The following is a 172,529-nucleotide window of genomic DNA, read 5'->3' on the forward strand; positions in this document are numbered from 1 at the left end:
ACTTGTCGGAACTGGTAATGGAAGACCACCAGTCGGACGTCTCCAGCTCGAACTGGTCGAGCAGTTCCTCATCGGAAAAGGCGTCGTTGCCGATGATATTAATGTGGCGGATCGAGGCGACACTGCCCTCATTGATGTCGAGTTTAACGGCAACCCGATTCCGCGGCAGTTCCTGCGCCGTCGCCTTGACCCGGGCGTTGTAGCGCCCCTGTGCCACATAGGAACGCAGAATCTCAAGTTCCAGGCGCTCCAGCGTCGCGCGCTTGAACACCTGCCCTTCCGTCAGCCCGGCACTGTTGAGCGCCTGGGTCAGCATCTCGGTCTCGATGGCCTTATTGCCTTCAATATCGATGGAGCTGATGGCCGGCCGCTCCTGCACCGACAGCACCAGAACGTCCTCATCCCGGCTGGCACTCAGATCCGTAAACAGGCCGGTCTGAAACAGGTTCTTGATGGCATCCGCCAGAGTGACTTCATTGACCTGCTCACCGATGCTGACCGGAAAAGCCCCGAAGACGGTACCGGCGGACACCCGCTGTAAGCCTTCGACTTCGATATCGGAAACTACAAACTCATCGGCCAGAGCCGGTGGCAAAGAGCCTACTGTCGACATGAGGCCCAGAGCCACACTCAGAAGAGAACGTCTCATTCAGATTATTCGCCTGTTTATGCGCGTACGGAAGGTCGCAATTCTCACAACCGCATCAGGTCGTTGTAAAGAGCGAAGACCATCAATGTCAGAATCATTGCCATTCCTATTCTTACTCCGACTGCCTGAACGTGCTCCGAGAGCGGCTTCCGCCGAATAGCCTCCAGGCTGTAGAAGAGAATATGGCCCCCATCGAGGACGGGAACCGGCAAAAGGTTCAATACACCGAGACTGACGCTCAGGTATGCGAGAAAACGGATAAAATCCTCGAAACCGGAAGTTGCACTCGCCTCGGCAACGCGAGCAATCGTAATCGGACCGCTGAGATTATTCAAAGACAGCAGCCCGGTCACCATCTTCTTGATCGCGACCAGGGTCAAACGGGTATCGTCCCAGGTTTCCCCGACCGCGTTCGGAATCGCTGCCAGGATCCCGAGCCGGGTCTCCCGCAACATACTGTCAGGCCATTCAATTGGCGCCACGCCAGCGCCGATCAAGCCGATCTCACGGCCATCTTCGGTGGTCTGGCGCTTGGGTGTGACATTCAGGGTCCGGGTGGCATCGTCCCTCTGCACCGTCATGGTCAACGGCTGTTCGGGAGCCGCCTGGATGCGCTTGACCAGGGCAAACCAGTCGTCGATCCGCTCGCCGTTTACCGATATCACCTGATCTCCCGCCTGCAGACCGGCCGCCTGGGCACGACCGCCATCGACGATTTCGCCAATCTGGGCAGGCACCGCCGGGCGATATGGGGCGATGCCGAACAGATCAATCGGGTTGGGATCGTCGTCGCCGAGTCGCCAGCCCTGCAGCGATGCGGTGCGTTCGCTGAGACGGCCATCCTGGCTTACTTCCATGCGGATGGTGCCGTACTCACCGGCCCTCTCGAGCAGGAGGCCGCCGATATCACGCCAGTCGCTAACGGACTCGCCATCCACCGAGCGGATTTCCATACCCGAACTCAATCCCATGCGCTGGGCCACACTGTCCGGCTTAACCTCGCCCACCACCGGCGCCAGACTGGTAAAGCCCACCACACTGAGCAGCCAGTACGCGAAAACAGCAAATATGAAATTCGCAGCCGGACCGGCGGCCGCTATCGCGATCCGCTTGCCGGGAGACTTGCGGGTAAAGGCTTCGTGCAGTTGGTCGTCCGGTACGGGCCCTTCCCGCTCATCGAGCATCTTGACGTAACCGCCCAGCGGAATGGCCGCCACCGCAAACTCGGTACCGTGGCGGTCGTACCAGGAAAACATGGGCTTGCCGAACCCCACGGAAAAACGCAGAACGCGCACCCCGCAGCGGCGGGCTACCCAGAAGTGGCCGTACTCATGAATGGTCACGAGTATGCCCAGAGTCACGATCAGCGCGAGGGCGGTTTGAATGAACTGCATGCTACTCCGACATCAGGTCGAAACAATAATCACTGGAAACGGTCATTGGGACCCGGTCAGCCCAAGCCCGACACTGAGACCGCGTGGTGGCGAATCTGTTCCGCAGACCGGGCGCGGGATTCTCGATCCTTCTCAAAAATAACCGGAAATTCGTCCGCCGGCACCGTCGCTATCGACGCCATGACGGACTCGATAACGGCGGGAATCCCGGTAAAACCCAGCTCGCCGCGCAGGAACGCCGCAACGGCTTCTTCGTTGGCGGCGTTCAGAACCGCCGGCGCGGTACCCCCCAGACGAAAGGCTTCCGATGCCAGACGCAGGCACGGGAACCGCTCCAGATCCGGCCGTTCGAAATGGAAGCGACCGATATCAAACAGGTTCAGGCTGTCGACGCCGGCATCGATGCGTTCCGGCCAGGCCAGGCCATTGGCGATCGGCGTGCGCATGTCCGGGCTGCCCAACTGGGCCAGCACCGAGCCATCCACGTACTCTACCATCGAATGGATGATGCTCTCCGGGTGCACGTGCACTTCCACCTGATCCGGCCGGGTATCGAACAGCCAGCAGGCTTCAATGAGTTCCAGGCCCTTGTTCATCAGGGTGGCGGAATCCACGGATATTTTCTGGCCCATGCTCCAGTTGGGATGGGCGCAGGCCTGGTCCGGCGTCACCTGCTGCAACGCTTCAGCCGAGGTTTCCCGGAACGGCCCTCCGGAGGCGGTCAGCAGGATTCGGCGCACACCAGCGCCAGGCAGATCCCTGCTCTGCCCCGGCGGCAGACACTGGAAGATGGCATTGTGCTCCGAGTCAATGGGCAGCAGCTCGGCACCGCTCTCGGCCACCGCTTCCATAAACAAACGGCCGGACATGACCAGGGCTTCCTTGTTGGCCAGCAGCACCCGCTTGCCCGAGCGTACCGCCGCCAATGTCGGCGCCAGCCCCGCAGCCCCGACGATAGCTGCCATAACCGTGTCACAGTCAGGCGACGAGGCGACAGCCTCCAGCCCTTCGGTCCCGGCCAGGACCTCGACGCCTGCCCCCTCGGGCAGGCGCTCGGCCAGCTCCAGCGCTGCAGACGGTTCCGCCATGACAGCGTAACGCGGCCGGAACCGCTGACACAGCGACAGCATCGAATCCACCTGGCGACACGCGGTCAAGGCAAAGACGTCGAAGCGATCGGGATGACGGCCGATCACGTCCAACGTGTTCAGGCCAATGGAGCCGGTCGCTCCAAGAACGGTTACGTGGCGCATCAATCCCCCTGCATCGTCATGCGAGCGGACTGACATGCAGCCAGCCAAGCAAGGTGATGCAAAGCGTAAAGACCGGAATGGCCGCAGTCAGGCTGTCAATCCGATCCATAATACCACCGTGGCCCGGCAGCAACTGACTGCTGTCCTTAATCCCCCGGAAACGCTTGAGCATGCTTTCCAGGAGGTCCCCCAGCACCGATACCGCGCCGGTGATCAGACTGACCAGAAGCAGTAACGCCGTATCCGCCGCATTGGCTCCTATGGCAAGACTGACCAGGACAGCCAGCACGGCCACCGCGACCAGTCCACCCCAGACGCCGGCCCAGGACTTGCCAGGACTGACTCGCGGAGCCAGTTTCGCCTTGCCGAAGGCGCGGCCGGCAAAGTACGCCCCGATATCAGCCACCCAGACCACACAGAACACGTAGAGCAACAACAGGAGATTGTTGTCGATCGCCGCCAGGTGAAACGAGCCTGAGCGCAGGTGGTTGAGTCCGACCCAGGCTGGCACCAGCACCAACAACCCCATCAGCAGGCGGATCGGCGTTGCCTGCCAGCGCCCGGTCGTGGCCGGATAGGAACTCACCAGGAACAGGGCCAGTGCCCACCAGAGCACGGCCAGGACCAGTAGCGTGATGGCCGTGGTTTGCAGCAGGAAAAACAGAAGGACCGCCGTCAGAACAGCAAAGGCGATACGGAAACCACCCTGGGATACGCCGGCCATATTCGCCCACTCCCAGGCCCCCATCGATATGATCACCCCGGTAAAGATAGCGAAGCCCAGGGGAGGCAGGAAGAAAATACAGGCGATGGCGACCGGCGCCAGGATTAAAGCTGTGATAACGCGTGTTTTGAGCACAACGGGGCTCGCTCTTCTTATTTATTCGGTGTCGGAGCCAGTCGCGGCCAGTTTATCGAGTTGATCGTCCGTCTGACCAAATCGACGCTTGCGCCCCGCGTAATCCTTGAGGGCGGCGAGCATCTCCTGCTCGTCGAAGTCAGGCCAGAACACGTTGGAAAAATGGAACTCGGTGTAAGCCAGATGCCACAGCAGGAAATTACTGACGCGCTGCTCACCGGCGGTCCGGATCAGCAAATCCGGCATTGGCAGGTCACCGAGACACAGGCGCTGCTGAAGGTGATCGTCGGTGATGTCGCCAGGCTGCAGCAGGCCATCACGGACCTCCTGAGCCAACGAGCGTGCCGCCTGGGTAATGTCCCAGTGGCCACCGTAGTTGGCAGCGATCACCAGCGTCATGCCGTCGTTGTCTGCCGTCAGGGACTCGGCGCGGGCCATATGGTCGCGCAGAACGTCGCTGAAAGGAGAACGGTCACCGATGATCCGCAGACGGATATTATTGCGGTGCAGCTTCCTGACTTCCCGCTCCAGCGCCATCAGGAACAGACGCATCAGCGCACTGACCTCGTCCTTGGGGCGGCGCCAGTTCTCGCTGCTGAACGCAAATAGCGTAAGGACCTCAACGCCGTTGCGGGCGCATGTTTCCACCGTTGACCGCACCGCATTGACACCGGCTTTATGGCCTGCCACGCCGGCCAGCCGGCGGAGCTTGGCCCAGCGATTGTTTCCATCCATGATGATCGCGACATGCCGAGGGGTAGCCGATGCGGCCATCGGTATTTCGGCGGAGAGACTGTCCGTCATGCCTTCCTCTGAAACGTCACGGGGGCGTCAGAAAAGGCGTTTCCTTTCCTGACCGCCCCCGGATCTGTTGACTGGTCACTGATGCGCATGCGAAGTGAGCGGGTCAGACCGCCATCAAGTCTTCTTCTTTACCCTTCAGGATTTTCTCGACTTCGGCAATGTAGCGGTCGGTCAGCTTCTGGATTTCCTGCTCGCCGTTGCGCTCTTCGTCTTCAGTGATTTCCTTTTCCTTGAGCAACTCTTTCAGGTCGCTGTTGGCATCACGGCGCGCATTACGGATGGCAACCCGTCCATGCTCGGCGTCGGCCTTGGCCTGCTTGACCAGCTCGCGGCGACTTTCTTCAGTCAGCATCGGCATGGGGACGCGGATCACGTCGCCGGTGCTGGCCGGGTTGAGGCCCAGATCAGACGTCATGATGGCCTTCTCGATCGCCGGAACCATGGATTTCTCCCACGGAGCGACGGCCAGTGTGCGGGAATCCTCAACGTTGACGGCGGCCACCTGCTTCAGCGGGGTTTCCTGGCCATAGTAGTTGACCATCACGCTGTCCAGGATGGCCGGATGGGCACGGCCGGTACGAATCTTGTTGAAAGCCGAATGCAGCGCGTCAAGGCTCTTCTTCATTCGCTTTTCGGCGTCTGACTTAATCTCGTTGATCACTTTGAATTCCTCAATTCAGTCCGTTGCCCGGAAAATGCTTCTCAAGACTGGCTGTCAGCCGGTCTTATTCGATCAGTGTACCTTCCGCCTCGCCCACGACGATACGGGTCAGTGCGCCCGGCTTGTTCATATTGAACACGCGCACCGGCATGCCCTCATCACGGCACAGGCAGATGGCCGTCAGGTCCATCACGCCCAGTTTCTTGTCCAGCACGTCGTCGTAGGTCAGGCGTTCGTACTTTTCGGCCCCCGGATCCTTGACCGGATCCGCCGAGTAGACACCATCCACCTTGGTGGCCTTGAGCACCACATCGGCATCGATTTCGATACCACGCAGGCAGGCCGCCGAGTCCGTGGTGAAGAACGGGTTGCCGGTACCGGCACAGAAAATCACCACATCACCGTCTTTCAGGTCGCGAACGGCACGACGGCGGTCGTAATGTTCGACAATACCACTCATCGGGATGGCAGACATAACGCGCGTGCGGATATTTGAGCGCTCCAGCGCATCGCGCATGGCCAGACCGTTCATCATGGTGGCCAACATACCCATGTGGTCACCGGTGACACGGTCCATGCCGGCCGCACTCAGGGCGGCACCGCGGAACAGGTTGCCGCCGCCGATAACCAACCCCACCTGGACGCCGATACCGATCAACGCGCCGATCTCCAGCGCCATCCGATCCAACACTTTGGGATCGATCCCGAACTCCTGCTCACCCATCAGGGCTTCGCCGCTGAGTTTGAGGAGGACGCGTTTGTACTTGGGCTGGGTCTGGGAGTGCTTCGGCATGATGAGGGATCCCCTTAACTGGCGTCCAGGCGGACAGTGATAGAGCAGATAGACGGCACACCTCCGGCCGGCAATCTGCAGCGGGAGGCGAGCATCACGTCAGGGTTGCATGCGGGGTAACCCGGAACCGGGCGACCCCGTATACAACCCGCGCCGCGCAGAGCGCGACGCGGATAACAAGCGGAATCAGGCCTTACCGGTACCTGCCGCGGCAGCCACTTCAGCCGCGAAATCCACTTCTTCTTTCTCGATGCCTTCGCCCACTTCCAGACGAACGAAACCGGACAGGTCAGCGCCAGCGGATTTCAGCAGCGCACCGACGGTCTGATCCGGATCCTTGACGAAAGGCTGTTCCACCAGGCTGTTTTCCTTGAGGAACTTGTTGATGCGACCGGTCATCATCTTCTCGACGATCTCGGCCGGTTTGCCTTCCATATCCGGCTGTGAACGGATGATGTCTTTCTCTTTCTCGACTTCATCCTGCGGCATTTCATCAGGCTTGCCGACGGTCGGATTAACAGCGGCAACGTGCATGGCAACATCGCGGGCCACTTCGGCGCTGCCGCCGGTCAGTGCAACGATGGAAGCAATCTTGTTGTTGCTGTGAACGTAACCGTCGACCACGTCGCCTTCCAGCTTGACGACACGACGCACGGTGATGTTTTCACCGATCTTCTGGACCAGCGCTTCACGCTTGCCTTCCAGTTCACCTTCCATCAGCTTGGCGACGTCAGTCTCACCGCGCTCGACGGCAACGGCCAGTACGTCGTTGGCAAAGGACATGAAGTTGTCGTCACGAGCCACGAAGTCGGTTTCAGAGTTGACTTCCAGCAGCGTGGCGCTCTTGTTGTCGTCGGCAACGTGCAGAACGGCAACACCTTCAGCCGCGGTACGGCCGGCCTTCTTCGCCGCTTTCAGACCGGAAGACTTGCGCAGCTCTTCGATTGCGTTGTCAACGCTGCCGTCAGCCTCAACCAGTGCCTTCTTGCACTCCATCATGCCCAGACCAGTGCGATCACGCAGCTCTTTGACCATTGCAGCGGTAATAGCAGCCATGTTCAATCCTCTCGTTTCTGTATCCAGAATGTGGCGCTCTGTGCGAAAGCGCCACCTCATCTATTCTTCCGAAACCGGACAGCGTGTTCGGCCCCGGACTACCGTTAACTGTGCAACCCTTACAAAAAAGGGGGACTCAGCCCCCCTTTCCTGATGCTGAATCAATGTCAGCCGATTGCGCCGCTGTTATTCAGCGGTTGAAGCGCTTTCTTCGTTATCGCTTACTTCGACGAACTCATCAGCGCCGGCGCCAGACTGGGAAGCTTCCACACAGGTGTCTGCAACCGCCTTGACGTAGATCTGGATCGCGCGGATCGCGTCGTCGTTGCCCGGGATAACGTAGTCGATGCCGTCCGGATCGCTGTTGGTATCGACAACACCGATAACCGGGATGCCCAGCTTGTTGGCTTCCTTGATGGCGATACGCTCGTGATCAACGTCAATCACGAACAGAGCGTCCGGCAGGCCACCCATATCCTTGATACCGCCGATGCTGCGCTCAAGCTTGTCCATCTCGCGAGTGCGCTCCAGCGCCTCTTTCTTGGTCAGCTTGTCGAAAGTACCGTCCTGGCTCTGGGTTTCCAGATCACGGTAGCGACGGATGGACTGACGGATGGTCTTGTAGTTGGTCAGCATGCCGCCCAACCAGCGATGGTTGACGTACGGCTGGCTGGCGCGCAGGGCTTCTTCCTTGATGATCTTGGAAGCGGCGCGCTTGGTGCCTACGAACAGAACCTTGTTCTTGCTCTCGGCCAGTTGCTGAACGAACTTCAGAGCTTCGTCCATGGCCGGAACGGTCTGTTCCAGGTTGATGATATGAATCTTGTTCCGGGCGCCGAAGATGAACTTCGACATTTTCGGGTTCCAGTAGCGAGTCTGGTGACCGAAGTGGGCGCCTGCCTTGAGCAGGTCACGCATGTTGACTTGTGCCATGGTTAATACCTTCTAGCGTTTGGGTTAGTCCTCCATGTGTCCAATTGCCCAACCCGGCGTTTCAGATTGTCCGGGCACCCTGGGTCAACGTGATGACACATGTGTGTTTTTGCCGGCCATCATTCGAACACAGGATTCGACGATGACGTTCAGCGGGCGCGTTTATACCATATTTCGCAGCCCAGACGCCACTTGTTTGTTACGTGCTTTCCGAAAATCAGGCACCTGGGGCCGTCAGTATAGGTCACGTAAATAAGGGTGGTAGACGGGCCTGCCTTGTACCCTTTCGAGCACCTCCCTAAAATGGTCGCTTAATCAGCAGGAAGGATAGTCCCAGTCATGCAGGTATCGATCAAAACCCCTGAAGAAATCGAGAAGATGCGCGTCGCCGGACGCCTGGCCGCCGAAGTCCTGGAAATGATCGGCGACCACGTCAAGCCGGGCGTCACGACCGAGGAACTTGATCGCATCTGCCACGACCACATCGTCAACGTCCAGGATGCCATCCCGGCACCGCTGAACTACAAGGGCTTTCCCAAGTCGGTCTGTACGTCCGTCAACCATGTCGTCTGTCACGGTATCCCGAGCGAAAAGAAAGTGCTCAAGAGCGGGGACATCATGAACATCGACGTGACCGTTATTAAGGACGGCTATCACGGCGACACCAGCAAGATGTTCATCGTCGGCGACCCCAAGCCCGGCTCAGACCGCCTGATCCGCATCACACAGGAATGCCTCTATAAAGGGATCGAGCTGGTTCGTCCGGGGGCCCGCCTGGGCGACATCGGACACGTGATCCAGCAACACGCCGAGAAAAACCGTTATTCCGTGGTGCGTGAGTATTGCGGCCATGGCATCGGCAAGGGATTCCATGAAGAGCCCCAGGTGATGCACTATGGAAAACCCGGCACCGGTTTTGAATTGCAGGAAGGCATGACGTTCACCATCGAGCCGATGATCAATCAGGGTAAATTCCATTGTAAACTGCTGCCAGATGGCTGGACGGTGGTCACCAAGGATCACAAGCTGTCCGCTCAGTGGGAACACACCATTCTGGTGACCGCGGACGGCTACGAAATCCTTACCAAGCGTTCTGAAGAAACCTTCTAGACCTTGATGAGATTTGCCAGATTTTGAAGACACGCCGATCCCGCCTTCTCGATTCCCGGCCGGCTATGCCGGCCCAAGACCAGCCGCAGAGGCAATAACGACCATGGCAACAGCCAATGCCATCGACACCGTAAGCCTTGAAGCCCAGATTGCCGAAGCGCCCTCGCCTATCGGCCCGGCTCGAAAGGCCCTGAGCACCACCTTCGAGGCCCACGCGGAGGCGTTCCGTAATGGTGCCGACATCCGCGAGCTGGTGCTTGCCAGGGCGCTGGAAGTCGACCGCATCCTGGCGCTGCTCTGGAACCGCTACCCGTTCGCCCAATCCGGTGATATTGCCCTTGTGGCAGTCGGCGGCTATGGCCGCGGCGAGCTACACCCCCACTCGGACATCGATCTTCTGATCCTCACCCGGTACGACGTCCAGCCGGAATGGCAGGACGATCTCACCGCCTTTATTACGCTGCTGTGGGACCTGCGCCTGGACATCGGTCACAGTGTGCGCAGCCTGGAGCAAAGCATCGAGGCTGCGCAGTCGGACGTCACCATCCTGACCAACCTGCTGGAAACCCGCACCATCGCCGGCCCCGACAGCCTGCGCGCCGAGCTGTCCAGCCAGGTCTATTCGGACGACATCAGTGCCGACCGCGCCTACTTCATTGCCAAGCGCGACGAGCAACGTCGCCGTCACGAGAAATACGGCGACACCGAGTACAACCTGGAGCCCAACATCAAGGCGTCGCCGGGCGGGCTGCGGGACATCCAGACCATCGGCTGGATCACCAAGCGCCACTTCGGCCTGGAATCCATCGCCGACCTGACCCGCTTCAGCATCCTCACCGAGGAGGAGTACCAGATCATCCTCAGCGGAGAGAATTTCCTGTGGCGGCTGCGCTACGGCCTGCAGCTGATCGCGGGACGCAACGAAAACCGGCTGCTGTTCGATCACCAGCGTGCCCTGGCGGAACTGCTCGGCTACAAGGACCAGGACCGCAAGCTCGGCGTCGAGCGCATGATGCAGAAATATTACCGCACCGTGCTCGGACTCTCGGAGCTGGCCGACGTGATCCTGCAGTATTACGACGAAGCGATCCTGGGCTCCGACGGCGAGGACGATATCCGTCCGCTCAACAAGCGCTTCCAGATCCGCAACCGTTACATCGAGGCCGTTAACAACCAGGTCTTCGCCTACGCGCCCTATTCGTTGATGGAAATCTTCGTGCTGATGGCGCAGAACCCGGAAATCCGCGGCATCCGGGCCACCACCATCCGCTCGCTGCGGGCCCACCGTCACCTGATCGACGACGCCTTCCGCTCCGACCTCGCGGTCACGACCCTCTTTATGGAGCTGCTGCGCACGCCGCACGCGCTCGACCAGACCCTGTCGGCGATGAAAAAGTACAACGTGCTGGGCCGCTACCTGCCGGAGTTTGGCCAGATCATCGGCCAGATGCAGTACGACCTGTTCCACATCTACACCGTCGACGCCCATACCCTGCGGGTAATCCGCAATATGGCGCAGATGCGCACGGAAGAGGCTCGCTCGAACTTTCCACTGGCCTCGCGCCTGATCCATCGACTGCCCAAGCTGGAAAACCTCTACATCGCCGGCCTCTACCACGATATCGCCAAAGGCCGCGGCGGCGACCATTCGGAGCTGGGCGCCGATGACGCCATCGATTTCTGCCAGCGCCACCACCTGAGTCAGCGCGACACGCAACTGATCGCCTGGCTGGTGGAAAACCACCTGCTGATGTCGATGACCGCCCAGCGCAAGGACATCTCCGATCCGGACATCATCCACGCCTTCGCCCGCTCAGTACCCAGCCAGGTTCACCTGGACTATCTGTACGTACTGACCGTCTGCGACATCAGCGCGACCAACCCCAAACTGTGGAATACCTGGCGCGCCTCACTGCTGCGCCAGCTCTACATCGAGGCCAAAAGGGCCCTGCGCCGCGGCTCGGAAACGCCGGTGGACCGCAACGCCTGGATCAAGGCGACCCAGTCCGAGGCGCGGGAGATCCTGCTGGCCCAGAACATCACCGACCAGCAGATCGATGCCGTCTGGAACGCCATGGACGAGGATTACTTCCTGCAGGATTCCACGGTGGACATCGCCTGGCAGACGGCGGCCATCATCCGCCACGGCGACCACCCGGACCCGCTGGTCATGATCCGGGACACCCACGGCGGGCCGACCGACGGTTTCTCCCAGATCGTCATCTACATGAAGGACCGGGCCGCCCTGTTCGCCGCAACCACGGCCGTACTGGAGCAGCTCAACCTGAACATCGTCGACGCCCGCATCAGCAGTGGCGAAGGTCCCTATTCGGTCAGCGCCTACGTCGTGCTGGACGAGCAGGGGCAGCCCCTGGGCAAAGACGAAGCCCGCAAGGCCCGCGTCAAGCAGCGCCTGATTGAGGAGCTGGACGACCCGGAAGACTACCCGGACATCATTCATCGCCGCACACCACGGCAGCTCAAGCATTTCTCCTTCCCGACCCAGGTGACCTTCTCCAACGACACGGTCAATCAGCGCACGGTGATGGAGCTGATTACACCGGACCGTCCGGGCCTGCTGGCACGTATCGGGCGCGTCCTGCTGGAGCACGACGTGCGGCTGACCAACGCCAAGATCGCCACCCTGGGCGAACGCGTCGAGGACGTCTTTTTCGTCACCGACAGCAAGGGCGGTCCGCTCAGCGATCCGGCCCTGTGCGAAGCGCTGCAGGACGACCTCTGCCGCCAGCTGGACGAGAACGTCGGCGTCTAATCCACTCAGAGATCCAGACATGAACCCGAATCTAGATCGCCTACACCCTTACCCGTTTGAAAAACTGGCGGAGCTGAAAGCCGGCATTGAGCCATCGGCGCACCTGGCGCCCATCGCTCTGGGTATCGGCGAGCCCAAACATCCGGCGCCGGCATTCGTCAAACAGGTGGTCCGCGACAACCTGGACCGACTGGCCAATTACCCGACCACCAAAGGGATGGACGAGCTGCGCCAGGCCATCGCTGATTGGGCGACGACCCGCTTCCAGCTCAAGCCCGGCACGCTCACCGCCGCGGATCATGTGATTCCGGTGAACGGCACCCGGGAAGCCATCTTTTCGCTGATCCAGGCCGTAATCGATCCCAAGCCGGACGCCACACTGGTGACGCCCAACCCCTTCTACCAGATCTACGAGGGCGCCGCGTTCCTCGCCGGCGCCACGCCGCACTACCTGCCGTGCGATGCGGACAACCATTTCATCCCGGATTTCGAGGCGGTATCGGCCGCCGACTGGGACCGTTGCCAGGTGCTGTTCCTGTGCTCACCGGGCAATCCCAGCGGTTCCGTGATCCCGCGCGACACCCTCAAGCGGCTGATCGAACTGGCGGACCGACACGACTTCCTGATCGCCTCGGACGAGTGTTATTCAGAGCTCTACCCGGACGAGAACAACCCGCCGGAAGGACTGCTGCAAACCTGCGCCGCCATTGGGCGCGATGACTACGCGCGCTGCATCGTATTCCACAGTCTGTCCAAACGCAGCAACCTGCCGGGCCTGCGATCCGGTTTCGTGGCCGGCGACGCCAGCGTCCTGAAACAGTACCTGCGCTATCGCACCTACCACGGCAGCTCAATGCCGATCCAGCATCAACTGGCCAGCATCGCCGCCTGGCAGGACGAGGACCACGTGCGCGAGAACCGGGCCGCCTACCGCGAGAAATTCGACGCGGTGGTTCCCATTCTTGCTGACGTCATGCGGGTGTCCGCCCCCGACGCAGGCTTCTATCTTTGGCCGGAGACGCCGTTCGCCGACGATATTTTCGCCCGCGACCTGGCCGCCAGTCAGAATGTCCACGTTCTCCCCGGGCGCTATCTGTCGCGCACTATCGACGGCCATAACCCCGGCGAAAACCGGGTCCGCATGGCCCTGGTCGCACCGCTGGAGGAATGCATCGAGGCGGCGCAACGTATTCGAACGTTTATCAAGGAGCAGTAACCGTGGATATCTACGGCATCAAGAATTGCGACACGGTCAAGAAGGCCCTCAAGTGGCTGGACGCCGCCGACAAATCCTACACCTTCCATGACTATAAAAAGGAAGGCGTGGACCCCGAGCGCCTCGCCGCCTGGGAAAGCCAGGTCGGCTGGGAAGTCCTGCTCAACCGGCGCGGCACCACCTGGCGCAAGCTGCCGGACGAGGTCCGTGATAACATTGACCGGGATTCGGCGCTGACCGTGATGCAGGAGAATCCCTCCGCCATCAAACGCCCGGTGGTCGAGAACGGCGACCAGGTGCTGGTCGGCTTCAAGGCAGACGACTGGGAAGCCCAGCTCGGCTGAGGTCCGCCAGGAACAGATTCTGAGATTCAATGCGTGGCTGGCCAGGCCCGCCCAACACCAGATTGAGACCAAGGAGCACACCCCACATGAGTTTTGCATTCGGCATCGGTATCGGCACCCAGAACCTTAAAGGTGAATGGCTGGAGACCTTCTACCAGAAGCCGCTCTATATGCCGGAAGCCACGTTGACCGAAATCGCCGGCAACACCCTCGGCTACAAGGGTGGCAACCAGGCTATCGAGGCCAGCCAGGAGCAACTGAAGACCTTCGCCGAAGCGCTGCGTGGCGCCGGCCTGGAGGACCAGGCCAAGCTGGCTGACAAGGCGGCGAAGAGCGAGCGCCCCGCGGTGGTGACGCTGCTGGAAACCGACGATACCGCCTCCAGCACGCCCGAGGTCTACCTCAAGCTGCACCTGATCTCCCACCGTCTGGTCAAGCCCCACGGCCTCAGGCTGGACGGTATCTTCGGCCTGCTGCCCAACGTGGCCTGGACCGACGAAGGCGCGATCGACCTGGACGAACTGCCGGAGCGCCAGATGGATGCCCGCATCGCGGGTCGCACCCTGGAAGTCAAATCCGTGGACAAGTTCCCGCAGATGACCGACTACGTGGTTCCGCGCGGCGTGCGCATCGCCGACACCGCCCGGGTTCGTCTGGGCGCCTACGTGGGCGAAGGCACCACCGTCATGCACGAGGGTTTCATCAACTTCAACGCGGGTACCGAAGGCACCAGCATGATCGAAGGCCGGATCTCCGCCGGCGTGATGATCGGCAAGGGCTCGGACCTGGGCGGCGGCTGCTCCACCATGGGCACCCTGTCCGGCGGCGGCAACATCATCATCTCCGTGGGTGAGAACTGCCTGATCGGCGCCAACGCCGGTATCGGTATCCCGCTGGGCGATCGCAACACCGTCGAGGCCGGACTCTACATCACCGCCGGCACCAAGGTGGCGGTCCTGGACGACAAGAACGAGATCGTCCAGACGGTGAAAGCGCGCGATCTGGCGAGCAAGACCGACCTGCTGTTCCGTCGTAATTCACAGAACGGCGCGGTTGAGTGCAAGACCAACAAAACGGCCATTGAGCTCAACGAAGATCTGCACGCCAACAACTGATCTGCCCCGGAGGGGCCTCGCAAGAGGCCCCTTGTCTTACCCTGCGAACACCGGAACCCCTCATGTCTCTCTCGCCAACCCTCGAACTCGCAATCGAACTGATCAGCAGACAATCCGTCACCCCGGACGACGCTGGCTGCCAGGACCTGATGATGGAGCACCTGGCGCCCCTGGGATTCAAAGGCGAATCGCTGCGCTTCGGTGACGTCGACAACCTCTGGGCCCGCCGGGGCACCGACGGCCCGGTGCTCGCCTTCGCCGGTCATACCGACGTGGTGCCGACCGGTCCCGAAAAGAACTGGGCGCACCCGCCGTTCGATCCCGCCATCCGGGACGGTTACCTGTACGGACGTGGCGCCGCCGACATGAAAGGCAGCGTGGCGGCCTTTGTCACCGCCTGCGAACGCTTCGTGGAGAAACATCCGGACCACAAGGGCTCGATCGCGCTGCTGATCACCAGTGACGAGGAGGGCCCTGCCCACGACGGCACGGTGAAGGTGGTGGAAACCCTGGAAGCCCGCAACGAGAAAATCGACTGGTGCCTGATTGGCGAGCCCTCCAGCACCCACGCCGTGGGGGACATCATCAAGAACGGCCGGCGCGGCTCGCTGCACGGCTACCTGACCGTACACGGCGTACAGGGCCACGTGGCCTACCCGCATCTGGCGGAGAACCCGGTGCACACCGCCGCGCCGGCGCTGGACGCCCTGGCCCGGACCCAATGGGATGAAGGCAACGAGTTCTTCCCCGCCACCACGTTCCAGATCACCAAGATCGAAGCGGGTACGGGAAGCAACGTCATTCCGGGTGAGCTGACGGTGCACTTCAACTTCCGCTACTGCACGGAAAACACCGCCGAAAGCCTGCAGCAGCGCGTGATCGGGATTCTCGACGAGCACGATTTGAAGTACGACCTGCAGTGGCACCTCAGCGGACGCCCGTTCCTCACCGATCGGGGCGCGCTGGTGGATGCCGCCAGCGACGCCATTGCCTCCGTCACCGGCCGCACCACCGAGCTGTCAACCTCAGGCGGCACCTCCGACGGGCGCTTTATTGCGCCGACCGGCGCACAGGTGGTGGAGCTGGGCCCGCTCAACGCCACGATCCACAAGATTGACGAGTGCGTGAAGGCCGAAGATCTGGACACGCTGTCGGCGATCTACGAAGAGATGCTGGTGCGCCTGCTCGCCCGCTGACACGCGCCCGAGCAGACGCTCACAAAAAAGCCCCGGCGATGTCCCGCCGGGGCTTTTGTCGTTCAGGAAGACGACCTAACCGTTCTCGGCCGCTTCCCAGCTCTTCAGCAGTTCCTCGTAGGGCACCGTCTCGCCCTGGGGCTTCTCGTTCTCCAGCTTGGGCTTAGGCGCACCTGGCTGCTCCAGCCAGTAGCTCGCTTCACGCGGCTCGTTCAGCTTAGGTCCACAGGTCGCCATCACCTTGGCCCGCTCCAGGCGCATCATGATGTTGTCCTGAGCATCGGCGAGACCGTCCAGCGCCTGCTGCGGGGTACGCTCACCGCTGGCCGCCTGGGAGATATACTGCCACCAGAGCTGGGCCAGTTTCGGGTAGTCAGGCACGTTGGTGCCGGTCGGGCTCCACTGCACTCGCGCGGGGCTGCGGTAGAACTCCACCAGACCGCCCAGCTTCGGCGCGGCTTCGGTCATGGCTTCGGAGTTGATATCCGACTCGCGGATCGGTGTCAGGCCCACCAGGGTCTTCTTCAGGGAGACGGTCTTGGCGGTGGTGAACTGCGCGTACAGCCAGGCGGCCAGACGACGCTTCTCCGGCGTGGACTTCATGAAGGTCCACGAGCCCACGTCCTGGTAGCCCAGCTTCATGCCTTCCTGCCAGTACGGACCATGGGGCGACGGCGCCATGCGCCACTTGGGTGTGCCATCCTCGTTGACCACCGGCAGTCCGTCCTTGGTCATGCTGGAGGTGAACGCCGTGTACCAGAAGATCTGCTGGGCCACGTTGCCCTGCGCCGGCACCGGACCGGCCTCGGAGAAGGTCATGCCCTGCGCTTCGGGCGGCGCGTACTTGTCGAGCCAGTCCACGTACTTCTGGGTCGCGTAGACCGCCGCCGGTCCGTTGACCGCGCCGCCGCGCGTCACGCTGGAACCCACCGGGTGGCAATCCTCCACGCGAATCCCCCACTCGTCCACCGGCAGGCCGTTGGGCAGGCCCTTGTCGCCGGCACCGGCCATGGAGAACCAGGCATCGGTAAAGCGCCAGCCCAGTGACGGGTCCTTCTTGCCGTAATCCATGTGGCCATAGACCCGCTTGCCGTCAATCTCCTTGACGTGCTCGCTAAAGAATTCGGCGATGTCCTGATAGGCGGACCAGTTCACCGGCACACCCAACTCATAGCCGTAGAGGTCCTTGAACTGTTTCTTCAGGTCCTCACGCTCGAACCAGTCCGCCCGGAACCAGTACAGGTTGGCAAACTGCTGATCCGGAAGCTGGTAGATCTTGCCGTCCGGCGCCGTGGTGAAGTCCAGGCCGATGAAATCGTCCAGGTCCAGCGTGGGCGAGGTAAAATCCTTGCCGTCACCTTCCATCATGTCCGTAATGGGGACTACCTTGCCGTAGCGGAAATGCGTGCCGATCAGGTCGGAGTCGTTGACGTAGCCGTCGTAGATATTGCGACCCGACTGCATCTGCGTCTGCAGCTTCTCGATGACGTCCCCTTCCTGGATCAGGTTGTGGGTCAGCTTGATCCCGGTAATCTGGGAAAACGCCTTGGCCAGCACGTTGGCCTCGTACTCGTGAGTCGCGATGGTTTCCGAGACCACATTGATCTCCATGCCCCGGAAAGGCTCGGCGGCCTTTGTAAACCAGGCCATTTCCTCAAGCTGTTCTTCCTTGGTCAGGGTGGACGGCTGGAACTCGTCCGTCACCCATTTCTCGGCGGCATCGGAATACTGGTCAGCGCCGGCCGACAGGCTGAACCCGAGACTGAATACCCCGACAGCGGTACTCAGCAGCAGGGCTCGCGGAGTCTTCTTGTTGTTTAACATAGCCAACCTCGTCTGCTCTTTTCAGAATCATCGACCCTTGGCGGAAGCCTTATGCTACAGGGAGTCGCTTCCGGTCGATCCCTTTCCCATCGGCGGCCGGAATACCGGCCACCCATCGAAAATCGCTTGTCGCACCGCCCGCTGGTGGGGCGGCACTGCCCTCACCCCCAGCGCAGAAGCACCGCCACCCAAACCACAGAAAGGACCAGGGCAATCCAGAGACTGGCCTCGGTCAGCCCCAGGAACAGCAGGTGGATATAGGCGCTGCTGAGCAACCCGATAAACAGGCGGTCGCCGCGAGTGGTGGCGATGGGCAGAAAACCCTTGCGCTCCACGCACGGTCTGGCCACTTCGAATACCGTCATCACCAGCAGGATCGCGGCAATGGTGGCGAAGAAAATGGCCGTGGGTATCGTCCACTGCATCCAGGCAATCATCACGAGCCTCCTATACCCGGCCCAGGGCAAAGCCCGTAGCCACATGGTTGCGAACGAACCAGACCACCAACAGGCCCGGAATAATCGTCAGCACGCCGGCCGCCGCCAGCACGCCCCAGTCGATACCGCTCGCGCCGACCGTCCGCGTCATGATGGCGCTGATGGGCTGGGCGTCGACGGACGTCAGCGTGCGCGCCAGCAACAGCTCCACCCAGGAAAACATGAAGGCGAAGAAAGCCGTCACACCGATGCCCGAGCGGATCATCGGGATGAAAATCTTGATGAAGAAGCGCGGGAAGCTGTAACCGTCAATATAGGCCATCTCGTCGTATTCCCGAGGGACGCCCGAGATAAAGCCCTCCAGAATCCACACGGCCAGGGGCACGTTGAACAGACAGTGCGCCAGTGCCACCGCAATGTGGGTGTCGAACAGGCCGATGGATGAATACAGCTGGAAGAACGGCAACAGGAACACCGCCGGCGGCGCCATGCGGTTGCTGAGCAGCCAGAAGAACAGGTGCTTGTCGCCCACGAACTTGTAACGGCTGAAGGCGTAGGCCGCAGGCAGCGCCACCAGCAGCGTAATCACCACGTTGATCGACACGTAGATGGTCGAATTGATATAGCCCGAGTACCAACTGGGATCGGTGAAAATCACCTGATAGTTATGCAGCGTGAAGTTCTGCGGCCAGAAGGTCAGCGAGCTGAGGATTTCCTGGTTGGTCTTGAACGACATGTTCAGTAACCAGTAGATGGGCAGCATCAGCAAGACAATATAGAGACTGATGCCAAAGCCCTTGCGACGATGATGGCTCTTCATGATCCGTCTCCCCTACTTGTCCCGGTCCGGATAGGTAATCGCCGTGAAGAACAGCCACGACACCAGCAACACAATCAGGAAGTAGACCAGCGAGAACGCCGCCGCCCGGCCAATATCGAACTGCCCCACCGCCATGGTGGTCAGGGTCTGGCTGAGGAACGTGGTGGAACTGCCCGGCCCGCCGCCGGTGAGCACGAAGGGCTCGGTGTAGATCATGAAGCTGTCCATGAAGCGCAGCAGCACCGCGATCACCAGCACGTTTTTCAGACGCGGCAGCTGGATGTAGCGGAACACCGCCCAGCGCGACGCGCGGTCGATCTCCGCCGCCTGGTAGAAAGCCTCGGGAATGGCGCGCAGACCCGAGTAGCACAGCAGCGCCACCAGCGGCGTCCAGTGCCAGACGTCCATCAACAGCACCGTCAGCCAGGCATCAAGGGTATTGGCGGTGTAGTTGTAATTCACGCCCATGGCATTGACGGCCCACCCGAACAGCCCGATGTCACCGCGGCCGAAGATCTGCCAGATGGTGCCCACCACGTTCCAGGGAATCAGCAGCGGGATGGCCAGCAGGATCAGGCACAGCGAGGCCCGCCGACCGCCGGTCGGCATCATCAGTGCGATGCCGATGCCCAGCGGAATCTCGATCAGCAGCACAGCGCTGGAGAAGATCACCTGACGCCCGAGGGACGCCTGCAGAGCGTCATTGCGCAGCACTTCGCGGAACCAGTCAGTACCTACGAAGTAAGCGCTGTTAGGGCCGAAGATGTCCTGCACCGAGTAGTTCACCACGGTCATCAATGGGATCAGCGCGGAAAACGCCACCAGGATGAACACCGGCAGCACCAGCCACCAGGCCCGGTTATTGGGGACTTTTCTCATACTCGAATCTCCCTCATACCGAAACCGCCTCAGACGGGTCCGCATCCACCAGGAACTCGTCGATGTAGAGCTTCAGCCACTGACGCGGGAACACCACGTGAACCGTATCGCCGGCAATCACCTGATCCTCGTCCACCCGCGCCTTGATGGTTTGCTGCCCCAGGCGCAGGGTCAGGATTTTGTAGGTACCCAGGTCCTCTACATCCAGCAACTCGCAGGCGAAGGTCTCGTCCGTCGCATGACCGGACAACTGCACGAATTCCGGGCGGATACCCAGCTTCAGGTTGTCGCTGCCGACACGCCGCACCTCTGCCATCACCCCGTCCGGGAGCGGCACCTGAATGCCATCGAACTGCACGCCCTGCTCGCTAGCGGTGACCGGAATCAGGTTCATCCCCGGGCTTCCGATGAAGAAACCGACAAAGGTGTGATTGGGGCTTTCGAACAGTTCCCGGGGCGTACCGAACTGGACGATCTGGCCCTCATACATCACCGCGATCTTGTCGGCGAAGGTAGAGGCTTCCAGTTGATCGTGGGTGACGTAGACCATGGTGATGCTGAACTGTTCGTGGATCTGCTTGAGCTTGCGGCGCAGCTTCCACTTGAGCTGCGGATCGATCACCGTCAGCGGCTCGTCGAACAGGATCGCCGACACGTCGTCGCGCACCAGCCCACGCCCCATGGACACTTTCTGCTTCTCGTCCGCCGTCAGGCCCCGGGCTTTCTTTTTCAGGACCGGTTCCAGCTCCAGGATGGCGGCGATCTCCTCCACCTTGGCGCGAATCTTCGCCTTGGGCATATCAGCGTTGCGCAGCGGAAAGGCCAGGTTGTCGTAGACGGTCATGGAGTCGTAGACCACCGGGAACTGGAACACCTGGGCGATGTTGCGATCCTTGGGCGACAGCTCGTTGACCCGCACGTTGTCGAACAGCACGTCGCCCTCGGACGGCGCCAGCAGCCCGGAGATGATGTTGAGCATGGTGCTCTTGCCGCAGCCGGACGGGCCCAGTAGCGCATAGGCACCGCCCTTGTGCCAGGTGTGACTCATCTGGCGAATGGCGTAATCGTCCGGCCCGGACGGATGGCGCTCATAGCTGTGCGCCAGGGACTTCAGCTCGATCTCAGCCATGCGCCGCACCTCCTTCGCCCGCTCCGGTTTCATGGGCCGGCGCATGCACCAGTTCGCCGGCCTGGTTGAACACGAACAGCTTGCCAATCGGCAGGTAGATCTTGATTGGCGTTTCCGTGTGGTACTCGTGAACCCCCATCAACTGCAACACCAGCTCGAAATGATCGTTTTTTACGTGCATGAAGGTTTCCGAACCGGAGATTTCCGCCAGCTCGACGGTCATCGCCAGTTCCAGGTCGTCCTCGTTCTGCGGCACCAGGCTGATATGACTGGGGCGGATGCCGAACTGGTAGGCGTCCGGCTCCAGAGCCTTGAGCTCGCGGGTCAGCGGGTGGTGGGCGTACTCATCGAAGGTGACGTCGTTCTCGGTGACCCGGCCGGGCATGAAGTTGATGGGCGGCTCGCTGAACAGTTCGGCGGCCGTCACGCTGGCCGGCTTGCGGTACACCTGAGTCACCGGTCCGCTCTGAATGATGCGCCCTTCGTGCAACAGTGTGGTGTGGCCGCCCAGCGCCAGCGCCTCATTGGGCTCGGTCGTGGCGTACACCGCGATGCAATTGCGCTCACGGAACAGGGCGCGCAGCTCGGTGCGCAGCTCCTCACGCAGCTTGTAGTCGAGGTTGACCAACGGCTCGTCGAACAGGATCAGGCTGGCATCCTTGACCAGCGCCCGCGCCATGGCCGTGCGCTGTTGCTGACCGCCGGACAGCTCCAGCGGATAGCGCTTGAGCAGCGGCTCGATGCGCAGCATCGCGGCGGTTTCCTGTACCCGCCGCTCGATCTCGGATCGGGGCATGCGCGCCAGTTTCAGGGGCGAGGCAATGTTGTCCCAGACGGTCAGGTTCGGATAGTTGATGAACTGCTGGTAGATCATCGAGATGTTGCGCTTCTGCACGGACTGGCCAGTCACGTCCTGGCCATCCACCAGCACACGGCCCTCGTCAGGCCGGTCCAGGCCCGCCATCAGTCGCATCAGCGAGGTCTTGCCGGCCAGCGTCCGGCCCAGCAACACGTTGAACGAGCCGGCCTCGAAGGTGATGTCGGCGGCGTCGATATGGGCGACACCGTCTACGGTTCGGGAAACGTTCTCCAGGGTCAGCGACATGCGCCTTGGATCCTTGTTTTTATTTTCGGATCACCGCGCGCCGGATTGCATCAGCGCACGTTCGTATACGAATACAATGGCGCAATGAACATACCAATGTCCCAACATAAACCGTCAAAATCCCACAAAACACTGATTAAAAATAACTAAATAAAATGATTCGCGAACAGGGAAGGCGTTCGTGTTTTTCGTTTTCGAATCATTGTGTTCAATATGAACATTGACAAGCGAACACCCTGAACACAATACTGAACAAAAATTGCGCACACCCGCTCGGCAAACAATCACAACAAACAAGGCAGGTCATCACCGTGAGCAGGACGCCCACCTCCGACGATTTTGGCGATCTCATCGCCGCTTCCTGGACTCGTTGCCAGGCCATGGGCCTGAGCCACGCCACGCCAGCAGGCACCCACCGGATAGCCACTCCGGAACCGGCGCAGCGCTTTGCCCTGCTGCTTGAGACCACCGAACGGGAAGTACTGCCCTATTACGAGAACATACTTGCCAACAGCCGCTCCCTGATCCTGCTGGCCGACCACGAAGGCCGGCTGCTCAAGCACTGGGGCGACCGGCGTTTCATTGAGCCGGGGCGGGAAGCCCTGTTCGAAACCGGAACCAGTTGGCAGGAACGCGACAACGGCACCAACGCCATCGGTACCGCCATCGCTTCGGGCCAGGCGGTGCAGGTGCAGCGCAACGAGCACTTCCTGACCGCCAACCGCTTCATGACCGGCTGCGCCGCGCCGATCCTGGACGCGGAACAGAACCTGGTCGGCGTGCTTAACGTATCCAGCGATGCCTATCTTCCCCAGGCCCACACCCTGGGCATGGTCAAGCTGATGGCCACCGCCGTGGAGAACCGGCTATTGGTGCACCAGTACGGCGGCGGTTGTGCCCTGCTGACCTTCAACACCAACGCTGACAACCTGGACAGCCAGTGGTCGGGCCTGCTCGCCATCGATGCCGACGGCGAGGTAATGGCCGCCAACCGCCGTGCCGCCCAATTGCTGGGCACCGACCTCCTGCACCAGCCGATCACCGGCCTGGTGGACATGTCGCTCTCCAGTCTGCTGAACCAATCGGATGACCACACCTTTCCGCTGCAGGCACGAACCCGCCGACACCTCTACGCCAGCCTGCGCAAACCCGACCGGCGCAGCGGCGAAGCGCCGGCTGCCAAGCAGCACGCCCGGCACCCGCAAAGTGCCGCGGGCTTTCGTAACGTGGAGTTCGGCGACGCCCAGATCCAGCGCTGTATCCGCCAGGCCACACGCGTGGCGGGCCGGGACATCCCCATCCTGATCCAGGGGGAAACCGGTGTTGGCAAAGAGGTGTTCGTAAAAGCGCTGCACCAGGCGAGCGCCCGCCGGGAGAAACCGCTGGTGGCCGTCAACTGCGCGGCGATTCCATCGGAGCTGGTGGAATCGGAGCTGTTCGGCTACGCCAAGGGCGCCTTTACTGGCGCCAGTCTGCAGGGGTCGACCGGGCTGATCCGCAAGGCCGATGGCGGGATACTTTTCCTGGACGAAATCGGCGAGATGCCGGCCCGGGCCCAGGCCCGGCTATTAAGGGTACTGCAGGAGCGGGAGGTGCTGCCGGTTGGCGCCACCGAAGCCTATCCAGTGAACATCCATCTGGTTTCGGCGACCAACCAGCCGTTGAAGGAACGGATTGAAAGCGGGGTGTTCCGACGGGATCTCTACTACCGGATCAGCGGGCTCGCCCTGGAGCTGCCTCCACTGCGCCAGCGCACCGACCGGCGCTCGCTGATCCGCCACATCCACACGCTTTACCGGGACAGCGACCAGCCCAGCGCCCTGCCCGATGCCATCCTCGATCTGCTGGAGCAGCATCCCTGGCCGGGCAACGTGCGCCAGTTGATCAACGTGATGCAGGTGGCCCTGGCCATGGCCGGCCCGGAACCGGTGGAAACCTGGCACCTGCCGGACGACTTCCTGCAGGATCTGCAGCTGGCCACGGTGACGCCCATCGAACCGGCGCTGGCCGTCAGCCGCCCCGCCGGATCCGGGCCCGGCTCGACGCTCGACGCGCTGCTGGAAGTCTACAACCGGCACCAGGGCAATGTGTCCCGAACCGCCCGCCACCTGGGCTTCAGCCGCAACACCGTGTACAAACGGCTGCGGGAGCTGGGCGTGCGTTGAACGCCGCCCGGCTGCGGAAGTCGGTCAGTCCTGCAGACGGTTCACCGCTTCGACCCACCCCTCGTAGAGCCGGTCTCGGGTTTCCTTGGTCATCTCCGGGGTGAAGCTGCGGTCGCATTGCCAGAGCTGTTCCAGCGCTTCCAGGGACTCGAACACGCCGGCCTTGAGGCCCGCCAGATAGGCCGCACCCAGGGCGGTAGTTTCGATCAGTCTGGGTCGGTCAACGGTAGCCCCCAGGATATCCGCCAGGAACTGCAGCACCCAGTTGTTCTCCACCATGCCGCCGTCCACCCGCAGCGCCACCGGCCGCACGCCGTCGCGCTCCATGGCTTTCTGCAGATCCTTGGTCTGGTAGCACACCGACTGCAGCCCGGCGGTGACGATTTCCTTGATCCCCGTATCCCGGGTCAGGCCGAAAATCGCTCCGCGCGCCTTGGGGTCCCAATAGGGTGCACCCAGCCCGGTGAACGCCGGCACCAGGTAGACGCCGTGATTGGCCGGGGTCTGTTCCGCCAGGGATTCCGTTTCCTTTGCCATGCGGATCAGCTTGATGCCGTCCCGCAACCACTGGATGGCGGCCCCGGCGATGAAGATGCTGCCCTCCAGGGCGTAGGTGGTCTTGCCATTGAGGCGGTAGGCCACGGTGGTCAGCAACCGCGATTCGGAATGCAGCGGTTTATCGCCGGTGTTGAGCATGAGGAAGCAACCGGTGCCGTAAGTGCTCTTGGCCATGCCCTCGCGGAAACAGGTCTGACCGAACAAGGCCGCCTGCTGGTCGCCCGCCATGCCGTACACCGGCACCGTCCCGCCGAGCAGATCGGCCTCGATGTCCCCAAAGTCGTCCGCCGAATCCTTCACCTCCGGCAGCAGCGATTCGGGCACGTTGAACAGGGCCAGCAGGTCCTTGTCCCAACGCTGTTCGTGGATGTTGAACAGCAGGGTGCGGGAGGCGTTGGTGGCGTCGGTCAGGTGCCTGCGGCCACCGGTCAGCCGCCACAGCAGGAAGGTGTCGACCGTGCCGAAGGCCAGCTCTCCCCGCTCGGCGCGAGCCTGGGCCCCTTCCACATTGTCCAGGATCCAGCGAATTTTGGTGGCGGAGAAGTAAGGGTCCGCCAGCAGACCGGTCTTGTCCTGAATCACCGGCTCGTGGCCCTCGTCTTTCAGAGTACGGCAGAGGGTCGCGGCGCGGCGGTCCTGCCAGACGATGGCGTGGTAGATGGGCTTGCCGGTCTGGCGATCCCAGATCACCGTGGTTTCACGCTGGTTGGTGATGCCGATTCCGGCCAGATCGCCAGCGCCGATGCCGGCTTTTTCCATGGCTTCGCGGCAGGTCCGCAGCACCGAATCCCAGATGTCTTCCGGATCGTGCTCCACCCAGCCACTCTCGGGAAAATGCTGCGGAAATTCCTGCTGGCTGACCGCGCGGACCTCGGCCCTTTCATCGAAAATCATGGCCCGGGAACTGGTCGTGCCCTGGTCGATTGCCAAGATATAACGCGTCATGCTTGCCCCCTGTCCACCGTCTTATTGCACCAGTACGTTGCCGCACCAAGGCGTGCGTTCTTGTTCGGTTCGCGGAAACAGCCGGCGACGCGGTTTGACCCAGGATGCCCGCCGGTCCATTTCCCTGAAAGCCCTGCGGGCATTCTTGCGCTTTTCGCAAACGAATCCAAATATTTTTTCGTTTACGATGATCGTGGCGCCCGTATTCCGGCCAGGCACTTGCCAGACTGCTATGATTGCCCTGTAATCTCATGATTTACCGGCATTCAATGCCACGCATTGCGCACGGCGCAAACGAACCAGGCGAACCGATATGGCACAGAAACACCGTCAGGACCTGATCATGGAGCTGATCGAAAAGACCGGCTTCGTGACCACCGAACAACTGGTGGAGCATTTTCAGGTGACGCCCCAGACCATCCGCCGCGACCTCAACCAGTTGGCCCGGCAGAGCCGCGTGCGGCGCCATCACGGCGGGGCGGGCGTCGATTCCAGTACCGTCAACACCGCTTACCAGGCGCGCAAGATCATGGAGCTGGAAGCCAAGGAACGCATCGCCCAGAGCCTGGTGCGGATGATTCCCGACGGTGCCTCGCTGTTCATCAACATCGGCACCACCACCGAGACCATCGCCCGCGCCCTGCTGGGTCACAGCAACCTCAAGGTCGTCACCAACAATCTGCATGTGGCATCGATTCTCGCCAGCCGGGAAGACTGCAGCATCATCATCGCCGGGGGCGAAGTGCGTAATCGCGACGGCGGCATCGTCGGCGAGGCGACCCGGGATTTCATCAACCAGTTCAAGATGGATTTCGGCATCGTCGGCATCAGCGGCATCCACATGGACGGTTCCCTGCTCGATTTCGACTACCGCGAGGTGCGTGTCGCCCAGACCATTATGGCCAATTCCCAGCAAGTGCTGCTGGCCGCCGACCACTCCAAGTTCGGCCGCAACGCCATGGTAAGACTGGGCAGCATTACCCAGGCCGACCACTTCTTCACCGACCAGGCACCGCCCCTGGAAATCCGCCAACTGCTGGACGACAACGACGTGCGCCTGCACGTGGTCTGATGCAAACACCCGACGTTTTGGGTGTTTTCTAAAATGTTCGTTTTTTGTCGGTTGTTTTCCTTTACGAATCACCCGGCTTTTCGCATAATGCAGGCATTGTCCACTTTTTCGCCAACCGGCGGCCACAGCCCGCGCGGTCGAGAGGATCATCGGCATGCAATCGGCAACCACGGACTACGACCTGATTGTCATCGGCGGCGGCGTCAACGGTACCGGCATCGCTATGGATGCCGCAGGCCGGGGCCTGAAGACGCTGCTCTGCGAGATGCACGACCTGGCGTCAGCCACCTCTTCCTCCAGCAGCAAGCTGATCCACGGCGGGCTGCGCTATCTGGAACACTACGAATTCAAGCTGGTACGCCAGGCTCTGGCGGAACGGGAAGCCCTGCTGCGCAACGCGCCGCACATCATGTGGCCAATGCGCTTCCGGCTGCCCTACCAGTCGCACCTGCGTCCCGCCTGGATGATCCGTACCGGTCTGTTTTTGTACGACCACCTGGCCAAACGGGAGTTGCTGCGCGGCTCCAACGGCATTCGCTTTGACGGCAACAGCCCGCTGATCCCCGGGATCACCCGTGGCTTCGAGTATTCCGACGGCTGGGTCGACGACGCCCGCCTGGTGGTCCTGACCGCCAAGGCCGCGGAAGAAAAAGGCGCCACGGTGCGCACCCGAACCCGCTGCGTCAAGGCAGAGCGGGACGGCATGAACTGGCAGGTGACACTCCGGGACGAGCGCAGTGGCCACGAGCAACAGGCGCGCTGCAGGACGCTGGTCAACGCGACCGGCCCCTGGGTCAGCTCGCTGTTCAAGGAGTCCCTGGGCATGCAGGCGCCCAAGCAGATCCGTATGGTCAAGGGCAGCCACATCGTGGTGCCGCGCATCCATACCGAACCCGAAGCCTATATCCTGCAGAATGCCGACGATCGCATCATTTTCGTCATTCCCTACGAGGACGATTTCTCGCTGATCGGCACCACGGATGTGGACTATCAGGGAGACCCGAAGAAGGCCACCATTTCCGAGGAGGAAGTGGATTACCTGGTCGGTATCGTCAACGACTATTTCCGCAACAAGCTGACGCCAGAGGATGTGGTCTGGTCCTATTCCGGGGTGCGGCCATTGATGGACGACGAAGGCGGATCGGCGCAGAAAGCATCACGGGACTATACGTTCGAAGTCGATGGCGGCAAGGACGACGCGCCGCTGATTTCCGTATTCGGCGGCAAGATCACCACCTACCGCAAGCTCGCGGAGGCGGCCACCGACCGCATCAGCCAGTTCTTCACCGACGCCGGCGACGGCTGGACCCGCGACGCCACCCTGCCCGGCGGCGATTTTGAAAGCCAGGAGGACCTGCGCGACGAGCTCAAGACGGCCTACCCCTGGGTGCCATCCGGCCTGCTCCACCGCTTCGTGCGGACCTACGGTACGCGCACCCGGAAACTGCTCGATGGCTGCCACTCGATGGAAGACATGGGCCGGCATTTCGGCGCCAACCTCTATGCCCGCGAGATCGACTACCTGCGCGATCAGGAGTGGGCGGTGGACGCCGAGGACATCGTCTGGCGCCGCACGAAGCTGGGTCTGCGTCTGACCGCCGCCGAGCTGAGCGGCATCCAGGCCTACCTGGACAGCCAGACGGTTACCGCACCGCTAACCACCGCCTGATTCCAGCGCCCACCGGTTGCCGGTGACAGGCCGGGCGCCGCCGGACTCCACAACCACCGTCTCGCTCAGGCCAATGCCCCACTCCCCCGGCACGCGCAGGCACAGCGGCAAGTGGAACACCATGCCAGGCTCGAACACGTCCGTCTGCCCGCGGGCGATAAAGCCACTGCCTTCCACCCAGGAAGGCGGGAACTGCGCGCCGACGGTATAACCGTACACCCCGGAAAAGAACGCCCGGTCCTGCCACTCGCGCCAGGCCATCTCGGCCGCCACAGCCGCCGCATCGAAGGTCCGGCCCGGCACCATGTGGGCAACCAGGGCCTCGAAGACTGCGCGGCAGGCTCCGGCCAGCGACGCCATGCGCCCGTTCACCGGCTCGCCACCGGCCACGACCGTGTGCATCATCGGCGCGGTATAGCGTTCGCAGGCCGCCCCCAGTTCAATAAACACCGGCTCACCCGAATGGATGGCAAAACGCCGATGGTTGGTGTGGATGATGCTGCTGCGTCTTCCGGCAACGACGATGGGCTGCATGCTCATGAATTCGCTGCCGGCTCGGTGCATGGCGTCGGCTGCGGCAGCAGCGACGGCGCTGTCAGTAACGCCCGGCAGCACCGCCTCCCGCGCCGCCTGGATGCCGGCCTCGGTCATCCGCGCCGACGCCTCCAGACAGGCCAGCTCCTCAGCGGATTTGACCCGGCGAATGGGCCCCAACAAGCCGCCGATGTCCTGCCACTGGCGATCCGACAAGCGCTCCCGCAGGATGGCCAACAGTCCCGGCCGCAGGCCACCGCCCCAGAGATCGACGCCCAAGCGCGGGCCCAGCCCGGCCAGCACCTCGGCCAACGGCTCGACCACTTCGCGCGGGTCTTCCCAGCGATAGCCCAGCACCCGATCCACCCGGGCACAAGCCACCGCCGGGCCGGTCTCGATCGACGGCACCTGCAGGGCGGTAAACCCGGGCGCATAGACCAGCGCAGTGTGCACGGAGACTTCGAAGGTATTGTAGCCGGTGAGGTAGTAGATCTCGGCGGGGTTGGTGAGCAGCAATGCGTCCAGGCCGGCCTGTTCGAGGGCCGCATCCAGGGCGCTGCAGCGGCGTACGTACTCCGCCTCTGAAAACGCCCGCTCGCGCTGGCCGCCCAGCGCCTTTTCCAGTGTGTCCGCGTAGGTTCTGAAATCCATCCGTCATCTCCCGCGACAGGCTGAAACGGGGATACTGCGTGTCCGCGGCACTCTCGCCGCCCACACAGCCCCTGACGACCCATGTTTACATCGGGTAACCCGGCGACACAATTCCTTGCTCAATCTTTTACGTTAGTCCCATTGATGCCGCGTCGACTCCTACCCAGACTCGATAGTGGAAACTACTTACCCATCCAAAAACAACAAGCGGCCTCGCGCGTGGACAGGCGCTGCGGCCAGGGAGAAGTTCATCATGTCACTCACGCGTCTTTGCTGTGCGTGCCTTGTGCTCGCATTCGCGGTATCAACTCACGCCGCCGACACACTCAAGATCGGCTTCAACTACCCGCAGAACGGCCGCTACAAGGACCAGGGCCTGCAGGAACGGCTCGGCGCCTTCATGGCCGTCGACGAAATCAACCAGGCCGGCGGCATTCTCGGAAAACCCATCGAACTGGTCATCCGCAACAACAGCAGCGATCCCAAACAGGGCGCCGCCAACACCGCCGAGCTGATCGACCAGGAAGACGCCGCCATGGTCTTCGGCGGCGTATCCAGTGCCGTGGCCATCGCCTCGGGCGAGGAAGCCCGCAAGCGGGATCGTCTCTACTTCGGCACCCTCACCTACTCCAACGCCACGACCGGCAGTGCCGGGCACCGCCACATGTTCCGGGAACCCTTCAACGCCTGGATGGCGGCCAAGGCCATCAGTCATCACCTGCAGAATCGCTACGCCGGGCAGAAATTCTTCTACATCACCGCCGATTACACCTGGGGCTGGTCCACCGAATCCTCCATGCGGCGCTTCACCGACACCGGTAACGACCAGGCCCATCCGGGGGTCAAGACGCCTTTTCCCAACGCCTACCTGAAAGACTTCAAGGCCGCCCTGGACAAAGCCGACGCCGCCAACCCGGAAGTGCTGGTGATGGTGCTGTTCGGCGACGACATGGTGCGCGCCCTCAACCTGGCCTACGAGATGGGCCTGAAGGACAAGATGCAGATCGTGGTGCCCAACCTCACCCTGGGCATGGCGCAGGACGTGGGGCCGACCATCATGGAAGGCGTTATCGGCGCGGCGCCCTGGGTCTGGGAAGCGCCTTACCAGTATGACTACCCGCGTGGCCGGCAGTTTGTGGAGGAATTCGCACGGCGCTACGAGATGCGCCCGTCCTCGGCCGCGGCGTCCGCCTACAGCATTCTGCACCAGTACCGGGACGCCGTGGAACGCGCCGGCACCACCGACACGTCGGCGGTGATCCGCGCGCTTGAGGACTACCGCTACAGCCTGCTGAAAGACGAACAGCAGTGGCGCGCCTTCGATCACCAGAACGTGCAGACCGTCTACGTGGTGCGCAGCAAAACCCGGGAGGAAGTGATGGACGATCCGATGGGCGCGGACTACTTCGAAATCGTGGACACGCTGGACGGCAACACAGCCGCCAAGACACTGGAAGAGTGGCAGGAGGAACGCCGGGAAGCCAGCAAGCCACTCAGCCTCTGACGGATACGCCGATCAGGAACGGCACGCCCCTCGCCTCAGCGCCACTTGGCCTGGGGCGATTTGTAGTGCTGGAATCCGGCCAGGATCTCGGCCGCATTATCACCGACAACCAGCATGTCGCGGTACGGCTCCTTGAGGAAAGCGTGCTGGCACATGGTGTCGAAAAAGCCCAGCAACTGATCGTAGTAACCGGCAATGTTGTAGAAGGCGCAAGGCTTCTCGTGATAGCCCAGTTGCGCCCAGGTCCAGGCCTCGAAGATCTCCTCAAGCGTGCCCGGGCCACCCGGCATGGCCACAAACGCCTGGGCCAGGGAATTCATCCGGGCCTTGCGCTCGTGCATGTCGTCGACCACGTAGAGCTCGGTCAGGCCATCGTGGGCGACTTCGCGCTCCTTGAGCATACGCGGGATCACACCGATGGCCTCGCCACCGTGTGCCATCACCGCCGACGCCACGACACCCATCAGACCGACCTTGCCACCGCCATACACCAGGGTATGACCGCCTTCGGCCAGGGCCTGCCCCATGGCGCGGGCGCCTTCCTCGAATACCGGGTCGTTACCGGTGCTGGACCCACAGAATACTGCGACTTTCATAGATCGGATCGGCCTCCCATTGTCCGCACGCCCGTCCGGGCGACTTCAGGCGAACGCTAATAAGAACAGATCATCAGGCGGGAAACAACGCGAGCGGACCGTCCGTGGCCCGCCGCGTAGTTGGCAAATCAGGACACTTCGGGGTTACGCAGCGCTTCCGCCGCGCCCAGCAGGCCGGTGTAGGGTTCGGTCACCACATGCACCGGCGTCCGCTCCATCAACGGACGCATGCGCCCCTTGTCCTCAAAGGCGGCCTGGAACGGGCTTTCCAGGAAGAACTCGATGAAGCGCGGCAGGATTCCGCCGCACAGGTACACGCCGCCCACGCTCCCCAGGGTCAACGCGGCGTTGCCCGCGGTGCGACCCAGAATCTCGCAGAAATGACGCAGCGCGTGTCGAGCCAGTGAATCGGCGTCGGACACCGCCGCCGCCGTGATCTTGGCGGGGGTATCCAGCGGCGCGGCCACGCCCTGTATCTCGGCATGGGCCTGGTACAGGTTGAGCAGCCCCTGACCGCACAGGATCCGCTCGACCGAAACCCGACCGAAGCGCGCTTTTAGGATCTGCAGGATAGCGATCTCCACCTCGTCGGTGGGCGCAAAATCCACGTGCCCGCCTTCGGTCATCAGCGGCACCCAGCCATCACGCAGTGGCACCAGCCCGGAAACGCCCAGACCGGTGCCCGGCCCAATCACCAGACGCGCACGCGTCACATCGCCCGGCCCGCCGCAGACGTGGATCAGGTGCTCCTGGGGTACATGGGGCACCCCCAGCGCCATGGCGGTGAAGTCATTGATCACCTTGAACGAACGCAGGCCAAACTGCTCGCGAATGACCTGCAGGCCGAAACGCCAGTGGTTGTTGGTCATCCGCACCTGGGCGTTGGGATCGTTGGGCGACGGCACCGGCCCGGCGACCGCCAGGCACACGTCCTTGATCCGCTCGACACCGACCCGCTCCATGTAGGCGCGGATGGCACCGTCCAGGTTGTCGAATTCGCCACAGGGCAGGACCTCGATGGCGTGGGGGCGCACGTCCCCTTCCCGGGCCAGCGCAAATCGGGCGTTGGTCCCCCCGATATCGCCGACCAGCTCTACCATGGATTGATCAGTCATGCGTCGTGATTCCAGAAAAAGCTCGCCCCCTCTTCCGGCGTGCCGGCAGAGCGGCGCAGCCAACCGAACAGTTCGCGACCGTAACCGGTGTGGTAGCTCGACAGATCGACTTTCGCCTGCTCGCGCTGGGCCAGCTCGTCATCGGATACCTCGATGTCCAGCTTACCCTGGCTGGCATCCAGGCAGATGATATCGCCGTCCCGGACCCGTGACAGCGGGCCGCCGTCGAGGGCTTCGGGATAGACGTGGATCGCCGCCGGGACCTTGCCGGAGGCGCCGGACATGCGACCGTCTGTGACCAGCGCCACCCGGAAGCCACGATCCTGCAGCACGCCCAGGTACGGCGTCAGCTTGTGCAGTTCGGGCATGCCGTTGGCCTTCGGACCCTGGAAGCGGACCACCACGATGCAGTCCTTGTCCAGTTCGCCGGCATCAAACGCCTGGGCCAGCTCGTTCTGGTCGTTGAGCACCACCGCCGGGGCGCGGATCACGTGGCGATCCGGTTTGACCGCGGAGGTCTTGATCACGCCACGACCCAGATTGCCGTCCAGCACGCGCAGACCACCTTCCGGCGCAAACGGCTCGGCGGCGGAACTGAGCACGTCGGTATCACCCGAGGTCTCGGCAGACGGCGTCCAGACCAGTTTGTCGTTATCCAGCGACGGCATCTGGGTGTAGCGATCCAGGCCGTGGCCCATGATGGTTTCCACGTCCTCGTGCAGCAGGCCATGGGCCAGCAGCTCACGGATCAGGAACGGCGTGCCACCGGCCTCGTGGAAGGCGTTCACATCCGCCTGGCCATTCGGGTAGATGCGCGTCATGGACGGCACCACCGAGGACAGCTCGGCGTAGTCGTTCCAGTCAATGAGGATACCGGCCGCCCGGGCGATGGCGATCCAGTGAATGGTGTGGTTGGTGGAACCGCCGGTCACCAGCAGGGCCACCAGGGCGTTGACGATGTTCTTCTCCGCCACCACGTCACACAGCCCCCGGGTGCCGCCGTTGGGGCGGGACTGGCGAATCACCTGTTCGGTCACCTCGCGAGTCAGCTCGTCGCGCAGCGGGGTGTTGGGGTGGATAAACGCTGCACCCGGCAAATGCAGCCCCATCACTTCCACCAGCAGCTGATTGCTGTTGGCGGTGCCATAGAAGGTACAGGTGCCCGGGCTGTGGTAGGACTGGCTCTCGGCCTCCAGCAGCTCGTCCTTACCCACCTTGCCTTCGGCGTAGAGCTGACGAATGCGCTGCTTTTCCTTATTGGGCAGACCCGATGGCATGGGCCCGGCCGGCACCAGCGCGGTGGGCAGGTAGCCGTAGCTCAGGGCGCCAATCAACAGTCCCGGCACAATCTTGTCGCAGATGCCCAGCAGCAGGGTGGCGTCGAACATGTTGTGACTCAGGGCGACGGAGGTGCTCATCGCAATCACGTCGCGGGAGAACAGACTCAGCTCCATACCCGGCTGGCCCTGGGTGACGCCATCGCACATGGCGGGGGTCCCACCGGCGAACTGGGCCACCGAGCCCATGCCGTGCGCCGCCTTGCGGATCAGGTCGGGAAACCCTTCATAGGGCTGGTGTGCGGAGAGCATGTCGTTATAAGCCGACACGATGGCCACGTTGGCCTGGTTCATCAGTTTGAGGGTGTTCTTGTCGGACTGACCGCAGGCGGCAAAGCCGTGGGCCAGGTTGCCGCAGGAGAGGACACCACGCTGCGGTGACTGCTCCCCGAGTTGGGCCATGCGCTGGAGGTAGTCCTCACGGGTCGCCCGGCTCCGTTCGATTATCCGCTGGGTTACTTTTTCCACAATCGGATGCATGTCTCTCTCCTGATTATTGTCGCATCGACGGACGTCGGCCGCACCGCGTCCGTCCGATTCACGCCTCTCTTCAAGCGCCCGCTCTCATGGGCCGGGAACGGCCGGACCGCGACGCTGTCGAATTTTCAATCAGTTTACGGCCTATGGCCGCTTTAATGGCCGTAATCCTACGTAATTTTTTTGTCTATTTCACGATAAAATCTACATAGACGAAATTTATTTTGTTATGTTTACTACATCGGATGAAAAACAATCGACCTGAATGACCCTTTCACTCCATTCAGGCCGCCGACCAGCAAAATAATCAGAGTCAGCGGAGGCCCGACATGACTATTCGCATCGCTATCAACGGTTTTGGACGCATCGGCCGCAACGTTCTGCGTGCCCTTTATGAAAATGACTACCGCGAGGACATGCAGGTTGTCGCCATCAACGATCTGGGCGACGCCGAAACCAACGCACACCTGCTCAAGTATGACAGTGTGCACGGCCGTTTTAACGGCACCGTCACCCACGATTCCGAATCCCTGACCGTCAACGGCGATCGCATTGCCATCCACGCCGAGCGCAATCCCGAAGACCTTCCCTGGAAAGCCTACCACGTGGACGTGGTGCTCGAATGCACGGGGCTGTTCACATCCCGCGACAAGGCCGCGGCCCACCTGAGCGCCGGCGCCGGCCGAGTGATCATTTCCGCGCCCTCCGGCGATGCCGACGCCATGATTGTATACGGCGTCAACGACGATACCCTGACTTCCGAGCACAAGATCATTTCCAACGCCTCCTGCACAACCAACTGCCTGGCACCGGTGGTCAAGGCGATTCACGAAGGTGTGGGTATCGAAACCGGTCTGATGACCACGATCCACTCCTACACCAACGACCAGAAGCTCAGCGACGTCTATCACAAGGACCTGTACCGCGCCCGTTCGGCCACCCAGTCCATGATCCCGACCAAGACCGGTGCCGCCGCGGCGATCGGTAAGGTGCTGCCGGACCTAGATGGCAAGCTCGATGGCCTCGCCGTGCGGGTGCCGACCATCAATGTCTCTCTCGTGGATTTCAGCTTCGTCGCCAGCCGCGACACCAGCGTCGAGGAGATCAACGAGCTGGTGCGCAAGGCCGCCGAGCAGAACCCGGTACTGGGCTACAATGAGGAAAAGCTGGTCAGCATTGATTTCAACCACTCCGCCCTGTCGAGCGTGTACGATGCCAACCACACCCGCGCCCTGGGCCGTCAAATTAAAGTCATGGCCTGGTACGACAATGAGTGGGGCTTCTCCAACCGCATGCTCGACAACACCCGCGCGCTGATGGCGACGGGAAAGTAAGACGCGGACGGACCAGCAAACGCTTCACTCATTCAGGGGGTTCCGCGCCGGCCAGCTCGACGTTCCGCTTGCCGGATCGCCGCGGCGCCCCACCCAGTATCAGAGGACACTTCATGCTCAGGCGTACAAAAATCGTCGCCACACTCGGCCCGGCCACGGATTCTTCCGACTCGCTGGCCGCCATCATCGCCGCCGGCGTTGACGTCACCCGCCTCAATTTCTCCCATGGCAGCGCCGAGGACCACATCGACCGCGCCCGCCGGGTTCGCGAGACAGCCAAGGCTCAGGGTCGCTTCGTGGCCCTGCTGGCCGACCTGCAGGGGCCCAAGCTGCGCATCGCCCGCTTTGCGGAGAACAAGATCACGCTGCAGGCCGGGCAGACTTTCGTGCTGGACGCCGCCATGGACAAGGAGGCCGGCGACAGCGAGCGCGTGGGCATCGACTACGAACAGTTGATCGACGACGTGAAGCCGGGCGACATCCTGGTGCTGGACGACGGCCGCATCGAGATGGAAGTGGAGTCGGTGGACGACCACAGCATCGCCTCGCGCGTGCTGATCGGCGGCCCCCTGTCAAACAACAAGGGCCTGAACAAGCGCGGCGGCGGCCTGTCAGCCGACGCCCTGACCGAGAAGGACAAACAGGACATCAAGACCGCTGCGGCGCTCAATGCCGACTACGTGGCGGTGTCCTTCGTGCGCACGGCGGACGACATGCATACCGCCCGCACCCTGCTGCGCGAGGCCGGCTCGAACGCCGCGCTGGTGGCCAAGATCGAACGCGCCGAGCTGGCCCACAACCCGGAACAGCTGGATGCCGTTATCGAAGCGTCGGACGCGGTGATGGTGGCACGCGGCGACCTGGCCGTGGAAATCGGTGACGCCGAGCTGGTCGGCGTGCAGAAACACATCATCAACCGGGCCCGCAGCCTGGATCGCGTGGTGATCACCGCCACCCAGATGATGGAATCGATGATCGAGAACCCGATGCCGACCCGGGCGGAAGTCTCTGACGTGGCCAACGCGGTGATGGACTACACCGACGCCGTCATGCTGTCGGCGGAAACCGCCGTGGGCGACTACCCCAAGGAAGCCGTGGAATCCATGGTGCGCATTTGCCTGGGCGCGGAAAAGCAGCCCTCCATGCACCAGTCCAAGCACCGCATCCACGAGAGCATGGAGCGGGTGGACGAAGCTATTGCCCTGTCGGCGATGTACGCGGCCAACCACCTGGAAGGCGTGACCGCCATCATTTGCCTGACGGAAACCGGGGCAACACCGCTGCTGATGTCGCGCATCAAGTCGAGTCTGCCGATTTTTGCCCTGTCCCGGCACCACAGCACCCAGCACAAGGTGGCGCTGTACCGCGGTGTGCAAACCGTGCCGTTCGACTCCAAGCCGATGCCCAATGAAGAAATCAACGCCCGCGCCGTGGAAGAACTGATCGAGCGCGGCGTGGTCCGGGACGGCGACCTGGTGGTGATGACCAAGGGCGATTACGTCAACGCCCAGGGCGGCACCAACACCATGAAAATCCTGCGCGTGGGCTCAACGATCCAGTAAGCCCCGCTCACTCTCTCTTAATTGACGACTGCGTGGTGCTCCAACCATCGTAGACTTGGCGGCCTGGCTTGTTCCGTTGGTCAGGCTGCCCTTTTTCCCCTCTTTTCTCTCTCGCACAGCCGCCCTGCTCCAACCTGTCGGCACCTTTCAGCACTTTCCGAAAAAAGACGCCCCTAAACCAGCTCCACATACCGCAGATACTGGCTAACGCACGTGCCGCATGACCTGAAAATGCGTTGGCCCGTTTCGACAGCCCCGCATCAGCCCGCCCAGTTGACTTAATAGAGTAAAAGCTCTAAATATTGATTAACACCACAACAACACGGGTAGAGCACCATGCAAGGCAAGGCATTCAGACCGATGGCGCTGCAGGCCAGGCGCCTGTATGTGGAGTTGATGTTCCAGGTGATGGGACGCGCGTTGCAGGGCATCAGCGAAGTCGACGAAACCGCGCGGGAGGAAGCCCGGGCGCTGCCGGTGGGTTTCCTGTTCGAGATGAAAGTCCGGCCCAACGGCCCGGCCCTGGTGATTGAGCACATTGGCGACGGCCAATTCCGTTTTCACGGCGACGAATCGCCCCGACCGGTGGACCTGTCCATCGAATTCAAGCACATCGCCCACGCGTTCCTGGTGGTCTCGTTTCAGGAGAAGACCTCCGTGGCCTTTGCCAACGACCGTATGCTGGTGGACGGCGACATCGGCTACGCCATCCGTATGACGCGCATCCTCAACCGCCTGGAGGCCTTTATCCTGCCCAAGCTGGTGGCCAAACGCGCGGTCAAGGAATACCCGGCCAACCTCAAGCTGCCGGAAAAAATACTCAGTGCCGCCCGCATCTACCTCAAAGTGGCGGGCCAATTCCTGGAGACAGCGAGAGCATCATGAGCCAGAACTACTACGAGTTTTTCTGTCCGGTCAAAGTCATCGCCGGCAAAGCTGCGCTGGAGCACATTCCCTACGAATTATCCGGGCTTGCCGCCGGCCGCCCCATGCTGATTACCGACAAGGGCGTTCGCGCCGCCGGCCTGCTGGATCCGGTCATCGAAGCCTGCGAGGAAGGCGGCCAGGACATCGTCACCATCTACGACGATGTACCGCCGGACTCCTCCACCCATGTGGTCAGGGACATCGCCGGCATCTACCGCAGCGAGCAATGCGACTCCATCATTGCCGTGGGCGGCGGATCGGCCATCGACACCGCGAAGGCGGTCAATATCCTGGTGTCCGAAGGCGGTGACGATCTGTCCACCTACGCCGGCGCCGGCGTCCTCAAGCACCCACTGAAACCCTTCTTCGTGGTGCCCACCACCGCCGGCACCGGGTCGGAGGTGACCTCGGTCGCCGTGATTGCCGATACCGCCAAATCCGTCAAACTGCCGTTTACGTCCTCTTTCCTGCTGCCCAATGCGGCGATCATCGATCCGCGCATGACCCTGACACTGCCGCCGCACATTACCGCGGCCACAGGGATGGACGCCCTGACCCACGCCACCGAAGCCTTCACCTGCATGGCCAAGAACCCGCTGAGCGACGCCTATGCCACAGCGGCCATCAGGAAAATCAGCGGCAACCTGCTGACTGTGATGGATAACCCCAAAAATGCCGATGCCCGCCTGGAACTGGCCCAGGCCTCCACCATGGCCGGCATCGCCTTCTCCAACTCCATGGTGGGCCTGGTGCACGCGCTGGGTCACGCCACCGGCGCAATCTGCCACCTGCCCCACGGCCTGTGCATGAGTCTGTACCTGCCCTACGCCCTGGAGTACAACCTGGACACCATCCGCGAGCCACTGAGCGAACTGCTGCTCTACATGGCCGGCCCCGACGTTTACGCGACCACACCGGCCAACCGCCGTGCCGAGGAATGCATCTCGACCATCCGCAAGTTGCGCGACGACCTCTACCGCCGCTGCCAACTGCCGCGCACGCTGCAGGAAACCGGCAAGGTGGAGGCCGAACAGCTCGAACAGATCGCCCGCACGGCGCTGGATGATGGCTCCATCATGTTCAACCCGCGGGAGGTGACACTGGATGACGCCATGGCCGTACTCAAACGCGCCTGGGGCTGAACACCGATGGCGGCCCGGCGGCCAACACCGGGTCCGCCCGAATTGCAATGACGGGAACTGACAACAAGACGACATCTGTCATATCTGGCAAACTTGCGGCAATGGCAGGGATAGGCCTAAAAACGATAAAGCGCCGGAAAATTCGACCGATCGAGGATCGATCATCGCCCTTTCCGGCATGGTTTTGCAGGCTAGACCACTCATGCTGCGAGTATTCCTTCGCTCGGCCTTCGTGCTGGCGACGCTATTGATCGCCCACACGCCCGCAGCGGCAGACACCGGAAACGACCACGTCCTCAAGTTCAACGTATCCCCCGCCGGCTACCCGCCTTACATCATCGTCGATGACAAACAGGTTTCCGGCATCGTCTGGGATGTGATCACCAGCGTTTGCGAGCGCCTGGACTACCGGGTCGAACCTCACATGATCCCGCGCAAACGGGTCGATCGCATGCTGCTCGAAGGCTACATCGACGCCACGGCGCGGGCCCGGGAATGGACCGCCCACCCGGAGCATTTCGTGTTCTCCGCGCCCATCGTGCGGGTGCGTGAAGTCTTCTTCACGGTCGACGGCGCGCCATTTGACTACCAGGTGCCGGCGGACCTGCAGGGCATGACCGTGCTCACCCACCTGGGCTACCGCTACCCCTACCTGAAAGAGATGTTCGAGTCCGGACGCGCCCAGCGCTTCGACGTGCCCAAGGACCGGGATATTTTCAGCTACCTGCTCTACGGCGAGGACCGTTTCGACGTCGCGATTGCCGACGAACTCGTGGGCCACTGGCTGATCCGAGAGAACGGCTGGAAAGGTCGCTTCAATACCAGTGTCAACGCGCTCACCGACTTCGGGCTGCGCCTAATGGTCCGCCCCGGTATCGCCGGCTTCGCCGACGACTTCGACCGGGAACTGGAAGCGCTGCGCGCCAGCGGCGAGCTGGATCGTATCATCACCAGCTACCGCTGACCTCGCTCGTCACTCGAGGCGCCGCAGCAACAACATGGGCGAGACCCGCAACACCGGATTGAGCTGCCAGCGACCAAACACCGCCAGCACCGCGGCACTGACCAGAGGCAACATCACCACCACCTGCCAGTGCCATTGGAAGGTCCCCTGGAACATCCGATACTGCAGTGCCCAGACGGCCACTTCCGCCGCGACCACGCCGAGAATCCCGGCAAACGCCCCCAGCAGCGCGAATTCCAGCATCGTGCTGTTCACCAGCAGCCGCTGGCGCCCGCCCAGGGTACGCAGTAGCGCGCCCTCGCGCTGGCGATCCTGCAGCGTGGCGCTGACGACCGCCGCCATGACCACCACGGCCGCCGCCAGGATCATCGCCAGGATGGCCTCGATGGCCTGGGTCACCTGCTGCACGATCTCGCGGATGCGGTCGATGATGTGGTCGATCTCCAACACCGAAATGGTCGGGAACTGGCGGGTGAAGTCGTTCAGGATCGGCTTACGCGACGGGTCCAGATGGAAGCTGGTGATCCAGGTGGCCGGCAACCCGTCCAGTGCGCCACCCGGCGGGAACGCCATGTAGAAGTTGGGTTTCATGCTGTCCCACTGCACCGTGCGCACGCTGGTGACCGGCTGCTCGATGGTCTGGGAGCCGATGGTGAAGCCCAGCCGATCTCCCAGATCCACGCCCAGCTCGCTTGCCAGCTCTGCCTCGATCGATAGCCCCTCGGTCGCCTCCGGCGCGAACCACTGTCCGCGTACGATGCGGTTATCGTCCGGCAGGTCCTCCATCCAGGTCAGGTTCAGCTCGCGGTTCAGGGCACCAACGCTCTGATCCTTGCTCACCACCTCGCGCACCGGTTCGCCGTTGATGGTGGTCAGACGGCCGCGCACCATCGGGTACAGGGTATCGGTGGACAGGTCGTGACCGTCCAGGAAGCCGCGTACGTCACCCACCGCTTCCGGGCCGATGTTGATCAGGAAATGGTTGGGCGCGTCCTCGGGCAATTGCGCCTGCCAGTCGTCCAGCAGGGACGAGCGCACCAGGATCAGCGTGGCCGCCAGCATGAGCGTCATCGAGAACACGGCAATCTGGGACAGACTGGCCTTGCGGTGGCGATACAGCCCCACCAGCGCCAACCGCCAGGCGTTGCCGCCACCGACGATCCGGCGCAGGCCCAGCACCAGCAGCCAGCCCAGCACGCCGAGCACCGACAGCAGAGCCGCCAGACCACCCAACAGGGCAAGCACCAGCCAGATTTCCCCGGCGTAGAGCCAGACCAGTCCGAAGATCGCCACCAGGGCAATCAGGCCGTCCCGCAGCACGCCGCGTCCGGCCTCCCCCGGCTGGGCCCGCAGCACCCGCATAGCCGGCACCTGGCGCAGCCGCTGGATAGGCGGAAACGCGAACGCCAACAATGCCACCAGCGCGGTGATCAGCGCCGGCCCCAGCGCGAGAAGGTCAACGCTGTAGTCCGCGTCCCGCTCCAGCAGTTCGGCGGTCAACGATGCCAGCCCCCAGAAGATCGGCAACGCCACCAGGATGCCCAGCGCGGTGCCCACGACGCCCCAGAGCACCAGCCGCCCCAGGTACATCCGGCTGATCCGGCGCCCGGGGACGCCCAGGGTCTTGAGCAGGGCCACGGTATCGCGCTGGCCCATCGCGTACTGGCGACTGGCCACCGCCACAGCGACCGCCGCCAGCAACACCGCCAGGCTGCCGCCCAGCAACAGGAAACGACGCGCCTTGCTCAGTGAATCCGACAGCGCTTCGCCATCCTCAATGCTTTCCCATTCGTGACTGGGCCCGAAGCGCGGCTGCAGCCAGGCGTAGAAGGCATCCAGGGCATCGGATTCGCCGGCGAACAGATTGACGTACTCAACCCGGCTACCCTGCTGGATCACACCGGTGCTGGCCACGTCGTCGGCGTGCATCATGATGCGCGGCGCCAGCGCCGACATGCTGAAGCCGCCGTCCGGTTCGCGGATCAACAGCCCGCTGACCGTCAGCGAGCGGTTGCCGACTTCCACCTGGCCGCCGATGTCCAGATCCAGCAGGCGCAGCAGACGCGGATTGACCCAGACCTCACCGGGCGCCGGGCCATGCCCCACCATCTGGCGGGACGCATCAGGGCCGGTCTGGAACTCGACTTCCCCGCGCAGCGGATAAGCGTCACTGACCGCCTTGACCGACACCAACTGGAAGTTGCCGGCGCCAAACACCATGGTGGAGAACTCCACCATCCTGGCGGTGGCGATGCCGCGGCGTTCGGCTTCGTCCCGCCAGGTTTGGGGAATGGGCTCGCCGTTCTCGCTCTCCAGTTGACGGTCGCCGGCCAGGAAGGCGCTGGCCGAGGTGACCAGGGTGCGCTCCAGGTGGCTGGCGTAAAGGGCGATGGTGGCCACCGTGGCCACCGCGATCACCAGGGCCGCCACCAGCACCCGCACGTCGCGCTGGCGCCAGTCCCGGCCGGTGTGGGAGAGGCTTGATCCCTGACTCATGAAACCGCCGCCTCCGGTGCCGTCGTGGCGGCCGGCTCGGTCAGCTCACCCGCATCAATATGGAACTGACGCTGGCAGCGGGCGGCCAGTTGCTCATCGTGAGTCACCATCACCAGCGTGGTGCCCTGTTCGCGGTTCAACGCCATCAGCAGGTCGGATACCGCCTGGCCGGTGTTGTTGTCGAGATTGCCGGTGGGCTCGTCGGCGAACAGGATTCTGGGCCGCGCGGCGAACGCCCGGGCGATGGCAACGCGCTGCTGCTCGCCGCCGGACAGCTGGCGCGGGGTGTGCTCAAGCCGCTCGCCCAGCCCGACACGCTGCAACAGCTCCGTCGCCTGGCTCGCGGCATCGCTCTGCCCGGCCAGTTCCAGCGGCAGCATCACGTTCTCCAACGCGGTCAGCGCCGGCAGCAGCTGGAACGACTGGAACACGAAGCCGACCCGCTCGGCCCGCAGGCTGGCCCGCTCGTCCTCGCTGAGGCGGCTGATCGGCTGACCGTCGAGCTCGACCTGACCATGGCTCGGGGTATCCAGACCGGCCAGCAGGCCGAGCAGCGTCGTCTTGCCCGAGCCGGAACGGCCCACGATGGCCACTGACTCGCCCTTGCGGATCGACAGGTTGATGCCATGCAGGATGCGCAGAGAATCCTGCCCCAGATCCACTTCGTGGGTCAGGTCGGTTACCTTGAGTATGTCGTTCTCCGTTGCCACGGAACCTCCTCGACGGTAGAACTGATTGGAATATCATCGGTCAATCGGCATGATCGACTGAGAATAGTTTTATCTGACAATGGATACGGTATACATGTTCCTGAGATCAATCACTTTTTACTTATTGACCCTATGCAGCCTGTTCACGATTGCCGTCCCGGCCGGCGCCTCGACCCTGCTGATCATGGGTGACAGCCTCAGTGCCAGCTACGGCGTCGACACGGAAAAAGCCTGGGTATCGCTCTTGCGGCAACGACTGGACCGCGAGGGATTCAGCCAGTGGACCGTGGCCAACGCCAGCATCAGCGGTGAAACCACCGACGGCGGCCTGCGCCGGTTACCCGGCCTGCTGGAGCAGCACGAACCCGAAGTGGTGATCATCGAGTTGGGCGGCAACGACGGTCTAAGGGGCTTTCCGCCCAACGTCACCCAGGAAAACCTGGCCCGCATGACCGAACTGTCCCAGGCCGCCGGCGCCCGGGTCCTGCTGGTGGGCATGCAGATGCCGCCGAACTACGGCGAGCGCTACACCAGGGCCTTCGCCGCCATCTACCCCACCATCGCCGAGAACAGCGGCGCCGAGCTGGTGCCGTTTTTCCTCGACGGCATCTACAACCGCGACGGCTTCATGCAGGACGACGGCATACACCCCACGGCAGCGGGCCAGCCGCAGCTGCTGGACAACGTCTGGCCGCACCTGCACCCCATGCTACAGAATACGACCGGGGCCAACTGAAGATCATTCAACAAGCCCGCGCAGGAAGCTCAGCGCCCGGCGTTCGGACCAGTAATAGCCGTCCCGGGCCACCTCCACGAAGCCCACATGGCCGCCCCAGCGCGGCACTTCCAGGGTCACCCAGGCCCCCAGCTTGCGGCGCCGCTCCGGGAAACAGGCCGGTGACAGGAAAGGGTCATCGGCGGCGTTGACGATCAGCGACGGCACCCGGATCTCGGGCAGCCGCGGCAGGCACGAGGCCTGGGCCCAGTAGTCCCGGGCGTCGCGGAAGCCGTGCAAAGGCGCCGTGTAGCGGTCATCAAACTGGTGAAAGTTGCGAATGTCGTCGAAGCCGTCCATGCGGATCTGGTCCGGGAACAGACGCGCCTTTTCTTCCATCTTGATCCGCAGATCCCCCAGGAAGCGCTGCATATAGATCCGGCGGCTGCGCCAGCCCAGGACTTCGGCACTGCCGGCCAGGTCACAGGGCACGGAAAAGGTCACGGCGCCCCGGATACGGCTATCGATGCGCTCGCCCTGCTGGGCCAGGTAAAGCATGGTGAGGTTGCCGCCCATGGAAAAACCGGACAGCCCCAGATGCTGATACGCCGGCTCCGCCGCCAGCGCGTGCCGGACCACCACATCCAGGTCTTCCGTCGCGCCGCTGTGATAAAAACGCGGAAGCCGGTTCATGCGCCCGCCGCACGAGCGGAAATTCCAGGCCAGCACGTCCCAGCCGTCCGCCAGCAGGCCGCGCGCCAGGCCCTGGATATAGGGGCGCTGGCTGTGGCCCTCCAACCCGTGGGACAGAATTGCCAGCCGGTCGCTGCCCTGGCGGTACCAGTCCAGGTGGAGCTGGTCACCGTCGGGCGTATCCACCACAGCGCTTTCCGGCTCGCTCAGCGCGACCCGCCGGAACAGCGTGGGCCATACCGACTGCAGGTGCCCGGAACGCAGCCACAGCGGCGGCCGATAGCTGCGCGCGGTGGAAACGAGAGTGGATGGCACGGGATAACTGCGGGAAAAATGACCGGTCATGCTCGATGTTAACGTCCTGTGGCTTTTTCTGCCGGGAAGGCTTGACCCCTCCCCCCAACTTCCTTAATATGCGCGCCTGCTGATCACAGCTGTTCCCCGATAGCTCAGTTGGTAGAGCAACGGACTGTTAATCCGTTTGTCGCTGGTTCGAGCCCAGCTCGGGGAGCCACCGAATTCCGTCGAAAGGCCGCTCAATCGAGCGGCCTTTTGCGTTTCAGGCCGCCCATTTCCGTCTGAGCCGTCCGCAAACGGCTCAGTCCAGCCGCTCCAGCTCGATATACTGACGCAGTACCCGGTACAGCACGTAAGCGTCCTTCGCCCCGGCGGTTTCCCGGATCGAGTGCATCGCAAACTGCGGCACCCCGATGTCCAGCGTCCGCACCCCCAGGTTGCCCGCCGTAATCGGACCAATGGTGCTACCGCAGGCCATATCGCTGCGCACGACAAACGCCTGGCACGGCAGGTCCAACGAATCGCTCAGGTGACGATACAGCGCCGACGTGCGGCTGTTGGTCGCGTAACGCTGATTGTTGTTGATCTTGATGACCGGACCGCCGTTCAGCAGCGGGCCGTGATTGCCGTCATGGCGGTCGGCGTAGTTGGGATGCACACCGTGGGCGTTGTCCGCCGAGATCATCATGGAGCGGGCAATGACTCGCGGCTTGTCTTCCAACCCCACCCAGCGCTCCAGCACGGACGACAGGAACGGCCCCTGCGCGCCTTCCGCGGACTGGCTGCCCACCTCCTCATGGTCGTTGCACACCAGCAGCGCCGGTTGCGACGGATCCGCGTCCAGCAGCGCCTGCAGGCCGATAAAGCAACTCAACAGGTTGTCCAGCCGCGCCGAGGCAATGAACTCGTCGTTGAATCCCACGGTGGCCGGCGGCTGGGTGTCGTACAGGCTCAGCTCGTAATCCAGCACCCGGGCGACGTCCGCCTGGGGATGCTCCTTACCGATCTGGCGAGCTAGCAAATCACGGAACGACGCAGCGTCTTTTTCCTCGCACTGCATGAGGATGGGCGGCACGTCCGTCTGCGGGTTAACGGTGCGGCTGCTGTTGGCTTCGCGGTCCAGGTGAATCGCCAGGCTGGGGATCGTCACCACCGGCTTCTCGAAATTGACCAGGGCATCGTGCAGACGCCCCTGGCCGTCGACGTAACTGACCCGCCCGGCAATGGACAGGTCGCGGTCGAACCAGGGGTTGAGCAGTGCGCCGCCATACACCTCGACGCCCAGCTGGTAATACCCTTTACGATGCAGTTCGGGGTTCGGCTTGACCCGCAGGCACGGGCTGTCGGTGTGCGCACCCATCATGCGCACGCCCTGTGCGGCGGGGTCGCCCTGCCCGGTCTGGAAGGCGATGATCGAGGAATCGTTGCGGGTCACGTAATAGCGTTGCCCCGGCGCCAGGGACCAGCTCAGCTGCTCGTCCAGGCGTTCGAAACCGGCCTTCTCCAGGCGACGGGCCATGCTCTGGACCGCGTGGTACGGCGTCGGCGACTGCTGCAGGAATTCGAAGAGGTTGGCGTTGAAAGCGCTGTTGTCCATCGTGATCCGGGTACCTGTCTGCAATGGAATGGATATCGATCAGGGGTCAGTATCGCATGTTCGCCCGCCCTGCCGAAATTCAGCGGTGACGGCGGGCATGAGCCCTGCCTAGCGCCGGCGGTTACTGGTATCCTGTGGGTTCAGTTCATTGCATTAACGGAAACCATCATGCGCCTGCCCCAGTTCCTGGATATTGAATTCGTCGACACCGAGGAGCTGTGTTTCCCCACAGCCATCGCCTGGTCCCTCGCCGACGGCAGCATGAAGACTGTAGTCATCGAGCCGGACGACAGCTGGCTGCCGGACGAGCCCGAGATGCTCGACGTGGACCTGCGCTACCTGCAGGAACAGGGCGTACCGCTGTTCGAGCTGGCGCGCGAGCTCAACGAGGACCTGGCCGACCAGACGGTGTTTGTGGACGGTCTGGACCCGGACGAAGGGCTGGTCGACTTGCTGTTCGATGCGATCCGTCAGCCGGTGCCCTTCGAACTGGCCACCATCGACAACCTGGTCAAGCACGTGGAGCTGGACGAGCTGGAGGACTGGCGCCGCGAGCTGCTGTTCACCCACGGACTGGAACCGCAACTGCCCGAGAGCGGTGTCTTTGCGTTGCTGATGCTGGCCCGCGACGGAGGCTTTATTCCGGAAGGCACGGACACCGGCGATTTGTGACCTGAGTCGACGTAGCCTGCTCCCGCACTTGTCAGAATCCTGGGAAACCAACGGGACACAGATCCCGCATAACAAGAACCGCCGCACCAAGGCGGACGAACCTCAGACCAGGATTCCCCATGATGACGCCATTGCCAGCCCGGCGTGCGCTGTGCGCCTTCGCCGTTTGCCTGCCCCTTCTCGCCTCCCCCTGCCTCGCGCAGGAGCCCGCTGAAAGCCGCGCCGACAAGACCTACGTCGGCCTGCAGGGCATGGCCCTGCAATACCGCAAGGTGGGCGGCCTGCCCGACAGCGACGGCTGGCTGAGTGCAGGCACCCTGGTGCTGGGCAGCCATATTTCCGAACTGTTCCACGTCGAGCTGCGTGCCGGCGGCGGGCTCGGCGAGTCGGAAGTGACCGATGACCTGACCGTCAGCATGGACTGGTTCGCCAGTTGGTACATGGGCATCCACTACGGCCTGACGGACTTCTCCAATGTCTACGCCCAACTGGGCTTTTCCCACATCCAGGGGGAAGCCGAGCTGGAGAACCGCGACGCGGAGCGCAACGACGCCTTCGAGGATTTCGACGACGAGTTTCCCGGCAGCTCCTTCGCCTTCAGCTGGCTGGCCGGCATCGACCTGGAACTGATGGACGACACCTACCTGGTGCTCGAAGGCGGGCGCCTGTTCGAGGACACCGACACATCCGCCAGCGGCTACCAGTTCAACGGCGGTTTGCGCTACGAATTCTGAGCCTCGCGGATTTCCCAGCAACGGTGGATGCGCGGATTGCGGGCGAAATCCTTGTCGATGGTCCGCGCGGTGACGTCACGCACGTCGAACTCGGCTTCCAGTTCCGCCTCGAGGCGGAAACGCCGGAAGTTGTTGGAGAACACCAGCACCCCGCCCGGGGCCAGACGCGCCATGGCCTGACGGATCAGAAGCCCGTGGTCGCGCTGGACATCCAGCACCCCTTCCATACGCGCCGAATTGGAGAAGGTCGGCGGGTCCATGAAGATCAGGTCGAAACCGCTCTCGCCCTGCCTGGGCGTTGACTGCAGCCACTGCAGACAGTCCGCCTGGATCAGGCGGTGGTGCCGGTCTTCCAGACCGTTGAGCGCCAGGTTCTCCCGCGCCCAGTTCAGGTAGGTCTTCGACATGTCCACGCTGACCGTCTCCGATGCCCCACCCACGCCGGCATGGACCGTCGCCGCGCCGGTGTAACAGAACAGGTTGAGGAAGCGCTTGCCGACCGCCTGCTGCTGGATCCACTGACGCACGGGACGGTGGTCCAGAAACAGCCCGGTATCCAGGTAGTCGCGCAGGTTAACCCTTAACGCACAACCGGCCTCGTGCACCGTAAAGAAGTCGCCGCTGGCCGACTGCTTCTCGTACTGGGCGGTGCCGGCCTGGCGCTGACGCTGCTTGCACACCAGCGCCTCCGGTTCGATGTCCAGCACCTCGGGAATCACTGCCAGCGCCTCGCCCAGCCGTTCCCGGGCGGCGCGGGCGTCGACCGACTTGGGCGGCGCGTATTCCTGTACGTGGACACGATCGCCGTAGCAGTCGATAGCCAGGGCGAATTCGGGCATATCGGCATCGTAGAGCCGGTAGCATTCAATGCCCTGTTTGCGGGCCCAGGAACCCAACTGCTTGCGATTCTTGCGCAGACGGTTACGCAGCATGTCGGCCCGCTCCTGGTTGGCGATGCGGGGCTGGACGGTCTCCGCCTCACCGGGTCGGCGCACCCGGGCTTCGTTGTCCGGGGAGACTTCGAACAGCAGCAACTGCGCCGGAAGCTGGCCGTTGAACAGTTTGTATTGCTTGTAGCTACGCAGCCCCAGGCCATGGCACAGCTCAGGCACGCCGGTGAAGACACCCAGGCGCCAGCCCTGTGCCTGCTCGCGGGCGCCCTGCCCCAGCGCTTCGTAGACCGGCCCCAGCGCTTTCTTTTCGCTGAGCCGCTCGCCATAGGGCGGGTTCGTGAGAATCAGCCCCCGCGGTGCCTGGGACTCGTTCCGGAACTCGACGACATCGCGCTTTTCCACGTGAATACGATCCTCCAGTCCCATGCGCTGGATGTTGCGCCAGGCGGTGGCGATCACCTTCGGGTTCTGATCGTAGCCCCGGTATTTCGAACGCTGGGTGCGCTGGCCGATTTGGGCCCGCTCCCGGGCGTCATCCACCAGCTGCTGCCAGAGACGGTTATCGTGCCCGGGCCAGCGACTGAAACCGTACTGGCTGCGCTGCAGGCCCGGCGCCATGTCGCAGGCCATCATCGCCGCCTCGATCAGCAAGGTGCCGGAACCGCACATCGGGTCGGTAAAATCCCCACCACCGGCGGCAACCTCCGGCCAGCCGGCACGCAGCAACAGGGCCGCTGCCAGGTTCTCGCGCAGAGGCGCGGCGCCCTTTTCCGTGCGGTAGCCGCGCTTGTGCAGGCTCTCGCCGCTGAGGTCGAGGCCAATCTGCGCCTCACCGCGGTGCAGGCGCACCGATACGCCGATGTCCGGATCCTGCGTGTCGACCGCGGGACGTATGCCGGAGGGTTTGCGCAGCCGGTCGACGATGGCGTCCTTGACCCGCTGCACACCGTACTGGGAGTTGCGGATGGCGTCGTTACGGCCCACAAAAGCGACCCTGAACCGGCCGGAGACGTCCAGGTGATCTTCCCAGGGCATCGCCGTGACCGCATCGTAGAGAGCATCGCCACTCTGCCCGTCGACTGTCGCCAGGTGCAGGATCACCCGGTTGGCCAGGCGCGACCACAAGCACGCCCGATAGCCGGCCTCAAGGTCACCTCGCCCCCAGACCCCGGCGGGCGCGTTGCGGGTGACCGTCATCCCCAGGCTCACCATCTCGTCGGCAAGCAGGTATTCCAGGCCTTTGGGACAACTCAAAAAATAATCGTGCTGGGACACAGCAAACTCCACGTTACGAACGGTTACCGAAACCGGAAAATTTTCAGGAATTTGGCAACGGCTCTGAACTCACTCCAATAAACCGCTGATTCAAACGCCAAGCGCTGCTAAGCGCGGCGGTTTTTATGTCACACAAACATAAAGCAACGGTCATCTAGATGAAATTAATAGTGTACAGGCTAGCCTGTTTCGTCTTACCTTGGTGATGACGCGTCTTTTTCAGGTTGGCGATTTCCAGTCAACCACAGGATCCTGGTGCCCGCACCCCGGGCTACACGCTTCGGGCGGAGTCCCGAAGAACCGCAGCGATGGGGTTGTTCGGCACGTGTGCACACTCATGAACTGAAAATCCATGAGGTGAGGAACAGCATGAAAAGACAGAAAAGAGATATGAGTGCTCGTGCATTCAAACGCGGTTATCTGGCCGGAATTTCCGGTAAATCCAAAGATAGTTGCCCTCTTGATCGCATCGAAAGCCGGCAGGAATGGCTGAATGGCTGGCGGGAAGGACGAACGGATCACTGGGATGGCCTCACCGGCGTCTCGGGGATTCATAAACTGCCAAACATTACGGCCTGATTCGGATAACCCACTGTCTTTTATCGAACTGGCCCTAAAGCTGAAAAATGCACAGAAAATGCTGATAACGCAAGGAGCCACGCGTTAACCACACAATCTGAAAGACATACCCAATACACCCAAAGGGTCCACTCGACCCTTACCAGAAAAAGAAGCAATCGCCACGGGGTTTATCCCCCGCACGGGCCCGCTCAGCGGGCCCACTTTTTTTGGGCGGCTTCCTGCGATTCGGACACCCTATCGAAACACCTGCCCGCTCAGCCGGCGCCTCATCCTGCAAGCCAGCTGAAAGCCCGGAAGCACCACTCAGATTCTAGCGCATCGCCGCCCGCACACCTTCCACGGCCTCGCCAATCAGGGACGGACCGCGATAGATGAAGCCGGTATAAAGCTGGACCAGCCTGGCGCCGGCGCGAATCTTCTCGGCAGCGGATTCGCCGTCGGCAATGCCGCCGACTCCGATAATGGGCACGCGCTCGCCCAGGGACGCGTGCAGCCCTTCGATCACCCGGACCGACGGCGCCCGTACCGGCAAGCCGCTCAGCCCACCCTGTTCGTCCGCATAGCGATGGCCGGCGACGGCTTCGCGTTCGATGGTGGTATTGGTCGCAATCACACCGTCGATACCGGTCTCCAGCAGCGCATCGGCCACAAAGCGGATGGCGGTATCGTCCATGTCCGGCGCGATCTTCACGGCAATCGGCACATACCGCCCATGCACTTCCGCCTGGGTATGCTGCTCTTCCTTGATGGCCTCAAGCAACCGCTTGAGGGAGTCTCCAAACTGGAGGTCGCGCAGGCCCGGCGTGTTCGGCGACGAGACGTTGACCGTAATGTAACTGGCCAGCTCGTAGACACCGGCAATGCCCTTGCGATAATCGGACTCCGCCAGCTCCGCCGGCGTGACCTTGTTCTTGCCCACGTTGATCCCCAGGATACCGTTGAAACGGGATCGGCGAACATTCGCCAGCAGCACGTCCAGGCCCTCGTTGTTGAAGCCCATGCGATTGATAATCGCCTGATGCTCGGGCAGGCGGAACATACGCGGCTTGGGATTACCCGGCTGGGCCAGTGGCGTCACCGTGCCCACCTCAATGAATCCGAAGCCCAGCGCCGCCAGCGCGTCGATATGCTCGGCGTTCTTGTCCAGGCCCGCGGCAAGCCCGACCGGGTTGGGAAAGGTCAGCCCCATGACCTCCACCGGCGCCTCAGCCACCGCTGGACTAAACTTTTCCAACAATCCCAGGCGCTGTCCGACGTCCATGGATCGCAACGCAATGTGATGGGCCTGCTCGGGCGGCAAGCGGAATAACAGATTGCGAATCAGCCCATACATCGTGTCTACTCCCTGGTTTCAATGCTGCGGGAGTATACCGGATCGACAGGAAAAACAGCCACTGTGGAAACCGGTTGTGACTGGAATGGTGCCCCCTGCCCCATAGGGGTTTTCCACAGGGTGTCCGGGCCTTCATACATGACGTGTAAATGACTGTAAGGTGAAGCTCTTGTGACCTTTTCCACGAATTCTGTGGATAACTCTGTTGAAAATGGCCCTGCGGATTTTCAGACCCCTTGGGGCCGGGGACATTCTACAGATTGATCATTTTTTAACCAGTTATTTTGTTGTTTATTTTCATACAGTTAAAAGCGCATCAAGGCGGTGCACGGCCAAATGAGACAGATTCGGATTTCGATCATTAGCCCTGCATTTTGTGCATAAGACATACACGATTCAGTCACTCCAGCCGGTTCAGACGAGCATGTTCATGACCCAGACCCAGTCCAACCAGGAAGCCCGCGCCGGGACCCGCGTCACGCTGATCGGCATGCTGCTCGACGCCGTTCTGGGATTGTTCAAGTGCGTGGTGGGGCTGATATTCCATTCCCAGGCGCTGATCGTCGACGGCATTCACTCGTTTTCCGACGTGGCCTCGGACCTGTTGGTCCTGGCCCTCATGCGCACGGCGCGCCAGGCTCCGGACTCCGATCACCCCTACGGCCACCAGCGTTTTGAAACACTGGGCACCATGATTCTGGGCAGCCTGTTACTGGGACTGGCCGGCGCGCTGGCCTGGGACAACCTGCAGACATTGCTGCCCGGCACCACCGACCTGCCCTTGCCGGAATGGCCGGTGCTGGTGGTAGCCGCCTTCTCCGTGGTCAGCAAGGAATGGATTTACCGCTACACCCGACGGGTCGGTGAAGCCATCCGTTCCGACCTGATTGTGGCCAACGCCTGGCACAGCCGCACCGACGCCTTGTCATCGATCATCGTCTTCATCGCGGTAGCCGGCGCCATGACCGGAGTCGACTGGCTGGATACGGTCGCCGCCATCGCCGTAGCCATCGTCATCGGCCACATTGGCTGGACGCTGACCTGGCGCAGCGTAAGGGAGCTGGTGGATACGGCACTGGACCCGGAAACCACCCGGACCATCAGCCAGATCGCTCGTGAAACCGAAGGGGTTCGCGATGTCCATGACCTGCGCAGCCGGCGTATGGGCAGCGACATCCTGCTCGATCTGCACCTGCTGGTCAGCCCGGTGATTTCCGTGTCCGAGGGGCACGAGATCGGGGTACACGTGACGCAACGCATTCGTGAAGCTTACCCCGACATTCGCGAGGTGACTTTTCATATCGACGCGGAGGACGACGCCGGCAACGAGCCTAGCGCCATCCAGTTGCCCACGCGGCGGGAGACCATCCAGTCACTGGAGACCGCATGGCGCGATCACCTGGAACCGGAAACCCTGCGCTCGTTGCGTCTGCATTACCTGGGGCGGCACGTCTCCGTCGAAGTGTACGTGCACAACCCGGACAACCTGGGCCAGCCGGTGACGCCCGGCCGGCTCAAGCAGGCCGCGACCCACCTGTCCTGGCTGGGAGACGTACGCGTCTGGGTGCCTTCAACCAAGCGTCACGGGTCGCAGGGCGAGGAATAGAATCAGGCCCGGCGCCGCGCCTCCATGCGCGACAGGAACTCCTGCATCACCAGCGTGTAAAGCTCGCCCCCGAGGAAACGGTCCTCAACGCCGGCGTCGATGTTCGGGTTGTCGTTCACCTCGATTACCGCCACCCGATTGCCCGACTGCTTGATGTCCACCCCATACAGTCCGTCGCCGATCAGACGCGTGGCGTTCAGGGCGGCCTGGATCACATTGCGCGGCACTTCGTAGGTTGGCAGGGTATCGAAGTCGCCGCTGTCGAACTGCTGGTTGTCGCCGTGGCTGTAGATCTGCCAGTGGCCCTTCACCATGTAGTACTTGCAGGCGAAGATGGCGCGCCCACCGAGCACACCGATACGCCAGTCGTAGTCCGTGTAAAGGTATTCCTGCGCCAGCACCAGCGCCGACTGCCGGAACAGCGTTTTCAGGGCGCCCTGCAACTGCGCTTCGTTTTCCGCCCGCATCACGCCCCGGGAAAAGGCGCCATCGGGGATTTTCACCACCATGGGAAAGCCCAGGTGTTCGATAGCCTGCCCGACGCTGTCCTTCTGGTCTTTCGACAGGATCAGCGTGCGTGGCGTGGGCACCTTGTTGTTCTTCAGCAGGTCCGCCAGGAACACTTTGTTGGTGCAACGCAGGATCGACACCGGATCGTCGATCACCACCAGCCCTTCGGCTGCCGCCTTGCGGGCGAAACGGTAAGTGTGGTGGTCGATGGATGTGGTCTCGCGAATAAACAGGCCGTCGTATTCCGGCAGGCGCATGTAATCCCTGCGGGTGATGGTTTCCACGTTGATGCCCAGCTTGCGGCCGGCCTTGATAAAGCATTCCAGCGCCTTGCCGTCGCTCGGCGGCAGCTTTTCTTCCGGATCCACCAGCATGGCCAGGTCATAACGGTACGTGCGGCGCGAACGCGGCTTGCGCCACAAGGCGCTACTGAAACGGTCCAGCGCCTCGGCGAACGTGTCCTGCTCGGTCTCGCTCAGATCGGCCGGCGAGGCCGGCTTCATGGACTCAATCTGCCAGTTGCCGCGAAAGCGGAACACCACCTCCAGGATGGGACAGGGGAAGCGCTCGAACAGGGCGCGGGCCACGGGCTTGAGGGCCTCGTGCTGTGACTTGCCGAAGAAGGTCCGGAGTTTGATCCGGTCCGCCCTGCCGGCGCTCTTGGCGGCGTCGTCCAGCCAGCGCAGAACCCTGGGGTCCAGCTCATCCAGTTCCAGCGAGAACAGCGATTTGCGGCGCAGATCGTTGAGCGTCATCACCGACGGCACCACATGGTGCCCACGGGCCTCCGCCAGCAGGGAACAGTAGTAGCCACGACTCAGGTAGCGGGCACTCTGGCACAGGTTGATCACGCGCACGCGCTGGCTGGCATTGGCGGAGAACTGGACGTAATCGTCGAACGTCATCACATCCGAACTGGGGTAGTACGGAGCCCAGTCACGGGCGCGATCGACAACAATCAACAGACGGGACATAAACCGGTTTCCTTCCTGAAACGGCCCTGAAAGCGCGACAATACGCCGACTCGTGAAACCGCACAATCGGCCGCCCATAGCGGATTTCACGCACCTTTTCCGACGCCTGGACTGGCCCCATAATGGCGGCGCATGCAAGATGCTTGCATCATCAACCGATTTGTTGCCAACAGGTATTGCCCAGAGTCATGACGACGGTTATCCGCACCGCCCAAAACAGCGACCTGGATGCGCTGGTCACCCTGGAGAATAGCAGCTTCTCCGACGACCGGATCTCGCGCCGCAGCTTCCGCCGCTTCCTGGACATGCCCCGGGACCGGCTGCTCGTAGCCGAAAACGACGGCGGCCTGCTGGGCTACAGTCTGGTGCTGATGCACAAGGCCACGCGCCTGGCCCGCATCTACTCCATCGCCGTGGCCGACGAAGCCCGCGGCCAGGGTCTGGGAGAACAGCTGGTGCGCGCCAGCGAGCAGGCCGCGGTGGATGCCGGGCGCATCGTCATGCGGCTGGAAGTGCGGGAGGACAACGCCGGCGCCATTCGGCTCTACCGCAAGCTGGGCTACCGTCAGTTCGGCACCTATCGCGACTACTACGAGGACCACGGCAACGCCCTGCGTTTCGAACGGCGCATCCTGTTCTTCGAGCCGTCGGCCGGGATGCGGCCGGTGCCCTACTACCCGCAGACAACCGACTTCACCTGCGGGCCCGCCGCGCTGATGATGGCGATGGCGGCGCAGTGCCCCGACCGGCAACTGACCACGCTGGAAGAACTGCGCATCTGGCGCGAGGCCACCACCATCTTCATGCTGGCCGGGCACGGGGGTTGCGGGCCCCACGGCCTGGCCCTGGCAGCGTGGCAGCGGGGTTTCGACGTCTCTGCCCACATCAGCAAGGAGGGGCCGCTGTTCCGGGATACGGTGCGCAGCCCGGAGAAAAAGCGGGTGCTGGAGCTGGTCCACGAAGGGTTTATTCACGATATGGCGCGGACCGGTATCGCCCTGCACCACGAGCCGATCGGCATCGAGGTGATCGAACAGGCCCTGTCACGAGGTGAGGTGCCGGTCATCCTGGTCAGCACCTGGCAGTTGAATCGCAGCCGGGTGCCGCACTGGGTGGCGGTGTGCGCGATGGACGACCAGTTCGTCTACCTGCACGACCCGGAAGTCTGTATCGAGGACGGTGAAACCATCGCCGACAAGCAGTACCTGCCGATCGACCGCAGCGTGTTTGGCCAGATGGCGGCCTATGGCCATCGCCAGCGCCTGCAGGCCGCGGTAATCGTCGGCCCCAGGCGGGAGGACGGGGCAGCCGCCTGATGCGCGATCAGGCGGTGCGGATGGTGGCTTCCTTGAGCGAGGCGATTTCGTCACGCAGGCGGGCGGCACGCTCGAAATCCAGGTCCGAGGCGGCCTTGTACATGTCGTCCTCCAGCTTGCCGATCTCCTTGAGCAGCTCCTCCGGCGACTTGCCATGGGCCTTGATGCGGTATTCCTCCGCTTCCTCGGCGGCCTTCTGCCCCGGACGCTCGGAACCGCGACGACGACCCGGCGCGCCGGCCTGGGCTCCTTCCATGATATCGGTGACCCGCTTGTTGAGCCCCTGGGGCGTGATCCCGTGCTCCTCGTTGTGGGCCATCTGCTTCTCGCGGCGACGCTCGGTCTCATCGATGGCCCGCTGCATGGAGCCGGTCACATTATCCCCGTAGAGGATTGCCTTGCCGTGCACGTTCCGCGCGGCACGGCCGATGGTCTGGATCAGTGAGCGCTCGGAGCGCAGGAAGCCTTCCTTGTCGGCGTCGAGAATGGCGACCAGGGAGACTTCCGGCATGTCCAGACCTTCCCGCAGCAGGTTGATCCCCACCAGCACGTCGAACTCACCCCGGCGCAGGTCGCGGATGATCTCCACCCGCTCCACGGTATCGATGTCCGAGTGCAGGTAGCGCACGCGCACATCATGCTCCTGCAGGAAGTCGGTCAGATCCTCGGCCATGCGCTTGGTCAGGGTAGTCACCAGCACCCGCTCGTCCACGTCCACGCGCTTGCGGATCTCGGACAGCAGATCGTCCACCTGGGTCGAGGCCGGACGCACCTCGATTTCCGGGTCCAGCAGGCCGGTAGGACGCACCACCTGCTCCACCACCTGGCCGGCGTGCTCGGCTTCGTAGTTGGCCGGGGTGGCGGACACGAAAATCATCTGCGGTGCGATCCGCTCCCACTCGTCGAAGCGCATGGGGCGATTATCCAGCGCCGACGGCAGGCGAAAGCCATACTCCACCAGGGTTTCCTTGCGCGAACGGTCGCCCCGGTACATGGCGCCGATCTGGGAAATGGTGACGTGGGACTCGTCCACCACCAGCAGTGCGTTGGGCGGCAGGTAGTCGAACAGCGTCGGCGGGGCCTCCCCCGGCCGGCGCCCGGACAGGTAACGGGAGTAATTCTCGATGCCGTTGCAGTAGCCCAGCTCCAGCATCATCTCGATGTCGTAGCGGGTCCGCTCTTCCAGGCGCTGGGCTTCCACCAGCTTGTTGTTGTCGCGCAGCTGCTTGAGGCGCTCGTCCAGCTCGACCTTGATGTGCTCCACCGCGTCGAGCACCACCTGGCGCGGCGTGACGTAGTGACTCTTGGGATAGATGGTGACGCGCGGCACACGACGCAGGACTTCACCGGTCAGCGGGTCGAAGTAGCTGAGGTTTTCCACCTCGTCGTCGAACAGCTCGATGCGGATCGCCTCTTTCTCGGATTCCGCCGGAAACACGTCGATCACGTCGCCGCGGACCCGGTAGTTGGCGCGGTGAAACTCGACGTCGTTGCGGGTGTACTGCAGCTCGGCCAGCCGACGCAGGATAAAGCGCTGGTCGATCTCGTCGCCGCGATCCAGATGCAGCATCATCTTCAGATAGGACTGCGGGTCGCCCAGACCGTAGATCGAGGACACGGTCGCCACGATGATCGAGTCGGACCGCTCCAGCAACGCCTTGGTGGCGGACAACCGCATCTGCTCGATGTGCTCGTTGATGGAGGCATCCTTCTCGATGAAGGTGTCCGACGACGGCACGTAGGCTTCGGGCTGGTAGTAGTCGTAATAGGAGACGAAGTACTCCACCGCGTTGTCGGGGAAGAACTCCTTGAACTCGCCGTAAAGCTGTGCCGCCAGGGTCTTGTTGTGGGCCATGACGATGGTCGGTCGCTGCACCCGCTCCACCACGTTGGCGACGGTGAACGTCTTGCCCGAACCGGTCACCCCCAGCAACGTCTGGTGCGCCAGGCCGGATTCGATGCCATCGACCAGACCCTCGATCGCGGTCGGCTGGTCACCGGCGGGCTGGTAAGCGGATTCAACCTTGAACATGTGGCGTGACTGCCCCCTTATGCAGTGAATCGCAGTGTGCGAAGATGCCCCAACGTGGCATCAACTTATCCTGATGCCGCCTTCATGGTAACATCATAGCGTTTTGCTTTTATCAGGCTTTCCCGAATTCAAACGCCGGCCAATCGGGTCCGGCGGCCGGGCGGGCCACTCATGACGCATCTTAAGGAGCGCTAGTTTGGACGTTCAACTCTCGAACCGTGTGCAAGCCATCAAGCCCTCACCGACCCTGGCTGTCACCAACAAGGCAGCGGAATTGCGAGCGGCCGGTCAGGACATTATCGGCCTGGGCGCAGGTGAGCCGGACTTTGACACGCCTGATCACATCAAGGCCGCGGCGATCGAAGCCATCAAGGGCGGTCAGACCAAATACACCGCTGTGGACGGTACGCCGGGTCTGAAGAAAGCGATCATCGAGAAGTTCAAGCGCGACAACGGCCTCGACTACGAAGCCAACCAGATCCTGGTTTCCAGCGGCGGCAAACAGAGCTTCTTCAACCTCGCCCTGGCGACCCTGAACCCGGGTGACGAAGCCATCATCCCGGCGCCCTACTGGGTGTCCTACCCGGACATGGTACTGGTCGCCGAAGGCAAGCCGGTGATCCTGGAAACCTCCGCCGAGAGCCGTTTCAAGATCACCGCCGAGCAGCTGGAAAACGCCATTACCGATCGCACCCGGCTGTTCGTCATCAACAGCCCGTCCAACCCGAGCGGCATGGCCTACTCGATGGAAGAGCTGCAGGCCATCGGCGAGGTGCTGAAGAAGCACCCGCAGGTGATGATTGCGACGGACGATATGTACGAGCCGATCCTCTGGACCGGCAAGCCGTTCTGCAACATCCTCAACGCCACGCCGGAACTGTACGACCGGACCTTCGTGCTGAACGGGGTGTCCAAGGCCTATTCCATGACCGGCTGGCGTATCGGCTACGCCGCCGGGCCGGCCAAGGTCATCGGCGCCATGAAGAAGATCCAGTCGCAGAGCACCTCCAACCCCAGCTCCATCTCACAGGCAGCCGCCCAGGCCGCCCTCGATGGCTCGCAGGACTGCGTCGGCGAAATGGTCAAGGCGTTCAAGGAACGGCATGACTACGTGGTCGACGCGCTCAACGGGATCGAGGGCGTGGAATGCCTGTCCGGCGACGGCACCTTCTACGTATTCCCGAGCTTCCAGGGCGCCATCGACGCCCGTGACGGCGTCAACACCGATGTCGAGCTGGCCGAAACGCTGCTCAAGGAAGCGGGCGTCGCCCTGGTTCCGGGCTCGGCGTTCGGTGCACCCGGCCACATGCGACTGAGCTTCGCCACCAGCATGGAGAACCTGCAGAACGCCATCGAGCGCCTGCAGAAAACCCTGGGATAAGCCCGATCTGCGACAGGCCCGAAAAAGATAAAAGGTTTGTCGCAGAAGGGGTTGACGGTGACGGGGCGCCACCGTAATATACGCGCCTCGTCACCGATGACACTCCCCGATAGCTCAGTTGGTAGAGCAACGGACTGTTAATCCGTTTGTCGCTGGTTCGAGCCCAGCTCGGGGAGCCAAATTGCAAAAAGCCGCTGAAACCAGCGGCTTTTTTTTATGCCCGAAACCTGTGCGCGACCATCGCGACACCTCCCGCTTGCAGGACCGGCATCAACCCCGTCAGGCCCGAACGCCCCCGAAACAAAAACGCCCCGGCCATATCGACCGGGGCGCTCTTTATGACAGCGACAGCGGAGAGTTCGTCACACCTACTCTTCCGCCAGCCGGATCTCTGCCTGAATCTCTTCCAGAGCCTCCAGCGGGTTGCCCGCCTGGGTAATCGGCCGACCGATCACCAGATAATCGCTACCGGCACGCAAGGCATCGGACGGCGTCATAATGCGCCGCTGATCGCCCTGTGCGGCAAACGTCGGACGAATGCCGGGCGTTACCAGCCGGAAGCGCTCGCCCTGCTCTGAACGCAGCACAGAGGCCTCCTGGGCCGAGCACACCACACCATCCAGACCGGCGTTGTAGGTCATCGCTGCCAAGCGAGAGACGTGCGCCTCCGGCGATTCGGCAATCCCGAGACCTTGCAGGTCGGCCGCGGTCATGCTGGTCAGGACCGTCACGGCGATCAGCAGCGGCCGATCCTTACCGAAATCCTCCAAGCGCTCACGGCACGCGGCCATCATGGTTTCACCGCCGGAAGCATGCACGTTGACCATCCAGACGCCCAGGTCCGCGGCCGCCGCGACCGCCGCGGAGGCGGTATTGGGAATGTCGTGAAACTTGAGGTCCAGGAAGACCTCGAAACCACGCTCCTGGAGCCGGCGCACGAAGTCGGGCCCGAACCGGGTGAACATCTCTTTGCCAACCTTCAGCCGGCATAACCCCGGATCCAACTGGTCGACCAGCTTCAGGGCGTCATCCTGAACCGGGAAATCCAGGGCAACAATAATGCGCGGGCCCAGCTCCGCCATCGTTTCATTCATAACCGTTCTCATCTTTGCTCTGGCAGGCACTTGAAACGCCTGCCGGGTGAATCCGTTATTCCGCTTCCACACCCTGGATGGGCTGGACTTTTTCCCAGCGTTTGCAACTGGGACACAGCCAGTGCAGCTGCCGCCCTTCAAAACCGCAGTTGGTGCACCGATAGACCGGGCGGTTGGACAAAAGTAGCTGTCCCATCCGACTAACCAGACGACCTTCATCGGTCGTCATGCCTTTCTCGTAGCCGGCCATCTCAACCAGCCGCAACAACCCCTTCAGGCTCGGGCGAATCTCCAGCTCTTCCCTCAAAAGCTCAATGGCCGCGGGTCGCCCGGAGCTTTTCTCGACCGACTCCACCAGCGCCAGCAGCAGACTGGTGGATGGCCAACGCTGGTAGAGCTTGCGCAGGCGACGCGCCAGCCGCGCCACATCGCCCTTCTCCCGCGCTTGCCGCATCAGGCGATCGATCGCTTCCGGCCCAAAAGCCGGGTTCTGATCGAACACCTGGAGCAGGGATTGCGACACCTCGGACAGGTTCCCGTGACGTTTCTGAATATCCGCCTGCAGAAAACTGGCGCGCACGCAGGTGTGGTCGTGCTCAAGTGCGTCCTTGAGCAGCTTTTGTGCCCCCCAGCGGTCATCATGTCGCAGCGCATCTTCGGCCAGCTCGCAGGTCAGGTAAGCCAACCGCTTCTTCAGCTCATCCTCGGGATAGCCCACGGTCAGCGTACTGGCAACCTGCCGCGCCTTGTCCCACTCACGCTCCTGCTGGTAGAGCTCAATCAGCTGGTCGGCAGCCTGCCGACTGTAGTCGCGACTACCCAGCAACTGGTGGAACAGGGACTCCGCCCGATCCAGCAAGCCGGCGGTCATGTAATCCATGGCCAGTTCGTAGGTGACTTGCGGGGAAAAGCGGGAGGGCAACTCAGGGCGGGCCAGCAGGTTCTGGTGAATAACAATGGCGCGCTCGGTCTCACCCTTCAGGCGGAAGTGCGCGCCCACCGACAGGTGCAGACCCACGGTCTCACGATTGACCACCAGCGACTGCACAAAGTTCTCGATGGCCTGGTCGGAATAGTTGGTAAACAGGAACTGGAGGCGGTCGCGAACGGCATCCTCATCGTCGATGCGGGCACCGGCCCCCTGACCATCGCGGCCCCAGCGCCCCATAAACCAACCGGCGGCAACCGCGATAACAAGGAGCAGCCAATGAAGCACTGTTTCCATCAGGGATTCCGGTCAGCTTCCAGCCTGGCCTTTTCGAGCTGCTTTTCGGTCTGGTCCAGTTTCTTCTGAAGGTGTCGGCGATTCACCGACGAGCGGAGCATGGCCAGGGACGTCAACAGCATTCCGATCACACCGCCCGCCACGAAGGCAAGGATCAACCAGAAGGCGATGCCATAGGCTGCCGTTTCAAAGAATAAAAAGTTAAGTGATACAGAAACCTGATTATTCAGGGAAAAAACCAGCGCGACGAGGATCAGAAAGATCACGACGAGGCCGATGATCACCTTTTGCAGCCAGGCCATACCTAGGGGCTCCCGAGTGGTTAGCTTCCGTTCCGGAGGGGGCTCATATAGTAGCACAGCAAAACGGGCGGATGCCCGGACATCGGACACCAGCCTGCCGCCCGGTCAAGGCCAGGCAAGCCAGACCCGCTCCGGATCAAAAGCCACTCTTCATGCTGTCATTGACCTGCTCGCGCAATTCCTTGCCCGGCTTGAAATGCGGAACATGCTTGGCGGGTAATTGCACAGCGTCCCCGGTCTTGGGGTTGCGGCCGGTACGAGCAGACCGGTGATGCAGCGAAAAGCTGCCGAATCCCCGAATCTCAATACGCTGCCCTTCGGCCAGCGACTGGGACATGTGCTCGATAATGGTTTTCACCGCCAACTCAACGTCTTTCACGGACAACTGTGTCTGCTTGGAAGCAATCAGCTCTACCAGCTCAGACTTTGTCATGACTCTTCCTTCTGATTCTTATCGCGATATCAGCCCCTGGAAACCTGCTTAATCGGGATTTCTGCCTGCAACAGTCGGCACCGTAAAGATCGCTGGCACGAAAGGCAATCCCCTGATTTCGCCTTTCTGCACCCAACGAACAAACAACGCGGCACGCCGCCTGAGTGTCGGCCATCGATCTCCCGAATACAGGAAACGGATCGTTACCGGAGAGAGCCAACCAGCAAAGCGAACCCTCCCCTTGCCAGTAGTTTAGCCAAACCCAAAAAAAAGACAAAAAAAACGGGCTGTTACAGCCCGTTTTTTTATTTCAGCGCTTCTGCCAATTATTCTTTGTTGGCATTCTGCTGCTGCATCTGCTCTTTGATCAGGTCACCGATGGTGGTGGCACCTGAGGTTTCGGCAGACTTCTCGCGAACGCTCTGCAGCGCCGCTTTGTCGTCTTCAACATCCTTGGACTTCACGGACAGGTTGATGACGCGGTTCTTGCGGTCGATGCTGATGATCTTCGCTTCGACTTCGTCGCCTTCATTCAGGACGTTACGCGCGTCTTCAACGCGGTCACGGCTGATTTCAGAGGCTTTCAGGACCGCTTCAACTTCGTCGTTCAGGGAGACAGTGGCCGACTTGGCGTCGATGGCCGTAACCGTGCCCTTGACGATGGAGCCCTTGTCGTTCAGCTGTACAAACTCGGCGAACGGATCGCTTTCCAGCTGCTTGATGCCCAGGGAAATGCGCTCACGCTCCGGATCAACAGACAGGATAACGGTTTCGACTTCGTCGCCCTTCTTGTACTGGCGAACGGCTTCTTCACCGGCTTCGTTCCAGCTGATGTCGGACAGGTGAACCAGACCGTCAATGCCGCCGTCCAGACCGATGAAGATACCAAAGTCCGTGATGGACTTGATCTTACCGGTGATGCGGTCACCCTTGTTGAAGTTGCTGGAGAAGTCTTCCCACGGGTTGGACATGCACTGCTTGATGCCCAGGGAAATACGACGACGCTCTTCGTCGATGTCCAGAATCATCACTTCAACTTCGTCACCCACCTGAACAACCTTGGACGGGTGGATGTTCTTGTTGGTCCAGTCCATTTCGGACACGTGCACCAGACCTTCAACGCCTTCTTCCAGCTCAGCAAAGCAGCCGTAGTCGGTCAGGTTGGTCACGCGCGCGTTGACCTTGGAACCTTCCGGGTAGCGACCCTTGATATCAACCCAGGGATCTTCACCCAGTTGCTTCAGACCCAGGGATACGCGGTTACGCTCACGGTCAAACTTGAGCACCTTGACGTTGATCTCGTCACCCACGTTGACGATCTCGCTCGGATGCTTGATGCGCTTCCACGCCATGTCGGTGATGTGCAGCAGGCCATCGACACCGCCCAGATCCACGAACGCACCGTAGTCGGTCAGGTTCTTGACGATACCCTTGATTTCCAGACCTTCGGTCAGGGTTTCCAGCAGGGCTTCGCGCTCGGCGCTGTTCTCAGCTTCCAGAACGGCACGACGGGAAACGACCACGTTGTTGCGCTTCTGGTCCAGCTTGATGACCTTGAACTCAAGCTCTTTGTTTTCCAGGTGAGTCGTGTCGCGAACCGGACGCACATCAACCAGGGAGCCCGGCAGGAAGGCACGGATACCGCTCAGGTCGACTGTAAAGCCGCCTTTAACCTTGCCATTGATCACACCTTTAACGACTTCTTCCGCCTCGAAGCTCTTCTCGAGCACTTTCCAGGCTTCAGCGCGCTTGGCCTTCTCACGGGACAGACGGGTTGCACCGAAACCGTCTTCTACCGCGTCGAGAGCCACATCGACAACGTCACCAATCTGGATTTCCAGTTCGCCCTTGTCGTTCAGGAACTGGCTGGCAGGAATCGCGCCTTCCGACTTGAGGCCCGCGTTAACGGTGACCCAGTCGTTGTCGATGTCAACCACGGTTCCCTGGACAATGGAACCCGGTTGCATGTCAATTTCTTTCAGGCTTTCTTCAAAAAGATCCGCAAAGCTCTCGCTCATTATGTGTCCTATGTGATCAACGCAAGTGTTCTCCGTGCTACCAGCAACACGGTCTGTTCAAAGTGGCCAAAAACCTGCCAAAGGCTGGCGAACTACACAGATTTTCAGCTTCCAACGACAAAAGGGTGCGGTCAGGCCTGACCACTTGCGGCCATTACCTTTTCCAGCACCTCTTGTATGCTTAATCCCGTCGAGTCAATGACTTGCGCATCTTCTGCGGGTTTAAGCGGAGCACTGGCCCGGTTCATATCCCGGTCATCCCGTGCCCGTATCTCCTCTAAAAGGTCGTCAATACTAACACCGACACCCGCTTCCAGCAACTGCTGATAGCGTCGTTCAGCGCGTTCCTCGGCGCTTGCGGTCAGGAAGATCTTGACCGGAGCGTCGGGGAAAATCACCGTGCCCATGTCGCGGCCATCGGCCACTAATCCGGGCGCCTTGCGAAAATCCCGCTGACGCTGCAGAAGCGCATCGCGCACGGGCTGCAACACCGCGACCCGGGAAGCGTTCTCGCCACAGGTCTCGGTGCGGATCGCCGCGGTCACGTCATCTCCATCGAGCAACACCCGCGCCGGCTCGCCGGGCGGAGTGGGCTCGAAAGCCACATCCAGGGAGCCAGCCACTCGGACCAGCCCCTCGACATCCTCATAGTTTACACCGTGACGCTCCGCCGCGAGTGCTGTCAAGCGATACAGAGCACCACTATCCAGCAGGTGGTAACCCAGTTTACGAGCCAGCATCTGGGTGATCGTGCCCTTGCCGGAACCGCTGGGCCCGTCGATCGTGATAACCGGGATCGACGTCATGACGCCTCCACCTTCAACTGGATGCCGACACCCTGCGCCAGCTCTACGAAATTCGGGAACGAGGTCGCCACATTGGCGCAATCGGTAATGGTGATCTCCCCTTCCGCCCGCAGCGAGGCGACGGCAAAAGCCATGGCGATGCGGTGATCACCGTGACTGTTGACGGTGCCGGCCCGCATGGGCTGGCCACCGCGAATCTCGATACCGTCCGGAGTGACCCTGCTCGCCACGCCCAGTTCGGCGAGGCCGTCCGCCATGACCTGAATGCGGTCGCTCTCCTTGACGCGCAGCTCCTCGGCGCCGGTCAGGACCGTTTCGCCTTCGGCACAAACCGCGGCGATAAACAGTACCGGGAACTCGTCGATGGCCAGCGGGACCTGATCTTCAGGAATCCGGATGCCTTTCAGTGGCGCGTAACGCACCCGCAAGTCGGCGACCGGTTCACCACCGACTTCGCGCTCGTTTTCCAGCTGGATGTCGGCGCCCATCTGCCTGAGGATATTGATCACGCCAACCCGGGTGGGATTAATGCCCACGTGACGCAGGGTCAGGTCGGCACCGGGCGTGATGGACGCCGCCACCAGGAAAAACGCCGCCGAGGAGATATCCGCCGGCACGTCGATGTGTCCGCCAGTCAACTGGCCACCACTGCTCACCTTCGCCGTGGCTCCTTCGCGGGTCACCGGATAGCCGAAGCCCTGCAGCATGCGCTCGGTGTGATCGCGGGTCGGCGCCGGCTCGGTGACCGCGGTTTCGCCCTCGGCATAGAGCCCCGCCAGCAACAGGCAGGATTTCACCTGGGCGCTGGCCATGGGCATGTTGTAGGTAATTCCGTGCAGCGCCTGACCGCCCTTGATCGTCAGTGGCGGACGCCCGCCTTCGGCGGTGTCGATAACCGCACCCATCTCACGCAGCGGATCGGCGACCCGGTTCATGGGGCGCTTGGTCAGGCTCTCGTCGCCGGTCAGTTGGGTATCGAATGCCTGGCCGGCGAGCAGCCCGGCGAACAGGCGCATGGCGGTGCCAGAGTTGCCCAGGTAGAGCGATCCACGCGGGGCCTGCAGCCCGTGCAGGCCGACACCGTGGATGCGTACGTGCCCCTGGTCCGGACCCTCGATGGTCACCCCCATGTCGCGGAACGCCTGCAGGGTGGCGAGACTGTCCTCACCTTCGAGGAAGCCGTCCACTTCGGTAATACCGTCCGCCAACGCGCCCAGCATAATGGAGCGGTGGGACATGGATTTGTCGCCGGCTACCCGGATATCGCCCCGGACGCTACCGCCGGGCTGGAGTTTGAACGTTACCTGTTTCTGGCTCATGGTCGTTACGTACGCCTGTCCTGAGAGCATTTTGGAGAAGTGGTCGCGGGCCGCCTTGGCGCGACTGAAAACCCGGAGTAACTGCTTGCCGTCACCCTGTTCGATCGCACTCCGCAGCGATTCGAGATCGGCCGAGAAATGATCGATGACTTTAAGAACCGCCTCCCGGTTCGAAAGAAAGATGTCATGCCACATGACCGGGTCGCTCGCAGCAATGCGGGTAAAGTCCCGGAAGCCACCCGCTGCATAGCGGAATATCTCGAGATTATCGTCTTCCCCGGCCAGGGTATCCACCAGGGAGAAAGCGATAAGATGCGGCAGATGGCTGGTCGCCGCCAGCACTTCGTCGTGACGCTCAACCGGCATGGTCAGCACGGTCGCACCGCAGGCCGACCAGAGGCCGCTCAGTCGTTCGACCGCAGAGGCATCGCTGTGTTCGTCCGGCGTCAGGATCACCTTGTGCGCGGCAAACAGGTCGGGATTCGCAGCCGTGATGCCGCTTTTCTCGGAGCCGGCAATGGGATGGCCGGGAATGACCCAACTGGGCCAGCTGCCGAAAACCTCGCGCACGGCCTGGACGAAGCTGCTCTTGGTGCTGCCGACGTCGGTCAGCACAACGCCCTCGGCCAGGTGATCACGGATCTCTTCCAGTACGCTGCCCACGGCGCGCACGGGAACGGCGACCACCACCAGATCGGCGCCCTTGACGGCCTCCGCCGCCGTGGGTGACCCGCGATCAATAACGCCCAGTTCCACTCCGGTTTTCAGGTCGTCGAGCCGCTGATCGGCGCCGACCACTTCGGCCACCAGCCCCTGCTCGCGCGCCGCCCTGGCCAGGGAGCCGCCAATCAGCCCCAGCCCAATGACGGCCATGCGCCGGAACAGCGGCGCAGCACGTGAGGCCGGAGTCGTCGGGTCAGCCATCGGCGGACTCCAGCACCTGTTTCAGGGCGTCCAGACAACGGGCATTCTCATCCGCCAGACCGACGGAAATCCGCAGGTGGTTGGGCATGCCATAGCCACCGATCGGGCGCACGATCACGCCATGACGCAGCAGCCCCTGGAACACGGACTCGGCGTCACGCCCCACATCCACGGCGATGAAGTTGCCGCTGGACGGGATGTATGCCAGCCCCAGTTTTTCGAATCCCTCTGCCAACTGACGCAGCCCGGCCCGGTTCACCTCACGTGAACGCTGCAGGTAATCGTCGTCGTCCAACACCGCGGTGGCGGCGGACAGGGCCACCGTATCCACATTGAACGCCTGGCGCACGCGGTTGATGACATCGGCAATGTCCGCCGAGGACACCGCATACCCCACCCGCAGCGCCGCCAGCCCCCAGGCCTTGGAGAAAGTGCGCGCAACGACCAGGTTGGGATGGCGCGGCAGCATGGAAACGCCGTCGGGGAACTCATCCCCTTCAAAGTACTCGCCGTAGGCCTCATCCAGAACCACGACGACATGTTCCGGCACCCGGTCCAGGAAGGATTCAATCGCCGCCTGCCCCAGCGCCGTGCCGGTGGGGTTGTTGGGGTTGGCAACGAACACGATCCGCGTCCTGTCGGTGATCGCCGCCGCCATGGCGTCCAGGTCGTGCCCCCAGTTTCGGGCGGGCACGCTGATGCCTGTGGCACCCACCGCCTGGGTGGAAATCGGGTAAACCGCAAACGCGTACTGGGAGAACACCACTTCGTCGCCGGGACCGGCAAAGGCGCGAATCACCAGCTCCAGCACATCGTTGGAGCCGTTGCCGAGCGTCAGTTGGTCGGTCGACACGGACAGGCGTTCGGCCAGCTTCTGCTTGAGAATAAAGCCGTTGCCGTCGGGATACAGGCACATGTCATCGAGCGCGGCCTTCGCCGCCGCCAGGGCCTTGGCACTAGGGCCCAGCGGATTCTCGTTACTGGCCAGCTTGATGATCTCGGACGGCGCCAGCCCCAACTCCCGGGCCACTTCCTCGATCGGCTTGCCCGGCTGGTAGGGGCTCAGGGCCCGCACGCCGGGAACGGCCAGGGATTTGAAATCGATCGACATGCTCACTCCTGCTCTAACTTTTTACCACTCAGGCAGCCACCACGGACCGCCCGTCACCGGATCACCCCTAAAGCACGCCGATGGGGTAAGACCCCAGACGCTTGAGTTCCACTGCGCCGGCATCGATTTCCCGCAGCACCGCCTGCACCCGCGGATCGTCGGCGTGCGCCTCGAAATCGATGTAGAACACGTACGCCCAGGTGCCGCTCGGGGACGGCCGGGTTTCAATCCGAGTCAGACTCAGGCCGTGACGGTGGAACGGTTCCAGCAGCTCGTACAGGGCGCCCGGTTTGTTACGCATGGACACCAGGATGGAGGATTTGTCCTGGCCGCTGGGGCCGACTTCTTCCCGCCCGATGATCAGGAAGCGGGTCGTGTTGTCCGGACGATCCTCAATGGTGCCCGCCAGTTTGCGTAACCCGTACAGCTCAGCCGCCATATCGCCGGCAATCGCCGCCGTTCCGGGCTCTTCGGCCGCCCGCCGCGCCGCTTCCGCGTTGCTGCTAACGGCCACGCGCTCAACGCCGCTCCAGTGAGCGTCCAGCCACTGGCGGCACTGGGCAAAGGATTGCTGGTGCGAGTAGATGCGGGTGATGGCGCCATCGTCTGTTTCCGCGCCGGTCAGCAGGTGATGATGGATACGGAGCTGCACCTCGCCGCAGATCTTGAGCGGCGACGCCATGAACATATCCAGGGTGTGGTTGATCATGCCCTCGGTGGAATTCTCCACCGGCACCACACCGTAATGAGCCTCGCCGGATTCCACTTCGCGGAAGACGTCGTCGATCGCCGGCAGCGGCACGCTGACCACGGAATGCCCGAAATGCTTGAGCGCCGCTGCCTGGGTGAAGGTGCCTTCGGGGCCGAGAAACGCGATGTGCATGGGCTTTTCCAGCCCCAAACAGGCTGACATGATCTCGCGGAACAGTCGTGCCATCTCTTCGCCCGGCAGCGGTCCCGGATTGTCTTCCTTGATCCGGCGCAGGATCTGCGCTTCGCGCTCGGGTCGATAGAAGAAAACGTCCTCGTCCGGACGCGCCGCCGTTTTCACGTGGGCGACTTCCTGGGCGCACTCGGCGCGGGCGCTGATCAGCGCCATGATCTGCTTGTCGATGCTGTCGATGCGCTCGCGCAGCTCCGCCAGCCGGGTCTGTTCATCACTCATAATCAGCCCCGCTCCTTCTCGAACGCCGTCATGTAGTCGATCAGCGCGTCAACGCCCGCTTCGGGCATGGCGTTGTAGATGGATGCCCGCATGCCGCCCACGCTGCGATGCCCCTTGAGGTTCAGCAGGGAGCGCGCCTCGGCGCCTTTGAGGAACTCGGCGTTGAGCCCATCGTCCGCCAGAGTGAACGGCACGTTCATCCAGGATCGGAAGCGCGGCTCGATCGGGTTGGCGTAGAAGTCGCTGGCGTCGATGAAATCGTACAGCTTGCGAGCCTTGCGCTGATTGATTTCGCCTATGGCGGCCACACCGCCCTGGGCCTTGAGCCATTTGAACACCAGCCCCGCCAGGTACCAGGAATAGGTCGCCGGCGTGTTGTACATGGAGCCGTTGTCAGCGATGGTCTTGTAATCCAGCATGGTCGGCGTACCGGGACGGGCATGCCCCAGCAGGTCCTTGCGGATAATCACCACCACCAGACCGGACGGTCCGATGTTTTTCTGGGCGCCGGCATAGATCAGGCCGAACTTCGAGATATCCACCGGCCGCGACAGCATGGTAGAGGACATATCCGCCACCAGCGGCACGCCGCCGGACTCGGGGACGAAGTCATACTCCAGCCCACCGATGGTTTCGTTTGGCGTGTAATGCAGATAGGCGGCGTCCGGGCGGGTCTGCCACTCGGCCTGATCGGGAATCGTCGTAAACCCCTGCGCTTCGCTGGAAGCCGCCACGTTGACATCGGCAAAGCGCCGGGCTTCGGCGATGGCCTTCTTCGACCAGATGCCGGTGTTGACGTAGTCGGCGCTCGACTTCTCGCCCAACAGATTGAGCGGCACGGTGGCGAACTGACTGCTGGCGCCGCCCTGCATGAACAGCACCGCGTAGTCGTCGGGCACGCCCGCCAGTTCCCGGAGATCCTGCTCGGCGGTCTCGGCAATCGCGACGAACTCGTCGCTGCGGTGACTCATTTCCATCACCGACATGCCGGTCCCCTGCCAATCCAGCATTTCCTCCCGGGCCTGCCGGAGGACCTCTTCCGGCAAGGTCGCCGGGCCCGCACAGAAGTTATACGCTCTGCTCATTACCGCCTGCTCTCTCCTCGTTACTGGGAATGCGGACCGTCAGTCCGCATCGCCTCCGGTTTCCGGCGCGTCGGTCGCGCCTTCTTCCGCGGCGCCTTCATCGCCCTCACCCTCTTCGCCTTCATCGTCGCTTTCGGCGATGCGCTGAACCGCCACCAGGCGCTCGTCTTCCTGAGCCAGACGGATCAGGCGTACACCCTGGGTGTTCCGGCTCAGCAGGGAAACCTCACCGGTGCTGGAGCGCACCAGGGTGCCCTTGTCGGAGATCAGCATCATCTCATCGCCTTCGAACACCTGGGTCGCCGACACCAGGTTACCGTTACGCTCGGAACACTGCATGGCGATGACGCCCTGGCTGCCACGACTGTAGGCCGGGAATTCTTCCAGCTGGGTGCGCTTGCCATAGCCGTTTTCACTGGCGGTCAGGATCATGCCGTCTTCTTCCGGAATGATCAGAGACACCACGCGGTGGCCATCAGGCATCTTGATACCACGCACACCGCGCGCAGTCCGACCCATCGCGCGCACCTGCTCTTCCTGGAAGCGCACAGCCTTGCCGGCGGAGGAGAACAGCATGACCTCGGACTCGCCGGCGGTAATGGCCGCGCCGATCAGGGTGTCGCCCTCGTCCAGGGACAGGGCAATCAGGCCACTGCTGCGCGGGCGCGAGAAATTCGGCAGCGGGGTCTTCTTGACCACACCGGCGGAGGTGGCCATCAGCACGTAATGGTCTTCCGGATAATCGCGCACCGGCAGGAAGGTGGTGACACGCTCATCCTCATCCAGCGGCAGAATGTTGACCATCGGCCGGCCCCGCGCCCCACGGCTGGCCTGGGGAATCTCGAACACCCGCAGCCAGTACACCTTACCCTTGTTGGTGAAGCACAGGATGGTGTCGTGGGAGTTGGCGACCAGCAGCTTCTCGATGAAATCCTCTTCCTTCATCGCGGTCGAGGAGCGGCCACGGCCACCACGGCGCTGGGCCTGGTAGGCCTCCACCGGCTGGGTCTTGGCGTAACCGTTGTGGGAGATGGTCACCACCAGGTCTTCCTCGTCGATCAGATCGGCGATGGTCAGGTCGCGGCGGGAGCTGGTGATCTCGGTGCGGCGCTCGTCGCCGAACTCGGACACGATGGCTTCCAGCTCTTCCTGAATGACTTCCATCAGGCGCGCCGGCTCGCTGAGGATGTGGATCAGCTCGGCGATCTTGTCGAGGATTTCCTTGTATTCGTTCTGCAGCTTCTCGGTTTCCAGACCGGTCAGGCGGTGCAGGCGCAGGTCCAGAATGGCCTGGGCCTGCTCCGGCGACAGGTGGTAGATCCCGTCGCGCATGCCGAAGATCTCCGGCAGATCGTCCGGACGACAGGCGTCCTGACCGGCGCGTTCGAGCATGTCGGACACCTGCCCCGGCTGCCAGCCTTTGGCCAGCAGCTTTTCCTTGGCTTCCGCCGCGGACGGGGACTGCTTGATCAGCTCGATGACTTCGTCGATGTTGGCCAGTGCAACCGTGAGACCTTCCAGGATGTGGCCGCGCTCACGGGCCTTGCGCAGTTCGTAGATGGTCCGGCGGGTAACCACTTCGCGCCGGTGACGGACAAACGCTTCCAGGATCTGCTTCAGGTTGAGGATCTTCGGCTCGCCGTTGATCAGGGCCACCATGTTGATGCCGAACACGGTTTCCATCTGGGTGTGGGCAAATAGGTTGTTGACCACCACCTCGGCGTTCTCGCCCCGGCGCAGCTCGATCACCACGCGGATGCCTTCCTTGTTGGACTCGTCGCGCAGCTCGGAGATGCCTTCGACGCGCTTCTCCTTGACCAGCTCGGCGATCTTCTCGATCAGGCGGGCCTTGTTAAGCTGGTACGGCAGCTGGGTGATGATGATAGCCTCGCGGCCGGTCTTCTTGTCGATCACCTCGATCTCGTGACGGGCACGGATATAGATGCGACCGCGACCGGTGCGGTAGGCCTCGATGATGCCGGCACGGCCGTTGATGATGCCTTCGGTCGGGAAATCCGGCCCCGGGATGTATTCCATCAGCTCATCGATGGTGATATCCGGGTTATCCATCAGCGCCAGGCAGCCGCTGACCACTTCTTTCAGGTTGTGCGGCGGAATGTTGGTCGCCATGCCTACGGCAATGCCGGAGGAACCGTTGACCAACAGGTTGGGCACACGGGTCGGCAGGACGTCGGGAATCTGCTCGGTGCCGTCGTAGTTGGGTACGAAGTCGACGGTTTCCTTGTCCAGATCCGCCAGCAGCGAGTGCGCAATCTTCTCCATGCGGATTTCGGTGTAACGCATGGCCGCCGCGTTATCACCGTCGATGGAGCCAAAGTTACCCTGGCCGTCTACCAGCGGGTAGCGCATGGAAAACGGCTGAGCCATCCGCACGATGGTGTCGTAAACCGCGGAATCGCCATGCGGGTGGTATTTACCGATGACGTCACCCACCACACGGGCGGATTTCTTGTAGGCCTTGTTCCAGTCGTTGTTCAGCTCCGACATCGCGAACAGGACACGACGGTGAACCGGCTTGAGGCCGTCGCGGACATCGGGCAGGGCCCGCCCGACGATCACGCTCATGGCGTAATCGAGATAGGACTGTTTCAGCTCGTCTTCAATATTTACGGGCAGGATCTCTTTGGCTAATTCACCCATCGAGAAGGATTCCTTTGCGTTTGCTGGAAGTCGTCCTTGCGGGAATCGGCATTGGCTCCGCTTCCCGGACACTGGCTTTCCGGACTGGCTTCTTCGGCCACCGGAAACGACCTTGCCGGACGCTGCTTTATTCGCCGGGGAAACATGGCCCCTCTCGCACGTGAGAGGCTCCCCAGGGCGGATTTATAAGCCGTCGATGATACCACAATCGAGGCCCCGGGGTGACATCGAAATGCCGTCTAAATGAAGGAAGGAAGTCAGCTTTCCGGAGGTCGGGCGACCTCCGGATCAAACCCGCGTTCAGGTGAAAACGACGGTCTTGTTCTCGTGAGTGATGACGCGGTCCTCAATGTGCGAACGCAAGCCTCGGGCCAGCACATTCTTCTCGACATCCTTGCCCAGTCGCACCATGTCCTCGATGGTGTCGCTGTGGCTGACGCGGATCACGTCCTGCTCGATAATCGGCCCCTCGTCCAGATCCTGGGTCACGTAGTGGCAGGTGGCGCCAATCAGCTTGACCCCGCGGCTGTAAGCCTGGTGGTAAGGACGCGCGCCGGCGAACGACGGCAGGAAGCTGTGATGGATATTGATCACCTTGCCGGCGTACTGCTCGCACACCTCCGGCGGCAGGATTTGCATGTAGCGGGCCAGCACGATCACATCCGCGCCGTAGTGGGCGAACAGATTATTCACCTCGGCGAAGGCTTCGGGCTTGTTGTCCCTGGTCACCGGTACGTGGTGATAGGGAATATCGTGCCACTCCACCATGCGGCGCAGGTCGTCGTGGTTGGAGATCACCGCCACGATTTCCGCGTTCAGCTCCTTGCTGTGCCAGCGGTGCAGCAGGTCCGCCAGACAGTGAGATTCCTTGGAGCACATCAGCACAACCTTCTTGGGCTCGGCGGAATCCGCCACATGCCAGGTCATGTCGAATTCCCGGGCAATCGGTTCGAAGGCGGCGCGGAACTGATCCAGGCCGAAGGGAATGGAACTGGCCTTGATCTCGTGCCGCATAAAGAACCAGCCGGCCTGGTTGTCGGCGTGGTGGCTGGCCTCGGTGATCCAGCCGTTGTAGGTAGTCAGGAAGTTACTGACCTTGGCCACGATGCCAACCCGGTCAGGACAGGAAATCACCAGACGATATGTATGTTCCATGCGTTATCACAGCCATCCGGAAAGGCCGCCGCCGGAAGCCCGCAGGCAGCCTCTCATTCAATCTCGGAGACGGAAAACGGCGGCACGGCCGCTTTCCAGCGAAACGCCGCATGATAACGGATTGTCCGGGCCGGCGTAAGCCACCGGTCCGGCGGGAATTACCGAGACTCAGTGCGCCAGGTCGTCGGTACGAGCGGCCATGATGAAGTCGTTGCGATGCAGGCCGCCGATCTTGTGGGTCCACCAGTGAACCGTGACCTTGCCGTACTCGGTCAGCAGGGCCGGATGATGCCCCTCCGACTCGGCCAACTCGCCCACCTTGTTGGTGAACGTCAATGCCTCGGCGAAATTCCTGAAGCGGAATACCCGCTCAAGCTGCCGCTCGCCATCCCGGGTCACCACCACCCAATCCGGCAGGTCGGCGCTGAGGGTATCGAGCTCCTTGCCGGTGACCTCGGGCGCATCGGCACGACAGGCTTCGCAGGACTCGGATTTCAACTCTGACATGACTTCCTCCTTGGTCCGGAATGGTCAGTCACAGCCTGCGCCCCACCCCGAAACAGGTCAACCCCCTTGCAAGCCATCCCACTCTTTGCAAACGACCACCCTCAACCTATACTGTATAAATAAACAGTATCGCAGAGAGACACGCATGAGCGAGATCCTCGACCAGCTACTCGACAACGCCCGCATCTGGCAGGCCAGCCGCCACCAGCAGGCCCTGGGTGCGGCAGCGGAGAGCACCGGCTTTGCCGCGCTCGACGCGCAACTGCCCGGCGGCGGTTGGCCCCGTGGCGCCCTGATTGAATGCCTGACCCCCGCCCCCGGCATTGGCGAACTGCGCCTGCTGCTGCCGGCCCTGTGCCGCCTGTCCCGTGCCGGGCAGACCGTATTCTGGATCGACCCGCCACACACACCCTACGCACCGGCCCTGGCCCGGGCGCAGGTGGAACTGAACCAGGTGGTGAGTGTGCAGACCCAAAGCCGGGAGGACCGGCTCTGGGCCCTGGAGAACTGCCTGCGCTCGCACACCACCGGCCTGGCCATGATCTGGCTCGATGCCGCCAGGCGCAGCGACATCCGCCGAATCCAATTGGCTGCCGAAGCGGGCGATAATCTGTGCGTCCTGTTCCGGGACGCGCGCTATGCCGACCAGTCCTCCCCCGCTGCCCTGCGCCTGCAACTGAATCCCCTGGCGAACGGCCAGTTGCAGGCGAATATCCTCAAACGCCGTGGCGGCTGGCCCGTCGACGGCCTCACCCTGCCCCTGGCACCAGTGGCTCCGGCACAGGATGCCGAAGCCCTGCCTGGCAACGTCATCCGCGGCCCCTGGCCCCAACCGCACTGAGATCCGGCATGCTGTGGCTTTACCTGCACTTTCCCCACCTGTTGCTGGAGCATTTCAGCCAGAGCGAGACCTCGCCCCGCCCCATGGCACTGGTCAGCGGATACCCGCCACGGGTCACCCAGCTCAACCCGGAAGCCGCCCGGGCGGGCGTAACGATTGGCCAGAGCCCCCAGACCGCCAGCGCCCTGGCGGACGGCCTGCAACTGATTCCCGCCGACATGGAGGAGCAGGCCCGGGTTCTGGAGCAGCAAGCTGCCTGGCTCTACCGCCAGGCCGCCCGCATCAGCCTCTACCCACCGGACGGCCTCCTGGTCGAGGCCGGCAGCCTGCGTCGCCTGCACGGCGGCCTGGACAATCTGTGGCGCACCCTGGAAGCGGAGCTGGGCCGACGCCACCTGAGTGCCCAGCTGGCCTGCGGTAGCACGCCCCTGGGCGCCCGCCTACTGGCGCGCAGCAACAGCGGGCACTGCACCGATGACACCCGGCGCCTGCGGCACTCCCTGGATAGCCTAGACATCGGCCACACCGACCTGGACGAGCGAACCATCGAACGCCTGCAGCGCATGGGCCTGCACACTCTGGGGCAGGTGCTCACCCTGCCTGATCGGGAGCTGGCCCGGCGCCTGGGACCGGAGACCTGCCTGATGCTGCAGAAGATCGAGGGGCGGGCCGCTGATCCGCAGTCAGACTGGCAACCCCCACCCTACTTTCACCGCCGCCTGGATTTCGCCGAGGATGTGGAACACAGCAGCGGCCTGCTCTTTCCCCTGCAGCGCGCCCTGCAGGAACTGGAAACGGAGTTGCGCTGGCGCCAGCAGCACACCGACACACTGCAACTGGAAATCCGTCACCGCAGTCAGCCGGTCACCTCTCTGCCGCTTCGCTCCACCGCGCCGAAACACCGTGCCAGCGCCTTTCTCGACCTGGCGCACCTGAAACTGGACCGGCACACCCTGGAGGCGCCAGCCATTGGCCTGTCCCTCAAGGTGCGGCGCTTTATCGGGCGGGAAGCGCCGACCGGCGACGACCTGTTCGGCGACACTCCCAACGCCCGCGACGAAGCCCGCCAGCACCTGCTCAGCCGGCTGCAGGCGCGCCTGGGAGAAGACGCCCTGCATCGGCCGACCCTGCGGGCCGACCACCGCCCCGAGCAGGCCTGGACCGCGTCTCCAATGCGGGCCATGGCGGCAACAGCCAGCGACCTGCCACGCCGACCGCTGTGGCTGTTGCGTGCGCCCCAGCCGCTACAGGAAATGCCGCAACTCTGGCTGGCCGGCCCCGAACGCATCAGCGCCGGCTGGTGGGACGGCGAGCGCGTCCAGCGCGACTATTACATCGCCCGGCTGCACAGCGGCCAGACCGGCTGGCTGTTCCGGGACGTGACCGGCGGCTGGTTCATCCACGGCTGGTTCGGGTAAAACCATGAGCTACGCGGAACTCCACTGCCTGAGCAACTTCAGCTTCCTGCGCGGCGCTTCCCATCCGCACGAACTGGCCGGGGAAGCCGCCCGCCTCGGCTACCGGGCGCTGGCCATCACCGACGAATGCTCGGTGGCCGGCATGCCGCGCGCTTTTGCCGCCCTGAAGGACAGCCCGGTCAAGCTGATCACCGGCAGCGAGTTCCGCCTGCAATCGCCGGACGGCCTGCTGGTCCTGCTGGTCCTGCTGGCCCGCACCCGCACCGGCTACGGCCAGCTCTGCCAATTGATCACCAGCGCCCGGCGCCGCGCCGAGAAAGGGCACTACACGCTCCTCGGGGACGATCTGGACACCCACCCCCTGGACGAGTGCCTGGCCCTGTGGGGAGCCGCGCCGGTGGTGGACTCCAACGAGCTCGACGTCGGTCGCTGGCTGAAACAACACTTCCCCGACCGCCTCTGGATCATGGCCGAGCGCCCCCTGACCGACCGCGATGAAGACAACATGACCGGCTGGCGCCAGCTGGCCCGTCGCCTGGACCTGCCGGTCGTGGCCACCGGCAACGTCCACATGCACCAGCGCGGCCGGCAACCGCTTCAGGATGTGCTGACCGCCGTACGCCACGGCTGCACCGTCGCCGAGGCGGGCCACCGCCTGTTCGCCAACGGCGAGCGCTACCTGCGCCCGATCGGCACTCTGCGCAAACTGTTTCCGGACGCCTGGGTCGAGCAGAGCCGGATCATTGCCGACCAGTGCACCTTCAGCCCCGCCGAGCTGCGCTACCAGTATCCACCGGAGGTGGTACCGGAGGGCCATACACCGCAAAGCTACCTGCGCGAACTCACCGAGCGTGGCATTCGCTGGCGCTTCCCCGACGGTATCCCCCTGGACAAGCGGGCGCTGGTGGAGAAAGAGCTGACGCTGATCCGGGAGAAAGCCTACGAGCCCTACTTCCTGACCATCCACGACATCGTGGCGTTCGCCCGACGCCAGGGCATCCTGTGCCAGGGCCGCGGGTCATCCGCCAACTCCGTGGTCTGCTACTGCCTGGGCATCACCGCCGTCGATCCGTCACAGGTGGAACTCCTCTTCGAGCGCTTCATCTCAGCGGACCGGGACGAGCCGCCGGACATCGACGTGGACTTCGAGCACGAGCGGCGCGAGGAAGTGATCCAGTACATCTACCGGCGCTACGGCCGCGAGCGCGCCGCCCTGGCGGCCACCGTGATCCGCTACCGTCAGCGCAGCGCCATCCGCGATGTGGGCAAGGCGCTGGGTTTCGACCTGCACCTGCTGGAACAGATGATTGGCAACGTGGACTGGCGCGACCGGGAACAGGACTGGCGGGAACAACTGCTGCAGAAAGGCCTGGCGAAATCCGCACGGGCTGTGGAACAGTTCCTGACGCTGGTGAAGACGCTGATCGGGTTTCCCCGCCACCTGTCCCAGCATGTGGGCGGTTTCGTTATCAGCGAGGGAGCCCTGGCGGAGCTGGTGCCGGTCGAAAACGCCAGCATGCCGGACCGCACGGTAATCCAGTGGGACAAGGAAGATCTGGAAAGCCTGAACCTGATGAAGGTGGACGTGCTGGCGCTGGGCATGCTGTCCGCCATACGCAAGGCGCTCGACCTGATTGGCCGCAAGACGGATCGCGCACTCGGAATGGCCGACATCCCCACGGAAGACAAGCGGGTGTACGACATGCTCTGCAGCGGCGACAGCATCGGCGTTTTCCAGGTGGAGTCCCGCGCCCAGATCAACATGCTGCCCCGGCTCAGGCCGCGAACATACTACGACCTGGTCATCCAGGTCGCCATCGTCCGCCCGGGCCCGATCCAGGGGGATATGGTGCATCCCTTCCTGAAGCGCCGGAACAGGCTGGAAGACCCCGACTACGGCCAGGACCCGGAGATCGAAGCCGTCCTCAAGCGAACCGAGGGCGTCCCCATCTTCCAGGAGCAGGCCATCAAGCTGGCCATGGTGGCGGCGGACTTCTCCGGCAGCGAGGCCGACAAGCTACGCCGGGCCATGGCCGCCTGGAAATCCGACGGGGATCTCACCCCGTTCAGGGAGAAGCTGATCAACGGCATGCGCGCCAAGGGCCACACCGATACCTTTGCCGAAAAAATCTACACGCAACTGAGCGGCTTCGGCGGCTACGGCTTCCCGGAATCCCATGCCGCCAGCTTCGCCCTGCTGGTTTACGTGTCCGCCTGGATCAAACGACACCATGCACCCATCTTTTATTGCGCGCTGCTCAACAGCCAGCCAATGGGATTCTACTCACCGTCGCAGTTGATCCAGGACGCCCGACGTCACCGTGTGCCGGTTCAGCCTATCGACGTCAACCACAGCCACTGGGATCACACCCTGGAACACGGCTACAAGCATCTGCGTCTGGGCCTGCGGATCGTAAAGGGCCTCAGCCAGGCAGGAGCTCATCGGCTGGTCGACGCGCGTCCGGCAGCCGGCTACGCGTCCATCGAGCAGATCCGCCACCGGGCCGGCCTCGACAACCGGGACCTGGAGTGCCTGGCCAGCGCCGGCGCCCTGCAGGGCTTCAGCGACAACCGCCACCAGGCTCGCTGGGATATCCTCGAATACGACGCTCCGGCGCCATTATTCGCGCAGGAGGATGCGCCGGCCTACCGCATCTCACCGGAGCACGGGTCAGCCCCCGCCGTCCCTGGCGACCGCGTGCGCATGCCCGAGCCTTCGGAAGGCCAGAACATCCTGGAGGACTACGACAGCCAGGGGCTGACCCTGCAGCGCCATCCGCTGGCCCTGCTACGGGAACAGGGGCACCTGCGTCACTGCCACACCACCGACAGCCTGAAAGCCGAAACCAGCGGGCGCCCGGTGCACGTTGCGGGGCTGGTCACCGGCCGCCAGCGGCCCGGCTCCGGCAAGGGCGTGACCTTCGTGACGCTGGAGGATGAAACGGGGAACACCAACGTCGTGGTCTGGCTCAACACCGCACGCCAACAGCGCCAGCCACTGCTCAAGGCACGGCTGCTGCACGTCAAGGGAGTGCTGGAACGGGAAGGCGATATCGTGCATGTGATGGCCGGCAAGCTGACCGATCTCAGCCACCTGCTGGGCACACTGAAGATCCATTCGCGGGACTTCCGATAACCCCTCAGACAACCGCCCGCCGGTTCGCACACGGCGCGCCTCCGAACCGCTGCCCCTGAAACAGAAAAGCCCCGCCAGGGCGGGGCTTTCTGGAACGAACGGCGGGAGGATCAGCCGAGCAGCTTGATCATCACGCCCGCAGCAACGGCCGAACCGATCACGCCGGCCACGTTCGGGCCCATCGCGTGCATCAGCAGGAAGTTGTGCGGGTTGGCGTCGAGGCCCACCTTGTTGGAGACCCGCGCCGCCATGGGCACCGCCGAGACACCGGCGGAACCGATCAACGGGTTGATCTGCTCCTTGGTGAAGGCGTTCATTGCCTTGGCCATCAACACACCACACGCGGTACCGATACAGAACGCCACCATACCCAGTGCGAGAATACCCAGGGTCTGCAGGTCCAGGAACTTGTCGGCACCCAGCTTGGAGCCGACGGACAGCCCCAGCACGATGGTCACGATGTTGATCAGCGCGTTCTGCGCGGTATCGCTCAGACGCTCCACCACACCGCACTCGCGCATCAGGTTACCGAAGCAGAACATGCCCAGCAGCGGCGCTGCGTCCGGCAGGAACAGCACCACCAGGATCAGGACAACGATCGGGAACACGATCTTTTCCTGCTTGCTGACATGACGCAGCTGGCTCATCTTGATGGCCCGTTCCTTCTGGGACGTCAAGGCCTTCATGATGGGCGGCTGGATCATCGGCACCAGCGCCATGTACGAGTAGGCGGCTACCGCGATTGCACCCAGCAGATGCGGGGCCAGAATGCTGGAGACGTAGATCGAGGTCGGGCCGTCGGCACCGCCGATGATACCGATGGCAGCCGCTTCGAGGATCGTGAAATCCATAACGCCCGAGCCATCCAGCAGCGCCGCACCGATGACGGTGCCGAAGATGCCGAACTGGGCGGCGGCGCCCAGCAGCAGGGTCTTCGGGTTGGCCAGCAGAGGGCCGAAATCCGTCATCGCCCCAACGCCCATGAAAATCAGCAGAGGCGCCACACCACTGGCAATCGCCACGGTGTAGAAGTTGTAAAGCATGCCGTTGGAGTAGCCCTGGTCCTGCGCTACGGCGTTTGCCGCCGCAACCATCGAATGGCTCGCTTCCTTATAGGCCAGCTTGAACGCCTGCAGCACGTCCGGCGTTACGCTCTGCGCGGCCTCATACGGCACGTTCAGGGCACTGGCCAGAGCCGCCAGTGTCTCGGGGCGTGCGACGTGGATCGCGTTTTCCGCCGCAGACAGGGCCAGCCCCGCCTCCGGGATATTCGCCAGGATACCGCCGAAGCCAATCGGCACCAGCAGCAGCGGCTCAAAGCCCTTGCGAATCGCAAGGAACAGCAGCAGAAGGCCAACGACGATCATCGCCGCCTGACCAATACTCAGGTTGAACAGGCCACTCCCTGTCCATAGTGTCATCATTTTATCCATGGAATGCTGGCCCTTATGCGATTGTCAGCATTTCATCGCCGACGGCGACGGCATCACCAACCTTGATGAAGACTTCGCCGATGGTACCGGCCTTGGGTGCGCGCACTTCTGTTTCCATTTTCATGGCTTCCAGAATGATCATCACGTCACCTTCTTCCACGGCCTGACCCGGGGACACCAGTACCTTGAAGATGTTGCCGCCCAGCGGCGCCGGAACCGGCTCGCCACCGCCTGTGGGTGCCGCCGCCGGAGCGCCTGCGGCCGGTGCTGCGCCGCCACCCTGGGACTGGATCTGGCTGATCTCACCGCCGGCCTCAACCGCAACCACGTAGTCCTTGCCGTTGACGTTGACGGTGTAGGTTTCCGGACCGGATGCTTTCGCCGGGGCCGCAGCGGCTGCGGCGTCTTCAGCCGTCGGAGCCGGCTCGAACGCATCGGCGTTGCCCCGGTTTTCCAGGAATTTCAGGCCGATCTGCGGGAACAGGGCGTAGGTCAGCACGTCGTCGACGGTGTCCGCCGCGAGCTTGATACCCTTTTCTTCAGCCAGTTTCTTCAGTTCGTCGGCCAACTTGTCCATTTCGGGCTCAAGCAGATCCGCCGGACGGCAGGTGACCGGGTCCTTGCCTTCCAGAACGCGCTCCTGCAGCTCCTTGTTGTAAGGCGCCGGCGCGGAACCGTATTCGCCTTTCAGGACCGCCGCGGTCTCCTTGGAGATCGACTTGTAACGCTCGCCCGTCAGCACGTTGAGCACCGCCTGGGTGCCAACAATCTGGGAAGTGGGCGTCACCAGCGGGATGAAGCCCAGGTCTTCGCGCACCTTGGGAATCTCGGCGAGAACGTCATCGAACTTGTCCGAGGCGTTCTGCTCGCGCAGCTGGTTTTCCATGTTGGTCAGCATGCCACCCGGCACCTGGGCGGTCAGAATGCGGGAATCAACGCCGCGCAGGCTGCCTTCGAATTTCGCGTACTTCTTGCGCACCTCACGGAAATAGCCGGCGATCTCTTCGAGCAGATGGATATCGAGGCCGGTGTCACGCTCGGTGCCTTCCAGGATGGCCACCACGGATTCGGTGGGCGAGTGACCGTAGGTCATGCTCATCGAGGAAATCGCGGTGTCGACGTTGTCGATACCGGCTTCCGCCGCCTTGAGTGCCGTCGCGGTGGACATACCGGTCGTGGCATGACACTGCATGTGTACGGGCACGGACAGCGCCTTCTTCAGCTTGGTGACCAGCTCGTAGGCCGTGTATGGCTTGAGCAGCCCCGCCATGTCCTTGATGGCGATGGAATCGGCGCCCATGGACTCGATTTCCTTGGCCAGATCGACCCACATGTCGATGGTATGGACCGGGCTCACGGTGTAGGAAATAGTACCCTGGGCATGCTTGCCCATCTCACGCACGGCCTTGATGGCGGTTTCCAGGTTGCGCGGGTCGTTCATCGCGTCAAAGATGCGGAACACGTCGACGCCATTTTCGGCGGCACGTTCGCTGAAGCGCTTGACCACGTCGTCGGCGTAGTGGCGGTAGCCCAGCAGGTTCTGGCCACGCAGGAGCATCTGCTGCGGCGTGTTCGGCATGGCTTTCTTGAGTTCGCGGATGCGCTCCCAGGGATCCTCACCCAGGTAGCGAATGCATGAATCGAAGGTGGCGCCACCCCAGGATTCCAGGGACCAGAAGCCCACCTGATCCAGCTTCTCGGCGATGGGCAGCATGTCGTCCAGTCGCATCCGGGTGGCCAGCAGGGATTGATGCGCATCACGCAGGATGACATCGGTAATCCCCAGTGGTTTTTTTGTATCTGTCATCGTGTCAGCCTTCTTTCTGAAGTTTCTAATCGTTTATGGGTCACCGCTTGTGGCGGGACCGGAATTTCGCAACAGCCTGTTTAATGGCTTCGGCCGTATCAGGGTCCACTGATGTTGGCTGAGAAGGTTTGGCACGTGGGGATCGTGCAGGCGTAGCCGGTTCGGGTGGCGCCAGCCGGGCCACAACCTTGGACATCAAGGTGGTCGCGAATACCAGGATTATCAGAAAGACAAAAACAAATCCCATGCCGGCAACCATCAGCTCGACGGCCTTGGTCATCAAGTCATTCATGGAGTGCTACCTTATTGTGCGGATTTTTTTCCGACAGCAGCCGACACGATAGATGTCGCTGCTTACAATTCGGAAGGCAAAATCCTGCGTAATTTACCGCTTTCCCCGCACCCCAGCAACCAAGGCAATCCGCACAAACCCGTAGCCAGCGCCGCAAACCCGCGCGGCTGGCGGCCTGCCCGAGCGCATTCAGCTTACTGATTCTCTGTATAAAAACGAAAAATACCCGATGAGGGGCCATCGAGCAGCCGAATGTCGGGCATCCTGGCCGCCGAAAGCGGGATGAGGTGGCCGGATTCAAGCAGCCGGGACAAGCGGACGCACACCTCGGAACGGGCTGCGCCTGGGGAGAAGCGGATCGAGCCATGCAACGCTGGGCGGGGCTCTTCGTTTGATATGGCGCGGCCGGGAGGATGACTTTGGGCCTACAGCCCGCCCTCCGGGCCGTCGTCGCAAACTCCGACGTTCCTACGCGTGCGCGGCACGCTCCGGTCGAACCTCTTATCGGTTCGAATCCCGTCGGAACTCTGCGCTACACAAACAAAAAACCCCGCACTCGGCGGGGTTCTTTGTTTGATATGGCGCGGCTGGGAGGATGACTTTGGGCCTTCGGCCCTGCCCTCCGGGCCGTCGTCGCAGGCTCCGACGTTCCTACGCGTGCAGAGCACGCTCCGGTCGAACCTCTTATCGGTTCGAATCCCGTCAGAACTCTGCGCTACACAAACAAAAAACCCCGCACTCGGCGGGGTTTTCTGTTTGATATGGCGCGGCTGGGAGGATTCGAACCTCCGACCGCCTGGTTCGTAGCCAGGTACTCTATCCAGCTGAGCTACAGCCGCTTAAAACTCTCGTATCCAGTTTGGCATTCGCTGCCAGGGGAGGATGACTCGGGTCTTCAACTTCGCCCCTTCAGGGTCGTCGTCGCTACCGCTCCGACGTTCCTCGGCACGCTTTGCGCGCTTTAGTCGAACCTCTTTCGGCTCAGACCCCTTTCGATCTTTCGACACCGCTTGCTCGGCGGTTACGAAATATCGATTCTGAATAAGTGGCGCGGCTGGGAGGATTCGAACCTCCGACCGCCTGGTTCGTAGCCAGGTACTCTATCCAGCTGAGCTACAGCCGCGCATCAAAACTCATTCAAGCAATAAGTGCTCTTCCTAAGAGCGAATCCGCTCTGAACAGCGGGCGCGCATTGAAACACTTATCAACGCATCCTTCAAGGATGCTTGCTCTCTTTTATTTCCAGAAATGGAAATGGCGGAGAGGGAGGGATTCGAACCCTCGATACGCGCAATGCGTATGGCTCCTTAGCAGGGAGCTGGTTTCAGCCACTCACCCACCTCTCCTTGAGAACGCGGCGTATAGTACCACAATTTTTCTGTTTTCATAGGGTTGACGGGAATTTTTTCGGGATCGATTTCAATCATTTTCGAGATTGATTACTGACTACCCAACTATCGCGCCAACCTGTTTAGTGAGTGATCAATGACAGCAGAATACGCACAAAAAACCCGCCCTGGTGTTGCGGCGGGTTATTGCCATTCAGATGTTGCCTGATTCGGTTTCATCCGGGTCCGTCTTTTCCTTCTGGATGCGCTGATAGATTTCTTCACGGTGTACGGCCACCTCTTTCGGTGCGTTAACGCCGATCCGAACCTGGTTGCCTTTTACCCCCAGAACCGTGACGGTCACTTCATCGCCAACCATCAGGGTCTCGCCAACGCGGCGGGTCAAAATCAACATGTCCTTTACTCCTTCTCTCCAGAGCTACCTGTTCCGACTTTCAACTATTACTTAACTATCTTTATAGCGGGACGACGCGGTTTTCGACACTCGCAATTGTCCGTAAGGGCAATCCCTGAGAGGGCCTAAGCCCCGAATCGTTCCCTTGTCACTCCAGACCAGACCGGCGCTTTGCTTTGCCCGGTCAGGCTTCCTGATCCTGTCGCTGAAGCTCGAAGGCACTGTGCAGCGCCCGAACAGCCAACTCGAGGTACTTCTCATCGATGACCACGGAGATCTTGATCTCGGACGTGGATATCATCTGGATGTTGATGCCCTCGTTGGAGAGCGACTCGAACATCCGCGTCGCAACGCCGGCGTGCGAACGCATTCCGACACCGACGATGCTGACTTTGGCGATCTTGCTGTCACCGCTGACCTCGCGGGCCGAAAGCTCATTGGCGATGTTTTCCAGGATCGCCCGGGCCCGTTTGTAATCGTTGCGGTGGACCGTGAAGGTGAAGTCCGTGCGATTGTCAGCACTGACGTTCTGGACAATCATGTCCACTTCGACATTGGCATCGCTGATTGGTTTGAGTATACGCAGCGCACTGCCCGGTGTATCAGGTACGCCGGAAATCGTCAGTTTCGCCTCATCCCGGTTAAACGCAATGCCGGAAACAACCGGTTGTTCCATGTCACCCTCTTCATCAAGCGTAATCAGAGTCCCCTCGCCTTCCCCGAAGCTCGACAGGACACGCAATGGGACGTTGTACTTGCCCGCAAACTCGACCGCCCGGATCTGCAGGACCTTGGAACCGAGACTGGCCATCTCGATCATTTCCTCGAACGTGATCCGCTCCAGGCGGCGAGCGCTGTCCACGACTCGGGGGTCGGTGGTATAGACCCCGTCTACATCAGTATAGATCTGGCACTCGTCCGCCTTCAGGGCAGCGGCCAGGGCCACCGCCGTGGTGTCGGAGCCGCCCCGCCCCAGAGTGGTGATATTGCCGTCACCGTCCACACCCTGGAACCCGGCGACCACCACCACGCGACCGTGATCCAGGTCGGAGCGCATGCGCGCCTCGTCGATGCTCTGGATACGCGCCTTGGTGTGCGCGTTATCGGTCACGATGCGAACCTGGGAACCGGTGTAGGAGCGCGCATCCTGCCCATACTTCTGCAGGGCCATCGACAGCAACGCAATGGTGACCTGCTCGCCGGTAGAGACCAGGACATCCAGTTCCCGGGGCGTCGGCTCTTCCATCATTTCCTGGGCAAGGCCGATCAGACGGTTGGTCTCGCCACTCATCGCCGACACCACCACTACAATGTCGTGCCCTTCTCTTCGGAACCGGGCGACGCGTTCGGCCACTGCATTGATCCGCTCGATGGTGCCCACGGATGTACCGCCAAATTTCTGGACCAGAAGTGCCATCGTCTTCCTTATTTCAAGCTGTCAGACCGGGTTTTCCAACCAAATGCCGCGCTGCTACCAGCGTTCAGGGACACCAGACACAGCGCGGCGATTATAAAGGGACTTCAGGCCGCAGGATACTGTTTCCAAGGCTCCACAGCGCCCGCGACCGTGTTGTCGGCGACTCAGCGGCTGGTAGCCTCCTCGACCCAACCGCTCACCTGGGACAACGCTCCAGGCAGCTTGTCCGGGCTGGAACCACCACCCTGGGCCATATCGGGCCGGCCACCGCCCTTGCCATCCACGGCTGCGGCGAGTTTCTTCATGATGTCGCCGGCACGAACCCGGTCGGTCGCATCCTTGGTCACGCCGGCCACCAGCGTCACTTTGTCGCCCTCTTTCGCAGCCAGCACCACAACCGCAGACCCCAGCTTGTTCTTGAGCTGGTCGGCCGTATCCATCAACGCCTTGCGATCAGCGCCTTCCAGCTCGGAGGCCACGACCTTCAGACCGTTCACGTCGACAGCCGAGCCGGCCAGGTCGGAACCGGCCGAGCTGGCCAGCTTGGCCTTGAGCTGCTCCAGCTCTTTCTCCAGCTGGCGATTGCGCTCCAGCGCGGATTCGACTTTTTCGACAACGCTGTCACGCGTACCGCGTACCAGCCCGGCAACCTTGCCCAGGCGGGCGTCAATGTCGTCCATCCAGGCCAGCGCGCCCTTGCCGGTCACCGCCTCGATGCGGCGTACGCCGGAGGAAATACCGCTCTCGGAGACAATGCGGAACGCGCCGATATCCCCGGTGCGGGAGACGTGGGTGCCACCGCAGAGCTCGACGGAGAAGTTGTCGCGCCCCATCGACAGGACCCGCACCTCGTCGCCGTACTTCTCGCCGAACAGCGCCATGGCGCCCTTGGCTTCGGCCCGCTCCATATCGGTGACCTCGATCTCCACCGCCTCGTTCGCCAGGATCTGGTCGTTCACCTGGGCTTCGATGATCTTGAGCTGCTCCGGAGTGACCGCCTCGAAATGCGAGAAGTCAAAACGCAGGCGCTCGGCCTCGACCAGCGAGCCCTTCTGGGTGACGTGATCGCCCAGGACGTTACGCAGCGCGGCGTGCAACAGATGCGTCGCCGAATGGTTCAGGGCAATGGCCTGGCGGCGGCCGTGGTCAATGCGCGCGTCCACTTCCAGTCCGGGGAACAGCTCGCCCTCGATCACCGTCCCGATGTGCAGGTGGTTGTTGCCTTCTTTCCGGGTATCGCTCACCTGGAAACGGCCACCGCTCCAGGTCAGCAGACCGGTGTCGCCCACCTGGCCGCCGGATTCGGCGTAGAACGGCGTGCGTTCAAGAACCACCACGGCCTCGTCGCCGGCCTGGGCATTGGCTTCCTCGCCTCCCACCAGGACGGTACGGATCTTCTCGTGGCCATCGATGCGCTCGTAGCCGGTAAACTCCGTGCTGCCTTCGAGGTTGGCGGTGGCGTTGTAGTCGATGCCGAACTTGGAGGCGGCACGGGCACGCTCACGCTGTTCTTCCATGGCCGCCTCGTAACCGGCGTAGTCCAGGGTCAGACCACGCTCGCGGGCGATGTCGTTGGTCAGGTCTACCGGGAAGCCGTAGGTGTCGTACAGGGTGAAAATGGTCCGCCCCGGAATCTCGGAGCTTTCCAGGCGCTCGATGTCCTGCTCCAGCAGTCGCAGCCCCTTGTCCAGGGTACGGGCGAACTGCTCTTCTTCCTGCAGCAACACCTTCTCGATCTGGGCCTGGGTGCGCACCAGCTCCGGATAAGCCTCGCCCATCAGCTCAACCAGGGCCGCAGTCAGCTTGTAGAAGAACGGCTCACGAGCACCCAGCTTGTTGCCGTGACGGGCCGCGCGGCGAATGATCCGGCGCAGCACGAAGCCACGCCCTTCGTTGGACGGCATCACGCCGTCAGCAATCAGGAACGCGCAGGAACGGATGTGGTCCGCCACCACCCGCAGGGAGGCTTCCTCGGTATCGATGCCACCGAGGATGTCGGACGCCGCCTTGAGCAGGTCCTGGAACAGATCGATTTCGTAGTTGCTGTGCACGCCCTGCAGAACGGCGGTAATCCGCTCGAGCCCCATACCGGTGTCCACGGACGGCTTGGGCAGCGGCTGCATTTCGCCGTCGGCAGTACGGTTGAACTGCATGAAAACCACGTTCCAGATCTCGATGAAGCGGTCGCCGTCCTCTTCCGGGGAACCGGGAGGGCCGCCGGCAATCTCCGGGCCGTGGTCGTAGAAGATCTCGGTACAGGGGCCGCAGGGACCGGTGTCGCCCATCTGCCAGAAGTTATCGGAAGCGTATTCCGCACCCTTGTTATCGCCGATGCGGATGATCCGGTCCGCCGGCACCCCCATGCCTTCGTTCCAGATGCGGTAGGCTTCGTCGTCCGAGGCGTAGACGGTGACCAGCAGCTTTTCCTTGGGCAGCCCCAGCCAGTCGTCGCCGGTCAGGAAATTCCAGGCGAATTCGATGGCTTCCTGCTTGAAATAATCGCCGAAGCTGAAGTTGCCCAGCATTTCGAAGAAGGTGTGATGACGGGCGGTGTAGCCAACGTTCTCCAGATCATTGTGCTTACCACCGGCGCGAACGCAGCGCTGGGAACTGGTAGCGCGGGTATAGCCACGGTCTTCACGGCCCAGGAATACGTCCTTGAACTGGTTCATGCCCGCGTTGGTGAACAGCAGGGTCGGGTCGTCATGGGGAACCAGTGAGCTGCTGGGAACAATCTCATGCCCCCGCTGCTGGAAGTATTCCAGAAAAGTCTTTCGCAGTACTGCGGTTTTCATAGCCGTGTCCTGATCGCCTCGTCAGAAATTCAGTTCGAAAATGGAGCCAGCCTGGCCACCCGAAATCAGACAGACCTCCAGGCCGGCGGAAACGCCATACATAAGGCCGCTACTCTAGCACAGCCGCAGGGTGTAAAAAACGAGAAACGCCGCCCGGAAGGCGGCGTTAGGGCTGTCTCATCAGGAAGATGCGACCCGCGCCGGGTTCAGGAATCCGAATCGTCGACGCCTGATTCCAGCCCGCCAATTATGGCCTTCCAGAACTCATTCATGAGGTCGGCGGTGTCGGATTCAAGCGGCCGGGAAGCGCTGGCGTCGAGGTCCGAGACAATCTGGTCCATTAAACTTGCCAATGAGGCGCCATCGACACCCTGCCCGCTGGCCTGGCGAGCCAGGTCCTGCACTTCACCGGCCAGCCCGGCGAGTGGGCGCAACCGGCTGGCGGCCGACGTCTCGCCGGCAACGGACTCATAGGCAGAAGCGCTCACCGTGCGACTCGAACTCAGGTTCAGGCTGAAGCCGGCCAGTTCCTCTCCGTCCAGCCCGAGTGACTGGGCCGCGCTGAAGGCGGACTGGATATCGCCGTCGAAGAAGCGTCCGGCCACGGACTGAACGTCCTCGAAAAGCTCCGTCAAAGCCGCTCGCTCGCCGTCGTCCAACTCCCCTTCCACGGCAAACTGATAGCTCCCGGCGAACAGACTGACACTTGAAGACTGGCTGGCACGCCCTGCGTCCGACGTCACCGACGCCTGACTGACACCGGCGTAACGCTGCTCATCCATCCGCACCGTCACCACATCGCCATCCCGGGTTCGCACCTCGAACGCCAGCTGATCGCGGGATGCGGCCTCCACCCGACTGGCTGAGACCTGCGACGCCGGGGCAGCACCCGGCTCGTTCAGGAAGCGCTTGGATAGCTGATCGAGCCCTTGCTGGATGCGGGAAAAACTGTCGTCGATGCCCGCTGACAGGTCGTCGCTCATCATGCCCAGCGCCTCGATCTGCTCGCGAGCCTCGGCAAAGCCCTGCTCGACGCCCGCCCGGGCCTGCTCCATCAAACTGGACAGGCGCTCGCTGTCGGCACCCGCGTCGGCCTCCTGCTGCAACCGGCTCTGCACAAAGCCGAGCACCCGCCCGGCCACATCAGCGGCGCTGGGCGGCTCGAATGACGACGACGCGGTCCGGCCCGAGGCTCCCGTGTCGCGGCCGCTCAACATAGCCGCCTGGAGCCGCTGATCAAGACGTGCCCGCAACACATCGATGGCATCCTGGGGCGTGCGCACGCTCGATTCGCCAGGCGCACTCCGGCCCGCCCGCTCGCTGCCCGGCTTACCGCCGGTGGCACCGTCCTGGCGCGGCTGACGACCCAGGTAATCAGCACCGCCGCTTCTGATGGAATCGATCATAAGGCCTCCCGCGAGTCATCCCGTAGCGGGTCTGGTCACCCGCCGCACCTGTTCCTCCTTAGCGGCCCGGACACCTCAATCTTTAGGAATGTTTGGGTATACTGACGACGTGCCACAGGTCCTTCATGCATAAGCCTCAACGCCATGGCGCCCGATTCGGAGTCCACACATGCCCCAGCGTTTCCATGCCACCGACGAACTCCTGCCGCCCGCCAGCCTGGTCAAACGGCTGCTGGCCATGATCTACGACGGTCTCATCTGCATCGCGGTGCTGATCGTCACCAGTTGGGCCTACACCATGCTGGCGGCCTGGGTCATCGGTTTCGAGGAATACAAGGCCCTGGCGGAATCGGGCCGACTGTCGTCGGACCCGCTGCTCACATCGGTCCTGTTCGTCACCCTTTTCGTGTTCTTCGGCTACTTCTGGACCCGTACGGGGCAGACGCTCGGCATGCAGGTATGGCGGGTACGGATCGAGAATGCCGACGGCACGTCGATTCGCTGGTATCAGGCGCTGCTGCGCTACCTGACGGGCTGGCTCAGCTGGCTGATCGGCGGGCTCGGATATCTTTGGATGCTGTGGGACAGCGAGAACCGCAGCTGGACCGACCGCGCGTCGGAAAGCCGGGTGGTGACGGTGCCCAGGCCGTCAGACCGCAAAGCCTGACGGCCTGGAAAGCGCTATCCCGCCCGTCGCATGAGGATGGCGCCCACAACGGCGCTGACGACAATGGGCGCGGCGATCGCAATGATCGGACTGAACCCGAAAACCAGGCTCATGGGTCCCAGCAGGTCCTGGGCGTACTTGAACAGCAGCCCCACGATGATGCCGGTAAACACCCGGAAGCCCATGGTCACCGAGCGCAACGGCCCGAACACGAAGGAAATCGCCACCAGCACCATCACGGCCGTCGCCAATGGCCCCAGCACCTTCTTCCAGAACGCCAGCCAGTAGTTGCCGGAACTCAGGCCCTGCTCATCAAGATAGGTGCCGTAGGTATACAGGCCGCTGATGGACAGGTCCTCCGGCTTGACGATCAACACGCTCAGAACATCGGGCGACAGCTCCGAATCCCAGCGAATTTGCGGGGCCGTATCGCGGGTGGTGCCGTCACGCGTGAGGTGCGTGGTCACGGTATCCTCGAGATTCCAGTGATCGCCCTGGTAGTGCGCCTGCTTGGCGAACGTCGCCGACATCAGCCAGCGGTCGTCGTCGAAACGGAACAGCGACAAGCCGTGCAACACGCCATCGGGCTGAACGGCATTGATATGGATAAAGGTATCCCCCTCCCGGTGCCATAAACCCTCCGCCGACGCCACGTTGCTGCCGGCGCCCGTGGCCACGGCTTTCTGGCTCTGGGCCATACGCTCGAAATGCGGGGCCACGAACTCGCCCAGCGCCAGCCCGAGAATGACCACCACGATCGTCGGTTTCATCGCCGACCAGACGATCCGGCGCAGCGACACCCCGGCGGCGCGGATCACCACCAGTTCGGACGTACTGGCCAGGGCGCCCAGCCCGATCAGGCAGCCCATAAAGGCCCCCAGCGGCAGATAGTCATAGATTCGCCGAGGCAGGGTCATGATGATGTACAGCAGCGCTTCCAGCGCCTGGTAATTGTTTTCGGTGTCGTCCAGCTCGCCGATGTAGCCGAAAATCAGGTCCAGCGACAGCACAACCACCATGACCAGGATGGTGGCTCCACCCACGGTTTTGATGATGTAGCGATCCAGCTTACGCATGGGCGGCCCCCTCTTTCTGCAGGCGCCGCTTACGCAGCCAGTCGGGACCGAACTGCAGCCACAGGGCAATACACAGGAAGATCACGTGCACCCAGGTCAGTCCCAGCCACTCGGGCACCTGCTGCTTGGCCAGGGCATCCCGCGCCACGATCAGCAGCCCCAGGTACACTATGTAGATCATCATGGCCGGCAACAGATGGAAGAAGCGCCCCTGTCGGGGATTGACCCGACTGAGCCGAACCGCCAGCAAGGTCACGATGGGCACGATCAATGGCAGCGACAGGCGCCAGTGAAACAGCGCACGCAACTCCGGATCGTCCGAGTTCATCAGCTCAAGCGTGGAGAGGGCTTCCTCGTCACTCTTCTTGCGGTAGGACTCCGGCCCGGTGATCTTGAGGCCGTAGGCGTCGAAGGACGTCACCTTGTAATCAAGTTGCCCGGGGTTACCCTCGAAACGCTGCCCGTCCTCCAGCACCAGGAAGCGGCTACCGGTGTTCTCGTCCACGTACTGGGAACCGGATTCCGCAGTGGTCATGGTGAGCCCGGAACCGTCCTCGGCAAACTCGGCAATGAACACGCCGACCAGCTCCTTGCGGTCGCTGGTCAGCCCTTCGACGTAGGTCACCCGGTCACCGGACGACAGGCTCTGGAAGCGACCCGGTGACAGGAGCTCGAATTCGGTCGCCTGGCGCTGCTGGTTGATGATGTCCTGCACCTTCTGCATGCCCCAGGGGGAAACGTAGAGACTCATGGCGCCCACGATGATCATCACCACCACGCTGGCCACCATGGTCTGGGCCAGCACCTGGCGATCACTGACGCCACAGGCAAACAGCACGCTCATCTCACTGTCGAGATACATACGGCCGTACGCCAGCAGGATGCCGATGAACAGCCCCAGCGGAAGGATCAGCTCCAGGAATCCGGGAAAACGGTAGCCCATGATGGCGAACAGCACGTCGCCGGCCAGCTCGCCGGCGGCGGCGTCGGCCAGGTACTTAATAAAGCGGCCACTCATGAACACAAGCAGCAGGACCCCGGAAACCGCCAGCATACTGACGATGACCTGGCGGGTCAGGTAGCGGAAGATGATGCCCAAAATGTCCTTCCCAAACTGAGCGGATGGAGGTTCCCTACGAACCCGCGCTATTCTAGATAACCTTGAAGGCGAATGACAGGCTGCCGGCCAGCCACAGCGCAATCCGGACCGCACGGGCCGGCGTAGCCAATGGCGACGGCCATAACGTACACTTGGGGCCTTTCGGGCGGCCACAGGATGCCGCCGGTGCCACGCCCTTACCGTCGTCGCCGAGCCGACGAGCGATGCAGAATCAACCAAACGGAGCTGCCATGAAATACACCCTGAACAGCAAATCCCTGACCGACATCAAAGCCGACTGCCTGGTCGTGTCCGTTCCCGAGAAAGGCGACTGGCCGGCCTCCACCTCCGCCGCCGACGCGGCTCTCAATGGCCAGATCAAGGATTTGCAGAAGAACGGGGATATCTCTGGCAAAGCGGGCAGCAACCTGATGCTGCCGCTCAAGGAGCAGCCCTGGAAACGCCTCCTGGTCGTCGGCAGCGGCAGCGATGCTCCCCAGGACCCACTGGGCTTCCGCAAGCTGCTGAACACAGCGTTTGCCAAGCTGCAGGACTCCCCCGCCAAACACGCCCTGGTCGCCCTGGCGGACAATGAGGTCCGGGACCGCGACGAAGCCTGGCGCGTCAGCCTGATCGCCCGTGTCTGCGAGGAACAGCAATACCGATTCGGTGAGTTCAAGAGCAGCAAGACCACCGCGCCGGCGCTGAACCGGGTTTCCGTGACGGCCTCGGCCAACAACAAAGCCCTCAAGGCCGCGCTGGCCACCGGCGAAGCCGTCGGCCACGGCATGAACTTTACCCGCGATCTGGGCAACACCCCGCCCAACGTCTGCCACCCGACCTGGCTGGCGGAACAGGCGACGAACCTCGCCAAGGAACACGACGTCATCAAGACCGAGATCCTCGACGAGAAGCAGATGAAGAAGCTGGGCATGAACAGCCTGCTGTCCGTTTCCGCCGGCAGCGACCAGCCGGCCAAGCTGATCGTGATGGAATACCGCGGCGGCAAGGCCAAGGAGAAGCCGCACGTACTGGTAGGCAAAGGCATCACCTTTGACTCCGGCGGCATCAGCCTCAAGCCCGGCGAAGGCATGGACGAGATGAAATACGACATGGGCGGGGCCGCCGGTGTCTTTGGGGCCATGCGTGCGATTGCCGAGATCAAGCCGGCCATCAACGTGGTGGCCATCGTGGCGGCCGCAGAGAACATGCCGGGGGGCGGCGCGACCCGTCCGGGCGACATCGTTACCTCCATGTCCGGCCAGACCATCGAAATCCTCAACACCGACGCCGAGGGCCGCCTGGTACTGTGCGACGCCCTGACCTATGCCGGCAAGTACAACCCGGCAACCGTGGTCGACCTGGCCACCCTGACCGGCGCCTGCATCATCGCCCTGGGCAAGGAAACCACTGGCCTGTTCAGCAACGACGACGAACTGGCGCAGCGCCTGCTGCAATCCGGCCAGACCACCGGTGACCGAGCGTGGCAGCTGCCCATCTGGGACGCTTACCAGGCGCAGCTGGACAGCAACTTCGCCGACATGCAGAACATCGGCGGACGCCCGGCCGGCTCCATCACCGCGGCGTGCTTCCTGTCGCGCTTCACCAAGCAGTACCGCTGGGCGCACCTGGACATCGCCGGAACGGCCTGGCTGTCCGGCAAGGAGAAAGGCGCCACCGGTCGTCCGGTGCCGCTGCTGGTCGACTACCTGCTGTCCAATGTCGACTGATCCATCCGGCCGGTCGCAAGGCCGGCACTGGTTCTACCTGCTGCCCCAGGACACGGAATCCGCGCGCCTGCTCTACGCCGCCCGCCTGGCGGAGAAGGCGTGGAAGCAGGGCGACCGGATCGGCCTGGTGTGCAACCCGGGCGAACAGCTGGAGGCCGCGGACACCATGCTCTGGCAGTACAGTCCGGAGAGTTTCCTGCCGCACCGGCGCCTGGCGCGCAGCGCGGATCCCTGCCCGGAGCGGGTCGGCCTGATGACGGACCACCCGTCGCCGGATGACTGGGACACCGTGATCGTGCTGGGCAATACCCTGCCCGCCCACGCCGACCGCTTCCAGCGTCTGGCCCTGATCGCCAGTTCCGACGCCGCCACCCTGAACCAGGCCCGCACCCATTTCCGCCAGCTGCGCGAGCTGGGCATCGAAGCCCGCGTGCACGACGCCCGGCGCGCCGCAGGAAGCAACCAGACGGGGCACTAGGCCCCGCGGCTACGCGTCCTCCGGGCACCCTGCCAGGGTTCGCCCGGATGTTCCGCGCCATGTATAATCACGTCCCTCACGTTTAACCAGGCATTAAGCAGATACCTTCATGGAAAAGACCTACCAGCCCGAGAATATTGAGCGTCAGTGGTACCAGAACTGGGAGCAGAAGGGTTACTTCCGTCCGCAGGGCGAAGGCGACTCCTACTGCATCATGATCCCGCCGCCCAATGTCACCGGCAGCCTGCACATGGGCCATGCGTTCCAGCACACCATCATGGACACCCTGACCCGGTTCCGCCGCATGCAGGGCCGCAACACGCTCTGGCAGGTAGGCTCCGACCACGCGGGCATCGCCACGCAGATGGTGGTCGAGCGCAAACTGGCCGTGGAAGAGGACAAGAACCGCCACGATCTGGGCCGCGACGAGTTCATCAAGCGTATCTGGGACTGGAAAGAGGAATCCGGCGGCACCATCACCCGCCAGATGCGCCGCCTGGGTAACTCGGTGGACTGGGATCACGAGCGCTTCACCATGGACGACGGCTTCTACAAGGCGGTCCAGGAAGTCTTTATCCGCCTGTACGACGAGGGCCTGATCTACCGCGGCAAGCGCCTGGTCAACTGGGACCCGAAACTGCACACCGCCATCTCCGACCTGGAGGTGGAGAACAAGGAAGAGAAGGGACACTTCTGGCACCTGCGCTACCCGCTGGCCCACGGTGAGACAACCCGCGACGGTAAGGACCACCTGGTGGTGGCCACCACCCGCCCGGAAACCCTGCTGGGCGACACCGCGGTCGCCGTGCATCCGTCCGACGAGCGCTACCAGCATCTGATCGGCAAGACCGTCATGCTGCCCCTGGTCAACCGTGAGATCCCCATCATCGCCGACGAGCACGCCGATCCGGAAAAAGGCTCCGGCTGCGTGAAGATCACCCCGGCCCACGATTTCAACGACTACGCCGTCGGCAAGCGCCATGAACTGCCGATGATCAACGTGATGACGCCGGATGCCGATATCCGCGCCGAAGGCGAAGTCTTCAACAGCGACGGCACCGCCAACACCGACATCAGCGGCGCCCTGCCCTCCGCCTACGCCGGTCTGTCCCGCGAGGACGCCCGCAAGCAGATCGTCGCCGATCTGGACACCGACGGCCTGCTGCATCAGGTGGAAGACCACGTTCTGAGCGTGCCGCGCGGCGACCGTTCCGGCCTGATCATCGAGCCGATGCTGACCGACCAGTGGTTCGCCGACGCCAAAACCCTGGCCAAGCCGGCCATCGAAGCGGTGGAAGACGGTCGCATTGAGTTCGTGCCCAAAAACTACGAGAACATGTACTTCTCCTGGATGCGCGACATCCAGGACTGGTGCATTTCCCGCCAGCTCTGGTGGGGCCACCGCATCCCGGCCTGGTACGACGCCGAGGGCAACATCTATGTGGGCCGCGACGAAGCGTCTGTGCGCGAGAAGTACAGCCTGGCCGCCGACCTCAACCTGGAGCAGGACGCCGACGTCCTCGACACCTGGTTCAGCTCCGCCCTGTGGACCTTCGGTACCCTGGGCTGGCCGGAAGACAGCGAGCGCCTGGCCACGTTCCACCCCACCGACGTGCTGGTCACCGGCTTCGACATCATCTTCTTCTGGGTCGCCCGGATGATCATGATGACCATGCACTTCATGAAGGACGAGAACGGCCAGCCGCAGGTCCCGTTCAAGACCGTTTACGTCACCGGCCTGATCCGCGACGAACAGGGCAACAAGATGTCCAAGTCGAAGGGCAACGTCCTCGACCCGCTGGACATGATGGACGGCATCTCCCTGAACGACCTGCTGGACAAGCGCACCGGCAACATGATGCAGCCACAACTGGCGCAGAAGATCGCCAAGCGCACCAAGAAGGAATTCCCGGAAGGCATCAGCGCCCACGGCACCGACGCCCTGCGCTTCACCCTGGCGTCCCTGGCCACCACCGGCCGCGACATCAACTGGGACATGAAGCGCCTGGAAGGCTACCGCAACTTCTGCAACAAGCTGTGGAACGCCGCCCGCTATGTGCTGATGAACACCGAAGGCGAGGACTGCGGCACCAACGACGAGCCGGTGGAACTGTCCCTGGCGGACCGCTGGATCATCAGCGCCCTGCAGACCTGCGAGAAAGAAGTGACCCGCCACCTGGACCAGTACCGCTTCGACCTCGCCGCCTACGCCATCTACGAGTTCATCTGGAACGAGTACTGCGACTGGTACCTGGAGCTGTCCAAGCCGGTACTGACCGACGACAACGCCTCCGCCGAAGCCAAGCGCGGCACCCGCCGCACCCTCGTGCGCGTACTCGAAGCCGTGTTGCGCATGGCGCACCCGATCATTCCTTACATTACCGAGGAAATCTGGCAGCGCGTGGCGCCGCTGGCCGGCAAGTCGGGCGACACCATCATGCTGCAGCCCTACCCGCAGGCCGAAGAGAGCCGGATCGATGCGGATGCCGAAGCGGACATCGAATGGCTCAAAGGCGCCATCGTCGCCGTGCGCAATATCCGTGGCGAGATGAACATATCACCCGCCAAGCGGATTCCAGTACTGCTGCGCGGCCCGGACGCCGACCACCAGCGCATGGAGAAGAACCGCAGCTTCCTGGTCTCCCTGGCCAAGCTGGAGAACCTGACCTGGCTGGGCGACGAAGAGGCCCCCATGTCCGCCACCCAACTGGTGGGCGAGATGGAAGTGCTGGTGCCCATGGCCGGCCTGATCGACAAGGACGCCGAACTGGCTCGCCTGGACAAAGAGCTGGAACGCATCGGCAAGGACATCAAGCGCCTGGAGGGCAAGCTGGGCAACGAGAGCTTCACTGCCAAGGCCCCGGCCGAAGTGGTGGAGAAAGAGAAAGCCAAGCTGGCCGACGCCGAAAGCAGTCTCACCCGCCTGCAGGACCAGCGCGGCAAGATCGAAGCCATGTAAAACCGCTGGAGCCGGCGCCCGATGACCGAATCGACCGTTCCCCCGATCCTGATCATCGGCGCCGGCGCCATGGGCCGCACCTGGGCGGCGCATCTGCAGCCCACTCGGCCCGTGGTCTTTGCCACCCGCCGCTCGCCGGGCGATACCGTCAGCTATCTGATGACGGACACCGACGGCGTCCAGCGCCACGTCTCCATTCCCCTCTGGGATCACCTGCAGTCGCTCTCGGCCGCCCTGGTCATGACCAAGGCGCCAGACGCCGAGGCTGCGGTTGAGCGGCTTCAGGCCGATCTCCCCGCGCACCTTCCACTGGTTCTCTTCCAGAACGGCATGGGCAGCCAACAGACAATCCGGGACCGTTTCGGGCCTCACCACCCGGTGCTGGCCGCGTCCACCACCGAGGGCGCCTACATCGCATCGGAAGGCCATCTGGTCCACGCCGGTCGCGGCACCACCTGGCTGGGTGGACTGAACGATTCCGGTCGCGCCAGCGTAGATACCGTGCGCCCGTTGCTGACTCCCTGCGGCCTGCGCCTGGACGTCGACCCGGATATTGAGGCGCGACTGTGGCAGAAACTGGCGATCAACGCCGGCATCAACCCGTTTACCGCCCTGCTCGACTGCCCCAACGGTGAGATCCTGGGAACGCCCTACTTCGAGGAACGCATCGGCGCGGTGTGTCGCGAGGTGAGCGCGTTGATGCAGCACGAGGGGCGCCACGCCAGCCCGACAGCGCTGGAACAGCAGGTGCGGGACGTGGCCCGGCGCACGGCGGCCAACAGCTCGTCAATGCGCCAGGACGTACGCGCCGGACGAAGCACCGAAATAGACATGATGAACGGGTTCGTCGCCCGGGCTTCGGCCGCCGCCGGGCTGGCCGCTCCGGTCAACCAAGCCCTGGCCGACGCTGTAAAAGCACTCTGACGAGGACAGGATTCATGGGTTATCGACTTTCCAAGATCTATACGAAGACCGGGGACGACGGCTCCACCGGGCTGGCGGACGGCAGCCGCATTGCCAAGAACGCCCAACGGGTGGACGCCATGGGCACCGTCGACGAACTGAACTGCCAGATCGGCGTGCTGATTGAAGAACTGGACGGGGAGGCCGAACTGGCGACGCTGCTGCGCCAGATCCAACACCATCTGTTCGACCTGGGCGGCGAGTTCGCCATACCGGGCAGCCACATGATCGGCGACGGCCACATCGAGTGGCTGGAAAACACGCTGGACGAATGGAATGAAGCCTTACCGCCGCTGAAAAACTTCATCCTGCCCGGCGGTCGGCGCGACGCCGCACACTGCCATCTGGCCCGCGCCATCTGCCGCCGCGGCGAGCGGGTGGTGGTGGCCCTTGGGCACGAAGATTCCATTAACGACGCTTCGCGCCGCTACCTGAACCGGTTGTCGGACCTGCTGTTCGTGTTTGCCCGCATCCTCGCCCGCCGCAATGGCGGCGAGGAGGTACTCTGGTCCCCTTCCCCGGATAAGCCCAAAGACTGACCGCCTGGCGCGCCGCCCGGACGGACGGCGGCGCTCACACCCGGAAAGACGCCACCAGCCGGCGCAGCTCGCCGGTCAGGCCTGACATTTCCTGCGCCGCCGACAGCGTTTCCTGCGCATTGCCGGCGGTACGATGGCCCAGGTCGGTGATCTGCTCGACGTTGGTGTTGATGTTCTTAGCCACCGCCGACTGCTCTTCGGACGCCTGGGCGATCTGGTGGCTCATATCCACGATGGTGGAAATCCCCGCCAGAATCTTCTCCAGGGCATCGGTGACTTCCGAGGATTTGGCCACGGTGGCGTCGGTCACCTCATGACTGTTGGTCATGGCGCTCACCGCCTCACGCACACCGCCCTGCAGGCGACCAATCATTTCTTCGATGTCCTCCGTCGAACGGTGCGTGCGCTGGGAAAGGGAACGCACCTCATCCGCCACCACCGCGAAACCGCGCCCCTGCTCCCCGGCGCGGGCCGCCTCGATGGCGGCGTTCAGGGCCAGCAGGTTGGTTTGCTCGGCAATCGCCTTGATCTCCACCAGCACCTGGCTGATGCTGTCACTGTCCTGGCTGACGCGGTTGATCACGTCCACGGCCCCACGGATTTCATGAGCCAGCGTATGGATCGTGTCGACGGTTTCGGCGACCACCTGACGACCGGTTTCCGCGTCCTTCTCGGCGTGACCGGCCGAGTCCGACGCGCGCTGGGCGCTTTCCGCCACTTCCTGCACCGTGTCCACCATCTGCTGCATGGCGTCGGAAATCTGGTCGGTTTCCGCCATCTGCCGGGTCACCGCCTCGCTGTTGGCGCTGGCGCTGTCGTTCACCCGGGACGCCTGGCCATCCACGTCGCCGGTAGTACGGCTGACCGAACGCACCAATTCCGCCATGTGCCGGGTCATGTTATTGAATTCGCCGGTCAGGGCGCCCAGCTCGTCACGGTTATCCAGCTGGATCTGAGCGGTCATGTCACCCGCGGCCACCTGTCGGGCCGCCGCGCCAAACCGGTTGATCGCCGTGCGCACCGACAGGAAGAACCCCAGGTAGAGATAGACCACCACCAGGAGCAGCGCTCCCAGCACCAGGAAGATCGTCAGGCGCTGCCCGGCTTCATCCGCCAAGCGCGCCTCGAGATTGCCGCGCACAATGCTGAACAGGGTGTCCTGCAGGGCAAAATGACGCTCGATCTCTGGCGTCACCAGGGCATCAAAGTCCTGCCAGGACATTTCCAGCCGGTACGGCGTAATGACGTTCACATCCAGTGCATCGCGCACCGCGACGCTGCTCTGCACCACCGAATCAATCGCGTCGGCATGCTGCTTCAGGACCGGGGACGCGCCAACCGCGACCTGGAATTCCGACTCAATGCGGCTGTTGAGACTCGTAAGCTCGTCGAAAAGACCGTTCATCACATCGGCCAGGGCATAGCCCACGGTGCCCTGATCCAGCGCGTAGATACCGAAGGCGCGCACTCGCCCCTCAAGGCTGGCCGAATCATGGACCGAGTTGGCGGCCAGCTGCAGCAGCATCTGGTTGTCCGGATCGGCATCCCGGGCCAGACCGGACACCTTCAGCGTCGATTCCAGCAGCGCCCGGGTCTTCTGCACGAATTCCTGGTAGTAACCAATCTGGGGATCGATGTTGCTCTGGAAAATGTCTTCCTGTCGGAGCTGCTGCCACGCCTGCCCCACCGCAGCGACCTGCGCATTCCAGGCGCCGTTGTGGTCGAATCCGGGCCGGGACGCCTGCAGCGCCTCGAGGGTCCCGTCAATCCGCTGTGCGGCTTCATCACTCATGGACAGGAACGCGTCATCATTGCGCACCTTGCCAACGGCGCGGTAGTCACGGTAGTCGTACGCGGCACGGACCAGCGCATTAACACGGTCCAGTTGCGTCAATCCTTCCGCCTCTTCACTGATGGCGGCGATGGACTGGTTGAGCTGGCTGACCAGCAGGTAGGACAGGCCGCCAATCGGCAGCAGGAACAGGACACTGATGAGGCCGAACTTATAGATCATCGGCAACCGGTTCATCAGCGCGACGGCAGGATACAGCAGTTGACTCACACGTTCCCCCTCTAACACGCGTGCTGGCCAATCCACAGCCAGGGTTCTTGTTTTTTGTTATGTCACGCTTCTTCACGTGCTGGGTGTCGGCAGCCGCGAGATAGCGTCGTTATGGTTATTATCGGCCGGCGTTCGATAAAGTTGAGTTTTATCGTTTTTCTTCAGGCCATGACAGGCCGGCACCGGTTTTACGTAAACACCCCGCCAATGGCCAGCAATGCCAGGGCACAGATCCACACGAACAGACTGCGGTTCATCAGGTCGCGTACCGCGCGCAGGCTGCGCTCACCGTAGTCCTGCCACTCGTCCGGGTGCGTCCGGGCGAAGCGGTCCGGGTCAAGCGAATAGCTCGACAACGCCCGATTGGCGCTATCGAACAGCAGGTCCGCCGCGGCCATACCGGGTGACAGGATGCGCCGTCCGGCACCGCCCATCCAGCCCGCCAGATCACCCGCCACACCGAAGCTGATGCTGAGCAGGCGCGCCGGAATCCAGGCAATCGGGAAAACGAAGCGGGCAAAGGTTTCACGGCCGGCCGGATGTGGCCAGTGATCCCGCAGGGCCACCGCCAGGCGCGCACCGACGGCGCCCGCCGGGCCGGCCAGCACGTACCAGAAAATCACCAGGAAATAACGCTCGAACACCACCGCCACAAATTGGCGCGCCAGCAGTCGATGCAGTTCCCGCGGCTCCGTCGCCAACCCGCGCTCCGGCGCTGGAAGCAGATGATTGACGTGGTGCCAGGCGGCCTGGGCATCCCCACGGCGCCAGGCTTCGCCATAGGCCCCCAACGGATTACGCCAGCCCGGCACACCCATCATAGCCAGCAGCACGACCAGGTCGAGCAACCAGGTCAGCGGCCACACCGGGCTTCGTTGCAGTGCGATATTCAACACAGCCACCGCGACCACCAGCAGAACCAGCAATGCCAGGCCAAGCCCCGCGCGCGCCTCACGGCCCGCCGCCACCCCGGGGAATCGGGCCAGCGCCCGGCGCAGCCAGCCTTCCGCCCCTTCGCGGGGAGAGCTGTCGAGAAACCGCCGCATCACATAGGCCACCAGCAGAATGACAAAGCCCATTAGCAGGAGTCTCCAGCCGGAGGGACCGCATCCGCCAGGCACCGCCGGAAATGCGACCAGTCGAACGCCGGCCCCGGGTCCGTCTTGCGACCGGGCGCGATGTCGCAGTGGCCCGTCATGCGCTCAGGCGTCACCGCTGGCCAGCGCGTCCGGATCGCCTGGGCAAGAGCCGCCAGCGTCCGGTATTGTCCGGCTTCGTAGGGCAAGTCATCGGTGCCTTCCAGCTCGATGCCGATACTGAAGTCGTTACATTCTTCTTCGCCGAGAAAACACGAGCGCCCGGCGTGCCAGGCCCGATCCTGAAAGGACACGAACTGCACGCAGGTGCCGTCACGGCGCACCAGCGCGTGGGCCGATACACGCAGATCGCGGATTTCCTGGAAATAAGGATGCTCCGCCGCGTCCAGCTGGTTGCAGAAAAAACGCTCGATGGCGTCTCCACCAAACCGGCCCGGCGGCAGGCTGATGTTATGGACCACCAGAAGCGAGATGGGGCGCTCGGGAGGGCGGGGCCCGAAGTTGGGCGACGGGCAGTGTTCAACGTCGACGAGCCAGCCGGCATCGTCAATCTGGAAGGTTTGGTTACGGGACCGGGCAGTCAAAATGCATCCATCGCTTGTTCAGGAGGAAACCGAAATCCGGTCCGCCATTCTACGTCGATTCATGCACAAAGCAACGAAGTGCCGCCCACCGGGCAAAGGCGGCTACCCGGAACACCGTCAGTCCCGGCGGTTATGGCGCAGGTTGTCGATGATCGATTCCAGCGCCCGGTCGAAGATCAGGCCATCATCGAGCATGCTGACTTCTCCCGTGGAAAGCGCCTGGGCCACATCTTCCAGGGTGTATTCCTTGACCTTCGCACCATTGCGGTTAACGAAAATGAACTTGCCGGTCGCCTTGATCACCGCGGCCAGCTTACAGCGGCTCTTCTGGCCGTCGTTGAGCAACTCCACCCAGGAACCCACCCGCAGCTTCTGAGCCATGTCCTGCCAGCGTGGATCAACATCGGCATGCTCGGTCCCGACTGTTTCTTCCGCTGCCGGAGCAACCGGCGCCCGAGGCGCCTCCGGGGTATTCGCGGCCTCGGCAACCGGTGCCGGCTCCGTCGGCTCGCTGACCTGAGGCGCCTGGAACTCGGCGACAGCCTCAGCCACTGACGCATCAACCGGCGGTTCCGGCGTGTCGACCGGAGCCGCTACCGGAGACTGCAACGCCAGCTGCTGCAGGATATCCACATGGGCCAGCTCCAGATCCCGAATCAGGGCATCGCTGGCGAACGGGTCCCAGGAAATGGAATGCAGGGATTTGCGCAGGTTGTCCACGATGGACGGGATGCGACGCAGCAGTTGGGCGCGGGTTTCATCGGTCACCGGAGCAGGATCAACACTCCACACCAGTTCCCGGGCCAGCTCGACCGAATGGGTCCAGGCATCGCTGCCCTCACCTTCGCGCAAGTAGAGGAACTGCAGCACTTTCATCCAGGGCTCGCCCAGGATGGTATGAACTACTTCAGGAAGCTGGCGACCGGACTGCAGCGGCTCCAGCACCAGGCGGGCCGCCTCACGGGCGCGCTCCTGCCGGGCGCGGCCTTCCTCGGCGTCACGCAGCCGCTGCTCGACCAGCTCTCGGCGGCGCCGGTCAAGATCCATGAAGTGACTGAATTCCGCCAGCAGCTCGGAGAACAGTTCGACATTGTCGGTAAAGTCACCGACAAGACGATCCACCACCGCCTCGATCTTTTCACGCAGCGGATCACGCTGGCCGGCCGCTTTCTCGGTCCAGCCGATGCCCGCCATGGCCAGCTCGTTGAGCAACTTACGCGCCGGGTGGCCGCCCCGGTTGAAGAAGCTCCGGTCCAGCAGTGCCACCTTGAGGATCGGGATCTGCAGGCGTCCGATCACCATCTTCATCGCCTGCGGCAGTTGCCGGTCTTCGAGGATGAAATCGAACAGCATGGTCACCAGGTTGACCACATCGGCGTCCACCTGGTTCAACGACGCCATGGCCTGCCCCTTGCGGGCGAGCATCGTTTCCACCTGCCGGGTCAGATTGCCTCCGCCGGTGGTTTCTTCCTGGCCGTGCTCCGCATCGTGGACGTCATACCGGCTCTGGAGCTGCGCCAGTTGGCGCATCAGCTCCGTCGTCGTCATATCCGAGCCCGCACCGGCGCTACTGTCAGCCTGGGCACTGCCCTGCTGGGTGTGCAGCAGGGCCGACAGCTCGGAAAACGTCGCCTGATGGTCGCCCTCGACGGGAGGAAAACCATCCGGCCGGGTGGAGAGCTCTTCGGCGTCGGTCTGTTGCGGAGCCGACGCCGAGGCCTTGGGCGCCGGTCGTTTCTTCATCGGTGCGCCCACCGGCGGGCGCTTCATGTCCGGCAACACGCCCTGCTTGATCAGCAGCTCGTTGGCATCGCGGTAAAGACTGTCGAGCCGATGAATAAACAGCTTGTCGAACAGCTTGAGCACCACCAGCTTGGCGCGGATATCGATATCGAGATCGTTGCAGGCTTCCTGCAGACCGCTGCAGATCACTTCCGGACTGAGCGGCATATGCCGGTCTTCAAGCTTTGCCGCGGGGACCAAGTGCTGGAAACGGTGTACCAGCATGCGGATCAGCTCCTGGTGCCGGTTACGCAGCTTGTTGATCAGGTTGTCGATGGCCACTTGCTGCTCGTGATCACCGTGATCGACCAGACTGAGAGCCTCCTGATCAATTTCCGTGAGGCCGGAGGAGCGGGGGCGCGGATCGAACGAGCCCATTTCATTGAAAGCCCGGGCCACCCACTGCTGGATTGACAGGGACATCGCCTTGCGGCGCAGGCGCAGTTCGCGCATGGCATCGAAGTAGGCGGATTGATCCTGATTGGAACCGGCCTTGTCGGCCAGGTCGAACAGGGCATCGTCGGCACTGTCGAAGAATTCCGAGAGTTGCGTGCGCAGGGACTGCCCGGAATAGTCACGCAGCCGGATCAGCGATGCAGGCAACGAGAACGAACGTTCTCCGGATGCCTTGCGCAGATCCACAACGCGATTGTCACTGACCATGACGACTGCCTCCGAGCACTTGGCTGCGTACAATCGTCCTGGCTGACGATTGCAAACGGCCCATTTCACATGAGTTTACATCCACTCTGGCATCATAGGCGGAAACCGCGTCATCTTGTGTCAGGTTTTGTCACCATTTGTGACGGCCCAAACCACGTCACACTTTCAAACGATTTTGCCGCCGTTTCAATCAGTTGTAATCGCGACTAATTAACGTCGCGATCGCAGGTTGACGCTTTCGGTCACCCGGCCTCACGTTTGCGCCAACACGGGGCCGGCGGCGAAAATCAACCTTGGCGCGGTCCGGCAGAGCCATTAAACTCCGCTTTTCCGGACGCCCGGCCCAGGCCGGCCCCGAGAACCGCAGCCTATAACCGGAGCCCGAGCCCATGACCACCCCTGATCCCGCCCAGCTCAATTCCGCCCGAGCCCAGGCCGTTGCCCTGAGCCTGCAGGAAGATATCGGCAGCGGCGATATCACGGCCCGCCTGATTCCCGCGGATGTGACGGCGTCGGCCCGGGTCATTACTCGCGAGGAAGCCGTGATCGCCGGGCGTGAGTGGGTCGAGGAAGTGTTCCGCCAGGTGGATCCAACGGTCACGCTGACCTGGGCCTGCCAGGACGGTGACCGGGTAACGGCAGACGACACCCTGTTTACCGCCGAGGGGAATGCCCGCAGCCTGCTGACGGCAGAACGCTGCGCCCTGAACTGGCTGCAATCGCTGTCCGGCGTGGCCACCCGCTGCCGCCATTACGCCGACCGGGTTGCCCACACCTCCGTGCGCCTGCTCGACACTCGCAAAACCCTGCCCGGCCTGCGCCTTGCGCAGAAGTACGCGGTCACCTGCGGCGGCTGCCACAATCATCGCATCGGACTCTACGACGCCTTCCTGATCAAGGAGAACCACATCGCCGCCTGCGACTCCATCGCCAATGCCGTCGCAGAAGCCCACCGGATCGCCCCGGGTCGCCCGGTGGAAGTGGAAACCGAGAACCTGGACGAATTCCGCCAGGCCCTTGATGCCGGCGCCGACATCGTCATGCTCGATGAGTTCTCCCTCGACGACATGCGCACTGCCGTAGCCGAAAACAACGGCCGGGCACGCATCGAAGCCTCCGGCGGCATCACTGAAACCACCCTCGTCCCCATCGCCGAAACCGGTGTCGACTACATTTCACTGGGCACATTGACCAAAGATTTGAAGGCCGTCGATCTTTCCTTGCGCCTGAACATGTAGCATGCTTGTGACACATCGCGTCCCGCTACTCCGGGCTTACAGTCGGTAACCGTAAGCGTGTATCAACCCATGCAATTCGGAGTAAGCTTGGAGACGTGTGAGTAAATTGTAAAACCGTATGAAATGTAATGGACGCCGGGCAGCCAGGGAATGGACGGCCTGCTTTCGCACCGCCCCACGGCCCCAGCTTGCCTGGACCCGTTACTTACCAGGGAAGGGTTTCAATTGAACGCACCAGCTCGTTTGGCCGAGTCCGCCCGGACCCTGCTGGCTAACTTGCTGATTGCAGCGGCCGTCGTCGCGCTTGCTGTCGTCTGCATTCAACTGCCGTCGGGCGTCACGCCAGTGCCCGCGATCTGGCTGCCGTCCGGTTTTGCCCTGGCCCTGCTCGTCCTGCGATTCCGGAGTTCAGCGCTCCCGGTCTTCGTTGGCCTGATCGTGTCCGCCCTGGCGACCGGTTACCTGACCGGGCCCACCAATAACGACACCATCAACACGCTGGCGGCCAACCTGCTTTCCTATTGCCTTGCGCCGGGGCTGGCGTACTGGGTGTTCTGGAAGATGTCCCGCAGCCACAACCCGCTGTCGGACTACATTGGCTTCCTCTGGCTGCTCGGCGCCATCACCCTGGGGTCTGTCGCCGCAGCCCTGCCGGTGACCTATCTGGCGTCGCTCAACGCCACTCCGGACAGCCCGCCGCTGAACGAAGTCCTGCTGTTCGCCTGGTTTGCCCACAGCCTGGGCTGTCTGACCGTGACACCGCTGCTGCTAAGCCTGGTGCGAGAGCCATTGGTTGCACGTCTGTTCCAACGCCCCCTGGAATGGCTGCTGTGGCTGGCCGGCCTGCTCTTCATCCTCGGGCTGACCCTGCATAACGCCCTGCAGGCACTGACCCTGCTGCTGCCGCTGATGACCTGGTCGGCGACGCGCTTTTCCCTGGGCGGCAGCATGCTGGCCATTACCCTGGCCACCTTTGCGGCGCTGGCCAGCGTCTTCCTGATGGGCAGCCCCGATATGCCCCGCGGCATGGAAGTCCTGCTGGGGGAAACCCTGATCCTGGCCATCGCCGGTACCACCTGCTACCTGCGGGTCCTGCTGGCCGACCGCGAGCGCGTCGAGAACAGCCTCGAGTCCACGGTCGAGGAGCGTACCCGCGAGCTCCAGCTCACCAACTTCGAACTCAAGGACGAGATCTTCATCCGAGAACAGGCGGAGAAATCCTTCCGACGCTCGTCCCGGCATTTCCGGGCCCTGTTCGAGAACACCAGCAACCCGATCATCGTGGTGGATCAGGACAACCTTATCCGCCAGTGGAACAGCGCCGCCGAGTCGCTGTTCGGCTACAGCCGTGACGAAGCCCTGGACCGCAACCTGCTTGACACCTTTATCCCGCCGGAACAGCGTGACGAGCTGGCCTGGAAGATGACCAAAGTCCTGCACACGGGCCTGGACCGCGATCAGATCGAAACCCAGGTCAACAGCTTCGACGGCACCAGCCACACGCTGCTATGGAACCTAAACCGCCTGCACGAAGAAGATGAAGAAGCGCCGGCGCACATCATCCTGATTGGCCAGGACATCTCCGAGATCCGCGAAACCCAGAACCAGCTTCACTACCTGGCGCATTACGACGTCCTGACGGACACGGCCAACCGGCGCCTGTTCGAGGACCGCTGCCGGCAGGCCATCACCAGCGCACTGCGCCACGGCCACTACTGCGCCCTGATCGCGCTGGATGTGGATCACTTCAAACGCATCAACGACACCCTGGGCCACGACGCCGGCGACGAGCTGCTGCAGGAACTGGCCCGCCGCCTGCAACGCAACGTACGCCAGGAAGACACCATCGCCCGGTTGGGGGGCGACGAGTTCGCCATCCTGCTGAATCAGGTCAACGGCGCCGAAGGGTGCGAAAAAGTGGCCCGCAGCATCCTGTCGGCGATCACAGAGCCCGTTCGCGTACCGAGTGGCGAACTGGTCATCACCTCCAGCATTGGCATCACCCTGGCGCCGGTCGACGGCAAGACCTACGACGACCTCCTCAAGAACGCCGATATGGCGATGTACCGCGCCAAGAAGGCCGGCCGCAACAACATCCAGTTCTTCAGCCAGGACATGAACGAGGAAATGCAGCGCCAGATGGACTTGGAGCGGGAATTACGCGAGGCGATCCGCGTTGGCCAACTGGACCTCTACTACCAGCCCATCATCAACGTCCGCGACGGGCGCGTGGTGGCGCTGGAAGCCCTGCTGCGCTGGAATCACCCGACCCGCGGCCTGCTGACGCCACAGGATTTTCTCGATGTCGCCGAACAGACCGGACAGCTCCAGCAACTGGGCGAGTGGGTCTGCCACAACGCCTGCCTGCAATCCCGGGCCATCCAGGAGATGAGCCCAACGCCGGTCACGGTCAACATCAATCTGTCGTCGCGTCAGTACAATCACCCGCAACTGGCGTCCCGGCTGCATCGCATCATCCAGGACACACACCTGGACCCGAGCCTGCTGGCCCTGGAAATCGACGAGCGAGCTCTCAGTGATCGACTTGAGGAAACCGCAAAAACGCTGGATCGGCTGCGCACGCTCGGCATCGGCCTGGTGCTGGATCGCTTCGGTAGCGGTCTGTCGTCACTGAAACTGCTGCGGGATCTGCCGTTCGACCAGGTCAAGATCGATCCGGATCTGTTGCAACAGGCCCCGATCGAGGAAAACACGGCAGCCATCGTACACACCCTGATCAACCTGGCGCGCCAGCTTTCCCTGAAGGTGGCGGCCTCCGGTGTGGAAACAGCGGAAGAAGACGCGTTCCTGCGCGGCGCCGGCTGCCACCTTTTGCAGGGACATAGACTGTGTCCGCCCCTACCCAGTTCCGGTCTGGGCGAGCTGTTCAGGGATGTGCGCAAGGGACGCCGCCTGCTGCCGGAGGATCATTACTCCATCAGCATGCCGGAAGACGGCCGACAGAAAGGCACCGACGGCTAATTCCCCTGCCGGAGAGATGGGAAGGGGTCAGCGCTGGCCGGACAGGATCGAGTCAATCCGCGCCAGTTCGTTGATCAGGACACGGCCGGACACGCTCTCTTTGCGGAAAAATTCCTCCGCCATCGGCGCAATACCCGATACCGCCGGCAGGTCCCTATCCGCCTCAATGAGATCCTTCATGCGCGGCAGGAAAATGAACTGCAGCCACTGGGGAAAGGTCAGGGTGTCGACGCAGAAAGGCTGGGCGCTTTGCAGCGCTTCCGGGGATGGCGGCTGGTACTCCCAGTACTCCAGCCGGCGCAGTTCCACTTCGATGGTGAGCAGGCCATCCGCGACGTGCGCGGCGGCGGTTTCAGCTTGCTTGGTCAATGCGTTACTCCGCCCCGTCAAAGGGGTTCAACGTCCACCTTCTCGCCATTGAGCAGGCGGTAAAGATCCTGGTACTGACGCGTCAGGTTGTGCCTGGGCGCATAATGCACCAGCGGCTGTCGCGCCTGGTGGGATTCTCTCATTTTAACGGACGCCGATAAACGCACCCCGAGGATGGGCAAGCCCTCCTCCACCAGCTCCTGCACCAGGCGCCTGGGCAGTGAGGCGCGGGGCTGGAACTGGTTGGCAATGATGCCTTCGACGATCAGGTCGGGGTTGTGATCTTCCTGCAGATCCTGGATTTCGCCGAGGATGTTGTACAGCGCCTGCCGGGAGAAATCATCGCAGTCAAAGGGAATCAGGCAACGCTGGGCGGCGATCAGCGCCGAGCGGGTGTAGAAATCCAGCGCCGGCGCCGTGTCGACGTAGATTTCGTCGAAATTCTCGCCCAGCTTCTTCAGGGCTTCCCGCAGCTTGTAGATCTTGTGCTTGGCTTCGAGCTTGCGCTCCAGGTAATCCAGCTCGGGGCTGGAGGGCATCACGAAGAGATTGGAAAAACCGGTGGCGTGGACAAACTCATCGGGCCGGCGATTAAAGACCGAAAAGGAAACCGTCTGTTCAAGCAGATCGGCCACCGTGTCCTTGAGGTCCGCCGCCGGCTTGCCGAGCAAATACTGGGTCGAGTTGCCCTGGGGATCCAGATCCACCACCAGGGTACGCTTGCCTTCGGCGGCGCTGATCGCCGCCAGGTTACAGGTAATACTGGATTTCCCGACACCACCTTTCTGGTTGAATACGACGCGTCTCATGATGCCCTTCCCTTTTGTTGTGCGCGCCGGCGGCTCACGGTGCCGGCGCGGTTGACGTGCAAAAGGACGTGCGCGCTACCACCCCATGACGGCTTTCACGAACGGAATGGTCAGGCGGCGCTGTTCCCGCAGCGAACGCTCGTCCAGGCGCTCGAGGATCGACAGCAACTCTCCGGTATGTCGCGATGCGCGACGCAGGATAAAACGACTGACATCGTCGGGCAGCACCAGGCCCCGACGTTCGGCCCGGGTACCGAGTATCAGCAGGCGATCCTCGTCGCGCGGCAGTCCCAACTGCAGCACCACGCCATGTTGCAAGCGGGATGCCAGATCCTTGAGATCCACCTTGAGCTGCCCAGGCGGCGATCCGGCCGCAATGATCAACTGATGGCCGTTGTCCAGCATGCGGTTGAACAGGTGGAACAACGCCTCTTCCCAGTGCGGATCGCCCAGCACAGCCTCAATATCGTCCAGGCAGACCCGGGCAAAGGCCTCCATGCCCTGCAGCGCCCGCGGACCGATCGGCATCAGCTCTTTCAGGTTAAGGCACAGCGCCTTGAGCCCAAGATCCTCGGCGTGGTGGCAGACTGCCTGCAACAGGTGGCTCTTTCCAGTGCCGCTGTCACCGCAGACGACGATCACCGGTAGATTGGCGTCTTCTGACAAGGCCTGGAGTTTACGGGCCGGCAAGGCATTGCGCTGCCCCAGGTAGTTCGCGAATGTAGCGTCGTCGCGCAGACGGACACCGAGTGTCAATTGTGAACCGTCTAGTGAGTTGCCTGCCATGCCCGACGCGCCCAAACCAGAGTGTAATGAAGGCCGCTGATGACCGCGGTGGCGGTAACCAGCCAAATGCCGCATGGCAGTGCCCAGGCCGGCATTGGCAGGCCGGCCTGGTAAACGACAATCGCCAGCACCACCACAATCTGGACCAGCGTATTGAGCTTGCCCAGCAGACTTGGTGCCATCTCGAAGCGACCGATGAAATAGTGAAAGGCCAGCGCTCCGCCGACGATCAGGAGATCCCGCCCCAGCACCAGCACGAACAGCCACACCGGCAGGATGCCGGTCAGCGTAAGAATCAGGTAAGCGGTTATCAACAGTCCCTTGTCCGCCAGTGGATCCGCGATGGCCCCCACGCGCGATTTCCAGTCGAACTGACGCGCCAGGAAGCCATCAAAGCCATCGGATAACGCCGCCACCACGAATACCAGCAGCGCCGTCCTGTACTCTTCATGATACAGGGCAATCGCAAACGGGACTATCAGCAGCAACCGGAGAAACGTCAGCGCGTTGGGAATCCAGCGCCAGCGGTTGATCTCCCTCACCTGGGTGCCCACCTGCTCATTCAGCCGCTGCCTGCGCCGCCCCATCGCCGACCCAGCGATAGTGCAGCACGGGGTACAGGGACTCGAAGTCCTGGTCCGAACCGGCATCCGCGCTCTCTGCATCGGATGCCGCTGGCCGGTAGTTCAGGCCGACGTCAGCGCCCTGGTCACCGACTGGCTGATTGCCTTCTTGCGGGGCCGCCTCGGTGGACGCGGTCGGATTTTCAGCGGCTTCCGGCTGCCGCCCTGCATCCGGCGCCTGACCGACTGTCGAGGCAGACATGTCGGCTGCGGATTGGGAGGGCTGCGACGCCACCCCTACCGCCTCGACCTCACCGGCCACAGGTTCGAAGCGCTTATCCAGCGCGATGTATTCCTTCAGGACCGAAAGCTCACCGGAAAACGCCACTCGCATGGTGGTTTCATCAACGCTGGCCTGCACGGGGCCGGCGGAGACCACCGGTGTCATCCGCTGCAGGGAGGACATGACCGCCCCGTAGTCCTCAACGGTGGCTATGTCGTCAATCACCAGATCCACGCGCTGCGACTCGGAAACCTGCCCGGCATCCACCGAATAACGGTCTGCCAGCAGGTCCGACCAGGCGTCGACCACCGCCACGGCGACCGCTTCCGACGATGGCTCACCGCGAATCTCGCCAGTCTCGGAGAAAGCAGGGCCTTCCAGCAACCAGCGGGCCTCCCAGGACGAGCCGCGCCGGCTGATGTTCACCACCGTCATCAGGTTGTGGGAATAGCCGCTGGCTTCGGCGCGCAGGCTATCCATGAACTGGCCGCGTATTTCCGATACCAGATCCCGGTTGTTCCGCACGTCTGACGACGGCAACACCATCGGCAGGCCACGTTTAACCGCCGCCTCGCTGAACGCCCGGGCCCAGCGCCCGCGCTCGTTGAGCCCATCGTCGTCCCGGGTCAGCACCCAGCGGTCGCGTCCGGAATCCACCGCGATCCAGCTCAGGGTCAGGGGGCGGTTGGCACCCCATACCGGCACCTGCAGATCGGCCAGGGCCCGGTTGACGCCCACCGAACCGAAGGTCATCAATAACTCGTCGCTGCCGTCAGGCGACCGCTGGAACTGGTAGGACTGCAGCAGGGATTCGGCCTCGTCGAGCAGCGGGGCAACCTCCTCGCTGTCAACAATCTCCCGATTCCCCGACACCCGCATCAGCACCTGACGTAACCCTTCCCGGTACGCCGCCTGCTGGGCGGATGCGGATGTGTTGGCCACCGGCACCTGCGCGCGGTAGAGCCCATCGACCGTGACCGCTCCGGCGACCAGCGGAATCAGGGCCAGGAGACAGGAAAACGCCATCCGGATCGACAACTTGGCTACAGACTTCATTCAACACCCTGCTGTTCGCTTGAATGGCGCATAGGATACACCATGGCCCCGGCACTGAGTAGCGAGCGGGGGCCACGCTATCTCACCATTTCGTAACGCATTGCACGCGTCTGCCGAACATCGCGGCCACTTTCGGCAAACACGACCAACAAGCATTTGGACGCCACTTCGCCACCTGCTAAAATTGCCGCCCTTTTTCCTGATCAGAGCAACGGACATCATGAGCGACCAGAAAACCGGACTCACCTATCGTGACGCGGGTGTGGACATCGATGCCGGCAACGCCCTTGTCGAGCGTATCAAGAACACAGCGGTGCGGACCCGCCGCCCGGAAGTGCTCGGCGGCCTGGGTGGGTTTGGCGCCATGATGGCACTGCCCTCCGGCTACAAGGAACCGATCCTTGTCTCCGGCACCGACGGCGTTGGCACCAAACTGCGCCTGGCCATGCAATTGGGCCAGCACGACACCATCGGCATCGACCTGGTCGCCATGTGCGTCAACGATCTGGTGGTCGGCGGCGCCGAGCCCCTGATGTTCCTGGACTACTACGCCACCGGCAAACTGAACGTCGACGTGGCCGCTGACGTGGTGGACGGCATCGGCCGCGGCTGCGAGCTGGCCGGCTGCGCGCTGGTGGGCGGCGAGACGGCGGAAATGCCCGGCATGTACGAAGGCGACGACTACGACCTGGCCGGCTTCTGCGTCGGCGTGGTCGAGCGCAGCGAGATCATCGACGGCTTCAATGTCCGGTCCGGCGACGCCCTGATCGCACTGGGCTCCTCGGGCCCCCACTCCAACGGCTACTCGCTGATCCGCAAGATACTGGAAGTCAGCCAGGCCGACCTGGACACCCCCATCGGCGACACCACGCTCGCCCAGGCGCTGATGGAGCCGACGCGGATCTACGTCAAGAACCTGCTCAAGCTTCTGAAAACCGTCGACGTGCGCGCCATGGCGCACATTACCGGCGGCGGCCTTCCGGAGAACATTCCCCGCGTGCTGCCGGACGGCGCCACCGCCGTCGTCGACACCGAGAGCTGGACTCTGCCCCCGGTGTTCGAATGGCTCAAGCAGGCCGGCGGCGTCGAGGCCAACGAGATGTACCGGACCTTCAACTGCGGCATCGGCATGGTGATCTGCGTTCCCGCCGATCAGGCTCAGGACGCCCTGGACACCCTCGCCGGGCTGGGCGAAAACGCCTGGCGCCTGGGTCACATCGAACAGGCCGCCAAAGACGCCGTCGACGCCGATCGCGTCGTCTATCGTCCGGGTGCCGCGCGCGTATGACCTCGCAAGCCACACCGTCGAGCAGTGATGACGCCCTGGAAGCACGCATCGTCGTGCTCATCTCGGGCGCCGGCAGCAACCTGCAGGCACTGATCGAAGCCACCGCCTCCAGCGATTTTCCCGGCCGCATCGTCGCGGTCGGTTCCAATCGCCCCGAGGCCACCGGCCTGGGGCGCGCCGACCAGGCCGGCATCGAGACCTTCGTGCTGGACCACACCGGCTACGGTGACCGCCAGAGCTTCGACGTGGACCTGCTGCGCAAGCTGGAAGGATACAACCCGGACCTGGTGATCCTGGCCGGGTTCATGCGCATCCTGACGCCGGACTTCGTCCGCTATTTCCGCGGCAAACTGATCAACGTGCATCCGTCGCTGCTGCCCAGATACCAGGGCCTGAAAACCCACCAGCGAGCGCTGGATGCCGGCGACTCGGTGCACGGCGCCTCGATCCACTTCGTCACCGAGGAACTGGACGGCGGCCCCGTGATCGCCCAGGCGGAAGTCCCCGTCCTGGAAAACGACACCGCAGACACGCTGGGCGCGCGCGTCCAGGCCCGGGAGCACGTACTCTACCCGATCATTGCGCGCTGGTTCTGCGAAGGCCGGATTGCGCTGGGCAACGACGAGGCGCTGTTCGACGGCAGCCCGATGCCGGCCATCCTGACGTTGCCGGCCGACGTCTACCAGTAAGCCTCCCCATTTCCTCCCTGTAAGTTGCGGGGCGAGCCCGCATGCTCTAGCGTTGAGAGTGTCCGCATCAGGCGAGCCCGGCTCGCCCGATGTTCCAGTGCCGTGACAAGGAAGACGCCGGATGATGAACGCTCCTCCGCCCCTGGCTACCTTTTTTTCCTGGGCACTCCTGGTCCTCATTGCCAGCCTCCCCAGGCTGGCCGCAGCTGAAAGCGAAGAGGAGGCCCTGCTGCCCTACGAGGCGTCCTATCGGGCCACCCTGGAAAAGGGCATCCCCTTCAACGGATCCGCCACCCGCAGCCTCGCCCTCCAGGACGACGGCAGCTGGCTGTACACCTTCAAGGTGGAATCCTTCATTGCCGACATCACCGAAACATCACGCCTCAACTGGATCGAAGGACAGGCCAAACCGTCTACCTACCGTTACGCCCTGGAAGGCATGATGATTCGCGACCGGACCCGCTCCATCAACCTCAACTGGGCGGACCAGCACGCAACCGGCCACTATGAGGACCGCGACATCGACCTGAGCGTACCGGCCACGGCCCAGGATCCCCTGAGCTACCAGCTGCAACTCCAACAGGATATCCGGCTGGGCAAACAGACGATGCATTACCAGGTGATCGACAAGAACCGGATTGAGGAAGACACCTTCGCGGTGCTCGGAGAGGAAACGCTGAACGGCGAATTCGGGTCGGTCAATACCATCAAGGTGGAGAAAGTCCGGGAAGAGGAGGCCAAGCGCACGACCCTGATGTGGTTTGCCCCGGAGTGGGATTACCTGCTGGTGCGTCTGCTACAGATCGAGAAAGACGGAACCCGCTACGAGATCCACCTGGAATCGGCCCGCGTCAACGGCGAGCCGATCCAGCTTCCGCCCAAATCGTGAGCACCTCGTCGGCGATGGCCCTCAGGCCCTCGGCGACGCGCTCATCGTCCTGGGAATAGGTCACCCGCAGGCATTCGTGGCGGTGACGCCAGTCGTCCTCGGGCAGACCGGGGAAAAAATAGTGGCCGGATACCACCAAGACGCCGCGCCGCTTGAGGCGCTCGTATAGCGCCAGACTGGACACCGGCAGATCCGGGAACCACAGCCACAGGAACATCGCCCCTTCCGGCTTATGCACCGCCCACGGGCAACGCTCGCCCAGGGCATCCTCCAGCACCGCCACCGCCTTGCGCATCTTGCGCTGGTAGAATGGGCAGACCACGTCGCGGCTCAGGGACAGGATCTCACCACTGCGCACCAGCGGCTCCGCCAGCATGGCGCCGAAGCTGCCGGTGGCCAGGTTCATGATGGCGTTGATGCCCGACAATGCCTTGATCACCGGCTCGGCAGCAATCACGATGCCGGTCCGCGCCGCGGGCAACCCCAGCTTGGACAGGCTCAGGCAGAGAATGATGTTGTCGTTCCAGCGCGGCGTGGCGTCCACGAACAGCAGGCTGGGAAACGGCGTGCCATAGGCGCCGTCGACGATCAGGGGCACGTCACGCTCCGCGGCAATCGCTTCCAGCCGCGCCATTTCCTCGTCGGTAACCACGTTGCCGGTGGGGTTGGTCGGCCGCGAGACACAGATCGCGCCGGTCTCTTCCGTCACCTCCAGGGCGTCGAAATCGACCCGGTACTTGAACTCGTGCGGGCCGGTGTGGGTGATTTCCGGCTTGACGGCGTGAAACAGGTCCTTGCCCAGTCCGGCATCGGCGTAGCCGATGTACTCCGGCGCCAACGGCAGCAGGATATGACGCTGGCGCCCCTCTCCATCGTCGCCGCCAAACATGTTGAACAGCATGAAGAACGCCGCCTGGCTGCCGTTGGTCAACGCGATGTTGGCCGGGGTCAGGTCCCAGCCGTATTCGCGGTTGAGCAGCTCGACCAGCGCCGCAATGAACTGCTTCTCCCCCTGCGGCGGATCGTAGATGCCCACCAGCCGGCGAAACGCGTCCTCATCATCGACGATATCGCCGAGCACCTGCCGCAGCCGAGCCTGCATCTCCGGCACCTGACCGGGATTCCCGCCGCCCATCATGATCATATCGTCCCCGGACGCCAGGGCGTTACCCAGATCATCCATGAGCGACGTAATGCCGGCCTCGGCGGTGAACTTGCGGCCAAAGGCGGAGAGTTTCATGGCGTGTCCTATGTGTCTTGCGGGCTATTCGTCTTCGAGAGCAATGCCAAGATTGCTGACGCCGTCATTGGCCGCTTCGGTGCGTATCGAACGCAGGAATTCGGCCGTGGGCACACGCTGCTTCTTGAGAGACTGCACCAGATCCCGCTGAAACACCTTGTCGACCTTCATTAACTCGTGACGGTCAAGCAGGCGCACCAGGGCGTCTTCATCGAGATCTTCGCCTTCGGACATCTCGATAAACTGGGCCACCGTAGCGGTCGCCCACTGGGAGGCATCCAGGGCCCGCGGGCGGGTCGAGTTGAGACGATTGAGCAGCGCCTGCTCCAGCAGCTTGCAGAAATCGTCGGCGGGATAAACGCCGTACATGTCGTAGCCGTCCGGGTTCGGCGCCAGGCTTTCCAGCCGAGCCAGCGCCTGGGTGACCCGGGCATCGCCGGCCTTTTCTTCGACCATCCCCCAGGCCTCGTCCAGCAGCAGGCGCATTTTCGCGCCTTTCTTGGCACCAATCGCCTCATCGAACAGGACGTAGTTGGGGAAAGCGCGCTCGGCGAGGGCGAGAATGAAGATGCACTCCCGCCAGCCACGCATCTGCTCGAGGGCTTTGATGAACTGATTGGCGTTCACGGGAGTATCTCCATTCCGGTCGAGGTGCAGCGTCGCCGTCGATCAGGTACGCGGCAGGGTCACGCCCCGCTGCCCCTGATACTTGCCGCCGCGATCGCGATAGCTGGTCTCACAGACCTCGTCGGACTCGAAGAACAGCATCTGGGCCACACCTTCGTTGGCGTAGATCTTCGCCGGCAGATTGGTGGTGTTGGAGAATTCCAAGGTCACCTGGCCTTCCCACTCCGGCTCGAGCGGCGTGACGTTGACGATGATGCCGCAGCGGGCATAGGTCGACTTGCCAAGGCACACCGTCAGCACATTACGCGGAATGCGGAAATATTCGACCGTCCGGGCCAGGGCAAAGGAGTTCGGCGGAATGATGCAGACGTCGCTGGACACGTTGACGAAGCTGTCGTCGTCGAAGTTCTTCGGATCCACCGTCGCGGAATGCACGTTGGTGAAGATCTTGAATTCCCGGCTGCAGCGCACGTCGTAACCGTAGCTGGAGGTGCCATAGGAAATGACCCGGCCCTTTTCGGACTCGCGCACCTGATCGGCCTCGAACGGCTCAATCATCCCGTGCTCCTGCGCCATGCGCCGGATCCATTTATCAGATTTAATCGTCATCGTCTGTGTCTCGCAAAACGTCGGGAGGCAGCGCCGGAGCCGGGCTGGCGCGGCGCGCTGGTAAAGGGGAACTATGGTAACGCCTGGGCGGGGCGAAGACAAAGGCGCAAACGCCCGCAACCGAAGGCAACGGGCGCCGCTTCCGCTCAGTCGTCGCTGATGGAGATGCTGGGAATCGGTGAGCTGAGATTGCGTTCACGACGGGACAGTAACGCCGCCATGCGACGCGCCGAGTCTCGGTAAATACGGGCGACTTCCGAGTCCGGCTCGGCAACGACGGTGGGCTGGCCGCTGTCGGTCTGCTCGCGGATGGTCATGTGCAGCGGCAACTGGCCGAGCACCGTGGTGTCGTAGCTTTCCGCTACGCGGTGCCCGCCGCCCTCGCCGAACAGCGGCTCGTGATGGCCGCAGTTGCTGCAGATGTGCACGCTCATATTCTCGATCACGCCCAGCACCGGGATGTCCACCTTGCGGAACATCTCGATGCCCTTCTTGCAGTCCAGCAGGGCGATATCCTGGGGCGTGGTGACCACCACCGCGCCGGTAACGGGCACCTTCTGCGCCAGCGTCAGCTGGATATCACCGGTGCCCGGCGGCATATCGACGATCAGGTAGTCCAGGTCGTTCCACTGGGTCTGGGTCAGCAACTGCTGCACCGCGCCGCTGACCATCGGCCCGCGCCAAACCATCGGCGTCTTGTCGGTGACCAGGAACGCCATGGACATCGCTTCGACGCCATGGGCCGGCACTGGAATGAACCACTTATTGTCACGCGTCTGCGGCCGGGTGCCCTCCGGAAGGCCGAGCATCATACCCACGCTAGGCCCATAGATGTCCGCATCGAGGATCCCGACCCGGGCGCCTTCCATCTGCAGCGCCAGCGCCAGATTGACCGCGGTGGTGGATTTACCCACCCCGCCCTTGCCAGACGCCACGGCGATGATGTTTTTCACGCCGGCGATGGACTGCAGGTCTTTCTGGGCCTGATGGGCACGCACCGCGTGGCCGGTGTTCACGGTTGCCTCGTCGACGCCGGGCACGGATTCCACTGCGTTACCCACCAGCTGACGCAAAGCGCCGGCAATGCCTTCCGCGGGATACGGCAGCTCCACGTTGACCGTCACCCAGGCGCCATCGATGTCGACCGACTTGACCGCGTCTATCGCGAACAGGTCGGTTTCCAGGTAGGGGTCGCGGTATTCACGAATCGCCGCTTCGACAGCATCGCGGGAAATCTGGGTCATAGAGGTCTCCAAAGCCGGGCAATCGCCGGGTAAAATACAGTACCCGAGTAAAATACTGTGTTATTTCGCAAAGCCTATTTAAGCACAGGTCCGGGGCTCACAGAACCACCCCCGCGGCCCGTTGCGGCCAACAAACGGGATGAAATAAAAGCCCTGTAACGGTATTATTCGGGACCCGTTTTTTCCATGGCCGGCCCTGGTACATCCGGCCCTCATCCTCGTTGATCAACGTTTGGGACATCAAATGACGCAAACGAACGCACAGCCGAAGCGCGACATCCTGGTCACCAGCGCCCTGCCCTATGCCAATGGCCCGATCCACCTGGGCCACCTGCTGGAATACATCCAGACCGATATCTGGGTGCGCTACCAGAACATGCGCGGCAACAACTGCGTCTACGTTTGTGCCGATGACGCCCACGGTACCGCCATCATGCTGCGGGCCGAGCGCGAGGGGATCACATCGGAGGAGTTGATCGAGCGAATCAACAGGGAGCACCAGGAAGACTTCGGTGGGTTCCTGATCCACTTCGACAACTACTACAGCACCCACTCGCCCGAGAACCGCGAGTTTTCCTCGTACATCTACGAGCAGCTCAAGCAGAACAACCACATCGCCACCCGGAGCATCACCCAGGCCTACGACCCGGAAAAACAGATGTTCCTGGCAGACCGGTTCATCAAGGGCACCTGCCCCAAGTGCAAGACCGAGGACCAGTACGGCGATAACTGCGAGGCCTGTGGCGCCACCTACACGCCGACGGAACTGATCAACCCGCGTTCGGCCATTTCCGGCGCCACGCCGGTGGAGAAGGAATCCGAGCACTACTTCTTCCGCCTGCCCGAGTTCGCCGAATTCCTGCGCGACTGGACCCGCAGCGGCACCCTGCAGCCGCAGGTGGCCAACAAGCTGGCCGAATGGCTGGAAGCCGGCCTGCACGAGTGGGACATCAGCCGCGACGCGCCCTACTTCGGCTTCGAGATCCCGGACGCGCCGGGCAAGTACTTCTACGTCTGGCTGGACGCGCCCATCGGCTACCTGGCCAGCTTCAAGAACCTGTGCGACCGTCGCGACGATCTGGACTTCGACATCTTCTGGAAGCCGGATTCCCAGGCCGAGGTCTATCACTTCATCGGCAAGGACATCATCAACTTCCACGCCCTGTTCTGGCCGGCCATGCTCAGCGGCGCGGGCTACCGCACGCCGTCCGCCGTCTATGCGCACGGTTTCATTACCGTCAACGGCAAGAAGATGTCCAAGTCCCGCGGCACCTTCATCATGGCCCGCACCTATCTGGATCACCTGAATCCGGAGTACCTGCGCTACTACTTCGCCACCAAGCTGACCAGCAACGTGGACGACATGGACCTCAACCTTGAGGACTTCGCCCAGCGCGTGAACTCCGACCTGGTGGGCAAGGTGGTCAACATCGCCAGCCGTACCGCGGGCTTCATCACCAAGAAGTTCGACGGCCAGCTGGGACAGGTCACCGAAACCGTCAAGCTGGATGAGTTCATCCAGGCCGGCGACGAGATTGCCGAGCACTACGAAACCCGTGAGTTCGGCCGCGCCATGCGCCGGATCATGGAGCTGGCGGACATCGCCAACCAGTACGTCAACGACAGGGAGCCGTGGGTCCTGATCAAGGACACCGAGCGCGCAGCCGAGGTGCAGGCGATCTCCACCAACGCCATCAACATGTTCCGCCTGCTGATGACGTACCTGGCACCGATCCTGCCGGCCACCGCCGACGCGTCGGAGACGTTCCTCAACGCCAGACTGGACTGGAACGGCCGCGCCCAGCTGCTGGAAAACCACGGCATCAACAAGTTCAAGCCGTTGATGAGCCGGGTGGACATGAAGCAGATCGACGCCATGCTGGAGGCTTCCAAAGAAGCCCTGCCGGCGGCGACCGGTGAGCAGCCCAAACCCGAAGAAGCCAGCGACGTGGAGCCGCTGGCCGACGAGATCGAGTTCGATACCTTTGCCAAGGTGGACCTGCGGGTGGCGAAAATCGTCAAGGCCGAGCACGTTGAAGGGGCGGACAAGCTGCTGCGCCTGACCCTGGACATCGGCAACGAACAGCGCAACGTGTTCGCCGGTATCAAATCCGCCTACGCGCCCGAGGATCTGGAGGGTCGCCTAACCGTCATGGTGGCCAACCTCAAGCCGCGCAAGATGAAGTTCGGCGTCTCCGAGGGCATGGTGCTGGCCGCCGGCTCGGGCGGCAAGGACATCCACATCCTGTCGCCGGATTCCGGCGCCCAGCCCGGCCAGCGGGTCATGTAACGCCCCGTCGGGCAAACGGGCCCGGCGCGACCTCGCCGGGCTACGAGACAGAGCGACTAGAATAAGGGGACATTGGGCCATCCCGAGTTCCCGCGACGAACGCCGCAAAGGCGTCGGTACAAGCGCGGCTGAGGCGCGGAGAGAGATCACATGACGGATTACCTGCTGATCCTGGTCAGCACGATTCTGGTCAACAATTTTGTCCTGGTGCAGTTCCTGGGACTGTGCCCGTTCATGGGGGTGTCCAACAAACTGGAGACCGCCATGGGCATGTCCCTGGCCACCACCTTCGTGCTGACCCTGTCGTCCGTATGCAGCTACCTGGTGTACACCTACCTGCTGGCGCCGCTGGACCTGGCATTCCTGAAAACCATCACGTTTATCCTGGTAATCGCCGTGGTGGTGCAGTTCACGGAAATGGTGGTGCGCAAGACCAGCCCCCTGCTCTACCGGGTGCTGGGCATCTTTCTGCCGCTGATCACCACCAACTGCGCCGTGCTCGGGGTTGCCCTGCTCAACCTGAACCGCAACAACAACTTCATCGAATCGGTGCTTTACGGACTGGGCGCCGCCATCGGTTTTTCCCTGGTCCTGGTGCTGTTCGCCGCCATGCGCGAGCGCATCGCGGTGGCCGACGTGCCGGTGCCGTTCCGCGGCGCGGCCATCGGCATGATCACCGCTGGCCTGATGTCATTGGCTTTCCTCGGTTTTACCGGGCTGGTGAGCGTCTGACGGAGTCAACACCATGTGGACCAGTATCCTGATCGCGATTGGCGCGCTGGCGTTGCTTTCCCTGATCTTCGGCGGCCTGCTGGGTTTCGCAGCCGAACGCTTCCGGGTGGAAGGCAACCCGCTGGTGGACCAGATCGACGCCCTGCTGCCCCAGACCCAGTGCGGCCAGTGCGGCTTTCCCGGTTGTCGCCCCTACGCCGAATCCATTGCCGACGGCGACGCCATCAACAAATGCCCGCCCGGCGGTGAAGCCACCATCCACGCTCTGGCGGACCTGCTGGACGTGGAGCCCGAACCGCTGGACGCCGAACACGGCGTCGACCAGGGCAAGCGGGTCGCGATCATCCGTGAGGACGAGTGCATCGGCTGCACCAAGTGCATCCAGGCCTGCCCCGTGGACGCCATCCTGGGCGCCGCCAAGCACATGCATACGGTCATCGAGAGCGAATGCACCGGCTGCGACCTGTGCGTCGAGCCCTGCCCTGTGGACTGCATCGACATGGTGCCGGTCGAGACCACCATCCGCACCTGGAACTGGGAGCGACCGGAGCTGGCGCGGAACCGGGTCATTGCCAGCGATCGCATGGAGGTGCCGTCCTGATGCGCCAGATCTGGGATTTCCCGGGCGGCATCCATCCGCCGGAGAACAAGCATCAGTCCACCGCCAGCCCGATCCGCAGCCTGCCGCTGCCGGACGTGCTCTACGTGCCCTTGCAGCAGCACATTGGCGCGCCGGCGCAGGCCTTGGTCGAGCCGGGCGATCACGTCCTCAAGGGGCAGACGCTGGCCGAGCCCCAGGGGCGCCTGAGCGTTGCCATCCATGCGCCGACCTCCGGCATCGTCGAAACCATCAGTGCGCATCCGGTGCCTCACCCGTCCGGCATGACCGACTGGTGCGTCGTACTGCGCCCGGATGGGGACGATCGCTGGACCGAACTGCACGGGCTGGAGGACTATCACCGCGAAACCCCGGCCACTCTGCTCGAACGCATCCGGCGGGCGGGCATCGCCGGCATGGGCGGCGCCGGCTTCCCCACCGAGATCAAGCTGCACCCGCCCGGCAACGACAAGGTCACCACGCTGATCCTCAACGGCGCCGAGTGCGAGCCCTACATCACCGCCGACGACCTGCTGATGCGCAGCCACGCCACCGACATCGTGCGCGGCCTGGAGATCATGGCCTACATCCTCGAGCCCGAGGCGTGCGTGATCGGCATCGAGGACAATAAGCCCGAGGCGATTGCGGCCCTGCGCCAGGCCGTCCAGGGCACCCGCATCGACGTCGCCGTGGTGCCCACCAAGTACCCGTCCGGGGGTGAGAAACAGCTGATCCAATTACTTACCGGTCTGGAAGTACCGCACGGCGGCATCCCGGCCGATGTCGGTGTGATGTGTCAGAACGTCGGGACGGCGGCAGCCGTTTACCGGGCGGTCCGATTCGGTGAGCCGCTGGTGTCACGGATCACCACCCTCACCGGCGACGGCCTGTCCGAGCGCGGCAACGTGCACGCGCTGATCGGCACGCCCATCCGCTTCCTGCTGGACCAGGCCGGCTTTGACGTCGCCCGCACCCAGCGCCTGATCATGGGCGGCCCGATGATGGGCTTCACCCTCGAGAATCCGGACGTACCGGTGATCAAGACCACCAACTGCATCATCGCCGGCACGCCGGAAGAGTTCCCGGCACCGCCCCCGGCCCAGCCCTGCATCCGCTGCGGTATGTGCGCCGAGGTGTGCCCCATGGAATTGCTGCCGCAGCAGCTGTTCTGGTTCGCCCAGTCCGGCGAGCACGAGAAAGCGGAGCAGCACAATCTGTTCGACTGCATCGAGTGTGGCGCCTGCTCCTACGTCTGCCCCAGCACGATTCCGCTGGTCCAGTTCTATCGTCACGCCAAGGGCGAGATCCGCCAGCAGCGCGAGGACCACTTGAAGTCGGATCGCGCCCGCGAGCGCTTCGAAGCGCGTCAGGCCCGCCTGGAACGGGAAAAGGCCGAGAAAGAGGCGAAGCGCAAGGCCCGCGCCGAGGCGGCCGCCAAAGCCCAGGCCGAGAAGAAAGCCGCGGCGGCAACCGAACCGGGGCCGAAGAAATCCGCCAGCGCCGCCGTGCAGGCCGCCCTGGCCCGCAAGGGCGTGGCCGCCAAGGACTCGGCGCCGGCACAGGAAGCCCGGGCGTCGGTCACCGAACTGGAAACCAGCCTGTCAAAAGCCGAGGCCAAGCTGCGCAACATGCAGAACCTGCTGAAGGACGCCCGGGACCAGGGCGGTGATACCGAGAAGCTCGAACGCGCGGTGGCCAAGAATCAGGACCGGGTCGCCGCCGCCGAAAAGGCCCTGGCGGACGCCCGCGCCGCCGAACAGCCTCCCGCAGACGCGGGGCAGGCCGAGCAGCCCGATAGGGAGACGCTCCAGGCCAACCTCGACAAGGCCAGCAATAAACTCGACACCATGCGGGGCATGCTGGCCGACGCCCGCGAACAGGGCAGCGACAACGTGGAGAAGCTGGAACGCGCGGTCGCCAAGAACGAACAGCGCGTGGCCACCGCAAGGGACGCGCTGGACGCCGTGCAGCCAACGCAGCCGGCCGCGCCCGTGCCGACAGCGGATATTCCGGAGCTGGAAGCGGCCCTGGAAAAGGCCCGCAACAAGCTGGACACCATGCAGGGACTGCTCGATGAAGCGCGATCCAACGACGGCGACAACGTCGACAAGCTGGAGCGCGCCGTCGCCAAGAACCGGGACCGGGTCGCCCGCGCCGAACAGGCCCTGGCCGAGGCCCGCAACACCGCCGACGCCGAGTCCTGACGGAGAAACTTGATTCAATGGCTTTTCTGAGACTGTCATCGCCCCACGCCCATGGCCCGCAACGGACGTCCCGGGTCATGCTGTGGGTAATCCTTGCCACGCTGCCCGGCCTGTTGATGCAAACGGTCTTTTTCGGCTGGGGCAATCTGATCAACACGATCTTCTGCATCGCCGTGGCGGTGGGTGCCGAGGCGGCCATTCTGGCCCTGCGCGGACGCCCCATCGGCTTTTTCCTGCGCGACAACACCGCCGCCGTGACCGGCCTGCTGCTGGGGCTCTCACTGCCGCCGTTCGCGCCCTGGTGGGTGTGCGTGGTCGCCGTGCTGGTGGCTATTGTGCTCGCCAAACAGCTTTACGGAGGGCTCGGCTCCAACCCGTTCAATCCGGCCATGGTGGGCTATGCGCTGGTGCTGGTGTCGTTTCCCGTGGCCATGACCACCACCTGGGCCAGCCCGTTGGGTGCTGGCAGCGCCACCCCGGATCTGCTGCAGACCCTGGCGATCAACTTCGGCGGCATCGATCCGGTGGACGGTTTTACCATGGCCACGCCGCTCGACGTCTACAAGCATGACATCGGTGCGCAACTGTCGACCCAGGTGCTGCAGCACCCGGCGTTCGGCGACTTTGTCGCCCGCGGCTGGGAGTGGGTCAACCTGGCGTTCCTGGCGGGTGGCCTGCTGCTGATTGCCCTGCGCATCATCACCTGGCATATCCCGGCCAGCCTGCTGGCGGCCCTGTGCGTCATGAGCCTGGCGTTCGGCTGGGACGCCGACCGCTACACGCCGCTTTCGATCCACCTGCTGGCCGGCGCCACCATGCTGGGCGCGTTCTTTATCGCCACCGATCCGGTTTCGGCGGCAACCAGCCGGCGCGGGAAACTGGTCTACGGGGCCGGTATCGGCGCGCTGCTCTACATCATCCGCACCTGGGGCAGTTATCCGGACGCCATCGCCTTTGCGGTGCTGCTGATGAACTTCGCGGTGCCTTTCATCGATCATTACACGCAACCGCGCACCTACGGCCACAAAAAGGCCCGCCGCGTGAAACCGGGTAATTCCTGACATGGCCGCACTGACCCAATCCATCGCCCGCAACGCCATCGGTCTCGGCCTGTTTGCCGTGATCACCGCCGGCACGATCGCCGTGACCCATGGCGTTACCGAGCACCGCATTCAGGAACAGATCCGCGACGCCGAGGCTGGCGCCCTGCTGGAAATCATCCCGGAGGCGCGCCACGACAACGACCTGCTCGAAGACAGCGTTCCGGTCGGACCCTCAGATCGGCTGGGTCTGACCGAACCCGCCTTCGCCCACGTTGCACGCCAGGACGGCAAGGCGAGCGGCGTGATCCTACCCGCGGTGGCGCCCGACGGCTATTCCGGCGCCATTCACCTGCTGGTGGGCATCGACGCCGACGGACGGGTGCTTGGCGTACGGGTCACACAGCACCACGAAACACCAGGGCTTGGCGACAAGGTGGAAACCCGCAAGACGGGCTGGATCTACAGCTTCAACGGCAAGTCGCTGGGCAATCCCGAACCGGACCGGTGGGCCGTGGCGAAGGACGGCGGCGCCTTCGACCAGTTTACCGGCGCCACCATCACGCCGCGCGCCGTTGTCGGCGCCGTTCGCAACGCCCTGCTCTACTTCCGCGACCATCGTGATACGCTGCTGGCACCGCAGGACGGCAGCGCTATCGCCCACAACGATCGAGGCTGACATGGCAACCAAAACCGCCCGTGAGATCATCAAGGACGGACTCTGGACCAACAACCCGGCCCTGGTGCAGGTCCTGGGTCTGTGCCCGCTGTTGGCGGTCACCGGGACCGTGGTCAACGGCATCGGCCTGGGTCTGGCCACGCTGCTGGTGCTGGTGGGGTCGAACCTGTCGGTCTCGCTGATCCGCAATTTCGTGTCGGAATCGGTGCGTCTGCCCGCGTTCGTGATGATCATCGCCTCGTTCGTCACCTGCGCCGAACTGCTGATGCAGGCGTTCACTTACGAGCTGTACCAGATCCTGGGCATCTTCATCCCGCTGATCGTCACCAACTGCGCGATTCTGGGCCGGGCCGACGCCTTTGCCTCGCGCAACCCGATCCTGCCCTCCGTGCTGGACGGCCTGATGATGGGTCTTGGTTTCCTGCTGGTGCTGATGGCGCTGGGCGGCATCCGGGAACTGATCGGTCAGGGCACCCTGTTCAGCGACATGAACCTGATCTTCGGGCCCGCGGCGGCTGACTGGAAGATCCAGGTGTTCGACGACTACGCCAACGTGCTGTTCATGGTCCTGCCGCCCGGCGCCTTCGTCGGCCTGGGGCTGCTGATCGCCCTGAAGAACAGCATCGACGGGCAGATCCAGAAACGCCGCGAAGCCCGCGACACCCAACCGGTTGCCGCCGGCAGCAAGCGGGTCCGAGTCACCGGCCACGTATCCTGAGAGCCATGAATAAAGAAAAACGCACCGCCATTTTCGAGCGGCTGAAGGCCGCCAATCCGAACCCGACCACCGAACTGGTCTACACAAATCCATTCGAGCTGCTGATCGCCGTGATCCTGTCAGCGCAGGCTACCGACGTGGGCGTCAACAAGGCCACCGCCAAGCTCTTCCCCGTCGCCAACACGCCGGAAGCGATCCTGGCGCTGGGCGTCGACGGGCTGAAGGAGTACATCAAGACCATCGGCCTGTTCAACAGCAAGGCGGAGAACGTCATCAAGACCTGCCTGGCCCTGGTCGAGCAGCACGACAGCGTCGTACCGGACACCCGCGAAGCCCTGGAAGCCCTGCCCGGAGTTGGCCGAAAGACCGCAAACGTAGTGCTCAATACCGCGTTCGGCCAGCCGACCATGGCTGTCGACACGCACATTTTCCGGGTGTCCAACCGCACCGGCATCGCTCCGGGAAAGAACGTGCTGGAAGTCGAGAAGCGCCTGGTGCGCCTGGTGCCCAAGCCGTACCTGCAGGACGCCCACCACTGGCTGATCCTGCACGGGCGCTACACCTGCACCGCGCGCAAACCCAAGTGCGGTAGTTGCATGATCGAGGATCTGTGCGAGTTCAAGCAAAAGCGGGACTATCTGGAGTAACAGGCAGCGGGCAGCTCGCGGTCGTCTCTGGCAACGATGAACGCCTGACCCTGACGGCGCTTCCCCAACTCTCCAGCCCTCTCCCGCGAGGGGAGAGGGCTGTTATCGCGGGCACCACAGACGACACAGAGAGCCATGTTGGTTCGTGTTCCGCGGGGCCGGTATCAGTCGTCTTTACCCAGCATCGCCGCTTTCAGATCATCCTGGGCCGGCTCATCAGAGAGCCAGATGCCGAACAGCGCCTTCTTGAAGGCCAGTCCGGGCACCGTGTCCTTCTTCTGACCGTTCTTGAACACCTGCACGCCGTCTCCGGGCACGTAGACCAGATCGAACACGTCGCCTTCCTTGATCTCCTCCTGGAAGACATTCATGAAGCGATCGATCTGCGGCTGCAGCGGCGCCATGTTGCCATCGGTGGAGGCTTCAAAGCCTTCCAGTGTGGCGGAGGTCATCTTCTCGCTGCTGATCAGGCCTGAGATGATGTCCAGGCGAATGGCCTGGGGTTCATCCGCCTCCACGATGGCCCGGGCATCGGATTGCTCGCTGGGCGTATACAGGCTGCTCACGTAAAGGTCGATGAACCACTTGGAGCGCACACCCGCGCCGTTGAGAACCAGTTGGCTGTCGTCTGCGGTCATCTGCTCGGGCACGTCCACCCCTTCCAGGGTGAGCGCGGAAGCGGACCCGGAAAGGGCCACCCCAAGCAGGAAAGCGGAGGTTATCTTTTTCATTGTGATGTCCCTAAACTTATGATTCTTATTTAGTTTACCGTCTCGGTCCAATTGAACCCAAGGCATTGTAGCAAGGCCACATCAAGGCGGCCGCAGTCTGGTTCGCATTTGTCATCTTGCCAGCGGATCCGTTGAACCATCGGGGCATAAAAAAACCGGCGCCCGTTTCCGGACGCCGGCTTTGTCGGTATCGGACGTCTATTTGAACAGCGTGGTGCAGGACAGCCCTTCCTTCTCCAGGATTTCACGCAGCCGCCGCAGCGCTTCCACCTGGATCTGGCGGACCCGCTCGCGGGTCAGCCCGATCTCCTGACCCACCTCTTCCAGCGTGCTGGTCTGGTATCCACGCAGGCCGAAGCGCCGGGACAGCACTTCCTGCTGCTTGTCGCTGAGCTGATCCAGCCAGCGCTCGATGCAGCCCTGCATGTTGGTGTCCTGCAACAGGTCGGCCGGATCCGTAGCGCCTTCATCGGCGACGGTATCCAGCAGGGACTTTTCACCGCTGCTGCCGATCGGCGTATCCACCGAGGTCACACGCTCGTTGAGCCCCAGCATGCGCTTGACGTCATGCACCGGCTTGTCGACCATGCTGGCGATTTCTTCCGCCGACGGCTCGTGATCCAGCTTCTGGGTCAGCTCGCGGGCGGCTCGCAGATAAAGGTTGAGCTCCTTGACCACGTGAATCGGCAGCCGGATCGTACGCGTCTGATTCATGATCGCGCGCTCAATGGTCTGCCGGATCCACCAGGTAGCGTAGGTGGAGAAGCGGAAGCCCCGCTCGGGGTCGAACTTCTCGACTGCCCGGATCAGGCCCAGGTTGCCTTCCTCGATCAGGTCCAGCAGCGTGAGGCCCCGATTGACGTAACGACGGGCGATCTTGACCACCAGCCGCAGGTTACTCTCGATCATTCGCTTGCGGCCCGACTCCTCGCCCTTACGGGCCAGACGCGCAAAATAGACCTCTTCCTCCGGCGTCAGCAGAGGCGAAAATCCGATTTCGTTGAGATAGAGCTGGGTGGCATCCAGCTGTTTCTGGCTGGTGTAGTAACGCCCCGTCGCTTTCGACAGTTCGGGCGTTTCACTGGCTGGTGTGTCGTCTGTCTGGCTTTCGTTGGTGGATTCACCGCTGAGGGTTTCGGTTTCCTCTTCAGCGTCTTCAACTTCATCGGCTACCCGATCAACAATGAGTTCATCACGCTCTGTTGACATAGTCATTGCCCCGCCTTTTAACCCCGGTTGTTATCACTTGCCGGCATTCTTTTTATTCGGCAAGCGCCTGCTGTTCTTCTCAACTGCTTATTACATGTTTCTTTTTCAGCTGTATGACATGCTTTCCAGCAGCCGGACGGGTCCAGAGTTCCGGTTATCGCGGTGGCAGGTAATGCGTCGGGTCCACCGGATTCCCGTTTTTTCTTATCTCAAAGTGCAGCTTCGTCCCATTGGCGCCGCTGCTGCCCATCTCGGCGATGAGCTGGCCCGCCCTGACGTTTTCACCCTCCTGCACCAAAATCTTGCGGTTGTGCGCGTACGCGCTCAGGTAATGCTCGTTGTGGTTGATGATGATCAGGTTACCGTACCCTAATAAACCGTTGCCCGCATAGACCACGTTACCGCTGGCCGCCGCCCTGACCGGATCACCCGCCGATCCGGAGATATCAACGCCTTTGTTGACTTTTCCGGATGTTGAGTATCCTGCAATTACAGGGCCAACATTAGGCCAGCGCCACTCAATACGCGCCACGGTCTGGGTCTGGTTAGGCAGGGCCTGGTCGGCGCGCGGCGCCTTTTCCACCTTGGGTTTCCGCGCCGTCGAGGGCGTCGGTTTCGGCGTCGGCCGACTGGCGACCGCAGCCTTGGCACTGGAGCGGGAACTGGAAGCGGTCTGGCTTGAGGATTTGGCGCTTCCGGAAGGAGCATGCCCTCGCACGTCCAGACGAATCACCTGACCGACCTGGAGGGTATAAGGCGGATCAATACCATTGGCATTGCCCAGCTCGCGATAGTCGCGCCCATAACGCCAGGCAATGCTGTAGAGAGTCTCGCCACGCTCGACCACGTGACGGCCCCAGTAAACGGGCGGGTTATAACGGTCGTCGCGATAGATATCCGCCGTGTTGCAGCCGGTGAGCAGCATCAACAGGGCCAGCACCCCGCAGAACAGGCCACGGGACGCACGACGTCGGATTGGGTGCTTCAGGCGCGAAACCGTCTGGTTCTGTTCCCGAACATCTGTACGGCCATCTGAGCTCACGGATATAACAGCTTCTTTTTTATCGCAAATCGGTCTCAAAAATAGCGCACCCCCTAAAGAGTGCCATATAAGCCCCTAATTTTTTGCATATTTTTTAATCAGATTAAAGTTACGTCACTTTCTCATGTGTTCCGATCGGTAACACTCAAAAGTAACAAGTCGACAGGTTCGATGAGACGAGGCCCTCAAATGTCGCACCTCAAAGGCCGTCTCAACCCGCGGCCTTGCCATTCCGGCTATGCTGGCCGAACCATTCCAGTCCCAACACGATGGCCGCGCCCAGCAGCGCGAGCACTACCGCTGCCAGCAGCGCCGAGGACTGGCCGGTCACCGCGGCATACGTGTCCGGCAACAGGTTCACTTCCTCGAGGGGCACGCGCTCGCCATGACTATTGATGCGCCAGCTCACCGCCTCCTTCCAGGGCCAGACCTTGCTCAAAGCGCCCAGCATGAAGCCGGTCAGCAGTGCCAGCATGGCGTCCCGATAGCGATGGAACGCCCAGGAGAGCAACTGCGCCACGGACAGCAGGCCGACAACACAACCTGTCACAAACAATCCGAGCCGGTCCAGTTGCATTTCGTTAACGGCCGCCAGAATCGGCGCGTACATACCCAGCATCAGCAGAATGAAGCTACCGGAGATGCCGGGCAGAATCATCGCGCAGATGGCCAGTGCGCCGGCTCCAAACAGCGTCCAGGCCGTCACCGGGGCCTGCCCCGGCGTCATCTGCGTGACCAGCCAGGCCACGGCAGCCCCGAGCACGAGCAACACAACAGGGCCGATTCCCCAGCGCTGGATCTGGCGACCCACATGCCAGGCCGAAGCGATAATCAGGCCGAAGAAAAAACTCCAAAGCATGACCGGGTATTCGCCCAGGGCATAGCGAATGCCACCGGCCAGGGTCACGATGCTGGTCAGGATGCCGGCAAACAGTAACACCAGGAAGGTGCCGTCGACGTCACGCCAGAAGTCGGCCACGCGGCCTTTCAGCAGTGAGCCCAGGGCGGCGCGGGGAAAGGCACTGATGGCATCCAGTAGCCGCACGTAGATCCCGGAAATAAAGGCAATCGTTCCGCCGGAGACACCGGGAACCACGTCGGCCGCGCCCATCGCCAGCCCGCGTAGCACGATACCCACCGGGTGCTGCCGGCGCGATGCCGGCTCCCTCTCGGCCGTCATCGCACCACCCCGCCCAGCAGGGGGACGAAGCGGACCGGTTCCATTTGGGTGATATCGAAGTCATCACCCTGGCGTTCAACCCGGGTCAGCACCTGGGTGTCCTCGCCGATGGGCACGACCATAACGCCGCCGTCGGCCAGTTGCGGCAGCAGCTCTTCCGGCAACTGCGCCGGCGCGGCGGTAACGATGATGCCGTCGTAAGGGCCATTCTCCGGCCACCCCATCTCCTGCCCCGCCAGCTTCAGGTGGGTATTACGCAGCTGCAAAGTGCGCATGCGCTCGCGGGCCTTGTTCAGTAACGGGTTGATGCGCTCGACGCTGTACACCTCGTCAACCAGTTGCGCCAGGATCGCCGTCTGATACCCGGACCCCGTGCCCAGCTCCAGCACCTTCGATGGCTGGCTGGCCATGAGCACTTCCGTCATCCGGGCCACGATATAGGGTTGGGACAGGGTCTGCTGATAACCGATGGGCAGCGCCGTGTCTTCGTAGGCTCGATGTGCCAGGGCCTCATCGAGGAAGATATGGCGAGGCGTCTCCGCCAGGGCGGTCAACACCCGCTCGTCGCCTATGCCCGACTCCCTGAGCCTTTGAATCAATCGCATCCGGGTCCGGCGCGATGTCATGCCGATCCCCTGCAACTCTGCAACCATCAGTGTTCCGCCTCCAGCCAGTTGCGCAGCGAGTCCAGGGCCTCGTGGCGCGTCATGTCCACCTGGATCGGCGTCACGGAGACATAATTGTGGCGCACCGCGTGAAAATCGGTGCCGGGTCCGGCGTCGTCCCCTTCCCCGGCGGCCCCGATCCAGTAGCGTTTCTTGCCCCGCGGGCAGGTCATGGGAATGGCCGACTCGCCCCGGCCACGATGCCCCAGGCGCGTGACCTGGAATCCGGCCACCTGTTCCCAGGGGATGTCCGGGACGTTGACGTTCAGGAGGCAACGCGGTCCGAGTGCCAGCGAGGCTTCTTTCTCCAGCAGGGTTCGCACGGCCCGGGCCGCCGTTTCGTAATGCCAGTGGCCCTCATTGACCAGCGAAACGGCGATCGCGGGCATCCCTAGCGAGCGTCCTTCGGTCGCCGCCGCCACCGTACCGGAATAGATAATGTCGTCGCCCAGGTTGGCGTGGGTGTTGATGCCGGAAACGACCCGGTCGAAGCGCTCCTCGAACAGACCGTTCACCGCCAGATGGACGCAGTCGGTGGGCGTGCCGTCGACGGACAGGAAGCCGTGGGGGTGGGATTCCACGGTGAGCGGGCGATTCAGCGTCAACGAGTTGCTGGCGCCGCTGTGATCCCGGTCGGGAGCCACAACGCGAATCTCGCCAAGCCCCGCCAGGCCGTCGTAGAGGACCTTCAGGCCCGGTGAATGGACGCCATCATCGTTCGCCAGCAGAATGCGCACATCAGTCTCCGTTTCGTTCCCTTCCGTCGGTCGGAATGAGCCATCCGCGCATGGCAGGACGGCTTCGATAACCCCTTATGATGCCGCGTTTGCGGGACCCTCGCCACCAACGGTTTCAATAAATTCAGCCACCAGTGCGGTGGCGTAGCCGCCCGGCGCCAGCCGGAAGGACAGGACCAGGCAATCGTCCGCCGGCCAGGTCCAGGTCAGTTCGCTGAACGGCAGTTGCAAGGCGCGCCGTTCCGGTTTCATGCGGGTCTGGCTGAACACGGCCGCCATGGCCGGGTGGCGCTCCACCACGTCGCGCTCCAGCGCTGCCAGCTCGCCGTTGGCGCTTGTGCCGCCGTCGCCCCAGAGCGGACCGCTAGGCTCGTCGCTCCAGGGATCAGCGTCCAGCATATGGCGCCAGTTACCTTGCCCCACCCTTTCTGCCAGCACTTCATTAAACAGCCATGACCGGGCCGCGGAAAAGGCCATTCCGGCTTTGAAGTTGCGACCGCGCCGCGGCCGTCCACCGTCGGCCACGGCGCGGTCCAGGTTATTGCCCTGGTGCCCGAAACGCTGGGGGCCGAAATAGTTGGGCGCGCCCTCGTCGCGTATCCGGGCAAGGCGCTCGTCCACGGCGGCCCGGTCCGCCCGGACATCGGTCAGCCGCAACTGGAAGCGGTTGCCGTCGTGCTCCCCACGCCGCAGTTTGCGCTGGTGGCGGGTCTGTTCCCGCACGGTCCAGCGCTCCCCGACCGCCCGGATCAGGTCGGCGTCATCCGCACGTCCGGGACGATACAGACTAAACCACTGCCGGGTGACGGCGTGGCGGTCCTTGAGGCCGAAAAAGCTCACGTCAAAAGGCCGCGTCCCGGCCAGTCTGGCGAGCTCCCGCGCGACATACTCCGTGTTATCGCCGCGCTTCTCCAGGTACAGGCAAAGATGCTCGCCGTCGCCGGAGAACGGCGACTCGACGATCTCCTCCACCCGGAAATCCTCGGGTGTCGCCCGCAGTACCGCCGTCCCCAGCCGCTCGCCGTGGGCGGTGGGCCAGTCCAGTCGCCAGGCCGTCATGCCGGCGCGTCCAGCAGCAAACAGATCGCCTCGCTGGCGATACCCTCTTCCCGTCCGGTGAAACCAAGCTTTTCTGTGGTGGTCGCCTTGACGCTCACCGCAGACTCAGGGAGTTCCAGATCGGCCGCAATGTGGGCTCGCATTTGCGGAATATGGCCGGCCATCTTCGGTTTCTGGGCAATAATCGTGCTGTCGATATTGGCCACCCGGTAGCCTTCGGCGCGTACCGCCTGGTACACCGCCCGCAGCAGTTCCCGGCTGTCGGCGCCGCGCCACTGGTCGTCGGTATCCGGGAAAAAGTGGCCGATGTCGCCCAGGGCGGCTGCCCCCAGCAGCGCGTCGGCAATCGCGTGGAGCAGGACATCACCGTCGGAGTGGGCCTTGATCGCCCGGGTGTGGGGAATACGCACGCCGCCGACAACGATGCTGTCACCGTCGCAGAACGCGTGCACGTCGTAACCTTGACCGATTCGCATGGGTTCAGTGTTCCAAATGTTCGAGAATCCAGCCCGCCAGTGCCAGGTCTTCAGGCACGGTGACCTTGATGTTGTCGGTGCGTCCCTCAACCAGTCGGGGCGCCAGGCCCAGCGCCTCCACCGCGGACGCCTCGTCCGTGATGGCGGCGCCCGTGGCCAGGGCCGACTTCAGCGCCTTGCGCAGCAGGCCAAAGCGAAACTGTTGCGGCGTAAACGCGCGCCACAGCAGCGACCGGTCGACGGTCTCGGCCACCTCGGCCGCCCGTGCACTCTGACGCTTGATCGTGTCGGACACCCTTGCCGCCAGCAAACCGCCGACGTCACTGTTCTGCAGCTCGTCCAGCAGCCGCCGTAGATCCGCCGTCGCCACACAGGGGCGCGCCACGTCATGGACCAGCACCCAGTCGTCCTTCGCCAGTTCGCCCTGCAGGGCGTCCAGTCCCGCCATCACCGAATCGGCCCGGTCGACGCCGCCCACGCAGGTGCGCACCCGGGAATCACGGGCACTCTCGGTACGCTGGAACCAGGGGTCATCGGGATGCAGCGGCACCATGGCACCGGCGAACCAGCCGGTATCAAGCAGGCGGGACAGGGTGATATCGAGGATGAAACGTTGCCGGATCTGCAGGTATTGTTTGGGGCGATCAGCGGCCATGCGCTGGCCAATGCCGGCAGCCGGCACAACAAGCCAGTGTCGGGGTTGTATCATGGGGCTATCCGAGGATCTGGTCGCTTATGGGGTGCTGCATCGGCAACACCCCATCAGGGCTCGACCACCAGGAAAAAAGTTTCGTCTTCACGGATCAGACCAAGATTCATCCGCGCCCGCTCCTCAATGGCGCCCTGCCCACCGCGCAGGTTGCGCACCTCGGCGTATAGCCGCTCATTGCGGTTGGCGAGCTTGGCGTTCTCGGCCTTCTGCACATCGATCTTCTGTTGCAGCTGCCAGACCTGCGCAAAGCTGCCCTCGCCGATCCACAGGCGAGCCTGCAGAAGGACGACCATAACAGCCATGACGGTCCACAACGCTTTCATTCGATTTTCCTGATTGAGACAAAAACAGCGCGCAATCAGCGCGCTGTAATCGGAAGTTCGAACAGAGTCTAGCCTAAATTTCGATCAGGCGCGATTAACCCTGCCCTTTAATTTCCTTAAGGCCACGGTAAGGTGCCTTGCCCGCCAGCTCCTCTTCGATACGCAGCAGCTGGTTGTACTTGGCGACACGATCCGAGCGGCACAGGGAGCCGGTCTTGATCTGGCCGGCGCAGGTGGCCACGGCCAGGTCCGCGATGGTGGTGTCCTCGGTTTCACCGGAACGGTGTGAGATCACCGCGGTGTAACCGGCATCCTGGGCCATCTTGATGGCGTCCAGGGTCTCGCTCAGGCTGCCGATCTGGTTGAACTTAATCAGGATGGAGTTGCCGATGGACTGATCGATGCCCTGCTTGAGGATCTTGGTATTGGTCACGAACAGGTCGTCACCCACCAGCTGCACGCGGTCACCGACCTTCTTGGTCAGGATCGCCCAGCCGTCCCAGTCGCTCTCGTCCATGCCGTCTTCGACGGACACGATCGGGTAGCTGTCGCACAGGCCGGCCAGATAGTCGGCAAAGCCTTCGGCGTCGTACTGCTTGCCTTCACCGGACAGGTCGTACTTGCCATCGCGGTAGAATTCGGAAGACGCGCAGTCCAGCGCCAGGGTGATGTCCTTGCCCAGCTCGTAGCCGGCCTTCTCCACCGCTTCCTTGATCACGGCCAGGGCACCTTCGTTGGACGGCAGGTCCGGCGCAAAGCCGCCCTCGTCGCCCACGGCGGTGTTCAGGCCTTTCGCCTGCAGCACCTTCTTCAGGTTGTGGAACACTTCCGCGCCAATACGCAGGGCTTCAGAGAAAGAAGACGCCGCCACCGGCTGGATCATGAACTCCTGAATATCAACGTTGTTGTCGGCATGCTCACCGCCGTTGAGGATGTTCATCATCGGGACCGGCATGGAGTACTGACCGGCCGTGCCGTTGATCTCGGCGATGTGGGCGTACAGCGGCACCTTACGCTCGGCGGCAACGGCTTTCGCGGCGGCCAGGGAAACCGCCAGGATAGCGTTGGCGCCCAGGTTGGCCTTGTTCTCGGTACCGTCCAGATCCAGCATCACCTGGTCCAGGCCACGCTGATCGGCCGCATCAAAACCGGTCAGGGCGTCGCGGATACGGGTGTTGACGGCTGCAACCGCCTTGGTGACACCCTTGCCCATGTAGCGGGAAGCGTCCTTGTCACGCAGTTCCAGCGCCTCGCGGGAACCGGTGGAAGCGCCGGAAGGCGCACAGGCGCGGCCGATGGTGCCGGACTCAAGGATAACGTCCGCTTCAACCGTCGGGTTGCCACGGGAATCAAGGATTTCGCGCGCTTTGATATCCGCGATCTTGGTCATGCTGTTTTCTCCAGAATTTAGGTTTATCGGAATTGGAAAATTCAGGATTTGAGAGAAGGTTCAGGCCGTATCCAGGGGCTCGAAGCCCTTGACCAGGTCGTCGATGGCCTTGACCTGTTTCAGGAACGGTTCGAGCTGGTCCAGACGCAGCGCACAGGGGCCATCGCACTTGGCGTTCTCCGGATCCGGGTGCGCTTCCAGGAACAGCCCGGCCAGTCCCTGGGACATGCCGGCCCGTGCCAGCTCGGCCACCTGTGCACGCCGCCCGCCGGCGGAATCGGCGCGGCCACCGGGCATCTGCAGAGCGTGGGTGACGTCGAAGAGCACCGGGTACTCCATGGCTTTCATGATGCCGAAGCCCAGCATGTCGACCACCAGGTTGTTGTAGCCGAAACTGGTGCCGCGCTCGCACAGGATGACGCGATCGTTCCCCGCCTCGCGACACTTGTTGATGATGTGCTTCATTTCCTGGGGAGCCAGGAACTGGGCCTTCTTGATGTTGATCGCCGCACCGGTCCGGGCCATGGACTCGACCAGGTCGGTCTGTCGGCTGAGGAACGCCGGCAACTGGATCACTTCGCACACTTCTGCCGCAGGCTGGGCCTGCCAGGGTTCGTGCACGTCACTGATCACCGGTACACCGAATTTGTCCTTGATGTCCTTCAGGATTTCCATGCCGGCATCCAGTCCGGGGCCACGAAAGGAGTGAATCGAGGACCGGTTGGCCTTGTCGAAGGAGGCCTTGAACACGTAGGGAATACCCAGCCGACGGGTCACCTCCACGTAGGCTTCGGCCACTTCCAGGGCCAGGTCGCGGGACTCAAGGACGTTCATGCCGCCGAACAGCACGAACGGGCGATCGTTGGAAATGGAGAGGTCCGCAACCGTGATGGTTTTCTGGGACATGGCGGGCTTTCGCTCCTGCGGTTAAAACAAGGGCGCCGGCCGATGGCTCGGCCGGCGCAGGGTATCAACGTGCCTGTTTACGCGCCATGGCGGCTTCGACGAAGCCCTTGAACAGGGCGTGGCCGTCGCGCGGCGTCGAGGTGAATTCCGGGTGGAACTGACACGCCACAAACCAGGGATGGTCCGCCACTTCGACCACTTCCACCAGCTTGCCGTCGGTGGAGTGCCCGGCGATGCGCAGACCGGCGTGCTGCAGCTGCGGCAGGAAACCGTTGTTCACCTCATAGCGGTGGCGGTGGCGCTCGCGGATGACCTTGCGGCCATAGCACTTGGCGATGGTGGAATCGTCAGTCAGCACGCAATCCTGGGCACCCAGGCGCATGGTGCCGCCCAGGTCGGAGGCGGCATCGCGCTGCTCCTTCTCGCCGCTGGCGTCGAGCCATTCGGTGATCAGGCCAACCACAGGCGCTGACGTCTGGGCGCGGAACTCGGTGCTGTGCGCATCGGTCAGGCCAGCCACGTTACGGGCGTACTCGATGACCGCCACCTGCATACCCAGACAGATACCGAGGTACGGCACTTTGTTTTCACGGGCGTAGCGCACGGTTTCGATCTTGCCTTCCACGCCACGCTCGCCGAAGCCGCCGGGAACCAGGATGGCATCCGCGGACTCCAGCGCGCCGGTGCCGTCACGCTCGATGTCCTCGGAATCGATGTAGTTGATGTTGACCTTGGTGCGGGTCTTGATGCCGGCGTGGAGCAGCGATTCGATCAGGGACTTGTAGGCGTCCAGCAGCTCCATGTACTTGCCGACCATGGCGATGGTCACTTCGCCTTCCGGGTTGAGCTGGGCATCGACCACGGCGTCCCACTCGGACAGATCCGCGGCGCCGGCGTCGTTCTCCAGGCCGAATCGCTCGATGATCAGCTCATCCAGGTTGTGCTCGTGCAGCATGCGCGGAATGGCGTAGATGGACTTGGCGTCCTGCATCGGGATAACCGCACGCTCTTCCACGTTGGTGAACAACGCGATCTTGCGGCGGGAGCTGACGTCCACCTCATGCTCCGAACGGCACAGCAGGATGTCCGGCTGCAGGCCGATGGAGCGCATTTCCTTCACCGAGTGCTGGGTCGGCTTGGTTTTCACTTCGCCTGCGGTGGCGATGTACGGCACCAGGGTCAGGTGCATGAACAGCGCGCGACGCGGCCCGACTTCCACCTTGAGCTGACGGGTCGCTTCCAGGAACGGCAGGGATTCGATGTCCCCCACGGTACCGCCGATCTCGATCAGTGCCACGTCGGCACCGGCGGCACCTTCGATCACACGACGCTTGATCTCATCGGTGATGTGCGGGATCACCTGGACGGTACCGCCGAGGTAATCGCCACGACGTTCCTTGCGGATCACCTCTTCGTAGACGCGTCCGGTGGTGAAGTTGTTGCGGCGGCTCATCGGGGTGCGGATGAAACGCTCGTAGTGGCCAAGATCCAGGTCGGTCTCGGCGCCATCCTCGGTCACGAACACTTCCCCGTGCTGGAAGGGACTCATGGTGCCGGGATCAACGTTGATGTAGGGATCCAGCTTGAGAATGGTGACCTTTAAGCCGCGCGCCTCAAGGATGGCCGCAAGGGAAGCCGATGCGATACCTTTGCCCAATGAGGACACGACACCGCCGGTGACGAAAATATAACGCGTCATGCAGTTTCCGTGTGATTTATCTGGTTCGGTGAAGGGGGGAGATTGTCATCTCAAGATGGGACACCAGAGTACCAGAAGCCCCTTGTTTACTCAACGACAATCCCCGTCCCAGACAATCCGCCATGACGCAGATTCTGACGCGTCGCGCAAGCTCGGGGATACCCATAACCCGGCGACCGCCACCAGTTCTCCGTCCTTCCAGAGCAGCGGAATGCGCTCTCTTTCCCAGGGCGGCACACCCTGTTCCTGCAACCATTTCTTGAGCGGACGACTCCCACCACCAGGCACCGGACGCAGACGTTCACCCCCACGCCGTGCGGTGACCGTCAGCCGCAACCCGGGATCCGCGCCGGCGACGCTCAGCCGCCCACCGGCCCAGCCGAGCGGCTCAGCCGTGTGCCATGGCAGAGGCTCAAGCGGTGGTGTCGGCCGGTCGGCCACGCAATACAGTCGCCCCTGGTATCGAAGCACCCGGTAGCCGGTGCCCACCAGCGCCGGCCCCCGATCCTCGCCGGCCTGCAGCAGATCCTGCAGCCCCTGCTCCAGCCGGCTTGCCACGGGCGGTTCGAAGCCGCGATCGATCAACCACCAGCGTAGCAGATTTTTGCGTTCGCAAAGGGCCATGCGGACCAGCTCCGGGGCGCTGAGGCGCCCCTGCCCATCCTCGACCGTTTCCCGCTGGAGCGCCGCCAGACGCGCCGTCAGCTGATCGGCCTCCGCGCTTTGCCGGGCGCTGCGGGCCAGCGTGGCCAGCGCCCCCGGCCAGCGCTCCAGCAGGGGCGCCAGTACACGATGGCGCAGGTAGTTGCGATCGATGCGGGTATCGGAGTTGGTGGGGTCGTCAAACCAGTCCAGCCCCCAGGCGAGGGCCAAGCTTTCCAGCTCAGCACGCGCAATCGGCAGCAACGGCCGGAACACGCTGGCAGCTCCCAGCGTTCGGGCAGCGGGAATCCCCGCCAGCCCACGGACGCCGCTGCCACGCACCAGCCGGAACAGCACCGTTTCCGCCTGGTCGTTGGCATGATGCGCCTGCAGCAGAATCTGCCCGGCTGCCATGTGTCTGACAAAGGCCCCGTATCGAGCCTCCCGCGCCGTGTTTTCGAGACTGTCGTTCCCGGTATCGACGGCGACGCGGGCCACCGTCAGCTCGACGCCCAGGTCATCACAAAGCCGCCGGCACAGTGCCTCCATATCGTCCGCCGCCGACTGCAACCCATGATTGATGTGCAAGGCGCCCACCTGGACGTCCGCGCGCCCGGCAAACCAGCCGGCCACCGCATGCAGCAGAAAGACAGAGTCCAGGCCACCGCTGAGGGCGACGCACAGGGAACCGGATTCTGGGATGGAGGCCATGGCCCGCCGCAAACCGGCGGGCCATGAGGAGGGATCGGACCGGTTACCGGCCTGTGTCATAGGCGGTCAGGCGCTCGTAGCGCTGGCTTACCAGATCCTCGGTGGACAGGGCACCCAGCTCCGCCAGACCAGCCTTGAGCTGTTCCTTGAGGGATCGGGCCATCTCGTCCGGATCGCGGTGGGCGCCGCCTAGCGGCTCGGAGATCACCTCGTCGGCCAGGTTCAGCTCCTGCAGGCGGCTGGCGGTAACACCCATGGCTTCCGCCGCCTGGGCCGCATACTCCGCGCTCTTCCACAGAATCGACGCGCAGCCTTCCGGGGAAATGACCGAGTAGGTGGAATACTGCAGCATGTAGAGCCGGTCGCACACGCCGATCGCCAGCGCGCCGCCGGAGCCGCCCTCGCCGATCACCGTCGCGATCACCGGCGTTTTCAGGCGCGACATGACCGCCAGGTTGTAAGCGATCGCTTCGCTCTGGCCACGCTCTTCGGCACCGATACCGGGATAGGCGCCCGGTGTATCGATGAAGGTCAGGATGGGCAGACGGAAACGCTCCGCCATCTCCATCAGGCGCAGGGCCTTGCGGTAGCCTTCAGGCCGCGGCATGCCGAAGTTGCGCTTGACCTTGTCCTTGACCTCACGCCCCTTCTGGTGACCGATGATCATCACCGGTTGGCCGTCCAGACGCGCCGTGCCGCCGATGATCGCCATGTCGTCGGCGTACTTGCGGTCGCCGTGGAACTCGTCGAAATCGTCGAACACCAGGTCGATGTAATCCTGGGTGTACGGACGGCGCGGATGGCGCGCCAGTCGCGCAATGTCCCACGGCGTGAGGTTGGAGAAAATGCTTTCGGTGAGGCTGAAGCTCTTGTTCTTGAGACGATTGATTTCGTCCGAGATGTTCAGCTCACTGTCGTTACCGACGAGGCGCAGCTCTTCGATCTTGGCTTCGAGGTCGGCAATCGGCTGTTCAAAATCCAGGTAATTGGGATTCATGGTCTTCCGTCGTCAATGGCTCTGAGGCGACGTCCGAGACGCCTAAGTCTACTGTTAGGCGCAACGCTAACAGGCGCAGACGCCCATAGAAAGCGGACCTTGGTATAACCCGCTCATATGGCGGCGGATTACGGCACCGACATTAGTCGTAACGAACTAGTCGTAAACCAGCTGCACCGCTTTATCGCCAACAAGATGTCGCAAGTTTAGCAGCAAATCGTCGTTTGGCTGGATACGCCAGCCTTCCCCCAACTGGATTCGCGTGCGTGCCTGTTCACTCTGGTAATTGATCCAGACCGGACACCCCTCGCCTCCCCGGTAGGGCTGCAGCGTCTGATCCAGCTTTTCCAGTAGGCCGTTGCCCAACTGGCCGGCGGACAGGGACATCTGCAAACCACGGCTGTAGCGCTGACGGGCCGTGGCAACGTCCATGACGTCGCTAACCCGCACTTTCAGGGATCCGGAATAGTCATCGTGGCTGACCGTGCCGTCGAGCACGACCACTTCGTCCGACTGCAGCAGATCGCGGTTGTCGTTGAACGTCTCGGAGAACAGCGTCGCCTCGATCCGTGCCGAACGGTCGTCCAGCGTCACGAACGCCATGGTCTGGCCGCGCTTGTTTTTCATGGTGCGCATCGCCACCACCAGCCCTGCCAGTCGCTGCGGCGCCTTGCCAGGCTTGAGATCGGCGATGGCCTGCCGGGCAAAACGGCGCACCTCTTTCTCGTACTCGTCGAACGGATGCCCGGTCAGATAAAGCCCCAGGGTGTCCTTTTCCCCTTTAAGGCGCTCTTTCTCCGGCCATTCGCGGATTTTGCGTACTTCCTCGAACGGGTCGACATGGCTGCTGTCGAGGGTTTCCCCGAACATATCCATCATGCCCACCGATTCGTTGCGGGACTGCTGGCCGGCCTGCTGCACCGCCTTGTCGATGCTGGCCATCATCTGCGCCCGGTTGGGCCCCAGCTTGTCCATGGCTCCGGCGCGGATCAGCGCCTCGATCGCCCGCTTGTTGACCCGCTTGAGGTCGACGCGCTGGCAGAAATCGAACATGTCCTTGAAGGCCCCGCCTTCCTTGCGCGCCTCGACGATGCTGTGGATCGGGCCTTCGCCCAGCCCCTTGATCGCGCCGAGGCCGTAAACCACCTGCCCTTCTTCGTTAACAGTGAAGGTGTATTCGGAGGTGCTGACATCCGGCAGCACCAGGTCCAGCTTGAGATTGCGGCACTCCTCGACCAGCGTCACCACCTTGTCGGTGTTCTGCATATCGGCGGTCAGAACCGCCGCCATGAATTCGGCGGTGTAATGCGCCTTGAGCCAGAGCGTCTGGTAGGACACGAACGCGTAGGCGGCGGAGTGGGATTTGTTGAAGCCGTAACCGGCGAATTTCTCCACCAGGTCGAAGATGTTTTCGGCCAGCGTCTTCTCGATGCCGTTGTTCTCGCAGCCTTCCAGGAAGAACTGCTTCTGCTTGGCCATCTCCTCGGGTTTTTTCTTACCCATGGCCCGGCGCAGCATGTCGGCGTTACCCAGGGTATAGCCCGCCATCACCTGGGCGATCTGCATGACCTGCTCCTGGTACAGGATAACCCCGTAGGTGGGCTCCAGGACCGGCTGCAGACCGTCGTACTGGTAATCCGGGTGCGGGAACGACATGGGCTGGCGACCGTGCTTCCGGTCGATGAAGTCGTCCACCATCCCCGACTGCAGCGGGCCCGGACGGAACAGGGCCACCAGGGCGATCATGTCTTCCAGGCAGTCTGGTTGCAGACGGCGGATCAGGTCCTTCATGCCACGGGATTCCAGCTGGAACACCGCGGTGGTTTCGGCCTTCTTGAGCATGTCGAACGACGGCACGTCGTCCAGCGGGATCTTGCCGATGTCCAGCGGCGCCTCGCCCTGTTTCTCCCGCTTGGGATTGATCATCGCCAGGGCCCAGTCGATGATCGTCAGGGTTCGCAGCCCCAGGAAGTCGAACTTGACCAGTCCGGCCTCCTCCACGTCGCCCTTGTCGAACTGGGTGACCGGGCTGCCGCCCTCCTCGTCGCAGTAGAGTGGCGAGAAGTCGGTGATCTTGGTGGGAGCGATGACCACGCCACCGGCGTGCTTACCGGCGTTCCGGCACACGCCCTCCAGCTTGAGGGCCATTTCCCAGATTTCCTGGGCTTCCTCATCCTGTTTCAGGAAGTCGCGCAGCTGCTCTTCCTGCTCGATGGCCTTGTCCAGGGTCATCCCCACCTCGAAGGGGATCATCTTGGACAGCTTGTCCGCCAGCCCGTAGGACTTGCCCTGCACCCGCGCCACATCGCGCACCACGGCCTTGGCCGCCATGGTGCCGAAGGTGATGATCTGGGAGACCGCGGCCCGGCCGTACTTCTCGGCCACGTAATCGATGACCCGGTCACGGCCTTCCATGCAGAAGTCGACGTCGAAGTCGGGCATGGAAACCCGCTCCGGGTTGAGGAAGCGCTCGAACAGCAGATCGTATTCCAGCGGGTCCAGGTCGGTAATCTGCTGGGCATAGGCGACCAGCGAGCCGGCACCGGAACCCCGCCCGGGGCCAACCGGCACGCCGTTGTTCTTGGCCCACTTGATGAAGTCCATAACGATCAGGAAGTAGCCCGGGAACCCCATCTGGATGATGATATCCAGCTCGAAGTTCAGCCGCTTGTAGTAGGCCGCGCGCTTTTCCTCGTAGTCGGGATCGTCCTTGAAGATGGTCCGCGACAGCCGGTCTTCCAGCCCCTCTTCCGACACCTTGCGGAAGAACTCGTCCATGGTCATGCCATCGGGGATCGGGTAATCCGGCAGGAAGTACTCGCCCATGCGCACCTTGACGCTGCAGCGGCGGGCGATCTCGACCGTATTCTCGATCGCCTCGGGAATGTCCGAGAACAGTTCGATCATCTCATCGGCACTGCGCAGGTACTGCTGGTCGCTGAAGCGGCGTTCGCGGCGCGGATCGTCAAGGGTCCGGCTCTCGCCGATGCAGACCCGGGCCTCGTGGGCCTCGAAGTCTTCCTGCTTGAGGAAGTGCACGTCGTTGGTGGCGACCACCGGCAGTTCCAGGGCATCCGCCAGTTCAACGCTCAGGTGCAGGCAGTCCTCATCCCCCGGGCGGCCGGTGCGCTGCAGCTCCAGGTAATAGGCGTCGGGATACAGGCGCTGCCAGTATTCGGCGCGCTCCCGGGCGAGTTCTTTCTTGCCGGCCAGCAGCGCGCGGCCCACGTCGCCCTGCTTGGCGCCGGACAGGGCGATCAGTCCCTCGGCACGCGCTTCCAGCCACTCGCGTTCGACGATCGGCACGCCGTGCAGCTGGCCATCGGTGTAACCCAGGGAGATGATCTCGGTCAGGTGCAGGTAGCCCTTCTCGTTGCGGGCCATCAAGGTCAGGCGGAAGGGGTTCTCCGGCTCATCCGGATTGCTCAGCCAGATGTCGGCGCCGATGATGGGCTTGATGCCGGCGCCCATGGCCGCCTTGTAGAAACGCACCAGCGAGCACATGTTCGACTGCTCGGTCAGACCGACCGCGGGCATGCCCAGGTCGGCTACCTGCTTGATGAACGGCTTGATGCGGACCAGGCCGTCGACCAGGGAATATTCGGAGTGAACGCGCAGGTGTACGAAAGTATTCGACATGGGGCGATTATCGGGCTCTGTACTGAAAATGTTGTCGGGATGGTGGGCCATTCTATCAGCGCGACCGGGACAAATCGCGCTTGAAATTCACGGCTGCATCAGCTCCATCAAACCGTCTTCGGTCTGGGCGCCAAAACGGGTTTCCACCAGCTCCCCGTCCGGGTTGACCACGAACGACGCCGGCAGGCCCACCGGCAGATCCCAGCCCAGCTTGGGCCCCGGATCCTCTGCGAGCAGCCGGAAATCAATGTCCATCTTGCGCGCCACGTCACGCAGGGGCTGACCGGTGATGCCATCGAAGTTCACCCCCAGCACGGTGATGCGCCCGGAACGATCCAGCCGGTTCAGCTCGGGAATTTCCTCCAGGCAGGGCTTGCACCACTCGGCCCAGTAGTTGACCACCACCCACTGGCCGCGCAAGTCATCCCAGTTCAGGGTATCGCCGCGCGCATCCTCGAACGCGGCGCGGTCACAGGCGGCCAGCAGCACCAGGATACAGCCCGTCACCAGAAGCCGCCCGCACCGTTTAACCCTTTGAATGTACTGCAACCCCATGCCTCCTGTTAGACTGCTTGCTGACGCTTTCGGAACAACCTGAATCAAGGCAGAAACGATGACAGAAGCCACCCGCATTTTCCACAATCCGCGCTGCTCGAAATCCCGCCAGACCCTGGCCCTGCTGGAAGAGAAAGGCATCCAGCCGGAGGTGATCCGCTACCTGGAAACACCGCCGACCGCCGACGAACTGCGGGACATACTGAGCCAGTTGGGCCTGGCCGCCCGCGAGCTGCTGCGCAAGGGCGAATCCGTCTACAAGGAACTGGGCCTGTCGGACGCCAGCCTCAGCGACGAGCAGATCATCGAGGCCATGGTCAGCCACCCCAAACTGATCGAACGGCCGATTGTCATCCACAACGGCAAGGCCGCCCTGGGCCGCCCGCCGGAAGCGGTTCTGGACATTCTCTGAGGCCCCACGATGAGCGAATCCCCCTACATTCTCGTGCTCTACTACAGCCGCGGCGGCCACACTGCGGAGATGGCGTTGCAGGTCGCCCGTGGTATCGAACGCCAGGGTCTCGAAGCCCGCGTCCGGACGGTGCCGCCGGTGTCCCCCGACACCGAAGCCAGCGCGCCACCGGTCCCCGCTGATGGCGCCGTTTACTGCACCACCGAAGAGCTGCGCCACTGCGCCGGCCTCGCCCTGGGCAGCGCCACCCGTTTCGGCAACATGGCGGCCCCGCTCAAGCATTTCCTCGACAGCACCGGCGATCTCTGGCTCAACGGCGCCCTGGTGGATAAACCGGCCTCCCTGTTCACATCGACCGGCAGCCTGCACGGCGGGCAGGAAGCCACACTGCTGTCGATGGCAATCCCGCTGCTCCACCACGGCATGCTGATAACGGGCGTCCCCTACACCGAGCCCGCCCTGTCCCGGACCGACGCCGGCGGCACCCCATACGGCGCCAGTCACTGGGCGGGAACCGATCAGCCCAGGCCGCTCACCGAGGACGAAAAAACCATCTGCCAGACCCTGGGCGAGCGCCTGGCCCGCCTGGCCACGAAGCTGACGGGATAGACCGATGCTGCAGTCGCCCCGCGCCCGCCTGTCCCGACACGTCTGCCAGTGGCTGTTCGCGGCCCTGCTGGTCATGCTGGTCGCGACCACCTTCTATCCGGCACCGGATCCGGCCATTTCCCTGCCGCTGATCCTGTCCGTCAAGCTGCTGCCGCTGGTGTTTTTCACGCCGGCGGTGTGGCGCGGCCACAACCGGGGCCTGATCTGGCTGGCCTTTGTGCTGATTTTCTACTTCACCCAGTTCGTCGTCGGCAGTTGGCTCAGCCAGGGCGCACTCGCCCCCGTGCTGGGCGCGACGCTCACCCTGGCACTGTTCGTTTCTGCTATGGTGCACCTGAAACTCAACCGGCCGGAGTTGTCCTAACGCCATGTCCACCGCCACCTTCCCCGCTCCTGCGCGCACATCACTGACCCTGCGCGATGTCTGCACCGCCCTGGTGGAACAGGGACTGATTGCCCAGGAGGATGCGGAACGGGTGCTGACGGCCAACCTGGGCGCGGACGCTGCCAAACGACACCCGCTGACGGTGATTGCCGAAGCCGGCCTGGTGAGCCGGCAGTCGCAACGCAAACTGGACCTGGAACGGCTGACGCAATGGCTGGCCGAATGGGCGGAACAGCCCTACTACCACATCGATCCGCTGAAGATTGACGTGGCGGCCATTTCCAAAGTGATGTCCTACGCCTTCGCCCAGCGCCACGGCATCCTGGCGGTGGAGATCCATCCGGAGGAAATCTGGATCGCCAGCGCCGAACCCTTCAAGTCCGACTGGGAAAGCAACCTGGGCCAGGTCCTGAAGAAGGACATCAAACGGGTGGTCGCCAACCCGGAAGGCATTCGCCGCTTTACCGTCGAGTTCTACCAGCTTGCCAGTTCCGTCAGCAAAGCCATTGGCGCGACCAAGCAGGGCGCCGCTAACCTGCATAATTTCGAGCAGTTGCTGGATCTCGGGGAGAACGAAAACCCGGACGCCAACGACCAGCACGTGGTCAAGATCGTCGACTGGCTGCTGCAATACGCGTTCGACCAACGCGCCAGCGATATCCACATTGAGCCGCGCCGGGAGATTACCCAGGTGCGCTTCCGCATCGACGGCGTGCTGCACAATGTCTACGAGTTCCCCGATCAGGTGGGCGTTGCGGTGGTCAGTCGCCTGAAGATCCTGGGGCGCCTCAACGTAGCGGAAAAACGCAAACCCCAGGACGGCCGCATCAAGACCCGCAAGCCGGACAACAGCGAAGTGGAGCTGCGTCTGGCCACCATGCCTACGGCGTTCGGCGAGAAGATGGTCATGCGGATCTTCGATCCGGATGTGCTGCTCAAAGGGTTCGACCAGCTCGGCTTCAGCAAGGAAGACATCCAGCGCTGGAAAGCGATGACCGAGCAGCCCCACGGCATCGTGCTGGTCACCGGCCCCACCGGGTCGGGCAAGACCACCACGCTCTACTCCACGCTCAAGCAGCTGGCCACGCCGGAGGTCAACATCTGCACCATCGAGGACCCCATCGAGATGGTGGAGCCGGCTTTCAACCAGATGCAGGTGCAGCACAGCATCGAGCTGAGCTTCGCGGCCGGCGTTCGAGCGCTGCTGCGCCAGGACCCGGACATCATCATGGTGGGCGAGATCCGCGATTTGCAGACCGCGGAGATGGCTGTCCAGGCGGCGCTCACGGGCCACCTGGTGCTCTCCACCCTGCACACCAACGACGCCCCCAGCGCCATCACCCGACTGATCGAGCTGGGCATTCCCTCCTACCTGATTCGGGCGACGGTCCTGGGGGTGATGGCCCAACGGCTGGTCCGGACGCTCTGCCCCAGCTGCAAGCAGCCGGCGGAGATCGACGAAAAGGCCTGGACCGACCTGACGCGGCCCTGGAAAGCGCCCAGGCCCAGCAGCGTCTTCGCGCCCGGCGGCTGCCTGGAATGTCGCAACACGGGCTACCGTGGCCGCGCCGGGGTCTACGAGATCCTGCAGCTGTCGCCGGCCCTGCGCAGCCAGGTAGACGACGGCTGTGACCTGGAGCAACTGCGCATCGGCGCCTACAAGGATGGCATGCGCTCGCTGCGCCTCAGCGGCGCGCAGAAAGTGGCGGCCGGCGAGACCACCATCGAGGAAATCCTGCGGGTCACGCCGGAAAGCCAGCGCTGATCTACCGGGCCACACACGGTGCCCAGGATCTCACCGGGCGTCAGCTCGCCCCAGGCGTCATCCCGCACTGCTTGAGCAGGCGCTGCCAGCTCTCCGTGTGGCGCTGCACCGCGGCATCGAGCCCGGCCCAGATACTCTCGTCACCACTCTGCTTCAGGTAGCGGCGGTAATACGGCCCGAATGCCTCGGGCATCACCGCCTGCTGCATGGCCGCCAGCTCGGCGAATCCTGCCACCAGGCCGACACGGGCCCGATCCACCGCCGCCATGTATGGTTGCACCCGCTCGGCGTAAACCGCGTAGAACATGTTCCTGGCGATGTCGGCGTCCGGATTGGTCTTGCCGTTCAGGCACAGGGGATAGTCCGCCAGGCGCCGCTCGACCAGGTCCGCGGCGTCGTTCAGGCGGGTCGTCAGCAGCAACGCGCTCTTGATCAGCTGCCCCAGGCGGTCCTCCGCCTGCCAGCGCTGCTGGACGTTGTCGAGGAAGCCCAGATCGGTGCCGGTGCGGCCGGCCAGCAACGCTGACAAGCGGGCATTCATGAGGTTCACGTCCGTCGTCAGGTCGTCGACCGTGGCCCCGGTCGCGTCCAGCGGATAGACGCCCTCGGTGCGGGTGAACAGGCGCTCGATTTCCTCGGTTGCCCAGGTGGCGTTCCAGATGGCGATCGGAAGGCTGTCGATCTTGGAGCGGCGCGCCTGGCGGACGGCGGCCTGCAGCTCTTTCTTCTCGGCCAGGGTCGGCAGGCAGTCCTCGGCGGCGTTGATGAAACGCACTTCGTAGCGCAACACGTTGGACGGCTGCATCACCCGCCCCAGGCCCGAATTGCGCTCGCCCACAACCACCTGCAGTTCGCAGCCATACAGGGAAAGAAAGTCGAGCATGCCCAGATCCAGCTCGGGCATCGGCAGGCGGCGCTCCCGACGGCGCGGGAACAGGTCGGCCACGGGGATGGGCGACAGATGCGCGTCTTCGTCGAGCACGCGGGCAACACGCTCGACGTACTCGTCCATCATGTCCGTGGGTGCAGAGAAGGGATTGCACCCCGCCAGCAAACCCACGGCGACTGATAACAACGCAATACTCAGAAGACGCACGATTCCGGATCCGACACAGCAGCGCATGATCGGCAGGGGGGTCGGCCCTGCCCCGTCATGTTCAGTGTACGTAATCGGCGCCCCAATGGCGCAGCGGGACCATCAGGGATGGTATTCGTCGATCTCTGCAATCAGGGCGTCCACCTCCGCGAAATTCCGGGCGACCCGGTACTCGCTCTCTTGCGGCTCGCCATCGCGAACCAGGAGGACGGTGGCCATGCCGGTGCTGTCGGCGGCGGCCAGCTCCGCTTCCACGTCGGACAGGAACAGCACGGTCGCAGGCTCCACGCCCAGCTCTTCCAGGATCGACTGATAGGCCGACGGTTCGCGCTTGGCGCCGATGCGGGTATCGAAATAGCCGCTGAAGAACGGCGTCATATCACCGCAGCGGCTGTGGCCGAACAGTAGCTTCTGGGCCTGCACGGAGCCGGACGAGTAGACGTAGAGTCGCAGGCCGCGGTCGTGCCATTCGCGCAGTTTATCGGCGGCGTCATCGTAGATGTGGCCCTGGAAATCACCGCTGCGGTAGCCATGCTCCCAGATCATGCCCTGCAGTGTTTTCAGGGGTGTCGCCTTGCGGTCTTCCGCGATCCACTGTTGCAGCTCCGCCACCAGGGCATCCAGATCCGCCGCATCGCGACCGCTCTGTTCGGCGACCGCGTCCAGTTGGGCCCTTACTTCCGGCTCGCCGGCGTGTTCTCGCACGAACGCCGCCATGTGCTCGGTGGCGTAGGGAAACAGCACCTCGTGCACGAAGGAGATGGAACTGGTCGTGCCTTCAATATCGGTGACGACAACCCGGATCATCCGGCCGCTCCCAGCATGCCTTCGTAGCGCGGCAGGCGGCTGGCGATGTCCTCGCCGGTGAAGCTCGCCACCCAGCCGTCGGGATTGGAGAACAGGCGGATGCAGGTGAACTCGGGCTCGGGCCCCATATCAAACCAGTGGCGGGTGCCGTCGGGCACGCTGATCAGGTCGTTCTTCTGACACAGCACCGCGTAGACCCTGTCGCCGAAGTGCAGGTAGAACAGGCCCTGACCGCGCACGAAGAAGCGGACTTCGTCTTCGCTGTGGGTGTGCTCGTCCAGGAATTTCTGGCGCGCCGCCTCCTTATTGGGGTTGTCGGCGGTCAGGCTGACCACATCAGCGGTCTGGAAGCCACACTCCGCTTGCAGGCGCGCCACCTCGTCGGCGTAGGCGGTCAGGATGTCGTCCTGGCTGGCGTTGGCCGGCAGGTCGCGGGTCGGCCACTGCTCGAAGCGTACGCCCTGCTCCCCCAGCAGCCGCTGGATCTCCTCGGGCGATTCGGTCAGCACCTCCGGCTGATCCGGCTGTTGTTCGCGATAGATTCGCAGCGTTGTCATCGTGTCACCCTCATCATTTCCAGTTCACAGGCGAACAGGAACTCAAATGCTTCCACATGGCGCAAACAGTCTGCCATGGTCTTTCCCCAGGTATAAAGGCCGTGCCCGCGGATGAGATAACCCGGCTGCTCCGGGTGAGCCGCGAACCAGTCGGCGGTCTCACGCGACAGGGCGTCAATCTCCTGGGTGTTGTCGAAAATCGGCACGGTCAGGGCCGTTTCGTGGGTGCTGATGCCCGGAAACGCTTTCTGCAACTCGTAGTCGCGCAGCTCCAGCCGGCCGGCATCCGCCAGCGCCCGGCTCAACACCGTAGCGTTGACCGAATGCGTATGCAGCACCACGCCCACCTCGGGAAACTGCCGGTACAGCACGGTGTGCAGCAGGGTTTCCGCCGAGGCTTTGGTGGCGCTCTGTACCGGACGTCCGTCCAGGTCCACCACCATGATGTCACCGGCCGCCAGCTGTCCCTTGTGGCGGCCGGAAACCGTGATGGCGACGTGGTCGTCGTCAATGCGGGCGGAGTAATTGGAGCTGGTGGCCGGCGACCAGCCATTGGCGTACAGGAACTGGCCCGCCTCGATCAGCGACTGGGCAACCCGGGCGTAACGGGTAACATCGAACATGGCGACTCCGGCAACGACGGCGATACGGGTCAGACGGGCCCGGAACGAACGGTTTCCGCCTGCATTTGGCGGCTATTATAGTGAGCTGTCGTCGGCCAGCAAACGGTGTCGGGCGTCCACCAGATCCGCAATGATCGAAACGGCGATTTCCGCCGGTGTCTTGCTGCGGATGGCGATGCCGATGGGGGCGTGCAACTGCTCGAGCCGGACATCATCCAGCCCCAGGGAGATCAGGCGCTCACGTCGGGCCCGGGAGGTCTCACGGGAACCCATGGCACCCACGTAGAAGCAGTCGGCCCGCAGGGCGGCGAGCAGGGCCAGGTCATCCACACGCGGATCATGGGCCAGTGCCAGTACGCCACTGAAACGATCGCTGTAGGACTGCATGATCAGATCATCCGGCAGGGCCGTCACGACCGGCGTATCATCGTCCTGCCAGCCCTTGAGGAAGGTTTCGCGGGGTTCGCAGAGCGTCACCGCAAACCCGCAGCGCCGCGCAAACACGGCGACATGGGACGCCACCTCGCCCGCCCCGACCAGCAGCAGCTGGCACTCCGGGCCGATGACGTGATGCACACCGGTGTCGTCTTCGTGGATGCCGGTGGCCCAGTCACCTCCGCTTTCGACGATGACCGCTCCGTCGTCAAGGGTCACACTGCGTCGAACCGCCTGGTTGCACTCCATGGCCGCCACCAGCCCGGCCAGCGGTTCCAGGTGCTCGATGCGACGCAGTGGCTCCACCAACAGACGGATACGTCCGCCACAGGGCAACCGGAAGCGCCCCTGATCGGCGTTGGAAATGCCGTAGTCAATCACCCGCGGTGCATCACCCGCCTCGAGCGACGCCGTCCGATGCAGCAGGTCCTCTTCCAGGCATCCTCCAGACACCGACCCGGCCCAGGCCCCCGATGCCGTGACAGCCAGCATCGAACCGGCGGGTCGGGGCGAAGAGCCCCAGGTTTCAAGGATGGTACAGAGCCAGACCCGCTCGCCGGCCTCCAGCCAGCGCACGACCGTCGAGAGGACGTCTTGCTGTGGGTGTGCCATGCGCATCTCCCTGTGGCAATTCGATGGCCAATCGGGGCAAAGGCGCGAGCCCCAGGGTAAAGACATTCCCGTAACCGGCCGTCATCGTCAAGTGGGAGGGTATGGGATTTTGAGAAAGCCCAAACAACAACGCCGGGCAAAGCCCGGCGTGTTTATGACAGCCCTTGTGCGCTGGCTGGAAGGAAGGTCGACAATCCGGGCTATTCGATGACCGGCTCGCCGTTGCTGTCATTCCAGATTTTGCGTTCGCCGGAATCCATCTTGCCGTTGCTATCCCAGAACTCGCGGTCTTCGGAATCATCGATCTTGCCGTTGTCATCCCAGACTTCCCGATTCTGGGTGGCTTCGTCCACCTTGCCGTTATCGTCCCAGATCACACGATCCTTACTGCAGCCGGCAAGCGCCACACCCAGCACGGCAACCCATATCAGCTTACGCATGAAAAAACTCCCGGTTGATTTCACACGAGCCTATTGCAACACAAATCCTGGCGCCACCCCATTACGTGTCGCTCATCATTGCAGTTCTCAGGAATTTCTATTTGAAGCCGTGGCGTTCGCGGTTGCGCTGCTTGTCCTTCTCGCCTTTACGCAACATGACGTAGACCGCACCGGTGCCGCCATGATGTCTCTGGGCCGAGTGAAAAGCCATGACCGCGTCCAGCTCCGGCAGCCATTTGGCGAGATAACTCTTGAGCTGGGCAATGCCGTCCGGGTTCCGCTCCCCCTTGCCGTGCAGGATCAAGGCGGTGCGTACGCCGTGGGTCACGCACTCGTTGATGAAACTGAACACTTCCAACCGCGCCTGGTCGACGGTCATGCGATGCAGGTCCAGGCGGGCATCGATCTGGTACTGGCCCAGGCGCAACTTGCGATAGACGCCATGCTGAATGCCTGGGCGCTGATACGCGAGCACGTCGTGACTCTTGAGCGGGTCAACGTTGTCACCGGTCAGTGGATTGCGGTCCTTGGGCGCCTCGTCAACGGCGGCCCGCTGACGTTCCAGGTGGCCGGGAGTCATGGAACGGGAGGCTTGCACGTCGGCGCGGTTGGGTCGCTTGATGCGGCGGACGTCGCTCATTTCCTCCAGGAAGCTGAGCCGTTCGTCTTTTGTGGTCATGGTTCAACCTGATGCTTGCTGTCTCTCACATCCGGACATACGGCAAAGACCCGGACGAAAAGACTGTACCACCAGCCAGGAAAGCAAGGAAGCGGAGGGAAATGGACGGAATGCAGGGCCCAGAACGAAAAAACCCCCGGAGGGGACCGGGGGGAGCATAATTCGGGAAGAAACTTCCCTTAAGCTTTCAGACACCACAGACAGTTATCCCGACGGAGATCAGTCACGAGATAACTGCGCACACCTTAACCATTCCAGGCGCTTTCTGCCGTTGTACATTAGTCTTAAACGGTGTCCGCTTCTCCATGGCGGATACCGCTTTCATCTACACTGTCAGCACAACGACAACGGAGCCCCAGGCCCACCCGGAAAACGACCCATGGTAGCCGAGACGCCAACCCAGCACCCCCAGAACACCCGCGCGATCATGGCGTTCCTGCGCGAGCACACGCCGTTTGCCAACATGGACGAAGCCCATCTGGCGCACTTCGCCGAACATGCCTCGCTGCGTTTCTTCGCCGACAACGATGTGGTCCTGTCTCCCGACGAAGGGCCGGTCCGGACGTTCAACGTGGTCAAGCAGGGGCTGATCCGCGGCGAACGCAATGGCAAGGACGGCGAGCCCGTCACAACCTTCGAGATCAGCCAGGGGGAATGCTTCCCTCTGGCGGCGCTTATCGGCGAGCGCCCCACCCGGACCCTGCACCGGGCCCACGGTGACACCTTCTGCCTGAGCCTGGACCACGATGCCTTCGTCACCCTGTTTTCGGAAAGCGATCCGTTCCGGGATTTCTGCCTGCGCGGGGTCAGCAGCCTGCTGGACCAGGTCAACCAGCGCATCCAGTCCGGCGCCATGGCGTCGATCAGCCCGACCCATTCGCTGGATACACCGCTGGAACGCTACGCCCTGCGTAACCCCATCGTCTGCTCGCCGGACAGCCCGGTGCGCAAGGCGGTTGCCCGCATGCACGAGAACGACGTGGGCAGCATCGTCGTGACCAACGACGCCCGCCAGCCCGTCGGCATCTTTACCCTGCGGGACCTGCGCACGATGGTGGCTGAGCAGACCGCCACCCTGGAAACCCCGATCCGCCAGGTGATGACGCCGGATCCGCACCGGTTGCTGGTCGTCGCCGACGCGTTCCAGGCCGCCATGCTGATGGCCGAACACCACTTTGCCCACCTGTGCCTGGTGGACGAGGAAGATACCCTGGTCGGCGTCGTGTCCCAGCGAGACCTGTTCTCCCTGCAGCGGGTGGATCTGGTCCACCTGGCCCGTACCATCGCCACCGCCACTCACCTGCGCACGCTGGTGAGCCTCCGCGCCCAGGTGTCCCGCCTGGTGGACACCATGCTCGCCCACGGGGCCGATTCCGGGCAGATCGTCAAGATCATCACCACCCTCAACGACGTGACCGTACGACGGGTGCTGGAACTGAACATAGAGCGCAACGACCCCGGCATACCTTTTACCTGGCTGACGTTCGGCAGCGAGGGACGCCAGGAGCAGACGCTGCTGACCGACCAGGACAACGGGATCCTGTTCGACCCACCCGACGGCATGACCGGAGACGAGGTACGCGAACGGCTCCTGCCCTTTGCCGAGACGGTCAACCAGGAGCTGGCCGAATGCGGCTTTACCCTGTGCAAGGGCAACATCATGGCCAGCAATCCGAAGCTGTGCCTGAGCAGCCGCGAATGGGACGACTGGTTTGTCCGCTTCATTGACGCGTCGACACCGCAGAACCTGGTGTACTCCTCGATCTTTCTCGACATGCGCGCGGTGTTCGGCCCTCGCGAGCCGCTGGAGCAGTTGCAGGAACGGATCGTCAAGCGCATCACCAAGAACGACCTGTTCCAGAAAATGCTGGCCGGCAATGCAGTCACCCGCCGCCCGCCGCTGACCATTTTTCGCGGCTTCCGCTACGCCAGCGACGGCGAAAAGAACACCCTGGACCTGAAGCGCCAGGGGCTGGCGCCATTCGTGGAATCGGTGCGGGTCTTCGCGCTGGCCAACGGCATCACCGAGGCCAACACGGTGGAGCGCATGGAGCTACTCGCCCGTCAGGGTGTGTTCGACCGCAAGGACGCCAACGCCTGGAAGGAAGCCTACGGACTGATCCAGGCCATCCGCATGCGGGCCCATCAGGAGCAGGCGCGCCAGGGCCTGGCGCTCAACAACTACATCAACCCCGACGACCTGAACCCGTTGGACCGGCGCATTCTGCGCGAATCCTTCCGCCAGGCCCAACGGCTCCAGCAAAAGCTGGAAGTCACCTATCAGCTGTAGATGCCCATGTTCGATCGCCTGAAACACTGGTTCAGCCAAGTTGCGCTAAAGAAGGACGCCGGGAAGCTGGACCCCGCGCACCTGCCGACGGCCAAGCGTGCCGGTGACACGCCGTTCGAGGAGCAGCGACTGATCGTACTGGACCTGGAAACCACGGGACTCAACACGGGAAAGGACCAGGTCATTGCCATCGGCGCGGTGGCCATCGACAGACTCAGCATTCCCCTGCGTGATCAGTTCGATCTCGTCCTGCGGCGCCCGGAACTCGATATACGGGAAACGGTGCTGATCCACGGCATCGGCCCGGAGGCGCTGACCCGCGGCCACGAGACCGAGGAAGCCCTGCTGCGCCTGCTGCTGTGGATGGACGGCGATCCCGTGCTCGCCTTCCACGCCGACTTCGACCGGCGCTTCCTGGAGCGGACCCTGAAAACCCAGCTCGGCTACGGCGCCAGTCACACCTGGCTCGACGTGGCGGAAATCCTGCCCGCTCTCTTTCCCGGCGCCCTGCCCGACAAGGCGCGGCTCGACGACTGGGTCGACCATTTCGCGCTGGAGGTCAGCGAACGCCACCACGCCGCCGCCGATGCCATGGCCACCGCGGAACTGGCTCTCATTGCCCTGCACTACGCCCGTCGCCAGGGCATCGAATCGCTCGGGCAACTGGAACATAAGCTGCGTGTCGGACGTCGGCTGAAGTCCATGAAATCCCATTGAATTTTGCTATCCGGCGCACGTCGGGCCGAGCAAAACCCACCGTTGAAAAGAGTTTTAAGAACTAATGATTGCGTTCTTAGACTTTTTGCCAATATCTATCAGCCCGGGCAGGGGTAGAGTCTGATATTGGGAAAAATGGAAGAAAATTAATTATAACGTTCCATTCCAAAAAAAGGCCTACCAATTCAACTTGTTCAATAAAAACAACATTGGAGAGCTGCAATGTCGCACAACCCCGAAAACGCAGTGAAATACTGGAAGGCAAACCTCCGGCTCATTGTCGGATGCCTGGTCGTCTGGGCCTTCGTGTCCTACGGCTGCGGAATGCTCTTCCGCCCCCTCCTGGCCGGCATCAGTGTCGGCGGTACTGACCTCGGATTCTGGTTCGCCCAGCAAGGCTCGATCATCACGTTCATTGTCCTGATCTTTTTCTATGCCTGGAGAATGAACGCGCTCGACCGAAAATTCGGCCTGCATGAGGAGTAAGACCGATGAGCCAGTTTGCGATTAACCTATTGTTCGTCGGGGGCTCCTTTGCCCTCTACATTGCCATCGCCATCTGGGCGAAAGCCGGCAGCACCAAGGACTTCTACGTGGCCGGTGGCGGTGTCCATCCGATCACCAACGGTGCGGCGATCGGCGCCGACTGGATGTCCGCGGCATCCTTCATTTCCATGGCGGGCCTGATTGCCGCCGGTGGTTACGCCAACTCCACGTTCCTCATGGGCTGGACCGGCGGTTACGTGTTGCTGGCCATGCTGCTGGCGCCCTACCTGCGCAAGTTCGGCAAGTTCACGGTGCCCGAGTTCATCGGTGACCGCTTCTACAGCAAGAACGCCCGCATGGTGGCGGTGGTCTGCCTGATCGTGGCGTCGGTCACCTACGTTATCGGCCAGATGGCCGGTGCCGGTGTGGCCTTCTCCCGCTTCCTGGAAGTAGACGCCACCATGGGTCTGATCATTGCCGCGGTGGTTGTCTTCGTCTACGCCGTATTGGGCGGTATGAAAGGCATCACCTACACTCAGGTCGCGCAGTACTGCGTGCTGATCATCGCCTACACCATTCCTGCGATCTTCATCTCGCTGGAACTGACCGGCAATCCGATCCCGGCCCTGGGCCTGTTCTCCGATCACAGCGCCTCCGGCATGCCGATCCTGGAGAAACTCAACCAGGTCATCACCGACCTGGGCTTCAATGAGTACACGGCGGATGTGGACAACAAGCTCAACATGGTGCTGTTCACCCTGTCGCTGATGATCGGTACCGCCGGCCTGCCACACGTCATCATCCGCTTCTTCACGGTACCGAAGGTGGCTGATGCGCGCTGGTCCGCAGGCTGGGCCCTGGTGTTTATCGCCCTGCTCTACCTGACCGCACCGGCCGTTGCTTCCATGGCGCGCCTGAACCTGATGAACACCATCTATCCGGAAGGCCCGTCTTCCGAGCCCATCCAGTACGACGATCGTCCCAACTGGGTGAAGGAGTGGGAAGTCACCGGGCTGATCCAGTACACGGACAAGAACAACGACGGCCGTATCCAACTCTACAATGACGTGCCGGCTTTCCAGAGCGAGGCCCAGGCCCGCGGATGGCAGGGTAACGAGCTGGAGGTCAACCGGGACATCCTGGTGCTGGCCAACCCGGAGATCGCCAACCTGCCCGGCTGGGTCATCGGCCTGATTGCCGCGGGTGGTCTAGCAGCCGCCCTGTCGACGGCGGCGGGGCTGCTGCTGGCGATCTCCTCGGCGGTCAGTCACGACCTCATCAAGGGTGCGTTTAACCCGAACATTTCGGAGAAAGGCGAGCTGCTGGCCGCGCGGATATCCATGTCCGTGGCCATCGTCGTGGCCACGTACCTGGGGGCCAATCCGCCCGGGTTTGCAGCCCAGGTGGTGGCGCTGGCCTTCGGTATTGCCGCGGCGTCGCTGTTCCCCGCCCTGATGATGGGGATCTTCTCCAAGCGGGTGAACAACAAGGGCGCCATCGCCGGCATGCTGACCGGTCTGGCCTTCACCCTGGTCTACATCTTCGTCTACAAGGGCTGGCTGTTCATCCCGGGCACCAACAACCTGGCGGATACGCCGGAGAATTGGGTCCTGGGCATTTCGCCGCTGTCCATCGGTGCGGTGGGTGCCGTCATCAACTTTGTGGTGGCGTTCTCCGTATCCTCGGCAACCGAGGAGCCGCCGGTCGAGATCCAGGAACTGGTCGAAAGCGTGCGTTACCCCCGCGGTGCCGGCGACGCAGTCGACCATTAAGACGAAATGTAGTTCAATGCAGCGTGCTGCATGACGCTAACGAACGGGCTTCCCTTGCGGGGGAAGCCCGTTTTATTTAAGGAATACCGATGTTCTGGAATTTTGTCGCAACCATCTTTGCAGGCCTGGGAGCCGCCGGCCTGGCCTACGGTATCCGCGCGGCCACCCGCAATCGCGCACCGCGCTGGCTGGTGCCGGTGTTCGCCGGAGCGGGCATGCTGGGGTTCCTGGCTCACGGCGAGTACACCTGGTTCGATCACAAAAGCGCGCAACTGCCGGACAGCGCTGTGGTGGTCAACAAACAGTCGGAAAGTGCGATCTGGCGCCCCTGGAGCCTGGTGGTGCCACAAGTGGTCCGGTTTACCGTTCTCGATACAAACAGTATCGTTCGCACGGATCAGAACCCCGACGTGGTGACCTTTTACCTGTACCAGTTCGAAAAGTCCTATACTGATGCGGTAACCGAGCAGGTGTATCTGCTCAACTGCGCGTCGCAGGAGCTGGTTCCGGTCAATGACGAAGGCAAGGCGGAAACCCAGTCCCTGATGGAGCTGAGCGACGACGACCGCCTTCTCGGGGCGGCCTGCAGCTGACGCCGAAGCTCCGATCACGATCCATTTTTCCCCCGAATTCCACAGCGAAGTCCGTCTATGCTGAGTGGCTGGTTACTCGTCCTCATTTCATTCTGCTATATCTCCCTGCTGTTCTTTATTGCCTGGGCGGGAGACCGCCATTCCGGACTCTATCGGCGCCGGTTTGCGCGCACCCACATCTATGCCCTGTCACTGGCGGTCTACTTCACCTCATGGACCTTCTACGGCGCCGTTGGCCGGGCCAGCCAGGAAGGTCTGGCCTTCCTGCCGATCTACCTCGGCCCGCTGCTGATCTTCCTGTTCGGTTCCACCCTGCTGCGACGCATCATCTACATCAGTAAACGCAGCAACAGCACATCGATCGCCGACTTTATCGCCTCACGCTACGGCAAGTCCCAATCCTTGGCGGCGCTGATCTCAGTCTTCGCACTGGTGGGCAGCGTGCCCTACATTGCGCTGCAGCTAAAAGCCATCGCCATGGGCTTCAACGTGCTGTCGGAGCCGGATGGACTGTATCGACCATCGCTGACTGAAGGCATCTGGAACGACTCGGCCTGGTACATCACGCTGGCGCTGGCCGCGTTCACCGTGCTTTTCGGCACGCGGCACCTGGAGTCCACGGAGCACCACCGGGGCATGATCCAGGCGGTGGCGTTCGAGTCGGTGATCAAACTGGTGGCGTTCGTAGCGGTAGGCCTGTTTGTCGGCTACGGCCTTTATGACGGCTTCGGCGACCTGTTCGGACGTATCCGGGACGCCGACCTCGTGGGACAGCTCACCACGGACGGCATCCAGCCCATTGCCTTCGCGACCCAGACTCTCGTGGCCATGCTGGCCATCATCTGCCTGCCACGACAGTTCCACGTCATGGTGGTGGAGAATACCGATCATCGTGATCTGGATACCGCACGCTGGGCCATGCCGGCCTACCTGGTCATCGCCAGCGCGTTCGTGGTGCCCATCGCGGCGGCCGGGCTGCTCTCGCCCACCGCCTCCAGCACCAACCCGGACGTGATGATCCTGAGCCTGCCCATACTGGCCGGAGAGCAGTGGCTGGCGGTACTCGCGTTCCTGGGGGGCGGCTCCGCGGCCGCGGCGATGGTGATCGTCTGCGCCGTGGCCATTGCCACCATGGTCAGCAACGAGATCATCATGCCCGCCCTGCTCAAGTTCTTTCACCCGCGAATGAGCCGCCGGGGCGATCTGAGTTATCTGCTGCTGGCCATCCGGCGGGTGGCCATCTTCGTGGTCCTGCTGACCGCCTATGGCTTCTACCGCCTGGCGGGCGCCGACTACAGCCTGACCGCATTCGGACTGCTGTCCTTCGCCGCCGCCGCCCAGTTTGGCCCGGCGCTGGTGGGCGGCATCCTGTGGCGGCGTGGCAACCATACCGGTGCGGTATGGGGCCTTGCGGTGGGTTTCCTGCTGTGGACCTACACCCTGCTGATCCCCACGCTGGCCTCCACCGGCTGGCTGGGCGACTCACTGATCGACAGTGGTTTCATGGGCATGGGCTGGACGCGGCCCACGGCGCTGTTCGGACTGGAACTGGACCAGATCAGCCATGGCATTATCTGGAGTCTCGGCTGCAACACCCTGCTCTATGTCGTGCTGTCGCTGTTCACCCGCCAACGGGTTCGTGAAAAGATCCAGATTGCGTCCTTCTTCCATGATCCCGAGCCCAAGGCCGACAGCCCGCAGCAACAGGTCTGGGAAGGCGAGATCCTGACCTCCGACCTCCAGGCCGTCGCCGATCGCTTCATGGGCGAAGAACGGGCCTTTACCCTGTTCCGCAATTATGAGCGACGCAACGCCACCCGCCTGTCGCCCCAGCGCCCGGCCAGCACCCATCTGATGAAGTACGTGGAGCGCCAGCTTGCATCGGTGATCGGGGCGTCCACGGCACGGGTGGTGCTGGAATCCACGCTGACCGGGCGCGACATGCAGATCGAAGACGTGGTCAGCATTGTCGACGAAGCCTCCCAAGCGATGACCTTCAGCCGCGAACTGCTGCAATCGGCCATCGAGAACATCAGCCTGGGTGTGGCCGTGGTCAATCATCAGCAGCAACTGGTGGTCTGGAACCAGCGCTACCTGGAGATGTTCAACTATCCGCGCGGCTTCGTTCGCGCCGGACGTCCGTTCGCCGACCTGATCCGCTACAACATGGTCACCAACCTGCCTGCCCGCAAGGTCGATGAGCTGGTGGAATACCGTCTGCACTGCATGCGCGAAGGACTGGCGTTTGGCGACGAGCAGCACCGGCCCGACGGCACGATCCTGCAGATCGAAGGCAGCCCGATTCCCGGCGGCGGCTACGTCACGACGTTTCAGGACATCACGCCCATGCGGCGAACCGAACAGGCCCTGAAAGAGACCAACATCTACCTTGAGCAACGGGTCAAGGAGCGCACCCAGGAACTGCAGGTGCTGAACGAGCAGTTGCTCAACGCCAAGTCAGTCGCCGAGCAGGCCAACGTCAGCAAGACTCGCTTCCTCGCGTCGGCCAGCCATGATCTGCTGCAACCGCTGAATGCCGCCCGGCTTTTCACCTCCGCCCTGGCTGGCAAGGCGTCGGGCACCGAGCTGAAAGATCTGGTCGACCACATCGACAGCTCGCTGGAGGCGGCTGAGGAGATCATCAGCACCCTGCTCGACATCTCCAAGCTGGACGCCGGCGCCCTGGAACCGAAACGGTCGAGCTTCGCGCTCAGCGATATGCTGCGGCACCTGTCAGCGGAATTCTCGGCCATTGCCCAGGAGCAGTCGCTGGCGCTGGAGATGGTGCCCTGCTCCGCCTGGGTGTATTCCGACCCCCAACTGCTGCGGCGAGTGGTGCAGAACTTCCTGTCCAACGCCATTCGCTACACGCCTCAGGGCCGCATCCTGCTCGGGTGCCGCCGACTCAAGGATCATGTGCGCATCGAAGTCTGGGATACCGGTCCGGGCATTCCCGCGGACAAACTCAAGCAGATTTTCGAGGAGTTCCGCCGACTGCAGCAGGCCAGCGACCAGAAAGGTCTGGGCCTGGGCCTGGCGATCGTCGACCGCATCAGTACCATGCTGGAGCACCCTGTCAACGTGCGCTCAAAGCAGGGCCGCGGCAGCATGTTCAGTATCACCGTACCGCGCGTCGATGCGCCGGTCGAAGAGACGCAGCCCAAACCGGGCGCCCGGTCCTCGAGCCGTGGACTGTCCAACCTCAAGGATCTGCAGGTCCTGTGCATCGACAATGATGAGAATATACTGGACGGCATGATCGCCCTGCTCAACAACTGGGGCTGCCGCGTCACGCCGGCACGCAGCCTCGAGGAAGCCCGGGAGGCCCTCAACGGCCACGAACCGGATATCATCCTGGCGGATTACCAACTCGACGACGACAGAAACGGCCTGGATGCCATGAACAGCCTGCGCGATGAGATCAACGATGAGATTCCCGGAATCCTGATCACCGGTTACATGGCCGAGGAGGTACGCAATCGGGCTCTTGAGCTCGGCTACCAGGTGCTCTACAAACCGGTAAAACCGGCCGCTCTGCGCGCCATGGTCAACAAACAGCTGAAGAAAGCCGTCCAGGGACAATGACATGGTTGCCCGCTCCGATTCGAACACAGCCAGTGTCATCGACTACTCGCGGCTACGCGTTCTGGTGGTCGACGACTTCGAGAACTTCCGGCTATCCATGCGGCAGATGCTCCGCAGCATGGGCGTGGGCCATATCGATGCCTGCTCCGACGGCCCGGCTGCGGTTCAGGCCTGCACCTACGAGGCGTTCGACGTCGTCCTGTGCGACTACAATCTGGGGGCTGGCAAGAACGGCCAGCACGTGCTCGAGGAGTTGCGCCACCGCAAGCTGCTGCGGCGCACGTCGCTGTTCATCATGGTGACCGCCGAAACCTCCCGGGAAATGGTCATGGGTGCTCGTGAATACCAGCCCGATGGCTACCTCACCAAGCCCATCAACCAGGCGGCATTGAACCAGCGTCTGGGCGCCTTGCTGCAGCAGCGCGCGGCCCTGAAACCCATCAACCGGGAAATCGACCTTGAGAACTATCCCAAGGCCATTTCACTGTGTACGCGGTTGCTGCCGGAACAGCCGCGCTACCGCACCTGGATCCTGAAAACCCTGTCCGACCTGTATTACCAGGTCGGCGACTACAGCCATGCGCGACGGATTTATGAGGACGTGCTGCAATCCCGGGACATCGCCTGGGCCCAGTTGGGGCTGGGCCGAATCCTGATCGCCGAGCAGCGCTATCCCGAAGCCATCGACACGCTGCAGTCCCTGCTGGAAAAGCAGCCCGATCTTATTGAGGCCTACGACCAGCTAGCCCAGGCGCTGAAACTGGGCGGTAAACCGGGCGCCGCCCAGAAGGTTCTTGCGCGAGCAGCGGAGCTTTCACCCAACGCCATCCTGCGTCAGAAGCAACTGGCCAGACTGGCGGCCCAGAACCAGGACCCTGAAAACGCGAGCAGTGCCTGGCGCCGCACCGTCGAACTGGGCGCTCACAGCATTCATGATCATCCGGACCATTACCTGGGGCTCGCTCGATCACTCAGTGATCTGGCCGAAGACGACGATAGTGATTCGGGCCGGAGCCATGCCACTGAAGCGATCAAGACCCTCAAGCTCATCACCAAACGCTTTCCCGACGCCGAGGACGCCCAGGCAACCGGTCGCTGGCTTGAGGCCCGGGTACACTGGGGACAGAATCGCCAGGCAGAGGCAGATGCCATCATCTCCGAAGTCGTCGGCACCGAAGTCTCGGGCAGCGTTGATTGCGAACTGGAGCTGGCACGCACCCTGTTTACGCTGGATCGCAAGCAGGAGGCCAAGACTCGACTGTATGCCCTCTCCAGACGTTACGAGGGGGATGCGCAGGTCCAGGCTGAGATCGATGCGCTGCTCGACGAGCCCGTCAGTTTCCGCAAACGCCTGAAAGCCCGCAGGCTGACCCGGCAAGGCATTCGAGCGTTCGAGTCAGGGCAGCTCCGGAAAGCCGCAGAAGCCTTCCGCGAGGCCCTGGAGCTGGTTCCCGATCACATCGCACTGAACCTTAATCTGATTCAGGTTCACCTGAAGGCAATGGACTCGACGCCGGACGCCGCCCGGGTGACCGAATGCCGTCGCTGTCTGGAGAGGGTGGCCGACCTGCCGGAGAACCATCCCCAGCAACGCCGTTTTCAGGCTCTCAAAAGCAAGGTGGAGTCCCTGCCATGACACAGAGCGTAAAGCCCGAAGTCCCACCTCGGGCCGGGAACGAGCACCCCGTCGAGTTTTCCATGATTATGGCTTCCGCCGTACATGACATGAAAAACTCGCTGGGAATGCTGCTGCATTCCCTCGACGAGCTGCGCCGCGAACTCCCGGACCAGACCGCTGAATCCCGCATGAACACTCTGCGTTATGAAGCCGAGCGGGTACATGGCGACCTGGTGCAACTGCTAGGTCTCTACCGACTGGATCAGGACTCGCTCTCCGCCCGGCTGGAGGAGCATTATCTGCCCGACTTTATCGAAGCCCAGATGGCTCGCCATAAACCACTGCTCGACGGGCACTGTATTACGCCAGACATCGCCGTCGGCCCCCTCAGCGGCTATTTCGATGCGGACCTGCTGGCTGGCGTGATCAACGACACGGTCAACAACGCCATACGCTATACCCGCAAGCGCATCCGCATCAGCGCGTTCCAGCGGGAAAACATGCTGGTCATCCAGGTGGCCGACGACGGTGCCGGCTATCCCGATGCCATGCTCGACACCACTCGCCAGATCCCCACCAGCATTGATTTCCAGCAGGGCCATACCCGCCTGGGGCTTTTTTTCGCCAGAGAGATCGCGCGCCTTCACCGCAACGGGGATCGCTACGGCTATATTCAACTGAGCAACGGAGGTCCCCTGGGCGGAGGCGTTTTCGAGATCCTGCTGCCCTGAGTTGGCGCCTGCTTGCGTCCTACCGGAAGAGCGGATAACGTTTTTAAAACTCCAGTTCTCGGGTCCATCAGGGGCCCAGCCGTGGTCGGAGCGAATAGACTCGAAGGAGATCTCTATGTCTCGCGGCCAAGCGCTGATTATCGACGATTCCTCCACGGCCCGAATCATCCTCGCCCGACTGCTTGAGAAGGCCGACCTGGATACCCAGGGAGCCGCCTCTGCCGAGGAAGGTTTCCGGATACTTCAGGATGACGTCTTCGATCTGATATTCCTGGACCATTTGTTGCCGGGGCTGAATGGGTTCGAAGCACTCGCCCGTCTCAAGGCCGACCCGGAGACGGCCGACATTCCAGTCTTTATGTACACCTCCCAGAATGCCGAAAAGTACGTCGAAGAGGCCAAGGCACGCGGCGCGGCCGGTGTTATCAGCAAGCAGGTGGATCGCAAGGCCCTGATGGGAATGATCGACTCCATACTTGCCGGCCAGGAAGCCGAAGCACCGTTGCTGCACGAAGCCATCGAGCATGCCAGAGACACCGCAGACCCGGTGTCCGGACGACGCCTCACCGGCCGTCTTGCCACGCTTGAGATTGCCTACGAGGAACTCCACGAGGAGCTGCGACAGCTGCGCACCGGCCAGGCCACTCACCGCGTCCAGAAAGACGAAGCCAACGATCGACGCTTTCGACGCCTGAGATTGTTATGGCTATTCAGCGCCATCGCCTTTGCCGTGATCCTGCTGTTCTACGCCCTGCAGATGGCCGAGCTGCAACAGGTGGTGGCCAATATGAACGAGCAGTTTGTGTTGATTCAGGAGATTGTGACGGATTTGGCGGGGTTGAGGGGGGAGAGCGAATAGGTGGTAGCGGTTGGGGATCGGGTAGCGTCTTACACTGCGGGCGATTCCCTGCCCCACCGGGAGGTTGGGCTCGCGCGTCGGTGCCTGTTTGGTATTCGGGGCCTTTGCGCCCTATCCGGTGTGGCGATGACCTACTGTGCTCACGCCTGTCGGCGTTCGGCCCTTCGGGCCCGTGGTTATCGAGGGAGCGAGAGGTCCGGGGCCGGCAGCGCGGAGCGCTGCGGACGATGACCCGGCCCCCACCGAGACGGTGGGGGCGCGCTTCGCTGGCCGAGCGGTGCTCGTCCTGCCTGACAGCACCGCTGTGCGCACCCCGTAGGTCCCTTTTGTGAGGCCAATAAAAAAAACCCCAGCACGTTGCCGTGCTGGGGTTTTGTATTAGGAGCCTGACGATGACCTACTCTCGCATGGGCCATGCCACACTACCATCGGCGCAGGTCCGTTTCACTTCTGAGTTCGGGATGGGATCAGGTGGTTCCGGACCGCTATGGTCGTCAGGCAAAAAGGTTGATCACTGGGAAGGGACAAGATTGCGTAGCGATTTCCTGCGTTATCCGCAGTTGGCTTGGGTGTTATATAGTCAAGCCACACGAGCAATTAGTATCGGTTAGCTCAACGCCTCGCAGCGCTTCCACACCCGACCTATCAACGTCCTGGTCTTGAACGGCTCTTCAGGGCCCTCGAGGGGCCAGGGA

The 172,529-nt window shown here is 62.8% G+C and carries 144 protein-coding genes, 5 tRNA genes and 2 rRNA genes (1 of these 151 only partly in view); 59 read left to right on the plus strand and 92 right to left on the minus strand.

All coding sequences use genetic code 11. The features are described from left to right. The 9 genes from bamA to rpsB all read right to left on the minus strand — a co-directional run. Positions 1–649 carry the 5' end (the start) of an outer membrane protein assembly factor BamA gene (gene bamA / locus DKK67_RS12040; RefSeq protein ID WP_111496567.1) on the minus strand. The gene continues 1,670 nt to the left of window position 1, outside the view, so only the first 649 of its 2,319 coding nucleotides appear in the window; the start codon lies at positions 647–649; the stop codon falls past the left edge of the window. Positions 650–693: 44 nt separating this feature from the next. Continuing rightward, positions 694–2,043: an RIP metalloprotease RseP gene (gene rseP, locus DKK67_RS12045; protein ID WP_111496568.1), complete on the minus strand. Its 1,350-nt coding sequence runs from the start codon at positions 2,041–2,043 to the stop codon at positions 694–696. Positions 2,044–2,099: 56 nt separating this feature from the next. Next, positions 2,100–3,296, minus strand: coding sequence for a 1-deoxy-D-xylulose-5-phosphate reductoisomerase (ispC, locus tag DKK67_RS12050; RefSeq protein ID WP_111496569.1), 1,197 nt, complete (start codon positions 3,294–3,296; stop codon positions 2,100–2,102). 16 nt (positions 3,297–3,312) lie between these two features. Then, entirely contained in the window at positions 3,313–4,155 is an 843-nt protein-coding gene (locus DKK67_RS12055) for a phosphatidate cytidylyltransferase (RefSeq protein ID WP_111496570.1), read from the minus strand. Between the two features lie 21 nt (positions 4,156–4,176). Then, the gene (uppS, locus tag DKK67_RS12060) at positions 4,177–4,959 is read right to left on the minus strand and encodes a polyprenyl diphosphate synthase (protein ID WP_111496571.1); all 783 of its coding nucleotides are present in this window, start codon (positions 4,957–4,959) and stop codon (positions 4,177–4,179) included. A 103-nt stretch (positions 4,960–5,062) separates the two neighbouring features. Further along, positions 5,063–5,620: a ribosome recycling factor gene (gene frr / locus DKK67_RS12065; RefSeq protein ID WP_111496572.1), complete on the minus strand. Its 558-nt coding sequence runs from the start codon at positions 5,618–5,620 to the stop codon at positions 5,063–5,065. Between the two features lie 64 nt (positions 5,621–5,684). Continuing rightward, a complete protein-coding gene (gene pyrH, locus DKK67_RS12070) occupies positions 5,685–6,413 on the minus strand; it encodes a UMP kinase (RefSeq protein ID WP_111496573.1) in 729 nt (242 codons plus the stop codon). A 186-nt stretch (positions 6,414–6,599) separates the two neighbouring features. After that, positions 6,600–7,469: a translation elongation factor Ts gene (tsf, locus tag DKK67_RS12075; RefSeq protein WP_111496574.1), complete on the minus strand. Its 870-nt coding sequence runs from the start codon at positions 7,467–7,469 to the stop codon at positions 6,600–6,602. A 186-nt stretch (positions 7,470–7,655) separates the two neighbouring features. Next, the gene (gene rpsB, locus DKK67_RS12080; protein ID WP_111496575.1) at positions 7,656–8,402 is read right to left on the minus strand and encodes a 30S ribosomal protein S2; all 747 of its coding nucleotides are present in this window, start codon (positions 8,400–8,402) and stop codon (positions 7,656–7,658) included. 339 nt (positions 8,403–8,741) lie between these two features. On the opposite strand from rpsB, the gene map reads away from it, so the two are divergent. From map to dapE, 6 genes are all read left to right on the plus strand, one after another. Continuing rightward, the gene (gene map, locus DKK67_RS12085) at positions 8,742–9,512 is read left to right on the plus strand and encodes a type I methionyl aminopeptidase (protein ID WP_111496576.1); all 771 of its coding nucleotides are present in this window, start codon (positions 8,742–8,744) and stop codon (positions 9,510–9,512) included. Between the two features lie 103 nt (positions 9,513–9,615). Further along, entirely contained in the window at positions 9,616–12,285 is a 2,670-nt protein-coding gene (locus DKK67_RS12090; protein WP_204355779.1) for a [protein-PII] uridylyltransferase, read from the plus strand. Positions 12,286–12,304: 19 nt separating this feature from the next. Continuing rightward, positions 12,305–13,501, plus strand: a complete 1,197-nt coding sequence (gene dapC, locus DKK67_RS12095) for a succinyldiaminopimelate transaminase (RefSeq protein WP_111496577.1) — start codon at positions 12,305–12,307, stop codon at positions 13,499–13,501. A gap of 2 nt (positions 13,502–13,503) precedes the next feature. Then, entirely contained in the window at positions 13,504–13,845 is a 342-nt protein-coding gene (locus tag DKK67_RS12100) for an ArsC family reductase (RefSeq protein WP_111496578.1), read from the plus strand. An 86-nt stretch (positions 13,846–13,931) separates the two neighbouring features. Further along, a complete protein-coding gene (dapD, locus tag DKK67_RS12105) occupies positions 13,932–14,960 on the plus strand; it encodes a 2,3,4,5-tetrahydropyridine-2,6-dicarboxylate N-succinyltransferase (protein WP_111496579.1) in 1,029 nt (342 codons plus the stop codon). A 62-nt stretch (positions 14,961–15,022) separates the two neighbouring features. Beyond that, on the plus strand, positions 15,023–16,156 hold the full coding sequence (dapE, locus tag DKK67_RS12110; RefSeq protein WP_111496580.1) for a succinyl-diaminopimelate desuccinylase: 1,134 nt from the start codon (positions 15,023–15,025) through the stop codon (positions 16,154–16,156). Between the two features lie 75 nt (positions 16,157–16,231). Here dapE and DKK67_RS12115 read toward each other — a convergent pair whose 3' ends face one another. From DKK67_RS12115 to DKK67_RS12140, 6 genes are all read right to left on the minus strand, one after another. After that, complete coding sequence (locus DKK67_RS12115; RefSeq protein ID WP_111496581.1) at positions 16,232–17,980, minus strand: ABC transporter substrate-binding protein; 1,749 nt, start codon at positions 17,978–17,980, stop codon at positions 16,232–16,234. 161 nt (positions 17,981–18,141) lie between these two features. Beyond that, positions 18,142–18,417: a DUF2160 domain-containing protein gene (locus DKK67_RS12120; RefSeq protein ID WP_204355780.1), complete on the minus strand. Its 276-nt coding sequence runs from the start codon at positions 18,415–18,417 to the stop codon at positions 18,142–18,144. Between the two features lie 10 nt (positions 18,418–18,427). Continuing rightward, on the minus strand, positions 18,428–19,237 hold the full coding sequence (locus tag DKK67_RS12125; RefSeq protein WP_111496582.1) for a carbohydrate ABC transporter permease: 810 nt from the start codon (positions 19,235–19,237) through the stop codon (positions 18,428–18,430). A 12-nt stretch (positions 19,238–19,249) separates the two neighbouring features. Further along, the gene (locus DKK67_RS12130; RefSeq protein ID WP_111496583.1) at positions 19,250–20,116 is read right to left on the minus strand and encodes a carbohydrate ABC transporter permease; all 867 of its coding nucleotides are present in this window, start codon (positions 20,114–20,116) and stop codon (positions 19,250–19,252) included. A gap of 13 nt (positions 20,117–20,129) precedes the next feature. Then, positions 20,130–21,245, minus strand: a complete 1,116-nt coding sequence (locus DKK67_RS12135; protein WP_111496584.1) for an ABC transporter ATP-binding protein — start codon at positions 21,243–21,245, stop codon at positions 20,130–20,132. Next, positions 21,238–22,350, minus strand: a complete 1,113-nt coding sequence (locus DKK67_RS12140; RefSeq protein WP_111496585.1) for an ABC transporter ATP-binding protein — start codon at positions 22,348–22,350, stop codon at positions 21,238–21,240. Before DKK67_RS12140 ends, DKK67_RS12135 begins: the two co-directional genes overlap by 8 nt. A 380-nt stretch (positions 22,351–22,730) precedes the next feature. Here DKK67_RS12140 and DKK67_RS12145 point away from each other — a divergent pair, with 380 nt between their 5' ends. Further along, the gene (locus tag DKK67_RS12145) at positions 22,731–24,515 is read left to right on the plus strand and encodes a sigma-54-dependent Fis family transcriptional regulator (RefSeq protein ID WP_111496586.1); all 1,785 of its coding nucleotides are present in this window, start codon (positions 22,731–22,733) and stop codon (positions 24,513–24,515) included. A gap of 24 nt (positions 24,516–24,539) precedes the next feature. On the opposite strand, the gene glpK is transcribed toward DKK67_RS12145, so the two are convergent. Further along, the gene (gene glpK / locus DKK67_RS12150) at positions 24,540–26,018 is read right to left on the minus strand and encodes a glycerol kinase GlpK (protein ID WP_111496587.1); all 1,479 of its coding nucleotides are present in this window, start codon (positions 26,016–26,018) and stop codon (positions 24,540–24,542) included. A gap of 313 nt (positions 26,019–26,331) precedes the next feature. On the opposite strand from glpK, the gene DKK67_RS12155 reads away from it, so the two are divergent. Together DKK67_RS12155 and glpD are read left to right on the plus strand one after the other, a co-directional pair. Next, complete coding sequence (locus DKK67_RS12155; protein ID WP_111496588.1) at positions 26,332–27,090, plus strand: DeoR/GlpR family transcriptional regulator; 759 nt, start codon at positions 26,332–26,334, stop codon at positions 27,088–27,090. A gap of 154 nt (positions 27,091–27,244) precedes the next feature. Beyond that, positions 27,245–28,759: a glycerol-3-phosphate dehydrogenase gene (gene glpD / locus DKK67_RS12160; protein WP_111496589.1), complete on the plus strand. Its 1,515-nt coding sequence runs from the start codon at positions 27,245–27,247 to the stop codon at positions 28,757–28,759. On the opposite strand, the gene DKK67_RS12165 is transcribed toward glpD, so the two are convergent. After that, positions 28,745–29,944 (minus strand): M24 family metallopeptidase, encoded by a 1,200-nt coding sequence (locus DKK67_RS12165; RefSeq protein ID WP_111496590.1) that lies wholly within the window; start codon positions 29,942–29,944, stop codon positions 28,745–28,747. The two genes, glpD and DKK67_RS12165, sit on opposite strands and share 15 nt — an antisense overlap. Positions 29,945–30,197: 253 nt before the next feature. Here DKK67_RS12165 and DKK67_RS12170 point away from each other — a divergent pair, with 253 nt between their 5' ends. Then, positions 30,198–31,448 (plus strand): ABC transporter substrate-binding protein, encoded by a 1,251-nt coding sequence (locus tag DKK67_RS12170; protein ID WP_111496591.1) that lies wholly within the window; start codon positions 30,198–30,200, stop codon positions 31,446–31,448. Positions 31,449–31,483: 35 nt separating this feature from the next. Here DKK67_RS12170 and DKK67_RS12175 read toward each other — a convergent pair whose 3' ends face one another. From DKK67_RS12175 to edd, 3 genes are all read right to left on the minus strand, one after another. Further along, complete coding sequence (locus DKK67_RS12175; protein WP_111496592.1) at positions 31,484–32,044, minus strand: LOG family protein; 561 nt, start codon at positions 32,042–32,044, stop codon at positions 31,484–31,486. A gap of 128 nt (positions 32,045–32,172) precedes the next feature. Then, positions 32,173–33,159 carry a glucokinase gene (gene glk / locus DKK67_RS12180; RefSeq protein WP_228160584.1) on the minus strand — a complete coding sequence of 329 codons (987 nt, stop codon included), beginning with the start codon at positions 33,157–33,159 and terminating at the stop codon, positions 32,173–32,175. After that, on the minus strand, positions 33,156–34,976 hold the full coding sequence (edd, locus tag DKK67_RS12185; protein ID WP_111496593.1) for a phosphogluconate dehydratase: 1,821 nt from the start codon (positions 34,974–34,976) through the stop codon (positions 33,156–33,158). Before edd ends, glk begins: the two co-directional genes overlap by 4 nt. A 326-nt stretch (positions 34,977–35,302) precedes the next feature. On the opposite strand from edd, the gene gap reads away from it, so the two are divergent. The 5 genes from gap to DKK67_RS12210 all read left to right on the plus strand — a co-directional run bounded on the left by gap (position 35,303) and on the right by DKK67_RS12210 (position 40,902). Continuing rightward, positions 35,303–36,307 (plus strand): type I glyceraldehyde-3-phosphate dehydrogenase, encoded by a 1,005-nt coding sequence (gap, locus tag DKK67_RS12190; RefSeq protein WP_111496594.1) that lies wholly within the window; start codon positions 35,303–35,305, stop codon positions 36,305–36,307. A gap of 113 nt (positions 36,308–36,420) precedes the next feature. After that, a complete protein-coding gene (gene pyk, locus DKK67_RS12195; protein WP_111496595.1) occupies positions 36,421–37,869 on the plus strand; it encodes a pyruvate kinase in 1,449 nt (482 codons plus the stop codon). Positions 37,870–38,205: 336 nt separating this feature from the next. Beyond that, entirely contained in the window at positions 38,206–38,754 is a 549-nt protein-coding gene (locus tag DKK67_RS12200) for a hypothetical protein (RefSeq protein WP_111496596.1), read from the plus strand. Continuing rightward, positions 38,751–39,938 (plus strand): iron-containing alcohol dehydrogenase, encoded by a 1,188-nt coding sequence (locus DKK67_RS12205; protein WP_111496597.1) that lies wholly within the window; start codon positions 38,751–38,753, stop codon positions 39,936–39,938. The genes DKK67_RS12200 and DKK67_RS12205 overlap by 4 nt, the downstream gene beginning before the upstream one ends. A 202-nt stretch (positions 39,939–40,140) precedes the next feature. Next, entirely contained in the window at positions 40,141–40,902 is a 762-nt protein-coding gene (locus tag DKK67_RS12210; protein WP_228160585.1) for a substrate-binding periplasmic protein, read from the plus strand. Positions 40,903–40,911: 9 nt separating this feature from the next. Here the strand turns inward: DKK67_RS12210 and DKK67_RS12215 are convergent, their stop codons facing one another. Next, positions 40,912–43,398 carry an ABC transporter permease gene (locus tag DKK67_RS12215; RefSeq protein WP_111496599.1) on the minus strand — a complete coding sequence of 829 codons (2,487 nt, stop codon included), beginning with the start codon at positions 43,396–43,398 and terminating at the stop codon, positions 40,912–40,914. After that, on the minus strand, positions 43,395–44,108 hold the full coding sequence (locus DKK67_RS12220; protein ID WP_228160586.1) for an ABC transporter ATP-binding protein: 714 nt from the start codon (positions 44,106–44,108) through the stop codon (positions 43,395–43,397). The genes DKK67_RS12215 and DKK67_RS12220 overlap by 4 nt, the downstream gene beginning before the upstream one ends. A gap of 94 nt (positions 44,109–44,202) precedes the next feature. Here DKK67_RS12220 and DKK67_RS12225 point away from each other — a divergent pair, with 94 nt between their 5' ends. Beyond that, positions 44,203–44,844: an arylesterase gene (locus DKK67_RS12225; protein WP_322873911.1), complete on the plus strand. Its 642-nt coding sequence runs from the start codon at positions 44,203–44,205 to the stop codon at positions 44,842–44,844. Between the two features lie 3 nt (positions 44,845–44,847). Here DKK67_RS12225 and DKK67_RS12230 read toward each other — a convergent pair whose 3' ends face one another. Beyond that, positions 44,848–45,861 carry a YheT family hydrolase gene (locus DKK67_RS12230; protein WP_111496601.1) on the minus strand — a complete coding sequence of 338 codons (1,014 nt, stop codon included), beginning with the start codon at positions 45,859–45,861 and terminating at the stop codon, positions 44,848–44,850. Positions 45,862–45,954: 93 nt separating this feature from the next. Between DKK67_RS12230 and DKK67_RS12235 the strand changes: the two genes are divergently transcribed. Next, positions 45,955–46,030 (plus strand) — tRNA-Asn (locus DKK67_RS12235). An 84-nt stretch (positions 46,031–46,114) separates the two neighbouring features. Here DKK67_RS12235 and DKK67_RS12240 read toward each other — a convergent pair. After that, on the minus strand, positions 46,115–47,410 hold the full coding sequence (locus DKK67_RS12240) for a M18 family aminopeptidase (RefSeq protein ID WP_111496602.1): 1,296 nt from the start codon (positions 47,408–47,410) through the stop codon (positions 46,115–46,117). 168 nt (positions 47,411–47,578) lie between these two features. Between DKK67_RS12240 and DKK67_RS12245 the strand changes: the two genes are divergently transcribed. Both DKK67_RS12245 and DKK67_RS12250 read left to right on the plus strand, forming a co-directional pair. Continuing rightward, complete coding sequence (locus DKK67_RS12245) at positions 47,579–48,082, plus strand: hypothetical protein (protein WP_111496603.1); 504 nt, start codon at positions 47,579–47,581, stop codon at positions 48,080–48,082. 119 nt (positions 48,083–48,201) lie between these two features. Then, entirely contained in the window at positions 48,202–48,816 is a 615-nt protein-coding gene (locus tag DKK67_RS12250; RefSeq protein WP_111496604.1) for an outer membrane beta-barrel protein, read from the plus strand. Here DKK67_RS12250 and rlmKL read toward each other — a convergent pair. Next, complete coding sequence (gene rlmKL / locus DKK67_RS12255; RefSeq protein WP_111496605.1) at positions 48,804–50,984, minus strand: bifunctional 23S rRNA (guanine(2069)-N(7))-methyltransferase RlmK/23S rRNA (guanine(2445)-N(2))-methyltransferase RlmL; 2,181 nt, start codon at positions 50,982–50,984, stop codon at positions 48,804–48,806. The genes DKK67_RS12250 and rlmKL overlap by 13 nt on opposite strands. Positions 50,985–51,353: 369 nt before the next feature. Here rlmKL and rmf point away from each other — a divergent pair, with 369 nt between their 5' ends. Further along, positions 51,354–51,563 (plus strand): ribosome modulation factor, encoded by a 210-nt coding sequence (rmf, locus tag DKK67_RS12260; RefSeq protein ID WP_111496606.1) that lies wholly within the window; start codon positions 51,354–51,356, stop codon positions 51,561–51,563. Positions 51,564–51,876: 313 nt separating this feature from the next. Here rmf and DKK67_RS12265 read toward each other — a convergent pair whose 3' ends face one another. Then, positions 51,877–52,899, minus strand: coding sequence for a quinone-dependent dihydroorotate dehydrogenase (locus DKK67_RS12265; protein ID WP_111496607.1), 1,023 nt, complete (start codon positions 52,897–52,899; stop codon positions 51,877–51,879). 430 nt (positions 52,900–53,329) lie between these two features. On the opposite strand from DKK67_RS12265, the gene DKK67_RS12270 reads away from it, so the two are divergent. Beyond that, positions 53,330–54,505: a cation diffusion facilitator family transporter gene (locus DKK67_RS12270; protein ID WP_228160587.1), complete on the plus strand. Its 1,176-nt coding sequence runs from the start codon at positions 53,330–53,332 to the stop codon at positions 54,503–54,505. 2 nt (positions 54,506–54,507) lie between these two features. Here the strand turns inward: DKK67_RS12270 and DKK67_RS12275 are convergent, their stop codons facing one another. Beyond that, positions 54,508–55,989, minus strand: a complete 1,482-nt coding sequence (locus tag DKK67_RS12275; RefSeq protein WP_111496609.1) for a RimK family protein — start codon at positions 55,987–55,989, stop codon at positions 54,508–54,510. A gap of 188 nt (positions 55,990–56,177) precedes the next feature. Here DKK67_RS12275 and DKK67_RS12280 point away from each other — a divergent pair, with 188 nt between their 5' ends. Further along, the gene (locus DKK67_RS12280) at positions 56,178–57,305 is read left to right on the plus strand and encodes a GNAT family N-acetyltransferase/peptidase C39 family protein (RefSeq protein ID WP_111496610.1); all 1,128 of its coding nucleotides are present in this window, start codon (positions 56,178–56,180) and stop codon (positions 57,303–57,305) included. A gap of 7 nt (positions 57,306–57,312) precedes the next feature. On the opposite strand, the gene uvrB is transcribed toward DKK67_RS12280, so the two are convergent. Further along, a complete protein-coding gene (gene uvrB, locus DKK67_RS12285) occupies positions 57,313–59,337 on the minus strand; it encodes an excinuclease ABC subunit UvrB (RefSeq protein WP_111496611.1) in 2,025 nt (674 codons plus the stop codon). A 196-nt stretch (positions 59,338–59,533) separates the two neighbouring features. Between uvrB and DKK67_RS12290 the strand changes: the two genes are divergently transcribed. Together DKK67_RS12290 and DKK67_RS12295 are read left to right on the plus strand one after the other, a co-directional pair. Beyond that, positions 59,534–60,718 carry a pyridoxal phosphate-dependent aminotransferase gene (locus DKK67_RS12290; protein WP_111496612.1) on the plus strand — a complete coding sequence of 395 codons (1,185 nt, stop codon included), beginning with the start codon at positions 59,534–59,536 and terminating at the stop codon, positions 60,716–60,718. A gap of 103 nt (positions 60,719–60,821) precedes the next feature. Continuing rightward, positions 60,822–60,897, plus strand: a tRNA-Asn gene (locus DKK67_RS12295). Positions 60,898–61,086: 189 nt separating this feature from the next. Here DKK67_RS12295 and pyrF read toward each other — a convergent pair. From pyrF to DKK67_RS12360, 13 genes are all read right to left on the minus strand, one after another. Continuing rightward, on the minus strand, positions 61,087–61,812 hold the full coding sequence (pyrF, locus tag DKK67_RS12300) for an orotidine-5'-phosphate decarboxylase (RefSeq protein ID WP_228160588.1): 726 nt from the start codon (positions 61,810–61,812) through the stop codon (positions 61,087–61,089). A gap of 55 nt (positions 61,813–61,867) precedes the next feature. After that, entirely contained in the window at positions 61,868–63,037 is a 1,170-nt protein-coding gene (gene lapB / locus DKK67_RS12305; protein ID WP_111496613.1) for a lipopolysaccharide assembly protein LapB, read from the minus strand. Further along, a complete protein-coding gene (locus DKK67_RS12310) occupies positions 63,037–63,339 on the minus strand; it encodes a lipopolysaccharide assembly protein LapA domain-containing protein (protein ID WP_111496614.1) in 303 nt (100 codons plus the stop codon). Before DKK67_RS12310 ends, lapB begins: the two co-directional genes overlap by 1 nt. A 136-nt stretch (positions 63,340–63,475) precedes the next feature. After that, entirely contained in the window at positions 63,476–63,772 is a 297-nt protein-coding gene (locus DKK67_RS12315) for an integration host factor subunit beta (RefSeq protein WP_111496615.1), read from the minus strand. 326 nt (positions 63,773–64,098) lie between these two features. Next, a complete protein-coding gene (gene rpsA / locus DKK67_RS12320; protein ID WP_111496616.1) occupies positions 64,099–65,790 on the minus strand; it encodes a 30S ribosomal protein S1 in 1,692 nt (563 codons plus the stop codon). Positions 65,791–65,921: 131 nt separating this feature from the next. Beyond that, positions 65,922–66,596 carry a (d)CMP kinase gene (cmk, locus tag DKK67_RS12325; RefSeq protein ID WP_111496617.1) on the minus strand — a complete coding sequence of 225 codons (675 nt, stop codon included), beginning with the start codon at positions 66,594–66,596 and terminating at the stop codon, positions 65,922–65,924. Next, a complete protein-coding gene (locus DKK67_RS12330; protein WP_111496618.1) occupies positions 66,593–68,839 on the minus strand; it encodes a bifunctional prephenate dehydrogenase/3-phosphoshikimate 1-carboxyvinyltransferase in 2,247 nt (748 codons plus the stop codon). Before DKK67_RS12330 ends, cmk begins: the two co-directional genes overlap by 4 nt. Continuing rightward, positions 68,832–69,950 (minus strand): histidinol-phosphate transaminase, encoded by a 1,119-nt coding sequence (gene hisC, locus DKK67_RS12335; RefSeq protein WP_111496619.1) that lies wholly within the window; start codon positions 69,948–69,950, stop codon positions 68,832–68,834. Before hisC ends, DKK67_RS12330 begins: the two co-directional genes overlap by 8 nt. A gap of 67 nt (positions 69,951–70,017) precedes the next feature. After that, entirely contained in the window at positions 70,018–71,115 is a 1,098-nt protein-coding gene (gene pheA / locus DKK67_RS12340) for a prephenate dehydratase (protein ID WP_111496620.1), read from the minus strand. A 2-nt stretch (positions 71,116–71,117) separates the two neighbouring features. Continuing rightward, the gene (gene serC / locus DKK67_RS12345; RefSeq protein WP_111496621.1) at positions 71,118–72,200 is read right to left on the minus strand and encodes a 3-phosphoserine/phosphohydroxythreonine transaminase; all 1,083 of its coding nucleotides are present in this window, start codon (positions 72,198–72,200) and stop codon (positions 71,118–71,120) included. A 39-nt stretch (positions 72,201–72,239) separates the two neighbouring features. Beyond that, positions 72,240–74,861: a DNA gyrase subunit A gene (gene gyrA / locus DKK67_RS12350; protein WP_111496622.1), complete on the minus strand. Its 2,622-nt coding sequence runs from the start codon at positions 74,859–74,861 to the stop codon at positions 72,240–72,242. 300 nt (positions 74,862–75,161) lie between these two features. After that, on the minus strand, positions 75,162–76,016 hold the full coding sequence (gene purU / locus DKK67_RS12355) for a formyltetrahydrofolate deformylase (RefSeq protein WP_111496623.1): 855 nt from the start codon (positions 76,014–76,016) through the stop codon (positions 75,162–75,164). Between the two features lie 168 nt (positions 76,017–76,184). Next, positions 76,185–76,523: a 4a-hydroxytetrahydrobiopterin dehydratase gene (locus DKK67_RS12360; protein ID WP_111496624.1), complete on the minus strand. Its 339-nt coding sequence runs from the start codon at positions 76,521–76,523 to the stop codon at positions 76,185–76,187. A gap of 145 nt (positions 76,524–76,668) precedes the next feature. Between DKK67_RS12360 and imuA the strand changes: the two genes are divergently transcribed. From imuA to DKK67_RS12375, 3 genes are read left to right on the plus strand one after another with little or no spacing between them, the layout of a single operon-like run. Continuing rightward, entirely contained in the window at positions 76,669–77,364 is a 696-nt protein-coding gene (gene imuA, locus DKK67_RS12365) for a translesion DNA synthesis-associated protein ImuA (RefSeq protein WP_111496625.1), read from the plus strand. An 8-nt stretch (positions 77,365–77,372) separates the two neighbouring features. After that, the gene (locus DKK67_RS12370; protein ID WP_111496626.1) at positions 77,373–78,782 is read left to right on the plus strand and encodes a Y-family DNA polymerase; all 1,410 of its coding nucleotides are present in this window, start codon (positions 77,373–77,375) and stop codon (positions 78,780–78,782) included. A gap of 4 nt (positions 78,783–78,786) precedes the next feature. Beyond that, positions 78,787–81,918 carry an error-prone DNA polymerase gene (locus tag DKK67_RS12375; protein ID WP_111496627.1) on the plus strand — a complete coding sequence of 1,044 codons (3,132 nt, stop codon included), beginning with the start codon at positions 78,787–78,789 and terminating at the stop codon, positions 81,916–81,918. A gap of 110 nt (positions 81,919–82,028) precedes the next feature. Here the strand turns inward: DKK67_RS12375 and DKK67_RS12380 are convergent, their stop codons facing one another. The 10 genes from DKK67_RS12380 to DKK67_RS12425 form a co-directional block, all read right to left on the minus strand. Further along, a complete protein-coding gene (locus DKK67_RS12380; protein WP_228160589.1) occupies positions 82,029–83,351 on the minus strand; it encodes a sodium ion-translocating decarboxylase subunit beta in 1,323 nt (440 codons plus the stop codon). A 13-nt stretch (positions 83,352–83,364) separates the two neighbouring features. After that, the gene (gene oadA, locus DKK67_RS12385; protein WP_111496629.1) at positions 83,365–85,158 is read right to left on the minus strand and encodes a sodium-extruding oxaloacetate decarboxylase subunit alpha; all 1,794 of its coding nucleotides are present in this window, start codon (positions 85,156–85,158) and stop codon (positions 83,365–83,367) included. Positions 85,159–85,198: 40 nt separating this feature from the next. Next, on the minus strand, positions 85,199–85,450 hold the full coding sequence (locus DKK67_RS12390; RefSeq protein ID WP_111496630.1) for an OadG family protein: 252 nt from the start codon (positions 85,448–85,450) through the stop codon (positions 85,199–85,201). A 762-nt stretch (positions 85,451–86,212) separates the two neighbouring features. Next, positions 86,213–86,289, minus strand: a tRNA-Arg gene (locus tag DKK67_RS12395). Positions 86,290–86,496: 207 nt separating this feature from the next. Next, positions 86,497–86,573, minus strand: a tRNA-Arg gene (locus DKK67_RS12400). Positions 86,574–86,705: 132 nt separating this feature from the next. Then, positions 86,706–86,796 (minus strand) — tRNA-Ser (locus DKK67_RS12405). Between the two features lie 196 nt (positions 86,797–86,992). After that, positions 86,993–87,193 (minus strand): carbon storage regulator CsrA, encoded by a 201-nt coding sequence (gene csrA, locus DKK67_RS12410; protein WP_111496631.1) that lies wholly within the window; start codon positions 87,191–87,193, stop codon positions 86,993–86,995. 184 nt (positions 87,194–87,377) lie between these two features. Beyond that, a complete protein-coding gene (locus DKK67_RS12415) occupies positions 87,378–88,610 on the minus strand; it encodes an aspartate kinase (RefSeq protein WP_111496632.1) in 1,233 nt (410 codons plus the stop codon). Between the two features lie 164 nt (positions 88,611–88,774). Next, positions 88,775–91,405 carry an alanine--tRNA ligase gene (gene alaS / locus DKK67_RS12420; protein WP_111496633.1) on the minus strand — a complete coding sequence of 877 codons (2,631 nt, stop codon included), beginning with the start codon at positions 91,403–91,405 and terminating at the stop codon, positions 88,775–88,777. Positions 91,406–91,611: 206 nt separating this feature from the next. Beyond that, positions 91,612–92,811, minus strand: coding sequence for a DUF5610 domain-containing protein (locus tag DKK67_RS12425; RefSeq protein ID WP_111496634.1), 1,200 nt, complete (start codon positions 92,809–92,811; stop codon positions 91,612–91,614). A 169-nt stretch (positions 92,812–92,980) separates the two neighbouring features. On the opposite strand from DKK67_RS12425, the gene DKK67_RS12430 reads away from it, so the two are divergent. After that, a complete protein-coding gene (locus DKK67_RS12430) occupies positions 92,981–93,478 on the plus strand; it encodes an RDD family protein (RefSeq protein WP_111496635.1) in 498 nt (165 codons plus the stop codon). Between the two features lie 14 nt (positions 93,479–93,492). Here the strand turns inward: DKK67_RS12430 and lptG are convergent, their stop codons facing one another. Then, positions 93,493–94,554, minus strand: coding sequence for an LPS export ABC transporter permease LptG (gene lptG / locus DKK67_RS12435; RefSeq protein ID WP_111496636.1), 1,062 nt, complete (start codon positions 94,552–94,554; stop codon positions 93,493–93,495). Continuing rightward, positions 94,547–95,653, minus strand: coding sequence for an LPS export ABC transporter permease LptF (lptF, locus tag DKK67_RS12440; RefSeq protein WP_111496637.1), 1,107 nt, complete (start codon positions 95,651–95,653; stop codon positions 94,547–94,549). Before lptF ends, lptG begins: the two co-directional genes overlap by 8 nt. Before the next feature lie 251 nt (positions 95,654–95,904). On the opposite strand from lptF, the gene DKK67_RS12445 reads away from it, so the two are divergent. From DKK67_RS12445 to DKK67_RS12465, 5 genes are all read left to right on the plus strand, one after another. Next, the gene (locus DKK67_RS12445) at positions 95,905–97,383 is read left to right on the plus strand and encodes a leucyl aminopeptidase (protein WP_111496638.1); all 1,479 of its coding nucleotides are present in this window, start codon (positions 95,905–95,907) and stop codon (positions 97,381–97,383) included. Beyond that, on the plus strand, positions 97,373–97,861 hold the full coding sequence (locus DKK67_RS12450; RefSeq protein WP_111496639.1) for a DNA polymerase III subunit chi: 489 nt from the start codon (positions 97,373–97,375) through the stop codon (positions 97,859–97,861). The genes DKK67_RS12445 and DKK67_RS12450 overlap by 11 nt, the downstream gene beginning before the upstream one ends. Positions 97,862–97,970: 109 nt before the next feature. Beyond that, positions 97,971–100,820: a valine--tRNA ligase gene (locus DKK67_RS12455; protein WP_111496640.1), complete on the plus strand. Its 2,850-nt coding sequence runs from the start codon at positions 97,971–97,973 to the stop codon at positions 100,818–100,820. A 21-nt stretch (positions 100,821–100,841) separates the two neighbouring features. Continuing rightward, positions 100,842–101,744 carry a ketopantoate reductase family protein gene (locus DKK67_RS12460; RefSeq protein ID WP_111496641.1) on the plus strand — a complete coding sequence of 301 codons (903 nt, stop codon included), beginning with the start codon at positions 100,842–100,844 and terminating at the stop codon, positions 101,742–101,744. Between the two features lie 14 nt (positions 101,745–101,758). Then, positions 101,759–102,322: a cob(I)yrinic acid a,c-diamide adenosyltransferase gene (locus DKK67_RS12465; protein WP_111496642.1), complete on the plus strand. Its 564-nt coding sequence runs from the start codon at positions 101,759–101,761 to the stop codon at positions 102,320–102,322. A 34-nt stretch (positions 102,323–102,356) separates the two neighbouring features. Here DKK67_RS12465 and DKK67_RS12470 read toward each other — a convergent pair whose 3' ends face one another. The 4 genes from DKK67_RS12470 to DKK67_RS12485 all read right to left on the minus strand — a co-directional run bounded on the left by DKK67_RS12470 (position 102,357) and on the right by DKK67_RS12485 (position 108,510). Beyond that, complete coding sequence (locus DKK67_RS12470; protein WP_111496643.1) at positions 102,357–104,384, minus strand: methyl-accepting chemotaxis protein; 2,028 nt, start codon at positions 104,382–104,384, stop codon at positions 102,357–102,359. 188 nt (positions 104,385–104,572) lie between these two features. Further along, entirely contained in the window at positions 104,573–105,463 is an 891-nt protein-coding gene (gene ampE / locus DKK67_RS12475) for a regulatory signaling modulator protein AmpE (RefSeq protein WP_111496644.1), read from the minus strand. Then, positions 105,463–106,032, minus strand: coding sequence for a 1,6-anhydro-N-acetylmuramyl-L-alanine amidase AmpD (gene ampD, locus DKK67_RS12480; protein WP_228160629.1), 570 nt, complete (start codon positions 106,030–106,032; stop codon positions 105,463–105,465). Before ampD ends, ampE begins: the two co-directional genes overlap by 1 nt. A 150-nt stretch (positions 106,033–106,182) precedes the next feature. Further along, positions 106,183–108,510: a DUF1631 domain-containing protein gene (locus tag DKK67_RS12485; protein WP_111496646.1), complete on the minus strand. Its 2,328-nt coding sequence runs from the start codon at positions 108,508–108,510 to the stop codon at positions 106,183–106,185. A gap of 389 nt (positions 108,511–108,899) precedes the next feature. On the opposite strand from DKK67_RS12485, the gene nadC reads away from it, so the two are divergent. Together nadC and DKK67_RS12495 are read left to right on the plus strand one after the other, a co-directional pair. After that, positions 108,900–109,748 (plus strand): carboxylating nicotinate-nucleotide diphosphorylase, encoded by an 849-nt coding sequence (gene nadC, locus DKK67_RS12490; protein ID WP_111496647.1) that lies wholly within the window; start codon positions 108,900–108,902, stop codon positions 109,746–109,748. A 225-nt stretch (positions 109,749–109,973) separates the two neighbouring features. Beyond that, positions 109,974–112,730: a bifunctional diguanylate cyclase/phosphodiesterase gene (locus DKK67_RS12495; protein ID WP_162628827.1), complete on the plus strand. Its 2,757-nt coding sequence runs from the start codon at positions 109,974–109,976 to the stop codon at positions 112,728–112,730. Between the two features lie 27 nt (positions 112,731–112,757). On the opposite strand, the gene DKK67_RS12500 is transcribed toward DKK67_RS12495, so the two are convergent. The 5 genes from DKK67_RS12500 to DKK67_RS12520 form a co-directional block, all read right to left on the minus strand. Beyond that, positions 112,758–113,099: a YqcC family protein gene (locus DKK67_RS12500; protein ID WP_111496649.1), complete on the minus strand. Its 342-nt coding sequence runs from the start codon at positions 113,097–113,099 to the stop codon at positions 112,758–112,760. Between the two features lie 17 nt (positions 113,100–113,116). Next, positions 113,117–113,908 (minus strand): ParA family protein, encoded by a 792-nt coding sequence (locus tag DKK67_RS12505; protein WP_111496650.1) that lies wholly within the window; start codon positions 113,906–113,908, stop codon positions 113,117–113,119. A gap of 75 nt (positions 113,909–113,983) precedes the next feature. Beyond that, a complete protein-coding gene (gene hda / locus DKK67_RS12510) occupies positions 113,984–114,694 on the minus strand; it encodes a DnaA regulatory inactivator Hda (RefSeq protein ID WP_111496651.1) in 711 nt (236 codons plus the stop codon). After that, positions 114,676–115,281 carry a CDP-alcohol phosphatidyltransferase family protein gene (locus DKK67_RS12515; protein ID WP_204355782.1) on the minus strand — a complete coding sequence of 202 codons (606 nt, stop codon included), beginning with the start codon at positions 115,279–115,281 and terminating at the stop codon, positions 114,676–114,678. The genes hda and DKK67_RS12515 overlap by 19 nt, the downstream gene beginning before the upstream one ends. After that, on the minus strand, positions 115,253–116,596 hold the full coding sequence (locus DKK67_RS12520) for a DUF2066 domain-containing protein (RefSeq protein ID WP_111496652.1): 1,344 nt from the start codon (positions 116,594–116,596) through the stop codon (positions 115,253–115,255). The genes DKK67_RS12515 and DKK67_RS12520 overlap by 29 nt, the downstream gene beginning before the upstream one ends. Positions 116,597–116,816: 220 nt before the next feature. On the opposite strand from DKK67_RS12520, the gene purM reads away from it, so the two are divergent. The 3 genes from purM (at position 116,817) to DKK67_RS12535 (ending at position 119,462) form a co-directional block, all read left to right on the plus strand. Further along, on the plus strand, positions 116,817–117,884 hold the full coding sequence (gene purM / locus DKK67_RS12525; RefSeq protein WP_111496653.1) for a phosphoribosylformylglycinamidine cyclo-ligase: 1,068 nt from the start codon (positions 116,817–116,819) through the stop codon (positions 117,882–117,884). Next, positions 117,881–118,573: a phosphoribosylglycinamide formyltransferase gene (gene purN, locus DKK67_RS12530; protein WP_111496654.1), complete on the plus strand. Its 693-nt coding sequence runs from the start codon at positions 117,881–117,883 to the stop codon at positions 118,571–118,573. The genes purM and purN overlap by 4 nt, the downstream gene beginning before the upstream one ends. Before the next feature lie 121 nt (positions 118,574–118,694). Beyond that, positions 118,695–119,462: a DUF3108 domain-containing protein gene (locus DKK67_RS12535; protein WP_111496655.1), complete on the plus strand. Its 768-nt coding sequence runs from the start codon at positions 118,695–118,697 to the stop codon at positions 119,460–119,462. Here DKK67_RS12535 and DKK67_RS12540 read toward each other — a convergent pair. From DKK67_RS12540 to apbC, 4 genes are all read right to left on the minus strand, one after another. Next, the gene (locus tag DKK67_RS12540; protein ID WP_111496656.1) at positions 119,425–120,702 is read right to left on the minus strand and encodes a valine--pyruvate transaminase; all 1,278 of its coding nucleotides are present in this window, start codon (positions 120,700–120,702) and stop codon (positions 119,425–119,427) included. The two genes, DKK67_RS12535 and DKK67_RS12540, sit on opposite strands and share 38 nt — an antisense overlap. Positions 120,703–120,726: 24 nt before the next feature. After that, the gene (locus DKK67_RS12545; protein WP_111496657.1) at positions 120,727–121,329 is read right to left on the minus strand and encodes a YjaG family protein; all 603 of its coding nucleotides are present in this window, start codon (positions 121,327–121,329) and stop codon (positions 120,727–120,729) included. Between the two features lie 42 nt (positions 121,330–121,371). Beyond that, positions 121,372–121,938: a dCTP deaminase gene (gene dcd / locus DKK67_RS12550; RefSeq protein WP_111496658.1), complete on the minus strand. Its 567-nt coding sequence runs from the start codon at positions 121,936–121,938 to the stop codon at positions 121,372–121,374. Positions 121,939–122,084: 146 nt separating this feature from the next. Next, positions 122,085–123,182, minus strand: coding sequence for an iron-sulfur cluster carrier protein ApbC (gene apbC / locus DKK67_RS12555; protein ID WP_111496659.1), 1,098 nt, complete (start codon positions 123,180–123,182; stop codon positions 122,085–122,087). Positions 123,183–123,426: 244 nt separating this feature from the next. Here apbC and metG point away from each other — a divergent pair, with 244 nt between their 5' ends. From metG to nth, 8 genes are all read left to right on the plus strand, one after another. Next, on the plus strand, positions 123,427–125,472 hold the full coding sequence (gene metG, locus DKK67_RS12560) for a methionine--tRNA ligase (RefSeq protein WP_111496660.1): 2,046 nt from the start codon (positions 123,427–123,429) through the stop codon (positions 125,470–125,472). A gap of 150 nt (positions 125,473–125,622) precedes the next feature. Beyond that, complete coding sequence (gene rsxA, locus DKK67_RS12565) at positions 125,623–126,204, plus strand: electron transport complex subunit RsxA (RefSeq protein ID WP_111496661.1); 582 nt, start codon at positions 125,623–125,625, stop codon at positions 126,202–126,204. Positions 126,205–126,217: 13 nt separating this feature from the next. Next, complete coding sequence (gene rsxB, locus DKK67_RS12570; RefSeq protein ID WP_111496662.1) at positions 126,218–126,805, plus strand: electron transport complex subunit RsxB; 588 nt, start codon at positions 126,218–126,220, stop codon at positions 126,803–126,805. After that, positions 126,805–129,006, plus strand: coding sequence for an electron transport complex subunit RsxC (rsxC, locus tag DKK67_RS12575; protein ID WP_111496663.1), 2,202 nt, complete (start codon positions 126,805–126,807; stop codon positions 129,004–129,006). Before rsxB ends, rsxC begins: the two co-directional genes overlap by 1 nt. 17 nt (positions 129,007–129,023) lie before the next feature. Continuing rightward, on the plus strand, positions 129,024–130,067 hold the full coding sequence (rsxD, locus tag DKK67_RS12580) for an electron transport complex subunit RsxD (RefSeq protein ID WP_111496664.1): 1,044 nt from the start codon (positions 129,024–129,026) through the stop codon (positions 130,065–130,067). Position 130,068: 1 nt separating this feature from the next. Continuing rightward, positions 130,069–130,725, plus strand: a complete 657-nt coding sequence (rsxG, locus tag DKK67_RS12585) for an electron transport complex subunit RsxG (protein ID WP_111496665.1) — start codon at positions 130,069–130,071, stop codon at positions 130,723–130,725. A 1-nt stretch (position 130,726) separates the two neighbouring features. Beyond that, the gene (locus DKK67_RS12590; RefSeq protein ID WP_111496666.1) at positions 130,727–131,443 is read left to right on the plus strand and encodes an electron transport complex subunit E; all 717 of its coding nucleotides are present in this window, start codon (positions 130,727–130,729) and stop codon (positions 131,441–131,443) included. A 5-nt stretch (positions 131,444–131,448) separates the two neighbouring features. Next, positions 131,449–132,090 carry an endonuclease III gene (gene nth / locus DKK67_RS12595; RefSeq protein WP_111496667.1) on the plus strand — a complete coding sequence of 214 codons (642 nt, stop codon included), beginning with the start codon at positions 131,449–131,451 and terminating at the stop codon, positions 132,088–132,090. Between the two features lie 164 nt (positions 132,091–132,254). Here nth and DKK67_RS12600 read toward each other — a convergent pair whose 3' ends face one another. From DKK67_RS12600 to DKK67_RS12680, 17 genes are all read right to left on the minus strand, one after another. Then, complete coding sequence (locus tag DKK67_RS12600; RefSeq protein ID WP_111496668.1) at positions 132,255–132,821, minus strand: chalcone isomerase family protein; 567 nt, start codon at positions 132,819–132,821, stop codon at positions 132,255–132,257. 198 nt (positions 132,822–133,019) lie between these two features. Further along, entirely contained in the window at positions 133,020–134,030 is a 1,011-nt protein-coding gene (rpoS, locus tag DKK67_RS12605; RefSeq protein WP_111496669.1) for an RNA polymerase sigma factor RpoS, read from the minus strand. 154 nt (positions 134,031–134,184) lie between these two features. Beyond that, positions 134,185–134,955: a peptidoglycan DD-metalloendopeptidase family protein gene (locus DKK67_RS12610; protein ID WP_111496889.1), complete on the minus strand. Its 771-nt coding sequence runs from the start codon at positions 134,953–134,955 to the stop codon at positions 134,185–134,187. 328 nt (positions 134,956–135,283) lie between these two features. Beyond that, on the minus strand, positions 135,284–136,252 hold the full coding sequence (locus DKK67_RS12615) for a DUF368 domain-containing protein (protein ID WP_228160590.1): 969 nt from the start codon (positions 136,250–136,252) through the stop codon (positions 135,284–135,286). Next, positions 136,249–136,905, minus strand: coding sequence for a protein-L-isoaspartate(D-aspartate) O-methyltransferase (locus DKK67_RS12620; RefSeq protein ID WP_111496670.1), 657 nt, complete (start codon positions 136,903–136,905; stop codon positions 136,249–136,251). The genes DKK67_RS12615 and DKK67_RS12620 overlap by 4 nt, the downstream gene beginning before the upstream one ends. Beyond that, positions 136,905–137,654: a 5'/3'-nucleotidase SurE gene (gene surE / locus DKK67_RS12625; protein WP_111496671.1), complete on the minus strand. Its 750-nt coding sequence runs from the start codon at positions 137,652–137,654 to the stop codon at positions 136,905–136,907. Before surE ends, DKK67_RS12620 begins: the two co-directional genes overlap by 1 nt. Positions 137,655–137,729: 75 nt before the next feature. Then, the gene (truD, locus tag DKK67_RS12630) at positions 137,730–138,713 is read right to left on the minus strand and encodes a tRNA pseudouridine(13) synthase TruD (protein ID WP_111496672.1); all 984 of its coding nucleotides are present in this window, start codon (positions 138,711–138,713) and stop codon (positions 137,730–137,732) included. Continuing rightward, the gene (ispF, locus tag DKK67_RS12635) at positions 138,710–139,189 is read right to left on the minus strand and encodes a 2-C-methyl-D-erythritol 2,4-cyclodiphosphate synthase (protein ID WP_111496673.1); all 480 of its coding nucleotides are present in this window, start codon (positions 139,187–139,189) and stop codon (positions 138,710–138,712) included. The genes truD and ispF overlap by 4 nt, the downstream gene beginning before the upstream one ends. Before the next feature lie 4 nt (positions 139,190–139,193). Next, positions 139,194–139,898, minus strand: coding sequence for a 2-C-methyl-D-erythritol 4-phosphate cytidylyltransferase (gene ispD / locus DKK67_RS12640; protein ID WP_111496674.1), 705 nt, complete (start codon positions 139,896–139,898; stop codon positions 139,194–139,196). A gap of 53 nt (positions 139,899–139,951) precedes the next feature. Then, positions 139,952–140,224, minus strand: a complete 273-nt coding sequence (ftsB, locus tag DKK67_RS12645) for a cell division protein FtsB (protein WP_111496675.1) — start codon at positions 140,222–140,224, stop codon at positions 139,952–139,954. A gap of 94 nt (positions 140,225–140,318) precedes the next feature. Continuing rightward, complete coding sequence (eno, locus tag DKK67_RS12650) at positions 140,319–141,614, minus strand: phosphopyruvate hydratase (protein ID WP_111496676.1); 1,296 nt, start codon at positions 141,612–141,614, stop codon at positions 140,319–140,321. A gap of 60 nt (positions 141,615–141,674) precedes the next feature. Next, the gene (gene kdsA / locus DKK67_RS12655) at positions 141,675–142,520 is read right to left on the minus strand and encodes a 3-deoxy-8-phosphooctulonate synthase (RefSeq protein ID WP_111496677.1); all 846 of its coding nucleotides are present in this window, start codon (positions 142,518–142,520) and stop codon (positions 141,675–141,677) included. A 64-nt stretch (positions 142,521–142,584) separates the two neighbouring features. After that, positions 142,585–144,219 (minus strand): CTP synthase, encoded by a 1,635-nt coding sequence (locus tag DKK67_RS12660; protein ID WP_111496678.1) that lies wholly within the window; start codon positions 144,217–144,219, stop codon positions 142,585–142,587. 90 nt (positions 144,220–144,309) lie between these two features. Further along, positions 144,310–145,572 (minus strand): tRNA lysidine(34) synthetase TilS, encoded by a 1,263-nt coding sequence (gene tilS / locus DKK67_RS12665; protein ID WP_162628828.1) that lies wholly within the window; start codon positions 145,570–145,572, stop codon positions 144,310–144,312. A gap of 43 nt (positions 145,573–145,615) precedes the next feature. Beyond that, positions 145,616–146,569 carry an acetyl-CoA carboxylase carboxyl transferase subunit alpha gene (gene accA, locus DKK67_RS12670; RefSeq protein WP_111496680.1) on the minus strand — a complete coding sequence of 318 codons (954 nt, stop codon included), beginning with the start codon at positions 146,567–146,569 and terminating at the stop codon, positions 145,616–145,618. Between the two features lie 156 nt (positions 146,570–146,725). Then, positions 146,726–150,208 (minus strand): DNA polymerase III subunit alpha, encoded by a 3,483-nt coding sequence (gene dnaE / locus DKK67_RS12675; RefSeq protein WP_111496681.1) that lies wholly within the window; start codon positions 150,206–150,208, stop codon positions 146,726–146,728. An 87-nt stretch (positions 150,209–150,295) separates the two neighbouring features. Further along, entirely contained in the window at positions 150,296–150,715 is a 420-nt protein-coding gene (locus DKK67_RS12680; RefSeq protein ID WP_228160591.1) for a TlpA family protein disulfide reductase, read from the minus strand. Positions 150,716–150,821: 106 nt separating this feature from the next. Between DKK67_RS12680 and arsC the strand changes: the two genes are divergently transcribed. From arsC to DKK67_RS12700, 4 genes are read left to right on the plus strand one after another with little or no spacing between them, the layout of a single operon-like run. Beyond that, positions 150,822–151,175: an arsenate reductase (glutaredoxin) gene (gene arsC / locus DKK67_RS12685; RefSeq protein ID WP_111496683.1), complete on the plus strand. Its 354-nt coding sequence runs from the start codon at positions 150,822–150,824 to the stop codon at positions 151,173–151,175. 9 nt (positions 151,176–151,184) lie between these two features. Further along, complete coding sequence (gene wrbA, locus DKK67_RS12690; RefSeq protein ID WP_111496684.1) at positions 151,185–151,784, plus strand: NAD(P)H:quinone oxidoreductase; 600 nt, start codon at positions 151,185–151,187, stop codon at positions 151,782–151,784. 4 nt (positions 151,785–151,788) lie between these two features. Beyond that, entirely contained in the window at positions 151,789–152,148 is a 360-nt protein-coding gene (locus DKK67_RS12695) for a DUF2069 domain-containing protein (protein WP_111496685.1), read from the plus strand. Between the two features lie 4 nt (positions 152,149–152,152). Continuing rightward, positions 152,153–153,934, plus strand: a complete 1,782-nt coding sequence (locus DKK67_RS12700) for a GspE/PulE family protein (RefSeq protein WP_111496686.1) — start codon at positions 152,153–152,155, stop codon at positions 153,932–153,934. Between the two features lie 40 nt (positions 153,935–153,974). Here the strand turns inward: DKK67_RS12700 and DKK67_RS12705 are convergent, their stop codons facing one another. The 7 genes from DKK67_RS12705 to smrA all read right to left on the minus strand — a co-directional run bounded on the left by DKK67_RS12705 (position 153,975) and on the right by smrA (position 159,183). Beyond that, complete coding sequence (locus tag DKK67_RS12705; protein ID WP_228160592.1) at positions 153,975–155,030, minus strand: DUF3080 domain-containing protein; 1,056 nt, start codon at positions 155,028–155,030, stop codon at positions 153,975–153,977. Between the two features lie 102 nt (positions 155,031–155,132). After that, positions 155,133–155,837, minus strand: coding sequence for an acireductone synthase (gene mtnC / locus DKK67_RS12710; RefSeq protein WP_111496688.1), 705 nt, complete (start codon positions 155,835–155,837; stop codon positions 155,133–155,135). Next, the gene (locus tag DKK67_RS12715) at positions 155,834–156,394 is read right to left on the minus strand and encodes a 1,2-dihydroxy-3-keto-5-methylthiopentene dioxygenase (RefSeq protein WP_111496689.1); all 561 of its coding nucleotides are present in this window, start codon (positions 156,392–156,394) and stop codon (positions 155,834–155,836) included. Before DKK67_RS12715 ends, mtnC begins: the two co-directional genes overlap by 4 nt. Then, positions 156,391–157,017 (minus strand): methylthioribulose 1-phosphate dehydratase, encoded by a 627-nt coding sequence (locus DKK67_RS12720; protein ID WP_111496690.1) that lies wholly within the window; start codon positions 157,015–157,017, stop codon positions 156,391–156,393. Before DKK67_RS12720 ends, DKK67_RS12715 begins: the two co-directional genes overlap by 4 nt. Before the next feature lie 75 nt (positions 157,018–157,092). After that, a complete protein-coding gene (locus DKK67_RS12725) occupies positions 157,093–158,064 on the minus strand; it encodes an XdhC family protein (protein ID WP_111496691.1) in 972 nt (323 codons plus the stop codon). A gap of 200 nt (positions 158,065–158,264) precedes the next feature. Continuing rightward, positions 158,265–158,504, minus strand: a complete 240-nt coding sequence (locus DKK67_RS12730; RefSeq protein WP_111496692.1) for a hypothetical protein — start codon at positions 158,502–158,504, stop codon at positions 158,265–158,267. A gap of 97 nt (positions 158,505–158,601) precedes the next feature. Continuing rightward, positions 158,602–159,183, minus strand: a complete 582-nt coding sequence (gene smrA, locus DKK67_RS12735) for a DNA endonuclease SmrA (RefSeq protein WP_111496693.1) — start codon at positions 159,181–159,183, stop codon at positions 158,602–158,604. A gap of 379 nt (positions 159,184–159,562) precedes the next feature. Here smrA and DKK67_RS12740 point away from each other — a divergent pair, with 379 nt between their 5' ends. From DKK67_RS12740 to DKK67_RS12780, 9 genes are all read left to right on the plus strand, one after another. After that, a complete protein-coding gene (locus tag DKK67_RS12740; RefSeq protein WP_111496694.1) occupies positions 159,563–161,473 on the plus strand; it encodes a putative nucleotidyltransferase substrate binding domain-containing protein in 1,911 nt (636 codons plus the stop codon). Positions 161,474–161,479: 6 nt separating this feature from the next. Then, positions 161,480–162,190: a 3'-5' exonuclease gene (locus DKK67_RS12745; protein WP_111496891.1), complete on the plus strand. Its 711-nt coding sequence runs from the start codon at positions 161,480–161,482 to the stop codon at positions 162,188–162,190. Positions 162,191–162,412: 222 nt separating this feature from the next. Then, positions 162,413–162,676 carry a DUF4212 domain-containing protein gene (locus DKK67_RS12750; RefSeq protein ID WP_111496695.1) on the plus strand — a complete coding sequence of 88 codons (264 nt, stop codon included), beginning with the start codon at positions 162,413–162,415 and terminating at the stop codon, positions 162,674–162,676. Between the two features lie 5 nt (positions 162,677–162,681). After that, entirely contained in the window at positions 162,682–164,448 is a 1,767-nt protein-coding gene (locus DKK67_RS12755; RefSeq protein ID WP_111496696.1) for a sodium:solute symporter family protein, read from the plus strand. A gap of 89 nt (positions 164,449–164,537) precedes the next feature. Next, positions 164,538–165,041: a hypothetical protein gene (locus DKK67_RS12760; RefSeq protein WP_111496697.1), complete on the plus strand. Its 504-nt coding sequence runs from the start codon at positions 164,538–164,540 to the stop codon at positions 165,039–165,041. A 57-nt stretch (positions 165,042–165,098) separates the two neighbouring features. Further along, complete coding sequence (locus tag DKK67_RS12765; protein WP_111496698.1) at positions 165,099–168,626, plus strand: hybrid sensor histidine kinase/response regulator; 3,528 nt, start codon at positions 165,099–165,101, stop codon at positions 168,624–168,626. A 1-nt stretch (position 168,627) separates the two neighbouring features. Next, on the plus strand, positions 168,628–170,262 hold the full coding sequence (locus DKK67_RS12770) for a tetratricopeptide repeat-containing response regulator (protein ID WP_111496699.1): 1,635 nt from the start codon (positions 168,628–168,630) through the stop codon (positions 170,260–170,262). Further along, positions 170,259–170,975, plus strand: coding sequence for a sensor histidine kinase (locus DKK67_RS12775; RefSeq protein ID WP_228160593.1), 717 nt, complete (start codon positions 170,259–170,261; stop codon positions 170,973–170,975). Before DKK67_RS12770 ends, DKK67_RS12775 begins: the two co-directional genes overlap by 4 nt. 115 nt (positions 170,976–171,090) lie before the next feature. Further along, on the plus strand, positions 171,091–171,834 hold the full coding sequence (locus DKK67_RS12780) for a response regulator (protein ID WP_111496700.1): 744 nt from the start codon (positions 171,091–171,093) through the stop codon (positions 171,832–171,834). A gap of 384 nt (positions 171,835–172,218) precedes the next feature. On the opposite strand, the gene rrf is transcribed toward DKK67_RS12780, so the two are convergent. Both rrf and DKK67_RS12790 read right to left on the minus strand, forming a co-directional pair. Beyond that, positions 172,219–172,333: ribosomal RNA gene (rrf, locus tag DKK67_RS12785) — 5S ribosomal RNA — on the minus strand. Positions 172,334–172,410: 77 nt separating this feature from the next. Beyond that, positions 172,411–172,529: ribosomal RNA gene (locus DKK67_RS12790) — 23S ribosomal RNA — on the minus strand; the annotation flags it as partial.

Source organism: Marinobacter bohaiensis, from assembly GCF_003258515.1.
Lineage (GTDB): Bacteria > Pseudomonadota > Gammaproteobacteria > Pseudomonadales > Oleiphilaceae > Marinobacter_A > Marinobacter_A bohaiensis.

What these genes read in the sequence shown, in the direction of transcription:
- rseP (WP_111496568.1), bottom strand. Translation starts at nt 2,043, where the DNA reads ATGCAGTTCATTCAAACCGCCCTCGCGCTGATCGTGACTCTGGGCATA.
- ispC (WP_111496569.1), bottom strand. Translation starts at nt 3,296, where the DNA reads ATGCGCCACGTAACCGTTCTTGGAGCGACCGGCTCCATTGGCCTGAAC.
- uppS (WP_111496571.1), bottom strand. Translation starts at nt 4,959, where the DNA reads ATGACGGACAGTCTCTCCGCCGAAATACCGATGGCCGCATCGGCTACC.
- pyrH (WP_111496573.1), bottom strand. Translation starts at nt 6,413, where the DNA reads ATGCCGAAGCACTCCCAGACCCAGCCCAAGTACAAACGCGTCCTCCTC.
- tsf (WP_111496574.1), bottom strand. Translation starts at nt 7,469, where the DNA reads ATGGCTGCTATTACCGCTGCAATGGTCAAAGAGCTGCGTGATCGCACT.
- rpsB (WP_111496575.1), bottom strand. Translation starts at nt 8,402, where the DNA reads ATGGCACAAGTCAACATGCGTGACCTGCTCAAGGCAGGCGCCCACTTC.
- map (WP_111496576.1), top strand. Translation starts at nt 8,742, where the DNA reads ATGCAGGTATCGATCAAAACCCCTGAAGAAATCGAGAAGATGCGCGTC.
- DKK67_RS12090 (WP_204355779.1), top strand. Translation starts at nt 9,616, where the DNA reads ATGGCAACAGCCAATGCCATCGACACCGTAAGCCTTGAAGCCCAGATT.
- dapC (WP_111496577.1), top strand. Translation starts at nt 12,305, where the DNA reads ATGAACCCGAATCTAGATCGCCTACACCCTTACCCGTTTGAAAAACTG.
- dapD (WP_111496579.1), top strand. Translation starts at nt 13,932, where the DNA reads ATGAGTTTTGCATTCGGCATCGGTATCGGCACCCAGAACCTTAAAGGT.
- dapE (WP_111496580.1), top strand. Translation starts at nt 15,023, where the DNA reads ATGTCTCTCTCGCCAACCCTCGAACTCGCAATCGAACTGATCAGCAGA.
- DKK67_RS12115 (WP_111496581.1), bottom strand. Translation starts at nt 17,980, where the DNA reads ATGTTAAACAACAAGAAGACTCCGCGAGCCCTGCTGCTGAGTACCGCT.
- DKK67_RS12120 (WP_204355780.1), bottom strand. Translation starts at nt 18,417, where the DNA reads ATGATTGCCTGGATGCAGTGGACGATACCCACGGCCATTTTCTTCGCC.
- DKK67_RS12125 (WP_111496582.1), bottom strand. Translation starts at nt 19,237, where the DNA reads ATGAAGAGCCATCATCGTCGCAAGGGCTTTGGCATCAGTCTCTATATT.
- DKK67_RS12130 (WP_111496583.1), bottom strand. Translation starts at nt 20,116, where the DNA reads ATGAGAAAAGTCCCCAATAACCGGGCCTGGTGGCTGGTGCTGCCGGTG.
- DKK67_RS12135 (WP_111496584.1), bottom strand. Translation starts at nt 21,245, where the DNA reads ATGGCTGAGATCGAGCTGAAGTCCCTGGCGCACAGCTATGAGCGCCAT.
- DKK67_RS12140 (WP_111496585.1), bottom strand. Translation starts at nt 22,350, where the DNA reads ATGTCGCTGACCCTGGAGAACGTTTCCCGAACCGTAGACGGTGTCGCC.
- DKK67_RS12145 (WP_111496586.1), top strand. Translation starts at nt 22,731, where the DNA reads ATGGGCCTGAGCCACGCCACGCCAGCAGGCACCCACCGGATAGCCACT.
- glpK (WP_111496587.1), bottom strand. Translation starts at nt 26,018, where the DNA reads ATGACGCGTTATATCTTGGCAATCGACCAGGGCACGACCAGTTCCCGG.
- DKK67_RS12155 (WP_111496588.1), top strand. Translation starts at nt 26,332, where the DNA reads ATGGCACAGAAACACCGTCAGGACCTGATCATGGAGCTGATCGAAAAG.
- glpD (WP_111496589.1), top strand. Translation starts at nt 27,245, where the DNA reads ATGCAATCGGCAACCACGGACTACGACCTGATTGTCATCGGCGGCGGC.
- DKK67_RS12165 (WP_111496590.1), bottom strand. Translation starts at nt 29,944, where the DNA reads ATGGATTTCAGAACCTACGCGGACACACTGGAAAAGGCGCTGGGCGGC.
- DKK67_RS12170 (WP_111496591.1), top strand. Translation starts at nt 30,198, where the DNA reads ATGTCACTCACGCGTCTTTGCTGTGCGTGCCTTGTGCTCGCATTCGCG.
- DKK67_RS12175 (WP_111496592.1), bottom strand. Translation starts at nt 32,044, where the DNA reads ATGAAAGTCGCAGTATTCTGTGGGTCCAGCACCGGTAACGACCCGGTA.
- glk (WP_228160584.1), bottom strand. Translation starts at nt 33,159, where the DNA reads ATGACTGATCAATCCATGGTAGAGCTGGTCGGCGATATCGGGGGGACC.
- edd (WP_111496593.1), bottom strand. Translation starts at nt 34,976, where the DNA reads ATGCATCCGATTGTGGAAAAAGTAACCCAGCGGATAATCGAACGGAGC.
- gap (WP_111496594.1), top strand. Translation starts at nt 35,303, where the DNA reads ATGACTATTCGCATCGCTATCAACGGTTTTGGACGCATCGGCCGCAAC.
- pyk (WP_111496595.1), top strand. Translation starts at nt 36,421, where the DNA reads ATGCTCAGGCGTACAAAAATCGTCGCCACACTCGGCCCGGCCACGGAT.
- DKK67_RS12200 (WP_111496596.1), top strand. Translation starts at nt 38,206, where the DNA reads ATGCAAGGCAAGGCATTCAGACCGATGGCGCTGCAGGCCAGGCGCCTG.
- DKK67_RS12205 (WP_111496597.1), top strand. Translation starts at nt 38,751, where the DNA reads ATGAGCCAGAACTACTACGAGTTTTTCTGTCCGGTCAAAGTCATCGCC.
- DKK67_RS12210 (WP_228160585.1), top strand. Translation starts at nt 40,141, where the DNA reads ATGCTGCGAGTATTCCTTCGCTCGGCCTTCGTGCTGGCGACGCTATTG.
- DKK67_RS12215 (WP_111496599.1), bottom strand. Translation starts at nt 43,398, where the DNA reads ATGAGTCAGGGATCAAGCCTCTCCCACACCGGCCGGGACTGGCGCCAG.
- DKK67_RS12225 (WP_322873911.1), top strand. Translation starts at nt 44,203, where the DNA reads ATGTTCCTGAGATCAATCACTTTTTACTTATTGACCCTATGCAGCCTG.
- DKK67_RS12230 (WP_111496601.1), bottom strand. Translation starts at nt 45,861, where the DNA reads ATGACCGGTCATTTTTCCCGCAGTTATCCCGTGCCATCCACTCTCGTT.
- DKK67_RS12240 (WP_111496602.1), bottom strand. Translation starts at nt 47,410, where the DNA reads ATGGACAACAGCGCTTTCAACGCCAACCTCTTCGAATTCCTGCAGCAG.
- DKK67_RS12245 (WP_111496603.1), top strand. Translation starts at nt 47,579, where the DNA reads ATGCGCCTGCCCCAGTTCCTGGATATTGAATTCGTCGACACCGAGGAG.
- DKK67_RS12250 (WP_111496604.1), top strand. Translation starts at nt 48,202, where the DNA reads ATGATGACGCCATTGCCAGCCCGGCGTGCGCTGTGCGCCTTCGCCGTT.
- rmf (WP_111496606.1), top strand. Translation starts at nt 51,354, where the DNA reads ATGAAAAGACAGAAAAGAGATATGAGTGCTCGTGCATTCAAACGCGGT.
- DKK67_RS12265 (WP_111496607.1), bottom strand. Translation starts at nt 52,899, where the DNA reads ATGTATGGGCTGATTCGCAATCTGTTATTCCGCTTGCCGCCCGAGCAG.
- DKK67_RS12270 (WP_228160587.1), top strand. Translation starts at nt 53,330, where the DNA reads ATGACCCAGACCCAGTCCAACCAGGAAGCCCGCGCCGGGACCCGCGTC.
- DKK67_RS12275 (WP_111496609.1), bottom strand. Translation starts at nt 55,989, where the DNA reads ATGTCCCGTCTGTTGATTGTTGTCGATCGCGCCCGTGACTGGGCTCCG.
- DKK67_RS12280 (WP_111496610.1), top strand. Translation starts at nt 56,178, where the DNA reads ATGACGACGGTTATCCGCACCGCCCAAAACAGCGACCTGGATGCGCTG.
- uvrB (WP_111496611.1), bottom strand. Translation starts at nt 59,337, where the DNA reads ATGTTCAAGGTTGAATCCGCTTACCAGCCCGCCGGTGACCAGCCGACC.
- pyrF (WP_228160588.1), bottom strand. Translation starts at nt 61,812, where the DNA reads ATGAATGAAACGATGGCGGAGCTGGGCCCGCGCATTATTGTTGCCCTG.
- lapB (WP_111496613.1), bottom strand. Translation starts at nt 63,037, where the DNA reads ATGGAAACAGTGCTTCATTGGCTGCTCCTTGTTATCGCGGTTGCCGCC.
- DKK67_RS12310 (WP_111496614.1), bottom strand. Translation starts at nt 63,339, where the DNA reads ATGGCCTGGCTGCAAAAGGTGATCATCGGCCTCGTCGTGATCTTTCTG.
- DKK67_RS12315 (WP_111496615.1), bottom strand. Translation starts at nt 63,772, where the DNA reads ATGACAAAGTCTGAGCTGGTAGAGCTGATTGCTTCCAAGCAGACACAG.
- rpsA (WP_111496616.1), bottom strand. Translation starts at nt 65,790, where the DNA reads ATGAGCGAGAGCTTTGCGGATCTTTTTGAAGAAAGCCTGAAAGAAATT.
- cmk (WP_111496617.1), bottom strand. Translation starts at nt 66,596, where the DNA reads ATGACGTCGATCCCGGTTATCACGATCGACGGGCCCAGCGGTTCCGGC.
- DKK67_RS12330 (WP_111496618.1), bottom strand. Translation starts at nt 68,839, where the DNA reads ATGGCTGACCCGACGACTCCGGCCTCACGTGCTGCGCCGCTGTTCCGG.
- hisC (WP_111496619.1), bottom strand. Translation starts at nt 69,950, where the DNA reads ATGTCGATCGATTTCAAATCCCTGGCCGTTCCCGGCGTGCGGGCCCTG.
- pheA (WP_111496620.1), bottom strand. Translation starts at nt 71,115, where the DNA reads ATGAGTGATGAACAGACCCGGCTGGCGGAGCTGCGCGAGCGCATCGAC.
- serC (WP_111496621.1), bottom strand. Translation starts at nt 72,200, where the DNA reads ATGAGCAGAGCGTATAACTTCTGTGCGGGCCCGGCGACCTTGCCGGAA.
- gyrA (WP_111496622.1), bottom strand. Translation starts at nt 74,861, where the DNA reads ATGGGTGAATTAGCCAAAGAGATCCTGCCCGTAAATATTGAAGACGAG.
- purU (WP_111496623.1), bottom strand. Translation starts at nt 76,016, where the DNA reads ATGGAACATACATATCGTCTGGTGATTTCCTGTCCTGACCGGGTTGGC.
- DKK67_RS12360 (WP_111496624.1), bottom strand. Translation starts at nt 76,523, where the DNA reads ATGTCAGAGTTGAAATCCGAGTCCTGCGAAGCCTGTCGTGCCGATGCG.
- imuA (WP_111496625.1), top strand. Translation starts at nt 76,669, where the DNA reads ATGAGCGAGATCCTCGACCAGCTACTCGACAACGCCCGCATCTGGCAG.
- DKK67_RS12370 (WP_111496626.1), top strand. Translation starts at nt 77,373, where the DNA reads ATGCTGTGGCTTTACCTGCACTTTCCCCACCTGTTGCTGGAGCATTTC.
- DKK67_RS12375 (WP_111496627.1), top strand. Translation starts at nt 78,787, where the DNA reads ATGAGCTACGCGGAACTCCACTGCCTGAGCAACTTCAGCTTCCTGCGC.
- DKK67_RS12380 (WP_228160589.1), bottom strand. Translation starts at nt 83,351, where the DNA reads ATGGATAAAATGATGACACTATGGACAGGGAGTGGCCTGTTCAACCTG.
- oadA (WP_111496629.1), bottom strand. Translation starts at nt 85,158, where the DNA reads ATGACAGATACAAAAAAACCACTGGGGATTACCGATGTCATCCTGCGT.
- DKK67_RS12390 (WP_111496630.1), bottom strand. Translation starts at nt 85,450, where the DNA reads ATGAATGACTTGATGACCAAGGCCGTCGAGCTGATGGTTGCCGGCATG.
- csrA (WP_111496631.1), bottom strand. Translation starts at nt 87,193, where the DNA reads ATGTTGATTTTGACCCGCCGCGTTGGCGAGACCCTGATGGTTGGCGAT.
- DKK67_RS12415 (WP_111496632.1), bottom strand. Translation starts at nt 88,610, where the DNA reads ATGGCACTTCTGGTCCAGAAATTTGGCGGTACATCCGTGGGCACCATC.
- alaS (WP_111496633.1), bottom strand. Translation starts at nt 91,405, where the DNA reads ATGAAAACCGCAGTACTGCGAAAGACTTTTCTGGAATACTTCCAGCAG.
- DKK67_RS12425 (WP_111496634.1), bottom strand. Translation starts at nt 92,811, where the DNA reads ATGATCGATTCCATCAGAAGCGGCGGTGCTGATTACCTGGGTCGTCAG.
- DKK67_RS12430 (WP_111496635.1), top strand. Translation starts at nt 92,981, where the DNA reads ATGCCCCAGCGTTTCCATGCCACCGACGAACTCCTGCCGCCCGCCAGC.
- lptG (WP_111496636.1), bottom strand. Translation starts at nt 94,554, where the DNA reads ATGCGTAAGCTGGATCGCTACATCATCAAAACCGTGGGTGGAGCCACC.
- DKK67_RS12445 (WP_111496638.1), top strand. Translation starts at nt 95,905, where the DNA reads ATGAAATACACCCTGAACAGCAAATCCCTGACCGACATCAAAGCCGAC.
- DKK67_RS12450 (WP_111496639.1), top strand. Translation starts at nt 97,373, where the DNA reads ATGTCGACTGATCCATCCGGCCGGTCGCAAGGCCGGCACTGGTTCTAC.
- DKK67_RS12455 (WP_111496640.1), top strand. Translation starts at nt 97,971, where the DNA reads ATGGAAAAGACCTACCAGCCCGAGAATATTGAGCGTCAGTGGTACCAG.
- DKK67_RS12460 (WP_111496641.1), top strand. Translation starts at nt 100,842, where the DNA reads ATGACCGAATCGACCGTTCCCCCGATCCTGATCATCGGCGCCGGCGCC.
- DKK67_RS12465 (WP_111496642.1), top strand. Translation starts at nt 101,759, where the DNA reads ATGGGTTATCGACTTTCCAAGATCTATACGAAGACCGGGGACGACGGC.
- ampE (WP_111496644.1), bottom strand. Translation starts at nt 105,463, where the DNA reads ATGGGCTTTGTCATTCTGCTGGTGGCCTATGTGATGCGGCGGTTTCTC.
- DKK67_RS12485 (WP_111496646.1), bottom strand. Translation starts at nt 108,510, where the DNA reads ATGGTCAGTGACAATCGCGTTGTGGATCTGCGCAAGGCATCCGGAGAA.
- nadC (WP_111496647.1), top strand. Translation starts at nt 108,900, where the DNA reads ATGACCACCCCTGATCCCGCCCAGCTCAATTCCGCCCGAGCCCAGGCC.
- DKK67_RS12505 (WP_111496650.1), bottom strand. Translation starts at nt 113,908, where the DNA reads ATGAGACGCGTCGTATTCAACCAGAAAGGTGGTGTCGGGAAATCCAGT.
- hda (WP_111496651.1), bottom strand. Translation starts at nt 114,694, where the DNA reads ATGGCAGGCAACTCACTAGACGGTTCACAATTGACACTCGGTGTCCGT.
- DKK67_RS12515 (WP_204355782.1), bottom strand. Translation starts at nt 115,281, where the DNA reads ATGGGGCGGCGCAGGCAGCGGCTGAATGAGCAGGTGGGCACCCAGGTG.
- DKK67_RS12520 (WP_111496652.1), bottom strand. Translation starts at nt 116,596, where the DNA reads ATGAAGTCTGTAGCCAAGTTGTCGATCCGGATGGCGTTTTCCTGTCTC.
- purM (WP_111496653.1), top strand. Translation starts at nt 116,817, where the DNA reads ATGAGCGACCAGAAAACCGGACTCACCTATCGTGACGCGGGTGTGGAC.
- purN (WP_111496654.1), top strand. Translation starts at nt 117,881, where the DNA reads ATGACCTCGCAAGCCACACCGTCGAGCAGTGATGACGCCCTGGAAGCA.
- DKK67_RS12535 (WP_111496655.1), top strand. Translation starts at nt 118,695, where the DNA reads ATGATGAACGCTCCTCCGCCCCTGGCTACCTTTTTTTCCTGGGCACTC.
- DKK67_RS12540 (WP_111496656.1), bottom strand. Translation starts at nt 120,702, where the DNA reads ATGAAACTCTCCGCCTTTGGCCGCAAGTTCACCGCCGAGGCCGGCATT.
- dcd (WP_111496658.1), bottom strand. Translation starts at nt 121,938, where the DNA reads ATGACGATTAAATCTGATAAATGGATCCGGCGCATGGCGCAGGAGCAC.
- apbC (WP_111496659.1), bottom strand. Translation starts at nt 123,182, where the DNA reads ATGACCCAGATTTCCCGCGATGCTGTCGAAGCGGCGATTCGTGAATAC.
- metG (WP_111496660.1), top strand. Translation starts at nt 123,427, where the DNA reads ATGACGCAAACGAACGCACAGCCGAAGCGCGACATCCTGGTCACCAGC.
- rsxA (WP_111496661.1), top strand. Translation starts at nt 125,623, where the DNA reads ATGACGGATTACCTGCTGATCCTGGTCAGCACGATTCTGGTCAACAAT.
- rsxB (WP_111496662.1), top strand. Translation starts at nt 126,218, where the DNA reads ATGTGGACCAGTATCCTGATCGCGATTGGCGCGCTGGCGTTGCTTTCC.
- rsxC (WP_111496663.1), top strand. Translation starts at nt 126,805, where the DNA reads ATGCGCCAGATCTGGGATTTCCCGGGCGGCATCCATCCGCCGGAGAAC.
- rsxD (WP_111496664.1), top strand. Translation starts at nt 129,024, where the DNA reads ATGGCTTTTCTGAGACTGTCATCGCCCCACGCCCATGGCCCGCAACGG.
- rsxG (WP_111496665.1), top strand. Translation starts at nt 130,069, where the DNA reads ATGGCCGCACTGACCCAATCCATCGCCCGCAACGCCATCGGTCTCGGC.
- DKK67_RS12590 (WP_111496666.1), top strand. Translation starts at nt 130,727, where the DNA reads ATGGCAACCAAAACCGCCCGTGAGATCATCAAGGACGGACTCTGGACC.
- nth (WP_111496667.1), top strand. Translation starts at nt 131,449, where the DNA reads ATGAATAAAGAAAAACGCACCGCCATTTTCGAGCGGCTGAAGGCCGCC.
- DKK67_RS12600 (WP_111496668.1), bottom strand. Translation starts at nt 132,821, where the DNA reads ATGAAAAAGATAACCTCCGCTTTCCTGCTTGGGGTGGCCCTTTCCGGG.
- rpoS (WP_111496669.1), bottom strand. Translation starts at nt 134,030, where the DNA reads ATGTCAACAGAGCGTGATGAACTCATTGTTGATCGGGTAGCCGATGAA.
- DKK67_RS12610 (WP_111496889.1), bottom strand. Translation starts at nt 134,955, where the DNA reads ATGCTGCTCACCGGCTGCAACACGGCGGATATCTATCGCGACGACCGT.
- DKK67_RS12615 (WP_228160590.1), bottom strand. Translation starts at nt 136,252, where the DNA reads ATGACGGCCGAGAGGGAGCCGGCATCGCGCCGGCAGCACCCGGTGGGT.
- DKK67_RS12620 (WP_111496670.1), bottom strand. Translation starts at nt 136,905, where the DNA reads ATGGTTGCAGAGTTGCAGGGGATCGGCATGACATCGCGCCGGACCCGG.
- truD (WP_111496672.1), bottom strand. Translation starts at nt 138,713, where the DNA reads ATGACGGCCTGGCGACTGGACTGGCCCACCGCCCACGGCGAGCGGCTG.
- ispF (WP_111496673.1), bottom strand. Translation starts at nt 139,189, where the DNA reads ATGCGAATCGGTCAAGGTTACGACGTGCACGCGTTCTGCGACGGTGAC.
- ispD (WP_111496674.1), bottom strand. Translation starts at nt 139,898, where the DNA reads ATGATACAACCCCGACACTGGCTTGTTGTGCCGGCTGCCGGCATTGGC.
- ftsB (WP_111496675.1), bottom strand. Translation starts at nt 140,224, where the DNA reads ATGAAAGCGTTGTGGACCGTCATGGCTGTTATGGTCGTCCTTCTGCAG.
- eno (WP_111496676.1), bottom strand. Translation starts at nt 141,614, where the DNA reads ATGACCAAGATCGCGGATATCAAAGCGCGCGAAATCCTTGATTCCCGT.
- kdsA (WP_111496677.1), bottom strand. Translation starts at nt 142,520, where the DNA reads ATGTCCCAGAAAACCATCACGGTTGCGGACCTCTCCATTTCCAACGAT.
- DKK67_RS12660 (WP_111496678.1), bottom strand. Translation starts at nt 144,219, where the DNA reads ATGACGCGTTATATTTTCGTCACCGGCGGTGTCGTGTCCTCATTGGGC.
- tilS (WP_162628828.1), bottom strand. Translation starts at nt 145,572, where the DNA reads ATGGCCTCCATCCCAGAATCCGGTTCCCTGTGCGTCGCCCTCAGCGGT.
- accA (WP_111496680.1), bottom strand. Translation starts at nt 146,569, where the DNA reads ATGAATCCCAATTACCTGGATTTTGAACAGCCGATTGCCGACCTCGAA.
- dnaE (WP_111496681.1), bottom strand. Translation starts at nt 150,208, where the DNA reads ATGTCGAATACTTTCGTACACCTGCGCGTTCACTCCGAATATTCCCTG.
- arsC (WP_111496683.1), top strand. Translation starts at nt 150,822, where the DNA reads ATGACAGAAGCCACCCGCATTTTCCACAATCCGCGCTGCTCGAAATCC.
- wrbA (WP_111496684.1), top strand. Translation starts at nt 151,185, where the DNA reads ATGAGCGAATCCCCCTACATTCTCGTGCTCTACTACAGCCGCGGCGGC.
- DKK67_RS12695 (WP_111496685.1), top strand. Translation starts at nt 151,789, where the DNA reads ATGCTGCAGTCGCCCCGCGCCCGCCTGTCCCGACACGTCTGCCAGTGG.
- DKK67_RS12700 (WP_111496686.1), top strand. Translation starts at nt 152,153, where the DNA reads ATGTCCACCGCCACCTTCCCCGCTCCTGCGCGCACATCACTGACCCTG.
- mtnC (WP_111496688.1), bottom strand. Translation starts at nt 155,837, where the DNA reads ATGATCCGGGTTGTCGTCACCGATATTGAAGGCACGACCAGTTCCATC.
- DKK67_RS12715 (WP_111496689.1), bottom strand. Translation starts at nt 156,394, where the DNA reads ATGACAACGCTGCGAATCTATCGCGAACAACAGCCGGATCAGCCGGAG.
- DKK67_RS12720 (WP_111496690.1), bottom strand. Translation starts at nt 157,017, where the DNA reads ATGTTCGATGTTACCCGTTACGCCCGGGTTGCCCAGTCGCTGATCGAG.
- DKK67_RS12725 (WP_111496691.1), bottom strand. Translation starts at nt 158,064, where the DNA reads ATGGCACACCCACAGCAAGACGTCCTCTCGACGGTCGTGCGCTGGCTG.
- DKK67_RS12730 (WP_111496692.1), bottom strand. Translation starts at nt 158,504, where the DNA reads ATGCGTAAGCTGATATGGGTTGCCGTGCTGGGTGTGGCGCTTGCCGGC.
- smrA (WP_111496693.1), bottom strand. Translation starts at nt 159,183, where the DNA reads ATGACCACAAAAGACGAACGGCTCAGCTTCCTGGAGGAAATGAGCGAC.
- DKK67_RS12740 (WP_111496694.1), top strand. Translation starts at nt 159,563, where the DNA reads ATGGTAGCCGAGACGCCAACCCAGCACCCCCAGAACACCCGCGCGATC.
- DKK67_RS12745 (WP_111496891.1), top strand. Translation starts at nt 161,480, where the DNA reads ATGTTCGATCGCCTGAAACACTGGTTCAGCCAAGTTGCGCTAAAGAAG.
- DKK67_RS12750 (WP_111496695.1), top strand. Translation starts at nt 162,413, where the DNA reads ATGTCGCACAACCCCGAAAACGCAGTGAAATACTGGAAGGCAAACCTC.
- DKK67_RS12755 (WP_111496696.1), top strand. Translation starts at nt 162,682, where the DNA reads ATGAGCCAGTTTGCGATTAACCTATTGTTCGTCGGGGGCTCCTTTGCC.
- DKK67_RS12760 (WP_111496697.1), top strand. Translation starts at nt 164,538, where the DNA reads ATGTTCTGGAATTTTGTCGCAACCATCTTTGCAGGCCTGGGAGCCGCC.
- DKK67_RS12765 (WP_111496698.1), top strand. Translation starts at nt 165,099, where the DNA reads ATGCTGAGTGGCTGGTTACTCGTCCTCATTTCATTCTGCTATATCTCC.
- DKK67_RS12770 (WP_111496699.1), top strand. Translation starts at nt 168,628, where the DNA reads ATGGTTGCCCGCTCCGATTCGAACACAGCCAGTGTCATCGACTACTCG.
- DKK67_RS12775 (WP_228160593.1), top strand. Translation starts at nt 170,259, where the DNA reads ATGACACAGAGCGTAAAGCCCGAAGTCCCACCTCGGGCCGGGAACGAG.
- DKK67_RS12780 (WP_111496700.1), top strand. Translation starts at nt 171,091, where the DNA reads ATGTCTCGCGGCCAAGCGCTGATTATCGACGATTCCTCCACGGCCCGA.